General features: G+C 35.8%; 222 protein-coding genes, 1 tRNA gene, 1 pseudogene and 2 other annotated features (1 of these 226 cut by a window edge). Of the genes and pseudogenes, 42 read left to right on the top strand and 182 right to left on the bottom strand.

What is annotated here, in order from left to right:
- Together comGB and ACTYBU_RS13340 are read right to left on the bottom strand one after the other, a co-directional pair.
- Window positions 1-820, bottom strand: the 5' portion of a protein-coding gene (gene comGB, locus ACTYBU_RS13345; protein ID WP_445490471.1) for a competence type IV pilus assembly protein ComGB. 233 nt of this gene lie to the left of the window's left edge; 820 of the gene's 1,053 nt are visible here — the first part of the coding sequence; it begins with the start codon at window positions 818-820; its stop codon lies off the left edge, out of view.
- Window positions 786-1,433 (bottom strand): annotated as a pseudogene (locus tag ACTYBU_RS13340) (ATPase, T2SS/T4P/T4SS family); the annotation flags it as partial. The pseudogene ACTYBU_RS13340 and the gene comGB, both read right to left, overlap by 35 nt.
- Before the next feature lie 207 nt (window positions 1,434-1,640).
- On the opposite strand from ACTYBU_RS13340, the gene ACTYBU_RS13335 reads away from it, so the two are divergent.
- The 5 genes from ACTYBU_RS13335 to ACTYBU_RS13315 all read left to right on the top strand — a co-directional run bounded on the left by ACTYBU_RS13335 (window position 1,641) and on the right by ACTYBU_RS13315 (window position 6,163).
- Window positions 1,641-2,438 (top strand): hypothetical protein, encoded by a 798-nt coding sequence (locus ACTYBU_RS13335; protein ID WP_445490469.1) that lies wholly within the window; start codon window positions 1,641-1,643, stop codon window positions 2,436-2,438.
- A gap of 230 nt (window positions 2,439-2,668) precedes the next feature.
- Complete coding sequence (locus tag ACTYBU_RS13330; RefSeq protein WP_445490467.1) at window positions 2,669-3,607, top strand: COG2958 family protein; 939 nt, start codon at window positions 2,669-2,671, stop codon at window positions 3,605-3,607.
- A gap of 23 nt (window positions 3,608-3,630) precedes the next feature.
- A complete protein-coding gene (locus tag ACTYBU_RS13325) occupies window positions 3,631-5,148 on the top strand; it encodes a DUF3427 domain-containing protein (protein ID WP_445490465.1) in 1,518 nt (505 codons plus the stop codon).
- Window positions 5,149-5,172: 24 nt separating this feature from the next.
- Window positions 5,173-5,463 (top strand): hypothetical protein, encoded by a 291-nt coding sequence (locus tag ACTYBU_RS13320; protein ID WP_445490463.1) that lies wholly within the window; start codon window positions 5,173-5,175, stop codon window positions 5,461-5,463.
- Between the two features lie 16 nt (window positions 5,464-5,479).
- A complete protein-coding gene (locus ACTYBU_RS13315) occupies window positions 5,480-6,163 on the top strand; it encodes a hypothetical protein (protein WP_445490462.1) in 684 nt (227 codons plus the stop codon).
- A gap of 34 nt (window positions 6,164-6,197) precedes the next feature.
- Here ACTYBU_RS13315 and ACTYBU_RS13310 read toward each other — a convergent pair whose 3' ends face one another.
- The 4 genes from ACTYBU_RS13310 to ACTYBU_RS13295 form a co-directional block, all read right to left on the bottom strand.
- Entirely contained in the window at window positions 6,198-7,208 is a 1,011-nt protein-coding gene (locus ACTYBU_RS13310; RefSeq protein WP_445490461.1) for a hypothetical protein, read from the bottom strand.
- Between the two features lie 45 nt (window positions 7,209-7,253).
- Window positions 7,254-8,219: a hypothetical protein gene (locus ACTYBU_RS13305; RefSeq protein ID WP_445490460.1), complete on the bottom strand. Its 966-nt coding sequence runs from the start codon at window positions 8,217-8,219 to the stop codon at window positions 7,254-7,256.
- Window positions 8,220-8,225: 6 nt separating this feature from the next.
- Entirely contained in the window at window positions 8,226-8,879 is a 654-nt protein-coding gene (locus tag ACTYBU_RS13300; RefSeq protein WP_445490458.1) for an HNH endonuclease, read from the bottom strand.
- 133 nt (window positions 8,880-9,012) lie between these two features.
- Window positions 9,013-9,138 carry a hypothetical protein gene (locus ACTYBU_RS13295; RefSeq protein WP_445490457.1) on the bottom strand — a complete coding sequence of 42 codons (126 nt, stop codon included), beginning with the start codon at window positions 9,136-9,138 and terminating at the stop codon, window positions 9,013-9,015.
- A gap of 298 nt (window positions 9,139-9,436) precedes the next feature.
- Between ACTYBU_RS13295 and ACTYBU_RS13290 the strand changes: the two genes are divergently transcribed.
- From ACTYBU_RS13290 to ACTYBU_RS13270, 5 genes are all read left to right on the top strand, one after another.
- Complete coding sequence (locus ACTYBU_RS13290; protein ID WP_445490455.1) at window positions 9,437-9,688, top strand: hypothetical protein; 252 nt, start codon at window positions 9,437-9,439, stop codon at window positions 9,686-9,688.
- A 16-nt stretch (window positions 9,689-9,704) separates the two neighbouring features.
- Window positions 9,705-10,058: a hypothetical protein gene (locus ACTYBU_RS13285; RefSeq protein ID WP_445490454.1), complete on the top strand. Its 354-nt coding sequence runs from the start codon at window positions 9,705-9,707 to the stop codon at window positions 10,056-10,058.
- A 21-nt stretch (window positions 10,059-10,079) separates the two neighbouring features.
- Window positions 10,080-10,406: a hypothetical protein gene (locus ACTYBU_RS13280; RefSeq protein ID WP_445490453.1), complete on the top strand. Its 327-nt coding sequence runs from the start codon at window positions 10,080-10,082 to the stop codon at window positions 10,404-10,406.
- A 79-nt stretch (window positions 10,407-10,485) separates the two neighbouring features.
- Window positions 10,486-10,704, top strand: coding sequence for a hypothetical protein (locus ACTYBU_RS13275; RefSeq protein ID WP_445490452.1), 219 nt, complete (start codon window positions 10,486-10,488; stop codon window positions 10,702-10,704).
- 14 nt (window positions 10,705-10,718) lie between these two features.
- Window positions 10,719-11,198, top strand: coding sequence for a helix-turn-helix domain-containing protein (locus tag ACTYBU_RS13270; RefSeq protein ID WP_445490450.1), 480 nt, complete (start codon window positions 10,719-10,721; stop codon window positions 11,196-11,198).
- Window positions 11,199-11,231: 33 nt separating this feature from the next.
- Here ACTYBU_RS13270 and ACTYBU_RS13265 read toward each other — a convergent pair whose 3' ends face one another.
- A complete protein-coding gene (locus ACTYBU_RS13265) occupies window positions 11,232-11,819 on the bottom strand; it encodes a hypothetical protein (protein WP_445490449.1) in 588 nt (195 codons plus the stop codon).
- An 860-nt stretch (window positions 11,820-12,679) separates the two neighbouring features.
- Here ACTYBU_RS13265 and ACTYBU_RS13260 point away from each other — a divergent pair.
- A complete protein-coding gene (locus tag ACTYBU_RS13260; protein WP_445490448.1) occupies window positions 12,680-13,249 on the top strand; it encodes a recombinase family protein in 570 nt (189 codons plus the stop codon).
- Window positions 13,249-13,425 carry a hypothetical protein gene (locus ACTYBU_RS13255; protein WP_445490446.1) on the top strand — a complete coding sequence of 59 codons (177 nt, stop codon included), beginning with the start codon at window positions 13,249-13,251 and terminating at the stop codon, window positions 13,423-13,425. Before ACTYBU_RS13260 ends, ACTYBU_RS13255 begins: the two co-directional genes overlap by 1 nt.
- A 207-nt stretch (window positions 13,426-13,632) precedes the next feature.
- Here ACTYBU_RS13255 and ACTYBU_RS13250 read toward each other — a convergent pair whose 3' ends face one another.
- The 3 genes from ACTYBU_RS13250 to ACTYBU_RS13240 all read right to left on the bottom strand — a co-directional run bounded on the left by ACTYBU_RS13250 (window position 13,633) and on the right by ACTYBU_RS13240 (window position 16,797).
- The gene (locus ACTYBU_RS13250; protein ID WP_445490444.1) at window positions 13,633-14,118 is read right to left on the bottom strand and encodes a BRO-N domain-containing protein; all 486 of its coding nucleotides are present in this window, start codon (window positions 14,116-14,118) and stop codon (window positions 13,633-13,635) included.
- A 707-nt stretch (window positions 14,119-14,825) separates the two neighbouring features.
- A complete protein-coding gene (locus ACTYBU_RS13245; protein ID WP_445490443.1) occupies window positions 14,826-16,307 on the bottom strand; it encodes a recombinase family protein in 1,482 nt (493 codons plus the stop codon).
- A 46-nt stretch (window positions 16,308-16,353) separates the two neighbouring features.
- Entirely contained in the window at window positions 16,354-16,797 is a 444-nt protein-coding gene (locus ACTYBU_RS13240) for an ATPase, T2SS/T4P/T4SS family (RefSeq protein ID WP_445490442.1), read from the bottom strand.
- A 185-nt stretch (window positions 16,798-16,982) separates the two neighbouring features.
- Between ACTYBU_RS13240 and ACTYBU_RS13235 the strand changes: the two genes are divergently transcribed.
- Window positions 16,983-17,054: transfer RNA gene (locus tag ACTYBU_RS13235), tRNA-Gln, on the top strand.
- Window positions 17,055-17,257: 203 nt separating this feature from the next.
- Window positions 17,258-17,953 (top strand): helix-turn-helix transcriptional regulator, encoded by a 696-nt coding sequence (locus ACTYBU_RS13230; RefSeq protein ID WP_445490441.1) that lies wholly within the window; start codon window positions 17,258-17,260, stop codon window positions 17,951-17,953.
- 206 nt (window positions 17,954-18,159) lie between these two features.
- Here ACTYBU_RS13230 and ACTYBU_RS13225 read toward each other — a convergent pair whose 3' ends face one another.
- The 6 genes from ACTYBU_RS13225 to ACTYBU_RS13200 all read right to left on the bottom strand — a co-directional run bounded on the left by ACTYBU_RS13225 (window position 18,160) and on the right by ACTYBU_RS13200 (window position 23,408).
- On the bottom strand, window positions 18,160-18,795 hold the full coding sequence (locus ACTYBU_RS13225) for an MBL fold metallo-hydrolase (RefSeq protein WP_445490439.1): 636 nt from the start codon (window positions 18,793-18,795) through the stop codon (window positions 18,160-18,162).
- 177 nt (window positions 18,796-18,972) lie between these two features.
- Window positions 18,973-19,290 (bottom strand): MTH1187 family thiamine-binding protein, encoded by a 318-nt coding sequence (locus tag ACTYBU_RS13220; RefSeq protein ID WP_445490437.1) that lies wholly within the window; start codon window positions 19,288-19,290, stop codon window positions 18,973-18,975.
- Window positions 19,291-19,404: 114 nt separating this feature from the next.
- Entirely contained in the window at window positions 19,405-20,532 is a 1,128-nt protein-coding gene (locus tag ACTYBU_RS13215; protein WP_445490435.1) for a YqgU-like beta propeller domain-containing protein, read from the bottom strand.
- 134 nt (window positions 20,533-20,666) lie between these two features.
- The gene (locus ACTYBU_RS13210) at window positions 20,667-21,854 is read right to left on the bottom strand and encodes a M14 family metallopeptidase (RefSeq protein ID WP_445490540.1); all 1,188 of its coding nucleotides are present in this window, start codon (window positions 21,852-21,854) and stop codon (window positions 20,667-20,669) included.
- 343 nt (window positions 21,855-22,197) lie between these two features.
- The gene (locus ACTYBU_RS13205; RefSeq protein WP_445490433.1) at window positions 22,198-23,187 is read right to left on the bottom strand and encodes an ROK family glucokinase; all 990 of its coding nucleotides are present in this window, start codon (window positions 23,185-23,187) and stop codon (window positions 22,198-22,200) included.
- 14 nt (window positions 23,188-23,201) lie between these two features.
- Entirely contained in the window at window positions 23,202-23,408 is a 207-nt protein-coding gene (locus ACTYBU_RS13200) for a YqgQ family protein (RefSeq protein WP_445490432.1), read from the bottom strand.
- A 195-nt stretch (window positions 23,409-23,603) separates the two neighbouring features.
- Here ACTYBU_RS13200 and ACTYBU_RS13195 point away from each other — a divergent pair, with 195 nt between their 5' ends.
- A complete protein-coding gene (locus tag ACTYBU_RS13195) occupies window positions 23,604-24,518 on the top strand; it encodes a hypothetical protein (protein ID WP_445490430.1) in 915 nt (304 codons plus the stop codon).
- A gap of 302 nt (window positions 24,519-24,820) precedes the next feature.
- Here the strand turns inward: ACTYBU_RS13195 and ACTYBU_RS13190 are convergent, their stop codons facing one another.
- The 6 genes from ACTYBU_RS13190 to ACTYBU_RS13165 all read right to left on the bottom strand — a co-directional run bounded on the left by ACTYBU_RS13190 (window position 24,821) and on the right by ACTYBU_RS13165 (window position 30,300).
- On the bottom strand, window positions 24,821-25,012 hold the full coding sequence (locus ACTYBU_RS13190) for a hypothetical protein (protein WP_445490428.1): 192 nt from the start codon (window positions 25,010-25,012) through the stop codon (window positions 24,821-24,823).
- Window positions 25,013-25,099: 87 nt separating this feature from the next.
- Window positions 25,100-25,669, bottom strand: a complete 570-nt coding sequence (locus ACTYBU_RS13185; RefSeq protein ID WP_445490426.1) for a 5-formyltetrahydrofolate cyclo-ligase — start codon at window positions 25,667-25,669, stop codon at window positions 25,100-25,102.
- A gap of 533 nt (window positions 25,670-26,202) precedes the next feature.
- Entirely contained in the window at window positions 26,203-26,352 is a 150-nt protein-coding gene (gene rpmG / locus ACTYBU_RS13180) for a 50S ribosomal protein L33 (RefSeq protein ID WP_101175018.1), read from the bottom strand.
- A gap of 67 nt (window positions 26,353-26,419) precedes the next feature.
- A complete protein-coding gene (locus tag ACTYBU_RS13175) occupies window positions 26,420-27,046 on the bottom strand; it encodes a hypothetical protein (protein WP_445490424.1) in 627 nt (208 codons plus the stop codon).
- 78 nt (window positions 27,047-27,124) lie between these two features.
- Window positions 27,125-29,575: a glycosyltransferase gene (locus tag ACTYBU_RS13170; RefSeq protein WP_445490422.1), complete on the bottom strand. Its 2,451-nt coding sequence runs from the start codon at window positions 29,573-29,575 to the stop codon at window positions 27,125-27,127.
- Entirely contained in the window at window positions 29,572-30,300 is a 729-nt protein-coding gene (locus ACTYBU_RS13165) for a DUF4912 domain-containing protein (protein WP_445490420.1), read from the bottom strand. Before ACTYBU_RS13165 ends, ACTYBU_RS13170 begins: the two co-directional genes overlap by 4 nt.
- A gap of 859 nt (window positions 30,301-31,159) precedes the next feature.
- Here ACTYBU_RS13165 and ACTYBU_RS13160 point away from each other — a divergent pair.
- Both ACTYBU_RS13160 and ACTYBU_RS13155 read left to right on the top strand, forming a co-directional pair.
- On the top strand, window positions 31,160-31,555 hold the full coding sequence (locus ACTYBU_RS13160; protein WP_445490418.1) for a hypothetical protein: 396 nt from the start codon (window positions 31,160-31,162) through the stop codon (window positions 31,553-31,555).
- Complete coding sequence (locus ACTYBU_RS13155; RefSeq protein WP_445490416.1) at window positions 31,548-32,030, top strand: hypothetical protein; 483 nt, start codon at window positions 31,548-31,550, stop codon at window positions 32,028-32,030. The genes ACTYBU_RS13160 and ACTYBU_RS13155 overlap by 8 nt, the downstream gene beginning before the upstream one ends.
- Window positions 32,031-32,410: 380 nt before the next feature.
- On the opposite strand, the gene phoU is transcribed toward ACTYBU_RS13155, so the two are convergent.
- From phoU to ACTYBU_RS13110, 9 genes are all read right to left on the bottom strand, one after another.
- On the bottom strand, window positions 32,411-33,064 hold the full coding sequence (phoU, locus tag ACTYBU_RS13150; protein WP_445490415.1) for a phosphate signaling complex protein PhoU: 654 nt from the start codon (window positions 33,062-33,064) through the stop codon (window positions 32,411-32,413).
- Between the two features lie 219 nt (window positions 33,065-33,283).
- Complete coding sequence (gene pstB, locus ACTYBU_RS13145; protein ID WP_445490539.1) at window positions 33,284-34,057, bottom strand: phosphate ABC transporter ATP-binding protein PstB; 774 nt, start codon at window positions 34,055-34,057, stop codon at window positions 33,284-33,286.
- A gap of 72 nt (window positions 34,058-34,129) precedes the next feature.
- On the bottom strand, window positions 34,130-35,008 hold the full coding sequence (gene pstA / locus ACTYBU_RS13140) for a phosphate ABC transporter permease PstA (protein WP_445490413.1): 879 nt from the start codon (window positions 35,006-35,008) through the stop codon (window positions 34,130-34,132).
- Complete coding sequence (gene pstC / locus ACTYBU_RS13135; protein ID WP_445490412.1) at window positions 35,008-35,958, bottom strand: phosphate ABC transporter permease subunit PstC; 951 nt, start codon at window positions 35,956-35,958, stop codon at window positions 35,008-35,010. Before pstC ends, pstA begins: the two co-directional genes overlap by 1 nt.
- 72 nt (window positions 35,959-36,030) lie before the next feature.
- On the bottom strand, window positions 36,031-36,987 hold the full coding sequence (locus tag ACTYBU_RS13130; protein ID WP_445490410.1) for a phosphate ABC transporter substrate-binding protein PstS family protein: 957 nt from the start codon (window positions 36,985-36,987) through the stop codon (window positions 36,031-36,033).
- 292 nt (window positions 36,988-37,279) lie between these two features.
- Complete coding sequence (locus ACTYBU_RS13125) at window positions 37,280-39,361, bottom strand: peptidoglycan D,D-transpeptidase FtsI family protein (RefSeq protein ID WP_445490408.1); 2,082 nt, start codon at window positions 39,359-39,361, stop codon at window positions 37,280-37,282.
- Between the two features lie 278 nt (window positions 39,362-39,639).
- A complete protein-coding gene (locus tag ACTYBU_RS13120) occupies window positions 39,640-41,739 on the bottom strand; it encodes a peptidoglycan D,D-transpeptidase FtsI family protein (protein ID WP_445490406.1) in 2,100 nt (699 codons plus the stop codon).
- Window positions 41,740-42,272: 533 nt separating this feature from the next.
- Window positions 42,273-43,490 carry an MFS transporter gene (locus tag ACTYBU_RS13115; protein ID WP_445490404.1) on the bottom strand — a complete coding sequence of 406 codons (1,218 nt, stop codon included), beginning with the start codon at window positions 43,488-43,490 and terminating at the stop codon, window positions 42,273-42,275.
- Between the two features lie 191 nt (window positions 43,491-43,681).
- Window positions 43,682-44,290, bottom strand: a complete 609-nt coding sequence (locus tag ACTYBU_RS13110; protein ID WP_445490403.1) for a superoxide dismutase — start codon at window positions 44,288-44,290, stop codon at window positions 43,682-43,684.
- Window positions 44,291-44,782: 492 nt separating this feature from the next.
- Here ACTYBU_RS13110 and ACTYBU_RS13105 point away from each other — a divergent pair, with 492 nt between their 5' ends.
- Complete coding sequence (locus ACTYBU_RS13105; protein WP_445490401.1) at window positions 44,783-45,481, top strand: Crp/Fnr family transcriptional regulator; 699 nt, start codon at window positions 44,783-44,785, stop codon at window positions 45,479-45,481.
- A gap of 120 nt (window positions 45,482-45,601) precedes the next feature.
- Here ACTYBU_RS13105 and ACTYBU_RS13100 read toward each other — a convergent pair whose 3' ends face one another.
- Window positions 45,602-46,084 carry a DUF456 domain-containing protein gene (locus tag ACTYBU_RS13100; protein WP_445490399.1) on the bottom strand — a complete coding sequence of 161 codons (483 nt, stop codon included), beginning with the start codon at window positions 46,082-46,084 and terminating at the stop codon, window positions 45,602-45,604.
- A 199-nt stretch (window positions 46,085-46,283) separates the two neighbouring features.
- Between ACTYBU_RS13100 and ACTYBU_RS13095 the strand changes: the two genes are divergently transcribed.
- Window positions 46,284-47,063, top strand: a complete 780-nt coding sequence (locus ACTYBU_RS13095; protein WP_445490397.1) for a DUF1189 domain-containing protein — start codon at window positions 46,284-46,286, stop codon at window positions 47,061-47,063.
- Between the two features lie 171 nt (window positions 47,064-47,234).
- On the opposite strand, the gene ACTYBU_RS13090 is transcribed toward ACTYBU_RS13095, so the two are convergent.
- Complete coding sequence (locus ACTYBU_RS13090) at window positions 47,235-48,911, bottom strand: methyl-accepting chemotaxis protein (RefSeq protein WP_445490396.1); 1,677 nt, start codon at window positions 48,909-48,911, stop codon at window positions 47,235-47,237.
- Between the two features lie 219 nt (window positions 48,912-49,130).
- Here ACTYBU_RS13090 and ACTYBU_RS13085 point away from each other — a divergent pair, with 219 nt between their 5' ends.
- Together ACTYBU_RS13085 and ispG are read left to right on the top strand one after the other, a co-directional pair.
- A complete protein-coding gene (locus ACTYBU_RS13085; RefSeq protein WP_445490395.1) occupies window positions 49,131-49,454 on the top strand; it encodes a hypothetical protein in 324 nt (107 codons plus the stop codon).
- A gap of 412 nt (window positions 49,455-49,866) precedes the next feature.
- Window positions 49,867-50,982 (top strand): flavodoxin-dependent (E)-4-hydroxy-3-methylbut-2-enyl-diphosphate synthase, encoded by a 1,116-nt coding sequence (gene ispG, locus ACTYBU_RS13080; RefSeq protein ID WP_445490394.1) that lies wholly within the window; start codon window positions 49,867-49,869, stop codon window positions 50,980-50,982.
- 194 nt (window positions 50,983-51,176) lie between these two features.
- Here ispG and ACTYBU_RS13075 read toward each other — a convergent pair whose 3' ends face one another.
- Window positions 51,177-51,551, bottom strand: a complete 375-nt coding sequence (locus ACTYBU_RS13075) for a DUF4190 domain-containing protein (protein ID WP_445490393.1) — start codon at window positions 51,549-51,551, stop codon at window positions 51,177-51,179.
- 342 nt (window positions 51,552-51,893) lie between these two features.
- On the opposite strand from ACTYBU_RS13075, the gene ACTYBU_RS13070 reads away from it, so the two are divergent.
- On the top strand, window positions 51,894-52,472 hold the full coding sequence (locus ACTYBU_RS13070) for a 5' nucleotidase, NT5C type (protein WP_445490391.1): 579 nt from the start codon (window positions 51,894-51,896) through the stop codon (window positions 52,470-52,472).
- Between the two features lie 296 nt (window positions 52,473-52,768).
- Here the strand turns inward: ACTYBU_RS13070 and ACTYBU_RS13065 are convergent, their stop codons facing one another.
- Window positions 52,769-53,179: a Fur family transcriptional regulator gene (locus ACTYBU_RS13065; RefSeq protein ID WP_445490389.1), complete on the bottom strand. Its 411-nt coding sequence runs from the start codon at window positions 53,177-53,179 to the stop codon at window positions 52,769-52,771.
- Between the two features lie 254 nt (window positions 53,180-53,433).
- On the opposite strand from ACTYBU_RS13065, the gene ACTYBU_RS13060 reads away from it, so the two are divergent.
- Entirely contained in the window at window positions 53,434-53,688 is a 255-nt protein-coding gene (locus tag ACTYBU_RS13060) for a DUF2624 domain-containing protein (RefSeq protein WP_445490388.1), read from the top strand.
- A gap of 421 nt (window positions 53,689-54,109) precedes the next feature.
- On the opposite strand, the gene ACTYBU_RS13055 is transcribed toward ACTYBU_RS13060, so the two are convergent.
- On the bottom strand, window positions 54,110-55,003 hold the full coding sequence (locus ACTYBU_RS13055; protein ID WP_445490386.1) for a deoxyribonuclease IV: 894 nt from the start codon (window positions 55,001-55,003) through the stop codon (window positions 54,110-54,112).
- Between the two features lie 222 nt (window positions 55,004-55,225).
- Window positions 55,226-56,536, bottom strand: coding sequence for a DEAD/DEAH box helicase (locus tag ACTYBU_RS13050; protein WP_445490384.1), 1,311 nt, complete (start codon window positions 56,534-56,536; stop codon window positions 55,226-55,228).
- A 485-nt stretch (window positions 56,537-57,021) separates the two neighbouring features.
- On the opposite strand from ACTYBU_RS13050, the gene vrrA reads away from it, so the two are divergent.
- Complete coding sequence (vrrA, locus tag ACTYBU_RS13045; protein ID WP_445490382.1) at window positions 57,022-57,606, top strand: VrrA/YqfQ family protein; 585 nt, start codon at window positions 57,022-57,024, stop codon at window positions 57,604-57,606.
- A gap of 379 nt (window positions 57,607-57,985) precedes the next feature.
- Window positions 57,986-58,924 carry a 4-hydroxy-3-methylbut-2-enyl diphosphate reductase gene (locus ACTYBU_RS13040; protein WP_445490380.1) on the top strand — a complete coding sequence of 313 codons (939 nt, stop codon included), beginning with the start codon at window positions 57,986-57,988 and terminating at the stop codon, window positions 58,922-58,924.
- 672 nt (window positions 58,925-59,596) lie between these two features.
- Here the strand turns inward: ACTYBU_RS13040 and ACTYBU_RS13035 are convergent.
- The 25 genes from ACTYBU_RS13035 to rpsU all read right to left on the bottom strand — a co-directional run bounded on the left by ACTYBU_RS13035 (window position 59,597) and on the right by rpsU (window position 84,864).
- Entirely contained in the window at window positions 59,597-60,712 is a 1,116-nt protein-coding gene (locus ACTYBU_RS13035; RefSeq protein ID WP_445490378.1) for a Nif3-like dinuclear metal center hexameric protein, read from the bottom strand.
- Window positions 60,690-61,418, bottom strand: a complete 729-nt coding sequence (locus ACTYBU_RS13030; RefSeq protein WP_445490376.1) for a tRNA (adenine(22)-N(1))-methyltransferase — start codon at window positions 61,416-61,418, stop codon at window positions 60,690-60,692. The genes ACTYBU_RS13035 and ACTYBU_RS13030 overlap by 23 nt, the downstream gene beginning before the upstream one ends.
- A gap of 93 nt (window positions 61,419-61,511) precedes the next feature.
- On the bottom strand, window positions 61,512-62,042 hold the full coding sequence (locus tag ACTYBU_RS13025; RefSeq protein WP_445490374.1) for a hypothetical protein: 531 nt from the start codon (window positions 62,040-62,042) through the stop codon (window positions 61,512-61,514).
- A gap of 236 nt (window positions 62,043-62,278) precedes the next feature.
- Complete coding sequence (gene rpoD, locus ACTYBU_RS13020) at window positions 62,279-63,403, bottom strand: RNA polymerase sigma factor RpoD (RefSeq protein WP_445490372.1); 1,125 nt, start codon at window positions 63,401-63,403, stop codon at window positions 62,279-62,281.
- Between the two features lie 43 nt (window positions 63,404-63,446).
- Window positions 63,447-65,261, bottom strand: coding sequence for a DNA primase (gene dnaG, locus ACTYBU_RS13015; protein ID WP_445490370.1), 1,815 nt, complete (start codon window positions 65,259-65,261; stop codon window positions 63,447-63,449).
- Between the two features lie 51 nt (window positions 65,262-65,312).
- Window positions 65,313-65,753 carry a YaiI/YqxD family protein gene (locus tag ACTYBU_RS13010; RefSeq protein ID WP_445490537.1) on the bottom strand — a complete coding sequence of 147 codons (441 nt, stop codon included), beginning with the start codon at window positions 65,751-65,753 and terminating at the stop codon, window positions 65,313-65,315.
- Window positions 65,754-66,274: 521 nt separating this feature from the next.
- Window positions 66,275-67,099, bottom strand: a complete 825-nt coding sequence (locus ACTYBU_RS13005; RefSeq protein ID WP_445490368.1) for a pyruvate, water dikinase regulatory protein — start codon at window positions 67,097-67,099, stop codon at window positions 66,275-66,277.
- A 23-nt stretch (window positions 67,100-67,122) separates the two neighbouring features.
- Entirely contained in the window at window positions 67,123-67,746 is a 624-nt protein-coding gene (locus ACTYBU_RS13000) for a helix-turn-helix transcriptional regulator (protein WP_445490366.1), read from the bottom strand.
- A gap of 496 nt (window positions 67,747-68,242) precedes the next feature.
- The gene (gene glyS, locus ACTYBU_RS12995; RefSeq protein ID WP_445490364.1) at window positions 68,243-70,309 is read right to left on the bottom strand and encodes a glycine--tRNA ligase subunit beta; all 2,067 of its coding nucleotides are present in this window, start codon (window positions 70,307-70,309) and stop codon (window positions 68,243-68,245) included.
- A gap of 1 nt (window position 70,310) precedes the next feature.
- On the bottom strand, window positions 70,311-71,192 hold the full coding sequence (glyQ, locus tag ACTYBU_RS12990) for a glycine--tRNA ligase subunit alpha (RefSeq protein WP_445490362.1): 882 nt from the start codon (window positions 71,190-71,192) through the stop codon (window positions 70,311-70,313).
- 332 nt (window positions 71,193-71,524) lie between these two features.
- A complete protein-coding gene (recO, locus tag ACTYBU_RS12985; RefSeq protein WP_445490360.1) occupies window positions 71,525-72,280 on the bottom strand; it encodes a DNA repair protein RecO in 756 nt (251 codons plus the stop codon).
- 33 nt (window positions 72,281-72,313) lie between these two features.
- Window positions 72,314-72,457, bottom strand: coding sequence for a YqzL family protein (locus ACTYBU_RS12980; RefSeq protein WP_445490358.1), 144 nt, complete (start codon window positions 72,455-72,457; stop codon window positions 72,314-72,316).
- 394 nt (window positions 72,458-72,851) lie between these two features.
- Window positions 72,852-73,766: a GTPase Era gene (era, locus tag ACTYBU_RS12975; protein WP_445490356.1), complete on the bottom strand. Its 915-nt coding sequence runs from the start codon at window positions 73,764-73,766 to the stop codon at window positions 72,852-72,854.
- Window positions 73,753-74,157, bottom strand: a complete 405-nt coding sequence (locus tag ACTYBU_RS12970) for a cytidine deaminase (RefSeq protein ID WP_445490354.1) — start codon at window positions 74,155-74,157, stop codon at window positions 73,753-73,755. Before ACTYBU_RS12970 ends, era begins: the two co-directional genes overlap by 14 nt.
- 981 nt (window positions 74,158-75,138) lie before the next feature.
- Window positions 75,139-75,534, bottom strand: a complete 396-nt coding sequence (locus ACTYBU_RS12965; protein WP_445490352.1) for a diacylglycerol kinase family protein — start codon at window positions 75,532-75,534, stop codon at window positions 75,139-75,141.
- The gene (gene ybeY / locus ACTYBU_RS12960) at window positions 75,512-75,982 is read right to left on the bottom strand and encodes an rRNA maturation RNase YbeY (RefSeq protein ID WP_445490350.1); all 471 of its coding nucleotides are present in this window, start codon (window positions 75,980-75,982) and stop codon (window positions 75,512-75,514) included. The genes ACTYBU_RS12965 and ybeY overlap by 23 nt, the downstream gene beginning before the upstream one ends.
- A 13-nt stretch (window positions 75,983-75,995) precedes the next feature.
- Window positions 75,996-78,164, bottom strand: coding sequence for an HD family phosphohydrolase (locus tag ACTYBU_RS12955; RefSeq protein WP_445490348.1), 2,169 nt, complete (start codon window positions 78,162-78,164; stop codon window positions 75,996-75,998).
- Window positions 78,165-78,660: 496 nt separating this feature from the next.
- Complete coding sequence (locus ACTYBU_RS12950; protein WP_445490346.1) at window positions 78,661-79,626, bottom strand: PhoH family protein; 966 nt, start codon at window positions 79,624-79,626, stop codon at window positions 78,661-78,663.
- Window positions 79,623-80,816: a sporulation protein YqfD gene (gene yqfD, locus ACTYBU_RS12945; RefSeq protein WP_445490344.1), complete on the bottom strand. Its 1,194-nt coding sequence runs from the start codon at window positions 80,814-80,816 to the stop codon at window positions 79,623-79,625. Before yqfD ends, ACTYBU_RS12950 begins: the two co-directional genes overlap by 4 nt.
- A gap of 16 nt (window positions 80,817-80,832) precedes the next feature.
- Entirely contained in the window at window positions 80,833-81,117 is a 285-nt protein-coding gene (gene yqfC, locus ACTYBU_RS12940) for a sporulation protein YqfC (protein ID WP_445490342.1), read from the bottom strand.
- A 115-nt stretch (window positions 81,118-81,232) separates the two neighbouring features.
- The gene (locus ACTYBU_RS12935; RefSeq protein ID WP_445490340.1) at window positions 81,233-81,664 is read right to left on the bottom strand and encodes a hypothetical protein; all 432 of its coding nucleotides are present in this window, start codon (window positions 81,662-81,664) and stop codon (window positions 81,233-81,235) included.
- 105 nt (window positions 81,665-81,769) lie between these two features.
- The gene (gene floA / locus ACTYBU_RS12930) at window positions 81,770-82,762 is read right to left on the bottom strand and encodes a flotillin-like protein FloA (RefSeq protein WP_445490338.1); all 993 of its coding nucleotides are present in this window, start codon (window positions 82,760-82,762) and stop codon (window positions 81,770-81,772) included.
- Window positions 82,762-84,102 (bottom strand): NfeD family protein, encoded by a 1,341-nt coding sequence (locus ACTYBU_RS12925; RefSeq protein WP_445490336.1) that lies wholly within the window; start codon window positions 84,100-84,102, stop codon window positions 82,762-82,764. Before ACTYBU_RS12925 ends, floA begins: the two co-directional genes overlap by 1 nt.
- Before the next feature lie 128 nt (window positions 84,103-84,230).
- Window positions 84,231-84,674: a GatB/YqeY domain-containing protein gene (locus ACTYBU_RS12920; RefSeq protein ID WP_445490334.1), complete on the bottom strand. Its 444-nt coding sequence runs from the start codon at window positions 84,672-84,674 to the stop codon at window positions 84,231-84,233.
- A gap of 16 nt (window positions 84,675-84,690) precedes the next feature.
- On the bottom strand, window positions 84,691-84,864 hold the full coding sequence (gene rpsU / locus ACTYBU_RS12915; protein ID WP_003152957.1) for a 30S ribosomal protein S21: 174 nt from the start codon (window positions 84,862-84,864) through the stop codon (window positions 84,691-84,693).
- 299 nt (window positions 84,865-85,163) lie between these two features.
- Between rpsU and ACTYBU_RS12910 the strand changes: the two genes are divergently transcribed.
- Window positions 85,164-86,081 carry a Na/Pi symporter gene (locus ACTYBU_RS12910; protein ID WP_445490331.1) on the top strand — a complete coding sequence of 306 codons (918 nt, stop codon included), beginning with the start codon at window positions 85,164-85,166 and terminating at the stop codon, window positions 86,079-86,081.
- A gap of 313 nt (window positions 86,082-86,394) precedes the next feature.
- Here the strand turns inward: ACTYBU_RS12910 and deoC are convergent, their stop codons facing one another.
- The 12 genes from deoC to gpr all read right to left on the bottom strand — a co-directional run bounded on the left by deoC (window position 86,395) and on the right by gpr (window position 100,805).
- Window positions 86,395-87,066, bottom strand: a complete 672-nt coding sequence (gene deoC, locus ACTYBU_RS12905) for a deoxyribose-phosphate aldolase (RefSeq protein WP_445490329.1) — start codon at window positions 87,064-87,066, stop codon at window positions 86,395-86,397.
- Between the two features lie 217 nt (window positions 87,067-87,283).
- Window positions 87,284-88,633: a tRNA (N(6)-L-threonylcarbamoyladenosine(37)-C(2))-methylthiotransferase MtaB gene (gene mtaB, locus ACTYBU_RS12900; protein ID WP_445490327.1), complete on the bottom strand. Its 1,350-nt coding sequence runs from the start codon at window positions 88,631-88,633 to the stop codon at window positions 87,284-87,286.
- A 12-nt stretch (window positions 88,634-88,645) separates the two neighbouring features.
- Window positions 88,646-89,386 (bottom strand): 16S rRNA (uracil(1498)-N(3))-methyltransferase, encoded by a 741-nt coding sequence (locus ACTYBU_RS12895; protein ID WP_445490326.1) that lies wholly within the window; start codon window positions 89,384-89,386, stop codon window positions 88,646-88,648.
- A 90-nt stretch (window positions 89,387-89,476) separates the two neighbouring features.
- Entirely contained in the window at window positions 89,477-90,415 is a 939-nt protein-coding gene (gene prmA, locus ACTYBU_RS12890) for a 50S ribosomal protein L11 methyltransferase (RefSeq protein ID WP_445490324.1), read from the bottom strand.
- 19 nt (window positions 90,416-90,434) lie between these two features.
- Window positions 90,435-91,562, bottom strand: a complete 1,128-nt coding sequence (gene dnaJ / locus ACTYBU_RS12885; protein ID WP_445490323.1) for a molecular chaperone DnaJ — start codon at window positions 91,560-91,562, stop codon at window positions 90,435-90,437.
- A 200-nt stretch (window positions 91,563-91,762) separates the two neighbouring features.
- The gene (dnaK, locus tag ACTYBU_RS12880; protein ID WP_445490321.1) at window positions 91,763-93,592 is read right to left on the bottom strand and encodes a molecular chaperone DnaK; all 1,830 of its coding nucleotides are present in this window, start codon (window positions 93,590-93,592) and stop codon (window positions 91,763-91,765) included.
- A gap of 37 nt (window positions 93,593-93,629) precedes the next feature.
- Window positions 93,630-94,220, bottom strand: coding sequence for a nucleotide exchange factor GrpE (gene grpE, locus ACTYBU_RS12875; protein WP_445490320.1), 591 nt, complete (start codon window positions 94,218-94,220; stop codon window positions 93,630-93,632).
- Between the two features lie 106 nt (window positions 94,221-94,326).
- Window positions 94,327-95,355 (bottom strand): heat-inducible transcriptional repressor HrcA, encoded by a 1,029-nt coding sequence (gene hrcA / locus ACTYBU_RS12870; RefSeq protein ID WP_445490536.1) that lies wholly within the window; start codon window positions 95,353-95,355, stop codon window positions 94,327-94,329.
- A gap of 139 nt (window positions 95,356-95,494) precedes the next feature.
- The gene (gene hemW / locus ACTYBU_RS12865; protein ID WP_445490318.1) at window positions 95,495-96,637 is read right to left on the bottom strand and encodes a radical SAM family heme chaperone HemW; all 1,143 of its coding nucleotides are present in this window, start codon (window positions 96,635-96,637) and stop codon (window positions 95,495-95,497) included.
- 446 nt (window positions 96,638-97,083) lie between these two features.
- The gene (gene lepA / locus ACTYBU_RS12860) at window positions 97,084-98,919 is read right to left on the bottom strand and encodes a translation elongation factor 4 (protein ID WP_445490316.1); all 1,836 of its coding nucleotides are present in this window, start codon (window positions 98,917-98,919) and stop codon (window positions 97,084-97,086) included.
- 286 nt (window positions 98,920-99,205) lie between these two features.
- Entirely contained in the window at window positions 99,206-99,556 is a 351-nt protein-coding gene (locus ACTYBU_RS12855) for a DUF3679 domain-containing protein (RefSeq protein ID WP_445490315.1), read from the bottom strand.
- 127 nt (window positions 99,557-99,683) lie between these two features.
- Window positions 99,684-100,805, bottom strand: coding sequence for a GPR endopeptidase (gene gpr / locus ACTYBU_RS12850; protein ID WP_445490314.1), 1,122 nt, complete (start codon window positions 100,803-100,805; stop codon window positions 99,684-99,686).
- Between the two features lie 435 nt (window positions 100,806-101,240).
- Between gpr and rpsT the strand changes: the two genes are divergently transcribed.
- Complete coding sequence (rpsT, locus tag ACTYBU_RS12845; RefSeq protein ID WP_445490312.1) at window positions 101,241-101,507, top strand: 30S ribosomal protein S20; 267 nt, start codon at window positions 101,241-101,243, stop codon at window positions 101,505-101,507.
- Window positions 101,508-102,049: 542 nt separating this feature from the next.
- Here the strand turns inward: rpsT and holA are convergent.
- From holA to ACTYBU_RS12820, 5 genes are all read right to left on the bottom strand, one after another.
- Window positions 102,050-103,078, bottom strand: coding sequence for a DNA polymerase III subunit delta (holA, locus tag ACTYBU_RS12840; RefSeq protein WP_445490535.1), 1,029 nt, complete (start codon window positions 103,076-103,078; stop codon window positions 102,050-102,052).
- A gap of 62 nt (window positions 103,079-103,140) precedes the next feature.
- Window positions 103,141-103,263 (bottom strand): hypothetical protein, encoded by a 123-nt coding sequence (locus ACTYBU_RS12835; protein WP_445490311.1) that lies wholly within the window; start codon window positions 103,261-103,263, stop codon window positions 103,141-103,143.
- 342 nt (window positions 103,264-103,605) lie between these two features.
- Window positions 103,606-105,954: a DNA internalization-related competence protein ComEC/Rec2 gene (locus ACTYBU_RS12830; RefSeq protein ID WP_445490309.1), complete on the bottom strand. Its 2,349-nt coding sequence runs from the start codon at window positions 105,952-105,954 to the stop codon at window positions 103,606-103,608.
- A gap of 322 nt (window positions 105,955-106,276) precedes the next feature.
- Entirely contained in the window at window positions 106,277-106,861 is a 585-nt protein-coding gene (locus tag ACTYBU_RS12825) for a ComE operon protein 2 (protein WP_445490307.1), read from the bottom strand.
- 213 nt (window positions 106,862-107,074) lie between these two features.
- The gene (locus ACTYBU_RS12820; protein WP_445490305.1) at window positions 107,075-107,728 is read right to left on the bottom strand and encodes a helix-hairpin-helix domain-containing protein; all 654 of its coding nucleotides are present in this window, start codon (window positions 107,726-107,728) and stop codon (window positions 107,075-107,077) included.
- An 86-nt stretch (window positions 107,729-107,814) separates the two neighbouring features.
- On the opposite strand from ACTYBU_RS12820, the gene comER reads away from it, so the two are divergent.
- The gene (gene comER, locus ACTYBU_RS12815) at window positions 107,815-108,648 is read left to right on the top strand and encodes a late competence protein ComER (RefSeq protein WP_445490303.1); all 834 of its coding nucleotides are present in this window, start codon (window positions 107,815-107,817) and stop codon (window positions 108,646-108,648) included.
- Between the two features lie 141 nt (window positions 108,649-108,789).
- On the opposite strand, the gene ACTYBU_RS12810 is transcribed toward comER, so the two are convergent.
- From ACTYBU_RS12810 to ACTYBU_RS12775, 8 genes are read right to left on the bottom strand one after another with little or no spacing between them, the layout of a single operon-like run.
- A complete protein-coding gene (locus ACTYBU_RS12810) occupies window positions 108,790-109,539 on the bottom strand; it encodes a class I SAM-dependent DNA methyltransferase (RefSeq protein ID WP_445490301.1) in 750 nt (249 codons plus the stop codon).
- Window positions 109,536-109,892 carry a ribosome silencing factor gene (gene rsfS / locus ACTYBU_RS12805; RefSeq protein ID WP_445490299.1) on the bottom strand — a complete coding sequence of 119 codons (357 nt, stop codon included), beginning with the start codon at window positions 109,890-109,892 and terminating at the stop codon, window positions 109,536-109,538. The genes ACTYBU_RS12810 and rsfS overlap by 4 nt, the downstream gene beginning before the upstream one ends.
- 4 nt (window positions 109,893-109,896) lie before the next feature.
- The gene (gene yqeK / locus ACTYBU_RS12800) at window positions 109,897-110,463 is read right to left on the bottom strand and encodes a bis(5'-nucleosyl)-tetraphosphatase (symmetrical) YqeK (RefSeq protein ID WP_445490297.1); all 567 of its coding nucleotides are present in this window, start codon (window positions 110,461-110,463) and stop codon (window positions 109,897-109,899) included.
- Window positions 110,453-111,025, bottom strand: coding sequence for a nicotinate-nucleotide adenylyltransferase (locus ACTYBU_RS12795; RefSeq protein ID WP_445490295.1), 573 nt, complete (start codon window positions 111,023-111,025; stop codon window positions 110,453-110,455). The genes yqeK and ACTYBU_RS12795 overlap by 11 nt, the downstream gene beginning before the upstream one ends.
- A gap of 21 nt (window positions 111,026-111,046) precedes the next feature.
- Entirely contained in the window at window positions 111,047-111,340 is a 294-nt protein-coding gene (yhbY, locus tag ACTYBU_RS12790; RefSeq protein WP_445490294.1) for a ribosome assembly RNA-binding protein YhbY, read from the bottom strand.
- Window positions 111,341-112,171 carry a shikimate dehydrogenase gene (gene aroE / locus ACTYBU_RS12785; RefSeq protein WP_445490292.1) on the bottom strand — a complete coding sequence of 277 codons (831 nt, stop codon included), beginning with the start codon at window positions 112,169-112,171 and terminating at the stop codon, window positions 111,341-111,343.
- A 31-nt stretch (window positions 112,172-112,202) separates the two neighbouring features.
- Complete coding sequence (yqeH, locus tag ACTYBU_RS12780; protein ID WP_445490290.1) at window positions 112,203-113,306, bottom strand: ribosome biogenesis GTPase YqeH; 1,104 nt, start codon at window positions 113,304-113,306, stop codon at window positions 112,203-112,205.
- Window positions 113,307-113,825, bottom strand: a complete 519-nt coding sequence (locus ACTYBU_RS12775) for a YqeG family HAD IIIA-type phosphatase (RefSeq protein ID WP_445490533.1) — start codon at window positions 113,823-113,825, stop codon at window positions 113,307-113,309.
- 549 nt (window positions 113,826-114,374) lie between these two features.
- Here ACTYBU_RS12775 and ACTYBU_RS12770 point away from each other — a divergent pair.
- Window positions 114,375-114,515: a sporulation histidine kinase inhibitor Sda gene (locus ACTYBU_RS12770; protein ID WP_445490288.1), complete on the top strand. Its 141-nt coding sequence runs from the start codon at window positions 114,375-114,377 to the stop codon at window positions 114,513-114,515.
- A 320-nt stretch (window positions 114,516-114,835) separates the two neighbouring features.
- Here the strand turns inward: ACTYBU_RS12770 and ACTYBU_RS12765 are convergent, their stop codons facing one another.
- The gene (locus tag ACTYBU_RS12765; protein WP_445490286.1) at window positions 114,836-115,660 is read right to left on the bottom strand and encodes a phosphatidylserine decarboxylase; all 825 of its coding nucleotides are present in this window, start codon (window positions 115,658-115,660) and stop codon (window positions 114,836-114,838) included.
- A gap of 123 nt (window positions 115,661-115,783) precedes the next feature.
- On the opposite strand from ACTYBU_RS12765, the gene pssA reads away from it, so the two are divergent.
- A complete protein-coding gene (pssA, locus tag ACTYBU_RS12760) occupies window positions 115,784-116,323 on the top strand; it encodes a CDP-diacylglycerol--serine O-phosphatidyltransferase (RefSeq protein WP_445490285.1) in 540 nt (179 codons plus the stop codon).
- Between the two features lie 236 nt (window positions 116,324-116,559).
- On the opposite strand, the gene ACTYBU_RS12755 is transcribed toward pssA, so the two are convergent.
- Complete coding sequence (locus tag ACTYBU_RS12755) at window positions 116,560-118,353, bottom strand: M3 family oligoendopeptidase (protein ID WP_445490283.1); 1,794 nt, start codon at window positions 118,351-118,353, stop codon at window positions 116,560-116,562.
- Window positions 118,354-118,635: 282 nt separating this feature from the next.
- Entirely contained in the window at window positions 118,636-118,842 is a 207-nt protein-coding gene (locus ACTYBU_RS12750) for a hypothetical protein (protein ID WP_445490281.1), read from the bottom strand.
- A gap of 243 nt (window positions 118,843-119,085) precedes the next feature.
- Between ACTYBU_RS12750 and ACTYBU_RS12745 the strand changes: the two genes are divergently transcribed.
- A complete protein-coding gene (locus ACTYBU_RS12745) occupies window positions 119,086-119,403 on the top strand; it encodes a hypothetical protein (protein ID WP_445490279.1) in 318 nt (105 codons plus the stop codon).
- A 121-nt stretch (window positions 119,404-119,524) separates the two neighbouring features.
- Here ACTYBU_RS12745 and sigK read toward each other — a convergent pair whose 3' ends face one another.
- Window positions 119,525-120,241 carry an RNA polymerase sporulation sigma factor SigK gene (gene sigK, locus ACTYBU_RS12740; protein WP_445490277.1) on the bottom strand — a complete coding sequence of 239 codons (717 nt, stop codon included), beginning with the start codon at window positions 120,239-120,241 and terminating at the stop codon, window positions 119,525-119,527.
- Window positions 120,242-120,617: 376 nt separating this feature from the next.
- Here sigK and ACTYBU_RS12735 point away from each other — a divergent pair, with 376 nt between their 5' ends.
- The gene (locus tag ACTYBU_RS12735; protein WP_445490275.1) at window positions 120,618-122,555 is read left to right on the top strand and encodes a fructose-1,6-bisphosphatase; all 1,938 of its coding nucleotides are present in this window, start codon (window positions 120,618-120,620) and stop codon (window positions 122,553-122,555) included.
- A 547-nt stretch (window positions 122,556-123,102) separates the two neighbouring features.
- On the opposite strand, the gene ACTYBU_RS12730 is transcribed toward ACTYBU_RS12735, so the two are convergent.
- The 7 genes from ACTYBU_RS12730 to ACTYBU_RS12700 all read right to left on the bottom strand — a co-directional run bounded on the left by ACTYBU_RS12730 (window position 123,103) and on the right by ACTYBU_RS12700 (window position 127,913).
- A complete protein-coding gene (locus ACTYBU_RS12730; RefSeq protein WP_445490274.1) occupies window positions 123,103-123,243 on the bottom strand; it encodes a YrzI family small protein in 141 nt (46 codons plus the stop codon).
- A 32-nt stretch (window positions 123,244-123,275) separates the two neighbouring features.
- The gene (locus ACTYBU_RS12725) at window positions 123,276-123,425 is read right to left on the bottom strand and encodes a YrzI family small protein (protein ID WP_445490273.1); all 150 of its coding nucleotides are present in this window, start codon (window positions 123,423-123,425) and stop codon (window positions 123,276-123,278) included.
- A gap of 507 nt (window positions 123,426-123,932) precedes the next feature.
- Window positions 123,933-124,178 (bottom strand): YrhC family protein, encoded by a 246-nt coding sequence (locus ACTYBU_RS12720; RefSeq protein WP_445490271.1) that lies wholly within the window; start codon window positions 124,176-124,178, stop codon window positions 123,933-123,935.
- Between the two features lie 168 nt (window positions 124,179-124,346).
- The gene (locus tag ACTYBU_RS12715; protein ID WP_445490270.1) at window positions 124,347-125,480 is read right to left on the bottom strand and encodes a bifunctional cystathionine gamma-lyase/homocysteine desulfhydrase; all 1,134 of its coding nucleotides are present in this window, start codon (window positions 125,478-125,480) and stop codon (window positions 124,347-124,349) included.
- Window positions 125,481-126,404: a PLP-dependent cysteine synthase family protein gene (locus tag ACTYBU_RS12710; RefSeq protein ID WP_445490269.1), complete on the bottom strand. Its 924-nt coding sequence runs from the start codon at window positions 126,402-126,404 to the stop codon at window positions 125,481-125,483.
- A gap of 157 nt (window positions 126,405-126,561) precedes the next feature.
- Window positions 126,562-127,263, bottom strand: a complete 702-nt coding sequence (mtnN, locus tag ACTYBU_RS12705; RefSeq protein ID WP_445490267.1) for a 5'-methylthioadenosine/S-adenosylhomocysteine nucleosidase — start codon at window positions 127,261-127,263, stop codon at window positions 126,562-126,564.
- 14 nt (window positions 127,264-127,277) lie between these two features.
- Entirely contained in the window at window positions 127,278-127,913 is a 636-nt protein-coding gene (locus ACTYBU_RS12700; protein ID WP_445490532.1) for a class I SAM-dependent DNA methyltransferase, read from the bottom strand.
- 153 nt (window positions 127,914-128,066) lie between these two features.
- Between ACTYBU_RS12700 and ACTYBU_RS12695 the strand changes: the two genes are divergently transcribed.
- Window positions 128,067-128,273 carry a YrzA family protein gene (locus ACTYBU_RS12695; protein WP_445490265.1) on the top strand — a complete coding sequence of 69 codons (207 nt, stop codon included), beginning with the start codon at window positions 128,067-128,069 and terminating at the stop codon, window positions 128,271-128,273.
- A gap of 235 nt (window positions 128,274-128,508) precedes the next feature.
- Here ACTYBU_RS12695 and ACTYBU_RS12690 read toward each other — a convergent pair whose 3' ends face one another.
- The 34 genes from ACTYBU_RS12690 to ACTYBU_RS12525 form a co-directional block, all read right to left on the bottom strand.
- On the bottom strand, window positions 128,509-129,159 hold the full coding sequence (locus ACTYBU_RS12690; RefSeq protein ID WP_445490263.1) for a YrrS family protein: 651 nt from the start codon (window positions 129,157-129,159) through the stop codon (window positions 128,509-128,511).
- A gap of 89 nt (window positions 129,160-129,248) precedes the next feature.
- Window positions 129,249-131,036, bottom strand: a complete 1,788-nt coding sequence (locus ACTYBU_RS12685) for a peptidoglycan D,D-transpeptidase FtsI family protein (RefSeq protein ID WP_445490261.1) — start codon at window positions 131,034-131,036, stop codon at window positions 129,249-129,251.
- 64 nt (window positions 131,037-131,100) lie between these two features.
- Window positions 131,101-131,577, bottom strand: coding sequence for a transcription elongation factor GreA (gene greA / locus ACTYBU_RS12680; RefSeq protein ID WP_445490530.1), 477 nt, complete (start codon window positions 131,575-131,577; stop codon window positions 131,101-131,103).
- A gap of 408 nt (window positions 131,578-131,985) precedes the next feature.
- Complete coding sequence (gene udk / locus ACTYBU_RS12675; protein WP_445490259.1) at window positions 131,986-132,621, bottom strand: uridine kinase; 636 nt, start codon at window positions 132,619-132,621, stop codon at window positions 131,986-131,988.
- 4 nt (window positions 132,622-132,625) lie between these two features.
- The gene (locus ACTYBU_RS12670) at window positions 132,626-133,894 is read right to left on the bottom strand and encodes a peptidase U32 family protein (RefSeq protein WP_445490257.1); all 1,269 of its coding nucleotides are present in this window, start codon (window positions 133,892-133,894) and stop codon (window positions 132,626-132,628) included.
- Between the two features lie 22 nt (window positions 133,895-133,916).
- Window positions 133,917-134,846, bottom strand: a complete 930-nt coding sequence (locus ACTYBU_RS12665) for a peptidase U32 family protein (protein ID WP_445490255.1) — start codon at window positions 134,844-134,846, stop codon at window positions 133,917-133,919.
- The gene (locus ACTYBU_RS12660; RefSeq protein ID WP_445490253.1) at window positions 134,843-135,490 is read right to left on the bottom strand and encodes an O-methyltransferase; all 648 of its coding nucleotides are present in this window, start codon (window positions 135,488-135,490) and stop codon (window positions 134,843-134,845) included. Before ACTYBU_RS12660 ends, ACTYBU_RS12665 begins: the two co-directional genes overlap by 4 nt.
- A gap of 568 nt (window positions 135,491-136,058) precedes the next feature.
- Window positions 136,059-137,207: an endolytic transglycosylase MltG gene (gene mltG / locus ACTYBU_RS12655; RefSeq protein WP_445490251.1), complete on the bottom strand. Its 1,149-nt coding sequence runs from the start codon at window positions 137,205-137,207 to the stop codon at window positions 136,059-136,061.
- Window positions 137,208-137,453: 246 nt separating this feature from the next.
- A complete protein-coding gene (locus tag ACTYBU_RS12650) occupies window positions 137,454-137,744 on the bottom strand; it encodes a DUF1292 domain-containing protein (RefSeq protein ID WP_445490249.1) in 291 nt (96 codons plus the stop codon).
- Window positions 137,745-137,756: 12 nt separating this feature from the next.
- Window positions 137,757-138,173: a Holliday junction resolvase RuvX gene (ruvX, locus tag ACTYBU_RS12645; protein WP_445490247.1), complete on the bottom strand. Its 417-nt coding sequence runs from the start codon at window positions 138,171-138,173 to the stop codon at window positions 137,757-137,759.
- A gap of 4 nt (window positions 138,174-138,177) precedes the next feature.
- Window positions 138,178-138,444, bottom strand: coding sequence for an IreB family regulatory phosphoprotein (locus tag ACTYBU_RS12640; RefSeq protein WP_445490245.1), 267 nt, complete (start codon window positions 138,442-138,444; stop codon window positions 138,178-138,180).
- Between the two features lie 76 nt (window positions 138,445-138,520).
- Complete coding sequence (gene alaS, locus ACTYBU_RS12635) at window positions 138,521-141,154, bottom strand: alanine--tRNA ligase (RefSeq protein WP_445490243.1); 2,634 nt, start codon at window positions 141,152-141,154, stop codon at window positions 138,521-138,523.
- 551 nt (window positions 141,155-141,705) lie between these two features.
- A complete protein-coding gene (locus tag ACTYBU_RS12630; RefSeq protein ID WP_445490241.1) occupies window positions 141,706-142,779 on the bottom strand; it encodes an AI-2E family transporter in 1,074 nt (357 codons plus the stop codon).
- Between the two features lie 128 nt (window positions 142,780-142,907).
- Window positions 142,908-143,039 (bottom strand): YrzQ family protein, encoded by a 132-nt coding sequence (locus ACTYBU_RS12625; protein WP_445490239.1) that lies wholly within the window; start codon window positions 143,037-143,039, stop codon window positions 142,908-142,910.
- A 78-nt stretch (window positions 143,040-143,117) separates the two neighbouring features.
- Window positions 143,118-143,309, bottom strand: coding sequence for a hypothetical protein (locus ACTYBU_RS12620; protein WP_445490237.1), 192 nt, complete (start codon window positions 143,307-143,309; stop codon window positions 143,118-143,120).
- 151 nt (window positions 143,310-143,460) lie between these two features.
- Window positions 143,461-143,586 carry a hypothetical protein gene (locus tag ACTYBU_RS12615; protein ID WP_445490235.1) on the bottom strand — a complete coding sequence of 42 codons (126 nt, stop codon included), beginning with the start codon at window positions 143,584-143,586 and terminating at the stop codon, window positions 143,461-143,463.
- 101 nt (window positions 143,587-143,687) lie between these two features.
- Window positions 143,688-146,120: an SF1B family DNA helicase RecD2 gene (recD2, locus tag ACTYBU_RS12610; RefSeq protein ID WP_445490233.1), complete on the bottom strand. Its 2,433-nt coding sequence runs from the start codon at window positions 146,118-146,120 to the stop codon at window positions 143,688-143,690.
- Window positions 146,121-146,168: 48 nt separating this feature from the next.
- A complete protein-coding gene (locus tag ACTYBU_RS12605; RefSeq protein WP_445490231.1) occupies window positions 146,169-146,816 on the bottom strand; it encodes a tetratricopeptide repeat protein in 648 nt (215 codons plus the stop codon).
- Between the two features lie 230 nt (window positions 146,817-147,046).
- Window positions 147,047-148,162, bottom strand: a complete 1,116-nt coding sequence (gene mnmA / locus ACTYBU_RS12600) for a tRNA 2-thiouridine(34) synthase MnmA (protein WP_445490229.1) — start codon at window positions 148,160-148,162, stop codon at window positions 147,047-147,049.
- Between the two features lie 79 nt (window positions 148,163-148,241).
- On the bottom strand, window positions 148,242-149,387 hold the full coding sequence (locus tag ACTYBU_RS12595) for a cysteine desulfurase family protein (RefSeq protein ID WP_445490529.1): 1,146 nt from the start codon (window positions 149,385-149,387) through the stop codon (window positions 148,242-148,244).
- A gap of 232 nt (window positions 149,388-149,619) precedes the next feature.
- On the bottom strand, window positions 149,620-150,039 hold the full coding sequence (gene cymR, locus ACTYBU_RS12590; protein WP_445490227.1) for a cysteine metabolism transcriptional regulator CymR: 420 nt from the start codon (window positions 150,037-150,039) through the stop codon (window positions 149,620-149,622).
- Window positions 150,040-150,979: 940 nt separating this feature from the next.
- A complete protein-coding gene (locus ACTYBU_RS12585) occupies window positions 150,980-152,119 on the bottom strand; it encodes a M20 peptidase aminoacylase family protein (protein WP_445490225.1) in 1,140 nt (379 codons plus the stop codon).
- Window positions 152,120-152,122: 3 nt separating this feature from the next.
- On the bottom strand, window positions 152,123-152,911 hold the full coding sequence (locus tag ACTYBU_RS12580; protein WP_445490222.1) for a GNAT family N-acetyltransferase: 789 nt from the start codon (window positions 152,909-152,911) through the stop codon (window positions 152,123-152,125).
- Window positions 152,912-152,936: 25 nt separating this feature from the next.
- A complete protein-coding gene (menC, locus tag ACTYBU_RS12575) occupies window positions 152,937-154,052 on the bottom strand; it encodes an o-succinylbenzoate synthase (protein ID WP_445490220.1) in 1,116 nt (371 codons plus the stop codon).
- Window positions 154,053-154,358: 306 nt separating this feature from the next.
- Window positions 154,359-155,648 (bottom strand): replication-associated recombination protein A, encoded by a 1,290-nt coding sequence (locus tag ACTYBU_RS12570; protein ID WP_445490218.1) that lies wholly within the window; start codon window positions 155,646-155,648, stop codon window positions 154,359-154,361.
- Between the two features lie 1,056 nt (window positions 155,649-156,704).
- The gene (locus tag ACTYBU_RS12565; RefSeq protein ID WP_445490216.1) at window positions 156,705-157,265 is read right to left on the bottom strand and encodes a hypothetical protein; all 561 of its coding nucleotides are present in this window, start codon (window positions 157,263-157,265) and stop codon (window positions 156,705-156,707) included.
- Window positions 157,266-157,278: 13 nt separating this feature from the next.
- On the bottom strand, window positions 157,279-160,437 hold the full coding sequence (locus tag ACTYBU_RS12560; RefSeq protein ID WP_445490214.1) for an RHS repeat-associated core domain-containing protein: 3,159 nt from the start codon (window positions 160,435-160,437) through the stop codon (window positions 157,279-157,281).
- 36 nt (window positions 160,438-160,473) lie between these two features.
- A complete protein-coding gene (locus tag ACTYBU_RS12555) occupies window positions 160,474-161,031 on the bottom strand; it encodes a DUF6531 domain-containing protein (RefSeq protein ID WP_445490212.1) in 558 nt (185 codons plus the stop codon).
- 916 nt (window positions 161,032-161,947) lie between these two features.
- Window positions 161,948-162,901 carry an ABC transporter permease gene (locus ACTYBU_RS12550; RefSeq protein WP_445490210.1) on the bottom strand — a complete coding sequence of 318 codons (954 nt, stop codon included), beginning with the start codon at window positions 162,899-162,901 and terminating at the stop codon, window positions 161,948-161,950.
- A complete protein-coding gene (locus ACTYBU_RS12545) occupies window positions 162,902-163,819 on the bottom strand; it encodes an ABC transporter ATP-binding protein (RefSeq protein ID WP_445490208.1) in 918 nt (305 codons plus the stop codon). It abuts the gene before it with no gap.
- A gap of 21 nt (window positions 163,820-163,840) precedes the next feature.
- Window positions 163,841-164,539, bottom strand: coding sequence for an ABC transporter ATP-binding protein (locus ACTYBU_RS12540; RefSeq protein ID WP_445490206.1), 699 nt, complete (start codon window positions 164,537-164,539; stop codon window positions 163,841-163,843).
- A 3-nt stretch (window positions 164,540-164,542) separates the two neighbouring features.
- Window positions 164,543-164,917 carry a GntR family transcriptional regulator gene (locus tag ACTYBU_RS12535; RefSeq protein WP_445490204.1) on the bottom strand — a complete coding sequence of 125 codons (375 nt, stop codon included), beginning with the start codon at window positions 164,915-164,917 and terminating at the stop codon, window positions 164,543-164,545.
- A 5-nt stretch (window positions 164,918-164,922) separates the two neighbouring features.
- Window positions 164,923-165,687 (bottom strand): hypothetical protein, encoded by a 765-nt coding sequence (locus ACTYBU_RS12530; protein WP_445490202.1) that lies wholly within the window; start codon window positions 165,685-165,687, stop codon window positions 164,923-164,925.
- Window positions 165,688-165,944: 257 nt separating this feature from the next.
- Window positions 165,945-166,712, bottom strand: coding sequence for a tRNA threonylcarbamoyladenosine dehydratase (locus ACTYBU_RS12525; protein WP_445490200.1), 768 nt, complete (start codon window positions 166,710-166,712; stop codon window positions 165,945-165,947).
- A gap of 318 nt (window positions 166,713-167,030) precedes the next feature.
- Between ACTYBU_RS12525 and ACTYBU_RS12520 the strand changes: the two genes are divergently transcribed.
- Window positions 167,031-168,284: an ATP-binding protein gene (locus ACTYBU_RS12520; RefSeq protein ID WP_445490198.1), complete on the top strand. Its 1,254-nt coding sequence runs from the start codon at window positions 167,031-167,033 to the stop codon at window positions 168,282-168,284.
- 49 nt (window positions 168,285-168,333) lie between these two features.
- Here ACTYBU_RS12520 and aspS read toward each other — a convergent pair whose 3' ends face one another.
- From aspS to ACTYBU_RS12505, 3 genes are all read right to left on the bottom strand, one after another.
- Window positions 168,334-170,109 carry an aspartate--tRNA ligase gene (gene aspS, locus ACTYBU_RS12515; protein ID WP_445490196.1) on the bottom strand — a complete coding sequence of 592 codons (1,776 nt, stop codon included), beginning with the start codon at window positions 170,107-170,109 and terminating at the stop codon, window positions 168,334-168,336.
- A gap of 61 nt (window positions 170,110-170,170) precedes the next feature.
- On the bottom strand, window positions 170,171-171,445 hold the full coding sequence (hisS, locus tag ACTYBU_RS12510; protein ID WP_445490194.1) for a histidine--tRNA ligase: 1,275 nt from the start codon (window positions 171,443-171,445) through the stop codon (window positions 170,171-170,173).
- A 97-nt stretch (window positions 171,446-171,542) separates the two neighbouring features.
- Window positions 171,543-171,780: a binding site (T-box leader), on the bottom strand.
- Window positions 171,781-171,843: 63 nt separating this feature from the next.
- A complete protein-coding gene (locus ACTYBU_RS12505) occupies window positions 171,844-172,029 on the bottom strand; it encodes a hypothetical protein (RefSeq protein WP_445490192.1) in 186 nt (61 codons plus the stop codon).
- Window positions 172,030-172,241: 212 nt separating this feature from the next.
- Between ACTYBU_RS12505 and ACTYBU_RS12500 the strand changes: the two genes are divergently transcribed.
- Together ACTYBU_RS12500 and ACTYBU_RS12495 are read left to right on the top strand one after the other, a co-directional pair.
- Window positions 172,242-173,762 (top strand): N-acetylmuramoyl-L-alanine amidase, encoded by a 1,521-nt coding sequence (locus ACTYBU_RS12500; RefSeq protein ID WP_445490190.1) that lies wholly within the window; start codon window positions 172,242-172,244, stop codon window positions 173,760-173,762.
- 132 nt (window positions 173,763-173,894) lie between these two features.
- Entirely contained in the window at window positions 173,895-174,779 is an 885-nt protein-coding gene (locus ACTYBU_RS12495) for an aldo/keto reductase (RefSeq protein ID WP_445490188.1), read from the top strand.
- A 62-nt stretch (window positions 174,780-174,841) separates the two neighbouring features.
- Here ACTYBU_RS12495 and dtd read toward each other — a convergent pair whose 3' ends face one another.
- The 7 genes from dtd to ACTYBU_RS12460 all read right to left on the bottom strand — a co-directional run bounded on the left by dtd (window position 174,842) and on the right by ACTYBU_RS12460 (window position 184,890).
- A complete protein-coding gene (gene dtd, locus ACTYBU_RS12490) occupies window positions 174,842-175,282 on the bottom strand; it encodes a D-aminoacyl-tRNA deacylase (RefSeq protein ID WP_445490186.1) in 441 nt (146 codons plus the stop codon).
- A gap of 11 nt (window positions 175,283-175,293) precedes the next feature.
- Window positions 175,294-177,489 (bottom strand): RelA/SpoT family protein, encoded by a 2,196-nt coding sequence (locus tag ACTYBU_RS12485; protein WP_445490527.1) that lies wholly within the window; start codon window positions 177,487-177,489, stop codon window positions 175,294-175,296.
- Between the two features lie 539 nt (window positions 177,490-178,028).
- Entirely contained in the window at window positions 178,029-178,541 is a 513-nt protein-coding gene (locus tag ACTYBU_RS12480; protein WP_445490184.1) for an adenine phosphoribosyltransferase, read from the bottom strand.
- Window positions 178,532-180,901: a single-stranded-DNA-specific exonuclease RecJ gene (gene recJ / locus ACTYBU_RS12475; protein WP_445490182.1), complete on the bottom strand. Its 2,370-nt coding sequence runs from the start codon at window positions 180,899-180,901 to the stop codon at window positions 178,532-178,534. Before recJ ends, ACTYBU_RS12480 begins: the two co-directional genes overlap by 10 nt.
- A 334-nt stretch (window positions 180,902-181,235) precedes the next feature.
- Window positions 181,236-181,535, bottom strand: a complete 300-nt coding sequence (locus ACTYBU_RS12470; protein ID WP_445490180.1) for a LapA family protein — start codon at window positions 181,533-181,535, stop codon at window positions 181,236-181,238.
- Window positions 181,536-181,975: 440 nt separating this feature from the next.
- Window positions 181,976-184,228 (bottom strand): protein translocase subunit SecDF, encoded by a 2,253-nt coding sequence (gene secDF, locus ACTYBU_RS12465; RefSeq protein WP_445490178.1) that lies wholly within the window; start codon window positions 184,226-184,228, stop codon window positions 181,976-181,978.
- Between the two features lie 362 nt (window positions 184,229-184,590).
- Window positions 184,591-184,890, bottom strand: a complete 300-nt coding sequence (locus ACTYBU_RS12460) for a post-transcriptional regulator (RefSeq protein WP_445490176.1) — start codon at window positions 184,888-184,890, stop codon at window positions 184,591-184,593.
- A 296-nt stretch (window positions 184,891-185,186) separates the two neighbouring features.
- On the opposite strand from ACTYBU_RS12460, the gene spoVB reads away from it, so the two are divergent.
- Both spoVB and ACTYBU_RS12450 read left to right on the top strand, forming a co-directional pair.
- A complete protein-coding gene (gene spoVB, locus ACTYBU_RS12455; protein ID WP_445490174.1) occupies window positions 185,187-186,731 on the top strand; it encodes a stage V sporulation protein B in 1,545 nt (514 codons plus the stop codon).
- Window positions 186,691-187,290: a TIGR04086 family membrane protein gene (locus ACTYBU_RS12450; protein ID WP_445490526.1), complete on the top strand. Its 600-nt coding sequence runs from the start codon at window positions 186,691-186,693 to the stop codon at window positions 187,288-187,290. The genes spoVB and ACTYBU_RS12450 overlap by 41 nt, the downstream gene beginning before the upstream one ends.
- A 216-nt stretch (window positions 187,291-187,506) precedes the next feature.
- Here the strand turns inward: ACTYBU_RS12450 and yajC are convergent, their stop codons facing one another.
- From yajC to safA, 10 genes are all read right to left on the bottom strand, one after another.
- Window positions 187,507-187,791, bottom strand: coding sequence for a preprotein translocase subunit YajC (gene yajC / locus ACTYBU_RS12445; RefSeq protein ID WP_445490172.1), 285 nt, complete (start codon window positions 187,789-187,791; stop codon window positions 187,507-187,509).
- 31 nt (window positions 187,792-187,822) lie between these two features.
- Window positions 187,823-188,962, bottom strand: a complete 1,140-nt coding sequence (gene tgt, locus ACTYBU_RS12440) for a tRNA guanosine(34) transglycosylase Tgt (protein ID WP_445490170.1) — start codon at window positions 188,960-188,962, stop codon at window positions 187,823-187,825.
- 254 nt (window positions 188,963-189,216) lie between these two features.
- Complete coding sequence (gene queA / locus ACTYBU_RS12435; protein ID WP_445490525.1) at window positions 189,217-190,245, bottom strand: tRNA preQ1(34) S-adenosylmethionine ribosyltransferase-isomerase QueA; 1,029 nt, start codon at window positions 190,243-190,245, stop codon at window positions 189,217-189,219.
- A 26-nt stretch (window positions 190,246-190,271) separates the two neighbouring features.
- Window positions 190,272-191,273 carry a Holliday junction branch migration DNA helicase RuvB gene (ruvB, locus tag ACTYBU_RS12430; protein ID WP_445490168.1) on the bottom strand — a complete coding sequence of 334 codons (1,002 nt, stop codon included), beginning with the start codon at window positions 191,271-191,273 and terminating at the stop codon, window positions 190,272-190,274.
- Between the two features lie 79 nt (window positions 191,274-191,352).
- A complete protein-coding gene (gene ruvA / locus ACTYBU_RS12425; protein WP_445490166.1) occupies window positions 191,353-191,961 on the bottom strand; it encodes a Holliday junction branch migration protein RuvA in 609 nt (202 codons plus the stop codon).
- 258 nt (window positions 191,962-192,219) lie between these two features.
- A complete protein-coding gene (locus tag ACTYBU_RS12420) occupies window positions 192,220-192,741 on the bottom strand; it encodes a BofC C-terminal domain-containing protein (RefSeq protein ID WP_445490164.1) in 522 nt (173 codons plus the stop codon).
- A 286-nt stretch (window positions 192,742-193,027) separates the two neighbouring features.
- Window positions 193,028-193,951, bottom strand: a complete 924-nt coding sequence (locus tag ACTYBU_RS12415; RefSeq protein ID WP_445490162.1) for an NAD-dependent epimerase/dehydratase family protein — start codon at window positions 193,949-193,951, stop codon at window positions 193,028-193,030.
- 212 nt (window positions 193,952-194,163) lie between these two features.
- Complete coding sequence (locus ACTYBU_RS12410) at window positions 194,164-194,832, bottom strand: YhcN/YlaJ family sporulation lipoprotein (protein WP_445490160.1); 669 nt, start codon at window positions 194,830-194,832, stop codon at window positions 194,164-194,166.
- Window positions 194,833-194,934: 102 nt separating this feature from the next.
- Window positions 194,935-195,930 (bottom strand): phosphotransferase, encoded by a 996-nt coding sequence (locus ACTYBU_RS12405; protein WP_445490158.1) that lies wholly within the window; start codon window positions 195,928-195,930, stop codon window positions 194,935-194,937.
- Window positions 195,905-197,701, bottom strand: a complete 1,797-nt coding sequence (gene safA / locus ACTYBU_RS12400; protein ID WP_445490156.1) for a SafA/ExsA family spore coat assembly protein — start codon at window positions 197,699-197,701, stop codon at window positions 195,905-195,907. Before safA ends, ACTYBU_RS12405 begins: the two co-directional genes overlap by 26 nt.
- A gap of 360 nt (window positions 197,702-198,061) precedes the next feature.
- Between safA and ACTYBU_RS12395 the strand changes: the two genes are divergently transcribed.
- A complete protein-coding gene (locus ACTYBU_RS12395) occupies window positions 198,062-198,604 on the top strand; it encodes a transcription repressor NadR (protein ID WP_445490154.1) in 543 nt (180 codons plus the stop codon).
- Window positions 198,605-199,055: 451 nt separating this feature from the next.
- Here ACTYBU_RS12395 and pheA read toward each other — a convergent pair whose 3' ends face one another.
- The 30 genes from pheA to ACTYBU_RS12245 form a co-directional block, all read right to left on the bottom strand.
- The gene (gene pheA / locus ACTYBU_RS12390) at window positions 199,056-199,907 is read right to left on the bottom strand and encodes a prephenate dehydratase (RefSeq protein WP_445490152.1); all 852 of its coding nucleotides are present in this window, start codon (window positions 199,905-199,907) and stop codon (window positions 199,056-199,058) included.
- Window positions 199,908-200,336: 429 nt separating this feature from the next.
- Window positions 200,337-200,792, bottom strand: coding sequence for an ACT domain-containing protein (locus ACTYBU_RS12385; protein ID WP_445490151.1), 456 nt, complete (start codon window positions 200,790-200,792; stop codon window positions 200,337-200,339).
- Window positions 200,793-200,820: 28 nt separating this feature from the next.
- A complete protein-coding gene (gene obgE, locus ACTYBU_RS12380; protein WP_445490149.1) occupies window positions 200,821-202,110 on the bottom strand; it encodes a GTPase ObgE in 1,290 nt (429 codons plus the stop codon).
- A 255-nt stretch (window positions 202,111-202,365) separates the two neighbouring features.
- Window positions 202,366-202,902 carry a Spo0B C-terminal domain-containing protein gene (locus tag ACTYBU_RS12375; protein WP_445490147.1) on the bottom strand — a complete coding sequence of 179 codons (537 nt, stop codon included), beginning with the start codon at window positions 202,900-202,902 and terminating at the stop codon, window positions 202,366-202,368.
- Between the two features lie 499 nt (window positions 202,903-203,401).
- Window positions 203,402-203,692: a 50S ribosomal protein L27 gene (gene rpmA, locus ACTYBU_RS12370; RefSeq protein ID WP_445490145.1), complete on the bottom strand. Its 291-nt coding sequence runs from the start codon at window positions 203,690-203,692 to the stop codon at window positions 203,402-203,404.
- 16 nt (window positions 203,693-203,708) lie between these two features.
- Complete coding sequence (locus ACTYBU_RS12365) at window positions 203,709-204,041, bottom strand: ribosomal-processing cysteine protease Prp (RefSeq protein ID WP_445490143.1); 333 nt, start codon at window positions 204,039-204,041, stop codon at window positions 203,709-203,711.
- Window positions 204,042-204,053: 12 nt separating this feature from the next.
- Complete coding sequence (gene rplU, locus ACTYBU_RS12360; RefSeq protein WP_445490141.1) at window positions 204,054-204,362, bottom strand: 50S ribosomal protein L21; 309 nt, start codon at window positions 204,360-204,362, stop codon at window positions 204,054-204,056.
- 14 nt (window positions 204,363-204,376) lie between these two features.
- Window positions 204,377-204,458, bottom strand: a sequence feature (ribosomal protein L21 leader region).
- 92 nt (window positions 204,459-204,550) lie between these two features.
- The gene (locus ACTYBU_RS12355) at window positions 204,551-205,990 is read right to left on the bottom strand and encodes an Rne/Rng family ribonuclease (RefSeq protein ID WP_445490524.1); all 1,440 of its coding nucleotides are present in this window, start codon (window positions 205,988-205,990) and stop codon (window positions 204,551-204,553) included.
- Window positions 205,991-206,156: 166 nt separating this feature from the next.
- Window positions 206,157-207,023 (bottom strand): M50 family metallopeptidase, encoded by an 867-nt coding sequence (locus ACTYBU_RS12350; RefSeq protein WP_445490140.1) that lies wholly within the window; start codon window positions 207,021-207,023, stop codon window positions 206,157-206,159.
- A complete protein-coding gene (locus ACTYBU_RS12345; RefSeq protein ID WP_445490138.1) occupies window positions 207,016-207,795 on the bottom strand; it encodes a peptidoglycan DD-metalloendopeptidase family protein in 780 nt (259 codons plus the stop codon). Before ACTYBU_RS12345 ends, ACTYBU_RS12350 begins: the two co-directional genes overlap by 8 nt.
- A gap of 235 nt (window positions 207,796-208,030) precedes the next feature.
- Window positions 208,031-208,834 carry a septum site-determining protein MinD gene (gene minD / locus ACTYBU_RS12340; RefSeq protein ID WP_445490136.1) on the bottom strand — a complete coding sequence of 268 codons (804 nt, stop codon included), beginning with the start codon at window positions 208,832-208,834 and terminating at the stop codon, window positions 208,031-208,033.
- Between the two features lies 1 nt (window position 208,835).
- A complete protein-coding gene (gene minC / locus ACTYBU_RS12335; RefSeq protein ID WP_445490134.1) occupies window positions 208,836-209,513 on the bottom strand; it encodes a septum site-determining protein MinC in 678 nt (225 codons plus the stop codon).
- A gap of 683 nt (window positions 209,514-210,196) precedes the next feature.
- Entirely contained in the window at window positions 210,197-210,712 is a 516-nt protein-coding gene (mreD, locus tag ACTYBU_RS12330; RefSeq protein ID WP_445490132.1) for a rod shape-determining protein MreD, read from the bottom strand.
- Complete coding sequence (mreC, locus tag ACTYBU_RS12325; protein WP_445490131.1) at window positions 210,709-211,581, bottom strand: rod shape-determining protein MreC; 873 nt, start codon at window positions 211,579-211,581, stop codon at window positions 210,709-210,711. The genes mreD and mreC overlap by 4 nt, the downstream gene beginning before the upstream one ends.
- 46 nt (window positions 211,582-211,627) lie before the next feature.
- On the bottom strand, window positions 211,628-212,650 hold the full coding sequence (locus tag ACTYBU_RS12320) for a rod shape-determining protein (protein WP_445490129.1): 1,023 nt from the start codon (window positions 212,648-212,650) through the stop codon (window positions 211,628-211,630).
- 159 nt (window positions 212,651-212,809) lie between these two features.
- On the bottom strand, window positions 212,810-213,493 hold the full coding sequence (gene radC, locus ACTYBU_RS12315) for a RadC family protein (protein WP_445490127.1): 684 nt from the start codon (window positions 213,491-213,493) through the stop codon (window positions 212,810-212,812).
- 66 nt (window positions 213,494-213,559) lie between these two features.
- Complete coding sequence (locus ACTYBU_RS12310) at window positions 213,560-214,141, bottom strand: Maf family protein (RefSeq protein WP_445490125.1); 582 nt, start codon at window positions 214,139-214,141, stop codon at window positions 213,560-213,562.
- 258 nt (window positions 214,142-214,399) lie between these two features.
- On the bottom strand, window positions 214,400-215,485 hold the full coding sequence (locus ACTYBU_RS12305; protein WP_445490123.1) for a hypothetical protein: 1,086 nt from the start codon (window positions 215,483-215,485) through the stop codon (window positions 214,400-214,402).
- 101 nt (window positions 215,486-215,586) lie between these two features.
- Window positions 215,587-216,048 (bottom strand): type II secretion system protein, encoded by a 462-nt coding sequence (locus ACTYBU_RS12300; protein ID WP_445490122.1) that lies wholly within the window; start codon window positions 216,046-216,048, stop codon window positions 215,587-215,589.
- Window positions 216,049-216,068: 20 nt separating this feature from the next.
- Window positions 216,069-216,842, bottom strand: coding sequence for a pilus assembly protein PilO (locus ACTYBU_RS12295; protein ID WP_445490120.1), 774 nt, complete (start codon window positions 216,840-216,842; stop codon window positions 216,069-216,071).
- Window positions 216,839-217,504 carry a fimbrial assembly protein gene (locus ACTYBU_RS12290; protein ID WP_445490119.1) on the bottom strand — a complete coding sequence of 222 codons (666 nt, stop codon included), beginning with the start codon at window positions 217,502-217,504 and terminating at the stop codon, window positions 216,839-216,841. Before ACTYBU_RS12290 ends, ACTYBU_RS12295 begins: the two co-directional genes overlap by 4 nt.
- Window positions 217,505-217,506: 2 nt before the next feature.
- The gene (gene pilM, locus ACTYBU_RS12285) at window positions 217,507-218,493 is read right to left on the bottom strand and encodes a type IV pilus biogenesis protein PilM (protein WP_445490117.1); all 987 of its coding nucleotides are present in this window, start codon (window positions 218,491-218,493) and stop codon (window positions 217,507-217,509) included.
- A gap of 22 nt (window positions 218,494-218,515) precedes the next feature.
- Window positions 218,516-219,262 carry a prepilin peptidase gene (locus ACTYBU_RS12280; protein WP_445490115.1) on the bottom strand — a complete coding sequence of 249 codons (747 nt, stop codon included), beginning with the start codon at window positions 219,260-219,262 and terminating at the stop codon, window positions 218,516-218,518.
- A gap of 23 nt (window positions 219,263-219,285) precedes the next feature.
- Window positions 219,286-219,714 (bottom strand): prepilin-type N-terminal cleavage/methylation domain-containing protein, encoded by a 429-nt coding sequence (locus ACTYBU_RS12275; RefSeq protein WP_445490113.1) that lies wholly within the window; start codon window positions 219,712-219,714, stop codon window positions 219,286-219,288.
- 104 nt (window positions 219,715-219,818) lie between these two features.
- Window positions 219,819-221,024 carry a type II secretion system F family protein gene (locus tag ACTYBU_RS12270; protein WP_445490111.1) on the bottom strand — a complete coding sequence of 402 codons (1,206 nt, stop codon included), beginning with the start codon at window positions 221,022-221,024 and terminating at the stop codon, window positions 219,819-219,821.
- Between the two features lie 5 nt (window positions 221,025-221,029).
- Window positions 221,030-222,076, bottom strand: coding sequence for a type IV pilus twitching motility protein PilT (locus tag ACTYBU_RS12265; RefSeq protein WP_445490109.1), 1,047 nt, complete (start codon window positions 222,074-222,076; stop codon window positions 221,030-221,032).
- 5 nt (window positions 222,077-222,081) lie between these two features.
- On the bottom strand, window positions 222,082-223,743 hold the full coding sequence (locus tag ACTYBU_RS12260; protein WP_445490107.1) for a GspE/PulE family protein: 1,662 nt from the start codon (window positions 223,741-223,743) through the stop codon (window positions 222,082-222,084).
- Between the two features lie 23 nt (window positions 223,744-223,766).
- Window positions 223,767-225,143, bottom strand: a complete 1,377-nt coding sequence (locus ACTYBU_RS12255; RefSeq protein ID WP_445490105.1) for a G5 domain-containing protein — start codon at window positions 225,141-225,143, stop codon at window positions 223,767-223,769.
- Window positions 225,144-225,161: 18 nt separating this feature from the next.
- On the bottom strand, window positions 225,162-225,932 hold the full coding sequence (locus tag ACTYBU_RS12250) for a PRC-barrel domain-containing protein (protein WP_445490104.1): 771 nt from the start codon (window positions 225,930-225,932) through the stop codon (window positions 225,162-225,164).
- A 27-nt stretch (window positions 225,933-225,959) separates the two neighbouring features.
- Window positions 225,960-227,333 (bottom strand): hypothetical protein, encoded by a 1,374-nt coding sequence (locus ACTYBU_RS12245; protein ID WP_445490102.1) that lies wholly within the window; start codon window positions 227,331-227,333, stop codon window positions 225,960-225,962.
- Between the two features lie 155 nt (window positions 227,334-227,488).
- Here ACTYBU_RS12245 and ACTYBU_RS12240 point away from each other — a divergent pair, with 155 nt between their 5' ends.
- The 3 genes from ACTYBU_RS12240 to ACTYBU_RS12230 are packed head-to-tail and all read left to right on the top strand — an operon-like array spanning window position 227,489 to window position 230,601.
- Window positions 227,489-227,974: a type IV pilus modification PilV family protein gene (locus ACTYBU_RS12240; protein WP_445490100.1), complete on the top strand. Its 486-nt coding sequence runs from the start codon at window positions 227,489-227,491 to the stop codon at window positions 227,972-227,974.
- Window positions 227,958-228,542, top strand: a complete 585-nt coding sequence (locus ACTYBU_RS12235; protein WP_445490099.1) for a hypothetical protein — start codon at window positions 227,958-227,960, stop codon at window positions 228,540-228,542. The genes ACTYBU_RS12240 and ACTYBU_RS12235 overlap by 17 nt, the downstream gene beginning before the upstream one ends.
- 10 nt (window positions 228,543-228,552) lie before the next feature.
- A complete protein-coding gene (locus ACTYBU_RS12230) occupies window positions 228,553-230,601 on the top strand; it encodes a hypothetical protein (RefSeq protein ID WP_445490097.1) in 2,049 nt (682 codons plus the stop codon).
- The last annotated feature ends 85 nt before the right edge of the window (window positions 230,602-230,686 follow it).

The following is a 230,686-nucleotide window of genomic DNA, read 5'->3' as shown; positions in this document are numbered from 1 at the left end:
TAGAGTCAAATGCCTGTTCTAAACGTACACCCATGCGCAGGTTTTCCATTATGACGGTTCCTACCTCAGCAAATATTCGCTGCTGTTTATTTTGCTGAAAAAATTGAAGGCATTCATAAATGGAGAAACCGCTTGATAATAAATAACTTAATTGCAGGGAAATGATATGCGTATTATACAAGGAGAAATAACGGCCTATTAAGGGGATTTGAATAAGCAGATTAAGCTGCGTCATCCTAGTTAAATTCTTAAAAAAGAGAGAATGATAAAGAAGCAGCAGGAAAAGAGCTACAATGATGATAATGCTAGTAGCAGGAATGACTTTTCCAGCCCCAACAACAAGGATCATAAAAATATTTTTCTTTAAATCCATTGATAAAAAAAGACTAGTGAATTGAGGGAGCAGCATATGCTGTACAAATAAGAAGAGAATACAAGTAAATGCAATCAAAAAGATGGGATAAAAGAGGGTATTTTTTATCTTTTTAACTGTCTCTTGTCTGCTTAAAATCATCCCGCTCGCATCTTGAAAGGCTGCTGCAAAACCGCCATGCCGTTCTGCGAAAAATACATAACTGATTATTTGATCGTTAAAATACAGTTTTTTCAAATTTTCATAAAATGATTCACCTCCTTTTAATGAACTTATACATGCCCGAATTTCCTCTTGCTTATAATAGGGCAGGTAATAAAGAGTAGAATGCGCCGCTTCTGAAAGAGAATATCCTCTCTCTAATAGCTCTCCAATACTTTTCAATAATAATGCCTGTTCTGTAAGCGACCATTTATTTTTTCTCATCATCATATACCCATCGTTCATATTCTTGTTCTTTTATAAAACCTAAAGCAATGCCTTTGCAAATATTTTCTGCTAACGTTTTGTGCATTTTATTCGTTTTTATTCCATTATTGTTATGGAGTATTTGTTGAATCTTTTTTCCTGTAATAATTTCAAAAACACTTGCTCTTTTCAGCCTGCCATTTAAGCTGAAGCAATAAGAGGAACACTGATCGCTGCAGAATGGACACACTAGTTCCACTAATCTTTGAGCTGTTACTGCAATCATCGTTTGTTCAATTTCCATTTTATTAATCCCAAATTCTAATAAACGGTGAATAGCACCTTCTGCATCACGTGTATGCATGGTGGTTATAACTAAATGACCTGTTAAAGCTGCCCGAATAGCGATATGAGCCGTTTCCGCATCCCTAATTTCCCCAACCATTATGATATCGGGATCATGGCGCAGAATAGCTTTTAAACCTGTCGAATAGGTAATGCCGGCTTTTTCATTCACTTGTATTTGCAGCACATTTTCTTGTGTTTTTTCAATAGGATCTTCTAAACTGATGACATTTCGATGATAGAGATGAGCATTTTCGTTTAGGAGGGAGTATAAAGTCGTGGTTTTTCCAGATCCTGTTAGTCCGGTATTTAGGGATAATTTTTTTAAAAAGTACTTATTCAGTTTTTTTCCTAGCTAATTTAACTAAAGTTTAAATCTAATATAACTGACTAGTAAATTCATTTACTTTTTTTTACTATAAAGGAAAAAATTTAGTAGAATGTACTATAAGGAGAATAAATTTTATTGATACAAATTAAAAAATGTTAATTAAATAGTTAAGGAGTTATTGATATGAAAATCGATGAAAATAATCCCTCTCTTCAAAGCTTCCCTAAAATATTATTAGATAATGTAGTAAATGGCTATGAGGTCAGTCCTGGAGGGGGAAAGTATGACTATATAGAACTAGATGAAACTATGTTTATTTATGAGGGAGAGTATAAGAGAGTAAATGATTGGCAGAAAGAGAACTCAGATGAGGAATCACCTCATTATGTTCTTAGAGAAACAATAGAAGAAATAGTTTGTGAAAACATTGGAACTCATATCATGAATAAAGGGTTTGTTACTCGTTCTCCTGAAGATTTTATAATTAAAAAACATAATATAGTTTTTAATACCAGAGTTTCATACATATTCTCAGAGGAAACAGACATTTGGAGTTGGGTACCAACATTTTTAGACCTATTTGAAGTATTGGAAGAAGATGATTTTTATTACGACCATTATGAAATAATGAGAGATGTATGTATAGAAGTTTTAAAAGGAAACTACGGGGTTGATGTAAAGATTATCTTAAACAATCATATAATAAATAATGATCCTAATTGTTATTTAGTACTTAAGCATGACGGTAGAAAACGCGAGTTACATCCTATTGTCTTTCATTTACTCCTGAAACAAATAATGATTTCCGAAAAAATTTGCTATCCTAGTTCATTGGGTGCTAAACTCCCATTAAAAGCATTTTATTACATAAAGAAACTAAATATTTTAGACTTTTTAAATGGGCTAAACAATAGTTACAATTGGGATTCTATAGCTAGGAAGCAAAATATTAAAGTTTGGGACCCAACAACACTAAGATAAATAAGGATAGAAAATTTAAGGAAGAGACCATCACATTGGTGGTCTCTTTTCGTGCGTAATAATAAACACATTTAATAAAAATTGACTGTTCTGATGTTTTATTGATAACAGTAACATTTATAATCACTGATTTTTGTTCCTAGTTGTGATTTGCCTTTTATTAAAGAAATATATTAGGAAATTTATGGTACTATAGTTCTAGATGGACTTGAAAAATTGAGGTGTTAGCAATGAATAAATTAACCTTTGGAGAATTAGCTGTAAAAATACTTAAAGAATCAAACCAACCATTAACTGTTGAAGAAATGTGGGAGTATGCTGTAGCAAATCGATATGAAGTATTAGTGGGAACAAAAGGTAAAACTCCATGGAGAACTATGGGGGCTAAAATATATGTAGATTTAAAAGATAACCCTGAAACACCATTCATTAAAATTGATACTAAGCCGAAAAAATTCTTTCTAAAAGAACTACACCAAAACAACTTTGAAAGCAGTGAAAAAAAGCTAGTAGTTGAGGAAGTTAAGCAGATAGTAAATAGAAAGTCTTTATACTCAGAACGTGACTTACACCCTTTCCTATCTTACTTTGTTTATACATATTTAAATGTTTACACAAAAACCATTTATCACGAAAAGTCCTTTAAGCGTTCTTTTAATCAATGGCTACACCCTGACATTGTAGGAATTAACTTTCCTATAGAAGAATGGGAACCAGAGGTATTAGACTTTGGTTTAATTCAGGGTGGCCATTTGTCAAAACTGTACTCTTTTGAACTAAAGAAAGAGTTAGATTTCACCAACATAAGGCAAGCATTTTTTCAAACAGTTTCTAATTCTACGTGGGCTAATGAAGGCTATCTAGTTACTGCTAAGATTTTAAATGATGATGAATTTATGACTGAGTTAAAAAGATTAACAACTTCATTTGGAATTGGAATTATTAAATTAAATGTAGAAGAACCTGATGCCTCAGAAATCTTATTCCCTGCGAAACCAAAAAAAGATATTGATTGGGAAACTGTAAATAAATTATGCAAGGAAAACCCTGATTTTAGTAAGTTCATTAAAAGAATTAGAAATGACCTTAATACTAAAGAAATTATCAGAGAACACTACGATAAGATTTATTCAAGTGAACAGTTATCAGAAAAAATAAAGACTTGTTAGGGAAAAAAAAAGGGGGATCAACAATGGCACTAAGACAACCTGTTGCAGTGAATAAGATAGAAAAACCAGTAATTATTTTTAAGAATGGGATAGAATTAAAAGAATTTCCTTCTATTCAATCAGCTTCAAAATGGTTAAAAGAGTATTGGGGTACTGAACACATTCCTTATAAGCAGATAGAAGGTGGAATATTTTTTAATGAAACATGGTTACACCAAGGGGCTATGTATGCTTTCACAACTGATGAAAATGTTAGATTAGCTAAATTAAAAGAGTTGGGTATTGAGACAGAAAACAAAGATGAAAGTAAAGTTGAACCTACAGGTTTTTGGACATTCTTCTGTAACCCTAAGAAATGGGCTATTGATGATTTCTTAGCTTCAAACAAAGTTGAAGATACATTTTCAATAACTAATTGGCAAAAAGATTGGTTTAGAGAAGGACAATTAGGTGTTATTAGAGTTGGTCACGACTATAGAAATAAAGAACAACTAAATGGTAAACCAAAACTAAAACGTGGAATTTATGCAGTAGTTGAAGTCACTGGTGAACCAATTTATTCTTCAGAAAGAGACGAACACTACTACGAGGAAAGCGATCAAGAAAATTTCAGAGTACCTGTTAGATACATAAGAAACTTATTGAAAAACCCTATATTACTTGAAGAATTAAATTTCGAGGATCATGAATATGATAAGTACTTAGTTGAAGGTTTTCAAGCGTCCTCAATGCCACTAAACCCACAAACGTTAAGAAAAATTTCCATACTTGTAGATAGTCCTAAAAATACCAACACTTTCCCTCTTAAAGTAGGAAATGAATATGCTAGAAAAGACGTTTATAGGGTTTTTAATGTGTCAGAAGAAAAACAAGGCGGTAATTGGAACACTGGTTACACTACCTTTAATAATGACATTTTTATATTCGCCAACATTAACTCTGCTGGACGTACTGGACATGATTATGACAATAAGTTTATTGGTGATGAATTTCAGTGGTTCGGTAAAAATCATCATTCACTATCTACACCAACAATCCAGGCTATGTTAAATCCGAGTGGAAACATTTATATTTTCACACGTGAGGACAGTAGTAATCCGAACTTTGTGTATCAGGGAAACGGTAGAGTTAAAAATTATGAAGATACTAAACCAGTAAAAATCATTTGGGAATTTAAAGATGAAAAAGAAGAATATCCTAATAAAACTACTGAGGAAGTAGATAACCCAGAAAAATATACAGAAGGGGCTACTAAACAAGTATCTGTTAACGTTTATGAACGTAACCCAGTTGCTAGAAGGAAATGTATAGAACATTATGGGTGCAGTTGTGTTGTTTGTAATTTTAACTTTGAAAGAACATATGGCGAATTAGGTAAAGACTTTATTCATGTTCACCACCTTAAAGAATTACACACTATCGGTGAGAAATATGAAGTTGATCCTATTGCTGATTTAAGACCTGTATGTCCAAATTGTCATGCTATGCTTCACAAAAGAAAGCCAGCTTACTCTATTGAAGAATTAAAAAGTTTACTATGAATCTATTTAAAGGAGAGGTTATAAGTGAATTTTAAAAATGACTTTAAAGTGCATAATGAGTGGGATAGAAAAATTTTGAAATCTAGTGAAGGTAAGAACAGATATTATAGGGTTTTCGTTGGTGACGTTACATGGAACGACGGTATTGAAAGGCTAGCTTGTATTGTATTTATTCAACATGGTAATTCTGAAGATTGGAAAACGGCTTGCAAAAATAGAGAGATTGTTTTTGATAATCCAGCACATATCTTATTTCAAGACTATGAAATGGTTGATAAAGCCTGTAAAGACTTGATAGCACGTTATTCTAAATAAGAAGGAAAAGCGTAACATGATAAATTCGATTATCAATAACTTTATATATGATTTAAATACCACATTATTAAAAGATCATAACAAGTTAACATGCAAAGATATACGTAATGCCTACATTTACTTAACGGATAACTTTAAAGAGTATTTTGGTAGTAAAAGTAACTTCTCTGGCTTTACCGAATTACTACTTCTTAAAATTCTTGAGGGATGGCTTTTATCAAACGAAACTTGCCTTAAAGTTACTGCTGGAGGAACTCTAAACGGAAAAAGAACATATATTGATAAGTATGGAAATGAGAGGATTAAAACACAGCAATCGGATATTAAACTAATAAATGGTAACAACATTGAATATTACTTTTCAGTAAAAGCAACTAAGATACCTCAAAAGGTAAAAGTAGACGTTGGAGATTTACATAGTAATATTGTGACAAATTACTTTCAAGGCATTTTAGATAAAGATACTGAAATACCTTTAGCATTACAGGACTTTAACCGCATAGAGAATGTTAGACATTCTGAACATGATAACTTTAAGGCTGTAACTATCTTTTTTACTAGACCCAACAATACTAATATAGATTTACTTAATAAAATAAAAAAAGATTACAGCTGGTACAATTATATTTGCTTAAATGACACTGACTATAAGGACAGAGTTTTTATAGACGTATTAAACGAGAAACTAAATATAATATGATAAAGTAAAGGGGTATCCAATTAGGATATCCCCTTTAAAGTTCGTCATCAATATGTAACCTTAACTTATGTTTTTTCATAAATTCAGCTATAAAAATTTCACCGAAATTTTCTATAAAATAATAATATTTATCCATTTTGGGTTTATCCAGATCATATTCTAGTTTTGCCTCATGAATAATTTCATGTCTCATATTTATCATTTCACTTAATACACTAGCAATAGTTTCTTCATTTTCGTGATATTGAATCCTCTTACTTAATACCTCATATAAGTCAAAATTCAAATATTTTGTATATCCTCTATTTGCAGATTTAAAGTTTTGAAAAGAATACTCCTCTAATTCAATGTCTATTATGGACTTTTCACCCGAAAGTATTTCTTTCACTGTAGAGTACGGTAATTTATCTTTCTTACTAAAAATTTTATCTACTGCTTCATCATTTGTTTCTAAGTATCTCATAAAAAATAATTTCAAAAAGGTTTCAAGAACAGAAACAAAAAATGGTAACAATGTGTTGTTACGTAATAACTGCTTATTAGTTATGGGAAAACCACTTGCTACTTCTCCCTTAATTTCTTTTAGATCTACTTCTTCAATCAGTAACTTCGCTTTATGTAGATTTTCTTTAAAGTGTAAGTAGGCTAGACCACAAGCAATTTCGGTTCTAGATAAGTTTGGCCAATCATTTTCAAAAAATCCATATTCACGTTCATCAGGATCAAATATTTCACCACCGTATTTTTCTTGTATTTTCCGAAGAACTTCCATTTGCATTTCAATATCTCCGTAACTTCTACCTGCATAAGTTTTTGAGTTAAGTACTGTTTTAAATACCTTATTTACCTCCGGTTCATCATCTAAAAAAACCTCATCATCATATCTGAAATCAAACCAGCACCCTCTTGTTGAAACATAATCAGCGTTAAACCAATAATAATCACCATAGACTTCATGTTTCTTGAACCCTAAGTTAAAAATAATTTGTTCTATATCGTCTTTATCAATACTTTCATCTACTAATAAACATAATTCAATACTCATATACCCACCACATTCACCTTTATGATTGTTCAGACATTAGTCATATTATTTTAAAATTAACTCTTTAAACCAATCGTTTAATTTTTCGTTTTTATCCTCTCTGTAAAGTTCATTTACTTTTTTCTCACTTAGTACATAAACAAAAAGAGACCTTATATAATCATCAAATTTGCTTGATATTTCTTTTAATTTTTCTATATCTCTAAACTTTTTGGATATTTTATCTCCATGTACTGTCGATGATCTAACATTATAAGCATCTTTAACAAAGCTGTATATTACTAACCGTTCCTCGTAAGTTTTTCCTAATATCCTAGACAATCTTTCAGCAATTGTGTGAGAAATTCCTTCCTTATCTGTGGATAAAAGTGTTTCAAGTAATGTACAATACATTCCTATTTTACTCGGAAGATGTGTTTGTGTTCTAGTTGATTGTAGAAAATAATAAAACCGTTCAATTCTTGATGAAGTATTTACTACCATTGACATTTCATCGGTTTCTTTCACTATATGTTCATGATTTAAAACTTTTATTGATTCCGCTAAACCCTTTAATTCATCATAGGTATATATGATTTCTTCACTCTTACCTTTCGAATTAAAGAAAACAGGGGTTCTCATATTAGATGTCATTGAATGAGGTGTCCCATCGGAGTTTTTTATATATAAAAATCCTTGTTGAACTGTCACACTATTATCTTTTGCTAACCAGAGAAAATTTGAAAATGTTTGTGCCATTCTAAGATAATAATCTAAAAAGTTTAACCTTGCTTCCCCATTGTCAATATCTATTTCAAGTTGTTCAATATTCCCCTGATAATATAAAAATGGTTTATCATATAATTCATCAACTTCGAGTTTACCAGCTAATGTCATAAAAAAATCATCGATAAAGCTATCTAACCTCTCTTTGCTGTTAGAAAGTCTAATTCCTTCAATAACTTCAAGACCTTTATTTAGTACTCTTTGAACTTTTAGATTATAAATACTTGCTACAAAATAAAACTTCATTTAGTATCACTCTCCACTATTTTGCTTCATTAAAGTTTTCAATTGAACCTTACTTAACCAAGGTCTTTTTCTATGTAACATTCTATGACAGTTAGAACAGACAATAGCTATATCCTCTACCTTTGTAGCTTGTCCCTCTTCTAATTCTGATACTGGTATAGTGTGATGCCCTTCTATAAAATCCTCACCTATTTCACCATAGGTTTTATAAAAGTCAAAACCGCAAATTTCACAAAAAATACGTCCATTATTTTCTTGCTTAAATTTTTCCTTTGCTATTCTTATCACTTTGGGATTCCGTTCCCTATAGATATGTTGTCTTAACTTTTTCTTACCTTCAATGAAACCTAGATCATCCTCAGTTAAATCAACATTATTACCTTTAGGTACAAATGAACGTAATCCCCATATTCCCTTACCTTTACCTTCAATAGAATAAAACAGATCAGTATCGTCACCAACTCTACCCTTAAAAATATCGGTGTCACTGGAATTCAAATAAATATGCTTTCTAATCTGTGCTTTCCAATCAATATAACTACTTAAGTCAATTTTATTTCTATCTTCTACTTTGGTATAAATATCAACTAATGTACCTTGTCCACCTAATTCCTCCAAAGCATAAATTATCTCTTGAAGCCATTGTATTCTTTCAGACATATTACACCTCACTCTCCTTTTATTTCCATAGCTACATTATAAGGTAAATAGACATTACAAAAATAGGGAAAGAGACTTTAAAGTGAAAAGAATAAATAATTTTAATAACTACTGTTTGGCTAAAAAAAAGACTTTAAGCATGAGTGCCTAAAGTCTTTAATATCTTTGCTGTATTTATGATTGCTTCATTAGAAGGTTCATTAAAAACTCTTACTGTAATTGTGATAGGCTTCTTTTTCTTAGTTGTCGCTTTCCCCATTTTTGTTAGTACCCCCCTGAATATTTGCTTTCAGTTAGGAACTTGCAACTCGGATACATTTTAGGACATTCATTTTAAAAAAGAATAATTTATGCCTGTATTTTCATATGGTTTCAAGAACTATAAAGGGAAGACGGTAATAGGACTAGGACGGTTGAATAGTTCCTTTTATCGTCTGCGTAACTTACGTTGTGTTAACTAATTCATAATTTCTCTTGGTGGTGGCTACTAAGCTGCTGCCTCTTTCTTTTAACTTCAAAAGAATAATATATACCGATTTAATGAGGTGGTGAAAGTATTGGAAGAACTAAGAATAACACCTGAATTTATTCAGCTATTACGTTCCTGTCATAGTCTCAGTCAAGCTGAGTTTTCATTTTATATGATTACCACACAATCAAAATTATCAGAGTTAGAGACAGGGAAAAGACCTATAACAGAATACTATGAAAACAAAATATCTCTTGCTATCAATAGGCTACAAATTAGTAGCAAGGAATTACAACATATTTCCGAATTAGCACAGATTGCAAAACAAAAACAAAATTAAAAGGTGGTTTTAAACAATGTCAGAATTTAACCCTGAGTTAGTTCGTGCTTTAGCACATGGGGACACACAAGCCCAAGAACAGATTAAGAATTTACCTACAACAATGAGAATGTCGTTATTTATTGCGGTTGATGACCTAAGACGAAAAGAAAATATTGTCCCAATGAATAGTGAAGGAATGAATATTTTCGTTCAAAAAGAAAGCCCTGTTGACAATGACAGTTTAGGTCAGGCTTTAGCAGAACGTAACAAGCGACTACGTGAAGCTGAGGAACTAAAAGAAAAGATTAGACAGGAACATATAGAAAAGATTGCAAAACAAGAGGCTGCACGTGCTAGGGCTGGTCTTGCTAGGTTTCACCGAAATTAAATTAGAAAAGGATGATGAAAAATGTTAAACGATTTATTTTACGGTATGAGGGATATACGAAACGAGTATAAGGAATTGAATGTTACAGCTAATAAAACAGGAGAGGCTATTCAGCTACCTAATTCTAGCTGCAATGTGCGGATTGATACAGAAGAGTTAACGGGTGACGCTACTCTTTCAATTAAGTTTGAAGAATCTGCGGACGGTGTTACTTTCAATGAGATAGGTACTTTTCCTATTCCTGATTCTCACCACGGTATTTTGTTTGCCAAATTTAAAGACTATGTTCGTTATAGTTTAATAGTTAGCGGCAGCAATCCTAACTTAAATGTACAAATTTGCTTTTAATGAATTAAATATTTTCCCCATATATCCCACTTACTTTGTAGGTGGGCTTTTTATTTTACTTTAAAGGAGAATATGACAAATGGCTTACTATGCAACAGAAGAACAAGAGACGGTTATTGTTTATGAATCAGCTACAAAGCTGTGGGACATATACACAACCGTCCCAAAACATATTAAGAGGTTAAAAAACGACCCTATAGCGTCAATTTCTAATATGGAAAAAGATAATGAAGGTAAAACCATTGGCTTACGGTTAAAGGTTGCAAAACTGCCTTCTAGCTACATTTTTAACAGATAGAAGGAGGAACTAGTATGGCAAATCGAAATAAAAAGAAACTTAAAAAGCGTAAGAAACGACAACTTAAAAAACAGTTTAAACAAACATCCAAAATAGAGGTACAGCAAGTTGAAACACCTGTTAATAAATATGAGGAAGAGAACAAGCTATATCAAGAGGCATTAGAAAAGAAATACAATGGAACTGTGACAGTTACGGAACAGTACATTAACCCACGTGCAGTTTTACTTCACCATTGTAGCGGTTGCAGTAAGGACTTTTTCGCCAAACCTCTATGGTTGGTTAATAGTGTACAACCTCATGAGTGTTATTCCCACCCAATGGAAATTATCAATAAACCTAAGATTAGTGGCAAGAAAAGACTTTCCCAAGCTGATAAAGATAAAATTGTTGCCTTATTTAAGCAGGGAATGAGTATGTCACAGATAGCTAATTTACTTAATACTACTCGTCAAACAGTTAGCAATCACGTTAAAAAAGCAGGACTATGGTAATCACCTTAATTCCTGCTTTCTTTTTTTGCCCTTTTAGTCCTCGTCATCACCCCAAAATGCTTTATAGTCGAGTCTAATCCGTTCTTCCCTAGATAGCTTAGAGTCATAATATTTATGAAGTAGTGCAGTTAATAATTCAATCCGTTGCCCATTAGATATTTGTTTTTCCATAGTTTTTAAAATATGTTCAGGTGTCATTTTTAGAAGGAAAGGTATTTCATCTGTACCATAATAAGGGTCTAGTATATTTTTCGGCATTTGTCCACCAAAATACTTGAATGTAAGTTCATCAAACAATTTTATTTTATCTTCTTCATTTAGCCCATCCATTGCCTGCAACAGTTCTCCTGCTGGTGCATCTTTATCAACTTTTTTCACTAGTGGTTCGTCAGTGCTTGTATCACCTAAAATCCTTTTTAATTTACAAATTTCCTTACTTTGTTTTGTATTAGCTAGAATGTTATCAAGTAGTAAGTTAATGTTGTTAAATTCTGTTTCTGTTCTATTCATAAAATTACTTGTTTCACTTCTGAAATCACTTAAGTCGTTCCTAATGTTGTTCATGGTTGTATGTATTGATTGTAATCTATTTAATATTTCATCTAAAACCTTTTCACTCATATAGACACCCCCAAAATGTTTTCAAAATTTCTCACATAATTATTTTTTTGAAAAAGCTTATTCCATTATAGCAAAGAATGCCAAGGACACCCCAACATATATGGTCTGTATATTGCAATTAGTAAGGTGATTGTACGTAAAGCTAAAGTTAATTGTAACACAGGACGTCCTAGAAACACGCCTATTTGACAAATTGTTTTGTTTATGGTATGAAGACCTTTATACTCACATTATTTTCCACCTAAAAGGTTTTGAAAAATTGGTGTGTATTTTGCAACCATCAGACGTGGGGTATTGCAACCCCCTGCCCCCGTGGTATGCCCTTGCCTGCCTGCCAATGTATTCCATTTACTATCTATCATTGTGGTCTTTCATTACTGTTTTCGTTCATTCCATTCATTCACTTCTGATTGACACTTATGATAGTTCCTCATGCCTTGATGCTGCGGTGCTGACTCACCGACTCCGAATGTGTTGACATTTGATAGTGAGTGTGTGCTGGTATGGTAGGTGCTGGTGCCTGTGGGTATACTACTATGCTGTATCTATCAGTGTGCTGTGACTATTCCCTTTGCCTCTTTCTTTTCCTCGTTCTGTGGTTGTCTCTATGTCCTTGCACAGCGTCCTATGTCTATTGCAATCCCTTCCTTATATCTACTCTTATACTCTTATATGGGCTTATACAGCGGTTGTATGAGGTATTCTAGTGGCTTATATCCCTTATATCCCTTATATCCATTATCTTTATCAGGGTCATAACTTTTAAGTATTGACACCGTTTCTAAGGTGCTGTATTATCAGGATATCGCAAGGTGTCATAACTTAGTGTCATAAATGAACTTAGAAAGAGGTTATTACATATGAAGTACGGCTACGCTAGAGTCAGCACCTATGGACAAGCGACAAAAGGAAATTCATTAGAAGACCAAACAACTAAATTAGAAGAAGAATGCTGTCAAGAAATATTTGCAGATACCTTTACAGGAACAAAGGCAGACCGTCCCAAGTTCAAAGAATTACTATCATTGCTTAAAGAAGGTGATACGCTGGTAGTTACTAAGATAGACCGTTTCGCACGTTCCACTATTGAAGGTAGTGAGATAGTCAAGGAACTACTTGAAAGAGGTGTTATAGTCAATATTCTTAATTTAGGTAGGCTGGACAACACGCCACAGAATAAACTCATTAGAACTATGTTCTTTGCTTTTGCAGAGTTTGAAAGGGATATGATTGTAGAACGCACTCAGGAAGGCAAGGCTATTGCTAAACAGCGTGAGGACTTTAGAGAAGGCAGACCAGCGGTATATAGTAAAAAACAAATAGCACACGCTTTGAAGCTGTTAGAAAGCAATTCCTATAAGCAAGTAGAAGAAAAGACAGGAATATCAAAAAGTACACTTATTCGTGCTAAAAGAAAGGTGACTAAATAATGAAATTTAACATCTATGAAGGCGATAAGGTCATAGTAGACACTGGCGTTATCTATAAAGGGGAAATAGTAGAGGTTGAAGAAGAAGGCTTTTGGATTACTGAGGACTACAAGACACAGGAATATATAGCATTTGTTGAAGTAATAAAGATTAAACAAGCAAAGGTTGCGTCATAATGATGTAACCTTTTCTGTTGTGCAGAAAAAAAGTTTCGGGCATGGTTGTGTAAAAAGGGTATGGAAGCGATAAAATGTATAATTTCGTATACCTCCTAAAACTCCAAAACCCTTACTTGATAGGAGTCACAGCAAAAAACTAATTGTACAATTAAAAACTACTCCCCGCACAACTGAGACCAATAAGTAAAGCCCACAAACCTAGATTTACCAATAGGTTGACAAATTAGTCTGATTGTGCATGTAACTTTTAAACAGTACCTCAGCTTTTTCCTCAGCCTCAATTCGTTTCCGCTTTTCTTCTTTCAAGTTCGTCAACAGCCCAATCATGAAGTCTGGGTTATTGATTGCTTGTTCTAATGTATTTTCTGTCATATACGCACCGTGCTTGCGAATGGAAGGAATAACTTCATGAGTAATCCAACGCTTGAACGCTTTCGCTTCGGGTTTACGGCTTCGTATAATAAGCGTATATAATCCTGCCTCGTTAATAATCATTGGTTTTCTTCCTGAACCCGAATACTGTTCGTGTTTGCATTTCTCATCTTCATCTAGAACCAATAGTGCTTTATTTGTATCACTTAATTCCAAAACGTCACAAACGTCCTTCGCTACAAACCAAGGTTCCCCATCTTTGATTACCGTTCTTACCTCATTCATCCCATAGTTAAATACTTGTTGTAATTCTTGCATTTTAATATCCCCCTAAGTGTATTTAATTTGTTTCTCACTTAGGTACTTGCAGCAAGCACAAGTTTTAGGATACCCCAGCCCAATTATTTTAATAATCCTTCCATATAGGGGTTGTGATTAACAAACTTTAAAAAGCCAGTGTTTATGCGGGTTCACAGAATTTAATAATCACAAGCAAAGTCACAAGACGGAAGGACTTTAAAATTGTGATTAACAAAGTGCTGTAATTTACTCAGGTTCTTCCTATAATTCACATACCCCTCAAAAACATTGTCATATCAAGCTTTCATAGGTGTTTTCAAAACTGTAACAAAACTGTAACATTAAAAAACCTGTAATCAGTGCCGTTTGGTAGACAGTTATATATAAGTACTTAAATAACAGTAACTAACTGCTATAACAGTAATAAAGATCAAAAGATGTGGCTTTCAGCCAGTTAGGAACTAAAGTCCCTAACCTATTATAAATGAACTAACTATTATCCTAGCAAATAAATACTAGTAATAATAGTTAAAGATTGCATGGAATGACGTAAGGAATGACATGGCGTAAGCAATGGTACTTAATAAACTATAATACTGTTTCTAGCTGAATAGATACTTAATAATGATATAATTCCCTTTCCCTCTTAATAGCTTTCACTAGCTGTTGAGAGGGTTTCTTTTTGTCTGTTAGAATAAAAAAAGAATAATCAATAATGATTATCCTTACTTGTAAATTATATCTATAGTCGGAGATTCAGCACCCTTTTTATAAGACCACAATACACCACTAATTAAGCCATGTAATAAACGGTTTACCTGTTCATTTGAATAGCCTTCACCGTCTAAAAAATTCCAGTTGCCTACAAGGCTGTCAATTGCTTTGATTTGTTCCTTTAGGGTATCTATTTTAGCTGACTTATCTTCCCTTTCTAATGCCAATATTTCTTCCTCTATTAGCTTAATTTCTTCTTGCCTTACAGCTTTTCTCTCTCTATATTCAACAATATCATATTCACCTTCTTCAAAAAGGAAATTGATATTGTCTAATGCCTTCTTAGACTTGTTTAATCTGTTAAAAAGCTTGTCCTTTTTGTAATCGGTGTTATCTACCTGCTTACCTTCTTCAAGTGTTGCTGTTGCCTTTAAAATGTTTTCCTTATGTTGCAATACTTCTTCCTTAATCAAGGCTAACACAGGATTATAGTAAAAACTTCTGTTTCCACACTTACAATGTTTAATGTAATACTTATCAATATGCGGGTGGTAATTACAGCCCTGCACCTTTCCACAATTCGCACAATATATTAGATTACTTGTAGGGTAAATTCTGTTCTTACTTCTAGGTGCTTTAAAGGAATACTCATTAACAATCTTATTAGCCGATTCCCATGTTTTTTCGTCAATAATTGCTGGGTGTGCGTTATGGACAATAATCCATTCCTCTTTAGGTCTTAAACCTCCACTTGAATGTTTACCTATACATCTGTTACTAATTATCGTTCCTTTATAAGCCTCATTATTTATTAGTCGCAAAATAGCGTTGTAATGAAAATCGTACCCTTGTCTAGTCTTGATACCCATATTTTTAAGTTGATTTATAAGGTCAGGTATAGTTGTACCTTTAACTATTTCGGAAAAGATAAACTGAATATCTTTTGCACGTTCATTTGGAACAAGTTTTTTGGTTTTAGTATCTTTTGTATATCCTAAGGGGGCTATACCGTTTGTCCATTGTCCTTGTTTTTGGGCGTATTCTTTTCCCCTTTTCATTCGTTTTAATATTTGCTTGTATTCTCCACTAGCAATAAGGTTAGTTATCCCTAATAATAAACTATCGTCATCTTTTGAAAGATCAAACAGCCTATGCGGTGTTACAATGTATGTTTCTGTTTGATATAGTATCCGTTTAATATCACTAGCATCATATTCATTTCTTGAAAGCCTATCTATGTCCATTACAACTACAGCGTCAAAATGTTCCTGTTGTATTCGGTCTAATAGCTTAACCATTTGTTCTCGATTTATTATGGTGCTACTTGAGGCTACTTCTTCAAATATTTCATATGACCATTTATTTTCATTACATAAGCTAATCAACGTTTGACGGTGATTATCTAATATTTGTTCTATTCCTAAGTTTTCTTCATCACGACTTAATCTTAAATAAATGGCAACGTGTTTAATGTTTTCGTTGTTAAATAGCATATAATCACCTTCCTAACGGTAATTATATAACGTTGTCCCCAACAACTCAACCAGTTGGTCCTGTAAAAATTACGAGTCCATGGGCATGCTTTAATAAAGCAATTAATTTCCGAGAAGCATCTGGAAATAAACTAATATGATGGATGGGAATTTCATTTTTATCTTGCAGAATGCGGATGACTAAACTTTCATGTGGAATGGAAGGCAAAGTGGAAAGCCGAAGTCCAATGTGCTGCCCCTTAATGGAAGTAGAATAGGAACCATTTTGCGGTCTCCTTCGTTCTCCAATATCCATGGAGGCTGTAAATTTAAAATGAGAGATTAATTTGTCGCATTCTTTTGAGGGTAGCATCCATTTGAATTGAAGTTTATTGGAGATGCGAAATTGAAGAAGCGATTCTTTCTTTTTGGGGATAATATGAATATCTGTCGCCTCCTCTTCCACCGCTTCGCGAATAATACGGTTTGCTAAAGCTTCAATAGAGACCACGATGCATAAAGCACCACCTTTCTTGTGTTTACTAAATACTTCGACAAATCCTCCACATTTCCTTCTATTGCTATTAAATTTTTTAAAGGAATTTAATTATATTTTTGATTCTAATTATATAAGAAAAAACAAGAATAAAATTTATCCTTTCTCTCCATACTATTTGTGTAACACCTTTTGTATTTTGGGCTATAGCCAAGCGGTAAGGCAACGGACTTTGACTCCGTCACTCGTTGGTTCGAATCCAGCTAGCCCAGTTTTAAGAAGCATGTCTCCTTGAGGCATGCTTCTTATATTTACTTTTATTAACTTGTTTACGCTAATCATATTGAATATGTATATTTTATGAACTTAATTCTACCTAAGTTGTGAACATTTTATAAACTTATAGTTTTTACCGTGTTTATGGTAGATTGCTATATTATAATGAAGAAAATAAAATACAGAGGGGAAATAAACAATGGAAAGTACATTAAAAATTACAAATGTATTGTCAGATCCAACTCGTTTTTATATTTATCAATATATAACAAACCGCCATCAAGAAGTCACTGTCCAGGAAATTGCCGATGAATTTTCCATCCATCCAAATGTAGCAAGACTGCATTTATCAAAATTGGAAGATGTACGAATGCTTTATTCAGAAACAAAAAAAACAGGCAAAGGCGGACGTCCAAGCAGATTATATCGATTATCCAATGAAGTAATCCAATTAAGCTTTCCTTTTAGGGACTATCAGCTGCTAAGCTCGATTTTATTAAAAACAATGAATAGTCTCGGTTCAGAAGGAAGCAAAGCACTTTACGAATCTGGCAAACAATTTGGAAGAGAAATGATGGAACAAGAAATTGTTCGTTTTACTAATAATTCCGAAACACTTACAAATGATGATAAGCTTCGTTTATTGCAAAATGCAAGTTTAATGACCGGACAGATGCCTGCATTAGAATGGAATGAAGATCAAACCTCTCTTTATTTCGAAATTTTCAATTGTCCATATAAAGAAGTTGCAATAGAGCATAAGGAAAAAGTATGCAGCATGCATCAGCATTTTTTTGTAGGAATGTTTGAAGCATTATTCCAAGATGTACAATTAGTCGAAAAACAAAACATAATTTCAGGCTGCCGTCAATGTGCCTATAAAGTGTCCGTTTAATTGATTGCTAAAAAACGAGTTATTTTTGTGAAAATAATCACATAAAGTGAAAAGGTTAGATGCTCTTTTTTTCCTTTTTAAATGATTAACATTTTATCCCACTCTTGCTGCCCGTTAAGAGTGGGATAAAAAAACTGTAAACAACCTTCCTTTTTAAGGAGCTTTGTCTACAGTCTGAACTCGCCAAAATAGGCGATTTTTTTGATTTAAAAACCATTTATATACGGATTATGATCCATTTCATGACCAATGGTCGTACTTCTTCCATGTCCTGATAACACGATTGTTTCTTCTGGAAGTGTAAGCAATTGATCATGAATACTGGCTAAAAGTGTTCGTGTATTTCCACCAGTTAAATCCGTTCGGCCAACACTTTCGTAAAATAAAGCATCCCCTACAAACGCCAAGCCTTCGTTTTTAAAATAAAATGTCACGCTTCCAGGTGAGTGCCCCGGTGTTTCAAATACTGCAAAAGTAAATTCTCCAACCGTCATAGCAGGATTTTCATCAAGGAAATAATCTGCTGGTTTAGCGACAACCGGATTCGGCAATTTAAAGGATACACTGCCATTCAGCTTCGGATTCATCAGCCACTCTTCTTCTTTATTATGTAGATAAACAGGTACACTGTACTCCGTTCTAACAGATTCAACAGCCCCAATATGATCAAAATGGGCATGTGTTAAAAGAATGGCAACTGGTGTCAGCTCCAGTTTTGAAATAATCGATAGTAATTTTTTCCCATTATCGCCTGGATCGATAACTAAACAATTTTTATTTTCATTCCAAACCAAATAACAGTTTGTTTGAAGTGGTCCAAGGGGGATTTGTTTATATTCCATGTACTTACACCTCTTGTTAAAACTTTTATTATTTTGATAAAGTGAAATTTCCATCAGTGGGAGTTTTCTTCATCCCCCACTGATGGTTAGTTGAACTTATCGGACCTGTACGGGCAGTTAACCTCCACCTAGCTTCCTCGATTTCTCACCATCTTGAGGTGGGGGTCTAACTGCCCATTAAGTGTGGGATAAATGACTCATAACACGATCTACTTTATCTTCCATTTTTCTTTCAATATCTCTGCGGTCATCAATGCGGATATTTGTTGCTACTCGAACTAGTCCTTTTGAAAATGGAACTTCATGCATAGCCTGGATGACTTCAAACAATTTAGACAACTCTCCCTCTATAAGCGTATTCATTGGTGTGAGCTGATAACGAATTTCTCCTTTTTCTTCATAACTTTGCAACACTTTATGAATATCTGCCACATATTTACTAACACTTGGAGTTTCAGTTCCAATTGGAATAATTGTCACGTCTACTATTGCCATAGCTGCTCTCTCCTTTATTATTGGTTTTCTCTATCTTGTCATATTTAACTTAGATTCTCAACTAATCTGTAACAGAATCATCAAAGCTTCTGCAATTCCTTTCATTTCAAAACATCACGTGTTCGACAAGGAAATAATTTCTCCGGTTTTTATATTAATCACTTTTTCCAAATAGTACCCATACAAGCACCAGTCATTTTTTGGAGACAGTTGTATTGGTTGATTTTCGATTTGCTCTTCTACTATATTTTTTTGTTCACCACTTCGCGTATTAATTGATATAAAATGAAATCCATCCTTATATGAATCTGCATTTCCACTTTGCTGCGGTACAAATGTATAAAAAACATCTTGCTTCAGATCACAGTATGGAACCAGCCAGTTTGGGTTTTTTGATAAAATCGGCAAACGAACGCTGCTAGTTTTGTGAAAGTCAGGTTGATAAAAGGAATAAACGGCTGTATCTATGTTATTGGGATCAATAGACATGGTGAAAATGGTATTTTCAAAAACATGCATGGAAAAAACATTGGTCAGTTTATGTAAAGTCTCATTATTTGTTTGTATATTTTTTGTTTTAATCGGAGCATATAAAGAAACATCATTTTTTTTCCAGGCCAGATAAGCCAACTCCTCATTATTCATCCATTGTGAAAATGGATCTGTATTCTTTAATGGGATTAGCTTCTTTTGTTGTACTGTTAATAAAAAGACCTCACTTTTCCAATCATTTGTAAAAGTCGAGACTAATAAATCATTTTCATTAAAAGGATTCCATACAAAATCCGCATCATAGCTTGTAAGAGAGGCAGAAAAAAGTTTCTTCCCTCCATTATCAATGATTACTATCTTTCCCTCTCCATCAGATAAAGCTGTATAAATTAATATTCTTTTCAAATTCGGACTTATTTTTATATTCACAATTTCTGAGTTTGTTTCAAATAGCTTTGTATATTTACCAGTAAAAAGATGGTAGGCGTATACTTGATAGACCGAATCTGTTTTTGATACATAAGCAATTTTATTATCGCTGAGCCATCCTGCAACTTCTACAAACGTTCCATCCATTATCTTTATCGGCGGAAGAAGCGATTTATCTTTCTGTTCTTTCTTTGGCATATCTTTTTCATCTTCTTCACTCGCTGTTTCTTTCTGTTTGGGAGAACATCCAGATAATACAAGTGTGAAAATGAGAAAAAAAAGAAATAAGACATCCCATTTTCTCTTTATAAGGCAGTACATTTTTTCACACCCTTTTTCTATTCATAACATAATCACTATAATGAATAGTAACACAAAAAAGCCGAAAATTTCCGGCTTTCCTAAAATTCTTTTCGCTTTTTTTCCTGCTCCAATCCCAGTTATCACTTCTTTTTTCACATATACAACCCTGCTAAAAAAATACCCAGCACATCTCGGTAGATTTCATCAGATTGTGATAATGGAATTGGATTGATTCCCTTCCCCAACTCTATTGTGAATCCAGGCTTCTTGAATTCATTAATAAACCAATCTTTATAGCCTGCATAGCTGTCCACATATTGTATCGCTTCATAGCCGCTGACTCGTGCCAATTCATTTGCAATTGCTTGCGATTCCGGAGGCTCCATTCCTTCATATCCCCAATAAAATTCTTTTCCTTGTGTGTGAAAGGCAAACATTCTGTGAAAGTTTTCTTTTTCAGCAAGCTGAGCCATTATTTTAGCTTCTGGCTCCGTTAACGGGGCTTCTCCAGGATAATCTCTTGGTGCAGGAGATTTTGGTATTTTCCGCTCTTTTTCCACTTCCCATTTTGCAGGAAATTGATTATTTAAATCTACTCCTCGAATATTTGCTTTCCATGCAGTAAAATCAGTGCTTCCTTCATTTATCTTTAGAACATTTTCTTTTTCCCTTTCAGGAGGTCCTTTTAAAACAAGGTCTACCCCATCAGGATTTACCATTGGTACAATGGAAAGATCAACAGTTTGATAAAGAGGAAGTGTTTTTACTCCTTTTATAGCTGCTGCATTCGTTAAAGACAACAAATAATCATTGAGATAGGACATCAGAATAGGCGTTGTAATCCACTCATTCGCATGAAAGGAAGCATTAAAATGTACTTTTTTACTTCCCCTGCCTAAGCGTATTTCTTGAATTTCTTTTCCATCCACACTTTTCCCTATCCTATTTATTTTAATAAAAGGATACATCGCTTGTAATGTTTTTATATCTTCCTGCAACTGATAATAATCATATCGTTTTTTTCCATCAACCAATTTTGTAATAATTCTTTCAGGTACATCGATAGAATCTCCAATTTGTATTTGATTGGGATTTATGTACTGATTCAATAATAATATACTATCAACCGATATATTTCTTGCTCCAGCAATTTTCCATAGTGTATCTCCCTTTTTTATTTCTATATTTTTTATCATAAAACCTGGAATATCAACCGATTGTCCTTTTGCTATATTATTAGGGTTCACCGAAGGATTGCTGTCTATAATTAACTGCAATGGAATCATAAAAAGCTGGCTATAGTACCAAAAGGTATCTCCTAGTCTCGTTTTTATTTCCAACATAATCACTCCTTCCATCCCTTTATATCTATGTTTTTCAATAAAAAAAAATTCATTTTAAAAAGGAAACTTTTTTCCTTACTATCCATTAGAAAGTATAAGTACACTTACCATTTTATATGGAAGGAGATGCTGCAGAAACAGATTCTATTATAAAATATAAAGGCAGAACAAGCGGGAGCGATCCATACTTATAGAGACGTAAGCGAAACTACGATCGCTTTCCTTTTCCATCAAAAGAGAGGATGCTTCTCGCAGCCCTATCTGCAGCTTTTAAAAAAATTTGCAGGATTGGATTGCATAGAAGCACCCTCTCTTTCTTTATTCTTCATTAACTAAGCTTTTAGACAATAGACTCATTTAGCTTTTGATCTTTTGCAAGCCAGGCCGCACCAATAACACCTGCAGTATTTCCCAATGTCGCTACATCAATAACAGTAGATTCAGCAACGCTTTTAAAGCAATACTTATTAAAGTATTCTTTTACTGGAGTTAATAAAACATCTCCAGCTTTTGATACACCGCCGCCTAATACAATTTTTTGCGGATTTAGGGTATTGGCAATGTTAGCTAGTACTAAACCTAAATGGGAAGCAACAAATTCTACTACTTCCTCTGCCACTATATCACCATTTTTTGCCGAATCAAATACATCTTTTGCTGTTATCATCATTCCACTATTTGTTACAACTGTTCTTAGTTCACTTTCCACATTTTGATCCACAAGCATTTCGTTTGCCAACCTTACAATACCAGTAGCAGATGCGATTGTTTCTAAACAGCCAGTTTTGCCGCAATTACAAAGAGCGCCGTTTTCTACAACAGAAGTTAAATGCCCTATTTCTCCTGCTGCCCCTTTAGCACCTTGAACTATTTGGCCATTTACAATGACACCGCCGCCAACTCCTGTTCCCAATGTAACGCAGACTAGATCTGTACAGCCTGATCCTGCACCTTTCCACATTTCTCCCAATGCAGCACAATTAGCATCATTATCAATCACAACCGGCAACCCGAGATCTGTTTCTAATTTTTCTTTTAACGGAAAATTGTCTGGCCATCCTAAATTAACGGTGTTAAAAATAATTCCTGTTTCATAATCAAAAGGACCAGGAGCACCCATTCCAACTCCCAATACATCTGATTTAGCATGGTTCCATTTTGCTAAGTGCTCTTCAATCGATTTCGCAATATCTTTTGTAATATTTTTACCTTCGTCGGAATTATCTGTTGGGATTTCCCAATTCTCAACAATATCGCCGTTTATAGTTAAAAAAGCAATTTTTACTGTTGTACCACCTAAATCTACACCTACTGCCCAGTTTTCTGTCATAATTTATTCTCCCCTTACTTCTCTCTTTCTTCTGTTAGTTGTTGGATTTTTTGATTTAATAGAAATATTGCAGCCTCTATGTCCTTTTTTTCTATTAATTGTGATTGATATATTTCTTCAAGCTCTGTTTTCATTAATTGTAAATCACCGATTTGATCACCTGTGTATATAATCGTGCCATACCTTTTTAAATACTGTTGAACATCATAAATACTTTTCATTTTAACCCTCTATTTTATCTATTTATCCTAATAATAAAATCGTTTTCATTACAAGTATAAATTAATTTTTTATTTTCCTCAAGGATGTTCTCCTTTTTGATTAAACTAATTTTTCAATTATTACAATAATTTTATTTGCAGCTTCAGACATGAAAAAAGTGTTTCTACATATAATGAAATGAATCCTTGTCCTAAATGCCAGTTAGATTATTTACTAAAAAAACAGTGGTGGATAACATGAAACGAGACTTTATTTTTCTTAGCCTCATTCTTGCAAGCATTATTTCAATCTTTTATATTTTCCAACAAAATCAAATTGCCAAAGAAAGCATTACGTACTTTCCAATTGATCCAACTGTTTCCTTTCCTAAAGCGGAGACCTTCATTGCATTAGAAAAACAGAAAGATGATCATTACAACATTCAATGGGAAACCAATTCGAGTTTGAATAAAAGAGCTTATTTAAGACAAAATATTGGTTTTTTATATGCAAATGGGAGGCTCATAAGTACAATGGGAGATTGGAAACAAAATACACTGGAATTGACGGAACGAAAAAAGGTAGTGGAAAAAGAAAGCCGATTATTTCAAGCTATCTCCTTTCATTATGCTGAAATACATGATGCAAATGATCGAATTTTCAGCTCCCAAAAAATCACAGATAATTTTTTATATGTCATTAATTCCCGTTTTGACCATAAAGCAACGGCATTTAAAACTCCACAATCGACGAAAGAATATGAGTGGAAAAAAGTACTGGATTCTGAAACAAAAAATTATACAACTTATTATGTAAATGAAAACATTAAAAAAAATAATCTATCGCTAAAACACTATCCAATTCAAATTCCACTCACAGAACTAAGCAATTATCAAGATGTCCCCTTTAGAGGGTTTACAAAAGAAAAAACAGCGCAAATAATCGGACAATTAACAGAAGGATTGTATAAAAATTATTTCCTGGGAATTAGAAAAGAAGACGGAGCCATCGTGGATCCAATTGGAAGCAGCATGCCTTTTATTTTAATCAATAAAGATCATCTTTTAGTCTTATTTACAACACAAGATGGAGAATCCATCCTTTTGCGCCAACAGATTCCAAGTCAATAAATAACAGAATCAGACAATGATACTCTCAGGCTGTCGACAAACGCACGCCTTCTTCGTTGTTCGCCTTACTCGGATGCTCATACCCAACCATGGTAACTCCGCTCCTCGTCATGAGCTTTACGCTGTGATGCGACAACCGTTTTCGATCAGTCTAAGGTTTCTGCAAAAATGACTTTTTCTACACTCTGAGAATTATACAATGATACATACTCCTTATGGTCTTTCCAATTATTTTATGCCGAGTAATCGAAAAACACTTATCTTTCAAATGATGAAAGTAGTGTTTTTCGACAGCATGTTCTTTAATAACGAGCGGATCCAGAAAAAACAGTACCCATCATTTTATTACGAATTCCTGGAAAACTCATTACAAGCTTAATTAAATATTGTCTAACAAATCTGTTTCTAAGTACTACATTCATAACGCGGTATCGCTTTGTCAAAAGAAAATATCCACCTATGCCAATTAATAAAACGGAAATAATCCTCATCATTTTTCATCCCTCCTATTAGGTAGTTTGAGAATATGATCTAGATATTATCCGTTATTTTTCTTACTTTCTCTCCATGGGGGATCTTCATTATCTAATTTTCAATATATCTTTTTCCGTGATAATTTTGCAAACAGGCTGATCATGTGATTCCATTGGAAGGTTTCTCATCAACTGTTTTTGAAAAGCTAATGAAATCGTCATGCCTTGATATTTTGTTAAATAGCGATCATAATAGCCTCCGCCAAAGCCAATTCTATAGCCATTTGTCATAAACCCAAGCCCAGGTACAACCAGTAAATCGATTTCATTATGCTCTGTTGCTTCCGTTTTTTGTTCAATTGGTTCAAATAAATTACTGTATACTTTTTCCAACTGGTCAAAAGACTCTAACTTTCGAAATACCATTTCTTTTGTTTTGGGCAAACATTTTGGAACACTCACACTTTTTCCAAGCTGCCAGCATGTATGAATAATAGCGTTTGTATCAACTTCCGGGTAGTTTGATATTGTAATGCCAATACTCTTCGCCTGCTTAAAACTGCTGTCATGATATAAATTTTCTGCAATTTGTTGTGACAGCCTTTTATGCTCTTCTTTTTTAATGGATAGTAGTTCTTTTTTTATTTGTTCTCTTACATTATTTTTTTCTTGTTTCACCAAAATCCTCCTGACGTCAATGGTTATTTCCCATTTAACATTTTACATCCTTGTTCTGATTGTAGCCAAAGAGTTTTTGTCCAAACTTCAGGCTGATAAAAGTCACCTAACCATCAGTGGGGGTTTTCTTCATCCCCTACTTATGGTTAGCTTGCGGTCCACAGGAAGTGGCGACCTTCGTTTGTGTACTTCCCTCGGACCTCTACGAGCAGTTATCTCTCAGCATCTTGATGTGGGGGTCTTACTCCCCGTTAAGAGTGGGATTAAAATAGTGTCTTATTCAGAGACATGAAGTTCATGAAAGAAAGAAAAAATTTTCAGCACTTAGAAGAGTGTCTAGCTTCTATGTATAAGATGTACTAGTTCCTGTGCTGCCAAAGGCTCCAAGGGTTCGGTAGTGCGTACATAATTGTTCATTCTCTTATATCAGAAATGATTATCCGAGGTGGGCGAACAATTAGAAAAGTTAGCATTTGTTTACAGTCTGCATATTTTCAAGCATGAAAAAAAGCAGAAGGGATTCCCCCCTCTGCTTATTTTGTTTCGCGATGAGTTGTAGTACGTTTTTCTCTTGAACAATATTTTTTTAGCTCAAGACGATCTGGATTATTTCGTTTATTTTTTTTAGAAATGTAGTTACGATCTCCACATTCAGTGCAAGCTAACGTAATGTTTACACGCATGTTATTTCCCTCCAAACTATTGCTATACTAGTTCGTGCATACGACTTTTATATGATAACACTTTTCTTTAGGAAATGCTAGTATGATTTTTCATTAACAGCTGATTCAAATCCATCAGCTCTTTTTTTACTTTTCCATGAATAGTCCATGTTTTACAATAGGACGTAGCCTGAGGCTTCACTTCCATGTTTAACGAAACAATGCTTACAGAAGCTCCTTTTCCCATTGGCTGATATTTTAATGTGCCATTTCTATTGTTATTCCAAATCAACTCTGTATGAACATTCCATAGTGGCTGTACCGTTCTTTGTTCTATTCTGCTTCCATTACATTCCCCATTCACTAAAAATAAATCATTGTTTATGGAATGGAAAATAATGTTGTCTGTTGGTGAAACAAAAGTCAACTGTTCTTTGAATGGCTTTGAATAATAATTAAGCATCAAAACTTTCATTTTTTTTGTAATTAATGAATGATTTCTTATATATACTTCACTGTATTGAATTTTGGAATGTTTTTGCACGTGTTTTATATGAACAGAAATAGATTGTTCAGGAATTAATTTTTCATATCCATTTTGAATCCAATAGGTTTTTCCTTCTATCCAAATGCCGAGTGTACAAATCAATTTTCCACCGATAGGTTCTTTTTGAATATTTTGGTAATCTGATTGTAAATATGCCTCCGTTTTCATCTTCTTTTCACCTCTTTTAGTTTATTTTTTTCATTTATCAAGTGGCATGTTTCACTCAAGCTAAGGATCACCATACTTTTAAACAATTTCTTTCATTTTATTTTGCATCATTACTTCCTCAAATACTCTTTTCGTTTCATCTCCTATACGGTTCCAGCAAAATAATTGTTCGACAAGCTTTCTTCCATTTTTTCCAATCTCTTTTGCTTCCATTTCATTATCGAGTAAAAATTGAATTTCTTGTACAAGATTTTCTACATTTCCAGGTTCGGTAAGAACACCTGTTTTTTTATGTTCAACAATTCCTTTTAAACCACCTGTATTGGATACAATTGTTGGTTTAGCAAAAACAAGTGATTCTAACGCAACAATGCCAAATGGTTCATAATAGCTTGGAATAACTGCAATCTCTGCTAATTGATAAAGCGCTCTTTTTTTCTCTTCTTGCAAATAACCAGTTAAAAATACGGTGGAAGCAAGGTTGTTTTTTTCTATATACTCTTTATATTCATCATACATCGGACCAACTCCAGCTAGTACAAAAAACACATTGGGATTTTGTTTATATTGCTTTGCTGCTTCCAGCAAAGTGCCAAAGCCTTTTTCTTTTACCAGTCTTCCCATGGCAAAAATAATTCTTTTCTGTTTATTGAATGGTAGATCTTGAATATAAGTATACGAGATTTCTTGTTTATCTTGTATATCTATTCCATTGGGAATAATATTTATTTTTTTTCTCTCTGTTTGAAAAACACTAGTAACTTCTTCTTTCATAAATTCACTGCAGACTATTATAGAATGGGATGCTTCAATAAGCTGCTTTTCTTTATCATGAATAAACTGCTGCATTTCTGTAAAGATTCCACCGTTTCTTCCATGCTCTGTTGCATGGATCGTAGAAATTAACGGAATATCCAACTCTTCCTTCAATGAAATAGCTGCTGGTCCAACCAGCCAATCATGCGCCTGAATCATATCAAATGAATACAGTGCTGCCAACTTCATCACTTTATCCCAAATGCTAATATTTAGTCCGCCAATCCAATGAATAAAATTTGTTTCAAAATAATACAGTGGTTTTACTCGATAAACAAATAATCCTTCTTTTTCTTTTCTGTCTTCTGCCTCTTTTTTTATATCTTGAGCTGTTATTAAATGGACTTCATAATCTTTTTTTATTAAGCTTTCACATAATCCTGCCACATGTGTTCCAAGCCCTCCAACTACATTCGGAGGATACTCCCATGATAATAGAAGAATCTTTTTTTTGCCATTTTTCTCTGTAGTTTCCACCTTTTGAATGCTATTTTCTGAAAGAGTATGGAGAACCGGAAATTTTTCTTCCTTTGAAATCAGTTCATTTACATCATAGTTTGTATGAAAAAGCGCAAATAACTGTAGTGCTGATTCAATGCATCTTTCAATATTGCTTCTATTTTTTTCTTTGACCGAGGACAGAAGCCCTGTAAGAAAAAGCCATTCTTTTTCAATTTCTTTTATAATTCGGTTCGCTTCTGATGAAAGGTGGAGGCTTTTCCATTTTTGCAGTTCTTTTTCTATAAAAGAACTTGCAGCATAAAATTGTCCATATTTCTCTATGTTTTTTTCATTTAAAGGTTCTAAATAGCTTGCACTTAAATGAACTTTATCAATATCTCTACTAAATTGCTTTTTATACATGCTAGGGGATATATTAACAACAAATCCTTCATCCATTAAATAGGTTAAGTGCTTATCCAGTTTCTTTTTATTCAGATTGAATCGAGATAATTCCATCGTTATGGAAATGATGGATTGTTGTCGATAATGATTGTATTTATCTAGCAACGATACTATTTCTTTTTCTAAATGGATTAATTGATTATTTGAATCATTCAACATCCCATATAGATTTTTTTGAATGGGAAAAAACAAGATGTCGTGAGGGGATACTACTGCTGTTCCTTCTTCTACTGGCGCTGGATCACTATAATTAATTGTTTCACTGCCAATAAAACTAAACTCTAATCCTGCTTTTTTTAAATATAAGTCCAATCCTGGCTCATAACGGCCTTCTGGAAACCAAAATCCTTTTGCCTGATACCCAAGTATACTTTTCAAAATAGACAGACCTGTTTCTATTTGCAGCTTAATTCCTGTTCGCGTAGAGATATTCGGCAAAGTACTGAAGGTTACCGAACTGGAAAGCAGTTCTAATTTATTGTTTTGGATTAAATTTTTTATTGTCTCATTTAACTGTTTATTCTTATCTAGCCAATATTGATATTCCTCTGGATAGTCTTCTTTCTTGGCATCTAAAAAGGCTGTCATTTCCTCTTTAAAAAGAGGCAGCTCTAGTATTTCATAATAGATAGGCGCAATCGCAAGCTGTACTATATAATGTTCGGTTTGTTGTTCTAATAATTGCAAAAAACGAATAAATTGAATAGAAGCGATATAGGTTTCATTTCTTTCTTCTTTATTAGGCGAAAATAGTGGCAGGAAAGGAATATCAGCATATACTACCGCTTGAAAATACGAATAATTCATTTCTTTTTAACATCCTCTCGTTTTTTCATTTCATAATAACTATATGTGCTGACATGTTCGATCCAATTTGGTATGGTTACTTTTCCGTCTACCCAATTTTCCATTTCTTTAGCAAGCGTTTCACCGTGATCTATTGAATTTCTTGGCATTTGGATCGGATTCGATTGTAGAATTGGCAAAAAGGATCGATAATGATCAAATACGCCTATTTCAAAACAATAACTTCGACTAGGAGCCAAATCTTTTAGGATGCAGTGTTTTGTTCCATTTCTTAACTCGATTAATTTAGATGTATGTGCGTTGCTGCCATTATAAATTATACTTGTAATATCGTTTATTTTTAGAACAACTGCACATTCTTCACTATTCATTCCGTAATAAGAAGAAACAATATTCCATTTTCCTTTTGGTATTCTCCAAAAAACAAATGCACTTGTTTCTGAAATTGACCACGCTTCCATTCCATTGTTTCGCTCCATATTTTGAATGCTTGTCCAGACCGAAGAATTTACTAGGAATGGCTGAGCATCCTGTTTGATAGAAGCAGGTGCTGTTTCTTTTTGTTCTTCTCTTATGCTTTTCATATATTTATTCCATTGATATTGAACCTTTCCGACCGTAGTATCTAGTTCTTTAGCAATTTTTCGAAAGGAAAGTCCTTTTCTTCTCAAGCCTATAATTTGATCCAACAATTGAAGTACACCTCTTCCCTCTAAAAGTTTCATTACTTATAAGAAATTGGCTTATGGCTGCTTAAACAATAAAGTGAACCTTTCCATCAGGGGGGGTTCTTCATCCCCCACTGATGGTTAGTAGAACTTATCGGACCTTTACGGGCAGTTATCCCCCACCTAGCTTCTTCGATTCCTCTGCATCTTGAGGGGGGGCTTACTGCCCGTTAAGAGTGGGATAAAATAGCAGGGTATGTCCCAGTCAGTCTTTGTTGACCATTTATTTATATATTCATGTTATCACCGAATGAGAGATGCTACAATAAACAGATTTTGTCGTAAAATGCTATCATTAATGTCTAGTAGACTTTAACGCAGTAAAAAATTTTTTTCTTCCTATATTTACATAATTAATAGGCTTTATTTCGACAGAAGAGAACGAAAATATAAATGGTAAACGACATTTTTTTGTTTATGCGGCACTTTTCGTACGGTACTTGGAGACGATCGGAAACATTTCGATCTATAAAGTGAACCTTCCATCAGTGGGATTTGTACATCCCACACTAATGGAAAGCTTGAGTTCCACAGGATGTGGATCACACAAACGTTGCCACAGGATGTGGCGATCTTCGTTTGTGTACCTCCCTCGGATCATTACGGGCAGTTGTCCCCCACCTAGCTTCCTCGATTTCTCAGCATCTTGAGGTGGGGGTTTTACTGCCCGTTAAGAGTGGGATAAAAAAGACAAGGATGCAGCTTTTTTTTATGACAACGAAAATGCACGAGCCTAGACCCAATCTTTTTTTGTCTATTTTAGCACCCTGTGCATGAATGAACGTTAAGTGGTAGAATAAAAGCATATGCCAATTTATACAACAGCGTAATTAAGTATTTCTATAGAGGTGACGATATGTTTATTTTAATGATTTGTTTATTATGTTTTTCCATTTTCCTTTTTTTGTTTTCTTTTTTTGCAAAAGATCCTTACAAAATACTACAGGATGATCTAGATCAACTGTCTATCCAAAACTACCAAGAACTATATAAAGTCAAAAAGAAATTAAAACTATTAGAAGAAGAATTATTATTAGATGAAATAGATATGCATACACCCTCTATGCAGAGCACTACATTCGATTCTTTTCAAAACAGCAAAGATATTCACGCCATTATAAAAAATCAAGTTTGGTCACTAGCATCTCAAGGTGTACCCATAAACAATATTGCAAAGCAATCGTCTTTATCAATATTAGAGGTGCAGGAGATATTAAAGGAAATGCCAAAAAAGGGGAACAATGATGAATAAATACAGCATACGCTCGTTTGCCTTTGGCGTTTTCTTTACTGTAAGTCTAATTGGCTCTTATTACTTTTACAGCGAAAAGGATCAGGACTCTACAGCAGTGCCGGACACAAAAGAAGCAAAAAGAGTATTAAAAGAACAGGGCTATACCCTTATAACGAAAACAGAATTTGAACAGCTGGAAATACAGCTAAAACAAAGCAAAGAACAATTAGCGTCGGCAAAGTCTGACGAAAACAAAACACCGGCTATAAATGATGATAAAGAAAATTCTCTTTCCTATGACTTATATATTGTAAATGGAATGTCCATTTCGCAAATTGCCGAACAGCTGGCAAACAAAAAAATCGTTGATAATAAAGAAGAATTCGAACAATATTTAATTAAAAATAATTATCATACAAAAGTACAAATAGGTAAATTTACCGTTGCAAATAAAATGAGCTACAAGGATATTGCAAACCTTATCACCAAATAATCTTTTTCTTCCATTATAAAAGGCTGTTTTCTCAAAGTTTGTTGTTTTTCACATAAAAAAATGGGAGAAGAGTACTTAGCAGCCTGCATACACGCAGACTCCTGTGGGAATGCTAGAAAGACTCGGGTGCAGCAAGAACGAATACGACGAGGAGACTTGACGCTCGCCCTTGGAAGCAAAGGGTATGCAGGCTTCGAGTTTAAAAGCAACAATCTATACGAAAAACAGCCTTATAAAAAAATCTCTCTTTTCACTATTTGGTTCCAGCCAAATTTGTGAAAGAGAGATTTTTTTAACAACATGCCAGATTAGGTGTTTTTAACATGGGCAATGAGAACCAATGCATCAGCCCTTAGGCTATTGTCCTTAGAAATGGTTTCTTACCAATCATAGTGCCTTCCTTTTACTAAATAAAACACACTTTCAGCAATATTGGTTGTATGGTCTGCTGCCCGTTCTAAATAACGGCAAACGAAAGCAAGATGAGAGATCTGTTGTACATACTCCGGATTTTGCCTGCTGATTTCCATAAGCTCGCTTATCGCATGTCCGTTAAGATGATCTACTTCGTCGTCCATGTCTGCTATTTTTTTTGCAATCTTTGTATCTTCTTCATTAAAAGCTTTAATTGCAAGCTGAAGCATGTTGCTTGTAATTTCCAGCATCTTTTTCACATGGACAATCGGCTTCACTAATTCCTGATTGCCTATTCGAATCGTCGCTTTTGCAATATTTACAGCAAAATCTGCAATCCGTTCTATATCTGTAGCGATCTTTATGCCCACTATGATCCTTCTTAAATCAATAGCAACAGGCTGCTGTTTCGCAATAAGCAAAATAGCAAAATCATTAATTTCTTCATACATCATATCAGCCTTTGCATCATTATCAATTATCTCAAGCGCCAGCTCAATATCTTTTGTTTCCAACGCTTTCAATGATTGATGCAGCGCATCTATGGAAAACTCACCAAGTTCCGTTAATTTTAATTGCAGCTCTTTTAAACCTAATTCAAATTTTTCTCTAACTGGCATCCGATTCCGCTCCTTTATATTATATTACATTTGATAACGCAAACTTATGCGTAGATAGCTTGCATTTATCCCACACTTAACGGTCAGTAAGACCCCCACCTCGGGAATGCTGAGAAATCGAGGATGCTAGGTGGGGGATAACTGCCCGTAAAGGTCCGATAAGTTCAACTAACCATCAGTGGGAGATGAAGCAACCCCCCACTGATGGAAAGGTTCACTTTATCCGAAACGCCCAGTAATATAGTCCTCCGTTCGTTGATCCGTCGGATTAGAGAAAATTTTATCTGTTTGATCAAACTCAACTACTTCCCCACTTAAGAAAAATGCTGTTTTATCTGAAATGCGGGCAGCCTGCTGCATATTATGTGTCACAATAATGATACTATAGTTTTCTTTTAATTCTTGAACCAGCTCTTCTACTTTTAATGTAGAAATAGGATCCAATGCAGATGTTGGCTCATCCATTAAAATAACATCTGGTTCAATCGCTAAGCATCTCGCAATACATAAACGCTGCTGTTGCCCACCTGATAATCCAAATGCATTTTGGTGCAGTCGGTCTTTTACTTCATCCCAAATTGCAGCACCTCTTAAACTTTTCTCCACAATTTCATTTAATATTTTTTTATCACGAATTCCATGAATTTTCGGACCATATGCTACATTTTCAAAAATCGACTTTGGAAATGGGTTAGGTTTTTGGAATACCATGCCTACTTTTGTACGTAATTCTTCTACTCCATAGTCTTTGTCAAAAATATTACGTCCACGATAGTTTATTTCACCTGAAGTTTTTACACCTGGAACCAGCTCAATCATTCGATTTAATGTTTTAATATAAGTTGATTTTCCGCATCCTGATGGCCCAATAATAGATGTTACTTCATTTTCCTGTATATCTAAATCAATGTTTTTTAGCGCGTGATTTTCACCATACCATAAATTCAATTGATTTGTTTTATACACAATGTTATTATTCGGCATGCTTGTCATCTTTCCTTCTCTCGTTGGTTTTGCGATTACTGTACTGTTCATTTTGAATCCCCCTTTATCCATATCAAAAGACTAATACCGTTTCTGAAACTTATTTCGAATAATCACTGCCACTGAGTTCATCACAATTAATAATCCTAATAATACAATGATTCCTGCTGCTGCCAGATCTTGAAATGCTTCCTGTGGTCTTCCAGTCCAATTGTATATTTGCATTGGCAAAACAGTAAACATATCAAAAACTGTTCTTGGCAAAAATGCTAAAAACAATGGCAAACCTAAAACAACCAGCGGTGCTGTCTCTCCAATCGCACGAGATAAGGCTAAGATTCCTCCCGTTAAAATCCCTGGAATCGCTGCAGGCATTACGACGCGGACAATAGTCTGCCATTTTGTCGCCCCCATCCCTAAAGATGCTTCTCTTAGTTCATTCGGAACCGATCTTATTGCTTCCTGTGCAGAAACAATAATAACAGGAAGTACTAATAAACTCATCGTCAACCCCGCTGCTATTACACTTGTACCTAAAGACAATGCTCGAACAAATATCGTTAAACCTAATAAACCAAATACAATGGATGGGACTCCAGCTAGATTCGAAATATTTAATTTTATAAAAGCTGTTAATTTGTTTTTATTAGCATATTCTTCTAAATAGATAGCTGTTCCTACCCCGATTAATAAAGAAACAGGAGCAACAACTGCCATTAGCCAAACCGTTCCAATGAGAGCCGTATATACTCCCGCCTGCTCTGGTTTACGAGATGGCAAACTTTGCAGAAATTGTAAATCTAAATAGCCAATTCCTTGAGTCAATACCCGATAAAAAAGGATTCCCAATACTACTAGTCCAAACATCGTTGCACAAAAGAACAGTGCACGCAAGAGGATATTTTTTATCCTTCTTGGTTTCATTCTTTGTAAAACTTTTGTATGATCAATTAATTTCATTAGTATTCCTCCCTAAAACGACGAGAGATAAATTGAGCAAGTAAATTCATGCATAAAGTAAATAAAAACAACGTAAACCCTACAGCATAAATACTATAATAAATCGTTGTGCCATATCCTGCATCACCTTGACTTACTTGAACAATATACGCTGTCATCGTCTGAATTGACTCTGTCACATTTAAGCTTAAGTTTGGTGTACTTCCGCCAGCTACTGCCACAATCATCGTTTCTCCAATTGCTCTTGATAATGCTAAGACAATGGAGGCTACAATTCCTGAAATAGCTGCAGGCAGCACTACCTTTAATGCCACTTCCAATTTGGTCGAACCTAATGCTAATGCTCCTTCACGCATAGAGCGGGGTACAGAACTCATCGCATCTTCTGAAAGGGAAGCAATCATCGGCGTAATCATAATTCCGATGACAATACCTGGACTTAAAGCATTAAACATTTCAAGGGAAGGCATAATTCCTCTTAAAACAGGTGTTACAAATGTTAAGGCAAAAAAGCCATAAACAATTGTGGGAATACCTGCAAGAACCTCTAGTATCGGTTTAATAATACGTCTTGTATTATCGGATGCATATTCACTTAAGAAAATGGCAGATGCCAACCCAATTGGGACTGCTACAATAGCTGCAATTCCCGTTACTTTTAATGTTCCGGAAATCAATGGCATAATCCCAAAAGAACCTGGCTCTGAAAATGGATACCATTTTTTAGCTGTTACAAACTCCCAAAAAGAAACACGTTCAAAAAAAGTAAATGTTTCTAAAAGCAGTGTAAATAATATTCCTAGTGTCGTTAATATTGACAGCCCTGCCGTTACCATTAATACTTTTGGCATCAGCTTTTCCAGAACTTGATTTACACTTCCTTTTTTCTTTTTTTCCTCAATCATCTGTTGTACAGAAAGTGATTGCTGAGTTGAGTTTCGCACACTCATATTGAAGATCCCCCTTTATCCACATGCCAAGATGGAAAGCTAAATACAAAGCTTTCCATCAAACAAACTTTTCTACTTGACTGCTTTAATTAACTCTAAGTCTTTTTTATATTCTTCATCTGGAAGTCTAACATAACCAACATCTTCAGATAGATCACCAGCATTATTGATAACAAAATCCACAAAATTTTTCACTTCTTCTTTTTTCAAAGAATCATTTTTCACATAAGTGAATAATGGTCTTGATAATGGTGCATATTCTCCACTTTTAACTGTTTCGTTTGTTGGCTCAACTGGACCATTTCCACCATCTATTGGAACTACTTTCAATTTGTCTTTATTTTCCGCATAATAAGCATAACCAAAGTAGCCAATAGAATTTTTATCACCAGTAACCCCTTGTACTAATACATTATCGTCTTCAGATAAAGTTGCTTTTTGAGCAATCGGCTTTTCTTCTAAAATAACTTCATCAAAGTAATCAAATGTTCCGGAATCTGTACCAGGTGAATATAATTTAATTTCTTCTTCTGGCCATCCTTTACGAATGTCCGACCATTTTTTCGGTTTTCCATCTTCCAGCCAAATTTTCTTTAACTCATCTAATGTTAAATGATCAACCCATGTATTGTCTTTATTTACAACAACGGATAATCCGTCATAAGCTAATCGTAGTTCTGTATAGTCAATTCCTTTTTCTTCTAATTGCTTTTTTTCTTCATCTTTAATTGGACGTGAAGCATTGCTTAAATCAGTATCTCCTGCAATAAATGCTTTAAAGCCACCGCCTGTACCAGAAGAAGCTACAGATACTTTTACATTCGGCTGCTCCATTTGATATTCTTCTACAATTGCTTCCATAATAGGATAAACAGTGGATGAACCATCTAATTTTATTTGACCTTGGAGTTGCTTTGTGTCTTCTTTTCCAGCATTATCAGTGTTGTTGGATGCCCCACCGCCACAAGCAGTTAGTGTAAGCACAGCTCCTAATAATGCGGTAAAACCTAAACGTTTAAAGCTCTTCATTTTCTCTATTCCCCCTAAGGATGGTTGTTTTGTTTACAAACTAACTATAAGTTCTTTGTGTTAATCATGTTTTAACCTAATGTAAAGGTTATGTAAATTTGCTGGATTATTTGGTATTTTGTCGATTTCAATACTCACTTTTTCTTTATAAACATGGAAAAATTCATATTAAATACAGCCTCCCTTGTATATATTTTTGGTTAATGCTTTAAAATAAAAAAGGACAAAACTATTTCTACTAGTTTTGTCCTTTTTTATTTTATTATTCCTTCTCTTTTGTTTAACTGTTTATTTATCTTTCTTTTTTTAATTCAAAATATGCATCAAATACTCTTTCGCCTATTTTTTTATTTATGCCGTTATCAACGCTGCCTTGGTAAGCCCATGGAACCATCACAGCCATCGCTACTTCTGGATTATCCGAAGGTGCATAACTGATTAAACTTAAATTATATACTTCAGGTGGTTCCTTATATTCACTTCTGGAAGGTCCATCATAAAATGCTTGTGCTGTACCTGTTTTAGCTGCAGGCGAATAGGTTTTTCCTCCAAAAGCAGTATAAGCCGTTCCTTTTGGCGTTTGCGCCACCATCTTGAATCCCTGCTGCACTCTTTTTATCCATTCTGGCTTTGCATCAATTGTATTTAAAACTTTCGGTTTAATTGTTTCAATAACTGGTCCTAGTCCCTTATCGTCAGATACCGGATCCCGAATCTCTTTGACAATATGCGGTTCCATCCTGCTGCCGCCATTGGCAATTGTGGAAACATATTGAGCAAGCTGCATCGTTGAATACGTATCATACTGACCGATTGATAAATCAAGGAGAAAACCCGGCATTTGTGTATTGGAGCCTTTAAAGCCAGTTTGTTCATTTGGCAGATCAATTCCTGTACGAACTCCTAAACCAAATTGAGCATAATAATTCCTCAACGTTGTAAATGCAGTTGGGCTAATGCTTAACGGCTGATTAAATTCATATTGGCCTCCGCCAATTTTAATCGCAGTTCTAAACATATAAACATTTGAGGATCTTTGCAATGCCGTTAAATCATTAATGTTTCCCATATAAGTCCATGATTTTTTTAATGGCGTTCCCGCTATTTTAATTCCTTCATCACTTTGAACGGTTCCAGGAGAAATGGCACCTGTTTTATATCCAGCTAAAACAGTAGCACCCTTTACAACCGATCCGACATTATACGTTGTTGTAATATTGCCGAGAGCATCATCTTGTATTTCTGTTTTGCTTGTTTTTTCATCCTTTACTAGCCGTTTCCCAGCCATAGACAAGACTTCTCCCGTATGAGGATCCATTAAAACGACATATGCACGATCCAAAAGCTTGGTTCCTGGTGATTGTTTCGCTTTTTTTAATTCTTCTTCTATTATTTTTTCAACTTTCAGCTGCAATTCCATATCAATAGAAAGAACAAGATCATTCCCTCTTTTTCCTTCCGTAATTACTTCCGTGCTTGTGATATTGCCGCTTTTATCTGTTTTATTGCGAACCTTTTCCTTTTGCCCTTTTAAGACATCTTCATATTCCATTTCTATATAGCTCGTACCTACTCGATCGTTTCTGCTATATCCTCTTGCCTCATAATAGTCCAGTTTTTCTTCAGGCAAGCCTCTATCAGAAGAGCTTACATTGCCCAACACTGATTTTAATGTATCTTTAAACGCATACATTCTATCCCAATCTGTGGTTGTATCAACCCCAGGCAGCTTCTCTAAGTTTTCGCTAACCGTTGCAAGTTCTTTAGCTGAAACATCCTTATTTTTTACAATTTGCGGCGTCAGTTTATAGCCACTTGTAAATTCGCGATAAATAGCGATTACTTCTAAATCTTTTTTTGTTACTGTTTGAAGTTCTTTCTCTGTAATTCTTTCTAGCTGTAATTGATACACTTGTTGATTATATTCATCTTGATCCGTAAATTTTTCCAGCAGCTTCTTTTTCTCAGTGGATGAAACTAGTTTAGCCGCTTCATCCGGATGCTGCATGACCCAAAAATCCTTTTTATCCCGATCTGTTACCTTTTTTGTATCTTTTTTAATATATTGTGACAATAATCTAGCCGTTTTTATCATTTCTTCTTGCTTGGCACCGGAATTGGTATACGTAATGGCATTTTTCGGTTTATTATCAACAATTGTTTTTCCTGTTGAATCATAAATTTTCCCACGAGGCACAGATGTATTCACCGTTATGTCTTCTGTTTTTTCTAATTCTCTTTTATAATCTTCTCCATATACAATTTGTACAAACCCTAAACGGAGTATTAAAGCAGAAAATAATAAAAATACTCCAAAGAAAATTATATTAAGACGAATTGGCAATGTCTTTTTCTTCTTCTTTCCCAACTTCAAACCACTCTTTCTTTTTCATTCTTTAACTATTGTAATTGAAATGATAGCATAATTCTATTAATAACCTGTTTGAAGAATATCCCATTTCAATTAGTAATTAATTATTTTTAATATTCCTAATGCCTATAGTATTTGCTGCCGCAGCAGGATGATTCCTATCTTCCACTTCTGAAGAGAAATTTCTCTCATAAAAAAATACTGTTGCTTTCCCCTTTTTTATCCATAAAAAAACAGGCTCCTTAATCATTCTGTACGAATGAGGAAGCCCGCTTTAGATGTTAATTATTTTCTTCTTTTTTTAATTCAAAATATTTATCCATCACTCGTTTCCCGATCGTCATATTAGGTGAAGGACCTCGATCTGTTGTATACACCCATGGCACAAGGACAGCCATTGCCACTTCCGGATTTTCGTAAGGAGCATAAGTCACAAGACTTACGTTCATTACTTGAGGAGCATTTTTCCCGTAATTGCTACGCAATGGTCCATCATAAAAGGCCTGTGCTGTTCCAGTCTTTCCAGCCGGCTGATAGGAAGCTCCGGCAAATAGTGAACCAGTTCCACCTGGCTGCATAACCATTCGGAATCCTCTTTGAACCTGCGGCAGCCAGCTAGGCTGTAGATCTAATTTATTTAAAACTTTCGGCTGGATTTCCTGAACCATGGCGCCAAGACCATCTTCTCCTTTGGAAGACTCTCTTACTTCCTTTACCATATGCGGCTGAATGCGATATCCCCCATTGGCAATAGTTGATACATATTGTGCTAATTGCATATTTGTATATGTATCATATTGTCCAATAGATAAAGCCATTAATTGATAAGGCGTTAATTCTGGTCCTCTATAACCTGCCATTTCATTTGGCAAATCAATTCCTGTTCTAACTCCTAAACCAAATTCATTAAAAGAGTTTCGGATTTTTGAAAATGCTGCAGGATCAATATCCAATGGTCTATTGGGCACATAATGGCCTTTTCCAATCCTAATGGCCGTTTTAGCCATATAAACATTGGAAGATTGCTGTAAAGCAGTTAAATCATTAATAGTCCCCATTATTTTGTAAGATTTAAAAGGTCGAGAATCTGGTATATGCATAACCTCATCATTAATCGGCGTATAAGGATGAATAACTCCCTCTTTATATCCAGTTAACACCATAGCACCTTTTACAGCAGAACCGACATTATAAGATGTCGTAATATTTCCCAGCGCAAAATCCTGCATCTCTGTATTCCCATTTTCGTCTTTGCCAAGCATTTTGCCGGACATGGTTAATACTTCTCCTGTTTTTGGCTTCATTAATACTACAAAGGCTCGATCTAACAAATAGGTGCCAGCATAACTTCGTTTTGTTGCTCTTAATTCTTCTTCAATAATCTTGTCTACTTCCTGCTGCAGCTTCATATCGATGGTTAATACAAGGTCTTTTCCCGGTTCTCCATTAGAAATGGTCGTGGAATCTACAATATTTCCAGTTTTATCTTTTATATATTTAACTTTCTTTTTCTGTCCTTTTAATATATCTTCATATTCATTTTCTAAATAGCTGAGACCGACTCGGTCATTCATATTGTAGCCCTTAGCGAGGTATTGGTCCTTTTGTTCAGCAGGAACTCCTCTTTGCGAAGAACTGACTTTTCCAAGGACGGTTTTCAGTGTATTATCATAAGCAAACGTCCGATCCCAGTCTTTTATCGTATCCACTCCTTTGAGTTCAGCTAAATGTTCACTTACTTTTGCAAACTCCTCTTCTGAAACACCCTCATTTTTAACCATCACAGGTGTATAATAATAGCCGCTGTTAAACGTACGGTAAATTGCCAATGTTTCGAGCTGAAACTTAGAAAAGCTGTTTATTTCTTTTTTCGTAATTCTTGAGCGAAGCAACTCATTATATGCTTTTTGATATCTTTTCGAATCATTGGAATATTGCTCTTGTAATCCAGCATTTTCTTTTTTCGAAATTTTCTTTTTTGCTTCATCATTATGCAGCAAGATCCAAAAATCCTTTTTATCTATTTCCGTTATTTTTTTCAGATCCTTATCTGTATCCAAAGTGATCAAATTAGCCAGCTTTTCTGCGGTTTTTCTCATTTCATCTGGCTTTACGCCCCAGTTTGTATACGTTATCGCATTTTTGGCGGCATTGCCGACGATAACGTTCCCATTTCTGTCATACATTTGTCCACGTGGGACTTGTGTACTGATAATAACGTCTTCTTTTTTTTCTAATTCCCGCTTATATTCATCTCCGTACACAATCTGTACAAAGCCTAATCGCATAATTAAGGCTGAAAACAGCAAAAATACAGCAAAAAACAATAAATTTAACCGAAGTGGAAATTGATTTTTTTTCTTTTTTTTCTTATTCCCCATTTAAAACACCACTCTTTCCCCACACTCCCTATTTTATAGGATATTTTTGGTTATATCTAGGTTAAATCATTAATTTATTCCAGTTTCTACTTATAAAAAGGCTATGTATAGCTCATTGTTGATTTTGGCACTTATGTTTGAAAAACCCTTTAGAATTACTGAGCAGCCTGAATAAACGTAGACTCCTGCTTAGATAGGCGAGAAGAAAACAGTAGTGAAACGACGAAGCGGCTCAGGCGTAGCCCCGCGGAAAGCGAAGTGTATTCAGTCTGTGGGTTATGTGGGGGAACAAACAACAATCTATACGAAAAGAGTCAAACTAAAAAAAGCAGTACAGCATGATTTTTTGTGAATCACCGCTGCACTGCTATAAAGTCGTTTTATCCCACTCTTAACGGGCAGTAATACCCCCGCCTCAAGATTCCGAGAAATCGAGGAAGATAGGCGTTGAAACTCGCCCGTAAAGGTCCGATAAGTGCAACTAACCATCAGTGGGGGATGAGGAAAACCCCCACTGATGGAAGTTTACTTTATCAAAGTGGTTCAAAATGGATTTTCCTTGTAAAAAAGTAAATAAAGGAGTGTCCAGTTCCTAAAGCAAATAAAATATAGGGCAATATCTGCTCTGTTTCAAAGAACACTACAGCTGCAAGAAAGATAAGTACAGAAAACAAACGGCCTAAATTTAGGAACATTTCCCGAACAACTATATATTCTATTCTCATTTCTCCAGCATTCCAGCCTCTCCCAATTACATCAAATGTTAAACTCGTATAAGGAACAAGAATTAATGGATAGGCAATTGCGATCACTCCTGCATAAATCAATAATTTCGTATAAGAAAAATCAAAGATGATAATAAACATGGATAAAAACAATAATGTTCCTCCGGTTAAAATGGCTTTATTACGATTGCCATTTTTGATTGTTCTCGAAACAATATAATATGCTAAAAACGAGATTCCTGAATTGATTAAGCCAAATTTCCCCAAGGCCATTTCACTTCCCGTTGCAATAAATACAAAAACGGTAATCACAAAAGCAAATGTTCCTTCCCTTAAGCCTTGGAAAAAATGCGCAGTCGTTATGTAGCGCCAATTGGAATTATTTTGCCTTTCTTTAATAATTCGTTTAAATAAAAATTGTCCGCTTGCAGGCCTCCTTTTTAAAAAAAAGCTTAAAACAACAGCAAGAGAAAATAACCCTAAGGAAATACCGAATACAACCATGTATCCAGAGGACTTCGAAAAGGCAGAAATAATGTATCCTGCTGCTATCGGACCGATCATGCCGCCAACAGATGATAATATGCCTAAAAATCCATTAAAAAAATCCCTTGTTTCCGGTTCTGTTACCTCAAATGTCAATACATTAAATGCCAGCCAGTAAAAACCGTAGCCAATGCCAAGCAAACACCCTAATAATAATAAGAAGGAGGATGCATTATCACCAATAAGCAATACAGACAAATAAAACAGCGCTAAAAAAATAACGCCAATTCGAAAAACGATGACTCTGTCAATTTTTTTTGCCCATCTGCCAGCTAATATAAACGTTACTAATTGAAAGATAATGATTGCCATATTATACAAGGCTAAATCTTTAAAATCTCCAGACTGCTTCCATAAAAATATATTTACGAATGTATTGGAAAGAGCAATACTTAAAGCATATAATCCTCCGATAAGCAACAATAAATTTAAATCTTTTGTTAATTCTACATTTCCAAGCATTTTATTTGTTTTCATCATAAAAAACTCCCCTTTGTTCTAGGGTAGTTTCTAACAAAAACAAGCTCGTTATTCATGAAAGCGGGAAATACAAAATTGGTAAATGGATAAACATTAAACAATATAAAAATGCCCAAAAGATTTCATTTATGAAATCTTTTGGGCAATATAAGTACTATATTGTGTTTCCGTCGAAATTAAACCGTTATTTATTATTTTGCTGCTTGGTAACGTTTTGAAACTTCTTCCCAGTTAATAACGTTGAAGAATGCATTAATGTATTCAGGACGACGATTTTGATAATTTAAGTAATAAGCATGCTCCCAAACATCTAACCCAAGGATTGGTGTTTTACCTTCCATTAATGGCGAATCTTGGTTAGGTGTGCTTGTTACTTCTAATTCTCCATTGTTGACAGCTAGCCAAGCCCAACCTGAACCAAAACGAGTTGTAGCTGCTTTAGAGAATTCTTCTTTGAAATTTTCAAAGCTGCCAAATTTGCTGTCGATTGCACTAGCTAAATCGCCAGTTGGTTCTCCGCCGCCTTCAGGAGAGATAACTTCCCAAAATAAAGAATGGTTTGCATGTCCTCCGCCATTATTGCGAACTGCTGTACGAGCAGCTTCAGGCACTGCATCTAAATTAGAAACAACTTCTTCTACTGTTTTAGAAAGAAGCTCTGTATTTCCTGCTAATGCATTATTTAAATTGGTTACATACGTGTTATGGTGCTTCGTATGATGAATATTCATTGTTTCTTTATCAATATGTGGTTCTAGTGCATCATAAGCATAAGGTAATTGTGGTAATGTAAAAGACATTTTTGTTCCTCCTATGTACTGGTTATATTTTTTAAATTACTTCTTTTAATAATAGTAATAAACCTATTTCTACACTATTAATATAAGAAGTCCTTTGAGTAAACAATAGCAAATAAATTTTATTCTTTCAAACAATTTGCTCTTCTTTTGACAACCTTAAAGTACCCTAATTTCCCCCTTAATAAACCTTGTTATGTTAAAAAAATATATGAAGGCTTCGTTTAATAAAAAAGCACACATTTGTGATTTATGTCACAAAAAGGATAACAAAAAAAGAGAAGCAGAAAAGATAATGGAAAAGGGTTAGTCTTATACAAGGATAGAAGTTCGCAAAATTGTCATTATTAGCCTCTTCCTTACCGCACCAATGCTTACACAAAACAATTAGCAGCAGCGTTCATTAAAACCACCTATTTTTTCCCAATTAAAGATTGACAATTTTTTCACAATATCCTTTAATCAAGATGTAAGTATGTTTGGAGGAGTGCTAATATGATGTCAGAAATACAATTATCTTTATACAGTTTATTAATCCAAAATTTTTTTGATATAAATAAAATAATAAATGTAAAAAAAGGAACCTTGCTTTTTCAAGAAAGAGATCCTGTTAATAAGATTTATATTTTGCTAAACGGTACGTTATCCTTAGGGAGAATTCATGAAAAAGGGAAAGAATTTATTTTAAAGATACTTCATGATGAAGAAGCTCTCCTTGAATACCAATTATTTAAACGTTCTCCCAGATATCACTTTTTCTCTAGAACCATTACAGATTGTGAAATATTAACTATTGATCGAGAGGAATTTGAAGAAACCGTATTAAAAGATCCCATTCTGTTAACATCTTTAACCAGCTGGTTAAGTACAGGCTACTTAAAAGCACATATGAAATGCCAGGACTTAATTATGAATGGCAAAAAAGGTGGATTATACAGTATCTTGATTCGATTATGCCATTCTTTCGGAAAAAAAACAGATGAAGGAATATTGATTGATTTCCCACTTACCCATCAAGAGCTTGCTAATATGACCTTTGGAACTAGAGAAGTCATGCAAAGAATATTAAAGGAATTGCGCGAAGCTGACATTATCTCTTATTCTAATCAAAAATTTACGATTAAAAATATTGCTTTTTTAAAGCAATCTGTTGATTGTCAAAACTGCCCAGCAGATGTTTGCGGGTTGAATTAAACACGAAGTGCTTGAAGAAGAATAGTTCACCCTTTATTGCCTTCGAAAAAGTGCTGGCTTCTTCTTTCTTTGTTTTTTTGATAGGAGAAGCCAGCACTAATACCTAGTGCATTCCATCGGTTATAGAACTTGAAATAAAAAGTAAATAATCATAATTGTTTGAATGAGTCCTTTTGTAATAACACTGCTGAGAAAGCCAATTAATGATCCTGCTCCGACCTTTAAAGCTGTTTTCCAATTCGTTCTATTTACTACAAGTTCCGCAATAACAGCTCCTAAAAATGGGCCAATTAATATCCCCAGTACGGGAATGATAAATGGACCAGCCAGCAATCCAATCGTACTCCCCCAAACACCAGCTTTCGATCCCCCATATTTTTTTACACCTATTAAATTTGCTAAATAATCGGCCAAAAATAATAAAAGGATAAACATGCCTTGTATTACCCAGAAAAGAACCGAAAACGGCTCAAATGAAAATACAAATCCATACACGAAAAATCCAGCAAGCAAAAATAGCACACTCGGTATAATAGGATATACTAATCCAATATAAGCAATAATAAAAAGCACCGTTATAATTGTCCAGTAAATATAGCTCACATTCTAACTCCTTTTTCATCAAAATTTATTTCAATATCCAACTAAGTTTTAGTCTTATTACATTTACCCTCTTTTTTAATGGAGAATCATTTTTGAATGAAGCATTTCTGTATCTTTTCCTAGTCCATTATACATGAAACTTGTAACTCACCACAGACGAGGATAAAATAGTAGTGAATATTTAAAAGGGTGTGTCAAAATGAATATTTTTAAGCAATTTTTTAAAAGCATCTATTCTCCAAGAGATATAGCTGCCTTTCGCTTGCAGGGAAATGGAAAAACCATTCTTTATCTGGTCCTTCTCTCCCTGTTGGCATCCATTCCGACTTTATACTATTTAAGCAAAGGAATGAACGATGGAGTGCATTCTTTAGCGAATACGATAGAGGAAGAATCTCTTTCTTTTTCGATAAATAATCAGGAGCTTCACTCAGATGACAAGGAGCCTACCTTCATCAATAAAGATGATATAACGATTATTATTGATTCTACTGGTACATATAATGCCGATAACATTAGCACTTCTGGCAATACTGTAGCACTTCTCAAAAAGGAGCTAGTCATTTCAACAGCAGGACAAACACAAGCATTCGAGTATGCAAACTTTGGTGATGTCAACATTACAAACGATGATGTCCACTCCTTCCTGCAAACATTGGATTCTATGTTTCCGGTTATAATTACTGTGCTGGCAGTTGTTTATTTTGTCATCATGCTTGTTTCCAAAACAATTGAAACTTTAATTCTCGCTATTTTTGGAAGGCTGTTCTCTAGAATATTAGGCCGCTCGTTGTCTTATTCTCAGGTTTGGAGAATTACAGCCTACAGCATTACATTGCCTACCGTATTTTTTATTGTAATGGATGCCCTCCATACAACTGTTCCAAATGGCTCAGTGTTAAACTGGCTAGTAGGATTATTCATCATCTTCTTAGCGTTAAAAGAAATTCCAGTAGATAAAAAACCAACTTCTGTCTAAGTCTTAAGAAAAGCGCAAGCGCCTTGCTCATTGCCGTAAGACCTGAAGTTCGATAGGCAATAGGCGCTGTAGCTAGACAGCTATCTGACTTCAGAAAACTTATGCTTTCTTACTCTTTAAAAAAAGGGTTGTCCATTCCATTTTGTAAATGGAGGACAACCCTCTTCTATTTCAGTGGAATTGATTCGCACAACTTTCCAATGATTCGACTAGTTGAGCTAATTTTGTGCTGACTTCTGCATTGTTTTTTACTTTTTCCTGCTGTAGCGCTGCTATTGTTTGCATTTCATCAGAGCTTGCTAACGTTTGTTGACTAATGGAAGTTAAATGCACGGAAGAATTCTCCATTTTTGGCAATAGTGTCTGCAGCTCCATAAGCTTCTCTTGATTCTCTGCAATTCCATTATTTACTGCTTTAATGCCTGTTAATAATAAATCAAAGGAGTTGCTGCTTTTTTTAGAAATAGTTTCACAATTCGTAAATTCATTTGTTATTTTTACGATATCATTCGATGCCTTTTCCGCAATTATATCCATTTCTACTGTGAATGATCTTATTTCCTCTGTAGCTTCTGAAGAGAGCATCGCCAATTTTCGTACTTCGTTCGCAACCACTGCAAATCCACGTCCATCTTCACCTGCTCTTGCAGCTTCAATAGATGCATTTAATGCTATTAATTTTGTTTGTTCTGCTAATCCTCGAATAGAATGGACTGTTTTTTCTATGGATTGGGAATGTTTTTTTACTTTTAACATGGTATTGGTTATATGTATAAATTCTTTCTGCACAGAATCAAACGAATAGACTAAATCCTTCATGTTGCTTTCTCCAATTTGTGCAGCACCATTCATAGCGTCTGTTTTATTATTCATATCTTTCATTCTAAGATCCATTTGCGAAACTATTTGCTTCATTTCTTGAAATATTTGGATCGAAGTTTCTGAGCTAACTGCCGTTTCATTTGCTCCATTTTTTACTGCCTCTATTATTTCTGTAAGGATAGAATTTTTATCCATCACAAAAATAGACTGTTCCTGCAGTTCATTTCCGGTGTAAGATAATTGATTGCTTGTCGACTTCATTTCCGATACAACCATTTTCATCCTCTCCATCATGGTTGTATAGCTTGTGATTAAGGATTTTATTTCTGGTACTGATGTTTTTATATTCGGATGCATAAACAGGTTGCCTTCCCGCACTTCTCTCATCCAATTTCTCAGCAAATTTAAAGGTTTTACAATACTTCTAACAAAATAAATGATAATAATCAACGTTGTAAAAACGCTGATGGCAGACACTAAAATAATAAGACTTTGTATTTCATTGACCTTCTGCAAATATTCTTCCTGTGGAACAACAATTACATAGATGCCTTTTAATTCTTGTATCTTTCCAAATGCAATGGAATAATATTCCTTTCCTATTTTCTCTTGGATCACTCCAGATTCTTTTTGCTTTATTTCTTGTAAAATAGCCTCCGTTATTTTTAATGAAGTCGTTTTATTGACTTTAAACGGGGCAGCACCTTTATTGGCAACTAAATAATAGTGAGCATTTATATTATCTTTTAAAAAATTTGCATCTTGATCTCGAACTACTTGTTCCATTTTTTTGTGAAATTTCTCTTCATTTCCTATATAAGTGAGCATCATATTTTGTGCCATTATATAGGTTGCTTTTACTTCCTGTTCAAGTCGTTGATGCATCAGCTCAATAGCCATTTCCTTTGATTTATCAACGGCCACGTAAGCAACCGATGCCACTGTAGCTATTAACAATGACATCATAAGCAAAAGCAGCCTTTTTTGAATGGAAAATTCATTAGGAATATTTTCTTTTCTTTTCATTAAAATCCTCCGTTCTCTACCTATCTATTCTGACAAAATTATATGAAGGATTTGTAAAGTTAAGGTAAATTTTTCTTAAATTCACTTCTTTTCTCCTATTTCTTTCCTCCTATTCGTATTAAATGAAAAGCATGATCGAATAATGAAGAATAAAAACTTTTGGGCAAGCATATGAATCACTATCATCCAAATACTATTTCTATACTTAGGAGGGATCATATGAAAAGGCTCGTCATCACACTACTTGTCTTTATAACCATTTATGTTATTTATTTTGATTTAAACCATGGCACCCTTTCCTCCACCCAAGAGCCTGCAATAGAAGTACATGCTACACCAACTAACTCTATTCCTTCTTTCCAACAAAAAGTAAAAACAGGTGATACTGTTCTACTGATTGTGGAAGACGAACTGCATAAAAATCTGCCTGTCAGCATCGATCAACTAATTAAAGATTTTAAAAAATTAAACAATAAATTATCGCCTGAAGATATTCAAGTAGGAAAAACTTATTATTTTCCTGATTATGAAAATATTCAATAACAAAAGCGTAAGCGCCCTTGCTCATCGACAGAATAAGCTGAGGTCCACAGGATGTGGATTACACAATCGAAGACATAAGGACGTGGCGGTTTTAGTTTTGTGTTCCTTGAAGAGATAAAGGAAACACGAAGAACGCAAGCGTCGATGTTGACTACGCAAGCGAGGTGAGGGAAGCGTTGAAGTCGATAGGGCGCTAGCGCTAGACACTTCTCTGACTTCAGAAAACTTATACTCCCTTATCTTTTATGAAAAGCGTGTGTTTAAGAAAAATAAAAGAGATTGTAAAAATCATCAAGTTCCTTGTCAACCTTTATAGTTCATTGTTACAATAGGAAAGTGGTTTAATAATTAAAATAAATAAAAGCATTACTATATATTTGGCGTGTCCAATGTTTAAAGGAGCGAATCACCATTGAGTGAAATAATACATCGTACAAAAACCCGTCCAATTAAAGTTGGCAATTTAACAATTGGAGGAAATAATGAACTTGTCATTCAAAGCATGACAACAACGAAAACACATGATGTCGAGGCTACTGTTGCAGAAATAAAGAGGCTTGAAGAAGCTGGATGTCAGATTGTTCGTGTTGCTTGTCCTGATGAACGTGCAGCCAACGCAATTGCAGACATTAAAAAACAAATAAACATTCCACTTGTTGTAGATATTCACTTTGATTATCGTCTTGCCCTTAAAGCAATTGAAGGCGGTGCTGATAAAATCAGAATCAATCCTGGAAATATCGGGAAGAGAGAAAAAGTAGAAGCAGTTGTAAAAGCAGCGAAAGAAAAAGGGATTCCCATTCGAATTGGTGTAAACGCCGGTTCACTCGAAAAAAGAATTCTTGAAAAATATGGTTATCCAACGGCAGATGGAATGGTGGAAAGCGCCCTTCACCATATAAAAATCTTGGAGGATTTGGACTTCCATAATATTATCGTATCTATGAAAGCTTCTGATGTGAACTTGGCAATCGAAGCTTATGAAAAAGCAGCACAAGCTTTTGATTATCCATTGCATCTTGGAATCACAGAATCAGGTACATTATTTGCCGGAACAGTTAAAAGTGCAGCTGGACTAGGTGCGATACTTAGCAGAGGAATTGGAAATACTCTTCGAATTTCATTAAGTGCGGATCCTGTTGAAGAAGTAAAAGTTGCCCGTGAATTGTTGAAATCATTTGGATTATCTTCCAATGCAGCAACACTTATTTCATGCCCAACTTGCGGCCGAATTGAAATAGATTTGATTTCAATTGCAAACGAAGTGGAAGAATATATCTCCACCATTAAAGCCCCTATTAAAGTAGCTGTACTCGGTTGTGCAGTTAACGGACCTGGGGAAGCAAGAGAAGCGGATATAGGAATCGCTGGTGCCCGTGGGGAAGGGTTATTATTCCGCAAAGGAAAAATTATTCGTAAGGTACCAGAAGAGACAATGGTAGAAGAACTAAAGAAAGAAATAGACATCATTGCCGAAGAATATTTTGCAAAAAAAGCAATCGAAGAAGCTGAAAAAATAAATTCATAAAGTGAACCTTTCCATCAGTGGGGGTTTTCTTCATCCCCCACTGATGGTTAGTAGAACTTATCGGACTTTTACGGTCAGTAATCCCCCACCTAGCTTCCTCGATTCCCCAGAGGTGGGGAGATTACTGCCCGTTAAGAGTGGGATAAAAAGGAAAACCGCTCAAAAGTTATTGCTTTTGAGCGGTTTTTCATTATCTAAAAGAATGGAGCAATAAAAATTCCAATGATAATGGAAATAGCTCCTAAAGAAATAGCCCATGTACCAAGACTTAGTGCTCCCCTTCTTCTTGCCATAAATCCTAAAACTATGCTCACTGCTCCCAAAAGAATCGGCCAGACAAATAAGGATATAATGGATAAGATTAATGCAGTTATTCCTATCCCTTTCCCCCCATCTTCTCTTTCCACATCACGGTCCCGATCACGATCAATATCACGATCTCTTTCATATGCTATCGGAGCTGGTGCTGCAATTTCCGCTGAAGTTTCTTCTAAAAAATCTTCGTTTGTAATACCATGTTGCTCTCTATCTCGAAGATCGTATCCTTCATTGCTTTTATTTTCTGCCATGATGAATCCCTCGCTTTCATTAAATAGGAGCATTTATTATCATGACCCATTTGGTGCTTTTTATAGCTGTAAATGTTTTACTCGATTAACAACTATTCATTAGAAAGTTGATTTTTACGATAAAGTAAACTTCCATTAGTATGGGTTTTTCCTAATCCCCACCTTGCTTCCTCATTTTCTCGGCATCTTGAGGTGGGGGGATTACCGTCCGTTAAGAGTGGGATATACGAAAACCTTTCTAGTTTTGTTTTATTTTGTTAAACTAATAAAGTGAAATTTGCATCTATTTTAAAAAAAGACATTGCTTTTTACAAAATAGCTTACATAAAAAAGGAGTACATAATGAAAAAATTACGTTTTGGGATTGATATTGATGGTACGGTAACATGCCCTTCCACATTTGTACCGTATTTAAATGAAAGTTTTCAGTTAAATATTACATTAGAAAATATAAAGGAATATGATTTATATCCTCTTGTAAATGTGTCAAAAGAAGAATTTAATCAATGGTTTATTGATAATGAAGCACGCATTTATGCTGCCTCCCCACTTGCAGAAGGAGCTAGCTACGTTTTGAATAAATGGGAACAGGAATTTGAATTATACTTTATTAGTGCAAGAAGTTCTCATCTTCTAGACATTACAAAAGAATGGTTTTCTACTAATGGCCTTTCGTTTGACCATATTGAGCTTATTGGCACCCATCATAAGATAGCCGCAGTGAAAAAATACGAAGTGGATATATTTTTTGAAGATAAACATGATAATGCAGTAATGATTCATGAAGAATGCGGCATTCCGGTAATTTTATTTGACACTCCATACAATAGAGATCCGATTCCAGAAGGAGTTATTAGAGTAGCGAGTTGGAATGAAGCGTATCAATGGGTTACCAACTGGGCCAACACTTCTGTTAAATGACACTGCAGAGGTTTTTATAAGTATTAAAAAAAAGAGAGCTTCTTCTTTAAATTCCTAAAAAGGGGTATCCATCACAATTGATGGGTACCCCTTTTATCTAGAGATAAGAAAGTATAAGTTTTTTGAAGTAAGATAGCTGTCTAGCTCCAGCGCCTATTGCCTATCGAACTTCAGGTCTTCTCCCTACGATAAGTCAACATCGATTCGCTAACGCTCATCGTGTTTCCTTTATCTCAGTCGAAGCCCTTCCAGTTCGTACGGCAATGAGCAAGGCGCTTGCGCTTTTCTTATAAACATTATTTACAATCAGGACATCTTCCGTAAATCTCAAATTTATGGCCAGAGACATCGTAGCCTTTTAAATTATCGGTTAATTCCTCCATCGGACATGTAATAATTTCTTTTGTTTTTCCGCATTCTAAACAAATAAAGTGATGATGATGCTGTTGATGCGAGCATGTGAATCGGAAGTGTTTTTCTCCATTCAACTCTGTCATTTCAAAAATATTCAACTGAACGAATAAAGATAAGTTTCGGTAGATGGTATCAAAACTTAATCCTGGATAATCATTTTTTAGTGCATCAAGCACGTCTTTTGCGGTAATGTACTTATTGCGATGTGCAAATAATTCAAGCATGTCTTCTCTTTTCTCCGTATGTTTGTATCCTTTGTCTTTTAGTATCTCTAAAGCATGTTGTACATTCAAATCTCCCATCTCCAATTATAACTATGTTTATTTACAAAAAATTTTTAAGTCAAAGGAGTTCATAATCAACTTATCGTTTTCATCAAAAGAGTAGTATCATTTATATAAAGTGTATAGTAATGGTTACGATTTATCTAAAATAGTATACAAGAAGAACTTCTAGAAAGCAAGCTGCATTTTAGGCACCTGTTTTTGAAAAAAAGTAGGCACAATTCACCCATTTTGCTCATATGTTAAATATGAGGAGTGATGACATGAAGATTTTTGAAAATATTATCAACCATAAAATAGGCAATATAACTTCAACAGAGCTATTAAAATATAGCAAGCAATTTAAAGTAGCTATTTCTGATGAGGAAGCGGTAAAGTTGGCAAATCATTTAAACGGGAAAAAAGTAAATATATTCAACCCAGCAGATAGATCACAGCTAATAAGGGAGATCTCCAAAATTACAAGCCCAGCTACTGCTAAAGAAGTAAATGAACTATTTAATCTTTTTGCAAAATAAGCGACTTTTTTCACATATAAACCACAAAAATACATTGATAAGGAATACTGGCTTTTCTCTTTTCATTTTTTTGTTTACTTTGCTTTTAATTTAAGGCTGTTTTTAAAAATTTGTTGCTTTTTAATAAGTTGAAAAACCTTATAGATGTACTGAGCAGCCTAATACACGTAGACTCCTGTGGGCTTAGCAAGTCAGGCGAGAAGATAGCAGGAGTGAAACGACGACGAAGCGGCTCAGGCGTAGCCCACAGAAAGCGATGATATTAAGGCTGTGGGTTATTTTATTATATAACAACAATCTATACGAAAAGAGCCTAATATAAAAAACCTTCCAAATCAGAAGGTTCCAATAAGGTAGGCTATAAAACAGTGAACAATCCATCCTGTCATCTAAAATGCTGCAAAGATGGATTGTTTTGTTTTTATCCCATTAATATATCGTCCAATAAATTAGAATTGAATTCTTGGCTTTTTAACATTTCAATTTCATGTTTATATGGCGCTTTTTTATTTTTTTTATCTTCCCCAACATAAGGTGTTTCCAAGATTTTCACTATATCAATCAGCTGTGGATGATGAACAATTTTCTTTAGGGCATCAAAGCCAATATGACCATGTCCAATATTTTCATGACGGTCTTTTCTCATGCCTTGAGCATTTTTGCTGTCGTTAATATGCAGAACCTTCAGCTTTTCTATTCCGATAACGCGATCAAATTCATCTAATACACCATCAAAATCTTCCACAATATTATATCCTGCATCATGCGTATGACATGTATCAAAACAAACAGATAGTTTATCGTTATAGATGACGCCATCCATAATCATTGCCAGCTCTTCAAAAGTTTTTCCACATTCAGATCCTTTACCAGCCATCGTTTCCAATGCGATTTGCAGATTTTCTTTGCCTGTCAAAACTTCATTTAATCCTTCTACTATTCTTTTTATGCCAATTTCTGTTCCAGCACCAACATGAGCGCCTGGATGCAGAACAATTTGTTTTGCTCCTAAACTTTCTGTTCGTTCAATTTCAGAACGCAGAAAATTCACACCAAGTTCATAAGTTGCCGGATTCGTTGTATTGGCAATATTAATAATATATGGAGCATGAACGATAATATCTGTAATCCCATGTTCCTCCATATGGCGATGACCTGCTTCAATATTTAATTCTTCAATTTTTTTTCTTCTTGTATTTTGTGGTGCACCTGTATAAATCATAAACGTATTTGCACCGTAAGAAATCGCTTCTTCACTCGCAGCTAAAAGCATTTTTTTGCCGCTCATCGAAACATGTGAACCAATTTTCAACAAAATAACCTCTCCTCCCAGGATGTAGACAAAGTAGTATTTTCACAAACTGCAGGCTGATCGAGACTTCAAGGATTCGAGTCAATCGACGAAGACATAAGGCCGTGGCGTAGTTAGTCGATTTTCCTTGATTGTACTTAGTCGTTCATCCTCTTTTACCCTTAATGAGCATCCGAGCAAGGCGGACAACGCAGAAATCGAGCGTTTGTCGACAGCCTGTCCTCTTTATTTTCTTTTGCTTTTGATTCGTCTTTCTCTTTTCTTAATGCTTTCCATTTCACGCTGCATTTTCTTTTTATAGCCTGGTTTTACTTTATTCGGTTTTTTTACTAAAGATTTGGCTTTAGCATCCACTTCATCTGCTTGTTTTTGACGTTTTTTTCGACGATTTCTATCTTCAATGGAAATCCATTCGCCATTTTTCAAATCCATATTTTTAAATTCGATGCCACGCTTTTCAAGCTGATTTAACGCATCCTCATCAGATGGTTCATAAATGGTTAAAGCAATGCCTGAATAGCCTGCACGAGCCGTTCTGCCGACACGATGAACATAGAAATCCAAATCAGAAGGAAGCTCATAATTAATAACATGACTTATTCCTTTTATATCGATTCCCCTAGCAGCCAAATCTGTTGCAATGATATATTGAAATTCCAGGTCCAATATTTGCTTCATTACTTTTTTTCTTTCTCTCGGACTTAATCCACCATGCAGCCTTGCTACTTTTAGTCCTTTATTTGCAAGCCCCATCGCTACTTCATCGCACATTTGTTTCGTATTAGTAAAAACGATCGCTAAATAAGGATTAAAGTTAGATAGTGCTTCATATACAGTCGTTACTTTATCCCTGTGTCTTGACGGGATAAGCACATGTTCGATTTTTGCAGCTGTCAGCTGTTTTGGTTCGATATGAATAAAGGTAGGATTTTCTAAATATTTTTTTAAAAATGGTTTTAATTTTTCTGGAATGGTTGCAGAGAAAACAAACATATTTAGATCTTTAGGCATTCTCGCCGCAACCTCATCCACATCTTCAATAAAGCCCATATCTAACATTAAATCTGCTTCATCGACAATTAAAGTTGATGCTGTATATACCAACAATGCTTGCTCTTTTACTAAATCGTTTATTCTTCCAGGAGTTCCAACCACAATATGCGGTTGAGCTTTTAATTTTTCAATGGTTCTCTGCTTGTCTGTACCCCCAATAAATACGCGGGATGTAATCACGGAATCTGCATGTTTTGTTATTTTTAATATTTCCTGATGAATTTGCGTTGCTAATTCTCTTGTGGGTGCAGTTATAACTGCTTGTACTTCTTGTTTCTCCGGCACTATTTTTTGCATGATCGGCAATAAATAGGAATGGGTTTTTCCAGTCCCAGTCTGGGATTGTCCAATAGCACTTTCTCCTTTTAACATTAACGGCATAACTTTAGCCTGAATTTCTGTCGGCTCATAAAAACCTAACTCTTCTACCGCTTTTATAATAAATGGCTTTAGATTATATTGATTAAATTTTGTTTCACTCATTTTTAAACTCCTTCATGGTGATGCAAAACAGCCGAAAGCAAAATATGATGTCAAACAACTTTTTACTTTAACGTGATTTTATATAAAAAGAAGTCTGAATTTAATGATTGCTTTTCTTTTATTTGCTCACTTGTTCATCATGTTATTATAATAAAGATTTGCCTAAAAGACCACTTATATATGATATTTATTAGTTTTAACGCAATGGTACTATTTTAGTATGATTATTTTGTTGCCCGCTTTTTCGATTTTACGTTTACTCCGCATAAATCCTAAACAAAAATGGTGTATTTGCATACCTTATAAAGTAAACTTCCATCAGTGGGGTTTTTCCTCATCCCCACTGATGGTTAGTTGCACTTATCGGACCTTTACGGGCAGTTATCCCCCACCTAGCTTCCTCGATTTCTCGGCATCCCCGAGGTGGGGGTTTTACTGCCCGTTAAGAGTGGGATAAAGTAGCTAATGTGAAAGGAGGCAAAAAAATGCCACCAAGACTGCGTAATCCTTATCAAAGAGGCATGATGGGAGGTAGAATGATACAGCAAGGTCCGCCGAATTTCCCAAACCCAATGATGGGAAGAGGAGGAGCTCCAGCTAGAAGTGGAGGAGGCATTCTAGCTAAACTGCTAGGCAGAGGAAACAGCGGTGCTTCCAATGCAACTAGAAATGTCGCAAATGCTGGTGCTAGAAGTGCTGCCGGCTCTGGCGGTGGAATTCTCAAAGCCATTTCAAATCCTGCATCCATTAATGGATTTCTTGCTAACTCGCAAAAATTTCTTAATACAGCCAGCCAGCTAGGTCCAATGATTAATCAATACGGCCCAATGGTTCGCAATATTCCTGCCATGTGGAAATTATATAGAGGATTAAAAAATTTCAGTTCTTCCGAGGAAGAAACTTCTGTTGCTGAAGATGCACCAACTAAAAAAAATAAAAATACTATCACAAAAAATACATCTTCTACATCAAAAAAAATCTCTGGTGAATCCACTGAAGTGGATGAATGGGAAACAGAAGATGACTCTGAAATTTCAAAAGGTCCTTCTGTTCCAAAGCTGTATATTTAATATCCTACCTCAGGCTGTCGAAGCACAACAATAATTTTCTTGTGGTTCTCCCAACACGAATGTCCATGTCCAATTCCGGTTCTATTACTTCCCCCTAGCTTCACACCCCGAAGTAAAAATAGTTTCGTACAGCATGAAATTGTACAATTGAATCATCTGTCTATTCTTTAAGGCTACAAGTATATTGGCTTTTTAGCATCCATGCGTCATGCTTTATCAAAAGCATGACGCATTTGCTATTTTAATACTTTGTCATCTGTACATAAGTTATATATAATAGAAATATTGCATGATTTACATGCATTTTTTCTTCCAATTATTGTTGTGTTGATAAATGGATGGTAAATAGAAGAAAGTGCCTAGCGGGAGGAGTTAAGACATGAAAGTAATTAAGATTGCCCCAAGGGGTTATTGCTACGGGGTAGTTGATGCGATGGTTATTGCCCGAAACGCGGCTTTAGATAAAACATTACCGAGACCTATCTATATTCTCGGAATGATTGTCCATAATAAACATGTAACAGATGCATTCGAAGAAGATGGCATCATTACATTGGATGGACATAACCGAAAAGAAATATTAGAGAAAGTAGATAAAGGAACCGTCATATTCACTGCACACGGTGTTTCTCCTGAAATAAGAGAAATGGCCAAACAAAAAGGCTTGGTAACCTTGGATGCAACATGTCCTGATGTTACAAAAACCCACGATTTAATAAGGGAAAAAGAAAAAGAAGGCTACTTTATCATTTATATTGGAAAAAAAGGACATCCAGAACCTGAAGGAGCAGTTGGCGTAGCCCCACACGTTGTCTCTCTCGTTGAAACCATAGCGGATGTAGAGAAATTGGAAATTAAGCAGGAAAAGATACTTGTAACAAACCAAACAACCATGAGCCAATGGGATGTAGCTGATTTAATGGAAGCCATTCAATCTAAATTTCCACATGCTGAATTCCATAAAGAAATTTGTTTGGCAACGCAGGTTCGACAAGAGGCAGTGGCACAACAGGCTGGTGAAGCAGATGTTCTGATTGTTGTAGGAGATCCAAAAAGCAATAATTCGAACCGTCTGGCACAAGTATCAGAAGAAATTGCGCATACAACCGCATACAGAATTGCAGATATTTCCGAACTGCAGCTGGATTGGATTAAAGACGCGAATGTTGTAGCAGTTACAGCCGGCGCTTCTACTCCAACTCCAATTACGAAAGAAGTAATCAACTTTCTAGATCAATATGATCCTGCAGATGAAAGTACCTGGGACCGCGAGAAAAAAGTACCCTTGCACAAAATACTCCCAAAAGTAAAACGGTAAAAAGAAAAGCCCAAGCGCCTTGATCATCGCCGTACAAACTGGAAGGGCTTCGACTGAGATTAAGGAAACACGATGAGCGATAGCGAATTGCTGTTGACTTATCGTAGGGAGATGACCTGAAGTTTGATAGGCAATAGGCGCTGGAGCTAGACAAAAAGAAAAGCGGAAGGCGCCTCATTATCGGCTTATGCTAATTTATCCCACTTTTAACGGGCAGTAAGACCCCCACCTCAAGATGCCGAGAAAACGAGGAATCTAGGTGGGGGTCTTACTGCCCGTAAAGGTCCGATAAGTGCAACTAACCATCAGTGTGGGATGAGGAAAAACCCCCACTGATGGAAGTTTACTTTATTAGATATTCTCCTCTACTTTCATGGACATGTAAACATTTTTCCCTCAGGCTACCTTGAAAAATAAAGACCGCAGTCAGAATACACTTCGCTTTCCACGGGGCGAGCGGTTAGCCTCCTCGTCGCTTTGCTCCTGCGGGATCTCACCTGTCTCGCTAATCCCGTAGGAGTCTTCGTGTATTCTGACTGCTCCGCGCTTCAAATATTAGAATCTGACTCTTTTCATGCGCCATGGTGCAAATTTTTGCTGCATGAGTGTCTACCCTGTAAAGTATGGTGTTCTTGCAGGTAGTAGTTTGCAGCCGACAAGTACTAGGAATAATTACACAAACTGAAATGGATCCGTTTCTATTTCAGAAGGAAAAATCTCTATATCTGCACCTTTTTTTGCACACATTGTTGTTAATATATGTGCAACTCCTTTTTTCATGATCTTTTCTACATTATGTCCTGGGTCGATTATGTTTAACCCTAATGCCTTGGCGTCATGTGCAACATGATAATACAAATCTCCAGTTACATATACATCTGCACCTTTAAAAAGAGCTTGGGAATAATATTTGTTTCCATCTCCTCCTAAAACAGCCACTTTATTGACTTTGGTCTGCAAATCTCCCACTACTCGAACTGCATCTACATCTAATGCTTTTTTTACATGTTCGACAAAAGCAGACAGTGTCATTTCTTCTACCTTTCCGATTCTTCCTAATCCTAATTGTTCTCCCTTTATTTGAAGATCAAAAATATCATAGGCTACCTCTTCATATGGATGGGATTTTATCATTGCTTTTATTACTTTTTTTTCTATAGAATCAGGAAAAACAGTCTCTATTTTTGTTTCTTCTACTAATTCCAGCTTATTTTGTTCTCCAATATAAGGATTTGTACCTTTACCTGGTTTAAATTGACCTTTGCCTTCTGTTTCAAAAAGACAATGGGAATACTCCCCTATCGCACCAGCTCCCGCATTGCCTAATGCGTTTTTTACTTCTTCTGCATGTTCGTTTGGAACAAATACAACTAATTTTTTCAATTTATCTTCATATGTCGGCACAAGTACTTCTGCATTTTTCAAACCCAATGCCTCGCTTAATAAGTCATTGACTCCACCTTTAGCAACATCTAAATTAGTATGAGCCGCATAAACAGAGATATCATATTTAATTAATTTCTGCATTAATCGACCAGATGGATTATCGCTTGTAATTTTAGACAATGGACGGAATATCGGCGGATGATGGGCAATAATTAAATCCACATTTTTAGCTATCGCTTCTTCTACAACCTCATCTAACACATCTAATGCAATCATGACATTTTTTACAGGTCTGCTTAGATCTCCCACTTGAAGACCAATTTTATCGCCTTCCATTGCATAAGCTTTTGGAGAATATTGTTCAAATAAAGAAATGACCTCAAATCCGTTCATTTGTTTCATCTGCTAATACCTCCCTCACCATGTTTATTTTCCATTCTAGTTCTTGTTTTTTTGTTTGATTTTCTTCTGAATCTGGTGCCAAAGAAAGCTGCTTCAAGATTCTCTCCCAATTGTTCCGTTCTGCTGACCATTTTTTTTGAAATGCTTTGTTTTTATCCCTCATAAGGAATGGACCGAATAATAAGCCTTTATCCATATTGCCAGTATAAGGATTTTTGGCCAGCCCTTTTTCCGCAGCCAATATTTCATATATCTTGCCATCTTCTTCAATAATTTCTTCTTTTATTAACTCCCAGCCATTTTCAACTAGCCACAGCCTTATCGAATAGGCGTGAATATTGGGTTGTAAAACTAAACGTTTTACTGTGGAAAGTTTTTGTTTGCCTTGTTCAAGAATGGTAGCGATTAATGATCCTCCCATCCCTGCAATAGTAATACAATCTACTTCTCCCTGTTCAATTACTTCTAATCCATTCCCTTTTCTGACTGAAATGAAAGAAGTCAGTCCTTCCTCTCTAACTTGTTTGCAGGCTGATTGGTATGGTCCATCTACTACTTCGCCAGCTATCGCAAAAGAAGCTTTATTTTTTTTCAGCATATAACAAGGTAAATACGCATGGTCTGATCCAATATCTGCAAATGAGGCTCCCATTGGAATATATTTTGCCACCGTTTCTAATCGATGTGATAATTTATCTGTATTCATTTTACCCCCACATTTCATCTTCTCTCTCATTTTTTCTTTCTGCGCATCTAATAGTATAATTTTAGTTGCAGAAGGATGCAAAAAAACCTTTACTTATATCATTTTAATGAAGAATAAACTACATACTAACACAAAACCTATGCAGGAAGAAATCGTAAAATATAATAACTTAAATTTCCTTCCTGCGATAAACCAAATAATACAATTAAATAGTAAAACAATAGATAAAAAAATAAAATCATGTGAAAAAATACGTAAAACAACATAGACACTTGTCAATAAAACAATCAAGGCTGCAGCAACAACAGGTATGTCTATCGATTTAGTCTTTTTTTTGTAAAAATAAAGACCAATCAAACAAAAAGTTAGAAAAATTTGAGAAATAGCTATTTGCAAAATGAAAGACAATTCAGTAAAATATAATAAAACTGTAGTAAGAGGAATCAGCAACAAAAAAAGAATATGGAACAAACCCCCTATTTTCTTATTTGTTTCTTTTTCCATTGATTGGTTTCCTGCTGTATAAAGTGATAACAAATAATCACAGTAGTGCGCTGGAAGCATACGATTTTCTTTCCAATAGACAATTTCTTTGACAATTATTTTTTTTCTATCTAGATCCATTTTTTCACATCCTTATGTAATAGCAGGCTCAGATAAAATATTTCTGTATACCTATAAAACACAATAAAAGGTGTCGCGAACAGAGCCAACGTCCGTTTTGACTATAAATAAGCACAAATTTCAACGAAAGCCGAGTAGTTCATTCACTTTTTCATAAAAAAAGAAATAGCTACTTCCATTGTAAGAAGTAAACTATTTCTATTCAATCCATCCTTTGAATTTTTTGATAAAATCTTTTACTCTAAGAAATCTTTTAATCGTTTGCTTCTGCTTGGATGTCTTAACTTTCTTAATGCTTTTGCTTCAATTTGGCGAATTCGTTCACGGGTTACACCGAAAACTTTTCCGACTTCTTCCAATGTTCGTGTACGGCCATCATCTAGGCCAAAACGAAGTCTTAATACATTTTCTTCACGATCCGTTAATGTATCCAAAACATCCTCTAATTGTTCTTTTAACAATTCATAAGCAGCATGCTCAGATGGAGAGGTCGCATCTTGGTCTTCAATAAAATCACCTAAATGAGAATCATCTTCTTCCCCAATTGGTGTTTCTAACGATACTGGCTCTTGAGCAATTTTAAGGATTTCTCTTACTTTGTCTGGAGTTAAGTCCATATCTTCTCCAATTTCTTCAGGCGTTGGTTCACGTCCTAAATCTTGAAGAAGTTGACGCTGCACACGAATTAATTTATTTATCGTTTCAACCATATGAACGGGTATACGAATTGTTCTAGCCTGATCCGCAATAGCTCTTGTAATCGCTTGGCGAATCCACCAAGTAGCATAAGTACTAAATTTATATCCCTTGATATAATCAAATTTTTCAACTGCTTTAATTAATCCCATATTACCTTCTTGGATAAGATCAAGAAACATCATTCCACGGCCTACATATCTTTTGGCAATGCTGACAACTAAACGCAGGTTTGCTTCTGCAAGTCGTCGCTTCGCTTCCTCATCCCCTTTTTCAATACGTTTGGCCAAATTGATTTCTTCTTCTGCAGATAATAAATCTACTCTGCCAATTTCTTTTAAATACATTCTAACTGGATCGTTTATTTTCACTCCAGGAGGAACACTTAAATCATTTAAATCAAATTCTTCCTCCCCTTTAGTAAGCTCTTGAACATTAGGAGCCTCATCTTCTGTATCACCGATAAGTTCGATGCCTTGATCTCCTAAAAATTCATAAAACTCATCCATTTGATGGGAATCTAATTCAAAACTCGATAACTTTTCTGCAATATCATCATATGCTAACACACCAGTTTTTTTACCTACTTGTGTTATTTGTTCCTTTACCTGATCAAGGGTCAATTCCGTTTCAACCTCTTTTGAACGGGCTGACTTTTCAGCCATATGTCCCCCTCCTTCCAAAAAATCAAGACAAAATCCGTTTTCATTATTTTAGCGCTTTTTCTAACAACAGCACTTCCATGCCTATTTTAGCAGCCTGAACATAATCCTGTTGTCGTTCAGCTTCTTTTTGCAATGTTTTTTTTTCTTTTATTACCAACAACTTCTCATAATTTAACATTTGCTTCATGTAATCCAATAATTCTTGATCACTAATTTCGTCGTTGATATCCATCATTTCAATATCTACTACCATCCGCTTTAATTCACTATCATCAAGGAAATTAATAAATGAGCTTGTATCAGAGATTTGTCCTTTTTCATAATAAGCTAGCAGATACGTAAATATTGCCTGGTGTTCATCAATATTAAAACTTTTTCCTTGCAAAAACTCCTGCACTTTAAAAGCAGTGTCTTCGCTTTTCAGCATATGTGCAAGCAGTCTTCTTTCAGCCGTATGAAAAGCAGGCAATAAATTTTTCATTTGTTTTCTTACACTATATTGCTTAACTGGCGTACTAATGCTTTTATTTGAATTATTTCTTTGCAGAGAATCGGCAAGCTGACTCTCTTGCTGCTGCAATGCTTCTAAAGAGATTGAAAACTCTGAAGCAAGCTGTCTTATATAATGGTCTTTTTCAACTGCCTTCTCAAGCTTAGCAATTTCTCCTAGTACTTCTTCTATATAGGCTAGCTTATCTCCTTCATTTTGAAGATTTTTACCTCTTCGAAAATAAAGTAATTTAAAGCTCATATAAGGAAGACTGTTGTGAAGAATTTCATGCTGCAATTTTTCTTTCCCAAATTGGTTAAAAAAATCATCTGGATCCATTCCATCCGGCAATAATGCCGCTTTAACAGTAATGTTTGCTTTTGTTAAAAGCTGTCCCGCACGATAGGCTGCTTCGATTCCAGCAGAATCGGAGTCATAGCAAATAGTAACTGTTTGAGCATTTCTTTTTAGAGTAGCAACATGATCATCTGTTAGAGCTGTACCCATCGTTGCAATTCCATTTTCTATGCCAGACTTTGAACCCGCGATACAATCAGCAAATCCTTCAAATAGTACCGCATGCTGCATCTTCCGAATGGTTGGCCTTGCCATATGAAAATTATAAAGCGTACTGCTTTTATTAAAAATTGGTGTTTCAGGACTGTTTAGGTATTTGGGATGAGAATCCCCTAGCGCACGTCCCGAAAATGCAATTGTGTGGCCATTATGATCCGTGATGGGAAATATGATTCGATCTCTAAAGCGATCGAAATACTTATCATCCTTTTCACTTTTAATAATTAATCCTGCTTTTTCCATCAATGAAACATTATATTTTCTTTTCCCTAAAAACTTTACTGCTAAATCCCATGTTTGCAAAGAACATCCTATTTGAAACTTTTCAATAACAGGAAGAGTAAACCCTCTATTCAGTAAATATTCAAGTGCGTGTTGACCATCTTTTGTATTTACCAGCAAATGATGATAAAATTTAGTTAACAAATCATGAGCATCCAGCATTTGTTGGATATCATTTGGTATATCTTTTTTCTTCTCTGCTTCTGTCAATTCAATACCAATATCAAGATTTGCTCTTTGTGCTAATTTTGCAGCAACTTCTTGAAAAGAATACCCTTCTAGGTCCATTAAAAAAGAAAATACATTTCCGCCTGCATTGCAGCCAAAACAGTGGAAAATTTGTTTTTCTGGAGAAACAGAAAATGATGGGGTTTTTTCTCCGTGAAATGGACATAATCCTAAATAATTACGACCTTGTTTTGTTAATTGGATATGTTCTCCAATAACATCCACAATATCAATCGCTTGTTTTATTTCATTTATTTTCTCTTCAGGAATAAGCCCGGCCATTTAAGACATCTCCCCTACTACTTGCCTACTTGAAGTATTCGACACAAAATGTTAAACTCCTTCAATTTTCGACAAAATTCTCTTTAAATTTTTCTTAAATCTTTGGCGGTCGTCCTCACTAAACGATTTTGGCCCTTTTCCATATATGCCTCTTCTTCTTGCTTTGGCAGATAAATAGCGCATATCCAAAGCAGTTTGAATATCCTTCTCTTCCATTACAATTCCCCTTGGAGAAAGAACATACACTCCTTTTAATAAAAGAGTAGAGGCTAAACCAATATCTTGTGTGATGACAATATCCTGTTTTTTCACTTTATTCATAATAAATAAATCAACTGCTTCTTTGCTGCTGTCAACATATTTCCACTTCATCTCTTCCTGCTCTTTTGTCATATGAGCATAAGAAGCAATAAATAACAGCTCGAAATAATAGTTTTTAGCAATTTCGACAATTTCCTGCTTTACTGGACAGGAATCAGCGTCAACATAGATGGTATGTTTCCCTAATGTACTACTTATTCTACATCACTCCACATATTCCTTCTTCCAAATTTTTTTTTCGAAGAAAGAAGTATTGTCGAAAGTTTTTTATACTTTTTTCTTGACTTCTAACAATAAATAGTTTATTCGTTATCCATCAACTCTAAACCTAAATATAATACTTTTTTATCACAATTTTTTATTATAGTACATAAACAAAGGAATTTCCATTGTTTTTTTCAAAAATGCAGGACAAATTTGTTCTCTATTTTTAGTATATTTGCATGAAGAGGAAGAGCAAGAGTTTTAATAAACGAAAATAGAAAGACCTTACCGCTAATCAAGACAAAGTCAAATTATAGGATAAATAGATAAAGTAAACTTCCATCAGTGGAGGTTTTTTCCTCATCCCCCGCTGATGGTTAGTTGCACTTATCGGACCTTTATGGGCAGTTATCCCCCACCTAGCTTCCTCGATTTCTCAGCATCCCCGAGGTGGGGGTTTTACTGCCCGTTAAGAGTGGGATAAAAAATCAAGAATTATGTTTTGTACGGTAATAGAGATTAAAAATAATATTCGCTGTTTCCTCTACTGCTTTGTTCGTAACATCAATAACAGGACATCCTATTTGGTTCACAATTTGATCAAAATAGGTTATTTCCTCTTTAATTCGCTCAATACGTGCATAACTTGCACTATCACTTAATCCTAATGAAATTAAACGTTCTTTTCGGATATTATTCAATTTTTGCGGACTAATCTTTAACCCAAAGCATTTACTTGCAGGTTGTTCAAAAAGCTCTTTAGGAGGATCTACTTCTGGCACGATCGGGACATTTGCAACCTTTACTCTTTTATGTGCTAAAAATTGCGAAAGTGGTGTTTTAGAGGTTCTTGACACCCCAAGCAAAATAATATCTGCTTTATCCAGCCCCCTTGGATCTCTTCCATCATCATATTTAACCGCAAATTCAATTGCTTCCACTTTTTTAAAATAATCATCATCCAATTTTCGGACAAGTCCAGGTTCAAACAATGGAGTTTTTCCCCATAGCATTTGAAATTGATCAATGATTGGACCAATAATATCACAAGCATATACTCCCACTTCTCTTGCAAGTTCGCTCATATAATTTCGCATTTCTGGCTTTACCAAGGTATAGGCAATCATGCCATGTTCTAACTTAGCCTGTAGCACTACTTCATGTATATTCGATCGATCCTCCACGAAGGGAAATCTTTTTATCAAAACATTTACATTATGTCCTGAAAATTGACTGATTGCTGCTTTCGTAACAAGTTCTGCTGTTTCACCAACCGAATCGGAAACAACATAAATTATTTGTTTTTCTTCCATTTTGTATTTCCCCCTTATTTTTACTAGCTTTTTTCTGCAAGGGTGACTAATGCTTTCGTAATATTTGTTTTTGTTACTCTCCCTATTACAATTAGTCCTTCTTGGGTTTCCTTTACAACTGGAAGTGCATCTATTTCTCTCTCTATTAATTTTTTGCCAACATCCACTAGTAAATCATTTATATAACAATAAGTAACATTTGGCATTCGTGTCATCATCATAGTCACAGGCAAAGAAGTTAAATCTTGTTTCCCAATGCTCGCTCGCAAAAAATCTTTGCGTGAAACAACTCCCACTAAAACAGAGTGGTCGTCTACAACAAAAACAGTCCCAACATCTTCTGTAAACATGGTCACAATCGCATCATATACAGACATATTATCCCTTACAACTGCCGGCATAGAATGATAATCTTCGACTAATAAATTTCGAATATTTTCAGTCAGCAATCGCCCTGAAGTTTTACCAGTATAAAAATAACCAACTCGGGGTCTTGCATCTAAAAAGCCAGCCATTGTTAATATAGCAAGATCTGGCCTTAATGTTGCACGAGTTAAATGTAATTCATCTGCAATCTGCTCTCCCGTAATCGTTCCGTTGTTTTTTACAATCTCAACTATTTGTTCTTGCCTTTTATTTAGTTTCACTTTTTATTCACCACCTTTAAATGAAATACTTTCACAAGTGCTGCTAAAGCCATCTCAAAAAAGAAAAACGATAATAAAGTGAACCTTTCCATCAGTAGGGGTTTTCTTCATCCCCCCTGATGGTTAGTTGAACTTATCGGACCTTTACGGGCGAGTTTCAACACCTAGCTTCTTCGATTCCTCAGTATCTTGAGGCGGGGGTCTTACTGCCCGTTAAGAGTGGGATAAAACACTAGCACATTTTGTTTTTTGTGCATGAAAACTAAAAGGCAAATTTCCATTTCATCATTCGTTCTACCTGTTGCATCAATTAAACTGGAGATTTCATACTAAATATCCCCTATCTAGAAAATCCCATTCCTACATCTTTCAAAGTCTCGTGTTAAAAGACTTGTATTGAATTATATTGTCTACATGCTGAAAGCTTTCACTAAAATTAAACTTTAGTGAAAGCTTTGATAAGAGAGTACTATCTTAATTTAATACTATTCATATATTACTTTACAAGAATTTCATTCACATTTGCCAACTTCTTAATTAAATCTGCCAATTTCACCATTTGTGTTAAACGATTTTCTTTTACTTTGTTGTCCTCTGCCATAACCATTGTATGATCAAAATAATTTGTAATGCTTTCTTTTAAAGAGAAAAGCAACTGAAAGTATTCTTCTTCATTATTTGTATTTTCTAATTTATCTTTTACAGATAAATAACTTTCATATAAAGAAGATTCTTGCTCATTCTCAAATAGTCTTTGATCAATATCACCAGTAGAAACTGCCTTGCTTGAGATATTTATCACACGGCTTAACGCTTCCATACCTTCTTTGAAGCCTTCGTCTTCTTTATGTGCTTCCAAAACATGTGCTTTTCTAATTAAACTGGCAATAATACCGATTTTATTTCCAAGAACAGCGTCAATCAAATCATAGCGGATGCCTTCTTCTTGAAGAATATGCTTCACACGAAGTTTAAAGAAAGAAATAATATTTTGGTATAATTTATCTTCGGAAACTTTAAACGTATTTGTACAATTGCTGATTGTAAGCTTAACAAGCTCTTCTAATGACAATTCCCAGCTTTTATTTTTTAATGTCTGTACAATGCCAGCTGCCTGTCTTCTAAGTGCATAAGGGTCTTGTGAGCCTGTTGGAATAAAACCAATGCTGAAGAAAGAAACAATCGTATCCATTTTTTCCGTAATGGAAAGCAGTGCACCTTCATTGCTGGCTGCTGTATCATCATCTGCATGCCTAGGCATATAATGCTCATTAATTGCTTTTGCAACCTCAGCTTTTTCCCCTTTTTGAAGGGCATACTTCTCTCCCATGAGGCCTTGCAGTTCAGGGAATTCATATACCATGTTTGTTACTAGATCAAACTTGGCAATTTGCGCAGCCCTTATTGCATTTTGTTTTTCCTGATCATTCAGCTGAAGCATATCTGCCAATTTTTTAGTTAATGCAGAAACTCTGTCTACTTTTTCCCACAATGTCCCAATTTCTTCATGGTAGACAATAGACTTCAATTTTTCCAGCAAAACATCAATTTGCAGCTTTTGGTCTTCTTTATAGAAAAATGCAGCATCAGCCAAACGTGCCCGCAGCACTTTTTCATTTCCTTTTGCCACTTTTTCCAAATGATTGTGATCACCATTTCTTATAGTTACAAAAAACGGCAATAACTTTCCTTCTTTTGATTTCACTGGAAAATAACGTTGATGTTCTTTCATACTTGTTATAAGCACTTCATTCGGCAGCTCCAAAAATTCTTCTTCGAATTTACCAAATAATGCGGTAGGATATTCAAGCAGATTGGTTACTTCCTCTAATAACTCTTCTTCTATCGGAATAATCCAGTTATTTTCTTCTTCCAGCTTTTTAATTTGTGATACAATCGCTTTTTTTCGTTCTATCGGATTTGCCATTACAAATTGACTCAATAGTACTTTTTCATAATCACTAGGCTGTTCAAATGTAATATTGCCGCCGAGGAAACGATGACCCAATGAAGTATTATTTGTAGATACATTTGTAATCGTAAACGGAATTATTTCTTCTCCAAATAAAGCAACTATCCATTTAATAGGACGAATATAGCGAAGATCATTATTTGCCCAACGCATATTTTTTGGAAAGGTTAAACTTAAAATAATATCTTTCAATTCGGCCAATAATTCTATTGTCGCTTGGCCTTTTATAAATTTTTTGACATGAGCATATTCCACGCCTTTAATTTCTTTGAAAAAGATATCTTCCACCGTCATTTGTTGGCCTTTCGTAAATCCAACAGCTGCTTTTGACCACTCACCTTGTTCATTTAATGCGATTTTTCTTGCAGGGCCTTTTGCTTCCTCTTCCACATCTTTTTGTGCTTCATCCAAATCACTGACAAGCACTGCTAATCTTCTTGGCGTTGAGAAGGCTTGAACCGATCCATACGCTAGTTGTTTTTCTTTTAACCAAGCTTCTAGTTTTTCTTTTAAGGAATTCATACTGCTTGTCACAAACCGCGCCGGCATTTCTTCTAGACCAATTTCTAATAACAAGTCTTTATTGCTCATATTATTCAGCCTCCTTGCTTTTTAAAATTGGGAATCCCAGCTTTTCTCGTTCTTCATAAAATGTCTTCGCCACTTTGCGGGCTAAATTACGACATCGTGCAATATATCCTGTTCTTTCTGTTACAGAGATTGCCCCTCTTGCATCAAGAAGGTTAAATGCGTGTGAGCATTTTAAAACATAGTCATATGCAGGATGAACTAAGCCTTCATCCATTTGTCTATGCGCCTCTTTTTCATAAATAGAAAACAAGTTAAACAGCATATCCGGATCGGATGTTTCAAATGTATATTTACTATGTTCAAATTCCGGCTGATAAAAAATATCTTTAATCGTAAAGCCATCTGTCCATTCTAGTTCAAAAACATTTTCTTTATCTTGAATATAAGAAGCAAGTCTTTCAATTCCATATGTGATTTCGACGGATACTGGTTTGCATTCTAATCCGCCAACTTGTTGGAAATACGTGAATTGGGTAATTTCCATTCCATCCAGCCATACTTCCCAGCCAAGGCCAGCACATCCTAACGAAGGATTCTCCCAGTTATCCTCTACAAATCGAATATCGTGTTCCAATGGATCGATTCCCAACGCTTTTAAGGAGTCAAGGTATAATTCCTGAATATTATCAGGAGAAGGCTTCATAATAACTTGAAATTGATGATGTTGATACAAACGGTTGGGATTTTCTCCGTATCTTCCATCTGCCGGTCTTCTAGATGGCTCTACATAAGCCACATTCCATGGCTCAGGTCCAATAGCTCTTAAAAAAGTATAAGGGCTCATCGTTCCAGCACCTTTTTCTACATCGTATGCCTGCATTAAAATACAGCCATAATCTGACCAATGTTTTTGCAATGTTAAAATCATGTTTTGAATATTCATTGCTCTTATTGCACCTCCAAAAATTTCATCCGTTTGCATAGGGGAGGATGAATCGGTACCTTTTTGTACCTAAGTTGAAAACACAAAAAAACTCCCGCCCCTATGCTTTTTAGCATAGGGACGAGAGTTAACCCGCGGTTCCACCCTATTTGCTGCATCTTCTGCAGCCACTTTCCGTTAATGTTGCTCCATGAACGCCTTCCTTAATGCTTCTGCACCCGGCTTCCACTATCCCAGGCTCGCTTATCAAAAGGTAATTAAGTACTACTTTCTTTTCAACGCAACTATTTTATTACCTGAATATTAACGAAAAAAATTTCTATTGTCAACCTTTATTCAAATTGCTTTCCAAAGTCTTTTATTGAGTTGAGAAATTTTTTCGATTTTAAAAATAATCCCGAATACTCCTCATAATAAGCAGAAATGATCGTATTCAGCTCTTTTTTTGTTTCTTCTTTAATGGAAATATTTCCAAGTCTCGCTAAATCAAAATAATAAAAAACTCTTAACAGTTTTACGGCTGCCTGTGAAATTTTATAATGATAGGGATCTTTTTCAATACAGCGATGACAAATTAATCCACCTTCTCGAATAGAAAAAGAAAAATGACCGTCAACAGCTCCACAAACACTGCACTTATCCAATACAGGATATAAACCAAGAACATTCAGCATTTTCATCTCATAAATGAATACGAGCACTTCCGCATCATATCCCTCATTCATATATTGCAGTGTTTGGTAAAGCAATTCAAACTGATAGGGGTTTGGTTTTTTTTCATCTACACATTTATCCGTCAATTCAACAATAAAGCTTGTGTAAGCCGTTAAAAAAATATCTTCTTTCAACGAACGCATGCTTGTGATTATTTCTCCCTGCTGCATCAATCCAAGCCCGCTGCTTCTTTGTACAAGATAATAACCATATGTAAAAGGCTGGGTAACAGCGGAGAGCCTGCTGTTCGTTTTTTTAGCTCCTCTTGCCATTACGCCAACCTTTCCCCACTCACGGGTATATAATGTTACGACTTTATTTGTTTCGCCATAATCAATTGTTTTGATTACAATACCTTCGCATTTTTCTAGCATCGCAGCTCACCATCCCTTTTTAAGAGACAGATTCTATGAGATGGGGAAATCAATATTTGCTAGCTCTTCATCTTGTTCGCCCGGTATTTCATGATTATCCTTTTCTAATTCTTTAAAGAGTAGATAAGTATCAATATTACCTGTTTGAGAAAAAACTTTCCAGGTAAAGTCTAACATAATAAACCCACCTTTCAATTTTAAAAACTAGCTTTATTTGCTTTAACCTTATCATAGCCTGTCTTTTTAAAATCATGAGACGAAAATATTGCTAATTAAAAACATGTATAAATTAGAAAAACAGAAGCGCCTTGATTATTGCCGTACGGACTGGAAGGGCTTCGACTAAGATAAAGTGAACCTTTCCATCAGTGGGGGTTTTCTTCATCCCCCACTTATGGTTAGTAGAACTTATCGGACCTTTACGGGCGAGTTTCAACACCTAGCTTCCTCGATTTCTCAGCATCCCCGAGGTGGGGGTCTTACTGCCCGTTAAGAGTGGGATAAAACGAGACATCAGGCGCTTCCGCTTTGATTATTGCCTAGATTAAACACAGACGAATCGGCATAAACATTAATATTCGTCTTCTCTAAACCCAAAATCTCTTAATTGAGTCATTTTATTTCGCCAATCTTTTTGAACTTTCACCCATAGTTCTAAGAAAACCTTTGTTCCAAGAAGATTTTCAATATCGATTCTTGCTCTTTTGCCAACTTCTTTTAACATGCTGCCTTGCTTACCTATTACGATGCCTTTTTGCGAATCTCTTTCCACTACAATAGTCGCCATAACATGCACAATGTCATTTTGCTTTTTTTCCATTTTATCAATTACAACGGCTAATGAATGAGGAATTTCCTCCCTTGTTAGGTGCAGCGCTTTTTCTCTAATCAATTCCGAAACAATAAATCGTTCTGGATGGTCTGTTACTTGATCTGCCGGATAAAACTGAGGTCCTTCTGGCATATAGGATTTTATCTGCTCCAATAATTTCTCTACATTATTTCCTTCTAATGCAGAAATCGGCACAATTTCTTTAAACGGATATTTTTCTTTATACGAATCAATTACCGTTAATAGTTTATCTGGATGAATGGCATCGATTTTATTTACGACTAGGAAAATAGGCGTTTTAATATTTTGGAATTTCTCAAGAATAAATTCTTCTCCTCTTCCAAATCCTTCTTCTGCATTTACCATAAATAAAATTAGATCCACTTCTTTTAGCGTATTTTGAGCAACTTTCATCATAAAATCGCCAAGACGATGCTTCGGTTTATGAATGCCTGGTGTATCAATAAAAATAAGCTGGGAATCATCAGTTGTTAGAACCCCTTGAACTTTATTTCTTGTGGTTTGCGGCTTATCACTCATAATGGCTATTTTTTGGCCTATAACACGGTTTAAAAAGGTTGATTTTCCGACATTTGGTCTCCCGATAATGCTGATAAATCCTGATTTATGTTCATTGCTATTATTTATATTCATTTAAATCCTCCGGTGAAAATGCTCCTGGCAATAATTTTTCTACAGTCGTTGTTGAAATTTCTCCTTGCAAATTGGTTAATACAACCAGCATGTCTCTTGGACAAAACTCTGAGATTACCTGTCTGCAGGCTCCGCATGGAGATACTGGTCCATTCGTATCTGCTACCACTGCTAACATGGTAAAAGTAGTGTCTCCTTCTGAAACAGCTTTAAAAACAGCCGTTCTTTCTGCACAATTTGTTACACTATATGATGCATTTTCAATATTGCATCCATGGTATACTTTTCCATCTTCAGTTAGGAGGGCAGCGCCGACTTTAAACTTTGAATAAGGTACATACGCTTTTTCTCTTGCTTTTTTCGCTTCTTCTATCAATTGCTGTTCTTTCAAATATAATCCCTCACTTTATTTTGCTTTATTAAAAAGGCTCTTTAAATTTCGTTGTTGATTTTAAAATGGTCAGGCAATCCACTCGCTTTCCGCGGACGAACTAGCAAGCCTCTTTTCTCGTACCTCGCTGCTGAGTCTTGCTAGCCCGTTTTTCCGCAGGAGTCTCGCAGATTTCCTTCCCAAATCAACAGTATCGTTTATCAGAGCCATTAAAAAAGTTATTTTTAGTGGTTTTGTTAAACTTTCAGAATGTACTGCACCATGAAATGTTTGTTGAAAATTATTTTATAGCAAATATATAACGTTTTCAATAAGTCTAATTCCGTAGACAATATATAGAAAATAATATGCTTCTGCTTGAAATATCATCACTTCTATTCTGGAAACTGTACCTTTACTAAAAATACTATATAAAAATTATATACTATATCCAGCTATCTATAAAGTGAACCTTTCCATCAGTGGGGGTTTTCTTCATCCCCACTGATGGAAAGCTTGCGGTCCACAGGATGCGGATCACACAAACGTCGCCACAGGAAGTAGCGACCTTAGTTTGTGTACCTCTATCGGACCTTTACGGGCGAGTTTCAACACCTAGCTTCTTCGATTCCTCAGCATCTTTAGGTGGGCGTCATACTGCCTGTTAAGAGTGGGATAAAGAGAAACTCCAATAGTAGTAGGGGTCTTTCATTTCCACTGTTGGTTTGGTTTGGTTTGGTTTGGTTCGCTGCGCTTTACAGGATTTAAAAAACACAAATATACACATAAGATTTAATTTGTAATCCCTTTATCGGGTTTTCACGAGAAAAAACTAAAGTGAAAGAGGCTTTTATCCTATTGCACCAGCTGTAGCCAAGTACGATAAAAGGAAATTCGTTTAGGCAGCACCTTACTAACCAAAACAAATTTCCTTTATAACACCTACTATTTGAGAAGCTTCATATGGGTTTAATATCCGTTTAGAACGGAATCAAGTATTGTTTAAAATAACCAATTCGGAAATATCTTCGGAAAAAAAATAATAAAACCAATCACAAGAGATAATATTGCAGCAATAAAAACAGCACCAGCAGCGATATCCTTTGCCTGCTTGGCGAGTGGGTGGTATTCCTTTGTAACTAAATCCACAACACGTTCAAGAGCAGTATTCATTAGTTCCATTGCAATAACAAATCCTACAGCAATAGAAAGAAAGAGCCACTCTACAGCAGATACTTGGTAATAGCAGCCAAGAGCCAAAACAATCATCGAAATAATCAAATGGATTTTTAAATTTCTTTCTTTTTTTATTGCCGACAAAATGCCTGACAGAGCTAAACGAAAGGAGGATAATTGACTGTTTTTTTTGATACTTTTATCTTTCGAGCCCAAATTCATCTAAAATTTCCTTTTGAAGTGAGAACATTACGTCTTCCTCCTCTTTTGTAAGGTGGTCATATCCTAATAAATGAAGCAAACCATGTACGGATAGAAAACCTAGCTCCCTCATATAAGAATGGCCATATTCTAATGCTTGCTCTTCCGCTTTGTCAATCGAAATAATGATATCCCCTAACACTCTAGGCATATCTACACCTATAAGTTGTATTTCTCCTTCTCCCAACTCTTCCATTGCAAACGAAATAACATCAGTAGGCTGATCCTTTTCTCGATATTCTTTATTTATTTCTTGAATTCTAGTGTTGTCGACAAACGTAACAGACAGTTCAATAGCGCCTTCCAACCCTTGTTTTTCAGCAGCAAATTGGATCAGTTCCTGTATGGTGCTTATTTCCTTTTCTTCTACTTTCTCTGTTTCATCAATAAAATCAATTTCGATATTCATGCTCGTTCTTCCTTTACTTTTTCATATCTGGATATTCTATTCTTGAATGGAATATTCCTTTTAATGTTTCACTTAATGTATTTCGAATCACATGTAGTTCCTTTAATGTTAAATCACAATCATCTAATTGACCATCCTGCAATCGATCGGAAATAATATTTTTTATTAACCCTTCAATTTGTTCCGTAGTAGGGGATGTTAGGCTTCTAACAGCAGCTTCCACACTATCAGCAATCCCGATTATTGCCACTTCTTTTGTTTGAGCTTTTGGGCCAGGGTATCGAAAATCTGCTTCTTTTATGTCCAATCCTTTTTCTTTTGCTTTATAATAAAAATATTTTAAAAGCGATGTGCCATGATGCTGTTCGGCAATATCCACAATTTCTTTTGGCATTTTAAATTTCCTTAATAATTCCGCTCCGTCGGTTGCATGTGCTACAATAATATTTTTACTAGCTTGTGGCGGTATCCGATCATGGGGATTACCCATATTCATTTGATTTTCGATAAAGAAATGGGGTCTTTTAGTTTTGCCTATATCATGGTAATAGCAGCCAACTCTGGCCAGCAGACCATTTGCACCAATTGCTTCACAGGCTGAATCAGCCAAATTAGCAACCATGACACTATGATGATAAGTTCCAGGTGTTTCGGTTAATATTTTCTTTAATAACGGATGATTAGGATTAGAAAGTTCAATTAGCTTAATGGTCGAAATAATGCCAAATCCAGCTTCAAAAAATGGCAATAATCCAATCGTCAATACAGCCGATGCAATTCCTGAAATAAATGCTGTTAGAATAAAAAAACCATATTCTTTTATATCGTATTGTCCATTTTGCATAAATATCATGGACAGTATGGCAATTAAATTGATACAAGAAACTAATAGTCCTGCCTGCAGAATATTAGAACGCTGATTATGTTTTTTCAAAAATAATATCGCCGCCATTCCACCAGCAATAATATACACTCCTATTGAAACATTAAAGGTGCCGGAAACCTCTTCATTAAACATAATCATTCCACAAACCCCAAGCGCTACTGTGACAATAATTGCAAATTTTTCTTCAATCAGAATTTTTATTAACATCACGGCCATTGCTGCAGGGAAAATATAGCTGATCTCCGTATATTTAAACTGCTGAAATATGCTGATTGTTTTCATTACAAGAATACTGAAGAGAAAAATGAGTGCAAACATAATCCTATAGTTCTGTTTGGCCTCCTTTTTAACATTCATGATTAATAAATAATAGTAAAGAAGGGAAAGAATGGCTACAATGATTATGCCAAGTCCAATAAATGGCTGAACCGAATTCTCACTTGCCAGCAATCCTACTAATTCTAATTGTCTATACACTTCCCTGCTTATTAGTTGACCTTCTTCCACTATAATTTGACCTTGCAGAATTTTTACCGGATCCACATTATCAACCGCTTGCTGTCTTAATTCTTCTGTAGCAGAAGGATCATAAAACTCATTTTGAATAATTGCCAATCTGCCTAAATCAATAGAAGCGCTTTTTAAATCCGAATTCAAACTGTAGTTGCTTTTTAACTCTTCTTCTAATCGTTTCTTTGCATTTTCTACATCAGCAGCAGGAATTTTATTACTCATTACCGTATTAATCGCCGTTACAGTTACATCCTTCGCTATGTCCAAATCTTCATCTGAAGAAGCTAGAAGTGCTTTTAAAGATGTATCCATTACTTCATTTGAGACATTGTCCGTTAAATTTTCCTTTAATTGAACAAGCTTTTCATTTATGGATGGTTCTGAAACTTTTGCTTTTCCACTGTCTTTTTTTGCATTTTTTTTCCTTTGTTCTTCTAAATTCTTTTCCACCTCATTATTCACTTCAGTAACGGAATCAAAAATGGAAGAAATTAAATCCACTCTATTTTGTGCAATCTCTTTATTGACAATATATACATCCTGCACCTGATTTCTGCTGTCTTCTTTTTTCTTTTCTGTGCTTACTTTATCTTCGATCGTAATCGGAGATCTTATTGTTTGATCGGTGACAGTAAATAGGCTTACGTTTAATTTTTCTGGTTTCACATTACCGAACATCAGAAAAAACAATATAATGCCGATAAATAAAAATAATATTATTTTCATGATGCTGGCATTCATTAATTTTTTTAAAGCATCAATAAAATTACGAAAGAAATACATCATAACCTCCTATCTTTCGTATTGTCTGAAGAGATGCAACGAAGTAATATGTAAAATCATAACAGTTTTTCCGTACGTTTTCATCTTTTTTTCCCATTTTCATGCATATTTATCGATTAACAAATTAAAATCTTAAAAAGCCGAATCTTCCTCTCGTTATGAAAGAGATAGAAGATTCGGCTTATTCATCTCGTTGTTCCCTTAGTAGGCAGCCTCATTACTTAAGGCTGTGTTCGTATAGATTGTTACTTTTAATCTCGCATCCTGCACACCCTTCGCATTCCCACAGGAGTCTACGTAAGCAGGATGCTAAGTACTGTTCGCCCATTTTTTTATGCGAAAAACAACAAACTTTGAGAAAACAGCCTTACGTTGACACGAACGGTTCCATCCTATCTAAGCTTCACAAGCCTCGAAATACCATCGTTTATGATTATCGTTGATTTATACAAATATTATGATTCTAAAAGTTAGCAAAACTTGTATTATTCTTTTTTTAATTTTCTTGTTCTTTATAAGCCAATACAATTTTTCCTACAAGCGGATGGCGAACTACATCGCTTTCTTCCAGATGCACAAAAGCAATACCCGATACTTTATGCAATATTCTTTCCGATGCAACAAGCCCTGATTTAACTCCTTTTGGCAGATCAATCTGTGTTCGATCCCCGGTAATAACCATTTTGGATCCAAAACCAAGTCTTGTTAAAAACATTTTCATTTGAGCTTGTGTAGTATTTTGCGCTTCATCCAGAATGATAAATGCGTCCTCTAGTGTTCTTCCTCTCATATATGCGAGAGGTGCTACTTCAATCGTGTTGCGTTCAATTAGACGAGCAGTATGCTCTGTTCCCAAAACATCATGAAGGGCGTCATACAGCGGTCTAAGATAAGGATCAACCTTCTCTTTTAAATCACCTGGCAAAAAGCCTAAACTTTCACCAGCTTCAACAGCAGGTCTTGTTAATATAATTTTGTTTACTTTGCCGTTTTTTAACGCATTAACTGCCATAACCACAGCCAAATAGGTTTTGCCTGTACCAGCAGGACCAATGCCAAACACTAAGTCGTTTCTTTTAATCGAACGAATATATTCACTTTGACCAATTGTTTTTACTCGGATAGACTTGCCTTTAATTGTTTTCGCTATCTCTTCCTCATACAAGGAACCAAAATATTCCAATGTCCCTTTTTTCGCCAAAGAAATCGCATAAATAACATCCCGTTGACTAATAGAAATGCCTTTCCGGATGATCTGCAGCAGCTTCTCCACTATATCCCCAACAAGCTCGATTGTGTCAGGATTTGTGGAAGAAACATGCAAAGTCTCTCCTCTTGTTACGATATTACAATCCAATTCCTTTTCCAGAATTTCTAGATTGCTGTCACCATTTCCTAATAATGCTACGGCTTCATTAGGGCCATTTAATTTTACATTCATCGTTTTTAAATCTTCTGTCATTCCAAGTCTCCTTGAGTTATAGGTTGTTCTTTCGCAATGTTTTCTATTGTTGTATAGTCTATAGTTAATAATACTTTACCATTCTTTATAGTTTGGCGCAAAATTTTCTCTTCCTTTATTTTCCCTTCTTCCCCAATTTTATTTAAAATTTCTTTTCTTCCCATTTCTTTGCCTTTTTCTATCGCTTCTTTCTCCGAATATATTCTAGTCACTTCTTCTTTTTCCCTATATGTTTTATTTACCATATAAATGGGCAGTTCCCATTTTAAGAACTTGAGTGTTTTATCGTTTTCCTCCACTTCATAATTTTTATATTTTGTTTTCCCAAATCCCCATACAGAAATGTTAATTTTACCTACTTTTATTATATGTTTTTGTTTTTCATTGCCATTAAATACTTGGAACGTACTTTCTATTGGAATAGAAACCTCCGACTTGTACCAAGTTTCCCCCCATATCTTCCCTTCCGCCGCAACTATTCGGGTGTTCTTGTCTTTCCCTATTATTCCCGAAACAAGAAGCTGTCCTTTTTTCACTACATCATGTACTTCAAAGTTTTTTTCTCCCTCTTCTATAAAATAATTCTCAATCGTGGCTTTTTTTGCTGCTATTAAATTTTGCGGACCAGATTTTTTTATTTTTTTCGGCTCGTTTTTTTCCACTACTTGAAAATGATAAGTTGTCCCTTTTAACTCTACGCCAACCCAAGTAATGTCGTTAATACTATTGGTGAGCTCTGCTTGGATGGCATCCAACTCCATCGTTAAAAATTGGAACTTTCCTATTTTAATATCCATCTTATCCAGCTGCTTGCGAATTTTATAATCAGTTGCAGGGTTCGCCCCTTTAATTTCAATTCCCCAAACCATATTGGATAATGTGAAAACAAGTCCCAAAAAAAGCAAGATTCCAATAACAAATCCACCGTTTTTAATCAGTCTTTTATAAAGGAAGGGAGCTCCATACCTGCGCTGGAACTCTAGTTTACAGCCACTTCCCCGAACAATAGTACGCAATGCATTTACTTTTTTTAGCCCCATTTGAAATGTCATGGACTGCGTACCATGTTTTTTAACATTCCAAATGGATACATGGTTCCTAATTAATTGATTTAAAAATCTCTCCAAGCCTTTACCAGTTGCTTTAACTGTCACAACGCCTGTAAAAAATTCTATCCAGTGATTTTTCATAGCAGCCTCCCAAAGATTAATCATTTATGTACATTACCAGATCTATTTTTCCTTCTAATAATATTTCTTCGGTCATAATTGTTTTAATGACAAAGCCTTTTCCTTTTATTAAAAGCTGCCCTTGTTTTAACAGCAGCCTTAATTCCTTATCTGAAAATGCAATCAACCCACGGTGGTTCTCAATATAAATATGAATTTGGCCGATCATTGTGATCCTAGGTAAGTCCATCATGACATCTTGAGGAAGTTCTAAGTTTTTTGCCAGCCAGTTCCGCAAGCTGTGCCCCCATTTTTTAGCCATAAAAAAAGAACCCCCTTTCAACTCATATGTATGAGAAAAAAATGGGTTCTAGCACCTAATTTCATGTAAAAGTTCATTCTTTTTCTACAGATTTTCTGTCAGGAATCAAGCGGCATCAAGGAGTCCAATGGGAAACTCCTTTCCTTGTATTCATTCTGTAGCCGCTTTTTGCTCGAGGAGAAGACAGCACCTCTGAAAGAATAACCGCATCGACCAGCTTATTCTTTGAAAATAATCCATTATCTTCATTTTTTGTTTCAAAAGTGTTTTTCTGTTTGTGTATAGTATGGATTTCTATGCTTTTTAGTTTTTTCTCTAACCATGCTTTTTCTTTTTTCAATCTTTCTAGCTCTTGCTGTACAGCATCTTTTATAGGTTCCTCATTCGCCTTTGCTACATTTCTATTTTTAGGTGCATCTGCTTCTTCCGCTGGAATAGAATATTGCCTATGCTCGGTAGGAATTCTTTTTGATCTTGTTTTTTTATCTTTTTGAAGCATGGAAAAAATAAAACCAACGATCAAAACAAGTATGGAGATATATTCCAAGTAGTCTACTCCTCTCTAGATTTTTTAAGCGTTATTCAAAAAATCACCAAATGATAAGGCAGCGTGGCTTGCTTCTGTTTATATCCTTTTCAAAGCCACATGGAATCATTTATCATTCGTATTTTTATTTTCATTCGTCATTTTTCCGATAGATCCTCTCATTTCCGTGTCTGCCGTAATATTCTGCAGATTCATATAATCCATTACCCCCATATTGCCGGAGCGGAGGGCATCTGCCATCGCCATAGGCACGGTTGCTTCCGCTTCTACCACTTTTGCACGCATCTCTTCTACTTTTGCTTTCATTTCTTGTTCTTGGGCAACTGCCATGGCTCTGCGTTCTTCTGCTTTTGCTTGTGCAATCTTTTTATCGGCTTCTGCTTGTTCTGTTTGTAATTCCGCTCCGATATTTTTACCGATATCCACATCAGCAATATCGATTGATAGAATTTCAAATGCCGTTCCAGCATCCAGTCCTTTAGATAAAACGGTTTGGGAAATTAAATCAGGATTTTCCAACACTTTTTTATGGTTATCAGACGAACCGATCGTAGATACAACCCCTTCGCCGACACGGGCAACAATGGTTTCTTCTCCAGCTCCCCCAACCAGTCGTTCAATATTGGCACGCACCGTAATTCTTGCTTTTGCTTTCATTTCAATTCCATCCATTGCTACACCTGCAATAAATGGTGTTTCAATTACCTTTGGATTTACACTCATTTGTACTGCTTCTAAAACATCACGGCCTGCTAAGTCAATGGCTGCACATCTTTCAAAGGTTAATTCAATATTTGCACGATGAGCAGCAATTAATGCATTTACTACTCTATCTACATTTCCGCCTGCTAAATAGTGGCTTTCCAACTGATTGATGGTAACTTGAAGCCCTGCTTTATGTGCTTTTATGAGGGGATTCACAACACGGCTGGGGATTACCCTTCTTAAACGCATGCCAATAAGTGTAAAGATGCTTAATCGAACACCTGCAGCTAATGCGGAAATCCATAGCATGACGGGAACAAATGTTAAGAGTACTCCTAAAAAAATAACTGCCAATACTATAATAACTACCCAAAAAAGCTCAAAACCGTACATTATTTATCCTCCTTTTGAATCTCACTATTTTCTTGACGAACGACAATTCGTGATCCTTCTGCTTTTACTACTTTTACTTTTACATTTTTTTCAATAAACATTCCTTCACTCACAACATCAATTCGCTCCTCTCCAATTATTACCGTTCCAGCAGGGCGTAGGGCCGTTAAAGTTGTTCCTGCTTTTCCAATTAAATCTGTTCGATTTGGATTTGTCACATATCCACTCTCTGTATTAGTGGAATCTGATAAAATTATCTTCTTGAAAAATTTCATTTTTTTCCCCAACACCTTTACCATAATAATAGATGCAAGGATGGAAACTCCTATTGCAATCAATATGCTTATTCCCATTTGGACAATATTCCCACTGGCAAGAAATAAACTAGCTACAATGGCAATTCCACCTAATATGCCGGCAATGCCTCCTAGTATAAAAAACTCCAAAATTAATAATACGATTCCAATAACAAATAAAAAAATCGTTTCATATCCAGCTAGCCCAGATACAAGATGCCCATAAAAAAATAAAAGGAAAGAAGAGATGCCTATTAAGCCAGACAAACCAAATCCAGGAGAAAATAGTTCAATAAGCACTCCTAAACAGCCAGCCGTTATCAATAGGGGAACAATGTATGGACTTGTTACAAACCGTGCTATTTTATCAGCAAAGCTTTCTTTTACTTTTATTATTTCTGCATGATCCAATTGTAATTTCTGCATTAAATCTTCCAAGTTATTGACAGTGCCTTCAGAATAACCTACTTCCAAGCTTTGAGAAGAGGTAAGGGTTAAATACTTCCCATTAGGAGAGCCATACTTTGGCAAGGAAGTTGTTTTATCAGCCATTGCCAGAGCATAAATTGGATCTCTTCCATTCTTCTCTGCCGCTCCGCGCATCGCAGACAGCCAATAAGATTGCGCCTTTTCACCTGCAGCATTGCCTGCTCCATCAATAATACCAGCTGCCCCGATCCGGCTTCCATCTGCCATATATATTTCATCTGTATTCAACGCAATAAAAGAACCTGCCGAAATGGCATCTTGGTTAATATAACTGATTGTTTTTATCTTTGTTTCCGAAATGCGTTTACCAATCTCTATTGCCGCATCAACTGCTCCACCTGGAGTATCAATTTCAAATATAATCGCTGCTGCATGGTTTTCTTCTGCAGTTGAGATAGCACGACTGACAAAAGCGCTTGATCCTTTTTCAACCGTTTTCTTTATCGGAACTATATAGACAATTTGCCCGTTGCTTCTTGCAAATGCATTACTCGAAACAATGGATAATAAAAAACTGAAAACAAATAGGACAAAAAATAGCTTCTTTCTTTTCATGTTAGCCTCCTTTCCCTATTTAAATTTCTTATGTAAGTTTACGATAAAAAATGAAAAAGGTTTCATTTTTTGTTTTAAAATTGTAAAAAGGCTGCAGTAGTAACTGCAGCCTTTAAAACAAAATCAATTTATGAAAGGTGTTGTTGTACAAGTTTATTTACTAGTGAACCATCTGCTTTACCTTTAACCTTTGGCATTAAAGCAGCCATCACTTTTCCCATTTCCTTTTTGGAAGAAGCACCTGTTTCTGAGATTACAGAAACAATAATTTCTGACAATTCCTCTTCAGAAAATTGTTCAGGCATATATACTTCAACATGCTCTAACTCCGCACGTACTTTGTCAACAAGATCTTGGCGACCTGCTTTTTCAAACTCATGGAGGGAGTCCTTGCGTTGTTTTACTTCGCGAGAAAGGACAGATAACTCGTCTTCTTCTGAAAGTTCACTACCAGTCTTAATGCTCTCATTTTGAATGGCAGCTTTAATCATTCGAATAACAGTGAGTTTATCTTTTTCTTTGTTTTTCATCGCTTGCTTCATATCGGTATTTAAACGTTCGAGAAGACTCAATTAATACACCCTCTCTTTAGAACTTACGTTTTCTTGCTGCTTCTGATTTTTTCTTACGTTTAACACTAGGTTTTTCGTAGAATTCGCGCTTTCTAGCTTCCTGCAAAGTACCAGTTTTTGATACTGAACGTTTGAAGCGACGAAGAGCATCTTCAAGCGATTCGTTTTTACGAACGACGGTTTTAGACATTCTCTTTCCCTCCCTCCGAACACAACACACTAACATTCAACATGTTTTCCATGTACCTTGACATTATAATATATGTACGAATTAAGGTCAACTGTATTTAGCACAGTAGTTGTAAATGTTCATAGAAAAAAAGTGAAAAATTTGATTATCCTCTTATTTTTTCTAGCCTCCGTCTAAAAATTATCGTTATTTCCCTCTCGTATATTCTTTCCCATAAACCAAAATATGCAAGATAAAACCTGCTTTTATGGCATGTCCTTGCTTTTATAGACATATAGATTCTTGAAGGAGTGAAAAAAATGATATATATCGGACTTTTTATCTTATTGATCCTTTTATTTATTTTTGGAATGACATTATTGCGCACCGGGCTTTTTAATTTATCTTCACAATCCTTAAAAATATGGCTCGAGCGACTTACCGATAAACCATGGAAAGGCATGATTATTTCTATTATCATTACAGCTATTCTGCAAAGCAGTTCTGCAGTAATGGTGCTTACAATCGGTCTTATTTCTGCAGGCGTCCTTACATTTCCCCAATCGATTGGCATTATTCTCGGCACTAATATTGGCACTACTTTTACAACAGAATTTATTACATTTAATATAGATAATTTCCTTTTGCCTTTAGCCTTGTTAGGAGTAGTCTTTATATTGGTGAATAAAAGGAAAATGAGAAGCATTGGATTTGTTTTTTTGGGGATTGCCATTGTTTTTACAACAATGAGGGGATTTAAGTATTTTGCAAGTATTTTACAACATAATGCCTTTATGGAGCATTTCCTTTTTTACCTGTCTGACCGAACATTGTTGGCAGTATTTGTTGGCATCATCATTACAGCTCTTATTCAGTCAAGCACAGCCACGATCGGTATCATTATGGGCTTTTTAACGGCTGGTATGCTTCCCATTGAAACAGGGATAGCTGTTATGCTTGGATCAAATGTAGGTACATGCATTACGTCTTATTTGGCTTCTGTAGGGGCACAAAAAGAAGCCAGACTTTCTGCTTATGCTCATATTTGGCTAAACATTGGTGGAGTGGCTCTGTTTTATCCATTCATTGCTCCTTTAAAACAAATTGTTGAAGCACTAACTCCTGTCAAAGATGTGCAGCTTGCCCATGCAAGCTTATTATTTAATGTTATAACCTCTGTCTTAGTTCTTCCATTTGCTCAATCATTTGGAAAGTGGATAATGCGAATGCATAAATAAACGAAAATACACAGAAGCGGAAAACTTAACCAGGAAATATTTGAGAGAAAAATTGAAAAATAACAGGGCTATCACTTGTTCGCTTCCAAAATCCCCCCTTTAAATTATCAGGAAATTCAAAAAGAAATTTCGGATGAGGGAAATTTCACTGAATTCCAGTATTAATATTTCTTTTATAAAACTTTATAACAACTACTTGGACAACCGTCTTATGTTTTTTTCGGTTGACTCACATTCTTCTTTCCCAAATAAAAAAGCTGTCAAAAAAGTCGTTTCAACGACCCTTTTTTGACAGCTCCTTCAACATTAAATATTAATAATCACTATTGCTAGTTAAACCATTCACGATCGCTACACCTGAACTTGCACCAATTCTTGTAGCACCTGCTTGAATCATGATTTCTGTGTCTTCGCTGCTTCTTACCCCGCCTGACGCTTTTACGCCTATATCAGGTCCTACGGTTTTTCTCATTAACTGAATATCTTCCACCGTTGCTCCACCTGTTGAAAAACCAGTAGATGTTTTGACAAAATCAGTACCTGCCTCAACTGCCAAACTGCATGCAGCCTCTTTTTCTTCATCTGTCAACAGACTCGTTTCAATAATGACTTTTGTTAATGCTTTGCCTTTAGCTGCATCCACAACTGCTTTAATATCTTCTTTTACTTCAGCATATCTTTTATCCTTTAATGCACCGATATTAATAACCATATCTACTTCTTGAGCACCATTATCAATAGCATTTTTTGTTTCAAATGCTTTAACAGAAGATGTCGTGGCACCTAGAGGAAATCCAATTACTGTACAAACTTTTACATTTGTTCCTGCCAACAACTCACTAGCAGTCTTAACCCATGTAGGATTGACACATACAGAAGCAAAATCGTATTGCTTTGCCTCATCACATAGTGTTTTGATTTGCTCTTGATTTGCATCAGCTTTTAATAGTGTATGATCAATCATCTTTGCTATATTTGTGCTCATTGTTTTATCTCCCTTATTACAACAGTTTTTAAAGATTTTTTATCCCACGCTAAACGGGCTGTAAGACCCCCACCTCGGGGATGCCGAGAAATCGAGGAAGATAGGTGGGGGATGAGGAAAAACCCCCACTGATGGAAGTTTACTTTATAAAAAGCACGGTCAAAACCTTAATAAGATGCTTGTTTTGCTTCCTTTTACCGTTCGATTTTTCCAGTCTTTAAACAATCGCTTGATGTTGATTAGTATCATCCATTACACGAACAAACTGTCCTTCATTTACCGGGTAGCCAGCTTTCATAATTTTCACTTTTACAATTTGACCGACCATTTCTTCATTTGCAGGAAATACTACTTTTAAATAATTATCTGTATAGCCCACATACAAATCGCCGTTCTCAGATTCTTTATAAATTTCTTCTGGAATAACCTCAACTACTTCTCCTTCATATTGAGAGGCATATTCTTTTGCCAATTGATCAGATAATTCAATTAAACGATGTACTCGTTCATTTTTAATCTCTTCGTCTATTTGGTCTCCCATTCTTGCAGCTGGTGTGCCTGTACGTTTTGAATAAGGGAAAACATGCAGTTCAGAGAATTTATGTTCTTTAATAAAACGATACGTCTCCATAAATTCCTCTTCTGTTTCGCCAGGGAAGCCAACAATAACATCAGATGTAACAGCTAATCCAGGGAGCGCTTTTTTTAAACGGGTAATTCGTTCTGCAAAAAACTCCATCGTATATTTTCTTCTCATTCTTTTTAATACCGTATCAGAGCCGGATTGAAGCGGAATATGAAGATGATTTACTACAATATTTGATTGATCCAATACTTCAATTATTTCATCTGTAATTTGACTGGCTTCGATGGAAGAGATACGTAGTCGCTTCAAGTCTTTTACTTGAGCTTCTAGATCACGAAGAAGACTTGCTAAATTATAGTCTTTCATATCTTCGCCATAGCCCCCTGTATGAATTCCAGTTAAGACTATTTCTTTATATCCAGCATCAACCAATTGCTGTGCTTGTTTGATAACTTCTTTTGGATCCCTTGAACGCATTAATCCTCTTGCCCACGGAATAATACAGAATGTACAGAAGTTATTGCAGCCTTCTTGTATTTTTAAAGATGCTCTCGTTCTGTCCGTAAAAGCAGGAACATCCAATTCTTCATAAACACGGTTTTTCATGATGTTTCCAACCGCATTTATTGGCTGTCTTTCCTGTTTAAATTGTTCAATATACTCCAGCATTTTTACTCTATCCTGAGTCCCCACTACAATATCCACACCTGGAATCGCCATAATTTCTGCAGGAGATGTTTGAGCGTAGCAGCCAGTTACACAAATAACTGCATTTGGATTTTTTCGAACAGCACGTCGAATAACCTGTCTGCTTTTTTTATCGCCGGTATTGGTAACCGTACATGTATTGATAACGTATACGTCTGAAATCGTTTCATACTCTACACGCTCATAACCTTGTTGTTTAAATAATTGCCAGATAGCTTCCGTTTCATAATGATTCACTTTACATCCTAATGTATGAAAAGCAACAGTTGGCATGATCATTCACCTCTATAATAATTCAAAATGATAAGAAACAGCAGATAATAAGTATAACGGCGCTGTTTCTGTTCTTAAAATTCTTGGCCCCAGCCCACAAGGCTGAAACCCACTTTCCTTAAGCAAAGATACTTCTGTTTCTGTTAATCCACCTTCAGGACCAAAAACAACTAATATAGATTTTCCTTCTTCCAAGGAAGCTAAATTCCGGGCTAGAATGGATGATTCTCCCATCTTCGCTTCTTCTTCATAGGCAATTAATTTTAAATCATAGTTCTCCCCTAATTCTACCAATGTTTTCAGTTTTATTGGAGAAGAAACTTCTGGGACTTTCTTCCGATGGGATTGTTCTGCTGCCTCTTTTGCAATCTTATTCCAGCGAACAAGTTTTTTATCTGCCTTTTTTTCATCCCATTTAACAACAGAGCGAGCTGCAATAAAAGGGATAAACTGATCTGCACCTAGTTCTGTTCCTTTTTGAATAATCCATTCAAGCTTATCCCCTTTTGGCAGTCCGCTCACTATCGTAACAGAAACAGGAAGTTCTATTTCCTCATCAATCCATTGTACCACTTTCGCAATAATTTGGTTTTCGGTAATTTTTTCTATACAGCAGCGAGCAGACTGCTGCATTTTATTAACACAGTAGATTTCATCACCTAGCTTCATGCGCATCACTCTTGCTATATGATGGTAATCTTCTTGTTCAATGATAAAATAATGGTCCATATGTTCTGCAAAATACCGCTGCAATAGAAAAACCTACCTTTTCCTCTTAACTTAGTAGAGGAAGTTTTCGCAAGACCACCTTTAATAGATGTACGAAACTCCCTCTCATTTTTTTTACATTTTTTTTGCTGTAATACTAATCCAGTCTTCCATTTGAACGGTTTCAACGATTTCTAAGCCTGAAGCAATAATGGCATCCTTTACTTCTTCTTTTTTCTGCAAGATGATGCCAGAAGCAATAAAATAGCCATCGTTTTTAAGCAGTCTGTATACATCATCCGTAAAACGGACGATAATTTCTGCTAAAATATTAGCGACAATTACATCTGCCTGCGTATTTATTCCATTTAGCAAATTATTTTGCTGTACAGTAGCTATTTCATGCACTTTATTTAATTTCAGATTAAGCTTTGCAGAATTTACTGCTACTTCATCTAAGTCAAGCGCAAGTACAGATTTGGCCCCAAGCATGGCACTAGCTATACTCAAAACACCAGACCCTGTACCAACATCAATGACTATATCTTCTTTTTTTACTATTCTTTCCAACGCTTGGATACATAATACGGTAGTTGGATGCGTTCCTGTTCCGAATGCCATTCCTGGATCCAATTCAATGATTAATTCATCACTGTTAACAGGAGTATAATTTTCCCATGTCGGAACAATTGTAAATTTCTCTGATATTTTAACAGGATGATAATATTTCTTCCATGCTGTTGCCCACTCTTCTTCGTTTACTTCCATGATGGAAACTTTATTTAAACCAATATCAATATTAAAAAGAATTAGATTATTAATCGCCTCTTTAATTTCTTCCACTGTTTCTCCAAGAAAACTGTTAATTGGCAAATACGCTTTTACAATAACACCTTCATCAGGATAATCATCGGGATTTAATTGGTAGATTTCGCCGAAGCGGTCTTCTCTTTCCTTACTTAATTCAAAAGGATCCTCAATAACAACCCCGCTAGCTCCAGCTTCGTGCAAAATATTAGAAATAGGTTCAATCGCTTCATTTGTTGTATGAATACTGATTTCAGACCACTTCATGTTCTACCAACTCCAATCATTATTCACCTTTAAAGGCTCTTTTTACTTTTGAGAAAAAGCTCTCTTCTTCTTCTCCTTGTGGAGAAACACCTGTAACTTCTGCAAACTCTTGAAGTACTTGCTTTTGTTTATCAGTAAGCTTTGTCGGCGTGATTAATCGAACGATTACATGCTGATCTCCTACTCCATAGCCGCGGACATTCGGTATCCCTTTTCCTCTTAAACGGAACTTTGTACCTGTCTGCGTCCCTGCAGGAACTTTCAACTTCACTTTTCCATGCAGTGTAGGAATCTCTACCTCATCGCCCAGTGCTGCTTGAACAAAGGTAATAGGCATCTCGCAATATACATCTTCTCCATCACGTTCAAAGAACTCATGTGCTCGAATTTGGAAAACAACATATAAATCACCTGCTGGTCCCCCATTCACACCTGACTCCCCTTGACCGGTTACACGCAATTGTTGACCATCATCTATTCCAGCAGGAATTTTAACAGAAATTTTACTGCGTTTTTGCACTTTTCCGGTACCGCTGCATGTTGAACATTTATGCTTAATTTCTTTTCCTGTTCCGTTACAATAGCTGCATGTTCTTCTATTTACAATTTTTCCAAAAGGAGTATTCTGTTCCACGTTTAATTGTCCAGTACCACTGCAATGCTTACATGTAACTGGTTTTGTTCCTGGCTTAGCACCAGATCCTTTACATGTTTCACATGTTTCTTCCCTTGGAATTTCAATTTCTGTATCTTTGCCAAATGCAGCCTCTTCGAATGACAATGTCATTGTATACTGAAGGTCTGCTCCTTGCCTTGGGGCATTCGGATCGCGTCTTCTTCCACCGCCTCCGCCGAAGAAACTGTTAAATATATCCTCAAAACCGCCGAAGCCGCCATAATCAGCACCGCCTCCGCCAAATCCTTGATTTGGATCTGTATGGCCAAATTGATCGTAATGTGCACGTTTTTGATCATCGCTTAATGCTTCATATGCTTCTTTTACTTCCTTAAACTTCTCATCCGCGTCTGCTTCTTTATTAATATCCGGATGATATTTTTTTGAAAGCTTTCTATATGCTTTTTTTATTTCATCCTTAGAGGCTCCTTTTTCGACCCCAAGGACTTCATAGTAATCTCTTTTATTCATGATTGATTACCACTCCCCGATTCTTTTCACATAAATTCTATTGTATCAGTTCACTAATCTAAAATACAATAGTTTTCACTTTTTTAATAAAACTTCTCTTTATATACAATATAGTCAATATTTCCTTTTAATCATTCCTGCATAAAGAAAAAGCCAAAGCCAAGAATAACCTGACTTTGACTTTTCAGACTGTTAGATGATTATTTGTCGTCTTTTACTTCTTCAAATTCAGCATCTACTACATTATCGTCTTTTCCTGCACCTTGGCCTTCTGCACCTTGTGCAGCCTGCGCTTGTTTAGCCGCTTCTTCGTACAGCTTCATAGAAAGGTTTTGCACGATTTCTTGAAGAGCATCCTTTTTCGTTTTGATTTCTTCTAAATCGCCTTTTTCGATAGCTGATTTTAATTCATCCTTCGCTTCGTTAGCTTTTGCTACTTCGCCTTCTTCTACCTTGCCTTCAAGATCTTTCAGCGTTTTTTCAGTAGTGAAAACAAGTTGATCTGCTTCGTTGCGAAGCTCTACTTCTTCTTTGCGCTGTTTATCAGCTTCAGCATTTTCTTCTGCTTCTCTTACCATTTTATCGATTTCTTCATCTGATAAACCAGTAGAAGATTTAATCGTAATAGTTTGTTCTTTGTTTGTGCCAAGATCTTTTGCACGAACATTTACAATACCGTTTTTATCAATATCAAAAGAAACCTCGATTTGCGGAACTCCGCGCGGAGCAGGAGGAATATCCGTTAATTGGAATCTTCCTAATGTTTTGTTGTCTGCCGCCATCGGGCGTTCTCCTTGAAGCACATGTATATCAACAGCAGTTTGACTATCTGCAGCTGTAGAGAAAACTTGTGACTTAGAAGTCGGAATAGTTGTATTACGCTCAATTAGTTTTGTAAATACACTGCCCATTGTTTCAATACCTAATGAAAGTGGTGTAACATCAAGCAATACTACGTCTTTTACATCGCCAGTGATAACTCCACCTTGAATCGCAGCACCCATTGCTACTACTTCATCTGGGTTAACGCCTTTATGTGGCTCTTTGCCAGTTTCTTTTTTGATCGCTTCTTGCACAGCTGGAATTCTAGTAGAACCACCAACCAAAATAACTTTATCAAGTTCAGAAGCGCTTAAGCCAGCATCCTTTAACGCTTGACGAGTTGGCCCCATCGTACGCTCTACTAAATCAGATGAAATCTCTTCAAATTTTGCTCTTGAAAGAGAAATTTCTAAGTGAAGCGGACCAGCTTCACCAGCTGTGATAAATGGCAATGAAATTTGCGTTGATGCAACGCCAGATAAGTCTTTTTTCGCTTTTTCAGCTGCATCTTTTAAACGTTGTAATGCCATTTTATCTTTGCTTAAGTCAATGCCGTTTTCTTTTTTGAATTGCTCTACTAAATAGTCGATGATTACTTGGTCAAAGTCATCTCCACCAAGACGGTTGTCACCAGCAGTAGATTTCACTTCGAATACGCCGTCTCCTAATTCTAAAATAGAAACGTCAAACGTACCTCCACCCAAGTCATAAACCAAAATAGTTTGATCTTCTTCTGTTTTATCAAGACCATAAGCAAGTGCTGCTGCTGTTGGTTCGTTAATAATACGTTCCACTTCTAAACCAGCAATTTTTCCAGCATCTTTTGTTGCTTGACGTTCTGCATCGTTAAAGTATGCAGGAACAGTAATAACTGCTTTTGTCACTTTTTCGCCTAAATATTCTTCTGCATATCCTTTTAAGTATTGAAGGATAATAGCCGAAACTTCTTGTGGTGAATAGCTTTTTCCTTCTACTTCCACCTTGTAGTCTGTACCCATATGGCGTTTAATAGACATAATCGTATTAGGGTTTGTAATAGATTGGCGTTTTGCTACTTCCCCAACTTGTCTTTCTCCATTTTTAAATGCTACAACAGATGGAGCTGTACGGTTTCCTTCTGGATTCGGAATAACTTTTGGTTCGCCGCCTTCCAGCACAGCAACACATGAGTTTGTTGTACCTAAATCAATTCCAATAATTTTACTCATGGAAATATCCCTCCAATTTTAATATATGTAATGCTTTTTACTGACTTACTTTTACCATAGCAGGACGAATGACTCTATCTTTTAATTTATACCCTTTTTGGAACTCTTCAACCACTTTATTCGGTTCTGTTCCCTCTACTTCTTCCTGCATGACTGCTTGATGAAGGTGTGGATCAAATTCTTCGCCAACTGACTCAACTGGTTCAACGCCTTCTTTCTTCAGAGCATCTAGCAAGCTTCTATAAACCATTTCCACTCCCTTATATAAACTTAGGGACTGTTCATCAGTTGCTTCCATTTTTAATGCTCTTTCGAAATTATCAATTGCTGGCAATAAATCCAATACTAAACTTTGCGCTCTATATGTTTGCGCCGCTTCTAAATCAAGCTTTGCTCTGCGACGGGAATTATCGAAATCTGCTTGAAGACGAAGGTAACGATTCCCTTCATTATCAAGTTTTGTTTCTAATTCAGCAATTTTAGCTTCTGCTGCTTTTAAGTTTTCTTCAAGATTGTTTTCTTCATTAGAAGGAGCTGATTCTATTTCTTCTAATACATCTTCCACAATTTCCTCTTGCGTACTAGCTTGTTCTAGTTCTTCATTGTTTGTTGTTTTTTCTTCTGCCAAAATGTTCACCTCCCTTAAATAATACTAGTTCTTACAAAAAATGAAAACTCCTAAATAACTGTGAATAAACATTAGCTGCTCCATTTAATCACTATTTCCACCAGCCCTATTTTTGATACAGACTTGTTAATACTTTTGTTAAATCATGTGTCAAAAACCGCAATAGACTGACTACCCGGGAGTATTCCATTCTTGTTGGCCCTAAAATAGCAATAGAACCTATTTGCTCATCTCCAACTCTATATGATGCAGATATCAAACTGCAATTCTCCATTGCGCTATTATTATTTTCCCGCCCTATTTTAATATTGATGTCTGTTGATGTATTTCGGATTAGATCATGAATTCCTTCTTCTTTATCAATCATATTCAATAAATTTCTGATAATATTGATATCATGAAATTCTGGTTGACTAAGAATATTGGTTTTCCCGCCAAAAAATAGTTTTTCATGGGAATCCACTTTAATTGTTTCAGACAAAGAACGTAGAAAATAATCATAATGACTAATATGATGCTGTAATATAGTTGCAACTTCTTTGTAAATTTTATTATGCAATTTATCCAATGATACACCAAGGAGCCTTTCATTCAAGATATTGACTATCTTTTCGATTTCACTCGAATCTACCGACTCCGGCAGATGGAACATTCTGTTTTCCACATGCCCTGTATCTGTAACGATAATAGCAGTTGCCGTATGGTCGTTTAAAGGTATTATCTGAATTCTTTTCAATTTAATTTCTTTTACTGCCGGCCCTAGAACTATAGTAGTATAATTGGTTAAATCAGACAATATTTTTGCTGATCTTTGCACAATTTTTTCTAGTTCATATATTTTTTCTGCGAATACAGAGTTAATCGATAAAATGTCTGTTTTATGAAGCTTTTGTGGTGAAAGAAGGTGATCCACATAAAAACGATATCCCTTCTCCGATGGAACTCTGCCTGAAGAAGAATGTGTTTTTTCAATGTAGCCTGACTCTTCCAAGTCGGCCATTTCATTTCTAATGGTCGCCGAACTAAAGGTAATCTCATCTTTTTTCGACAAACTTCTAGATCCCACAGGTTGTGCAGATAAAATAAAATCATCAACGATTGTTTGTAAAATTAATAATTGACGATTCGTTAACACATTCATCACCTCTGTTAGCACTCTCGATCAATGAGTGCTAATTCTATTTATAAATTATCAAATAAACGGGGACCATGTCAATAATTTGGTTCTTTTTCTCCAATAAAAATCGTTTTTCATCATTTTTTGGACACTAATTTTAGGTCAAGGTGCCAATAAAAAACTGAAATACTTCATTTCCTAAAAAACGGCCTCGCTCCGTCAATTGAAGTGAATTATTTTTCAAAACAATTAATTCTCTGTTTAGGAGTTCATCCACTTCTTTTTGAAAAAGGAATAATGGATTTTCTTGATATTTTTTTTCAAATAGTTTTATATTTACCCCATCATTTTTCCTAAGACCTAGAAACATCTCTTCTTCCATTTTTTCAATTTTTGTTACTTGATGATTTTCAAACAATGGAAGCTCATTTTGCGTTAGTGGCTCCATATATTTTTTCAATGGTCCATAATTAGAACGTCTGCATCCAGAAACATAACCATGGGAGCCTGCTCCAAAACCAAAATATTCTTCATTGTTCCAGTAAGTCAAATTATGAATGCTTTTATAGCCTGGTTTTGCAAAGTTGCTGATTTCGTACTGCTCGAATCCATGTTTATGCATTTCCTCCAACAATACTCCGTACATAGAAGCTTCCACATCTTCTCCAGGCATCGGAAGTTTTCCTTTCCTTCTTAGATTATAAAACACAGTTTTTGGTTCGATAATCAAAGAATATCCGGAAAAATGCTGAATATCTAATGTAAATGCTGTTTCTAATGTTTGTTTAAAGTCTGTTAAGGTTTGACCAGGCAAGCTGTAAATTAAATCTACACTAATATTTGTAAATCCTATTTTTTTCGCAGCTTCTATAGTTGTGAAAACATCTTCTGCTTTATGGGTTCTGCCAATGCGCTTTAATAGATCATTATTAAATGACTGGACACCAAAACTCAGTCTGTTTACTCCACCATTGAACAGTGCTTTTAATTTGTCTTCTGAAAGATCGCCAGGATTCGCTTCAAAAGTATACTCCAGTTTTCCATTCATTTCTAACCGATTATTTATTATGCCGCAAAGCCGTTCTAATTGTGCTGCACTCAATGCGGTTGGAGTTCCTCCTCCAACAAATATAGTGGAGAGAGGACTTCTTCCAAATTGTGCAAGGGTTAACTCTATTTCTTGTTCTAATGCATTTAAATATTCATCTACAGGCTGCCCTTTTAAAAACACTTTATTAAAATCACAATAATGACAAATATGTTCACAAAAAGGGATATGGAGATATGCAGCTTTTATCAATTTTTCACAACCTTTACTAGAAAAGCGCAAGCGCTTTGTTTATCGCCGTACGGACTGGCCGATTAAGTACGCCACGTCCTGTGGCAAAATCGGCACTTATACATCCTGTACCTCGGAAGGGCTTCGACTGAGATATAGGAAACACGATGAGCGATAGCGAATCGATGTTGACTTATCGTAGGGAGGAGCCCTGAAGTACGGTAGGCGATAGGCGCTGGAGCTAGACACTATTCTCTGTTTATATTCTATCTATACTTTCTTATTTATTAGAAAAGCGCAAGCGCCTTGCTCATACACTTGTCTAATTTCATTTTTTACTTCTTTAACTTTTAAGAAATTATATTCACAAATAGAAATTCTATCCTAAAAATAGCATTTTTAATAGCAAGAACAAAAATAAGAAAAGAGGTTAGCCGCGAATAAGCAACCTAACCCCATTATTTATGTTATTTTTTCGTATTGTTATCATCCATTTTTAATACAGCCATAAAAGCTTCTTGCGGAACTTCGACAGAACCTACTTGTTTCATCCGCTTTTTACCTTCTTTTTGTTTTTCCAACAGCTTACGTTTACGGGAGATATCTCCACCATAACATTTGGCCAATACGTTTTTACGCATTGCTTTTATCGTCGAGCGGGCAACAATTTTTTGGCCTACTGCTGCTTGTATCGGAACCTCAAATTGCTGGCGTGGAATTAATTCTTTTAATTTTTCCACGATTATTTTTCCACGCTCATAAGCAAAATCCTTATGAACAATAAAACTCAATGCATCCACTTGCTCACTATTTAAAAGAATATCCATTTTAACAAGTGTAGACGGCTGATAGCCAATTAATTCGTAATCAAAAGATGCATACCCTCTAGTATTCGATTTCAACTGATCGAAGAAGTCGTAAACAATTTCAGATAATGGAATTTCATATACAATTTTCACACGAGTTTCATCCATATATTGCATATCGATAAATACACCGCGTTTCAACTGGCATAATTCCATTATTGCACCAACATATTCGTTTGGAGCCATCATAGTCGCTTTTACATATGGTTCTTCAATACGATCGATTTTTTGGGGATCTGGCATCGCAGATGGGTTATCCACTTTTAATTCAGTACCATCTGTCATAATAACATCATAAATAACACTCGGTGCTGTTGTAATTAAATCAATTTTAAACTCACGCTCAATCCGCTCTTGTATAATTTCCATATGCAGCAGTCCTAAGAATCCGCAACGGAAGCCAAAACCTAAAGCCTGGGATGTTTCTGGCTCAAACTGAAGTGCAGAGTCATTTAATTCTAATTTTTCCAAAGCTTCACGCAGATCATTAAACTTTGCACTTTCAATTGGATATAGGCCGCAATAAACCATTGGATTTAATTTTCTGTATCCAGGCAGCGCTTCTGTTGCGCCATTTTTGGCATTTGTAATCGTATCCCCGACACGAGTATCTCCTACATTTTTAATAGCAGCTGTTAGAAAGCCTACGTCACCTACGGATAATTGATCGGTATTTACTGCTTTTGGTGTAAATACTCCTACTTCAATTACTTCGAATTCTTTTCCTGTTGCCATCATTTTGATTTTATCGCCTGGCTTTACTGTACCTTCCACTACACGAATATAGGTAATAACACCCCTATACGCATCATATAAACTGTCAAAAATCAACGCTTTTAACGGTGCTTCAGGATCGCCGTCAGGTGCAGGTACCTTTTCAACAATCTGTTCTAAGATTTCTTCAATCCCGATGCCTGCTTTTGCAGATGCCAGCACTGCATCCTGAGCATCTAACCCGATTACATCTTCGATTTCATTTCGAACTCTTTCAGGATCGGCACTTGGCAAATCAATTTTATTAATAACCGGAACAATTTCCAAATCATTATCAATCGCTAAATACACGTTTGCCAACGTTTGTGCCTCAATTCCTTGTGCAGCATCCACTACTAATACTGCTCCTTCACAAGCGGCTAAGCTTCGAGAAACTTCATAAGTAAAATCGACATGTCCTGGAGTATCAATTAAATGCAACGTATAAATTTCTCCGTCATTTGCCTGATATTTTAATTGGACAGAATTCAGTTTGATGGTAATTCCGCGTTCTCTTTCTAAATCCATTGAATCAAGCAGCTGATTTTTCATTTCTCGCGAAGTAAGTGCATTTGTTTTTTCTAGAATTCTATCAGCAAGTGTTGATTTCCCATGATCTATATGAGCAATAATTGAAAAATTACGTATTTTTGATTGTCTGTTTAACATTTCTTCTCTGTTCATCTTGTTCACTCCTACAATAATCGCACATGTACACTATTTTTGATTATATCAGTGTGGTGAACAAGATTCAATGAAAACTCAATAGGAAAACAAATCTCGCTTTTTCTACTGATAAAGTAAACTTCTATCAGTGGGGTTTTTTCCTCATCCAACACTGATGGTTAGTTGCACTTATCGGATCTTTACGGGCAGTTAGCCCCCACCTAGCTTCCTCGATTTCTCTGCATCTTGAGGTGGAGGTCTTACTGCCCGTTAAAAGAGGGATAAACTATCCCGAATAATTCCTTTAATTTTCTTTTTTCTCGTCTATTAAACCTCCAACAAGGTCTACCCCTTTTTTGGCAAGTGAAGACATACTGTCCGCAATCCCTTTTCCGATGCCAGAAAATAAATTAAATCCGTTTATTTCTTCTAATTTTTCTTTCTTTTTTTGCAGATCATGACTAGTAACGTCTTGTCCAAGTAAGGACGCTTCTAAATTGCCATCCTTTTTTTCAATTGAGAGAGCATTTCCAAAATTTTTATCCTCGTATCCTTTCATATTCTGAATGCCGCTGTACGCTTGCTGCATTCCAAACAAAACACATATAAACATAAATAGTGCAATCGCAATTGCCCGTATAGTAAAAACTTTCATTGCTTCCACCTCATTTTTTTAAACTCTTACTTTAAATAGTTCCCTATTCACCTCTCCTAGCAATTCTACTAAATAGTATGAAGCTGCTAGGAAAGATAGAACTAATTTCCACAAGTAAAATCGATTCTTAATGGGTATTAAAACCAACATTATCTTGATTGATTGCAGTATGCAGAGCAGCATTTAGACCATTTGCCAAAAGATTAGACATATCTTCAATAAACACATCGACTTCTTTTGGAGTAACCATTAAATTATGGCCGATCGGTGATAATACTTCATAAATTAATTTTCTTTTTTCTTCTTCCGGCAGAGTGCCAACAATGCCAAGGAAGGTTTTTCGATGCTGCTCTTCCGGAAGATCTTCTTCTTTCAGCACTTTCTTTTCTCCAAAGCTTAAACCTGCAGGCGCCAATGCTCTTGAAGGTTTATTTCCTTCTTTTAGCTCTTTTCCAAAATGCTTTAAAATATAGTCGATTGTATCACTTGTAATGGAAACTGCATCTACAACTGTTGGAACTCCAATCGCAATAACTGGTCTTCCTAATGTTTGTTCACTTAATTCTTTCCGCTTATTCCCTACCCCTGAACCTGGGTGGATGCCTGTATCGGAGACTTGAATCGTTGAATTTACTCTCTCAATGGAACGGGAAGCTAGAGCATCGATGACCACAATAAAATCCGGATTCGTTTTTTCAACAACTCCTTTTATAATATCGCTCGTTTCAATGCCCGTCAGACCCATTACTCCTGGCGCAAGTGCGCTAACTGGCCGATACCCTTCCTCCACATTTTCCGGCTGCAGTTCATAGAGATGTCTGGTTACTAAAACATTTTCACAAACTTGTGGTCCTAAAGCATCTGGAGTTACATTCCAATTCCCTAATCCTACCAATAAACAGGAAGCATTCTCTCCAATATTCTTTTGTTTAAGAAAATGAGAAAATTCTGCTGCAAATACTTTTTCTACCTTACTTTGCAGCTCGCTGTCCTGTTGTCTAATTCCAACTACTTCTAAGGTTAAATACGTCCCTCTTTTTTTTCCTATCAATTTTTCTCCTTTTTCCGTTACTTCCAAATAGGAGATTTTAATTCCGTCTTCATTTTTTTCTTTTAAAATGACTCCATCTAATTGAGACTGATTTGGCTCGTCTTTCACTTGACTTTCTGATTCTAGAACAATATCCTTTGCCTCAATTGCTAAATCGGTTCTTATAGAAAACTTGCTTAAATCCAAATTCTCTTTCATTTTAGTCTCCTCCCAAGCTTTAGTAGATTTATCCCTATCTTTTCCTACAAAAACAAAAAACATTCCTTTTTATCTAGCGATTCGAAATGATAAATCACATCTATCTGATAACGGATTACCTTAGCGCGAAAGATTTGATGTTGACTTATCGCAAGGAGAAGGGCATAGTATATAAAGTGATCCTTCCATCAGTGGGGGTTTTACTGCCCGTTAAGAGTGGGATAAAGTAATAGGCGCTGGCAGGCTATAGGTGCCGCGCTGTAAAAAAGGAAAATATTTCACTCTCTTTTTATGTTGTTTTATCAAATTAACTTGATAGTATTGCATTATTACTCCTCGTTTGATAAAATATCTTTTGTTCTTTAAGTTTTTTTGGGAATGTAAAAATCGGGTTTACATAAAAATCCGATGCTTCTTTTTAGGAGGTGAACGTAAATGCCAAATATTAAATCTGCTATTAAACGTGTGAAAACTAGTACTGCTCGTAACGCTCAAAACACTACAGTTAAATCTGCAATGCGTACTTCTGTTAAAAAGGCTGAAGCTGCTATTGCTCTTAACGACGCAACTGCTGCAAATGAAAGTTTTGTAGACGCTGCTAGTCAATTAGACAAAGCTGCTGCAAAAGGTCTTATTCATAAAAATGCTGCTGCTCGTAAAAAATCTCGTTTAGCTAAAAGAAAAAACGCTTTGAACGCTTAATGAGTTAAACACAGGCTATCATGATATGTGGTAGCCTTTTGTTATGGAACAAAAGCGCAAGCGCCTTGATCATCGCCGTACAAACTGGCCGATTAACTACGCAAAAGAGGAAAATCGACTAAATACGCAACGTCCTGTTGCAACGTCGATTGACCCGCATCCTGCGAGCCTGTTGCAACATCGGCACTAGTGCATCCTGTACGTCGGAGCTGAACGCGGACCAAACCGCTAAGTTATCCACCACTCTATTTCGTTTATAATTACCTGGTAGACAACAAAAAAAGCCCCCAAATAAATGCGTGCTTTTTTTATTGCTTTTTACTTTCGACTCTTTTCATATAGATTGTTGTTTATTTAACTCGCAGCCTGAACACACTTCGCTTTCCGCGGGTGACATGTGAGCCTCCTCGCTCGTACCTCGCTGTGGGGTGGGGGGCTCACATTGCTCACTTTTCCCACAGGAGTCTACGTGTATTCAGGCTGCTCTTTACTTCTAAAATGTTTCTCTTATTTCAAAAACAACAAACTTTTAGAAAACAGCCTTACTTTCTTAAATCATGATTTAATTGAAATAAAATCATTTCAATAATCATGTTTTTAGGCAGCCCACCGGTTTTCATCTGATAATCTGCCTCTGCAAATAAACTAATGCATTTCATCAACTGTTCTTCTGTAAATTTCTGCGCCTGACCAGCTGCAAGCTTTACCCGAAATGGATGCACCTTTAATACCGAAGCAATTTGCTGCTGTCCATATCCTGTTTTCGCCAACCCCTTTACTTGGTAAATAAGGCGAAACTGATTTGTGATAATTGCCAGTATTTTTAATGGTTCTTCATTCTGTTTGAGAAGATCATAATAAATTCGTAGTGCTTCATCTATTTTTCTAGTTATTATTTTGTCCACTAGCGAAAAGATATTTTGTTCTAAAGATTTCGCAACAAGCTCTTCCACAATTTCTTTTGTAATCAATTTAGAATCTTGAACATACAATGCCATTTTATCTACTTCACTTGTTAGTAAAAATAAATTAGTGCCGGCAAGCTGAAGCATTGTCTCAAGTGCAGCCTCATCCATCTCGACACGATTGTAAGACGCCCTCTGCCTCATCCAATTTTTTAATTCTGTTTCCGTTAATTTTTTTGCCTCCAAAATAGAAGCATTCTTCTTTAACTCTTTGGTTATTTTTTTTCGCTCATCTAACTTTTCATAATTTCCAACAAACACCAAAATAGTATAAGGGGACGGCTCCTTTATATAAGCTTCTAATTTCTTTACATTGTGTTCCACTTTCGATTTTGTTTTTTCCGATGTTAAAAAGAATGGATTATGTAAAAGAACAACCTTTCTCTCCCCCAAAAAAGGAATCGTTTCCGCATCTTCTAGCGCAACCTCAATCGCTGTCTCCTCTAAATCATATGAAGATAAGTTAAAATCTTCTTCATCTAAATCAACCGCTTCTTGTATAACTAATTGTTTTGTTTCATTTATTAAAAAAGCTTCTGATCCATACAGCAGATAGATGGATGAAAATTCTTTTTTCTTAATATTTTTCCATAAATTTTCTATCAATTTATTCTCTCCGTTCATTTGATTGGAACACTATTGCCTTCTCTTTAAATTATTTCTTTCTTCTATAATCCTAAATAAGCTGATTCATTTTGACAAGCATCAAAAACAAAAAGAAGAAACCAAAGGAATTTTCCCCGCTGTATAATGATTGTAGATAAATCATTATAGGTGGCAGCATGGTCCATCCATATTTCGGTTTCTTCTTTTGATCTATAATGAACATTACTTCATAAGGCCTAGGATTCTTATCAAGTAATGGTACACTTTCTTCTTTGTAGTTTTTCCTTGTACATTCAAACTATTTGTGTCAAGTCTTGTAAGCTTAGGTAAAAACAGCTGAATAAAAACGGCAGTGAAAAAGCAGAAAAACAGAAAGAAAATAGTGGAAGTAGATTCTTTCTGTTTTTTACATGCTGTTATCACAATTAGACGTCGCAAGACCATAAAATCATTTTCTCACACATCCATACAGCTTATTTTTTGTTTGGAGGAAATAAGCATTTTTTCACCTTTGCTTCTGCTATAGTTTATGGTAACTGCGAATAAAACGTGCCAGTTTTTTTATAATATTTATACGTAATAGCTCCATTTTTATCTGTTCTCCAAATTCTTATGTTCTTTTTCTGCAGCCTTTCTACAACATCTTTATGGGGATGGCCGTATCGATTATTTTTACCAGCAGAAATAATGGCAGCTTTAGGGTGTAAAGAATTCAAAAAAAGAGATGATGTGGACGTTTTGCTTCCATGATGCCCTACTTTTAATATATCTGTTGTAAGCATTGGATATTTTTCCAATAGTTTCTTTTCTCCTTCCTCCTCTAAGTCTCCTGTAAATAACCAATCAAGTCCGCCAATCCTTCCCTTAATCACAATTGACTGATTGTTTTTATTTTCAGCATTTGGATCAATAGGAAATAGAATATAAAATGGATCGTTGCCTGCTTGCCACATCTGTTCAAATTCCACGTATGCAATTGGTATCCCTCTGTTTTTGGCATAAGCAATGATTTCTTTCTCTTCCTTACTCCGTTCGATGCTGCTTAACGGAAGAACAAGTTCTTTTACCTTTATTGATTTTAAAACAGCCATGCTTCCTCCAATATGATCTAAATCACCGTGTGTAAGTATTAACTTGTCCAGAAAGCCAACTCCTTTACTTTTTAAAAAAGGCACAACCACATCCTTTCCTACCTCGTAAGGGTCATTTTTTATTTGCCATGCTTCTTTGCCCCATTCAACCGTTCCCCCGGTATCGATTAAATAAATTCCCTTTTGAAAAGGCTCCTTTATAAAAATACTATCCCCCTGCCCTACATCTATAAAGGTTACTTCTCCATATGGAGAATAAAGGTTGAAAAAATATTGAATCAACAAAATTATCATTGGGATCACATATAAACACTTTTTTTGATTTTTAGGTTTTTTTTCATATAGAAAGAAAAAAACAGGAAGTGCAATGATGAATGAAAGGAGAGTCATAAGAGATGGTTTTCCAAAAATAATTGTACTGAAAGGGAGAGAAGATACAATCATAACCGCTTTCTCGGAAGCATTCATTAAAAGATCAATCGGTCCTAACAAAAAAGTAGCAAGGTCAGGAATGAAAAAAGATACAACAAAAACAGCCAGAAAATACGGCAAAAGAATAATGGAATATAGCGGAATAAAAATAATATTTGCAGGAAGAGATAATGTTGGCAATTCATAAAAATAATATAAAATGATCGGCAAAACGGAAAATTCAGAAATAAAGGTAGTGAATAACAGCTGTTTCATCGGGTGGGAAGATGCTTGCAACAGCAAATAAGAGGATAAAAGCAAAAAAATACATACGGTAAAAGATAGGATAAATCCAATATCAAACATCACTTTTGGTTCATAGAAAAGGTACAAAAGAAATGCAATACATAACATATCAATCGAGGAAAAAGAGGCAAACACATTCGATTTTCTCTTAAAAAGCAAAAGCATAGACATACAAACTGCCCGATTAACACTTGGACTTAACCCTGTTAATATGGCGTAGAAAGGCAAAATAAACAGTAATAAAGTAATTGCATTTTCTTTTGTTAGTCCAAAACGAATCAGAATAAAATAGAATAGACCAACAAGTACAACGATATGCGAGCCAGAAATGGCAAGGAGATGTATGATTCCTAATTTTTGATAAGCAGACTGGATTTCAGTGTCGATCCATTGTCTGTCACCGAATATAAGAGCTATTGCAATTGCTTTCGTTTCATGAGAAAAATGCTTTTCAATCCATTTGCTTCCTGTTAAACGCACTGTTTTTAGTTTTGTAAATAAATCGTTTGGCTGCTTGGAACAACTTTTAGTGGATAATTGATCTATTTCTAACTGCCAATAAATTGATTTATTCCAAAGATATTTTTGGTAATCAAATCCACTTTCGTTTGTAGCAACAGCAGGTTTTTCCAATATCCCAGTAAAATTGCATGTTTCTCCAACCATTTTTTGCTCTTCGTAGTATGTTTTTTCAGCTTCTGTTTTTAGTTTATAAGTCAACATCACTTTTTCTTTTATCGTAATTTCTTCTCCAACTACACTCCATCTATCTCCATTTATTACAGGTGAATCAATCAGCACAATACCAAAACTATTCCTTGAAGGGGAAATGTTTGTTTTAGAATCCCGTTTCTCCAATTCCGCTCTTAGAAAAAAGATACTAAATAAAAGAATAATGGCAAATAAAGATTGCAAAGGAAGCCCTCGCAATTTCTTAAGCCATAAAAGATAAAAACAAAAAAAGAGTAGGAATATAGCTGCATGCATATAAACAGAAAGAACTGCAATTAAGGCAGCTAATCCATAATATAAAAGACGATTCTTAAAGAAATAAATTATTTGCTTCATTTTTATTTTTAAAGCACCTCCATTATAGAGAATGATTTTTTTAATCGTTTAAGCTTCCGAACAATCGAAGTTTCCAATGATAAAATAAAAGCCTGAGATCCCTATAAAGTGAACCTTTCCATCAGTGGGGGTCTTACTGCCAGTTAAGAGTGGGATAAAATGAAAGAGGTCTTAGAGTGTAGACAAAGTGTTATTAGCACATAATTCAGGATGATCGAACGTCTGTATTTATAGAGATGAACTTTGAGAGGAGTTAACAGATAGTGGCTTGATAATGTGAATCCGAGTAAAGCGAGCGTTTATCAACAGCATGTGACCTCTCCTAAAAGGAAGAGGTCTTAGATGTCTCCATTAAAAATAATTCCTCTGCTTTTTCTTCGATAATTTTCATCTCTTTCTTATCAGTTGTTTTTTTCAGCATACTCACCAGGGATTGTACAAATAATTGTTTCTCTTCTTGCTTTGCATCTAAAATGACTTCTTTACTTATGACTTGAATCATCGATATTCCTGCTTGTTTAAATAATTCAACTGCATAAGGATGATTTTTGTAGTCATTTGCGTAATAAACCGTTTTGATGCCTGCCTGAATAACGGCTTTACAGCACTGTAAACATGGAAAATGCGTAACGTAAATATCTGCTCCTTCTGTTGCTACACCAAATTTTGCGCATTGTAATAGAGCATTCATTTCAGCATGAATCGTTCGAACACAGTGATTATCAATTACATAACACCCTTCGTCTATACAGTGGACTCCACCGGCAATGCTTCCATTATACCCACCTGCAATAATTCGCTTATCTCTTACAATAGTGGCACCCACAGCTAATCTCGTACATGTGCTTCGCAATGCAAGCAGTTCACTTTGTGCCATAAAATACTTGTCCCAAGAAATTCTGTTCATTCTAAATCACCTCTTTACATCTTATTTAAGTAATAGTCCCAACTTATTATGAAATATTTAAAACAGCACTCCGCAATATTAACGTATGGACTATTTATTAGCAAAGTTCTATAGCCCATTATAACGTGCTACCTTCTTTAAAGGTAGCATCAATTCCAGAACCTTTATAACTGAACCCCTTAAAGTTTTTTTGCTCTCTGTTTATCCTTCTATTTACTTCACGGTTACGTACTCTGATAATTTTTCAAATGTTTTTTCCCCGATCCCGCTGATCTTTTTTAAGTCTTCTTTCGTTGAAAACCCACCATTGCTGTCTCTAAATTCAATAATCATTTCTGCTTTTGCCGGACCGATTCCCGGCAAAGTTTCCAAATCCTCTGGAGTAGCACTATTTAAGTCCACCAAATTAGAGGGGCTGCCGTCGACAGCAGCCGATCCTTTATCTGGATCAGTTGAAATCGCCTGAGGATTTTCCTCTCCTTTATACGGAACATAAATAACCATTTCATCTGTTACTTTTAATGCTAAATTTATGGCGCTTTCTTCTCCTTTGTCCTTTATACCTCCTGCTCTTTTAATAACATCAATGATTCTTTCTCTTTCATTTGCTTCATAAACACCAGGATGATTGACAGCTCCTTTTACATCAACCATTATTGCTTCATTCTCTTGGACAGTCTCCTCTTCCTGAGCAACTTTAGGAGCGTTAGCTGGCAGCAGCTCATTTTCCGCCTCGCCTCGTGCTGTTATTTCCCCCTTTTCATTCTGAGAACCTAAACGAATAAAAGGATAGAGAAAATAGGAGATAATGGCCATTATTATTAACCCACTTGCTAAAAAAGATTTATTTTGTTTTATCCAATTCATGTCAATAATTCTTCCTTTCTAGGTATATTCTTTTCAAACATTTCATATCGTTATATGAGAAACCGCTCATTATAGGGGGGAAGAGGATGAAAATAGGAATGATAGGAACAGGAAATATGGGAAGGATACTCGTTGAAGCAATGCTTGACAGCCAGGCCATATCCCCCAAGTCACTCCTGATCCACAATCGGACAAAAAACAAAGCAGAAAAATTAAAAGAAGCCTATACGGACATTGCTGTATATGATGATTGTATAGAGTTAGCCAAGGAAGCTAATCTTGTTTTTCTTTGCATAAAACCACATGATACGTTCACAGTGGCGAAAGAAATTGCTCCATATATTACGAAAGATATGTGTGTAGTTACCATTACCAGCCCCATTAATCCAGAGCAGCTTGAACTTTTTTTTGACTGCTCTGTCGCCAGAATAATTCCCAGCATTACAAACAGAGCACTCTCAGGAGTCTCTTTATTTTCTTTTGGGAATCGTTGCAGCGAGGAGTGGAAAAAGACATTATCGATTCTATTTGAAAAGTTTTCGACGCCATTAATAATTGAAAATAATATTACGAGAGTCTCATCGGATATAGTGAGCTGCGGACCAGCATTTTTCAGCTACTTAACACAACGATTTATTGATGGAGCAGTGGAGGAAACAGACATTGACAGCATTACTGCTACAAAATTAGCTAGTGAGATGTTGATCGGTTTAGGAGAGTTATTAAAAAAAGGATATTATACGCTGCCGACATTACAAGAGAAAGTGTGTGTAAAAGGTGGAATAACAGGAGAAGGAATCAATATACTTGATCAAAAGCTTGGCAATACATTTAATCGATTATTTCAGGCAACGCATCATAAATTTGAAGAGGATTTAGATAAAGTGAAAAAATCAATATTTATAGAAAAAGGCAGATGAGCGTCTGTCTTTTTCTATTTGAATTAATTTCGAGAAAAACAAGTGATATTCCTTCTTTATTTTGCATTTTTTTATGTGACAACTTTTAATTCAAAAAAAAGATGACCCCAATCTTAAATTTCAGATTGGGGTCATCTTTTTTTATATGGCTTTTTTGCAGAAGAAGAAAATCCTTTCTGCATCGTCTTCCAATTTTCCCTCTTGAAAATCAGCTGATACTTTTAATATCTCAAACCCTGCCATTTCCAACCAAGTTTTATACTGTTTCACCGAATAGGTTCGTTGGAAATGCAGCTCATCATAACGGTTGTACTTCCCTCTGTCATTATCCAATTCGAAAAAAGTTAATTCATGTTCAACACTATTTGCATATTCCCCTTCGAAGCATTGCCAAATTAAACTTAACTCTTCATCATTTATGGCATATGTTTGATTGATAAAAAGGGTATTCATTTTATACAAAGAATGCACATCGAATATAAATAATCCATCTTCTTCCAAATGACGATGAACACCAGAAAATGTTGCCATTACATCATCTTCCGTATTCAAATAATTTAAGGAATCACAAAAGATCCCAATAAAATTAAAACACGGCAGACCTTCCAATAAAGACATATCTTGTTCTAAATAAAAGATAGTCTGCCCTGCATCCATGGTTTTTCGATGAGCCACACTAAGCATATCCTCCGAAAGGTCAATACCAGTAACTTGAAAGTCTGCTTCTGCAAGCCTAATGGATAATTCTCCTGTGCCACATGCAAGATCCAAAAGTTTATTTCCTGGTATTTGAAAGTCCTTCTTTGCCTGTACAATTAAGTCAACCCATTTATCATATGGTACATCAGTCATCAACTTATCATATAGATAAGCAAACTTTCCATATGTCATTGACTAATCTCACTTTGTATATTTTCTACCGGCGCATCTCCCCATAATCTTTCCAGATTATAATAAGTTCTTTCATCCCGATGGAAAATGTGAACAACAATGTCCCCTAAGTCTACAAGAACCCATTTTGCTTCCTGATAACCCTCTAAACGCTTAACGTCTACACCCATTTCCGTACATTTATCTTTAATTTCACTTGCAATGGCCTGCACTTGTTTGTCAGAATTCCCATGACAAATAATAAAATAATCAGATACAAGTGAAATACCTTTCATATTAAGAGCAATAATGTTTTCCGCTCTTTTGTCATCAGCTGCTTTTACAGCAGTTAAAAGTAATTTGCGATTTTCCATTCCATCAATCCTCCATTTTCATTACGATGCTGTTATACATTTGAAAAGTTAATGGAAAAACCGGACGATTATTTGATAGTAAAAAATTCATCGTGTTTTTCACAGACTTAATAAATCCTTCGTCAAAACTCTCAGCTGTCAGTATCCTTACTTCTTCTACACCAGGAAACGTTCGTCCTGGTTCTATATAATCAGCTAAATAAACAATTTTTTCCAACATACTCATCCCTGGTCTTCCAGAAGTATGAAATTTAATTGCATCAAGCACGTCCATATCCTGAATGCCTGCTTCTTGTTTAACAAGATAAGCTCCAACAGGTGCATGCCACAACTCAGAATGAAAATCCAATAATTGTGGATCCATCTGCTGCTCAATTATAATTCTTTTCATTTCCTCTTTCGGCCGAAATTTTGCATAATCATGAAATATTGCAGCAAGTTCTGCTTTGCCTACATTTTCTCCATGCTTTTCGGCAAGCTCAACAGCTGTATTCATTACGCCAATCGTATGCAAATAACGCTGTTCGGTTAGGTGCTCCTTTACAATAGCAAGTGCTTGTTCACGTTTCATAAAGGCCATTCTCCTCAATGTAACTCTTTACTTCATCTTTAACTAAATATTGAATGCTCTCTCCTTTTTTCAACCGCGATCGGATTAAATTAGAAGATATGTTAATTGCCGGAACCTCTACATACCGGATTGGATATTCGGTGTCATTCTTATAAGTGGGTCTATTCACACTAATAAATTGAACCATTTTTATTAGTTCTTCTATTTTATACCATTTCGGCAAATATTCAACCATATCGGCACCGATAATAAAATGAAACAGCAAATCTGGGTATGATTCGCTCAATATTTTCATTGTTTCATACGTATAGGACTTGCCTTTTCTGCTAAGCTCAATTGGCTGTACATGAAACTGTTTATGATCTTGGACGGCTAATTGAAGCATTTGCAATCGGTTCTCATTCGAAACAGTTCCTGTTTTTATTTTATGTGGAGGTTCTTGATTTGGCATAAACCAAATCTCATCTAACTTTTCATGATGCAATACTTCATTTGCAATGATGAGATGACCAATATGAGGAGGGTCAAAAGTCCCTCCTAATATTCCTATCTTTTTTTTCAAAGAAATCCCCTCTTTTAGTAATTAAGATGGCAAGTTAATTGTTTTATTTTCTTTTGATTCTTTATATAAAACAATTGTAGATCCAATAAGCTGCACTAATTCGCTTTTTGTTCCTGCCGCAAGTTCAGCTGCCACTGTTTGTTTTTCTTCATCACAATTCTGCAGAATACTTACCTTTAATAACTCTCTCACTTCTAAAGCTTCGCCAATTTGTTTTACCATATTTTCATTTACTCCACCCTTTCCAACTTGGAAGATTGGATTTAAATGATGTGCCTTTGCACGTAAAAATCGTTTTTGTTTCCCTTTAAGCATTTAATTGCCTCCTAATTGTTTTAACACATTTCTTTTCATACGATCTGCATCCGGAAAAATACCTGTCCACTTTTCAAAAGCTAATGCTCCTTGAAAAACAAACATACCTACTCCATTTTGCGTTCTAGCACCCTTGCTTTTCGCATCTTGTAAAATTTTGGTATTCAAAGGATTATATATGATATCACTCACTAATGCCTTTTCGCTTATATTGGAAATATCCAATGGGGATTCTTCCACATTTGGGGACATTCCGATAGAGGTAGTTTGAATAATTAAATCATACTCTCCACAGTTTGCCTCTGCTGTCCATTTATCTACTATTGTAGTATTAACCGAATAAGGACAAGATTCTTTCAGATTCAACGCTTTGTCTAGTGAACGATTGACGATATCTATTCTTTCTACTCCATGATGGGCTAAAGTAAAATAAATGCCTCTTGCCGCACCACCGGAACCAATCATTAATATCTTTTTATCGCGAAGAGTAGTCAACTCAGATAATAGCCCTCTTAAATAACCTGTACCATCTGTATTGTATCCTATCCATTTGCCATTTTCTTTTACAACTGTATTTACTGCACCAATTGCTTCACTTAATGGATCAAGACTATCCAAAAATGGAATAATATCTGTTTTATGCGGCACCGTAACATTAAATCCAGCCACATTCATTTCCCTTAACTGCTGTAACCCTTCTTTCAACATCCCCTTTTTAATATGAACTGCCTTATAAACAGCATCCATACGATAAAATTGAAATAGGTCATTATGCATAACAGGTGACATAGAATGTTGGATTGGATCTCCAATAACCACATATTTCTTCATTTTTAACTCTCCCCATTTTATCTATTTATCATTATATTAATGATTTTCTAACTAATGCGTGAACGCCTTTTGGAACATACACTGATACTTGTACATTCGCTTCATTTACGGTAATCCAGCCTAATCCAGATAAAACAATATCCGTTTTCCCCTCTTTTATCGTAAAGTCATGTCTTATCAACTTCGGAAATTCGTTCCTTTGATCTTTCCGAGGCGGTGTCAGCATTTCACCAACATGTTTTTCATATAATTCATCCGCGTTTTCGGATTTTGTACGGTGAATATTCATTTCATTTGAAAAATAACAAACAAACGCCTGCCGTTCTCCTTTTACAAAATCAAATCGAGCTAATCCTCCAAAAAATAATGTTTGTCCATCATGAAGCTGAAATATTTTTGCTTTTATTTCTTTTTTCGGCGTAATATATTTTAAGTCTTTTTTATCTACATAATGCGCCATTTGGTGATGATTGATAATACCAGGCGTGTCTACTAATGCTTTTCCATCAGCTAAAGGTATTTCAATGATATCCAACGTCGTTCCCGGAAAATGGGAAGTTGTAATGATGTTTTCCTCGCCAGATACTTCTTTTAAAATTCGATTAATGAAGGTTGATTTCCCCACATTTGTACAGCCTACTACATAAACATCTTTTCCTTCACGATAATTCTCAATCGCCTCTAGAACCTCTTGGATCATCTGCCCTTTTTCTGCACTTACTAAATAAACATCCTCTGGTCTCAATCCAAGATCTTTTGCTTCTTTTTTCATCCAATTGATGACTTTTTGTTTTTTAACTGATTTTGGAAGCAAATCCACTTTGTTTCCAACTAGCAGTAGTTTATTTTTGCCAATGAAGCGATGCAGACCTGGAAGCCAACTGCCATTAAAATCAAAAATATCCACAATTTTTACAATTAAACTGTCTCTTTTGCCGATTTCATTTAATATTTTTAAGAAATCACTGTCTGTTAATGACACATCTTGCACTTCATTATAATGTTTTAAACGAAAACATCTTTGACAAATAATTACTTCTTTTTCCAAAGCCGAAGGCGGAGTATACCCTATTTCATCCCGATTGCCTGTTTGTATCTCTACACCACAGCCAATACAATGTATTCTTTCTGACACTTATTGATCCTCCCAAGTTAATTTTCCTTTTTTACGAAACCAATTTAAAATTCTTCTTTCAATTCTGCGGTTTATTCTAGTCATGAATCCATCCGTTTGAGCTACAGGAACGACCAGAATGGTATGGAAGCCACTACTATTTCCTCCGAGAACATCTGTTAATAATTGATCTCCTATTACCACTGTTTCTTCTTTTCGCAGGTTCATTTGCAATAAAGCTTTTTTAAATGCACGCCCCATCGGTTTTCTCGCTGCAAATATAAAAGGTATATTTAATGGATCGGAAAATGCTTTTACTCTTACTTCTTTATTATTTGAAACAATCGTTACTTTTATCTTGTTCCTCTTCATTTCTTCAAACCATTCAATAATTTTCGGTGTAGCAAGTGGACGATCCCATTCTACTAACGTATTATCAAGATCAGTTATAATCCCTTTTACGCCCTTTTCTTTTAAAAGATCGGGAGTAATATCAAAAATGCTTTTAACATGCTGATCTGGTAAAAAATGATTTAACAATTTATATAACACCTCTTTGTCGTAATTGCTTTTTCCGATTGCTATTATGCATTTTTTATATAATTGCGATTCCATTTTCATTATGAACAAAATTATATTATACCTTTTCCTCTGCCTAAAAAGTAGATATGATTATTTTTTTTCAACAAATCAAAATATCTTTCGACAAAATCCGCATTTTTCAACATTTGTGGATAACATTATACACATTTCACACACTGCTTTTTAAACAACTAATTCACTTTTTAACATGTTAATCACAGGTTATCCACTTTTTATTGTGGATAACAGAACAGTTGTTCTAACTATTTATTTTTGTTAAAGTAATGTTATAAGAAAAGCGTACATAATTAACAATCAAGCTTCAGCATAAAATGAATGTAAATAGCTATTCCTACATATCCCGCCCGTTGCCGCTTATATTCCTAAACATGCGGCAATTAGAGCTAAACTACACTTGACTTTAAAAATGAATCGATAATTTATTGGTAAAAAAGGACATGCTTTGCTTTTCAATTATTACTTTAATGAATGGAGGTGTTCTGACATATGCGTAAACTGTCAGATGAATTGTTAATTGAGTCCTATCATAAAGCTAGAGAACTAAATCTTAGTCCGGAATTTATACGTCTCATTGAAACAGAGATTCACCGACGTTCATTAAGTAATAAGATAAGAGTCTCTTCTTAAAAGCCCAATTAATGGGCTTTTATTATCGGGAAATTTTAAATTGCTTAAGAACAAAAGCGCAAGCGCCTTGATCATCGCCGTACAAACCGGAAGGGCTTGACTGAGATAAAGGAAACACGATGAGCGATAGCGAATCGATGTTGACTTATCGTAGGGTGATGACCTGAAGTTTGATAGGCGATAGGCACTGGCCGATTAAGTACGCAACGTCCTGTTGCAACATCGGCACTAGTACATCCTGTACGTCGGAGCTGGATGCGGACCATACTGCTTAGTTATCCACCACTCTATTGTTTATAATTTCCTAAGCAACAAATAAGTCAGTTGCTGATTACAGATTTGCTTTTAACCGTATTATAATCTGCTGTCAAATCGCCAATTACTTCACCTATTTTAACTGCATGCGGGGTAGAAAGGAAGTCTTTGCTTATAAATGCATCTTTTTCAAATAATAAGATTACTGTTGAACCGAAAGAAAAATATGCCATTTCTTCGCCCTTTTGCAGTTGTTCTTCTTTAGAAGACAAGACTATAGAATTTATAAACATTGCTCCTACTTTTACAACTCCAATAATCTGATTATGCTTTGTTTTCACTTCCGTAATCGTTCGATAGTTTTTAGCAAGAGCATTTTTTCCGTATCTTAGTCCCCATTTATTAACAGGATATGATTTCTTTCCGAGTGTCCACTGATTGACTATTTCCCCCTCTACTGGGCTGTGAATGCGATGATAATGACTTGGACTTAAATAAAAGATGATATACATTCCTTCTTTATATTTCTGCACTGCTTGTTCACTTCCGAGCATTTCTGCTATAGAATACACCTTGCCTTTTACATGGATTGTATTATCCGCATAAATAGTTCCGATATCTTCAATGATGGCATCTACAGGGCTGATCACTTCCTTCTCGGCTGACTGGCTGCTCCTCGCCCCTTCTTTTAACTTTCGAATAAAAAATTCATGCAAATTATGATATTCCTCTATATTTTTTTCCATCTCATTTAAATTTATTTGGAATAGCTTTGCGAAAGATGGAATAATAATAGAACTAACCTTGGAATGGGCAAACTTCTCAATCATAGCAGAGCTCCATTGTCCATTTGTTAATTCTATTAATAAACGGTAAATAAATGATCTCAACGAATTAATCCTCCAATAATTTGTAAATTTTTCTTTACGAACAATCATATAGTACATTAAAATTATATATTATTATATAATAAAATAGTTGTATGAAGGTACTTCATACTAGGAGTGAATGGAATGTTTTTACCGGATGTATTAGACCAAACCGTAAAAAAATTAAAAACACAAATAGCTAATTGCCTTACATTAACAAATATATTCTTAGGTGGCTTTTCTATTATTTTCAGCTTAAAAGGGCATATCCAATTAAGTTTGCTATTAATCTTCATCGCTGCCCTTGCTGACAGATTAGACGGCATGGCTGCAAGGAAATTTAATATTGAATCTGAATTAGGCAAACAATTAGATTCCATGAGTGATATTATTTCATTTGGTGCTGCACCTGCACTTTTAATATATCAAGGGATATTATTTGAACTAGGAGCACCTGGTTCCTTTTTTACCGTATTATATATTTGCTGCGGAGCTTTTCGTTTAGCACGATTTAATATCTCCGAAAACAATGGCTACTTTACAGGACTGCCAATTACTGCAGCAGGGTGCATTATTACTTTTTTCAGCTTAGGAATTAATTTTATACCGCCGCATATTTATTTATTTTTAATGTTAATTATGTCCGTCTTAATGATTGGGAACTTTAGATGGCGAAAAATCTAAATTAGAGAAGGAATGATGTCCATTCCTTCTCTTTTTATGCAGAAAATAAGTTTGCTTCCAAGACAAATTGTAATCGATCTCAATAAACGGAAAATGGATAAAATACCCTAAAAAGATTTGCGGTTATCTATTTGAAATAACAAAAAGCATAAAAGATTTTCATTAAAATTCAATAAATTTAACGCTTCAGGCTGTCGAGAGAATTCCCAGCCTGAACCTTACATTTTCTATTGAGTTTACTTCGTTAATTCTAAAAATTCTTCTACATCATTTATGCATATTTGAACAGCCTCTTCCCAAAATGCCTCTTCTGTTAAATCAGCATCAAGATGTTTTTTCGCAAGCTCTTCCACTGTCATGCTTGCTGTATCTTTTAATAAAGCAATATAGTTGTCTTCATAGCCTGTTCCCTCTAATAATGCTTTCGCATAAATGCCAAGAGAAAATAAATAGCCAAATGTATAGGGAAAATTATAAAACGGTACACCTGTAATATAAAAATGCAGCTTCGATGCCCAAAAAGTTGGATGATAATCATTTAGCGCTTCTCCATAAGCCTCTTTTTGCGCTAGCAGCATTAATTCATCTAACCTATCTTTGCTTACTATCCCCTTTTTTCGTTCTTCATAAAAAGCCGTTTCAAAGAGAAATCGAGCATGTATGTTCATCAACAACACGATGGAGCGCTGTATTTTATCTTCTAATAGACTTAGTTTTTCTTCATGATCGGAAGCATTTTTCACTGCAGCGTCTGACACAATCATCTCAGCAAATGTAGAAGCTGTCTCTGCGACATTCATCGCGTAATTTCGATTTAATGTATGCATATTTTTCATTGCGTATGTATGAAAGCCATGTCCGAGCTCATGTGCCAGTGTGGAAACATTAGATGGCGTCCCTGAATAGGTCATAAAGATACGGGATTGACCGCTTTCTGGAAAATACGTATGAAAGCCGCCTGGTCTTTTCCCTTGTCTATCTTCTGCTTCAATCCAATTATCTTCAAATGCCCTTTTTGAAAAAGAAGTCAACTCTTTCCCAAATTGAGAAAATTGCTGTAAAATAAATGCAGCGCCTTCTTGATATGTCATCTTAGATTCCACGCTGCTAAGCGGGGCATCTAGATCATACCAACTTAATTTTTCTACACCAAGCAGTTTTGCTTTACGCTCTAAAAATTGTACAAATGGCTTTTTATGTTTGGAAATAACACTCCACATCGAATGCAGCGTTTTTTCCTGCATTCGATTCATATCCAATGGCTCTTTTAAAACATTATTCCATCCTCTTTTTTCATAAATATTTAAACGAAACCCTGCCAAATGATTTAATGTTTTAGCCAATAATACTCCTTTATCATTCCATGCTTTTTCCCATTCAACAAAAACCTCCCTGCGAACCTTTTGATCAGAATTCGAAAATTTATTTGCTGCCTGTCCTACTGATAATAACTTTGTTGTATTTTCTTCTTGAAAAGGAATTTGCACACTGCTGACAATAGTATCGTACATTTGTCCCCAGCCATGGTAGCCGTCTATGCTCAATTTATTTATAAGAGTTTCCTCTTTTTCTGAAAGCTTTTCTATTGCATCATTTCTTCTTTCTGTTAGAACAAATGACAACTCTTTTAACCCTTCCCCTTCTAAAAGAATACTCCATTGCTCATCTTCATAGGAAGAAAATTTGCCATCCAGCGCTGTTAATGCATTTTGAAAAGCAGCACTTAATTCCGCAACCTCTCCTCTTTGTACATCCGCCTCTTCGTCTTTTATATTCTGTGCCTGTAAACAACTGACAAATGCTCCAGCTTGGCGTATTTTTTTTACCACCGACTCAAATAAATTCATTATTTCTTTGACTGTTTTCTGATCTAACTTTCCATTCTTCGGATGGTATTTTAGCACTATATGAGAAAATATGTCGATGTTTTCCTTGGTTGTTTTTAGATGTTCTTTAAATGCCGACGAACAGCTTCCTCCTTGAAAAAACACATCCAAATCCCAAACTGAAGAATATACCTCTGCTGCCACTTTATCTCCCCCTATTCTTTGAACTATTATATTATAATTTTATTATTTTAATATTTCTAATAACTACTCTCCATGCCTGCAATTTTGCATCACCCAAAACATTTTCTTTTTTTGGCTGTTTTCGTATAGATTGTTGCTTTTAAACTTGCAGCCTGCATACACTTAACTTTCTACTTGGAGAAAGCCTTTATTTATATTATAAAAATAAAAAAAATCCCCCATAAAATGAGAAACGATTCTTTTAACTTTTTTTATTTCTTTCATATAGGCTGCTCACTTTTATTAATAAAAACGGCTTCCAATATACCAGAAGCTTCCAAATACTAGTATGACAATAAATAAAATGATAAGCAATGCATACCAAGCACCGCCTGCAGCAGCATAAGGAGCTCCATATATACCAGGAGCTGGATAAGGATATCCTCCTACAGATCCAGGTCCAATGGGCCCACAGGGAATTGCTGAATAAGGACTGCCAAAATCCACCATTTAAACTCCTCCTCTCTATTCTAAACTATTCAACTATTTGCTGCTTGCTTAGGCATTTGTGCTATTAGAAAAATTTTTTTAAATAAAAACCTGCTCTTCTAAAGTGAACAGTGTTCTAAAATTTCCATTTCAAGCTAGAATATGTTTGTATTCAACCTGCTTTCTTCTTTTACTCACCAATAAATAAATATAGAATGAAACGGCATAAGACATGCATAAAATGTAGAAAAGGAGGTAGGAAGGATGAAAAAAAAGCTTGCAGCAGTTATTGTAGTACTCTTATTAGCTTTTGCAGCATATGTGGAAACGCCAACAGCAAGTATTAATAAAAACTATATGTATTTTTATGGAGATACAAATGATACAGAAGAGGCAAGCTCTAATTTAGATGCATTAGGATCTCCTGAGTTAGAATATCAATTAGATTCAACGGTGGAAGAAGATGGATTTTTGATAGAAACATATAGAGAATATGAACTATACAAAGACAGTAATGGTGAAGTAGCAAAAACAGTGGCAACCTCTAATACACAGTCTATAAAATATGCAGAGAATGAGTAGCTGTTTTTGGGGGATAAGGCTTTAAATAAGGGTGCATTTTCGTGCACCCCTTGAATGAATAGAAGCACCTCTTTTTTCCATGTGTTATTAGTATTATTTTTGCATCCTTTTTCATTAATCATTAATTCGTTCTTCTTTTCTCTTTTTCAGCCCGATAAAATTCATGGAACATTTTCATCAGTGCCCGTTTTTCAATCCTAGAAACATAGCTTCTGGAAATGCCAAGCTCTTTTGCAATTTCTCGTTGTGTTTTTTCTTTCTGCAAATCCAACCCGAATCGTCCGACAATCACTTCTTTCTCTCTATCATCTAATACATCAATATATTCCTTCACTTTTTCTAATTCCATATTTAATTGAATCGTATTTACCACATCTTCTGATTCTGACTTTAACACATCAATCAAGCTGATTTCATTCCCTTCTTTATCCTGTCCGATTGGATCATGAAGGGACACATCTTTTTTTGTTTTCTTTAATGCTCTTAAATGCATGAGTATTTCATTTTCGATACAGCGAGCCGCATAAGTAGCAAGTTTTGTACCTTTTCCTTCCGAAAAGCTTTCTATCCCCTTTATTAGTCCAATTGTACCAATTGAAATCAGATCTTCTGAATCTTCCCCAGTATTTTCAAACTTTTTGACAATATGTGCTACTAGGCGTAAATTATGCTCAATTAACATATTGCGAGCATGTGAATCACCTTCAGCCATCAACCGTAAATATTTTTTTTCATCTGCCGCTGATAATGGCTGAGGAAACGCATTGTTTTTCACATAGGAGACAAGGAATACTAATTCTTTTAGAAAAACTCCGAGCGAATATAAAATTCCAGACATTGTTCCACCTCCACATTCAAGGACATTTGCCTATACTCTATTACTATGTGAATAGGGATAAGGTTTTGCATGTCCTGCAGATAATAATCTTTTTAAATATTTATTATTTGGGTTTCATTTCATATCATAACGGGTAACCATAATCTTTCTAATTAGAAAAGAGGAACACAATTTAAAGATATTACTATTTACAAGCAAACCGAAAATTTTTTCGGAAAATAAAAAAGGGTTTGTTATTGTCTAGATCCCTAAGAGAAGTATTTCTACTATCTTCGAGTAAAAAAACAAGGTTTTCTTTTCTTTTGCTTGTATAATATGATTAGAAAGTCTTCTTTATTAATTAGAAAATCAGTTTAATCAATGCGAGGAGATGCAGATGGATACAAAATATTTGGATTTATTAACAGAAAAATATAATAGTGAAGAAAAAGTTGTAACCGAAATCATCAATTTAGAAGCTATTTTAAATTTGCCAAAAGGAACCGAGCATTTTGTAAGCGACCTGCATGGGGAGTATAATGCATTTCAACATGTATTAAGAAATGGTTCTGGAAATGTAAAAGAAAAAATAAAAGACTTATTTAATGGAGACCTCTCCAAAAAAGAAGTCGATGAATTTGCTACATTGGTTTACTATCCAGAAGAAAAACTCCGTATTATCCAAAACTGCTTACAACAAAAGGATTTATTAGATAAATGGTATGAAGAAACCATTGAACGATTGATTAAACTGGTTTCTTTCGCTTCATCAAAATATACACGATCAAAAGTAAGGAAGGCACTGCCTGATCAATATGTTTATATTATTGAAGAACTTTTATACAAAAAAGATGAGCTAGACAATAAAAAAGAGTATTATTCCGAAATCATCAAAAGAATTATCTCCTTAGGCCAAGCAAACAAAGTTATTAGTGTACTAGCCTATACAATCCAAGAGCTTGTCGTTGATCATCTCCACGTTGTAGGCGACATTTATGACCGGGGACCAAGTCCGGATAAAATCGTGGAGCATTTAATGAAATACCACTCAGTTGATATCCAATGGGGAAACCATGATGCCTTATGGATAGGAGCTTTCGCAGGATCAAAAGTTTGCCTGGCGAATATCATTCGAATTTGTGCAAGATATGACAATTTAGATATTATTGAAGATGCCTATGGAATCAATTTACGGCCCCTTCTCAATTTAGCAGAAAAATATTATGAGGATAATCCTGCCTTCCGACCAAAGCTCACTACAAAAGACGAGGAATTTTCAGAAGAAGGAATCTTGCAAATTACTAAAATACATCAAGCAATATCCATCATTCAATTCAAATTAGAAATAGAAATTATTAAAAGACGCCCTCATTTCCAAATGGAAAACAGAAGTCTTCTAGAAAAAATTGATTATAAAAAGAATACGATTGAATTAAATGGCCGTACATATTCATTAGTGAATACATGCTTTTCAACCATTGACCCCAAATCTCCAGAAACACTTTTAAAAGAAGAAGAGCTAGTGATGGAAAAACTGTTATTCTCCATTCAGCATTCAGAAAAACTAGCTAGACATATGAATTTTCTAGTTAAGAAAGGAAGTCTTTATCTTAAATACAATGGCAATCTGTTGATTCATGGCTGTATTCCTTTAAATAAAGATGGAAGCATGAAAACAATGATGATAAATGAGAAAGAATACAGTGGAAGAGGACTGCTGGATATTTTTGAATATTATTTAAGATATAGTTTTTCGCATCCGAAAATTACAGATGACTTAGCAACAGATATGATTTGGTATTTATGGTCTGGGGAGAATTCCTCTTTATTTGGCAAAAAAAATATGACGACATTTGAACGATATTTTATTAAAGAAAAAGAAACACATATTGAACAAAAAAACCCTTATTATAACTTGCGGGAAGAAGAAGATACTTGCAGAAAAATATTAGAAGAATTTGATTTGAACGTGGAGCAAGGACATATCATTAATGGACATACACCAGTTGAAGAAATCAATGGCGAAAATCCCATCAAGGCGAACGGCAAAATGATTGTTATTGATGGAGGTTTTTCAAAAGCCTATCAATCAAAAACTGGAATCGCTGGCTATACCTTATTATATAATTCATATGGGATGCAGCTTGTTGCCCATAAACAATTTACCTCTAAAGAAGATGTACTTCATCATGGTACAGACGTATTATCAGTAAAAAGGGTGGTAGATCGTGAACTGCGACGAAAAAAAGTATTAGAAACAAATGTTGGCGACAAAATATTAGAACAAATAACCGATCTAAAACATCTGTTAGAATACAAATTCAGAGAAAATTAATATTTGCCCCTTCCAGTTCAGTTGAGGTCACTGAAAAAGCGAATGCTATAATATAAGTAGTGTCAATCCAAGCAGCGTAGAGGTTTTCGTTTGGTTTTCCGGCGGCTTGCCACACGCTTTCCGCGGAGCGAGAGTTGAGACTGTCACGCTAATCTAAACCGGAGTCGTGCGGACACCTCTCCTAACCAACATGATGGTCGTTTTCAAACTCTCTATACCATTTTTACCCTGCTAAATTTAAGCGTTTCACCTATAATTTATCTAATAAAACACTTTTCCAGTGTCTTCGTTCTGTTAGTGCTGGTCCATAAAAGCCATCAGCGGAAAAGTGTTTCTGCTGATGGCTTTTTACATCCTTTATAGTAAAAGAACTCCTATTACTTTCTATTTTTCTTTTTCCATTCCACAGTAAGCAGCAAAACATACAGATTCATCGTGACTCTCCTTTTTCATGTTCGTTAGGTGGAATCTTTCTCCACCCAGAGGATTGCTTGACGTCTTTGTAATTTAATAATCATAATACTTCACACCTTTCCGTTTTCATTATTTAAAATCCACGATACATCGATATTGCTTTCGCTTTATTTTCTTGCATGATTTTATTAATTCGCTGATCATGAAGAACTTCTTCTGCCGTTTGATTTGCCTTTTTAATGGTAATTGTAAAAAACAACATGTTCAGTGTCATACTATCACCTCCCGCTAGATTTTTTTATTTTCTTATAGATGCCTAGAAAAACCGCCAAATAAAATTTGTTGTTCTTTATTTTTCTCCATTATTTCATTTATGCGTTGTTCATGAAGAATTTCTTCTGCAGTTTTTTCTTGTTTTTTAATTATTATCGTAAAAAAAAGTAAATTCAGCCTCATGCTATCACCTCCTATCCTTCTACCCAATCACCATATTTTAACTAAAATGGAATAAATAATTAAAAAAAAGCGCAAAAAAACCGCATAGAGACATTCGCTCCTGCGGCTGGCAAAAAAATCATATAAAAAACCGCAGGACACAATTCACCTGCGGTTGGATAGACAATTAGTGTTGTAAACCTAATACTTCCATTCCTCAACGGTTGAATTCGTGCTTATTGCATATAAAGTTATAGTGTTTTTCCCTAATAAATATCCATGTACTAATCCTAAAACTTTTTGCATTTCATTCAACCTCCTTTTAAGAAATATTGTTTACACTGGTAAGTATATCCTCCATTACCAATTTTGTAAACCTTTTTTGGAAAATTGGGTGAAAGATTTTCTGCATTTTATATGTTTTCAAGTCCAATATAACGTAATTGTTTTATAGGATTTTTAAAAAATGAACCAAGTTCAAAGAACAAAAAAAAGAAAAGAGGCCTTTGTCCTTCTTTTCTTTTTTCTTTAATCTTCATCATTATTTAGTTCATTTATTTTTTTTTGATATTGTTTTGCTTTTGAAAAAAAGAAAATAGAAGCACCTAAACAAGCCGCTGTCATCATCATCATAACTGCTGTGTTCCATTCCGTTTTATCAAGAGTAGGAATAACGACGCCTAAATAAAAAAAGACACCTACAGCTAATAAAACAGTCGCAAAGCGTTTAAAATCGACCATTTTTTCTATTAAACTTTTTACCGTCTTCTCCATGCTGTCACCCCTCCCGCAGTCTATAAAACTATAACTCTAGTTTATCATAGTACCTTCGCTGAAATCCTTATGAAATTACTAGTAATACTGGAAATCATGCTGTCTTTAGGGCTTGCTGCAAAACAAAAACAGCAGGGCTTATCCTGCTGTTTTTGTTTTGCCGTGCCATTATTGCAATGCTTGATTTAAATCTTCTATTAAATCTTCCACATCTTCTAATCCTACTGAAATCCGGACAAGCCCGTCTGTAATGCCCAGCTCCGCTCTTCTTTCTTTCGGAATGGAGGCATGAGTCATCTTTGCGGGAACGGATATCAAGCTTTCTACTGCACCAAGACTTTCTGCTAATGTAAAATATTTCACCTTATTTAATAATTTATCAGCATTTTCTTCGCTTCCTACATCAAAGCTGACCATTCCCCCAAATCCCATAGCCTGCTTTTTGCTTATTTCATGATTAGGGTGTGTTGCCAACCCAGGATAATAAACTTTTGCAACGGCTGGATGCTCTTCTAAAAATGCAACAATTTCCTTTGTGCTCTTTTCATGTTCCTCCATACGAATTCCAAGTGTTTTTATACCCCGGATAAGCAGCCATGAATCATTGGGACCAAGAACCCCTCCAGTGGAATTTTGAATAAAATGCAAATCTTCCCCTAATTTTTCATCCTTGACAACTACTAAACCAGAAACAACATCACTGTGTCCCCCTAAGTATTTTGTGGCACTATGCAGCACAATATCTGCTCCCAATGTAATCGGCGTCTGCCAATATGGGGTAGAAAAAGTATTATCTACAATAGTCAATAATCCCAGCTTTTTTGCAGCCTCCGATGCAGCCTTTATATCTGTAATTTTTAATAATGGATTGGTTGGTGTTTCTATAAATAAAGCAACGGTATTTTTTTGAACAGCTTCTTTGATATTTCCTATGTTGCTTGTATCAATAAAGGTTGCTTCGATGCCGAATTTATTCAAAACCTTTGTCATTACCCGAAAGGTGCCGCCATATACATCGTCAGTGAGAAGAATATGGTCACCCTTCTTAAACAGCATCATTACCGCTGTAATAGCTGCCATTCCCGAACTAAAGGCAAACCCTCTTTTACCTTCTTCCAAATCTTTAATAAGCGCTTCTAATGCATGACGTGTTGGATTGCCCGTTCTGGAATATTCGAAGCCTTTATGATTTCCCACCCCATCCTGCTTATACGTACTAACCTGATAGATTGGCACATTTACTGCACCAGTATGAGGGTCGCCGCTAATTCCGCCATGTATCAGCTTTGTTTTCCGTTTCATTTAAATTCCTCCTTCAAAAATTTTTTTACTCATATACCGATCGCTTCCATCTGGAAAAACAACCACAATATTTGTTCCTTTTTTTGCTTCTTTCGCTTCTAGTAAAGCAGCCTGTAATGCGGCGCCAGATGAACTTCCTACAAGCAAGCCTTCTTTTTTTGCTAGTTCCTTTACCTTGTCAAATGCAGATTGATCGGAAATAGTATGAATCTGATCAAAATAGACAGGATCCATATATGCCGGCAAAAATTCCATGCCAATCCCTTCCGTTTTGTGGGAGCCAGCTTTTCCGCCATTTAATATCGATCCTTTTGGTTCGACAATCACTGTTTTAATGTGCTTATTCTGCTCTTTTAAGTAGCGGGCAGTTCCCATAAAAGTACCACCGGTACCTGCACCAGCTATAAAAATATCTACATGATGGTTTAATTGTTCCCAAATTTCTGGTCCTAGCGTTTTATAGTAGGTATTTGGATTTGCTTTATTTTCAAATTGTCCTGGTATATAGGAGAGAGGAATTTTCTTGTGAAGATCTCTTGCTTTTTCGATGGCTCCCTGCATCCCTAGGGAAGTAGGTGTTTGCACAATTTCAGCGCCTAATGCTTTCATAATTTGCTGTTTTTCCACACTGAATTTTTCAGGTACACATACAATCACACGAATATTTTTATTTAAAGCGGCAATTGCTAAACCGATGCCAGTATTTCCAGCAGTTGGTTCAATGATAGTTCCGCCTTCTTGCAACTCCCCATTCTGTAAAGCATGATTAACCATTTCATATCCGAGTCTGTCTTTAATGCTGCCACCGGGATTATAGTATTCTAGCTTTGCAAACAAACGTACATCTTCCGGCAAGGAAAAGTGGGTAATTTCCAACATGGGGGTTTTCCCGATTAATTGATGAATGGATTGATACACATTCATTGCTCTTCCTCCTTTTCCTAATTTTATTTAAAATAAAGGGAATGATATGGACAGTAATTATCTTTATTTCCCACAGTGGAATAGTAGGTTTTAAAAAAGAAAAGAGAAAGAAGTTTTCCATGCTTCTTTTGCTTGAAAACTTCCCACTTTTCATCCATTAAAGATCTGTTATTTTAGAAACGATGCCCATTACTAAATTTGCAGAATGAACTGCTGCTTTTTCCAGATACTGATCAAAAGAAAGATGTGATTCTTTCCCTGCAATATCCGATAAAGAACGGATAATGACAAATGGCAGTTGATACTGAAAGGCAACTTGTGCAATGGCAGCTGCTTCCATTTCTACTGCTTGCAAACCGGTAAATTTGCTCTTAATAAATTCCGCTCTATCTGGATCATTTATAAACGAGTCTCCTGTCGTAATTAAGCCTGTCACAACTGCATGGTCGCCTATCTCTTTTGCAATTTGTTCTGCAATATCGATAAGGTCGGCATTTGCTTGGAAGCTTGCCGGCATCTGCGGAACTTGACCATACTCATATCCGAAAATTGTTGCATCTACGTCATGATGGCGAACTTCTGTTGAAATTACCACATCGCCAACATTCAGCTCAGGATTTAACCCGCCAGCAGATCCTGTATTAATCAAACAGTCTGGTTTAAATGTCTGCAGCAGAATCGTTGTGCTCATTGCAGCATTTACTTTCCCAATTCCTGAACGTAATAATACAACTTCTTTTCCAAATAAAGAACCTTCTATAAATTGAAATCCTGCGATTATATGCTCTTGTTTGTCTGTTATTTTTTCTCTTAGTAGTGTTACTTCCTCTTCCATTGCTCCGATAATTGCTATTTTCATTTGTTTCCCTCTTTCTACTTTTTTACCCCTTCCATAATCCATACAAAATCATTAAATTGTTTAAAATGTACACTGAATCCCTGTTCTTTTAATATGTTTGTTAAAACCGGAATCGTTGTATAATATTCACGTTTTAAGTCTTCTGCTAAATTAGGAAGGCCATTTTTTATGGCATGGTCTATTGCTTGATTATAATCCTCTTTCGATTCATACATAGTATCTGCAAAAACTATTTTACCACCAACGGGCAGGTAATTACTATATAGAGCAACAGCCTCTTTCTTTTCTGTGTCAGTTAAATGATGAAAAGCATACGTACTGACAAAAGTATTTGGTTGATGCTCTAAATCAAATTCAAGAAAATCTCCCTCTTTTAGTATGGCATTTTCCCCTATTTTATCTTTTGCTAAAGTCCGCATTGCAGAAGAAGGTTCGATTGCCGTAACAGACAAACCTTTATTAATTAATTTTAGTGTTAAATTCCCTGTCCCCGGACCAAATTCGACTACATGACCGAATGATCGGTTCGCAACTTCCTGCAATATATCATCATAGTTTCGAAAAACCTCTTTATATTCTAAATCATTGTTCAGACTCTCATCATAGGTGGCTGCCCACTGTTCAAAAAGCTCAATAAACTCTTTTCCCACAAATAACCACATCCCAAGCTCATAATATATAATTCTTATCAACATACTATGATATAACTTTTCACATGTTCTTCATTTAGCTTGGGTTTCTTTTTCTACCAATAACGATCTTATGGTAAAATAAAATTATTTTGATGAAAGGACGAATGACATATGAATTTTCAGCTTGATATTATAGAAGACAAAATCGAATTTTTTGAAGGGGAGAATTTACAAACCCTTGAAAAGCAAATTAATAACCAAATTGAGATCAATAAAAGCATCCTTTTATCTGTCCATTCAGTTAGCCATCAAACGGTTATCCAGGAAAATGGCAGACCATATTATACAGCAGTTGTTCATTTTAAAGTAAAGAAATAATGAACAAAAGCGCAAGCGCCTTGATCATCGCCGTACAAACTGGCCGATTAACTACGCCACGGCCTTATGTCTTCATCGGCACTTGTACATCCTGTACGTCGGACCTCGACGCGGGCCAAACTGCTAAGTTATCCACCACTCTATTTCGTTTATAATTTCCTAGACATACAGAAAGACCAAATCCATTTTAGGATTCGGTCTTTTCTTTTCCACTATTTTATTAAAAACGAGTCGACTATCTTATATTAAGATCTTTGATTTCTTCCACTTTCGCAGGCTTCCATCCTTTTCCATCCACCCATTCAATATAGACACGAAATTTTTTAGATTTGTCTTTTGAAGAAACTGTTCCAATTGATTTTTGAGGATCTTTGTTATTATTCCCCAAAAACCAAACGACCATATCTGATTCATCCAAACCTGTTCCATACGCTAATGCCTTTTCTTGTTCATTCCAATCCGTTCCAGAAGAATAGGATGCGGCATGTTCGCCAGTTTGTGCAGTGCCCACAGGCTCCCATGCAGGATTTTCAATTGTTTTTACGACATTTGAATCACTGCCGCCTTCTGTCACAATCGCTTCATCATCTTTTGCACCTTCGTCGTCTTTTGCTGCATCATTTTCAGCTGCTTCACCCTTTTTATCAGGATTGCCGCTGACTGTTTCAGATTGATTCTCTTCTTTATCTGACTGCTCTGTTTTTTCTTTATTTTTATTTATTTTATCTGCATTTTTATGGTCGTTATTACTGAAGATTGAATAGGAAACAAACACAATTAGTAAAATCACAATGACGATTAAACTATTTAAAATAAAATTTGTTTTTTTCCTTTTGGAGCGCTGTTCAGAACGGCTTTGATTATGGTTATTAGCTTCACTGCTCAAAGTGTTTCTCCTCCCTATATTTACCTGTTCCATTTCAAGTTTAGCAAGGCTGTACATATTCTAACATGAGAAAGCGATAGTGAAAAGCATTAAGGTATTCTGACAGGACTTTCCTTGGCACTAATATCCTGATCATGCTTGTTAACAGCTTTCACCATTTCAGAAAACAACGGATTTACACCGCCTTTATCTGAAAAAACTCCTAAATTTACTGTTACTAATGCATATCTCGGATTATTATATGGAAAATATCCAGCAAACCATTTATTATGCAATTGCTTTCCATCTTTCATCACCCCGGTTTCTGCCGTTCCTGATTTCCCAGCTACTTCATACGGCAAATCTTGAAACCACCTGCCAGTTCCTTTTTCATTTACCACTACCTCTCTTAATAAATGCTGTAATTTTTCTGCCGTTTTTAAAGATATCGTTTCGCCTGGTATTTTTTGCTGCTTAAATTTTAAAAGCGTGCTCCCATTTTTATAATCTATTTCAGACGCAACTCTTACACTTTCCTTTTGACCGCCTCTTGCAATCGTAGCCATCATATTGGCAACTGCCAGCGGAGTCACTCGTACTTCGTTTTGTCCTATTCCAGTCAGAGCCACATAATTTTTATCTCTTTTTGCATCTTCTGATAAAAATACTCTTCCTTTTTCTTCTTCAGGCAACTGTTTAAAATCGATTGTATGATATACATCCCCCTGCCAGCCATCAATCGTTGTTAAAGATAATTTTTCCGCATATTCCTCCAGCAAGTTTTCATCTATATCCTTCAACTCTTTTGCTATGGTAGCAAATGTATTATTGCAGCTTACAGCAAAACTATTTGTAAAATTTAACATGCCGTGCTGATAAACAGGATCTGGATCCCCATTTATTTTTCTGCTGCAGTCATATGTAAGTTTATTACCGTCGAGCTTATGGTCGATCGCAGCTGCAGCCACCACCGTTTTAAAGACGGAGCCAACTATTTGCTGCTTTAACATATAATTATTTATTCCATCTGTTTTAAAAGGATTATTTGTATCCATATGTGGCCTTGAAACCATTGCAGCAATAGAATTCGTCTTTAAATCCAACAGAACAAGCCCACCCTTTTGAATGCCTTGCTCATCTACCAATTTTTCAGCTTTTTCCTGCAAGTTTTTATCGATGGTTGTTTTAATATTAACAGGGTAAAAAGGATTGCCTGGTTCTACATATTTTACATTTATGCCAAACAACGGGCCGCCAGCTGCATCAACATGATAAACCAATTTTGCTTCGCCATCCGGCAGCAAAAACTCATCAAAGCTTTTTTCTAATCCAGTGATTCCAACTAATGTGTCGTAGGATAACTTTTTATCTGGGTATCTTTTAGCAAGAAGCTCTTCATTTTGTCCAGTAATGCCTAATAATTGTTCAGCAAAACTATTTTTCAGATTATATTTTTTATCCACTGCAAATACACCGGGAATAGCTAATTTATTAATTTTTTCACTTTGCTTTGCTGTAAGGGTAATGGGCTTATCTCCGCCAAAAACTACGGGCTCCTTTGCATTTTTAACGGCACTAATTAAATTGTATTCAGAAACTTCCATAATATCCGCTATTTCCCCACTATCCCACTCCATATTTTGTAAAAAAGGAAAAAGAATTAAGACCGTTTTTGTACTTTGTGTAAGAGAATATCCGTCTTTGTCTAAAAATCCACCTCTTCCATTATCTAAAACCATTTCTTGCGACCTCTGCTTTACACTTGCTTCTACTAAATTAATATGATGTTTTGTAAAATGCTCTGTTTCCACAAGCTGAACTTGAACTAAACGCGCGAGCAATCCTCCTAGTATCAATAAAAAAAATGCTGTTATCGCAATTGCTCTTTTTCTCCACATAAAAAACACCTCATCAAGAGTGTTGACGAGGTGTCTTTATATTAAACCATAATTTTTAGAATTATTATTTAATTGTTACAATTTGTACGTTCATTTCTCCACCTGGAGTTTGTACGATTACTTTATCGCCAACTTTTCTGCCGAAAAGGCTTTTAGCTATAGGAGAGTCATTGGAAATTTTCCCTTCAAATGGGTCAGCCTCTGCACTACCTACAATCGTATACGTTTCTTCTTCTCCATCTGGAAGTTCTATAAACGTAACGGAGCTTCCTAAAGATACAGAATCTGTATTCAGTTCATCTTCAGCAATAATTTTTGCATTGCGAATCATATTTTCAATTGTTGTAATTCGACCTTCAACGAATGCTTGTTCTTCCTTAGCAGAATCATACTCAGAATTCTCTGATAAGTCTCCGAAGCTTCTTGCTATCTTTATACGTTCTACAACTTCTTTTCTTTTTACTGTTTTTAATTGCTCTAATTCTTGTTCTAATTTTTCTTTACCAGCCAATGTCATTGGAAATTCTTTTTCCATCGTGATCTTCCACTCCTTCAAGTTTCCATAACAATCAATGTTTATAGAAAATCGTTTATTTTATGTATAAGTGGTTGTTTAAAAAGTTAAGGAACCAGCACTCGAATCGCTTTCCATGCATATCTTGCCTAAAAAACTTCTTATTAACATCGAAATCTCTGCTGTTTGACTCCTTCTTTTTAACATTCACCATAAGAAATTTAGCGCGTCTTAGAAAGAGACGCGCTTTTTATTCTAATAGGAAGAGTTTAATACGTATTACGAAAAAAAGAAAGCATTTTTTCCTTTTTGTAATAGTAATGATATACATTTTTTCCCTACATTATACGAATAGTTGGTAGATATCCTATTAATTATGTTGTCAAAATTAGAAAATGAATCACAAATATAGAAATAATCTTATTTGCTATTGTTTCATAAAAGTGATTTTTGTTCAAGGATTGTTTGTATTTTTGTTACCATTAAATCAATGGCAACATGATTATGGCCACCCTCTGGAATAATAATGTCTGCATATCTTTTTGTTGGCTCAATAAATTGATTATGCATTGGGCGGACTACATTTACATATTGTGCTATAACGGAATCCATTGTTCTCCCACGATCCTGAATATCTCTAAGCAGCCTTCTGATAATGCGAAGATCAGCATCTGTATCTACATATAGCTTCATATCCATCAAATTTCGCAGTCTTTCATCTTCTAGAATAAGAATTCCTTCAATAATAATAACATCCTTTGGTTCTACAGGAATAACTTGATCCGATCTTGTATGAATAGAATAATCATATACTGGTTTATTGATTGTTTCATACTGCAATAATTTTTCGATATGTTCGATAAGCAGCTCTGTGTCAAAAGCTAGTGGATGGTCATAGTTTGTTTTTAATCGTTCTTCAAAAGGCAAATGAGTTTGATCTTTATAATAAAAATCCTGTTCTATCATTAAAATAGAATGGTCATTAAAACTTTCAAAGATTGCTTTGGATACACTTGTTTTTCCCGATCCAGATCCACCAGCGACACCAATTACAACCGGTTTTCGTTGCATGTTTTTAGAGCTCCTTCCGCATCATGTTGTTTGGATAAACAGGATGATCGACTTTAAATCGAACAATTTGAAGCGGATGACGAGCTGCATCCAATTCGTTTCCATCCTCATCCCATATAGTTCCTACAACCATCGTAAAATTATCTAGTTCTGGTCCAAAAAACTCCACTTCTTGACCTGGTTTAAAATGGTTTCGCTGCTGTAATGTAACCATCTGTGATTCTTTATCATAATCAAGCACTAGTCCAGCAAAGTCAAAAGTAGTCTTTTTGCTATGGTTTCCAAACATTTGCTCTTTATACCCTGGCTGTCCTTCAAAAAACGCTGGTGCAGTGTCACGGTTTGCACATTTATCCAACTCTTTCAGCCATTCTTCATTAATGACAAAATGATCTGGATCTGCACAATAAGAATCAATTACTTTCCGATATACGCTTACTACTGTGGCAATATAATGGATGGATTTCATTCTTCCTTCGATTTTCAAGCTGTCTATTCCTAATTCAATCATCCGTGGAATGGATTCCACAAGTTTTAAATCTTTCGGACTCATGGCAAAAGGAGCATCCTCTTCAGAAAATAAAGGTTTTTCCTTTTCGTCATCTAATTTAAATAAATCGTAGTCCCAACGGCAAGATTGGCAGCATCCACCACGGTTGGAATCACGTGCTGTCATATGGTTGCTTAATGTACATCTGCCAGAATAGGCAATACACATAGCACCGTGTATAAATGTCTCAATTTCAATATCTACTTTTTCTTTCATTTCACGTATTTCATCAGCGCTTGTTTCACGAGCTAATACAACACGTTCTAAGCCTTCTTCTTTCCAATATTGAACTGCCTTCCAGTTGGAAAGAGATTGTTGTGTACTTAAATGCACCTCAATTTCCGGAGCAACTCTTCGGCATGTCTCAATAATTAAAGGATCTGCAACAATAATTCCGTGGATCCCAGCATCTTTTAAACCTAATAAATACTCTTCCAACCCGTCTATATTTTCATTGTGAGCAAAAATATTCGTTGTTACATAAATTTTCGCATTATAGTTTTTGGCAAATTCCACACCCTCTTTCATTTCTTCAAAAGTGAAATTGCCAGCATTTGACCGGAGACCATATTCTTGACCGCCAATAAATACTGCATCCGCCCCATATGCTACGGCGATTTTTAATTTTTCTAAGTTTCCAGCAGGCGCTAGCAGCTCCGGTTTTTTTACAATAACTCTTTTCCCATTTCTTACTTCCGAAATGGGCGTTTTTACGATTGTCATGAGTGCCTTCCTCCTTTTCTTTTTAATAAACAGTTTCTTTAAAGAAAAATCCTGTATCAAGTGACCTATTTGCCGGCTGAATCTTTTCAATTTCTGCTAAAAATGCTTCTTTTTCCTCTTCATACTGATCTGCATCCTGACAATACAAATCAATTGCTTTGCGGTATATGCCTGTCACCGTTTGGATGTACTTTGCATCTTTTAACAGCCCATCAATTTTAAAAGAGTCGATGCCTGCATCAATTAAATCTTGTAATTCATCCACAATGCATATATCGTTTGGACTCATAATATGCGTTCCATTTTCATCTTCAAAAATAGGATATTTATTATCTCTTTCTTTATCATGAAGGAATAAATCTTTTTCCAATCTTTGTTCTTCCATTTCGTTTTCTTTACCTTGATACTGAAAATAATGTCCTAGCAGTGAACGCTTCGATTGAAACATCGTTGTCATACCATGTACTTGAATTTCAATTTCTACATCTGCATGTTCTTTTATCTCAATAATGCTGTCCATGCTAATTTCTCTTGCTAATACAGAGCGTTTTGCACCTTTGCTTCCCCAGTAATTGCATGTATACCAGTTAGTTCCTGTCGTTTCAGTACTCCAATGCAATTTCATCTTTGGCGCAACTTCGCGTGCAACCATTAATACTGCAGGATCTCCAAAGATAATCGCATCTGCCTGTACTTCCTTTAAAAAAGAGACATAATCATACAGCTCATCTATTTTATCATTATGAAAAATAGCGTTTATTGCAACATACACTTTTTTCCCTTTTTCATGTGCTAGTTCAATTGCTTTTTTTACATCATCTTGATTAAATTCACCAGCTAAACGCAATCCAAATTTCTGTTCACCAATAACAAAAGCATCTGCTCCAGAAACGATCAATGGCTGGATATCTTCTACACTAATTGGTGTAACTAATAATTCAGGTTTTTTCATGTTTCTCTCCTTTTTTTGCTAATAGCTATTCCATCCCCTACAGGCAAAATAACCGTATCGTATTCAGGATGATTCATTAGCCATAGATTATAGTTTTTTATTTTTCTTACCAACTGTCTGAGATTTCTGCTCTCAATATTTTCACTTGCCACTAAGCCATGAAATAATACATTATCTGTAAAAACAACACTATCTTTAGTTAACATTTTTGTATATATATCAAAGAACTTTCGATATTGGCTTTTAGCCGCATCAATAAAAAGAACATCAAAAGGGCCGTTTTGCTCGACTTCTGCTTCTAATTCCAAGGCATCTCCTTGAATTAATATAACCTGTTCTTCCTTTTGCATTTTCGCTACATTTTGTTTCGCCAATTTATACCGTTCTTCATCTCTTTCCAATGAGATTATTTGACACTCAGGCAAAGCATCCGCCATTCTTAATGCAGAATAACCAATAGCAGTACCTATTTCGAGAATCTTTTTAGGCTGCTGCATGCGTAGAAGCTGCAATAAGGATTCTATTCCAACAAGTTCCATAATCGGCACATCATTTGCATAAGCATACTGTTCTATTTCTGTGAACTGCTCACTTCGTTTCGGAATTAACTCCTCTAAATATGCGGTTATTTTATTTTCCTGCATGTCAACACACCCCTAATTAAGAAAAGCGCAAGCACCTTGCACATTGCCGTACGAACTGGAAGGGCTTCGACTGAGATAAGACGAACCTTCTATCAGGGCGATTTCCCCCTGATGGTTAGTTGAGTCGATCAGGTTTTTACGGGCAGTTTTTTCACCTACTTCACAATTCTTAGGCGATACCTTACTGCCCGTTATAACGTGATAAAGGAAACACGATGAGCGTTAGCGAATCGATGTTGACTTATCGTAGGGAGAAGACCTGAAGTTCGATAGGCAATAGGCGCTGGAGCTAGACACTAGTCTAACTACAAAAATTATATATTTTCTTATCTTTTAAGAAAAGCGCAAGCGCCTTGGTTATTACCGTATGAATAATTCCTTTTCTAAAAAATGCCTCCACCTGAAAATAGTTAGCTTCTTCAAAAAAAGAACCTAACCATTACATTTCGAAGCATGATAAGCTTCTGTTTCTTATATAAAAACACATACACTTAAAAACACTTGTACTATTTTAACACAAAATTAGAGGGAAAGCTAACATATCTGCTTTCCCCTTCCTGATTTTTTCTTACTTATTCGTTATATATTTTTCTTTTAATTTATTATGTTCAGCCAATGTCTTCGCAAAATATACTTTACCCTCTTTTGATGCTAAGAAGTATAGATAATCTGTTTCTTCTGGATATAATGCAGCTTCCATGGACATTATCCCAGAATTAGCGATAGGCCCTGGCGGCATCCCTTTATTTTTATACGTATTATAAGGTGAATTGACTTCTAGATCTTTATACGTTACTTTCTCTTTATGTTTTCCTTGAGCATATAATACAGTTGGATCCGTTTGAAGCGGCATTCCTTCTTTTATACGGTTGAAAAATACGCTTGCGATTCTTCCACGATCTGCTTTTTGAGTAGCTTCTTTTTCAATCAAAGAAGACATCGTCAAAAATTGATGCACGGTTAATTCGTCTCTTTCCAAATCACTTTGATACTCCATTACAACATTTTCTGTTTTATCCAGCATAACGGCTACTATATCCTCAAGAGAAGGGTCTTTTTTATAAAAAGAATAGGTTGCAGGGAATAAATATCCTTCTAAAGGATGTTTGACATTTTTCGCCAAAATCTCCGTTGTTAATAAATTTGGATATTTTTTCATAAGCAATTGAATAAAACTTTCATCATTCAGCTGTTTTATAATATCCTTGTCTTTTTGATTAGTTTTCTTAGCAATTAATGCTGCAATTTCGTCTAATTGTTTTCCTTCAGGAATGGTTAATGAGAATACCGGTTTTTGCATTATTTTTCCTGTTTTTAAACTATCAATTATTTGATTAAACGTCATGGAAGGATTCATATGGTATTTTCCTGCCATAAAATCAGATTCATTTTTAAATTTCACATAATATTTAAACACTCTTGCATTTTTTACTAGCCCTTTATCTTCTAGTGATTGAGCGATACTTGATACACTCGAACCAATCGGAATATCAACAATTATTTCTTTTTTACTCCCAGGATCAACAGGCTTTAAGGCAGATTTAATATAAAAATATCCGGAAGTACCAATAATTACAATCAGTATTATTATTGCTATTGCAGTAATTCCGACAATCTTCCTTACTATCTTCGCTTCCTTTTGTCTTTCTGCCATTTTCTCTAAAAACAACTCTTTCTTATTTTTTTCTTCTGTCTTCCCCTCATTATCAATAGACATGCATTTCCCTCCTAGCTAACAGGGCCAAAAATCCGCCCACAAAAAAACTCATACCACGACTCATTATACTATATTATTTAAACGAAGTCGCAATAATTAGCGAAAAGAGGGAAATATAGTAAAAAACCATGGTTTTTTGTTAGATGGGAACCAAATAGTTCGATTATTTTTCATAAAAAACGAGTTTTTCCGACTCCAATTTTCCCTACACAAAAAAGACGACCTTCTTCAGGCCGTCTTCATTTTTTATTCTTCTTCTTGTTTTTCAAGGAATGTATTTAGCATTTCTTCTACTAAATCCCACTCTTCATCTGTTTCAATTGGAGAAAGTTCACCATCACGAGTTTCTTCATTTGGAATAAAAGAAGAAGCATGGATGTCAATTTCTTCATCTTCATCATCATTTTCCCCTATTGGGTAGTATAAAACATAAGATTTGCCGAATTCTTCTGATTCAAATGTAAAAAGGATTTCGCATAACTGCTCGTTGCCTTCTTCATCTACTACTGTAATTGTATTTGTTTCACCGTGTTCCATTTTTCCACCTCATTATTTCTGGCTATCCAAATAGCCTTGTAAAATCATCGATGCTGCCATTTTGTCTATGACTTTTTTTCTCTTTTTTCTGCTTACATCTGCTTCCAAAAGAATTCTTTCCGCAGCCATCGTAGTTAAGCGTTCATCCCATAAAACGACCGGCAGTCCAAAAGTTTCTTCCAATTGCTTGGCATAATGGATGCTGGCTTCCCCACGAAAGCCAATGCTGCCATTCATGTTTTTCGGAAGTCCAACAACTATTTTACTCACATCATGCTCAACAATCAATGTTCCTATTCGACTAAAACCAAATTCGTTTCTTTCTTCATCAATTTTTATTGTTTCAATTCCTTGTGCTGTCCAACCTAGTGCATCGCTTACGGATACACCTACTGTTTTTGAGCCCACATCCAAGCCCATCATTCGCATTTTGTTATTCCTCTCGCTGCTGTTTTAAATAAGATTTAACCAGTTCTTCGATAATCTCATCCCGTTCAAGCTTGCGAATAATATTACGAGCATCCATATGTCTTGGAATATAAGCAGGATCTCCGGAAAGTAGATAACCAACTATTTGATTAATAGGGTTATAACCTTTTTCTTGAAGCGCATCATATACTTGATATAATACCTCTTTTATATCGTGTTCATATGGTTCTTCAGGAAAATTGAATCTCATTGTTTTATCGAATGAGCTCATTATACAACACCTCATTTTTCTATTAGAACGATTTCTGTTAATAGTTATCTACATTTTACACTACTTATTCATAATATCAAACGGATTTTACCCATTCTTCTACAAATTGCAGCGCATCTTGTAATTTGGAAGGGTCTTTTCCTCCCGCCTGAGCCATATCTGGACGGCCTCCGCCGCCTCCGCCGCAGCGAGTTGCCACTTCTTTAATAATTTTTCCAGCATGGAAACCTTTTTCAATTAAATCTTTTGTTACTGCTGCAATTAAATTCACTTTTCCTTCATTTACACTTCCAAGCACGACTACGACAGATCCTACTTTTTGTTTTAAATCATCTGCCATTGTGCGGAGATTATTCATCTCTATCCCTTGGATATTTGCAACAAGTACTTTTACACCATTGATTTCTTTTACATTATCTACAAGGTTTCCTGCTTCAATATTGCTGATTTTTGCAGCCAATGATTCATTCTCACGCTGCAGCTGCTTTACTTCTGCTAATAAACCTTCAATTCGTCCCGCGATATCTTTTGGATTTGTCTTTAATTTTGCTGATGCTTCTTTTAATAAACCAATTTGATCTGTTAATTGTTGATAAGCTGCTTGTCCAGTTACCGCTTCTATTCTTCGTGTACCAGCTCCAATACCTGCTTCGGAAACAATTTTAAATAATCCAATTGCAGAAGTATTGTCAACATGGCATCCGCCGCATAGCTCTAAACTAAAGTCTCCTACTTGTACGACACGAACGATCTTTCCGTACTTTTCGCCAAATAAAGCCATTGCTCCCATTGCTTTTGCTTCATCAATGTTTTTGTAATCCGTCTGCACTGCAATGCTGGCCCAGATTTTCTCGTTGACGATTCTTTCGATTTGATCTAACTCCTCAGCCGTTATTTGTCCAAAATGAGAGAAGTCAAAACGAAGTCGCTCACTTTGTACGAGAGATCCTGCTTGATTAACATGTGTACCTAAAACATCTTTTAATGCTTGATGCAATAAATGTGTAGCGGTATGGTTTTTAATAATTTTTGAACGGTTCGCTTCATCCACATTCGCACTCAATGTGCTATTTAATGTTAGAACTCCCTCTTTTATTACCCCACTATGAAGATTTTGTCCATTTGGCGCTTTTTGAACATCTTTTACTTCTATGAAAGTTGCATCTGCTTTTAAAGTACCTTTGTCTGCAATTTGTCCGCCGCTTTCAGCGTAAAATGGTGTTTTATCCAAAATAAATTGAATTTCATCGCCAGCCTGTGCTTCTTCGACAAGTTCTCCATCTTTTAATAGAACAATGACTTTTGAGTTTGTTGTCCAAGCATCGTATCCCACGAATTCACTTTCTGCCTTGATATTTCCTAGTTCACCACTTTGAACTTGCATGCTGTCCACTTCTTGTCTTGCTTTACGGGCACGGTCACGCTGACTGTCCATTTCTTTTTCAAAGCCGCTATGGTCTAGTTTCAAGCCTTTTTCTTCTGCATATTCTTCTGTTAATTCAACTGGGAAACCATAAGTGTCATATAAACGGAAAACATCTTTTCCAGAAATTACATCGCTTGATTCTGCTTTAGCTTTTTCAATTACTGCTTCAAGGATCGCCAATCCTTCATGTAGTGTTTCATGAAAGCGTTCTTCTTCACTTTTCATTACTTTTTGAATGAATGCTTCTTTTTCTTTTACTTCAGGATAATAGTCCACCATGATTTCGCCGACAGTTGGTACTAATTCGAACATAAACGGTCTATTTATATGGATCGTTTTAGCATACCGCACAGCTCTGCGCAATAATCTTCGGATGACATAGCCTCTTCCTTCATTCGATGGAAGTGCTCCATCCCCAATTGCAAATGCAACCGTACGGATATGGTCTGCGATTACTTTAAATGCTTCATCAGATTGTTTTCCTTGTCCATACTTTACATCCGCTATTTGCTCGGTTGCTTGAATAATCGGCATAAATAAATCAGTATCAAAGTTGGTTGGTACATTTTGCACAACGGAAGCCATACGCTCCAAGCCCATGCCAGTATCTATATTTTTCTTTGGAAGCGGAGTATATGTACCATCTGGATTATGATTAAACTCAGAAAACACAAGATTCCAAACTTCTAAATAACGATCGTTTTCTCCACCAGGATATAACTCTGGATCATTTTCATCATTTCCGTATTCAGGACCACGGTCATAGAATATTTCCGTATTTGGACCACTAGGACCTTCTCCGATATCCCAGAAGTTTCCTTCTAAACGAATAATACGATTTTCCGGAATACCAATTTTGTCTTTCCAAATCTGATAAGCTTCTTCATCTTCCGGATGAATGGTTACAGATAATTTTTCTTTATCAAAAGCAATCCATTTTTCATCTGTTAAGAATTCCCATGCCCATTCAATCGCTTCTACTTTAAAATAATCCCCGATGGAGAAATTTCCAAGCATTTCAAAAAAAGTTTGATGCCTTGCTGTTTTCCCCACATTTTCAATATCATTTGTACGAATTGATTTTTGTGCATTTGTAATTCTTGGGTTTTCTGGGATTACTCGTCCATCAAAATATTTTTTTAATGTTGCTACACCACTATTTATCCATAAAAGAGTTGGATCCTCATGTGGAACGAGTGACGCACTAGGTTCTATTGAATGCCCTTTTTCTTGGAAAAATTCTAGAAATTTGCTTCTAATTTGAGCCCCTGTTAACATTTTCATAACTAAACCTCCTAATATGTAAAAAAATCCATTTATCCCACGCTTAACGGGCTGTAAGACCCCCACCTCGGCGATGCCATGCCGAGAAATCGAGGAAGATAGGTGGGGGATAACAGCCCGTAAAGGTCCGATAAGTGCAACTAACCATCAGTGGGGGGATGAAGAACCCCCCACTGATGGAAGTTTACTTTATCAGATTCTTTTTGATGGTAGATAAGCTACATGCTGTTTTTCAGCATAAAAAAAACTTCCATCCCTGGACAGGGACGAAAGTATTACTCGCGGTACCACCCTGATTATGGCATCCATACAAACTGCCATCTCTCATAGATTCCTTAACGCGGAAAACGGCAGGAATTAGCTGCATTCAAGAAATAGCTTTCGATTGTCCTTCACTTAGAATTCCTTCCAGCCAATGGAAATTCCTCTCTAATTTGCTTGCGCATATAAGTGGACTACAATCTACTTCAATCTATCAACATGTTATCTTAATAGTATTATACATTTCGCATTATACTGATTACCATGCAGTATTGTCAATATTGTTTTCTTTATACATGATGTATATCTGTTTTTCCAAAATGTTTTCTCATATGAATAATTGCCACTTTTAATATGGATAATATCGGAACGGAAACAATCATTCCTACAATCCCACCTATTTCCCCTCCCAGCAATAAGGCAAACATAATAATTAGAGGATGCAAGTGCAAACTTTTTCCGACAATAAATGGAGAGATGATATTGCCTTCTAAGAATTGCAAAATAATAATGATAACTACAACAATAATCAGCATGTTAATAGACATCGTACTAGCAATGATAATAGCTGGTACAGCTCCAATTACCGGTCCAAAATAAGGAATCACATTCGTAATCCCGATAATAATTCCTAATACTAAGGAATACTTCATATGAAAAAACCAAAATAAAATGGTTGATAATGCACCTATAATAAAACAGACCAACAGCTGCCCTCTTATATAACTTCCTAAAGACACGTTAACATCTTTTAAAAAAACCGATCCGTTTTTCCTCCATTTTTTTGGTGTAATAAACCACGCTGCTTTTTTAACTGCGTTTATATCTTTTAACATATAAAAAGATATAAACGGAATGAGCATGATTATAACAAAAGAATTTACAATATCCATTGCTCCTTGCAATACTTTTGTTAATAACCCATCCATCTTCAGTTCAAATGATTCAATCCCATTATCCACTTTTGCCTGCATATTTTCAGGCAATGCTTTTGTTTTTTCTTGAATGGATTGGATCCATTCACGGTAATGATTGGCAAGCACTGGTGCATTTTCCGTCAACTCTTCCAATTGATCAATAAAAACAGGAATTCCTTTATACAGTCCATAGCCAATGCCGCCAAAAAATATTATATAAATAAGTGCAACTGCCAATCCTCGATGCAAGCCTTTTTTATGCAAAATTTCAATTACTGGATGCAGTAGATAAGTAATAAAAGCACCAATAATAAACGGAGTGATCACTTTCATCAAAATTTTAAACAGAGGCAGCCATAGCGGAGATAATTTTACAAATACAAATAACACAATAAATAATAACAAGGTAAATCCTAAACGATAATACCATTTGATTCTTATTTCCATAAAATCCCCTCCGCTGTTATTTTGAGTGTTCGACAGGAATTTTATGCAAGAATTGCGTAAGCGACCGAGACATAGACTGGATCTTTTCATATTTAAAACAAAAAAGAGGCACTGGGCCTCTTTTTTGATCAAAAAGCTTTCATTACACGTCGTTGGATTTTTTTCATTTGTTTATTGCTGATCATATTATTTTTTTGCATATAATTGAAGGCAGCCATACCAGCTCCAAATACAATCAGTGTATTTAATGTTTTGCCCATATTTCGCACCTCACAATAAATAAATAGGTAGAAGACGAACAAATTTTAACCACTTATATGATAGGTTGAAAAAGGTGCTTATAAGATAAAGCGGCGGTCATTTTCTTCAAATAAATCATCAAGTGAACTTAAACTGCCGTCTTCTTCTACTTGATGTGTATGAATTACCCCGTTTACTAACGATAGTTCGATAAAACAGCTCCAGCAATAATATTGATTTATGCCTATTTTACCAATATCTTTACTTTGGCAGTTTGGACATATTAACATGGGAAGCACCTCATTTTGTCAATTTCATAAACGACAGTTATTTTTCCCGTCATAAAATTAAAATTGCTTTTAGGAAAACGTCCATCGTTAAGTATTCCCATTTTGTCCATAAATCCGCCTAATTATACCAAAAATTTCTTTTTTCATTAAATTAGGAGTCAGCATTTATTTTTAAAAATCCTGGTATAAGATATTGGTAATCAATAAAGTTATTCGTTTGAATAACAATACTATTTTTCGCTAATAAACTTAAAACATGCAGTGCAATCATTGCCATTCCTTGAAGCGTCCGTTAGGAAAAGAGAAGAGTCACTTAACGTGGGTGGCTATCACTAATTTTTAAACTAGAAAAAAGCAGCTATTCCACATAAAAATCCTTTATGTTTTAGCAGCTGCCTCTTCATCCAAAAAATCATAAGGAGATATATTTTCCATCCCTATTAAAGGATCTATCTCATTTATTCGATCACTGTAAAGCATGTGAACATCTTCTTCAGACAAATCTTCTTTTTTATTTGAATCACTTAAATTTGAAAAAGTTTCTTTTAATTTTTCCTGGAGGGATGTTTGCCTGGAGAGCTCATCAGTTCTGCTGACGCCTATTTCCATTGCCTCCACTTCCCCACAAAGAATTAGAAATTGTTTGCTTCTTGTAATTCCTGTATATAGCAAATTGCGTTTTAACATGCGATAATAGCTCTTTACAACAGGCATAATAACAATCGGAAATTCACTACCTTGCGATTTATGGACAGAGCAGCAGAATGCATGAGTAATCTGATTTAAATCCTGACGTGTGTAGGTTGCTTCTATACCATCAAAAGCAACGACTACCATATCCTGCTTTTCGGTATTTTCTTTCGCATAAAAAATAGACACTATTTCTCCCATGTCCCCATTATAAACATGGTTTTCCGGCTGATTAACCAGCTGAAGCACTTTGTCTCCAATACGGTATTTAACATCTCCAAACTGCAGCTCTTTCCTTGTCCCATCCGGGTTGGGATTTAAAATCTCCTGAAGAATAACATTGAGTCGGTCAATTCCAGCAGGACCTCTATACATCGGTGCCAGCACTTGAATATCCATTGGTGCATACCCTTTATTTTTTGCATTTAACACAACTTTTTTAATCGCTTCCCCAATCTGGCTTGGCATGCACTTAATAAAGGACCGATCTTTTTGCTGCATCATGATATTGGCAGGCAATGCACCCTTTTTTATTTCGTGGGCAAGCTCTATAATCGAAGAACCTTCTGCTTGACGATAAATATCCACTAAACGGACGGTCGGAATGCATTGGGACGCAAGCATATCTTTTAACACTTGTCCAGGTCCAACTGATGGCAATTGATCTTCATCCCCTACAAGGATAACTTGAATATGGTCTGGCAATGCTTTAAATAATTGATGGGCCAGCCATATATCTACCATAGATGTTTCATCGACAATTAAAATTTTCCCAGCTAACGGATTGTCTTCATCCCGATCAAATTCTCCAGAGCCATTCCATCCTAATAATCGATGTATGGTAACAGCTGGAAGACCTGTTGATTCCGTCATTCGTTTAGCCGCTCTTCCGGTAGGAGCAGCTAAAATAAAAGGGAAAACTTCCTCTTTTTTATATTCTTTTGGATCCAATGAACATCCATGCAGTACTCCATAAAGTTCTACAATCCCTTTAATAACCGTCGTTTTTCCAGTCCCCGGTCCACCTGTTAACATAAGCATCGGCGACATTAAAGCAGTTTGAATCGCTTCTTTTTGGGAAGGTGCATATTGCACTCCCAATCTGTCCTCTAAATTCCCTAATGCTAATAAAAACTCCGATTCTGGAAATTGCTCTGCATATTCTGTTTGTTCTAAGATCCTTTGAATATTTTGCACGAATCCTTTTTCCGAATAATAAAGGGATGGCAAATAGATTTTTTTATCTTCTGCAATTATTTTCTTTTCTTTCTCCAACTGTATAAGCTGTTCAGCAATGCTCGAAAATTCAATTGTTTCCTGGTTATTTTCTTCGAGAAGATCTTTTACTTTTTCTAATAATTGCTCTGCTTGAATATAAACATGGCCTTCCTGCAGGCTTGCTGATTCCAAAATATAAAAGCATCCTGCCTTTAAACGATCAGGATGATTGCCTGTGAGACCTAACTGCGACCCTAAATCATCTGCCCTTCCGAAACCGATCCCTTCGATATCTTCCACTAATTTATACGGGTTCGACTGTATAATATCCAATGTCATCTCTTTATAAGCTTGATATATCTTCATCGATAGCTGAGGACCAAAGCCATATTGATTCAAAGCAATCATGGCCTGCTCAAGTCCTTGGTGATTCATTAGCGTATCATACACAAGCTTTGCTTTATCTGGCGGAAGCTTTGGTACGGAATCAAGCAAGGATGGTTTATTTAAAATTTGCGAAATCGCATTTTCACCTAACGTTTCCACAATATTTTCCGCTGTTTTCCGACCGATCCCTTTAAATAAATCACTGGATAAATAGGTTATAATGCCTTGTTTTGTCTGCGGCATCTCCTTGCGAAATGAATCAACATGGAATTGCGTGCCGAATTTAGGATGCTCTTTAAAATCACCAAAAAAACAATAAGTTTCTTCTTCATGAATTTTTGGCAGATAGCCAGTAATAACGGCTTCTTTTTCATCGTAGCTGTCATTTGTTTCATCAACGCGAATTCTCATGACAGTATATAAATTTTGCTCATTATGAAAGATCGTCACAAGATGACGTCCTTTTATATACTTCTTTTGTTCAGCAAAAAGATCCATTGAGTTTTGTTCTTCCAACCATTATCCTCCTTTCTTCCATACTTTATCCAAAAAATTAGCGTAGTTTTACGATTCTAATATTTTTTTTCCGTATCCCGCAAGCATGTGATCCGGCTGAATTGCTAATGCTTTATTAAACATTTCCATTGCTTTTTTTGAATCCTCTTTAAAGCCATATGCAACCCCTAAATTATAATAAGCATCTGCATGATCAGGATCCAATTGAACACACTGATTAAACTGATTGATCGCTTCCTCTATATATTCTGCTTGTGCAAGGCATAATCCTAATTGAAAATACGCTTCTGCATCTTGGTCATTCAGCTCAACCGCTCTTTGCAAATAAGGAATAGCCATTGTCGATTTTTCTAAACTAATAAGAGTAAGACCTAACATAAAAAAAGTATCGCTATTTTCAAGTCCTTTATTTATTGCCGTTTCAAACATTGTTTTTGCTTCTTCCAGCTTTTCATTTTCAAAATAAACATTTCCCGCACTATAATAAGCAGCGGCTGCATTTTCATCCAGTTCGATTGCTTTTTTATAAAACGTTAATGCCCTTTCCTGATCCCCCAGCGCCGATAGTACATTTCCAAAATTTATATAAGAAACAGGATTTTGAGGATTCTTTTCAATTTCCTCCATAAAAACTTTAGCTGCTTCTTCCCATTTTCCTTCTTGCATATAGTTTATTCCAAGTTGATTATTTTCCATTTAATACACTCCAGTACTTACTTTATGTACAAAGTATAGCATAATTATTTCTTACTCGTCTTTATCCCAATTTGGCTTTATTCTATTAAAACCATTTCGCAAAAAAATTTTACTCCGTTAATGGAACAAAAAAAAGAAACATAAAATGAAATTCCCATCCACTTCGATTCCATCATTTGTTTCATCGAAAAAGACGAGAAATAACTTTTTACTGTTTCTCTTCCTAATTGTTATCCTACATATGTTAATTTTTCCTTATTTCTAAATACAGTATCGATTGTTCCTCCGCCAAGGCACTCTTCTCCTTGATAAAATACGACTGCCTGTCCAGGAGTAATCGCTCGGATTGGCTCATGGAAAATAACTTTTACTTTATTATCATCCAAACGCTCTACCGTTACTTTATTATCCGGCTGGCGATACCTAAATTTTGCCGTGCACTCAAAAGACTCAGAAGCTGTTTCAGAAGAAACCCAGCTTACATCTGTTGCAATAATGCTGTCAGAATATAATAATTCATGGTGGAATCCTTGACCAACAAATAAAACATTTCTTTGCAAATCTTTCCCAAAGACAAACCATGGATCTCCGCTTCCGCCAATTCCCAATCCATGTCTTTGTCCAATCGTATAATACATCAACCCATCATGTCGACCGACTACTTTGCCGTCAAACGTTTCCATATTGCCCTTTTGTGCAGGTAAATAACCGCTTAAAAACTCTTTAAAATTACGTTCTCCGATAAAGCATATACCTGTACTGTCTTTTTTTGCAGCTGTTGCCAGGTTTGCTTTTGTAGCTATTTCTCGAACTTTTGCTTTTTCTATATTGCCGATCGGAAACATTACTTTACTTAGTTGCTCTTCTGTTAATTGATTTAAAAAATACGTTTGGTCTTTATTATCATCTTTACCGCGGAGCATCCGAACTTTTCCATTTTCTCTGACAACTTGAGCGTAATGTCCTGTCGCTAAATAATCGGCTCCTAAATTCATTGCATGTTCAAGGAATGCTTTAAATTTAATTTCCTTGTTGCACATGACATCTGGATTCGGTGTTCTTCCCGCTTTATATTCGTCCAGAAAATAAGTAAATACTTTATCCCAATACTGCTTTTCAAAATTCACCGCATAATATGGAATGCCTATTTGGTTGCACACACGGATAACATCTTCATAATCTTCTGTCGCTGTACATACACCAAATTCATCTGTATCATCCCAGTTTTTCATAAATATGCCGATAACATCATATCCTTGCTCTTTTAAGAGCAGTGCGGCAACAGAGGAATCGACTCCCCCTGACATGCCTACTACTACTCTTGTATCTTTTGGCGCTTTTTCCATTTGTCTATCCCCCTTATTCCTTTCTCCTTCTATTTATGGAAATTCGTCCGTTTTTAGAAAAATTACACGTTAAGACAAGTTATTTTTTTGTTAATCTTTGAACGATTTTCACTAACTCCTGACCAACTTTTTCTATTTGTTCTTCTGTATTGTGTAGTCCGAAGCTAAAACGAATAGAATTTTTTGTTCGTTTTGAATGTTCTCCAAACATGCTGACTAATACATGTGATGGATCGATCGAACCTGCTGTACAGGCAGAACCGCTGGATGCTGCAATTCCTGCCAAATCTAAATTAACCAGCATTGCTTCCACATTGGTGCCCGGAAAGCTTAAGTTTAAAACATGGGGCAGTGATTTATCAACTATTCCGTTTTGTTCATAAGAAATATGATGGTCTGATAATTGTTGTAAAAGAATTTCTTTAAACTTTTTCAACTGCTCCCTTTTTTGCGTTCTTTCGATTTTTGCAATTTCAACAGCCAGCTGAAATCCTGCAACGGAAGGAACGTTTTCTGTCCCTGCTCTTCTTTTTCGCTCCTGCTCCCCTCCATATAAACGGGGCGATAAGCTTATAGAGCTTTCTATATATAAGAAACCGATTCCTTTGGGACCATTTATTTTATGAGAGGAAACAGATAATAAATTAATATGCTGTTCTTTTACGTTGATCTCTTCTAAACCATATGCTTGTACGGCATCTGTATGAAAAACTGTCTGATGATCTTTTAATAATTCCCCAATTTCCTTTATAGGCTGAATTGATCCTACCTCATTATTGCCATACATAATCGTTACTAGAATCGTATCGTCTCTTAATGCTTCTTTTAAATCATCTAAGGATATAACGCCATCTTCATTAACTGGAAGATAAGTAACATCAAACCCTTTTAATTCTAGCTGCTGGCATGCATGCAAAACAGCATGATGTTCGATTTGTGTTGTAATAATATGCTTTCCTTTTTTGCTATAGCTTTCCGCTACGCCAAAAATCGCATGATTATCCGCTTCTGTTCCGCCGCTGGTAAAAACAATTTCTGAACTTTCAGCACCTATACTTGCTGCTAAAACAGCTCTTGCATTGTCCACGATATTTCTTGCTTCTCTTCCAAAAGAATGAATACTGGATGGATTTCCATAATAGTCATTCATCACATGACAAATTTTATCTATTACTTTTGGATGCATCGGGGCTGTTGCCGCATGATCCACATAAATTCGTTCCACTTTTTTCACCTACTGCTAAATTTTAGTTGGTTTTTTCCCTGCTTGCCGCTTTCAAAACACCGATCCAAAATAAACATTCATCACATAGACATATATAAGGCAGATTTCCGACAAAATAACCTATACAGAAACTGCAGGCAAATCATGAAGCCTTGGGAGGAGCTAAGTTTTTACTGTAAGAAGCATCCAAACAAGGCGAACAACGTAGAAATCAAGGCTTATTGTTCTGTTCTTAAATATAAAACATATAAGCTCCTGTTTCTCCTTCCTCTTGATAATTTGCTAAATCTTCGATTGTCGTGCTGTCTAAAACATCCTTTACAGCATCTCTAATTTTCATCCACAACGCTTTTTTGGCAGGCTCCTCATTCTCAATTCCTTCGACTGGACTTATAGGACCTTCCAACGTTCGAATAATATCACCTGCAGTAATATTATTTGGGTCATCTCCTAAAACATAACCACCATAAGCTCCTCGTATACTTCTTACATATCCAGCATTTCTTAATGGTGCAACCAATTGCTCCAAATAGTGTTCTGATAAATCATTTGTCTGTGCAATTGACTTAAGCGAAATTGGTCCATCTCCATGTTTTTTTGCAAGTTCCATCATTATTGTCAGTCCGTATCGACCTTTTGTCGAAATCTTCATCTTATTGCCCCCTATTATTCTGAAAAAATTTTAATTATTTTGTGTACGTTTCATTTAATTACTGAAAAGGACAAAAAAACCGATTATCCTCTTTAAAATAACAAACTTTTTAAATCCTACTTCTTATTAAATCGTTAATTTAGCTTCATTGTCTAAATAAAAATAGCATTTTCTTTATATAGTAATCTGATGGACAGAAAAGATTATAGCATAATTCCTCAACATTTGTGGCATCCTTCTCTTTTTTAACTAAATACTTTCGTTTTCATTATAAATACATCATTTCCTATCTATTCAATAGGATATCATATTTTTTATTTTTTTTTCCTATTTCGAATCTTTTCTAGGAATTAATCCTTTTACATATAAGGATAGTTCACTAAGAATTTATAAGAAAAGCGCAAGCTCCCTTGCTCATCGACAGAATAAGGTGAGTTCCACAGGATGTGGATCACACAAATGAAGACATAAGGACGTGGCGTTCTTAATTTGTGTACTTTAAGTGAGATAAGGCGAACCTTCCATCAGGGGATGATCTTTCCCTGATGGTTAGTTGAGTCGATCAGGTTTTTACGGGCAGTTTTTTGTGCGCTATCCATTTTTATTGTACTTTCTTACTGCCCGTTAAAACGTGATAAAGGAAACAAAAAGAACGCAAGTGTCGATGTTGACTTATCGTAAACGAGGTGAGGGAAGTGTTGAAGTCGATAGGGTGCTGGAGCTAGACACTTGTCAGACTTCAGAAAACTTATACTTTCTTATCTTTTGAAAAATACCGTCCATTAGACAGCATTTCCCGCTTTATCCCACTCTTAACGGGCAGTAAGCCCCCCACTTAATCGAAGAAGCTAGGTGGGGGATAACTGCCCGTAAAGGTCCGATAAGTTCAACTAACCATCAGTGGGGGATGAAGAAAACCCCACTGATGGAAAGGTTCACTTTATTTTTGATTCATCTTCCATGCTGCCAGTGCCATAATTTTTATGCCATTCAACAAACTGTCCAAATGAAAGCTCATATTAGGATGGTGTAGTCCGGGCTTCAAGTCTGTACCTAAACCAACCATGGTTGCTTGCAATTTCTCGTTATTCCTTGGATAAAAATGAAAATCTTCTCCTCCAGGTGTTACAGGCGGAGGTACAAGGTTATCTGTTCCTAACATCTCTTTAATGCTGTCTCCGACGATTTTTTCCATCCACTTATTTTGTTGTGCGGCAACCATTTCTGATAAAAGTTCCAACTCTATTTTCGCTCCATTTGCTTTTCCAGCACTTTGGATACTTTGCTTTACTCTTTCTAACAAATCTTCCATTGCTTGATTTGTTTGTGCCCGTATGTCTATTCCAAATTCAGCATAATCGGGAATTATATTAAAGTTTTTTCCGCCTGCCTGTGCATATGTCATTTTAACAGTTGCGGGTATAACAGGATTAACAGGTATAGAGCGAATAGCTGTGTTAATGGCAGTTAAACTGTCAATTACATTTATGCCTAAGTGATGGCGGGCTGCATGTGCTTGAACACCGTATATTTTCCCTTTCAAAATTGCTGCTGCACCATGATAAATAGCGGCAGAAGCTTTACCAAAGGGCATTTCTTGAATCGGTCTGACATGCAGGCCGACTAAATAATCAATATCCTCCATTAAGCCTTTATGGATGAAAGATAATGCACCAGCACCTGTTTCCTCGGCAGGCTGAAAAATACATTTTATTTTTCCTGTTGGCTCCATCCCCAGTTCCTTTAAACACTGCAGCGTAAAAAGCAGGATTGTCATATGTGCATCATGGCCGCAAGAATGATTCGCTTTCCATTCACCATTGACATTTTGCCATAATGCATCCATATCGGTCCTTAATCCAATCACTGGACCTTTACTATTCATTCCCCACATTCCAATAACACCTGTTTGATCAGCAAACCTCTGATAAGGGATCTTCATCTGTTCTAGTTGTTTACAAATAAAATCAGTTGTCTTTTTTTCTTCCCAGCTAATTTCCCCATTTTGATGCAAATAATGATATAACGCTTTTATTTCTTGCTCTCGTTTTTCTACCCACTCTTTAATTTTCTCCTCCATCCGCTACCTCCGTTTTTTCACAATATAATAATTAACAGAATCGTCTGTTTTTTGAAAATCAACTATTTCATAACCCAGCTTAAATAATTCCTGAAAGCAACAGCCAATTAATGTCCGCCACTTTTTGGCAATCGTAAAGTCTTGTTGCTTTATCTTATGTATATCTTTTGGAACAGGAACCTTATAATACACAGCATCCCATTTTTCCTTATTTTCTATTTTCAAAGGAATTAATTGGTGAAATTGAATTATACTCTCCATAGGATAAGAAGAAGTATTTATTGGAATGCGGTGCAAATCCCATTCCAATAAAAAACGATCGGATGGCATCCCTCTATTTAAGTCATCATCCATTTCACCGTAGTAATTCGGTAAATATGTTTTTATATACCCGCCAAGTTTATGAATATTTAAATAGGCATTTCTTGATTCCAATGGATCAAAGGTCCATATGATTTTTGAAATTCCTTGTTCGAGGGCCCATTTTTTTTGTTCTTTTTTTAATCGGAATCCTATTCCACTGCTGCGGATTGTTTCGTTTACTGCCATCATGTGTGAAACGATATAATTTTCTCCTTTTTTATATCCTGGAAATCCATAGCAAAAGCCAACTAAATAAGTATCATGAAAAGCTCCAATTAAAAAACCTCCATTATGAATGGATGCCATTAGATGAGCTAATGGAGTGACATTTTCTTCTCCCCATATTTCTTTTTGAAAGTCCACGACCTGTTGTATCTCTAACTTGTCTTTTATTAATTTTACGTTGTAGCTAGTGGAAGAATCAGTCACTGCTGCCTCTCCTTTCTAAAAAACGTTATTTCGGTTCATACACTTTTCGATCTAATAAGTAGCGGCGAATAACATCCTCATTTAATTCATAGCCTAATCCAGGTGTTTCTGGAACGGAAATTGATCCTGGAGCTGACAGTTCCACTTCAGGAGTAATAATATCTTCCTTCCAATAACGACTCGACGCAGATGTATCACCAGCAATCGTAAAATTCCCCAATGAGGTAATAGCAATATTATGTGCACGTCCAATACCTGCTTCCAGCATTCCTCCACACCAAACCGGGATATGATGCTTTATACAAATATCATGTATCTTTTTTGCTTCTGTCAGCCCGCCAACTCTGCCAATTTTTATATTTATTATTTGACAGCTTCCACATTCAATCGCTTTGCGAACATCTTCTGCTGAATGAATGCTTTCGTCTAAACAGATAGGCGTATTTATTTGTTTTTGCAGCTTTGCATGATCCAAAATATCGTCAAAGCTAAGGGGCTGTTCAATCATTATCAGTTTTAGCGGATCCAATTCCTTTAATCGATCCATATCATCCAATGTGTACGAAGAATTGGCGTCTGCCATTAAAGGAATATCGTAGCCAAAGCGTTCTCTAATTTTTTGAAGTGGTTCAATATCATACCCTGGTTTTATTTTCACTTTTATTTTTTTGTATCCTTCTGTTAAAAACTTCTCCACCTTTGCCAGCAAAGCTTCCGTGGATTTTTCAATGCCAATGCTGACTCCTACGTCAATGTTTTTTTTCATTCCACCAAGTGCTTTTGCAAGCGGTATTCCTTGCTGCTTGCTGTACAGATCCCAAACGGCTCCTTCTAGTGCCGCTTTCGCCATATTATTTCTTCTTATCGGAGCAAAAACTGCCGAAACATCGTCGGGATGTTCTATTTTATTGCTGAATAGCAACGGGATTAGAAATTCATCCAGCATATACTGAATTGTTCCAGTCGTTTCTTCACTATAAGTTGGATTTGGCAGTGCAACTGACTCTCCGTAGCCAATATGTTCTCCACTATGTATTCGTATAAGTAAAAAATCTTTTTCAAGCAGTTTTCCAAAACTTGTTTCAAATGGATGGAGCAATGGCATTTTTATATGCTCCAAGATAATTTTATCTATTTTCACCTTGGTCACTTCCCAACGATATTATTAGTTGATTTTATCAATTTTTCGAATAGTTTGTAAATTATTTATTTCGCATTTCGAAAACTATTGTATCAAAGAACAAAAGCGCAAGCGCCTTGATCATCGCCGTACAAACTGGCCGATTAACTACGCCACGTCCTGTGGCAACATCGGCACTAGTACATCCTGTACGTCGGAGCTGGATGCGGACCATACTGCTTAGTTATCCACCACTCTATTTCGTTTATAATTTCCTAAGCAATAAAAAGGGCCTGATGTTTATGATCAGGCCGAACTAACCCATTTCTACTCTTTTTCTTTTCGGAATCCCGCTAATTTTTCATAGATGGCTCCCAGCTTTTTCTCTTCTCCTGCTTCTGTTGGGTGATAGTACTGCGTTCCTTTTAATTTTTCCGGAAGATAATCTTGTTTCACCCAGCCCCCAAATGTTCCAATTGGAAAATCATGTGGATAGACATATCCAATATGTCCTAAAGTTTTAGAACCGGCGTAATGACCGTCTCTTAAATGCATAGGAATATCGCCCACTTCGCCTTCACGTACTGCAGCAATTGCTTGATCTAATGCCTTATAGGCCGAATTGGATTTAGAAGATAAACACATCTCCACAACTGCAACAGATAAAGGAATCCTCGCTTCTGGCAAACCAAGGCGTTCACTTGCAGTAACAGCTGCTAAAACATTATTTCCAACAGAGGTTTTTGCAAGACCAATATCCTCATAGGCAATGACTAAAAGCCTCCGATTCAATGCAACTAAATCACCTGTTTCGATTAGATGAGCTAAATAATACAAAGCAGCATCTACGTCACTGCCTCTGATGCTTTTTTGCAGGCTTGATAAAAGATTGTAAAAATGGGAACCCTTTTTATCCCCATATACACCGACTTTGTCCAACATTTGCTTAATCGTCTCATCTTCTATTATATAGACATTCTCTTTTTTATCAGAAGAATAGATGATCGATTCCAATAAGGTTAATGATTTTCTTGCATCCCCATTTGTTCCCAAAGCGATTTTCTTTATTTGTTCTTCGGAAATTTGAATTTCGAGACTCCCTAACCCTTTTTCCTTATCTTTAATCGCTCGATGCAATAATTCTTCTATATCATCAGCAGTTAACCGTTTTAATTGCTTGATTTGTCCACATCTGCTTCGGATGGCAGGATTTACATCGTGATATGGATTTTCCGTTGTTGCTCCTATTAAGGCGATATCTCCCCGCTCTACATGTGGAAGCAGGTAGTCCTGCTGAGCCTTGTTGAAGCGATGGATTTCATCTAAAAAAAGTATGACCTTTCCCGTAATCCTTGCTTCGTCTACAACTGCCTCCACATCTTTTTTTCCAGCGGTTGTTGCATTTAACGCAATAAAAGGAATCTTTGTGGTTCCCGCTATAGCAAATGCAATCGAAGTCTTTCCAATCCCTGGCTCCCCATATAAAAGCATGGATGGCACATAGTCATTTTTAATCATTTTATATAAACTTGTCTGTTTCCCAATTATGTCCTTTTGCCCGACTAATTCGTCAATGGTAGTTGGTCTCATTCGATAGGCAAGTGGTTCACCGTTCATTTTTAACACCTTCTTAATACAACTTCTTCCCACTATTATATCGTAAAGCCACATGGAAAAGAAAAAGACAGCTTAGATTGAAATAGAATTATTGCTGCGGAAAGGTGGTTCATTTATGTTTTTGAGGAAAGGATGGCGTGAAGGATCCTATTATAAAAAGTTTCTTATTCGCTGTTGTCGGATCTTTGTGGTTGTTAGTAAAGGAGTTTCGGATTTTTTGCCAATGTTGCTTTTTCTATTGGTATTTTTTCAAACTTTAATGCTTTAAATAGGGTGGTTGCTGTCGCTGGACCCGGTAAAAACACCCACCTTTTAGAAAACAGACTTAGGTTTCACCTGTTGGTAGATTAACGTTGAAAGATGATAGTTAAAAAAATCAACTCTACTATTTTTTTGTAGTAATACCTTGTTTTAACAAGCTGCCTCTTCATCATTCTCTTTGCGAAGTTTGAGTTACTAACAAATACATATTTATCATATTCAGATGTTTTAAATTTTTCCTGTCTAACTCTTCCATAGTCATTGTAAGACGTACTTGTCGTATTCCCATTGGCTTCAAGGCCACATAAACTCCTTCTTATCCTAGTTGCCCATTCTCAGATCCAGGATGATAAGAAGAAGTTAAGTTATACCTTGATAACACTGACATTAACAGATAAATCCGAATTTATTTTGTCTACTTAATGGATCGCAACCCACTGTGAGTTTTGTTTACTATAAAGCCTTTCGTAGTTTTCTCAAGGAAAAAAATAAGAGCAGCCCCTATCGGAATCTACTCTTATTTCCTCTTATTTCAATATTCTCATTGATTAAAAGTTAATTAATTATTCAAGATTATTGACTTCTTAAACATGAATTTCCTTAAAAACGGAAAATAAGTTAGTTCGAATTTCACCCCACTCTTAACGGGCAGTAAGACCTCCACCTCAAGATGCCGAGAAATCGAGGAAGCCAGGTGGGGGATAACTGCCCGTAAAGGTCCGATAAGTGCAACTAACCATCAGTGGGGGATGAGGAAAAATCCCCACTGATGGAAGTTTACTTTATAAAATAAATTTAACTATCGGTATTTAAATAATCTATCTTCACATCTAGTGGTATTATTTCAATAACATCCTTTGTATTTACTAGAGATTTACCTTTTGTAATTAAGGATAATCCTTGTTCATGGACAACTAACAATGTAGTTGAAAGACTAATAATATCATCTAGGTTCTTTATATCTACTTTTTGTTCTAAAAGACACTTCTCTAACTCAGGATTTCCCCCTAAAATTATATAAGCAGATAAACCAATCATAACCGAATCTAAAAGGTCCTTTATTATATAACTTAATTTTCCAAGGTTATTTGGTTCAATAATGAATGTATTGTCTTTTTCTAAAATTAATAATTTATTCAATCCTAACGATTTTAAATTTCCCTTTACTATTTGTAAATTGGATTCCATTTCACTAAAAATTATATAGATAGTAGGAGGATTCAAGTTTTTAATCATATCTACTAAAAATTTATTGTATAAATCTACGCCACCCTTATCAATTCCAATCTCATAAAAACATAGATTACTCCCTGATTTTTCCAAATTTTTCTGAATAAAAACGTTTAGTGAACCCATATTTTTCTCCTTTTTATTTTTGGATTCTATAGCCTCTAGGTGCTACCCCAGGTATAGTATAATGGCCATCACCAATGTGGAAATGCCAAGCATCTTTAACTATTTTTTTCTTTTTTGGATTAGCTTTATTTATAAATGTTGCTCTACCATACTCAACAGAAAATACTCGGCCTCCCTTTCCTTTATGTCCTTTCTTTGTTACCAGCACTAGATTACTTCCTTGATTAAATTTAATATTATAATTTTTCTTCAATGACTTTACTGCTTTAGGTATCTGTTTTGTTAGATATTTAATTGCCTGTTTTTTCCCTTGATATATAGCTATATTTAAAGCCACTATTCCTATTGCAACTAAAATTGGATTATTACCATCTGGATCAACAAACATAACTGGATTATTACTAGCATAAGTATATCCATTCTGTGATAATGTATCATTATCATCTCCTGGATATGGATCCAATGCTAAGAAATTACCATTCTGCGGATCATAATATCTCGCCTGTAAATAATAATGCTTGGTTTCCTGATCGTAATAATAACTAGCATAACGAATCGAATTCTCTTTCGCAATCGTTCCACTTTCACTTAACACATTCCCAAATGCATCATAAGTATAGGAACCTACTTCTGTACCTTTGTTATCAACAATACTTGTTACATCCCCACGCTGGTTTGTCCAGAAATAGTAGGTGTTCGTTTGCCATGCACCGGATGCATTTTTATCTTTTACAACCATACCCACTACTTTTCCAGCATCATTCCATTGATAGTAGCGATACTTTTGGATTTGGTTATTCTCTTTTGTTACCTCTAACCCAAGATTGTCATCTTCTCCGTCATAATAATATTCATACGTTTTAGTGCCAATGATTTTTTTCGTTCGTAAGCCTTCTTCATCGTACTCATATTTTGCTACTTCAGAATTGGCTAACGTTGTTACTTTTGTTTGGGCACCTAAATCATTGTATTCATATTGATACTTGTCATCCTTTTTTAGGTTTCCATCCGCATCATACGTGAATGAAGGAACACCATTTTTCGTTGCGATCTGATTCCCATCATTATACGTATAATTCGTTTCTGTGCCATTTTGAATAAGCTTTGTTCGATTGCCTACTTTATCGTATTGAAACTCATTCGTAGAACCGTTTGGCAATGTTTCTTTGATTAATTGATTATTCGCATCATACACGTATTGGGCTGTACCATTTCGACTTGTTTCTGTTTTAATATTGCCTGATTTGTCGTATGTGTAACCAAAAGATAGGGCTGGCGGTGTTTCGCTTCCTTTTGTATAGTCGATGGATGTTAAGTTATTGCTGCTGTCATAAGCAAAAGCATTTTTAAACAGTCCACCTTGGAAACTAACCGCTGCTTTATTTTGTTGGAGATCATACGAATAATCCATTGAAATAAGAGAATCTCCACCAGCGTCCGCTATGACAGTATCGACTTTCCCTTCAGCAGTATAAGTAATAGCTTGATTAATCTTTAACGCCTGTTCAGTATCACTGTAATTAGTCGTTTCATTTTTTAAACGAGCCATCTCGTCGTATCCATAATTGGTAGAATAGTTTCCTTGTTTATACGTAGCGGTTAAATTATTAGCTGTATACGTATATACCTTATCTACTAACGGCTTGTTTAGTGCCAAATCCTTAAAGTTTCTAGTTAATAGCTGTCCTGCATCATCAAAAGTATTCGTCCACTGTAACGAATCTTGACCACTACTTTTCTTCACCGTCACCGTTTTTAATTGATCCACATCATCATACGCATAATCTTCCGTTATACCAGAAGCTTGTTTTACTGTCTTCAGATTTCCATTTTCGTCATACGTATTGGTGACTTTTATCGTTTGTGTATTATTCACAGGGAAAACAGATTCTAACAATTCATCATTTCCATCATACTTGTACGTTTTTGTTTTCCCATTGGCATTGGTTAATGCAGTCATATTGCCATTATCATCGTAATGATAGCTTGTTGTATTTCCTTTTCCATCTGTCACAGATGTTTTGATTGCTGGATCCAATAAATCTAGTGTATAGCTGGTCGTACGGTTTTCTCCATCTGTTTCACTAATTACCTCACCATAATCGTTATATACTGTACTTGTTGTATTTCCTTTGGCATCCGTAATCGTTGTTTTTTTATTCACTTCATCATAAGTGGTTGTGGTAAACGTATTATTTGGGTACGTAACTTTTGTTTCTCTTCCGTATCCATCATACTCATGTTTCGTTACTTCTTCTCCCACTGTACTGCTTTCTAGATTGTATCCAATATACGTATTAACCGTTTTAATCCCATCCGGATCCGTTTGTTCCAACACCTGGTTCTTCCCATCATATACATAAGAGGTTGTTTTTTCCTCTTTATCTATAGATTTCACTACATTTCCATTGACATCATATTGATTGGTTTCTGTTTTTCCATTTTCATCCGTTTCAGACAGCACATTATAGTTGGAATCATACACCGTTTTACTCGTTGTATTATCTGCATTTTGAACATCTGAAACTGCAAACGTATTATTCGTTGTATCTCGTTTATAAGTGGTCTCTTTCCCTGTAGTATCACTGACTACATAACTATTAACCTTTTTATTGTAAGCATAATCCGTTTTAACCGACCCTAATCCATTTTCTTGTGGAGTCAAAACGGAAATACTATTGGTTTTATAATCCAGAGAGTTTGGATGATTTTTCCCATCAATATACGTATTTAATAAGCCAATATCATTATAAGAATACGTATTCGTAATTGTCTTATCTGTACCAGTTGAATGAACTATAGTATTAACTAATTCATTGTAATTGTTATACTTGTATTCAATCGAACGATCTTTAAAGCTTGTTTTCTCCAATTTACCTGCAGTGTCGTAAGAAAGTTTAATACTATTTCGAATCGTTGTATTCGAAGCATCTACTTCCGCAATTTCGGTTAATTGGGTACCCGTATAACTAAATAAAATTTTATTATTGTTCGAATCTTGATATGCGTATAATCGATACTTATCCCCATTACTTGGGTCTAGTTCAAAATACTTTGTAAATCCATCTTTATCTTTTAATGAAAAACCTGCTTTTCCGTTCACCGTTTCATTTTTTAATGTTAAATATTTCCCTTTAGGAGAAGTGTAGCTGCTTGTACTGGAATTAAACACAAATTCATGTCTCGTTCCATCTTCATCCCAATAGTATTAATTAGAAGAAGAGAACTTTTTAACTAGGGATTCATTTCCTTCAAACGTCCATCCTTTTCCTAAAACAGAGGATTGATTTGATTTTGAATTATAGTAACGGGTAAAATCAAATCCTAACTCTCCTCTTGTAAACAAGGAATGATCGGTTATGCTAAAATCCAGATTCCCTGTTGTAACATTAACTGCCGCTTCTGCGTTCCCCATCTGATGGGTGCCAGTCGTAAAATAATCTTCCAACCCAATTAAATTATCTTCAGGAACAATGCTTCCGTAAATGTTTGTAGAAGGAGCACTCGTACCCCTCGGACCATTTATTTTACTTGTTTCACTTGGTGGTTCGAAAGAATCATTCATCGTATATGCTCGTACTCGAATATCATATGCTTTTTTGTCCAAGAGAGACTGTGGCGCATCAGCATTAGTTGCTTTGTAATACGCTGTCGGGTCTAAAGGTAAGTCTTTTGAATCTCCAAATAAAGTGATTCCCGTTGTATTCCAAGACGCCACATTTCCGACATCATAACTGACGTATTTTTCACCGTTGTTTATTTCCACCAGATAACCACCTGCATCCGACACTTTATCCCAATTGATATTGAGTGCCCCGCGATTCGTTACGTCATCAACTATTTCGCTGGATTTATGAAATTAAAAGATATCCATCCAAATATCAAGCTTAGGCGAGGGCTAATCTCAAATGGCAGATGTACTTTTTTGGAAATCTATTTCACCCGAAAAATAGGGACTGCTGAAACGGGGATTATTCATATTAATTGTAATTAGTGAAGTCATGGGTGAATTTATCGTAGGTCATGTTTCAGACAAAATAAACCGAAGAAAAATATGATCTATTCTGAATTTCGTGTTTTGATTTCGTTATTGTGTCTAGCTATTTGTAACTCCTCTTGGTTTGATCTGCCTTCTTTTTTATAAATATGTTTTGCGTAGGGAGATATCATAACAATAACTGAACCCACCACGCCTCTTAAAAATGCGGACCATGGTAGGCCATTTTATTTATGGAGCAATATTGTTAAATCCTAAAAAAGTTAACCGATAACCTACTTTCTCTTCATCTATTGTTTAGGTTTCTACTCTCTGCTTTAATTTAAAGTGAAGCAGCTTTCTATATGATAAATACCACTACTACAGGAAAATGCGTCTATTTTATAAAGTGAACCTTCCATCAGTGGGGGTTTTGTTCATCCCCCACTGATGGTTTGTTGAACTTATCGGATCTTTACGGGCAGTTATCCCCCACCTTGCTTCCTCGATTTCTCAGCATCTTGAGGTAGGGGTTTTACTGCCCGTTAAGTGTGGGATAAACAACTTGGTTAATTGTTACTTGTAAAAAAAAGAAATTGAGGTAAGTGTGTTTGAGTTACCTAAAAAACTTGAAAAAGTATTTGACATTGTACGCTAGACAATAAAAAAGACAAAGTGCTAAGCCACTCTGCCTTTTTCTTGCATCTTAAGCTGCTACATCTCTCTTCTTAAACACATAAAATGCAAGAACATGAAAGAGCAAAAAGTAGATGATCAGCATAAGAACGGAAAAAGTTAAAGTCATTCCGCTAACCATTGGAGCTCCATCAAAATATTGGGTAAGATCTGTGTTTGCAAATAAAATGTATTTTGCCCATTCAAATTTGCCGGCTAACATAACTGTAATCGTTGTCCCCATAAACATTAAAAAGATAGAAACACCGATGGCAAGCGAACTGTTTCGAAAAACAGTGGAAATCATAAATGCCATAGTTGTCAGCATAAGAACACTAATCGAATTTAATCCATAGTAAATAATTAAATGGACAATCATGCTCTGCTCTTTAACCGTCCCGTTGTAGTAGGTTAAATACGGATAAGCATGTTCCGGAAATCCAAATAGCACTGTCCCCAGAATAAAAGAAAACACAAACAATACGATCAGCATAAAAAAGCCGAATAATACAACCGTAATATACTTGGATAGCAGTAGCTTCGTTCTGCTAATAGGGCGAATTAATAATAATTTTACCGTTCCCCAATTAAATTCATTCGCTACAATACCTGCTGCAATAATGATCGTAAACAGTCCTGCCAGTATAATAAGCTGAGATCCATCTTGCACAAAATCCCATACAGAGTAATCAACATTTGTTGATATATCATGTGCTATACGATATTCATTAACAGCAATTTGCTTTTTATAAAAATTTTCTGATTCTGGCGGGAGTCCCCCATTTTCCAATTGGTCTTTATATCCTTTATTCTCCATTTGCAAGCCGTGTTTCCAATTCTCATTATCCGGAACCGTTAATCCACTTTGCTGATGCTTCATAAATGCACCGACAACTGCAACAATAAGCAGCAAAATAATCACCATTACAATGGTTGCTGGCCGTTTCCAAATTTTCATCCATTCATTCTGAATTAGCTGTATCATCTATTCTCCCCCCTGTGCGCTTGTTACTTCTAAGAAACGATCTTCTAAAGTTTGAGAAATTTCTTTGACTCCATAAATTTGTACATCACTAACTGCCATCTGTTTAATAATGGCCGGCAATTCTTCCCGAGCTAGAGCAGCTTCTATTCCTTTTTCGGTAATTGCCACTTTCACTTCTGGCACGCTTTTGCTCATTATTTCTGCAGCTAGATCTGCATTATCTACTTCTATTTCGTACATCTTCTCTTTTGTATGAACAAAATCTTTTACTAATTGAACATCCACTAACTGCCCATTTTGAATAATGCCAATTCGGTCGCACATCATTTCCATTTCTGATAACAAATGACTGGACACAATGACGGCCATATTTCGTTCTCTTGCAAGCATACGCAAATGATCTCTAATTTCACGAATTCCAGCAGGATCTAAACCATTTGTCGGCTCATCTAGAATGAGAACCTTTGGGTCATGCAGCAAGCTTTGAGCAAGCCCGAGCCGTTGTCTCATCCCAAGGGAATACGTTCTGACCTTATCATGAATGCGGTCTTTTAATCCTACTAATTCGACTACTTCCATGATTTTTTCTTTCGTAATTCCTTTTGTCATGCGTGCATAATGAATAAGATTTTGATAGCCGCTTAAAAACTTATACATTTCTGGATTTTCTACGATTGCCCCAACATGCTGCACAGCTTTTTCAAAGTTTTTTCGGACACTTTCCTTGCAGATAAAAATATCGCCTTCGCTCATGCTGATTAAACCAACAATCATCCGTATCGTTGTTGTTTTCCCTGCACCATTCGGACCTAAAAAACCAAATACTTCTCCCGCTTCTACATTAAAACTTAACGAGTCAATAATCTTTTTTCCTTTAATTACTTTCGAAACATTTTTAATTTCTACTAAACTAGTCAACGGATTCACCTTCCTGTCATCCTAATAAGAATGTTTTATATTTTCTTTTATCCAATCGAGTACAGATTGCCCTTTTTCCTCTCTTAATTGATCAATCGGATACTGGCCAATTATTTTGCCATTATTTATCGCAATCATTTCATCAAGCAGCGGCTCCATTTCTGTTATTTCATGCGTGGCAATAATGACGGTCTGCTCCTCCAAATCAATAAAGGTTAATATCCCTTTCACTATCGATTCTCTTACCATAGGATCTAGACCAGAAAATGGTTCATCTAATAAAAGGACTGGCACTTTTCGACTTAAACAAATAACAAGTTTTAATCTACCTCTATTTCCTTTTGATAGATTTTTAATTTTATTCAAAGGATTTAAATTCATAAATTTTACTAATTCCTCTGCTTTTTCCGGTTGGAAATCCGAAAACTGAGAAGCAGCAAATACAATCATATCTTTCACAGTAAATCCCTCATAAAACATATCCAACTCTGTCAAATAAGCAACATCGCTTGCTATTTTTCGAGTGGCTGCTTTTTGGTTGACTATAACGTGGCCTGAAGTCGTCTGAACCAATCCTGCAATTAGTTTTAAGGTGGTAGATTTCCCGCTGCCATTTGCTCCGACAAGTCCATATATCTTTCCTTTTTCCAATCGCAAATTAACGTTGTCTAAAGCTTTTTCTTTTCCGTATTTTTTCGTAACCTGCTGGAATTCAATCACGGATTATTCCCCTTCCCTTTCTTTCATATAATAATGGAGCTGATCGATCATTTCTGCTTCTGTCATGCCTAATTCTTTCATTTTGGAAATAAATTGATCTACCACTTCAAACTGAAGCTTTTTTCTCATCTCTTCTACTATCTCCTTATTCTTAGTAATAAACGTTCCTTGACCTCTTTTTGTTTCTACTATTTGCATTCTTTCCAATTCCCCATATGTTCGTTGTACGGTATTTGGATTCACCCCTGATTCAATAGCCATCTCTCTAACGGAAGGCAACTTCTGTCCAGGCTTTAATTCATTTCGCGCAACTTGCAGCATGATTTTGTCGACAATTTGCATGTAGATTGGTCTAGGTGACTGGTAGTCATCTGCCATACACGTTACACCTCCACTTTTCTATCCAATAACCAGGAAGAGACAAGAAATAAAACAACCATGATACCAAAATAACCAACAACGACAACAAGAGATACTTCCGTCGATTCAATTCCTGCACTAAAAGAGTTTTCCCCGGCTTGAAATTGAAACGCCTTGCCTAACTTTATAATACTCATTTGTTTTAACGCCATTATAAATGGAAGTTTATCAATAAAATAAGTGAATGCACTCCAAGCATTCCAAATAATGATGAGAACAAGCCATCTAATTTTTTTGATCCATGTGATTCTTGCTAAAGAATGATATACAACCCAATAAAAAATAATCCATATACTAATATAACTTGAAATAATTAGCGCAAAAATCCCCATATACAGCAAGTCAGCACTTGTGAAGAATACATCCATTTTTTCGGACATATTTAAACATATATTCGCAAGGAAAATACTGATAACGAGAGAAATGCTGGAAAATATTAGACTCGATAGGATTTTGGAAAAAAGCAGCTTTATGCTGCTGTTTGGATTATGAAGCCACAATTGTGTCTTTCCTTCCAACTTTAAAGAACTGAAAATAGAAATTGGAAGATAAATAAAATGCGCAGCAACTAAACCAAAAGAGATGGCTGCCACTAGGTCATAAGATTTATAATATCCAGAAAATCCAAGGCCTGTAGCAATGGCAATTGCCATCATGATTAAAAACGTATAAAAAAATGTCTTCGAAAGCTTTATATCTTTTTGTAACAACCCTTTAAAAGCATTCATTGTTTTCCCCCTGACACATAATGTATTAGTGTACTAAACAAATAGTACACTAATACATTATGTGTCGTCAATAGATATTTGCAATAATATCCATTTTATTTCTCGATTATTCAGGGGAACTATAGGATAAATGCAAACGGATTGTGCATCCTGTACTTTCGGAGCTGTAAGGAACAATTGTTTAAGTTATCCACAACGCTATTTCTTTTTTTGTTTACTTAGCAAAAAACCCTCCATATCCATGGAGGGTTCTCTGCTTACTTTTCATCTTTTACTCTTATAATTTTAATATCACCTAAAAGTTCTTTCACTACATGGCTTGCCATAATTAATCCAGCCACAGATGGCACGAAGGCATTGGAAGATGGTGGCATTTTTGCTTTCCTTATAGCTGCATCTTCTTTTCCTACTACTTTTCGTATATCTTCCCGAATAACAATTGGGCTTTCATCGGAGAATACGACAGGGATCCCTTTGCGAATTCCTTCTTTTCTCAAACGCGTGCGGATAACCTTTGCAATAGGGTCTGTATGGGTTTTGCTTATGTCAGCTATTTGGAACCGAGTCGGATCCATTTTATTAGCAGCACCCATACTGGATATAATCGGAATATTTCGGTTTAAACACTCTTTCATTAAATGAATCTTATAGCTTATCGTATCTGAAGCATCTACTACATAATCTAAGCCATAATCAAAAATTTCTTCATATGTTTCTTCTGTATAAAACATTTTCAAAGCGATTACATCGCATTTCGGGTTTATATCAGCGATTCTTTCTTGCATAATTTCTACTTTTGGCCGACCCACAGTAGAAAGCAAAGCAATTATTTGACGATTTACATTCGTGATATCCACATCATCTTTATCAATTAAGATAATCTTCCCAACTCCAGATCTTGCAAGTGCTTCTGCAGCAAACGACCCTACACCGCCAATTCCTAAAACCGCTACTGTACTGTTTTTTAACTGGTCCAAGCCTTCTTTCCCAATCGCTAATTCATTCCTTGAAAACTGATGCAGCATATATTTTTCAACTCCATGTATTTTTTCGTAATTACTTAAGAATAGATTAGATAGTTACTATCTTTTTTTATCCCACTCTTAACGGGCAGAAAAACCCCCACAGATGGAAGATTCACTTTATCATCCATATCTTCAACATCTTTTGTAATATATCATAATTTTCAAGGTGCTACTACCTTCAAAGAAGTATGCTGAACGATAAAATTTATTACTCATAATGATTTATTGCTATTTTCTTCAGTTTCACCTATATTAATTTTATTACTCTTTCAATTACAATTGTTAGAATGGCGACCACTGGGGAGGGTTATCAGCTGTATGTTCGGCTTGCGTGAGTTATTACTAAATGTGCTTTTTATCATTGTTTTCACATTATTTATCCCATTAATCATTGAATTAAAATCAAATCATTTTTCGAAATCAACCAAAAATTTTTTTCTTTTTTTAACTTTTTCTCTAGCAATTATCAGTTGTATTACGTTTCCAATTACAATATTAAAACATTATTTTTTTGATTTGCGCTTAATTCCATTAGTAATGGGTGGTTTATATAGAGGAAGAGTTTACAGCATCTGTTTAGCTGTTGTTACAATTGGCTATAGATGTATATTTGGCGGTTCCGGAGCAATTGCAACAATGGTTATGATTACTTTCACCTTATTATTATTATTGCTATTTACCGAGAAATTTTATCATTACTCGAAAAAGAAACGAATCTTAACCGTCACGTTGATCGCATTTTCGAGTTCTATCCTTTTTGTAACGCTGTCCATTGTGTTTTTTCATGTTTATTTAGAAGGACTTTTTATCGTGTTTTATCTTGTGATTACCCTGATTTCTGGATTATTAATCGTATATCTTTTTGAAGAATTTCATGAAAGCATTTATTTTAAACAAAAGGTAATTCGTTCTGAAAAGATGGAAATGGTCAGCCATCTTGCCTCATCGATTTCTCATGAAGTGCGCAATCCTTTAGCAGTGGTAAAAGGATTTTTACAACTGCTGGGGCAGATGGATGTAGATGAAGCCAAAAGGAAAGAATACTTGACGATTTCTATTAATGAAATAGACCGTGCAGATAAAATTATCCGCAATTATTTAACTTTTGCCAAACCCTCTCCAGAAAATATAGAAGTATTGAATATAAAAAAAGAATTGTTGAAAATAGTGGATATTATCACACCGCTTGCTAATATGAACAGCATTGTTATCCAAACATCCATTCATCCATTTTTTATAAAAGGAGAATCACAATTAATTCAACAATGTTTGTTAAATATATGCAAAAACTGTATTGAGGCGATGCCTCAGAGCGGGATCCTTACGATTGAAACAATAGAGAATAATAAAAAACTGACCATTACTATTTCTGATACTGGATTGGGCATGACGAAAGAGCAAATGGCCAGAATAGGAGAGCCTTATTTTACAACGAAAGGAAGAGCCGGAACCGGTTTAGGCATGATGGCAGCCATGCAGATAATCAACAGTCTTCAAGGAAAGCTGCATATTGAAAGCAAACTGGAGGAAGGATCTATATTTACTATTCAATTTCCTATAATTACTCCATAACATAAAAGCGGCTGTATTGTAAAAAATCAATACAGCCGCTTTTTATCGTTTATTTTTTATTGCTTAAATTTAACGCAAGGTGCAATTCATTTAATTGGTTTTCACTTACTTTACTTGGTGCATTTGTCATTAAACAGCTTGCACTAGCTGTTTTTGGAAAGGCAATCGTATCGCGAAGATTTGTTTTGCCTGACAATAGCATAATTAAACGGTCTAGACCAATTGCAATTCCCCCGTGTGGTGGTGTTCCGTATTCGAATGCATCTAATAAGAAACCAAATTGCTCATACGCTTCTTCTTTTGAAAAACCTAAATGACTAAACATTTTTTCTTGTATTTCCTTTTCAAAAATACGCAATGATCCCCCGCCAAGCTCATATCCATTTAAGACAATATCATATGCTTGCGCTTTTACTTGCTTCGGATTTGTATCTAGTAATTCGATGTCTTCTCTTTGCGGCATCGTAAACGGATGATGTGCTGCGTAGAAACGATTTTCTTCTTCGTCGAATTCAAATAATGGCCAGTCTGTCACCCATAAGAAATTGAACTTGCTTTCGTCAATTAATTGTAATTCTTTTGCAAGTTTTAAACGAAGGGCACCTAAAGTATCTGCTACAATATTTGTTTTGTCTGCAACAAATAATAATAAATCTCCATTTTCAATTGAAAGTGCTGATTTCATCGCCTTTTGTTCTTCTTCGGAAATAAATTTAGCGATAGGGCCGTTTAAACCTTCTTCATCTGCTTTTAACCACGCCAGCCCTTTTGCACCATATACTTTGGCAAACTCGGTTAAAGCATCAATATCTTTACGAGAATATTTATCGCTTGCATTTTTCACATTGATTGCTTTTACTTGACCGCCTGATTCAACAGCTGCCGCAAATACTTTAAAGCTTGAATCTTTGACGATTTCGGAAAGATTTACGAGTTCCATGTCAAAACGAGTATCTGGTTTGTCCGATCCATATCTGCTCATCGCTTCATCATAAGGCATTCTTGGGAATGGCAGCGAAACATCTATTCCCTTCACTTCTTTCATAATTCGAACCATCATTTTTTCCATCATTTTCATAATGTCTTCTTGACTCATAAAGCTTGTTTCAATATCAAGCTGTGTAAATTCAGGTTGACGGTCTGCACGCAAATCTTCGTCGCGGAAGCAGCGGGCAATTTGATAATAACGTTCAATACCACCGACCATTAATAATTGTTTAAAAAGCTGAGGTGATTGAGGAAGGGCATAAAATTCACCCTCATGCACACGGCTTGGCACAAGATAGTCTCTTGCTCCTTCTGGCGTACTTTTCTGTAAGATTGGCGTTTCAATGTCTAAAAAGCCTTCCGCATCCAAAAAGTCTCTCATCACTTTCGTTACTTGATGACGCATTTTAAACGTTTCAAACATAGCAGGTCTTCTTAAATCTAAATAACGGTATTTCAGTCTTACTTCTTCTGCTACTTCTGTTTTATCGTCAATAGCAAAAGGCGGTGTTTTTGATTCATTTAAAATCGTGATTTCATCAACACTGATTTCAATTTTTCCTGTTTCCAGGTTATCATTATATGTGCCCTCTTGTCTTGCAATCACTTTTCCTTTTATATCAAGTACAAATTCATTGCGGACTTTATCCGCAATTTCAATTGCTTCTTTATTTATTTCTGGATTAAAAACAATTTGCACGATTCCTGTACGGTCTCTTAAATCAATAAAAATCAATCCGCCAAGATCACGTCTTTTTTGTACCCAGCCTTTTAAAACAACACTTTCCCCTATAGCAGCTTCCGTCACTTCGCCGCAGTAATATGATCTACCAAACATTCTTGTATCCTCCTAAAGCTTTTTTCATCTTATTCCGCCATTATCCGAACGTTTTGCTGCATTAAAATGCCGCAAAATCTTTTAATGCATCCACTAGTTTTGCTATTTCAATTTCTTTTTGCTCGCCAGTTTCTAAAGACTTTACATTAATTTTATTATTCTGTAATTCGTCTTCACCCAATACTGCAACATATTTTGCATGAATGCGGTCTGCTGCTTTAAACTGTGCTTTTATTTTCCGATTTAAATAATCTCTTTCCGCAGATAATCCGGCTTTTCTCAGCGTATTTAAAAGGCCAACCGTATAATCCTTTGCTTCCTCCCCTAATGAAACAAGATACACATCTACTTGTTTATCTAGAGGCAATTCGATATTTTCTGCTTTTAATGAGGCCAGCAAGCGTTCAATACTCATGGCAAACCCAATTCCCGGTGCTGCTGGTCCGCCTATATCTTCCGTCAAGCCATCGTATCTTCCACCGCCGCAAAGTGTAGTAATAGCACCAAACCCTTCTGCTTCACTCATAATTTCAAAAGCGGTATGCTTGTAATAATCCAATCCACGAACTAAATTGGAATCTACTACAAACGGAATATTTAAAGCAGTTAAATACTTTTGCACTTTTTCAAAATATTGACGAGAATCTTCATTTAAATATTCCAAAATAGATGGTGCAGTTTTCATTAACGGGTGTTCACGGTCTTTTTTGCAATCTAATATTCTCATTGGATTTTTTTCTAAACGGTTTTGGCAATCACGACAAAATTCCCCGATGCTTGGTTTAAAGTGTCCGATTAAAGCATCTCTGTGAGCAGTTCTGCTCTCTTTATCTCCAAGACTGTTAACCACTAGTTTTAGTTTAGAAAGGCCCATGCTTTCATACACCGTATATGCGAGTGCCATCACTTCTGCATCAATAGCAGGATCATTGCTGCCGATTGCTTCCACACCAAACTGAACAAATTGGCGGAAACGACCTGCCTGAGGGCGTTCATAACGGAACATTGGTCCTAGATAATAAAGTTTTATCGGCTGACTGGCATAACCATGCATTTTATTTTCTACAAAAGAACGAACAACTGAAGCGGTTCCCTCCGGACGTAAAGTTAGACTTCTTTCACCTCTGTCTTCAAATGTATACATTTCTTTTTGTACTATATCCGTTGTATCCCCGACACTTCTTAAAAATAACTCTGTATGTTCAAAGATCGGCGTGCGTATTTCGTTGTATTGAAATCGATCACAAATTTCTTTTAGTTTTTTTTCAATATATTGCCATTTTTCTACCTCACCAGGTAAAATATCCTGTGTTCCTCTAGGTATATTTATTTGCATCTATGTATCCTCCTTCATAAACAATTGACTCGCTTATAGGGAATTAGCTTCACTTTTTTTATAAAGCAAAAAACTCTCGTCCCTTGTATTCATACATACAAGGGACGAGAGTTTATATCCCGTGGTACCACCCTAATTGAAGCATCTTTCCGCTTCCACTTTGCAGTTAACGCCTGCTAACGTTTCATTCCTACTGATGCTTAAAACAGCATGTTCAGAAGAAAACCTACAGAGTGTTCTTTCAATAAGTCATCATGCAGAAATGCTTTCAGCCAAAGGGCACTTCCTCTCTTTTCATGTGTCTCTTACTTACTTTTCTCTATCATTGGTTATTTCAACATATCCTAGCTATTATTTTATTAATAATAAAGAGGAACGAATTCTTTGTCAATAGCCTATTAGTTTCTTCCTAATTGTTTTTTCAGCTTTTTAACGTCTCCAAGTGATAAACCGAATTCAGACGCTAATTCCACTGCATTTGTATTGGATTCCTTTTCCATAAAATCATGAAAGTTTATGCCTAATAATTTTGCATCTATCTGATTTGCAGATAAACTTTTCTCACCAAATCTCAAGAAAATCACCCTTTATTTTTAAAGTTTCTTCTTATTTTCCCCTATTTCTATAAAAAAATTGCACCTTTTCTTTTTTTCCTGTCTAAATTTGCAAATGAATTATAGTGTATATTTAAAGGGAAAATTGAATTTTTGCTCGAAAGGTATGTAGGAGTAGGACAAAATTAGTATTGTTTTTTCTTTCATTTATTCCTACTATTAAAGAAAGGAGGTTATATTGATTGAATAAACGCAAACGAACTGCCTATTTACTTCTGCCTTTTTTGTTGTTTTTCATTTTTCCAACTATTAAAGGATCGGCTGAAAACAGCCAAACGGTTCATTCAGCAAACCCTATTAATATAAGAGAAGGCCCTAGCACAAATACACCTATTGTCGATCAAATGGAGGCAAATACAGATTATCCAATAGTCCAGGAACAATCTGACTGGATTGAAATAACACTACATACAGGCAAAACAGGCTGGGTAGCCAGTTATCTTGTTACAAAAAACCAAAACAGCACAGAAGCGGCTGCCGTCCATTCAAACAAAGGAATAGTGACAGAAAATGGACTTCGCCTGCGAAATGGACCTGGTACAAATTACAATGTAATAAACACACTCAGCAAGGATTCTTCTGTTACTATCCTTACTGAAAATGGCGATTGGCTAGAAATCGAAACATCGGTTGGGACAGGCTGGGTACATAAAGAGTTTATAGAATCCAATGAAAAAACGGTTATAAAAGAGACAAATACCAGCATTCGCAGCAAAATTGCAACTGTCTCAGAAGATGAAGTCAATGTTCGCAGCATCCCATCTACCTCTGGAGATATTATAGGAAAACTGGCAAAAGGCACGATTATTCATATTGTTTCAAAAGAAGGAAATTGGTCTAAAATCCAATATTCTGGAAATTATGCATGGATATATAGTGATTACCTTGATGAAAACACAGAAAATACCCAACTAAAAGAAAAAGAAAAAAAAATCAATACAAAAATAATGGTTTTATATAATCGAACAAATATAAGAAGCAACGCGACAGTAAATTCAAATGTAAAATTGATTGCTAATAAAGGAGACACTTTCCAAACAATTGCTGAAATTGGCGATTGGTATAAAATAGAGTTATCTAACGGCGATATAGGCTATGTTGCCAACTGGATCGTAAAGGAAGCTTCTAATACTTTACATACAACAAATGTAGAATCAAAAAAAGGGGATCTAAAAGACAAAATTATTGTGATCGATCCTGGACATGGCGGCAAAGACAGCGGGACTATTGGCATATTCGGTATATTGGAAAAGGATTTGACCATTCGTACAGCTAATCTATTGGCAGATAAATTAAAAGCTGCCGGCAGCACCGTAATACAAACAAGATCTGATGATCATTTTCTAACATTACAAGACAGAGTAAATATGAGCAGCAGTTCAAATGCAGACGCCTTCATCAGCATCCATTATGATAGTGTCAAAGATCCAACCATTATGGGAATGACTAGCTACTACTATACTTCTTCCCAAAAAGAACTTGCGAATGAACTCCACGCAAGCATTATTGAAGCGACAAACATGGCCGATCGCGGTGTGAGACAAAACAGCTATTTTGTTCTTAGAGAAAACAGCCAGCCTGCCACATTATTAGAGCTCGGTTATTTAAGCAATCCAGCAGAAGAACAATTAGTAGCTACACAAAAATATCAAGAAACCGTTTCAGCTGCCATCTATCAAGGACTGGCAAATTATTTTCAATAAAGTTAAATACAGAGGCAGCTTTTTTTATGAAAGGCTGCCTTTTGTGTTTTATTCAAAACAAGATGGGCTATTGTTTTATGAAAGGATTTTTCAGCTATTAAACTGATTTTTAACAGAAAGGAAGGTTGTTTGATGGCTTTAAATGATGATATGCAAAACAGTTTATCAACCCGCCACGTCACTTTCCATGATGGCACCGCCATTCCTTGCATTGGACAAGGCACGTGGAATATGGGAGAGAATTCTCTTAATCGGCAGGGAGAAATAAAATCACTTCAGCTCGGCATTGATTTAGGCATGACATTAATTGATACAGCTGAAATGTACGGGGAAGGGAAAGCGGAGGAATTAGTTGGAGAGGCAATAAATGGCCGCAGGGATGACACCTTTTTAGTCAGTAAAGTGTATCCGCATAATGCTGGTCAAAACCGTATTATTACAGCATGTGAAAACAGCCTAAAACGATTGAAAACAGATTATCTCGATTTATACCTTCTTCATTGGAGGGGATCCTTTCCACTAGAAGAAACAATAGAAGGGATGGAGAAGCTTTTTCAAGATGGGAAAATCAAAAGATGGGGAGTATCCAACTTTGACACAAGTGATATGAATGAATTGTGGAATAAAGCTAATGGCAGCCATTGCGCAACAAATCAAGTTCTCTATCATTTAGGATCAAGAGGGATAGACTTTGATCTCACAAAATGGCAAAAAGATCATTCTATGCCGATTATGGCTTACAGTCCGATAGCTCAAGGCGGGAGTTTACAAAAAGAATTATTAGAAAATAAAACAATAAAAGCCATTGCTTCTCAACATCAAGTAGAGCCATTGCAAATTGCGCTTGCTTGGACCGTACGTTCCGGAAATGTAATTGCTATTCCAAAAGCTAGTAAAGAAAACCATGTTTTGCAAAATGCAAAAGCTTCTTCTATTCACTTAACAGAAGAAGAATTACAAATGATAGACAAAGCATTTCCTAAACCAACTAGAAAAATGCCTTTAGATATTATTTAAATGCATATAGGAAAAAAGCAGAAGCACCTTGGCAAATCACCAAGGCGCTTCCGCTTTTCTTTTTATTTGCTTTCCAGTATTAATGTGACTGGTCCGTCATTAATAAGAGAAACATCCATCATGCTTCCAAACTTGCCAGTTTCAACTGCAAGTCCTTTATTTTTTAAAGTGCTGTTAAATTGATTATATAAATATTCAGCATATTCTGGTTTTGCAGCATTCATAAAGTTGGGTCTTCTTCCTTTACGTGTATCTCCATATAACGTAAATTGAGATATAGACAAAATAGAACCGTTTACATCTAAAATGCTTGTATTCATTTTACCTGACTCATCTTCAAAAACGCGTAAACGAGCGATTTTTTCCGCTAAGTACTGAACGTCCTCCATTGTATCATCATGTGTGATGCCCACAAGTAAAACATAACCTTTTTGAATGCTTCCAACAATAGCTCCGTCTACTTCTACTTTTGCTTCTTTTGATCTTTGTAAAACAACACGCACTGTATTACTCCTTAATTCATTATTCTTCTTACCGCATATACATCTGGAATCTGTTTAATGCGGTCAACAACCTTCTGCAAGTGTGTTACATTTAGAATTAATATCGACATCGTTATAGTAGCCATTTTATTGCGGTCTGATTTGCCAGAAACAGCCGAAATATTTGTTTTGGATTCATTGACGGCTTGAAGCACTTCATTTAATAAGCCTCTGCGATCGTAACCGCTGATTTCAATTTCCACATTGTACTCTTTCCGATCATTTAGTGCGGTTTCCCATTCAACAGGAATTAATCGGGCTTTTGCATCATCCGTATCAATGTTTGTACAGTCTGATCGGTGTACAGAAACGCCTCTTCCCTTTGTAATGAAACCAACAATATCATCACCTGGTACAGGATTGCAGCAGCGGGATAGACGAATCAATAAATTATCAATTCCGGCAACACGAACACCAGATGCTCGTTTTTTATTTGTTGGAAATGACTTAAGCTCTGCAACTGCATTGGATATAGTTGCAGTTTGTTCCGCATCCCTTTTTTTACGCCATTTTTCCGTTAAGCGATTTGCTACTTGCAATGCCGTTATTCCATTATATCCAACGGCAGCATACATATCTTCTTCGCTTACGAAATTAAACTTTTCAATAACTGCTTTTACGTTTTCAGGCGTGACGATTTCTTTTATATCAAATTCCATATTTCGAATTTCTTTTTCAACCAATTCCTTGCCTTTTTCCACGTTTTCGTCTTTACGCTGCTTTTTAAAGAATTGTCTGATTTTATTTTTTGCTTGGGAAGTTTGTGCAATCTTAATCCAGTCTTGGCTTGGACCATATGAGTGCTTGCTTGTGTGTATTTCGACAATATCCCCAGTTTTTAATTTATAATCAAGGGTAACCATTTTTCCGTTTACTTTTGCGCCAATTGTCTTATTTCCAATTTCAGAATGAATCCTATAGGCAAAATCAATTGGAACAGAGCCGGAAGGAAGTTCAAATACATCTCCTTTAGGAGTAAATACAAAAACCATATCGGAAAACAAATCTATCTTTAAGTTTTCCATAAACTCTTCTGCATTAATGCTGTCTTCCTGGAAGTCTAAAATTTCTCTAAACCAGGAAAGCTTTTCGTCTAAAGAAGATCCTTCATTTACTGCTTTTCCTTCTTTATAAGCCCAGTGTGCAGCTATACCAAACTCGGCAATGCGATGCATCTCAGATGTGCGAATCTGCACTTCTAAAGGATCGCCTTTTGGGCCGATAACCGTTGTATGCAAAGACTGGTACATGTTGGCTTTTGGCATCGCAATATAATCTTTAAAGCGTCCTGGCATTGGCTTCCAACGAGTATGAATAATACCCAGCACTGCATAGCAATCTTTAATGCTATTCACAATTATCCGCACGGCAAGTAGATCATATATTTCGTTAAATTGTTTATTTTGCATGGCCATTTTTCGATAAATGCTGTAAATATGTTTTGGGCGGCCGGATATATCAGAGAAAATCTTTACATCATCCGTCCCTTGACGAATTTCTGAAACAACTTCTTCTAAATATTGCTCCCGCTCTTCCCTCTTTTTCTTCATCAAATTTACGATCCGATAATACTGCTGCGGATTCATATAACGTAAAGCAGTGTCTTCCAACTCCCATTTAATCGTGGATATTCCCATCCGATGTGCCAAAGGAGCAAAAATTTCCAATGTTTCATTTGAAATACGACGCTGTTTTTCTGCAGGTAAATGTTTTAACGTACGCATATTATGAAGTCTGTCAGCAAGTTTTATTAAAATGACTCGAATGTCCTGCGCCATCGCAACAAACATTTTGCGATGATTTTCTGCCTGCTGCTCTTCATGTGATTTATACTTAATTTTTCCGAGCTTTGTAACGCCGTCAACGAGCATGGCCACTTCTTTGTCAAAGTCTTTTGCAATATCAGCCAACGTGATATCTGTATCTTCAACAACATCATGGAGAAAACCTGCAGCAACAGTAGCTGGATCCATTTGCAAATCAGCAAGAATGCCTGCAACTTGAATTGGGTGGATGATATATGGCTCCCCTGATTTTCTATATTGTTCGCGATGAGCTTCCCTTGCATAATCATATGCTTTCTGAATAAATGCAGTGTGCTCTTCGTTTAAATATCCCTTCGTCTTGTCGATGACTTGTTCGGCGGTTAATACTTGATCATTCGCCATGTAATCACCTTTCATATTCCGTTTAGTAAAGGTTGTTCAAAAAGTCCCTAAACCATAGCATAGATGTCGAATCTCTCCGCTCTGATTTTTTTCTTTTTTAACAATACTGTTATTAAAATTTATCATAAAATCTACATTTTTTCTATTCTAGCAGACGATTTCCTGTGATTTACAATCAAAGTACAAAACTTATTCTTCTTTTTAAAATAGAATAGAGATAAAGTGAACCTTCCATCAGTGGGGGTTTTCTTCATCCCCACTGATGGTTAGTTAAACTTATCGGACCTTTACGGGGAAGTTTCAACACCTAGCTTCTCAATTTCTCAGCATCTTGAGGTGGAAGGTTACTGCCCGTTAAGAGTGGGATAAATTTAGAATCATTATTACTATTATTATTAAAATAACGAGGCTTGTAAAGAGAATACTGGTAATTTTCTTGAAAAATTAAAAATAATGTCGAAAAAAGTCGTATTTAATTATATTCTCTTTATTCGTATTCAAAAAAGAGCGCCTATTGCAGCGCTCTTTTACAGAAGAATTTAATATTCCATTAACGTTAACAGATCATAGCCCTCTAAGTTTTTACGGCCTTCTAAGTATGATAATTCAATTAAAAAGGCAATTCCTGCAACTATTCCTCCAAGCTCTTCTACTAGCTTAACCGTCGCTTCGATTGTACCACCTGTTGCAAGCAGATCGTCCGTAATCAATACTCTTTGGCCTGGTTTAATGGCATCTTTATGAATCGTTAGTACATCTTTTCCATACTCCAAACCATATTGAACTTTAATGGTTTCGCGGGGCAGCTTCCCTTCCTTGCGTACAGGTGCAAAACCTACTCCTAAAGAATAAGCTACTGGACATCCAATAATAAATCCACGAGCTTCCGGTCCAACAACAAGGTCAATTTCTTTTTCCTTTGCATAGGAAACGATTTGGTCTGTTGCGTATTTATATGCTTCACCATTATCCATCAATGTTGTAATATCTTTAAACCGAATGCCAGGTTTTGGCCAATCTTCCACAATTGTTATAAACTGTTTCAAATCCATTCTTTTATTTCCTCCTCGTTATTAACGGATTTTTTTAGAATATGATCAAACCAACTTTTTAATTCCCCATATGATGAGTAAATCAATTCTTTTTCGAGAGAAAATTGTGCTTGTTTCTGCTGAAAAGTGGGTGAGTCTGTCAAATCTCTTTTATCTGTATTCTTGTTTAATAAAATAAATCCATTCTCCATTGTAACAAAATTCAATTCAAAAAACACCTTTGTCATAAAGACAATTGTTTCATTGCTCCACCCTTGTCTTTTTGCCAATTCATTTCGATATTTTTCATAATGGAATTTTCCTTGTTTTGCTAAAAAACCATAAAACCATTTAAAATGATCTCTGTTAGGCATTGTACTAAAGTAGTCGCTTTGCTGTTTATAAAAGCTGGCATAAATTCTTTCTGGCTGTAAATTAGACAATAGATGCTGAATAATTTCAGTGCTTTTCGGAAAATCAGCTAACACTAATACTTTTTCTGAACAATAAAAGGAAGCGGCTTGTTCCTTTGTTTCAACGAGCTTAAAATTAGATATTTTTTTTTTCAGCGTTTCATTAATGGACTCTTGTTGAAAAAAGATCCATATTGCATCATCCTGAGGGATTTTATCCACTAATTTTTCCACTTTCAAAACACCGCGGCAATCAAAAAGCTGCCATGTTTTCACCATGATGTCCTGAATAAAAATCTGAGGTTTCTTTATATTGTTCCATTCATTGATGGACAATTGCCCCAATACATCTAATTTAGCAGAAGGAGAAATATGATCGTATAATTCGCCAATTCCAAAACCGATGCCGTCCAATGTATCCTGCCCCTGCTTCAGCATGATCTTCAAATGGTTTTGATTTGCTCCAATTTTGCGGATATTTTCAATTTCTGTATTGCTTAAAATTACTTTTGGTTTGGCATTATCAACACCAAAGGGCGCCAACAACTGCATTTCTTGAATCGCATCAAGTTTTAGCTCATCTAATGTAAAGCTGCCATCCACTGATGTTAATGGAATAAAATCTTCCTCTTGCATACTTTCAAAAGCAAGGTCATTTAATTTTCTCCGTAATAGATCGACATTTTCCAGCTGCAAGGTCATTCCAGCTGCCATCGGATGTCCTCCAAAATGGGGAAGAATTTCCCTGCATGTAGACAGGTTTTTATATAAATCGAATCCTGCAATGCTTCTTGCTGATCCTTTTGCAATGCCTTTTTCCGCATCAAACCCTAAAACAATGGTCGGCCGGTAAAATTTTTCAACTAAACGGGATGCTACAATTCCGACAACCCCGGGATTCCAGCCTTCTTTGCCAACAATTAATATACGGTTTTCCTTTAAAGGATATTGGGATTCAACAAGCTCCACTGCTTCTTCTGTCATTTTATTGACAATCGACTGGCGTTCCTTATTTGTTTCTTCCATTTCTAATGCGAGTGATAGAGCCATTTCTTTGTCGTCTGTTAATAGCAGGTCTACTGCGGGATCTGCACTGTCCAATCGTCCTACTGCATTAATTCTAGGTGCAATCATAAAACCAATTGTTTCTTCATCCACTGCATTTGTTTCTATATTCATCTGCTGCAGCAATGCTTTTAAACCAACATTAGTTGTTTGACGTAGTTTTTTTATGCCTTTTTTGGCAATTAAACGATTTTCGCCTGTTAGCGACACTAAATCGGCAATCGTTCCAATTGCAGCAAACTGCAGTAAATGTTCTGGCACTTCTCCATATAAAGCGTGTGCCACTTTAAAAGAAACTCCTACACCAGCCAACTCATGGAAAGGATACTCGCTTCCAGGAATCCTCGGATGAATAATTGCATAAGCTTCTGGCAATTCAGGTCCAGGTTCATGGTGATCGGTAATAATTAAATCTATTCCTAATTCTTTTGCAATATTGGCTTCATGCACTGCGGCAATACCTGTATCCACCGTTATGATTAAGTCGATTCCGATACTTTTCGCATAACGAAAAGCAGATTCATTTGGACCGTAGCCTTCTGTAAATCGGTTGGGAATATAAAATTGCACATTTGCCCCCATATCCTCTAATGTTTTCATCATAACCGTTGTACTCGTTACACCGTCCGCGTCGTAATCCCCGAATACTAAAATCTGCTCATTATGCTTAATGGCAGCACGAATTCTTTCTACTGCTGTTTCCATATTCAACAGCAAATAAGGATCATGAAAATCCTGATTTTGATCAAATAAAAACTCTTGCGCTTCAGCAACCGTTCGGTAGCCTCGATTAACCAGCAGTGAAGCGACAAGAGGTGTAATGTTTAATTGTTGAACCAATTCAGCAACAATTGCTTCTGATTGATTATTTTGTGTAATCCATCTAGTTTTTGAACGTAACATTTCATCACCCCAATCTATTTATTATACAAGCTGTTTTGCACGCTTTCAACGGAATAACTTCTTAATGAATTTTTAAACTGTTTACACAGTGATCTCGTTTCTGTATTATGAAACATCGAAAAAACTTCAGAGACTTTGTGGAGAGATAGTAGTCTTCTATTCTCATGCATCAAAAAACACCCTCGCTGTATTCATAGAATCCTCCAGTATTCTTCATTGTTAAATTCCGTTTACCTTTGCTTTTATCGGGATTTCCCGCGTCTGCTGGGTACAAAAAAAAAACTGACTTCAAAGGACAATCATTATCGTCCTTCGAAGTCAGCCTCCTTAATGTTTAACTTTCACCTTCAACGACAGGCTGCACTTCCTCGTACTTGCTTAATTTTTCTGCTAATTCTTCTTTTTCTTTTGCAGCTGTTTTTAATTTTTTTTGCAAGGCATAAATTTTTATAATACCTGTAGAGCCAATCATTAAACCGCCAAGAAGAACAGAAATTAAAATAACGAGAACTAATGGCCACTCGCTTTTTCCAAATAAATAATTGACTGTAACCGGTTCTACATTTATTACCGCAAATACTGCTACTATAAGTGCAAACAATATGCCAAATAATAAACTCCACTGTCTTTTCATGTTATTGCCCCCTTATTATTGATGGCATCAAGAGAACTGCCTTCCCTTACATGCTTTTAATCTCCTTTTCCCAATTGCTCGCAACACTAAAACATAGAATAGGCAATCTCAAATTTTTTATCACCTAAAAAGTCCTTCTATAGAACAAAAGCGCAAGCGCCTTGATCATCGCCGTACAAACTGGAAAGGCTTCGACTGAGATAAAGGAAACACGATGAGCGATAGCGAATCGATGTTGACTTATCATAGGGAGATGACCTGAAGTTTGATAGGCGATAGGCGCTGGAGCTGGACGCGGACCAAACTGCTAAGTTATCCACAACTCTATCTCGTTTATAATTTCCTAGACGATTAAAAAACAGAGCCACTCTCTTTATTATAGTCAAAAGACATATTATCTTTTTAAAAATAAGAGAATGGCTCTGCTTTTATGAAGCCCCTTAAACTTGAGGCTGGTCTGTGTTTTTGCGTTTTTCTTTCACTGTAATTAACACACCTTTTTTCTTCAATTCCTTCTTCTTCCACACATACCATAATTGAGAGGCAATAAAGATGGAAGAATAGGCACCGCCAACTAAGCCGATTAATAGCGCAGTAGAGAAGTTCTTAATAGAATCACTGCCGAAAATTAATAATGCAGCAACACAAATAACCACTGTCAAGACAGTATTGACGGAACGTGCAAATGTCTGTCTTAAACTTCGATTAATAATATCTTTAATTTCCTGTGCTGTTTTAATACGTTGTTTCTTGGCTAAGTTTTCTCGAATACGGTCAAATGTAACAATCGTATCGTTGATGGAATACCCGACTATTGTTAATACAGCTGCTATAAAGGTAATATCTACTTCCAGTCTTGTAAAGCTGAAAATAACAACAATAAAAAATGCATCATGCAGCAAGGCAATTACCGCAGCAAGTGCCATATAGATTTCAAAACGAATCGTTACATAAATAATGATGCCGATTGAAGCATACAACAGTGCATAAAAAGCATTTTTAGCAAGTTCTTTTCCGATAGTAGGAGATACAGTGCTTATATTCGGTTCATGCCCGTAAGTATTTTTTAATTCTGTTTTTAATTCAGCAATCTTATCTTTACTAAGATCCCCTTTAATGCGAATTGCACCAATTTGCTGATTGTCTCCTGATATGACGACATCATCTGCTGTAATATCCACTTTTTTCAGCTCTTGCGTTAACTCTTCTGTTGTTAGTGATTTATCTGCCATAATTTCTACACGGGAACCGCTTGAAAAATCAATGCCTAAATTCAATTTAAATACAAATAGAATGATAATTCCGGCAGCAATCAGCACACCAGAAACTGAGAAAAAGATATTTTTGTATTTGACAAAATCAATGCGATCAAACTTCGTCGGCAATGTTAATGTGTCATAATTTTCATTGATGTCTTTTATATCTTTACGATTAACTCCGAACCATGTTGGCTTCTTATTAAAGGCTTTGCTGTTTACTAATAAAGAAAGTAATAATCTCGATCCATATACAGCTGTGATAAAGCTGACTAATATGCTGACGATTAGTAATGTCGCAAACCCTTTAACGGAGCTTGTACCATAAATAAATAGAACGACCGCTGCTAAAATGGTGGTAAGATTCGCATCAAAAATCGTTGATAAAGAGTTTTTATTTCCTGCTTGGAATGCTGCCCGAAGCGATTTGCCGACACGAAGTTCATCCTTGATCCGTTCATATGTGATGATATTGGCATCGACTGCCATCCCAACACCAAGAATAAGTGCCGCTATTCCAGGCAACGTGAGTACACCATTCATTAAATCCAATACAAGAAGATTTAAATAAACATAAACGGTAAGAGTAATAACGGCAACTAGTCCTGGTAGACGATAATACAGAACCATAAATAAAAAGACAATTCCTACTCCAACGATACCAGCAAATACCGTATCTTTTAACGCTTGGTCTCCAAATTGAGCCCCAACACTTGTGGAATATTTTTCAGAAAGTTTCACAGGCAATGCTCCTGCGTTTAATAGATCTGCTAAATTTTTTGCCTCTTGAACTGTAAAGTTTCCTGTAATAGAAACAGTGTCTTGGTTAAATACTTGGCTTACCCCTGGTGCGGATAAGTATTTAGGATTCTGCTTTGCTGCTTCTTTTTGATAAGAATCTCCTTTTTCATAATCCAGCCATATAACCAGAGCACTACCCAAAACTTTTTGCGTCACATCTTTAAACTTGCTTGCGCTTTTAAGCTTAAGAGATACACTAGGTTTTCCATTTTCATCAAAGCCCTGAGAAGCCCCGCCCTCCACAAGATCTGAACCGTCCAATAATTTCTTGTCATTTACGTCACGGAAAGAAAGATTCGCTTCTGTTGATAATATTTCTCTTGCTTTGTTTTGATCCGTAACACCAGCAAGCTGCACACGAATTCGATTATTGCCTTCGACTTGAATGCTTGGCTCGCTTACACCTAAAACGTTAACCCGTTTATCGAGGGCTTTTGCCGTGCTGGATAGTACATCCTTCGTTATTTTTTGTTTTCCACCCTCAATTGGTGTAACTTCATAAAGAACTTCAAATCCCCCTTGAAGATCCAATCCTAGTTTAATATGATTTAAAATATTTTTTGTGGTACCGCCAAGTAAGCCGGCACAAAGTAGGATGATTAACAAGAAAGCAACAATTCTACTTCTTTTTACCATTATGTATTGATCCTCCTCAAAGATAAACAAAAGATGACTTTTCAAACATATAGACAATAACTTCCTATTTAGTATGTTCATGTTGTACTTATATTCTACTATTAAATATAGAGATAAATTTATGTACGTTACAACCATCACAAATATAAGCCATCCTGTTAAAGAGAAAACATGCTCTTTTCGTACAGGATGGCGAAATATATAAGCAGCTATTGTCTGATATAATACAACCATAGTTCTGGCTTTATCGCTTTTCGACAAGATCCCCTATGATCATTCAATTTTTGTTTATAGAATAAACCCATTATGAAACAGATTAAGTTGGCTGTCAATTTGTTCAAAAAAATATCATAATTTTAACATTACTTTAATAATTCCTTTTTCTCTTCTTCTGACAAGACGGAAAAAAAATCATCTGCTCTATATGCTTCTATAGTAGCAAAATTCATATATTCTGCAATTTTTACATTTAATATATCTTGCACCAAAATAAACAATCTTCCGCTGTCAGCAGGCTTTTTCCATTTTTTCTTTGTAAGATAAAACCATAATTCATCTTCTGTTATCGTTTCATATCCAAGTAAATGAAATTCTTCCAATTTACTTTTTAACGCTGGCTGTACCTCTTTTCGATAATGATCATATAAATGTGCTGATAGCATGCTTATAACAGCTCCCTTATTCAATTAATCAGACTGCGTTAAACGTCCGTCCTCTTTCCGCTGTTTGCATCAGCAGGAAGGATTTCACCTCCTAATGCCTCTCGTTAAAAGAAGACCCTTCTGACTCAATCTGAAAAGTTATCAAGATAATTGATTTCATTAATAGAATAAATCGTTCTATTCATTTCTAAAAAAATCAAACGATAAAAAGATGATTCCTTGTCATGCTTTGTCCACATTACTGCATATAGTTAATTGTATAGTATTATTCGCAATTTGAGAAGGCAGGGAATTAAATGTCTAAGTTTTTAAAAGGAACGATGATTTTATTAGTGGCAGGACTTATAACAAGAGTACTAGGATTTATTAATCGCATCGTTATTGCAAGGTTTATCGGGGAAGACGGGGTTGGTTTATATATGATGGTGTATCCAACGCTAATCCTTGTCGTCACAATCATCCAGCTTGGACTGCCTGTTGCAATATCAAAAAACATTGCCGAAGCAGAGGCAGAGGGCAATAATCGAAAAGTCAAATCCATATTGGTTGTATCATTAGCAACCACATTAACGCTTACCCTATTATTTACACCTGCGTTATTTCTATTGGCTCCTTATTTATCGAATACATTATTTACGGATGCAAGAACATTGCAGCCCTTAATGGCGATTACACCCATTATTCCTATCATCGCTGTTTCTTCAGTTTTAAGAGGATATTTCCAAGGACGTCAAAATATGCGGCCAGCAGCTACCTCCCAAGTTATTGAACAAGTTATCCGAATAACACTTATTGCAGCACTTACTAAAGCATTTTTGCCACTCGGCATCGAATATGCCGCTGCAGGTGCGATGTTAGCATCTGTTCTTGGCGAATTAGCTTCCTTGCTTTTTTTATTGGCATCCTTCAAATGGAAAAAATCATTTCCCTTGCGAAAAAGATTCTTCCAATATGTTCGAAACGGAAAAAATACTTTTCAAGAATTAATGCAAGTTGCATTGCCGACAACTGGCAGCAGAATGATAGGAAGTATAGCATGGTTCATAGAGCCTATAGTAGTTGCACATAGTTTATCCATCGCAGGATTGACTGCAGTTAATGCCACTAAGCAATATGGTGTTTTAACAGGTTTTGCCCTTCCATTATTAATGCTTCCTTCTTTTTTCACTCAATCGCTTTCCACTTCCCTTGTTCCTGCAATAAGTGAAGCAAAAGCGAATAATCAATACAAAAAAATTGAATATTTACTGCAGCAGGCGCTTCGGTTCACTTTTATGACAGGTGGACTTGCAGTCGTCGTTTTATATGTTCTCGCAGACCCTCTTATGAATGTTATGTATCATAGTTCAAGGGGAACGACTTTTATTCAGTTGATGGCGCCGTTTTTTATTCTTAATTATTATCAAGGTCCACTTCAAGCCGCGCTTCAGGCACTTAATTTAGCTCGAGCGGCCATGATTAACAGCTTTATCGGCGCTGCTGTGAAGACAGCTGTCATTTTATTTTTAGCCCGCCGCCCTGAATTCGGCATATATGGAGTTGCCATCGCTTTAATCGTTGGATTTATTCTTGTAACCATGCTTCATTTTGCAACAATAATTAAAACGATCAGCTTTACTATTTTTGTTAGAGATTATCTAAAAATGATTTTCATTATATTTTTTACTGCTTACATCGGCATAAAATTAACAAAAATGATGACTTTATTCTCCTTGCCAGTGAAGGTAATGCTGATCACTTGTTTGTTAAGCATGATTTATACCATTCTTTTATTGATTCTAAAGCTAGTGAAAAAAGAAGATTTACAAAAAGTCCCGTGGATCGGTCCGATATTTTCTTAATGACTCCTCCTTTAAAAGGAAGCTCCAATATAGAGAGGAATCGTTCTTCATCTACAGCTTCTTTCTTGGAGAAAGTTATTTATTTATTGATTCTATTTTCCAAAAATGTGAATATGCTTGTACTAGAATATCAAAAAAATTTATACAGATAGAAAGGTTTGGAAGGGAGAGGTTTAAAATCGAGGAAAGCAAGCATGTTGGAAGCGCCGTTTTATATGGGCTTATTTCCATCTTTATTCTTTTAATTACAAGCAGTATTATATTTTCCTTACTATTAAGATTTACATCTCTGCAGGAATCTTCTCTGCAATACATTATTACTGCCGTCTCTTTTGTCACATTATTTTCCGGCGGTTTTATTTCTGGCGGCAAAGGGAAGCAAAAAGGGTGGTTTCTGGGTGGATTAACAGGGCTGATCTATTCTATTATTGTGTTTCTATTCACTTATTTAGGCCTGGATCAACTATTTACATCAGAGCAGTTTATCTACCATATATGCTATACGCTAATCTGCATGATGGGTGGTATTTTAGGAGTAAACCTTTCGAAAGGCACTTAATCCACTTTTTATCCCACTTTTAACGGGCAGTAACCCCCCACCTCAAGATGCCGAGAAATCAAGGAAGCTAGGTGTTGAAACTTGCCCGTAAAGGTCCGATAAGTGCAACTAACCATCAGTGGGGGATAAGGAAAAACCCCCACTGATGGAAGTTTACTTTATAGCATATTAAAAAGCAGCAGGAAATTCCCGCTGCTTTTATGTACTGTTTTATGATTACGCTTTATCTAGTGAAGGACTAGCAGCTGGCGTAACATCGCGAACAGCATTGCGATCGAATGTAAGACGGCTTCCATCTCCGCATTTAATCACAACTGTACCTTCATTAATAGCATCAACTATGCCATGAAGACCACCGATTGTTACAATCTTGTCCCCTTTTTTCAGTTCATTTTGCATTTGTCTCACTGCTTTTTGACGTTTTTGCTGTGGACGAATTAACAAAAAGTAAAACAGGACAAACATTAAAATAAATGGTAATAATCCTACGATTTGTTGCATGTATTTCCCCTCCTTTCAAAGCGTTTTCTATTTAGAAGTTTTTAGCGTTCGGTTTATTAAATCCATAACGTTCAAAAAATTCTTCTTTGAAGTCACCTAAACGATCTTCACGAATCGCCTGACGGACATTCACCATTAAGTTTAACAGAAAATATAGATTATGGTAAGATGTAAGTCGAATTCCGAATGTTTCGTCACATCGTATTAAATGACGAATATATGCACGGCTGTAATTTTTACATGTATAGCAGTCGCAATTTGGATCTAGCGGACTAAAATCTCTTGCATATTTCGCATTTTTTACAACAAGTCGTCCTTCGCTTGTCATACACGTTCCATTTCTTGCAATTCTCGTCGGAAGCACACAATCAAACATATCAATTCCACGAATTGCCCCGTCAATTAATGAATCTGGTGAACCTACTCCCATTAAATAACGAGGTTTATTATCCGGCATTAATGGTGTTGTAAACTCCAACACACGATTCATGACATCTTTTGGCTCTCCTACTGATAATCCGCCAACAGCATACCCCGGGAAATCTAAAGAAACTAAATCTCTGGCACTTTGTTTTCTTAATTCTTCATATTCTCCACCCTGAATAATCCCAAATAAGCCTTGGTCCTGCGGTCTATTATGTGCTTTTAAACAGCGCTCTGCCCATCTGGAAGTTCTTTCAACCGATCTTTTCATATACTCATATTCTGCTGGATATGGTGGACATTCATCAAATGCCATCATTATGTCAGAGCCTAAAGCATTTTGAATTTCCATTGCTTTTTCTGGAGAAAGGAATAGTTTGTCTCCATTTAAATGATTGCGGAAATGCACGCCTTCTTCTTCAATTTTACGGAAATCGCTTAAACTGAATACTTGAAATCCGCCTGAATCGGTTAAAATAGCTTTATCCCAGTTCATAAATTTATGAAGCCCGCCAGCTTCTTTGACAATCTCATGTCCTGGGCGCAGCCATAAATGATACGTATTGCTTAAAATAATATTGGCACCCATCGTTTTTAAGTCCTCTGGAGCCATTGTTTTTACAGTTGCCAATGTCCCAACTGGCATAAAAGCTGGTGTTTCAAAGGAGCCATGGGGAGTATGAACAATTCCCAGCCTTGCTCCTGTTTGTTTACACGTTTTAATGAATTCATAACGTATTGCAGTCAATGTTTTTTTCTCCTTTAGTTATCATCTTTTCATTAGGCTACCCTGAAAATAGCATTGCGCTCTCAATTAGTCCGCAGCCTGCATACACTTCGCTTTCCTGCGGGCGGGCGCCGAGCCGCTTCGTCGCTACGCTCCTGCAGGGTCTCGTCTTTCTCGCTTTCCCGCGGGAGTCTTCGAGTATGCAGGCTGCTCCCTGCTTCAAATACAAGAATAAACTTAAGAAAGCTGCTTCTTTTTCATGCGGCATGGAAACTTTATTGTATGAACATCGCATCCCCAAAACTAAAGAAACGATATTTCTCCTTTACTGCTGTTTCATAGGCATGTAAAATATTTTCTCTTCCTGCAAGTGCGCTTACCAGCATAATAAGAGTGGATTTTGGCAGATGGAAATTCGTAATCATCCCGTCGATGCCTTTAAATTCGTAGCCTGGATAAATAAAAATATTGGTCCAGCCATTTTGTTCCACAAATTTGCCATTATTTGCTGCCGCAATGGTTTCTAACGTTCTGGTGGAAGTCGTCCCAACTGAAATAATTCTGCCGCCTTTTTCTTTCACTTTATTTAATAACGTGGCAGTTCCTGCTGTTAACTGATAAAATTCCGAATGCATTTCATGGGAATCGACATCATCCACACTTACCGGTCGGAAAGTACCTAGCCCAACATGAAGAGTAAGAAAAGCAATATGAACGCCTTTTGTCTTTAACTGGTCCAACAGTTCTTCTGTAAAATGCAATCCTGCTGTTGGTGCAGCAGCAGATCCTCTTTCTTTTGCATACACCGTTTGATATCTGTCTTGATCATCAAGTGTTTCTTTTATATACGGCGGAAGAGGCATTTCTCCAAGCTCATCTAATATTTCATAAAAAATGCCTTCATATTGAAAATCTAAAATTCTTCCGCCATGTTCCAACTCTTTCATACAAACTGCTTTTAGTTTTCCATCTCCAAAGGAAATAACCGTGCCAGCTTTTACCCGTTTTGCCGGTTTTACAAGTGTCTCCCACTGATCGCCTTCCTGCTGTTTTAATAGAAGTACTTCTATATGTGCGCCTGTATCTTCTTTTTCACCATAAAGCCTTGCCGGCAGCACCCTCGTATCATTTAATACAAGACAATCTCCAGGATTTATATAATCAATAATATCTTTAAATGTATGATTGCTTAAATCGCCTGTTGATTTATTAACTACCATCAGTCTGCTGCTTGTTCTATCCTCTAACGGAGTTTGTGCAATCAATTCCTCTGGCAAATGAAAATCAAATAATTCTACTTTCAATTTTGTCACCTATTTCTTTTTACTAGTTATTCTTTTGCATCATTTAATTGAAAATGTTCATAAACGAGATGCGTAACAATTCTCCCTCTGGGAGTCCTTTGCAAAAAGCCAATTTGCAGCAAATACGGTTCATAAACATCTTCAATAGTGTGTGATTCTTCTCCAATTGTTGCTGCTATGGTTTCAAGTCCAACAGGACCGCCTTTAAATTTATGAATCATTCCCATTAATAATTTATGGTCAATATGATCTAAGCCTAAACGGTCTACTTGCAACAGCTCCAGCGATAACTGCGAAATTTCTTTTGTGATGCTTCCATTCCCTTTTACTTGTGCAAAATCCCGCACTCTTCGCAGTAGACGATTGGCAATTCTCGGCGTTCCGCGTGATCGTCTTGCAATTTCCCAGGCCGCCTCTTCATTTATTTCTGTTTGCAAAACTTCTGCTGTCCGTTCTACAATATCCTTTAATTGTCCTTCTTCATAATATTCTAATCTGCTTAATACACCAAATCGATCTCGTAAAGGAGCAGAAATAGCCCCTGCCCTTGTTGTTGCGCCAACAAGGGTAAATGGAGGCAAATCAATGCGGACAGACCGTGCATCTGCTCCTTTTCCAATCACAATATCTAAACAAAAGTCTTCCATTGCTGGATAAAGGACTTCTTCTATCGATCTAGGCAAACGGTGAATTTCATCGATAAAAAGGACGTCTCCTGGTTCTAAAGCTGTTAATATCGCTGCCAAATCTCCAGGACGTTCAATTGCAGGACCTGACGTTGTACGCATATTAACACCCATCTCATTTGCGATAATAGTAGCTAAAGTTGTTTTCCCGAGACCTGGCGGACCGTACAAAAGGACATGATCGAGAGATTCTTCTCTTAACTTTGCAGCCTCTATAAATATTTCTAAATTCTCTTTTACTTTATCCTGCCCAATATATTCTTTTAAACGCAAGGGGCGCAAGCTTTGTTCAAAAGAAACCTCCTGCATATCCGCTTCACTGGAGATAATTCGCTCATCCATATCATCCTCCCCCTTTCTATAAAATTATATGTTAACAAAAAAAGAGCCACCGCCCCTTTGGTACAGGATCTTATCTTATTTATTTTAACAGCAATTGCAATGCCAATTTAATATATTGATCGGTCGTTAATTGCTCTTTCTTTAAACCTGGAGTAATTTTTTTAATTTCTTTTTCCGAATAGCCAAGTGCTGCCAACGCCATGAGTGCTTCTTCCAATGCTTCTGAACGATGTTGTTTTTTCTCCGCTTCTTCTGCATTGAAAAGGTTTGGGAAAAAGTCTGGCATTAAATCTGGAAGCTTTCCTTTTAAGTCAAGGATCATTTGTCGAGCTGTTTTTTTCCCGACTCCTGGAAACTTCACTAAAAATGCTTCATCCTCATTTTCAATTGCCGTTATCACTTGCTCTGGTTCTCCAGATGCCAATATTGCCAATGCACCTTTTGGACCAATTCCTGAAACATTCAGCAGCTTCGTAAATAAGTGCTTCTCTTCTCTTGACCGAAAACCATATAAGCTGATAATATCTTCTCTTACATAATGATAAGTAAATACTGTGATTTCTTGACCCGCTAAAGAAGAAAAAGAAAATGGGTTAGGTGTTTTTATCTGATAGCCGATGCCATTATTCTCAAGAACTATGTATTCTGGTCCAACAAAATCTATTTTCCCTTTAATAAATTCATACAAAATTGTTTCGCTCCCTTTTAAAACCTAATGCTTATTTTATCATATATTAAAGAAAAACTGCCATCCAAGATGATTTTCATAATATTCTAAGAAAAACACAATCGCCCGATTAGCAGCGTATGAACTAACACTTTTAACGAGAAGAAAGAGTTAGCGACTTTTTCCTCACAAAAAAATCCTAACGAACAAAGTTATCATACCTTTTGTCCACTAGGATTTTTTATACATAAATCGCTGCACTGCTATAAGTATTTATACCTAATTTTCCTGATTTTCCAATGTGTACTGTTTAAAGGATTCGAGCACCTTGACATACCTGTCTTTTGTTTTTATTGGAATCCCTTTTTGCAGGTTTTTTTGTTCGTTGGATTCTAATTTCTTCAAGTCTATTTGAAAAAAGGATTGAATGATTTGAGAGTACTCTGGCTTCCCATTATAAATGGTTAAAATTCCTTTATCAGTAATGCCAAAGTAACCATTTGTTTTTAATAATGGGGATATATCATCCACTTCCTGCTTAAATACAAGCTTATTTTTTTCCAAATTTTCCAGCTGCCAGCTGTCATATTTTGACCAGAAATCTTCCATAGACCAAACCGTTTCCTCCAAAGACTCTTCACTTATTTCGCCGTCTAAATAGATTCTTTTTAACACGACATCTACTCTTGCAGGATGCTCTTCATCGCTCCTGCTGTTCGCATAGCTTGCTCTATTCTCCAAAGCAAGAAAGGAAACTAATAGAAGAAAAACAGTTGAGAATAAAAGGAATCTGGTTTTCATTCATAACCACCTCTTTAGTTATTAGAAAACGCGATGCAAAATGACCGCTTTTTCGAAAACTTTCAAACAAAATAAGTTTGTTCTATGCGTTGCAAATAAAACAATGAGTATTTATTTTGTTCGTTTCGCTATTATTCTCACCATATTATTGTTTTTCATTCTTAAAAAATGGCAAATCAATATACCACACTTCTATACAGCTGGGCCAAATAAAGTGCTCCTTCCATCAGTGGGGGTTTTACTGCCCGTTAAGAGTGGGATAAAACAATCAAATTAGACTTCATCCTTAAGAATGTTTTTTGTTGCCTATAAGCATTCGATTAACCTGCATGATCATTTCTTTTATTCCCTCTTCCAATGTCCTTTCAGGCTTCCAGTGCAATAAATAATTTGCTTTTTCAGTCGCAAACTGGCTATTTCCCTTAACTGGTTCCTTTTTAAATGTGTGAACGGTGAGCTCTTCCCCTTCGCAGCCATTATAAATAATTTCTTCTATCACATGGAATGATGAAGTGCTTCCTGACGCTATATTAATGATTTCATTATCTCCTGCAGTTATACTTGCACGAAAAGCTGCTAAAGCATCCTTTATATAAATAAAATCAGCTTGCTGTTCCTCCTCCGGAAAAAAAAATGATTTTTCTTTTATGTATTGATCAATAGCGGAAGAAATTAGCTTTGACTCTTTGTTGTCTAGGCAGCCATAAATAGTCGAAAATCGCAATATTGTATAAGATAATCCATAAAACCGCTGATAATTTTGTATATATTGTTCTTCTATTTTTTTGGATACTCCTAAAAATAAGCTTGGCTGAAGAAAAGCAGTTTCTGCTTTTCGTTCGTTCGATTCTCCATAAACCGCAACAGTGGAAGGGAAAATAATTTTTTTTATATTTGCTGCTGCACATGCCTCTAATACTTCAATAGTCAATGAAATATTCTTTTCAGAAGATTGATAAGAGTCTTTTATACTATTTGATGGGAAAGGAATTGCTTTTAAGTGAATGACATAGTCGACTTGTTCTTCTATTATTATTCTTTTTAGAGCTTGTCTCTCGATCTTTATTTGATAGTAGGATACCGTATCAGATGAAAATGAAACTTCTGGTTTTCTATCATCTACACTGACTACTTTTATATGAGATTCTACTAAATCCTTAACCACTTCCACACCAATACAGCTTGCCCCGCCTGTTACCAATACCTTCACTGATTTTACCTCCACCATTAATATCGCAAATCGTTCATTATAACGAATTTTTATTCCATTATAACCCTTTCATCTAAATAAAAACAACTTATTACTTCTTTATATAGAACAAATCCGTTTAAAAACAGGTTTTAAAAAAATCCCAAGAAGTCTTTGCAGCAAACGTGGACGGACACTAAGGGAGCGAAGTCATCCTTCGCTCCTTGTCATCTTTATTTTCCATGAATAGTATGAAATAGATTATCAAATGAATTTGAAATAGTTTTCTCTGGTTGTCCATCCCTAATTTTTTTATTTATATCTTCGATTCCGGAAAAAATACCTTTATCTGTAACAACGTCTACATTTTTATTATTTATTAGAGGCTTAATTACTTCATTCGTTTTTTGTTTCGCATCATCTTTATTTTTATTGTCTTTTACTTGGATGGCAACAATTACTCTGTCTCCATATACAGCGGTTCGAACATCCTGCACATTATTCACTTTTTCTGCAGCATTCTCAATTTGTCCTGCTAAATCGGTGTCATATACATCGTTTATATTATTGTCATTCCTATCATTCTCTGCTCCTTCATTCCAATTAATCGTATCATTATTATTATTTACATTATTTATATTGCGGGCTTGATAATCCCGTTGATTACCTTCTTCACCATAAGTATGGTCCATTATTTCGGTAATTGGCCCATCATTATCTTCTCCATCCAGCACTCTGGCATTTCCGCCTTTGTTGTCTTCATGGTGTTCATTTGAATAATAGCCAAGCGGTTTCGCCGTATTTAATTTTTTATTATTTGCTTCTTCATCCTGGATTCCGCAGCCAGTTAAACAGATGACAAGGCCAAGAAAAAAAGGTGCAGCCTTTTTTAATTTGTCCACAATTTAGTCCCCCTTTGTATGATTGGAGCATTCTGCTCTCCATTATTTTTTGTACAAAGGGTTCCTTTCATCCTGTTAAGTAAAGGTAGTTCTTTTATTTAATTATTCCATTTTCTCCACCGTTTTCATGATCTTCTGGATAAATTTTCTTCTTTTTGAAAATTGATTTGTAGTCAGTTTGATTAAGTGATGAACCATTCGAGTATTTGTCTGATTATTCTGTCTGATTAACCGATTCCACTCTCGGAATAAATCGCTTGGAAAAGCTAAAGCCGTTAAAAAGCTTTTATTTTTTATTAATGGCTGAAAAACCGCAATTTTTTCTAAATGATAAAACGACCAGTTGATAAGAGGCAAAATTCGATTCGCAAATTGTACATAGTCTACACTTTTTGGACCAATACTAATCAAATCAAAATCAATTAAATATAATAATTCATTTTTACCTCGCAAAAAATTATGATGAGCAACATCGCCATGTAATATTACAGACTCATCATGTTCAAAAAAATGTCTTTCTTTTTGTAAGTATTCTAAAGACCAATCTGCCCAATAGGTTAATGTATTTATTAATTGCTCGTCTAAATAATAACAAACAATCGATGTGTTGCTTTTAAACTGCGCACTTCTTGCCTGCCATTTTTCAATCATTTGATGGTTGGGGAGAATATGTTTATAGCGGTCCACTAATTTTGCAGTTGTTTCATAATACGTATTTAATACGTGTAAAGCTTCCATTCTATTGGCTTTGCTATCATAAGAAAAAACTTGATTATGTGGATCTATATATTCGATACAGCCAAAAATCTGGCGATCCAAAATGATTGGTTCTTCATGAAATAAATAAAAGCGATATGTTCTCGTAAATCCTTCCTTAAGCAAAGAGTTAGTGAACGCTTCCTGTATTTTAAGTTTTTGATAGCTGCTATATTTTTTAATAATAAACCATAAATGATCAGTTTTAATTAAATATACATCTGCTTGTATGCTGATGATATCTTTAATGGTATAAGGAATTTGTTTTTTTAATAAAGAGAGGAGACGATAGAAAAAATAATCGTCCCCCTTTTTGTTAATTTCCATAGTCACTACTTTCATCATCTTGGTAATACGGCATTCCAAACGGTGTTCTTGCATCTACTCCATATGGATTCATTAATGGAGGTTGAGCAAAATTGCCATGGTACGGTGGCATATAAACTGGAGCTGTTCCTCCTGGCCCAAAAACTGGTGGTGTCATTTCTGCTGGCACTGGCGGCTGATTCATCGCAAATGATTCTTGTGAAACATTGCCATTATGCAATTCTTCAGCAGGTGTGTATCCTGGGAACGGAATGTTGCCAACAACCCCGTGAGGATAAGGACTGTGTATCATTGGGTTATATCCATCTGGCCCTACAAAAGGCTGCAGCAATTGCGCCATCTCTGGTCGAAATCCTTGCTGTCCTTGCGGCATTCCACCTCCTGCATCGTAACTTTCTGGGAATGGATAGGCTCCCATTTGCGGAGCAAATCCTTGCTGCCCTTGCGGCATCCCGCCTCCTGCACCGTGACTTTCTGGGAATGGATAGGCTCCCATTTGCGGAGCAAATCCTTGCTGTCCTTGTGGCATCCCGCCTCCTGCACCGTGACTTTCTGGGAATGGATAGGCTCCCATTTGCGGAGCAAATCCTTGCTGTCCTTGCGGCACCCCGCCTCCTGCACCGTGACTTTCTGGGAATGGATAGGCTCCCATTTGCGGAGCAAATCCTTGCTGTCCTTGCGGCACCCCGCCTCCTGCACCGTGACTTTCTGGGAATGGATAGGCCCCCATTTGCGGAGCAAACCCTTGCTGCCCTTGTGGCATTCCGCCTCCTGCACCGTAACTTTCTGGGAATGGATAGGCTCCCATTTGTGGACTGAATCCATGCTCAGGATAATGGCCAGCCTGCGGCATGGAAGGGCCACCACAGCCACAATCATCCATTGCAGGACCAGAATACGGCATTTGCATTGGATCAGATGGCGTCGTATGCATCATTCCCATGTAATCAGAAGATGACTCCTGTTTATAAGGATGTGGAACATCGTGGCCGTGTTCCACAGGCATTTGTCCATAATGCACTAATGGCTGCTGATAATATTCGTGAGGGATATTTCCAGCCTGAGGCATAGCCTGCATACTCCCATAAGGATTATATGCTCCCCCTACTTCTCCATGCTGTGTGTGATGCGGCATATAAGGGTGGGAAGAAGACTCATCCTGCCAATGGTGATATGCTGTTGGTGCAACACCAGGAATTTGTTCCGTTTCAATTGGCACTGGAGGACAAACTCCAGGCGGAAATCCAGATCCTGGCATCATTGGTGATACACAAATTGGCTGATATGGAATAATCGGTGGACAGACTTCTTGTTGAACTGGTACTGTTTCTTTGACAATCGGTTTTGGTTTAGGCAGTGGTTTTTCAATTTCTATATCAACATCCACATTTGTCATGTTCATTGAATAGTAATTATTAATGTCAATTTCAGGAATAATTGGTGTTGGCATTTTAGGGGTATATGGTTTTTCTTTTGGCATCTCTTTTATCGGCATTTCCTTCTTCGGCACCTCTTTTTTCGGAGTGTATTCCATAATAGGCGCTGTTTTTGGCTTTTCTTTTACAAATGGATGCTCTGCTTTTGGCATTTCTTTTTTTGCTCCTACAATTGGAGCTTCTTTTTTTATGTTACCTCCAGTTGTTGGAACTTTAATTTTCATTCCGGGCATAATCATATCTGGATTACTGAGCTGGGAATTTAACATCTTGAGCTCTTCGAAACTTACGCCATATTTTTTTGCGATTTTCCAAAGAGTATCCCCTTTCTGTACGATATGGATCTTCACTATAGCTTCCCTCCTATGCATATGTCCATATAGTCTATGTTGTTAGGATAAAATTGTTATTGTTCTACACAAAAATCTATGCTGTTTTTTTATGAATTATGTGCTGGTCGTGTAAGTCACTTTCTTGCTCTTGTATTCATTCCTAATAAAAATATTTATTCTCTATTCAGAAATTTCTTCTTTTCCTTATAAAGATATAAAATGATTAGTGTGAATATTATTCCTTTTGGTAAAATAGTACAAGTAGTTTTATTTCCTTGTTTTATCACTTATTAAAATTATTTCTTTACGCCCATATACATATATAGCCTTTACTGCTTTAAAATTATCATTTAATACAAAAACAAAAGGGGAGATTCTATGACAGATTCAAAAAAACTTTTAGGCGAGGAAAGAAGAGCATATATACTCTCATTATTGCAGGACCATGCACGGCCTTTTACAGGAAGTGAACTGGCGAAACGTACAAATGTAAGCAGACAAATCATCGTGGGCGATATTACCTTGCTAAAGGCAAAAAACGAACCAATAATAGCTACCAGTCAAGGCTATTTATATTTGCAGCAGTCAAAGCCAGTACTTTATGAAAAAATCGTCGCATGCAACCACGGGCCGGAAAGAACAGAGGAAGAATTGAATTTATTAGTGGACAACGGAGTTACTGTAAAAGATGTAAAAATTGAACATCCTGTATATGGGGATTTAACAGCTTCCATTCTTGTATCGAATCGAAAAGAAGTAAAGAGATTTATGAAAAGAATAAAGAATACAAATGCCGCCTATTTGTCGCAATTAACGGAAGGCATCCATCTGCATACTTTAAGTTCGACTTCAACGGAAGCTTTGGAAGAAGCTGTAGATGCATTGCGAGACGCTGGTTTTTTAATGGAAGATTTAACATAAACGCTGTTATTATTAAAAATGTACAAAACATTTGCACACAGCGCCTGACAACAAATATAAGCCAATCTACAGAGAGATCGTTTTAACCTTCCTGTAGATTGGCTTTTAAAGCGGAGTTTTGAATGAAACTAGACTCTTTCTAACTGAAAGTCAGCAATATTCCTCAGTTTTTCAAGCGCCTCAACTCAATTAAGGGACATACTATTTTTATTTCACCCGCTTCTTCTTATCCCAATCTTAACAGGCAGTAAGATCCCACCTTAAGGTGCTGAGAAATCGAAAAAGCTAGGTAGGGGATAACTGCCCGTTAAGGTACGAGGAGGTCCACAAACGAAGGACGCCACTTCCTGTCGCAACGTTTGTGTGATCCACATCCTTTGGAACGCAAGCTTTCCATCAGTGAGGGATGAAGAAAACATGAAGAAAACGCCTACTGATGGAAAGGTTCACTTTATTTAATTTCATAAAAAGGATAACTTCCAAGTAATTGAACTTTGCAGCCAATTGCTTCTAGTTCTCCGATAGCTCCGGGAATTAAAACATCATCTATTTTCCTATCAAGATCAATGATAAAAAAGTAGTTTCCCAATCCAGTTTTCGTTGGTCTTGATTCAATTTTTATTAAATTAAGCTTTCTCCAGGCAAATGCCGATAACACTTGGTGTAATGCGCCGAACCTGTCTGATGGCAATGTAACCATTAAACTTGTTTTATCTCCTTTATGTACACAATGAGTAGAGGCAAATTCTATCTCTTTTTTTGAAAGAATAAGAAAGCGAGTATGGTTATTATCAAAATCATGGATATCTTTTTTTACGATCGTTAATCCATATTCTTTTGCCGTCATTTCATTTCCAATCGCTGCACCTTTTATTTCAGGATGTTCTTTAATATATTGTGCTGCCGCTGCAGTAGAAGTAGTATTTTCAACTCGGATTCCATTCCATTGTGAATGAAGAAATTTGTGGCATTGTGCAATTGCATGAGAATGACTGTAAATAACCTCTATTTCCTCCCAATTTTCTTGATGCAAGGGATGGATCATTAATTGTTGTTTAATTGGAACAGTTATTTCTCCTATTATTGGTATATTCACCTCATGTATTAAATAATCCATTGTAATATTAACCGAACCTTCAAGTGTGTTTTCAATAGGGACGAAAGCAACATCCACTTTATTTAACATCACAGCATCAAAACAATTAGGAATTGTTAAATATGGAATTGCTTCTTCTTCTGGAAACATATTTTTTACTGCTATATTTGTAAATGTTGCTTTTGGTCCTAAATAACCTACTTTCACTTTTATTCTCCTCCACATATTTCCACTCTTTTATTTATTCTGACATTTCATTTTTCCATTTTTATCCCACTCTTAACGGGCAGTAAGACCCCCACCTCGGAGATGCTGAGAAATCGAGGAAGCTAGGTGGGGGATAACTGCCCGTAAAGGTCCGATAAGTTCAACTATTCATCAGTGGGGGATGAAGAACCCCCCACTGATGGAAAGGTTCACTTTATTATATTTCATCTGGCAAGCCCCCTTCACTTCTAAGCTTGAGGGTACAAAGAAGAGAAGGTGGAGACACTAAACTTGCCCGAAAATATACTAACCGAATCATTGGCTATAGGTGCAAAAAAAAGAGTGACAAAATAATGTAGCCGGCAAACGAAGAGAATTCGTTTCATTTACATCGTCCGTCTCTTCCATCATTTTATCAATCTCTAAAATTTAAGCCCCAGAGCTCAATACTTCTACTTTTTCCACAAACTCCAGTTCCCGCAGTCTTTCCAATAACGCATTAATGGATATTTCCATATCAGCTGTATTTAAGGAAAGGGTCACGTTGGCTCTGCCTTGCAAAGGGATCGTTTGATGAATTGTTAAAACATTGCATCCTCCAGAAGCAACAACACCGAGTAATTTGGATAATGTTCCTGAACGGTCTTCTATAAAGAAAAACAGTGTAATTAATCGTTCTTTTACAACCGTATGAAAAGGAAAAATAGTATCTCTGTATTTATAAAAAGCACTTCTGCTTAAATCGACTTGTTGAACGGCATCAAAAACAGATTCCGCTTTTCCTCTCTCCAATAACTCTTTTGCATCAAGTGTTTTTTTCATTGCTTCTGGGAGCACATCTTCTCGAACTAGAAAAAATTTCTGATCGAATTTATACTGTTTCATTTCCTCACCTCAAAAGGATCTATCCACATTAATCAATAAACTCGAATTCGTAATCCATTAGCTTCACAATATCTCCATCTTTTGCACCACGTTGTCTTAATTCCTCATCGATGCCCATTCCGCGCATTTGTCGTGCAAATCTTTTTACAGATTCATCACGGGAGAAATCTGTCATCTTAAACAGCTTTTCAATTCCATCACCAGATAATATAAAGCTGCCGTCCGAGTCACGGGAAATATAGAACTGGCGTTCATCCGCTTCATGTTTATAAAGCACACGATGCACTCCGGCTTCTACTTCCACTTCTTCTAATGGGAATTCAGCTGTATGTTCTAATTTATCAGCAATAGCAAACAATAGGTCTCTTAACCCTGATCTTGTTACTGCGGAGACAGGGAAAATAGGATAATCTTCTTTCAAGTGCTGTTTAAAGATTTCTAAGTTTTCAGCTGCATCAGGCATGTCCATTTTATTGGCCACAATGATTTGCGGGCGTTCTAATAAACGCATATTATATTCTTGCAGCTCTTTATTAATGGTTACATAATCTTCATAAGGATCTCTTCCTTCTATTGCAGCCATATCAATAACATGAACAATTACTCTCGTCCGCTCAATATGACGAAGGAATTGATGCCCCAACCCAACACCAGCATGGGCGCCTTCAATTAGTCCAGGTAAATCTGCCATTACGAAGCTTCTGCTGTCTTCTGTTTCTACCATACCTAAGTTTGGTGCAATCGTTGTAAAATGGTAGTCAGCAATCTTTGGTTTAGCAGCAGAAACAACAGAGAGCAGCGTGGATTTACCAACACTCGGAAACCCAACTAAACCTACATCAGCCAATACTTTTAATTCAAGCACTACTTCTCTTTCTTGTCCTGGTTCACCGTTTTCAGATAGCTCTGGAGCAGGATTGGATGGACTAGCAAATCTGGAATTACCACGGCCGCCTCTTCCGCCTCTGGCAATCACTGCTTGTTGACCATGTTCTGTCAAGTCTGCAATAACTTCCTTTGATTCAGCATCTGACACGATCGTCCCAGGCGGCACTTTTACAATCATATCCTTCGAGTTTTTCCCATGCTGATTTTTAGACATTCCATGTTCCCCTCGAGGAGCTTTAAAATGGCGCTGATAACGGAAATCCATTAATGTTCGCAATCCTTCTTCCACTTCAAATACTACATTTGCGCCTTTTCCTCCGTCCCCGCCAGCTGGTCCGCCCTTTGGTACATATTTTTCTCTGCGGAAAGCAACCATACCATTGCCTCCATCTCCGCCTTTTACGTAAATCTTGACCTGATCAACAAACATATCTTTTTTCCTCCTGAACGATCGAAAACTTTTGTCTTATAAGGCTGTTGCCAAACGCTCGCTTTTCTAGCTGCTAGACTTTGCTCGGGTGCTCATTACCCTAAGCTTTTAGCTCCTTACAAAAGTCTGTCCTTACCGCCACAAAATACAAACGTTTTCGATCAGCCTGCAGTTTGTGTTAAAACTACTTTGTCTACACTCTGCGAAAATATTTTGTTTTCTTAATATAATAATGAAGTAATTTTTTTTTTGCTATTAGGGAAACATGGACAATTTAAGGATTAATTCATCTTCTGTTAATTCTTGCAGTATTACTTTTAAATTACTGGAAGCTTCTGTTTTTAAAAAATGATGGATAGCCTCTTTATTTTCTATTATTCCGCTAAAATCAAAATAAAAACTAACTTCCGTGAATTGTGGATCAATGGACACAGACAAATGATTTTCTGCATATGCTTTAATACTGCAATGCAGCACCTCAAAAAACTTGGCAGTCCAATCCGTAAGTGCAGTATCTTCTATATGTAGACACTTTCCATCGTTTAATACTTCATATTCTAATTGGAAGGAATAATTTTTCCAATTACTAGTTAAAAGCAATAGTGCAAATTGGGGAATTTCCAAATTGGACAGTCTAGCTTCATTCTGTGATTCCATTATTATTTCTTCAATGATTTCCTTTACACGTTCCTCTTTATTTAATGCTAGATTACCTTTTATCAATTGGATTTTATTTAACCAATCATGACGTACATGTCTTAAAAAATCTATTGTATTCCAGTCTTTATTCATCTCTGTACTCCTACACGGTTATTAAGTGTCAGAAGACTGCTTGAAGTTAGTATAACAAAAAAGTAAACATTGCGTAAAAATAATAGGTTAAAAAATGAAAAAATCTTATTTACATAAAAAGATCATTCAACTCTTAGACAGAGAGCAATACATGCTGCTTTCTGTCTAAGAGCTGAAGGTAGAAATCTTCCCAGAATCCTTTATCCATAAAGCATTCCTAAATTCAAACAAAAGGGACTGCCCCATATAGCCTCGTTCCCTCAAATGCCCCCTTCTTTAAATGCAGATAATAAGCCATTGCATGCTCTACATAAAATTGGGTGGAGGGTGGACTTTAATATAATGGACAGCCCTCATATTATACGGCAAACACGGAATGTATGGTTTAACCAAATGAGTCGTAATAACGCTCGCTTCAAGTCTGTGCTTATCGTGATTTTATTCGTCTTTACAAATTGATAGGCTGACTCAAGGTATGAGTCAGCCTATCATTTGAAGCTTAAGCTTCTTGTGCTGCTGGGTATACGCTAACTTGTTTGCGATCACGACCAAGACGCTCAAATTTAACGATTCCGTCAACTTTTGCGAATAGTGTATCATCACCGCCACGACCAACGTTTACTCCTGGATAGATTTTTGTACCGCGTTGACGGTAAAGAATGCTTCCACCAGTTACTAATTGACCATCTGCACGTTTAGCACCTAAACGTTTTGAAATAGAGTCGCGTCCATTCTTTGTAGAACCTACCCCTTTTTTCGATGCAAAAAACTGAAGATCTAATCTTAACATTCGTTCCACCTCCTATTTAATTATAAGTGATAGCCACGTATTTTCCATAGTCTTTTTCAATCGTCTCGAATGAAACAACCATGCCTTCTAAAAGAAGCTGTATTTTTTGTCTGCTTTCCTCCGCCATTTCTTTTGGAAGTGTACAGCTTAAAAACCCGCCATCTTTTCCTTGCTTTATAATGGGAGTGATGCCTGTAAGGGCAATAACAGCATTAATGGTTCCAATGGAAACAGCTGAAACTCCAGCACATACAATATCATTCCCTTTTTTTGCAAATAAAGCATGTCCGCTGATTGTAAACGATTCAATAAGACCTGAATCTGCTTTGTTAATCGTAATATCGATCATGCAAACTCAACCTTACGCGTTGATTTTTTCGATAACAACTTTAGTATATGGTTGACGATGACCTTGTTTTTTACGGTAATTTTTCTTCGCTTTGTATTTGAAAACGATGATTTTCTTTTGACGGCCTTGTTTTTCAACTTTAGCTGTAACAGTAGCTCCTTCAACAACTGGACTTCCTACTTTTACATTTTCTCCGCCAACGAAAAGAATTTTGTCAAAAGTAACCGTCTCGCCTGCTTCTGCATTTAATTTTTCAATGTAGATAGCTTGACCTTCTTCAACTTTAATTTGCTTACCGCCAGTTTCAATAATTGCGTACATAAACTGCACCTCCTTGTTAGACTAAGACTCGCCAATCACAGGCGTTTTGCTTACCGCAAAAACTTACTTACCTGTTCTGAGCGGTTGTAGAGCACGGGTGCTACAAACAACATTAAAATACTAACATGATTATCAACTGCTGTCAATGAATTTAATAGGAACACTTTTCTGCTGAAAAATAACCCCTGTTATTTTTTCGATTCTCCTGCATAGATAATGGAATAATACGGTTTCGGCATGCCGCTGCTTTGAAATGTCAGTTTGAATCCTAACATTTCTTCCAACCGGTTTTTATGCCTATTTTTTTCACCAGAAAATACACGGATCACATCCTCCGTTGCATCAATGACAATCGATTCGCAATCTGTGTTCCAATACTCCCATAGTTCTCTTTCTAATTGAAATGCGGTGCTTTCCGGACTTAAGACAAAACCAGTTCCATCACAAACCGTACATTTTGTATGCAGTACCTCTTTGATCGCTTTTACTGTTTTCTTTCTCGTTAATTGCAGAATGCCTAGAGCTGTAAATCCTATTACTTTTGTTTGGCGGCGGTCCTGTTTCAACGCTCGAATCATTTGATCTTTAATTTGTTCTTGATTTGCTGTGGGCATATCAATAAAATCCACTAATACAATACCGGAGATATCGCGGATTTTTAGTTGCCTCGCTACTTCGATTGCAGCAAGCTTATTTGTTTGAAAAGCAGTATCCTCCATCCGCTGCTTCCCTTCAAATTTGCCTGTATTTACGTCAATAATCGTTAATGCCTCTGTTTCATCTATAATTAAATAAGCGCCATTATCAAGCCATACAATTCTTTTTAATGCATGATTGATTTCTTTTTCGATATCATAATAAGAGAAAATGCCTTTCTTTTGCTGGTAGAACTCAACTTGAAGATGAGCATATTTACTGCTCCATTTTTTTGTTTCTTCTAAATCATCTACTATCACTTCTGCATGATCCAATTGATCCAAAACATTTTTCAGCTCATGATCAAAATCGTCCTTTTCCTTTAATAAGGCTACTTTTTTCAGCGGCGCTGCCATCTTTTCGATTGTTTTATACTGTTCCCGGAGTTCATCCAGTTCTGTAGCCAATTGTTCTTTTGACCTGCCAGCAGCAGACGTTCGAAATATGATTCCTTCTTTTTCAGTTGTTAATTCCTTTCCAATTAGGCGTAAAAAACGGCTTTTTTCCTTATCTTCAATTTTTTTGGATACTGCCGTATATCGTCCAAACGGCATATAAATAAGATTGTCTCCTGCGAATTCCAAAATGCCTGTTAATTTAGGTCCCTTTGTACCGGCAGCATCTTTAACTACTTGTACAAAAACTCGTTCACCTTGCTTAACAAAGGAAGAAATGCTAATTTTCTTCTTTAATTCTATATTTCGTTCATCAGAAACATAAGAAGCCATTTTCTCTTTTGATAAATATCCGCCTTTTCCTTCGCCAATCTCTACAAAAGCCGCATTCATGCCCGGAGCCACTTTTGTCACTTGCCCTAAATAAATATTATCAACCGATGAAACTTGCTGCGGTTGTTGAATATACAGTCGTTCCAGCTTATTATCTTTTAGATAAACAAAACGTTTTTCCATTGTTTTTATATTTACTAACACTTTATTCAATTAATTCACCCTTTATATGTCACGATAATTTCTCTTATGATCATATATTATATTTAGAAAAAGAGAAACTTTCATCCAATAACACAGGGTTTTACAAAAAAATTGTCCGAAATGAAATTCTCTTTCTAAGAAATTCATTTCGGACAAATAATAAAAATTATGCAGGATAAATTAGATCCCCTATCTTAACTGAAACTAATTTATCCGTAAAATAGGCATGGAGCACTTCGTTTTCATCCAGCATCCTCTTTTCTTTTCCTTTTGAAGTAATAATAATAGGATGCTTGCACCCTCTGTGGAAGTGTTCCAACACATGAAAAATCTGTTCCTCTTCATCCACTTTTATTGGTTTTAATTGTCGAAGCTCTTTTGATTTGCCATAATATCTTTCTAATAAAAACCGCATAAAAACATACTTGCTTTGCTTCCATTCATAATAAAGGGAAAAAGCTAAAAAACAAATAATAATCCAAGCATTTATATTTGTCGGCATTATGATTAAAACTGTGAAAAAAAACAAGAGGATGCCGATTATAGATGACAGCAAGGATAACCGGTGGGCAACTGAAAATGATTTTTTTAATGATAAATAAAGAAATACAACCTTTCCGCCATCCAATGGCCAGATCGGCAGCAAATTAAACAAAAGTATCATGCTGTTATATTGCCAAAATGCTTCATAAAAAGAGAGAGAAAGCAGTCCATTGATATAAAGCAAATAGGCAAGACCAAACATCCAGATATGCTGAATTGGACCTGCGATAATCACAATTGCTTCTTCTTTCAACGGACGATTTCCGTGCTCATCCAACTCTGCAACTCCTCCAAATGGCAATAAAGCAATTCGTTTTATTCTCCAGGAAAAAAACGAAGCTGCTACTCCATGTCCTAATTCATGAATGAAAATAATAAAAATCAGCATACATAATTCATAAAAATGGGCAGTCATTACACCGATTGTAATGACAACCCATAATAGTGGATGAATATACAAATGGTTGAATACACGAAGGAATTTATTCAAAATCAATCACCTGAATTGGATTGATAAACTCGTTATCCTTTTTAATGGCAAAGTAAAATAATCCTAACGAATCATTATGTTCATAACTGGATGCAACGCCTACTTTATCGCCCTTTTTTAAAACAGAATATACTTTTACATCCATCTCTTTTAAATTTCCGTACCATGATTCGCTTTTATCGCTATGCTGAATGATCACCGTGTTGCCAAACCCTTCTTTTTCACCTGCAAAAACAACCGTTCCTTCATTCATTGCCTGAACCGTTGTATCACTTCCTGTTTCAATCGCAACTCTTTGTCCATTATCATTAAAGTCTTCCAGGATCTTCCCAGAAGCTGAAAGAGCGTAATGCTGCAGTTGATTATCTTCGTTCGTATTCGTTTGGTCTGTTTTATCTGTCGGTAAAAAAGCAAGCGGTTTGCCAAACTGTTGTTCATACCATTTCGAAACGCCTGCAAAATTAAACTCTTGATTCATTGATTCTCTGATGACCTTTTCCGCGGGTGCAAAAGTCTCCGAATGTTGTTTTGTAATGATAGCAACAGTCAAAAACAGGATGGCAGCACCTAAAATCTTTAATAAGAACAATTCTTTGCGAAACAGCGGATGGATAGGTTGATAATCATCGTCATAAGGCTCATTCATTCGTTGGAAAGTTGGTTCATCCTCATCATCCCAAATTATTCTGCTATCGATATTTTTTTTCATTCTTGATTGTTCTCGTTTTCTTTTTTCAATCCTTTTGCGAATATCATCCGTTCGCGAATTCATTACACACCCCTCCCTTGCACTTTCGCCAGATTTGTACAAGTCTATGAACAAGCATCGGAGAGTATGACTAAAACAGCAAAAAAAAAGGCTTCTCTAGTAAGAGGCCACTGAAAAAATGTTTTATCCCACTCTTAACGGGCAGTAAGACCCCTACTGATGGAAGTTAACTTTATAATATTCACTTTTTCAGTGCCGTCTCTAGTACGAACCGTTTTTTTTCTAAGCATATACTATACTATTTTGCTCCAAAGAACATTTTAATTTTCGCAAATACACCTTTCGATTCCTCTTCCAAATGTTGAAGCGGCACAGATTCCCCAAGAATTCTACGGGCAATATTACGGTAGGCAATAGATGATTTGCTGTTAGGATTTAGAGCGATTGGCTCCCCATTGTTTGAAGCTCGAATCACTTCATCATCATCTGCCACAATTCCTAATAAATCAATGGACAAATGGGTTGTTACTTCATCAATATCTAGCATATCTCCATTCTTCACCATATGATTACGAATGCGATTTATGACAAGCATAGGCGGAGCGATATTTTCTTCCTTTTCCAATAAACCGATGACTCTATCCGCATCCCGAACAGATGATACTTCTGGTGTTGTAACAACAATTGCCTTGTCTGCACCTGCGACTGCATTTTTATAGCCTTGTTCAATACCTGCCGGACAATCAATAATGATATAATCATAGTCCTGCTTTAATCTCAGCACCAATTCTTTCATTTGACTTGGATGAACCGCTGTTTTATCACTTGTTTGCGCTGCAGGCAGTAAGTATAATAAATCATCAAATCGTTTATCTTTTACTAGCGCTTGATGTATTTTGCATCGTTCTTCTACTACATCTACTAAATCATAAATAATTCGATTTTCAAGACCCATAACGACATCCAAATTTCTAAGGCCGATATCTGTATCTATTAAACATACTTTTTTACCTTGCAGGGCAAGAGCAGTACCAATATTTGCACTAGTTGTTGTTTTGCCAACTCCACCTTTACCAGATGTTACAACAATTGCTTCTCCCATCCTAAAGTCCCCCTTCCAATTTTGTTAAATTAGGTCTTAAATGGGTTAAAACTTGCAATCTATCGATTAGGATAACGCTATTATCCACATAAGCACATTCCATATCGCGCTTTTCTTTTTCAGGGTAGTGATCTGGCGCTCTATTTATTAAACTGCTTATTCGCAGCTGAGTAGGTCTCATGACAGAAGCAGCGACAATCGCTTGATCATTTCCATTGCAGCCTGCATGGGCAACACCTTTTAACTGCCCCATAATAAAAATATTTCCTCCGGCAACTACCTTCCCGCCGGGATTAACGTCGCCAATTAATAATAAATCTCCTGGAACCTCTAAAATTTGGCCAGAACGGACAATGCTTGTAACAGAAACTAATTCATTTTCACTTGCCCATTTTTCCGCTTCTTGCTTTGTTACAATCATGCTATTGATAGAATGTACCGATAGATTTTTTTTTGACTGTATTAAGCTTGTTATTTCTTCTTGTTGATCTGCCGTCAGGTATCGATACCCAAGCTCTACATTTACCGTAATGTCTGTTCGGTCTCCATGCATGCCAGAGCTTTCACTCAGTTTTGAAGCGAGTTCCTGTTTCAATTCTTCAAAAGAACAATTATCGTTTAGATGTAGACTTAATCCATTTTTTGTTCCTTTAATTGTTACTAAATGCTTTTTTTTCATTTCAAGATGTTCACCTCTGCTAGGAAAAAGGAATACATTTTTCAAATTTTCTATCTCTTTTTTATCTATCTTTCTTTCTGCTTTTCAAACTTTCAGCTTCATTCCATTTTTTTATAGACAAGCACTTTCATTTTCGTTAAAGTTTGAAAATATATTTTTTTCAAAAGATAAGAAAGTATAAGTTTTCTAAAGTCTGACAAGTGTCTAGCGCAAGCACCCTATCGACTTCAACGCTTCCCTCATCTCGTTTGCGTAGTCAACATCGAATCACTACGTTCTTCGTGTTTCCTTTATCTCACTTAAGGTACACAAATTAAGAACGCCACAACCTTATGTCTTCGTTTGTGTGATCCACATCCTGTGGAACTCAGCTTTTTCCGTCGATGAGCAAGGGCGCTTGCGCTTTTCTTATCTAGTTATAGATTTATTCGAAACGCTTTAAAAGGCAATAGATATATTTAAAAGGATTCCCTTTTACATTCGACAAAACTCTTAAAAATCCTTTCTAGATAATTCTACATTTGCAAAATGATCACATTCTGCCTCTAATTGCATATGCAACAGAAGAATACATAATATTACTAGAAAATCCCTTTCCAAAAAGAAAAAAACACTTTTTGTGAAAGGGTAATAGTAGAGTAGACACAACAAAAGCATCTGAATCTTTTTCCTAGCAGTACGTTCTATTCCCTTCTTTCATCCGCATATTTTTCGAAAAATCGTTTAAAAGGATAAGCGACAATGATCAAAAAGGCCGTATTTAAAATCAACGTTGGGAAAAGACGCAAATTAAGAAAACTATTAAAATCCATACTGGTACGATGAATGATGAAAATCATCTCATAGACAACCATTTCCAAAATGGTTATTCCCAATAATGATACGATGGAAACAATTAAAATGTTACTATGAAAGATTTTCATAATTTTACTGCAAATATAAACAACAAATGGAAAAACAAAAAAATAAATGCCCAATATTTCTGTATAGACTATATCAAACATTATTCCAAATGCAAACGCATAAATAATACCTATATTCCGACTTCCGTAAATAGAAAGAAAAAAAATCGCTAAAATTAAAAAATGAGGAACTAATATTCGATTACTATGAAAAAGTTCAGCTGGCAGCAGCTCTACAAAAATGCTTTCTAGCATAAACATTAATGCTAATAAACCACCTACTAAATACTTTCTCATAGTCCGTCCTCTTCCTCAACCTGCTGTCCAGGTGTTTTTACAATCATAACATGTTCAATGTAATAAAATTGAGCAGCAGGTTCTATATAAGCTTTTTTAGTTAGCCCATCTTCAACCGGTTCTACTTTTACTACTTTTCCTATCAGCAAGCCTTTAGGAAAAACTCCACCCATACCAGAAGTAGTAACGAATTGTCCTTTTTCTACTTTTACTTTTTTCGGCTCCTGCTCTTCTGTCCATTGCATTATAAGCTGTTTAGATTCTTTATCATAATCTACAACCAAGCCGAATACAGTGCTTAACTTTTTCTTTTTGTCACCTTGAATAACAGCAGAAATGCGATTTGTCGGGTCTTCCGAGCTTAACAGCTGAACCGTTGCTGTACCGGAACTGACTGATTTTATTTTGCCAATTAACCCGGAAGATGTCATAACCGCCATATTTTTCTTCACGCCATTTCTTGAGCCTTTATTTATCGTTAATAATTCATTCCAGCGGTCAGAATTCCTTCTAAAAACCGTCGCATTCATTGGTTCATAATCACTTAAACTCTTTTTTTCTTTTAGTACTGCACTTAATTCATCTTTCTCTTTTTGAAGCCCTTGTACTTCAGCTTCTAGCATCGCTAAGTTTTGCACCTTGGATTTCAACTCTTTATTTTCTTCGTATGTATTTTGCAAATCGCGGACATTATCAATAAAGCCTGCTACATAATGAGCAGGTCTTGATACAAGGGTTTGCACCCAGCCGGTAGTATCTTTAATAAATTGCTCCGGCCAGGTAAGCTGATCACGGCTCCTAATGGAAAACCCTATTAATGCCACGAGAATAATAATACTGACAAGCAAAATAATCAATCTTTTATTCATAAAAAACTGTGGCATGCTTCTTTACCCCTCAATCTTTTTAACCATATTATCGTGAATCTTTTGCCTTGTTTTTAAATAGATGGATATGGTCAAGTGCTTTTCCAGTACCTGATGCAACACAATCTAATGGATCTTCTGCAATGACTACAGGCATTTTTGTTTCTTCACTAATAACTTTATCAAGGTTGCGAAGCAATGCCCCTCCGCCAGTTAACACAATTCCTCTATCCATAATATCTGCCGCTAATTCAGGCGGTGTTTTCTCAAGCGTTACTTTTACTGCATCCACAATAGCAGAAACCGTATCTTTTAAAGCTGTTGCTATTTCATCCGCGCTGATTTTGATCGTTTTCGGCAGACCTGTTAATAAGTCTCTTCCACGGATATCCAAATTTTCTATTCCTTCAGGATCTCCAGCAGAACCAATTTCCATCTTAATCATTTCGGATGTACGTTCACCAATCATCAAATTATATGTTTTGCGAATATAATTCACTATCGCATCATCCATTTCATCACCAGCAATGCGAATGGATTGACTTGTTACAATACCTCCTAAAGAAATGATGGCAACTTCTGTTGTACCGCCGCCGATATCAACTACCATACTGCCTGTAGGCTCCCAAACAGGAAGGTTTGCTCCAATTGCAGCAGCAAATGGCTCTTCAATTGTATAAGCATCACGTGCACCTGCTTGACGAGTAGCATCAATTACTGCTCTTTCTTCTACTGCTGTAATTCCAGATGGCACACAAATCATTACATATGGCTTCCCTGAAAAATAGCTTTTATTTCTCATCGCTTGTTTAATATAATATTTCATCATGGTAGCAGTTGTTTCGTAGTCAGCAATTACTCCGTCCTTCATCGGACGTAGAGCAACCACGTTGCCAGGCGTTCTACCAATCATATTTTTAGCATCATTGCCGACTGCCACTATGCTTTTTGTATCTGTTTGCAAAGCAACTACAGAAGGCTCTCTTACGACAATTCCTTTTCCTTTTACATAAACTAATGTATTTGCAGTTCCTAAATCAATTCCAAGATCTCTTGTTCCAATACCAAACATCGTTGTATCTCCCTTTCTGAAACTAATGCTATTATTTACAAGTAGATAGATTTTTCCTCATATATAAATATGTGCGTGTTGTTTTTGTCATAAAAAGACATATTAAGTCAAAAAAATCATAAACATTATTATATCCTATAACCTGAAAAATGAACAGTATCATACATATCCTTTTTCCTTTAAACTGACAAATTTATTTTCCCCAATTATGATATGATCCAGCAAATCTATGCCGATAATTTTTCCGCATTCCACTAACCTTTTTGTTACCTCAATGTCTTCCCTGCTCGGCGCGGGGTCTCCTGATGGATGGTTATGAAGGCATACAATAGAAGCAGCTGAACGTCTAAACGCTTCTTTATAAACCTCGCGCGGATGTACTATTGAAGCGTTTAAGCTTCCGATAAAAACCGTTTGTTTATGCATTACTTGATTTTTTGTATTTAAGTATAAACAAACAAAATGTTCCTGCGTAAGAAAACGCATTTCATTCATCATGTATTTTGCTGCATCTTCTGGTGAACGAATAGAGTAGCGATCGCTGTACGCTAAATTAGATACCCTTCTTCCTAATTCTATTGCTGCTAATAGCTGAATCGCTTTAGCTGTTCCAATTCCCTTTAAAGACATTAATTCATCAAGACTAGCATCTTTCAGCAGTCGCAGTCCATCGAAATGGACTAATAATCGATTTGCCAATGTTAAGACAGATTCGTTTTTTGAGCCTGTCTGAATAAGTATCGCGATCAACTCATGATTAGATAGGCTTTCAGGTCCATACTTAATAAAACGTTCTCTCGGACGTTCATCATCAGGAAAATCACGAATTAATAAGGAATCCATATGCTGTTTGCCCCTCTCTTTTCTTCACTTGCTTCCGAGAATAAAAGATGGGGGAGATGATAAAATTTAATAAGGGATGGAAAACCCAACGGCTTTTAACTCACGCATCAATCGGGAAATTGGAAGACCTACTACGGTAAAATAGTCTCCTGTAATTTTTTTCACAAGAATTCTGCCAACTCCTTGAATTCCATATGCTCCCGCTTTATCAAATGGTTCCCCGGTGTCTAGATAATTGTTTATATCATCATCCGTTAATTCCCAAAATAATACATCTGTTTTTTCATAAAACTGCAGACAACTGCCATTTGCTGCAATCGCCACCCCCGTATATACAGAATGGGTGGATCCTGACAACAGCTTCAGCATCGAAAAAGCCTGTTCGCGAGTTTCAGGTTTTCCTAATATAATTCCTTGGTAAAAAACAATCGTGTCCGCACCAACAATAAATGCATTGCCTTTGTCAGCCGCAATAGATTCTGCTTTTCTTTTTGCTAAATCCATAACAACCTCTTCTGGTGCAAGAGAACGGTCAAAACTTTCATCCACATCACTACTGGAAACTTCAAAAGATATACGAAGATCTTCAAGGAGTTCTTTTCGTCGAGGAGAAGATGAGGCTAATATGAGGGTTTGCTTTTGTGTCATTTTTTCCACCTGCCTAGTTTCAATGAATAATGGGAGATACAACATAATGGTATCAAAGAATGTACCGATAAACAATTTTGAACTTCATTTTTTTATCAAATAGTAAATAAAATGTAATATGAAGTATCTTGCAGAAATTTATCAAATTTTTCCGATAATATATGGATGATTTTCTGCAAAAAAAAAAGAGAACTATTTAAAGTTCTCAGACTGTCGAAATTATAGATATTATTTCCCAGGTAATTGTTGGGGTGATTTTCAGAGTGATGAATATTCTCCTAAAAATGTTAATAAACCTTTTTGAATGGTCTGTATATCTTCATTGCTGCTGCTCTGCGACAGCAAGATACCATTTGCTAAACCGCTAGCTAGTTCTGTTGCCATCGTTTTTATTTTGTCATTCTTAAATTCCTTTATCTTCAATTTATCTAAAGATGTTTTTTGTGCTTCCAGCTCTTTTTTCACATCATTCGGAATGGATTGTTCAGACTGTGCAGCTGTAACTGCATTCGTTAAGCTATTGAAGATATCTGGAGAGCTCTCAATAAAGTTCTTCTCCTCTTTGCTTACACTCTTTACTTCTCCACCGCTAAATGTAATTTCTTTTGCAAAAGCCGCCACTTTTTTTCTGCCCATTTCTTTTTGCATTTGTTTGGCATCTTCTATATTGCTTGCGACTCCTAAATAGATAATCATCTTCCCATCTAGATCAATTCTTTGACTGATATATCCTTTTTTTGACAACTGTGTTTGTTCCTGAATTACTGCATCTTCGTTTGATAAAATAATATGCTGCACAATGTAGGTGGTAATAGCCTCTTTTTCTGCTGCGACGGAACTTGTTGTAGTTACTCCAGTTTTTTCTGCTGTTTTTGAATTGTCAACTGCAGTTGAAGTAGTTTGTTCCACTGTGTTTTGATCCGTATTTACCATTTTCAAAAGAATAAATCCAAAGCCTGTCCCTAAAACAATGGCAAAAAACACCGCAAAAAATATCGATGGAAGCATGCCCTTTGGCAAATTTTTTATTCTTGTATTTGCCTTTTTTCTTTCAAAAAAGCTTCCTTTCTTTTTCAGTGGTGTTTCCGTCATTTGAAATTCAGTTGACTCTTCCAGCGGTTCATCGTTTGGAAGAATCCAATCAAAGCTTTCTTCTCCCAGTATCTCGCTCCCAGCTGCGACTTCTTCTGTAAACTTTTTATCGTGGCTTCTTTTTCTTTTTTCTATTAAAGAGGATGCATCCTCCTCCATGATTCCCTTTTCTTTCTCCTTATCATGGAATGGACGCTCTTTACCGTTGATTTTGATGGTAATTGATTTGCGGTTCACCGGGTTTTCGTTCACTCGTCCTACCCCCATTATCACTAGTTTCATCCATCCTATCATACTGGCAAAAAAAAATAACAAGACTTTTGTCGTCTTGTTATAGAATGATTTCGTCAAATTCAATTAGTATTCTCCACAATTAGACTTGGTTTCAAGTCGCTGTATCGAATAGGAGTTTCTACCCCTTCTTTTGTGCAAAGGTTTCTTTTAACCCCCTTCACACAAACAGCAACAGCTGCATTATGTTGAATTACTACATAGCTATTATCGGAAGGCTCAAGCTCCTTATCTGTATCTGGATCTTGAAATGAACCCATAAATCCATTATCAACAAGCTCCAAATAAGTAATTTTTTCTTTGGCACCCGCACCACTTGTTGTTTCTTGTTTAATATAAAAGTCGGCTGCTTCTTTCATATTCCAGGCATTTGCTATAAACGCACGATCACGCATATCATGAATTACTTTTAAAACAGAAGGAACAGCAATAACGGCAATAATGCCTAAAATGACAATAACAGCAAGCAATTCCACTAATGTCAGCCCTTTTTGATTAATATATAGTCTAGTTTTTTTGAACATTGCTAGACCTCTTTTCCTTTTTACGGTTCCTCTGCATCCGCATCTTCCTCTATGGAAACACCAGCAAACGGGTTGTTCTTATCCGATGTTTTCGGGCTTTCTAAAGGCGGTATATCCTTTATCAGATCGTTTAGCTCTGGATAATAATAAATCGAAACACTCATGTCAAACTCTATTTTTTGGTCCGTATCCTCCACAGATATAATTTCTTCTGTTCCGGTAATATGAAGGGATTCCACATCCATAATTCTTTGAGAAGATTGAATGGATTCTATTAGTTTTTCCAATTCATCATATGTATCTGCTTCTCCCGTAATATTTATTGATGTTTTTTTTATACCGTTAGGTAATGCTGCATCGCTTGATTCCCCATTTATATCAACTGCATTATTTTCGGTTTTATTTGCTTCTTTAATTGCTTTATCAGCAGTTGTCAACTCTTCGTCCTTCAAATCTTCATCTGCTTCCGTGCCATTCATCTTTATTTCGATAAGGTTGGAGCCAGAAATAATTTCTGCTTTTTCGATATCTAATAATGCTTGTTCCAGCAAACGCTTTACTGGAACTTGTTTTTGCAAACCCATCGAACTCGCTGCTGTCTTTTCAGTAGAAGAATTTATTTTTGACTGAAGGATGGCTACTTGCTGTTCAGCTGATTGAAGCTCTGATTGTTTTCTATCTGCTTCCTGATAAAGGGGCATTAAATAGAAAAAGCGGGCTCCAACTGCAAGAAAGAGCAGCACGATTATACTAACGATTAATAGAAGGGCCGATTTATTCTCCACTACTCTCACGGGGAATCCTCCCCTTCTTCTGAGGTGCTGTTTTCATCCTCTTTTTGCTTTTCTGCGACTGCCGTTTTTAATGCAGATACATTTAAGATTACCTCATATTGAGCAAAATACCTCGGTTCGATATTAAATTGTTTCAACACTTTAATATCATTGTCAATCTTTTCACTCACTTTATTTTCCAGGATGTCCGTTGATTTAGAATCGGTTAAAATAGCTTCTTCCATCCAATTTAGCTGCAAAAGCGAATTTAAGTAATACATCGCTTCGCTTTTTGTATCAAATTGAATCGTCAAATTCAATTGCTGCCGCTCTTCCAAATCTAATTCTTGAATAAACCCTCGGTCTGGAAGGATTTTTGACAGTTCTTGAATAACATACACTGTATCAATCTTTTGATTACCGGCCCATGATATTGCATTGTTTAATTTTTTTACAGACTGGGAATTTTCATAGCTGAGCAGCTTTTGTCTTTTCGCTTCAGCCATTTGTTCTGCTGTATCTATTCTTTTTTGTGTCGTTTCAATGGCTTCCTTCTGCGCAATCATTTGCCAATAGAATAAGGCAGCCAGCACTATTGCCAAGATACCGATTATTATTATCCATACAAAAAAGGCAGTGCTTTTTGTTTCTTTTTTAGGAAGGAGGTTAATTTCTACTAACATGTTTACACCTCTTTCAGCCCTAAACCAATATTAACAAGCATAGATGTTGGAATAGGCACTTCATTTAAAACGGATTTGCTGCTTAAACTGATTACAGGATAATCAAAACGATCTTTCATTTGTTCTACTATATTGGAGAGCCATGGATGATCGCCTGCAAAAACCATTTTATTGACTTGCTTTTCCCCTTTATTTAGGGTGTAGCGGTAGAAACTCAATACTTTATCCAATTCTTTATAAATATCTTCTAAACCGTTGAATACTTCACTGTTGTCACCACGATAATAGAACTCATCTATATCCCCTTGTGTACGGGAAATTTCCCATTTTGCCTCATCCACTTCCATTGGCAGATGGCGCATAAACAATGGATAATGCTGTTCAAAGATACTAACATTTACCGTTTTTAAATCGATTTGTACGAGCATCGCTACATCATCAGTTGCGACCTCACTAGTTTTCACATAATAACGATATAAGGCAATGGCAGAAATATCTGCTGCTACCGGCGAAAGCTTTACATCTTCCAGCAATTCTGCATAGGCTGATACATTTTGTTCAGGTGCTGCAAATAAGAGAATCTGCTTTTTTTTATTTTCCTGTTCTTTTAATAAATAATAATCAAAAACAGGATCTTCAAATGGCAAATGAATCGATGTGCCTAATTCCATATACAAATATCCTTTTATTTCATCGGCATGTACATCTTCTGGTATTGGGAGCCTACGTATAACGACAGACGAATCTGGAACAAGAAAACGCACTTGTTTTTTGGCAATTTTCCAGTCTTGGATGCATTCTTCCAATATCATGGACAATGTCTCGATATCTTGAATTACTCCTTCATGTATTAAGCCTGCCGGAAGATAGCGTTCTCCCCAGTTATGCACAATAAGATCTCCTGGCTGCTTTAATTCCACAAAACGAATGACATGATCTTTGATGATTAAGTTGACTATTTTGTTTTTTCCAAAGTTAAATAATGACATGATGATAACTCCTTACCGTATTTCAAAGAAAGAACCCAATATACCAATCGATCAAATCATTTCCATAAAAATAGCTGATTAATGTGCCTAAAACGATAAAAGGGCCGAATGGAATCGGCTTTCTTTTTTTTACTTTTCCAAACAGCATGCCGATCAGTCCGCCGACTGCTCCTAATAAGGTCGATAAGAAAAAAGAAGTTAAAACTAGTTTTAATCCTACCGCAAAACCAATAACGGCAAATAGTTTAATATCGCCGCCGCCCATTCCGCCTTTGCTGACAATCGCGATAACAAGCAATAAAGTGAAAGCTACTGTCGCCCCTATTAATGAATCCCACCATGGCGTCAGCGGAATAAAGATTCTTTCAACTATCAATATTCCGAAAAAAAACAGCAGCACCTTATCAGGGATAATCATATACACAAGATCAGAAACGGTAATAATCATAAATAAAGAAATAAGTGTCCATGCAACATAAAGCTCAAAGCTCCAGCCAAGAATGAGTGGGCTGACTACAAACAGAATACCTGTCAAAAGCTCGAAAATAGGATAGAAGGGGGAAATCGATGCCTTGCAGCACCTGCATTTCCCCCCTGCGAGTATATAGCTTAAAACTGGTATTAGTTCTATTGCAGTCAACGTATGCCCACAGCTGGTACAATGAGATCTAGGCCTTACAATCGATTTCTTTTTCGGCACCCTTAAGCCAACTACGTTGTAGAACGAACCAAGGGTGATTCCGTATAGGAAGATTAGTAGGTAGATCAAGATTAAAACCTCATTTTTAACTATTAATTACTTATAGTTGTTGTGTTTCCGGTGCTATTTTTAGTTGCATTATTTATTCCCTCTGTTGTTGCATTTGTAAATGTAACTGTAATGTTACCTTTCGTAGCACCGCCAGTTAATTTTAATTTCCCATTAACTACATCGATTTCGTAACCACTATTTAGTGTAGTTTCATTCTCAAGGTAGGATGCTAAATCGGTAGAATTAATATTCTCAGTCTTTTGTCCATCAGCAGAAATATAAATTTTAGCTGCATTTAATACTTGAATTCCGTCTGCCTTAATTGCATCAAATCTTGATTTCTCAATAATATTTCCAATACTCGGTATCGCAATAGCCGCAATAATCCCCAAAATAACAATAACAGCTAGCAACTCAATTAACGTTAATCCTTTTTCATTTTTTAATTGTTTTTGTATTAATTGACGCATTCTATAATCCCCTTTTATTTTTGATTACCATTCTTCCAACTTGTACCTATTATACTAGATATATAGTTCCATTTACATCATTATTTTTCTAGAAAAACGACATTTTATTGTACATGATTGAAAATCTCGAACATTGGAACCATGATAGAAGTCACGATTGTTCCAACAATGCTGGCAAGGAAAACGATCATAATTGGTTCAATCAATGATTTTAGTCTGTCTGTTGCACTTTCGACTTCTCGTTCGTAAAAATCGGCTACTTTCGAAAGCATTGTATCGAGGGACCCTGTTTCTTCCCCTATGGCAATCATTTGTGTAACGAGCGGTGGGAACACCCAGTGTGCTTTCATCGGTGCAGTTAAGGATTGCCCTTGCTCCAACGAATTCCGCGACTTTTGCAATACTTTTGCGATTACTTCATTTTCAATAATGCTTTCAACAATGGAAAGTGCCTGCAGGATGGGAACAGAGCTATTAAATAAGGAACTTAATGTTCTTGTCATCCTTGCCAACGCTGCTTTTTGCAGAATTTTTCCGAAGATCGGCATTCTTAACAGCACATAATCTAAATAATATTTAGAAGCTCTATTATTGCGGATCAGCACAATGCTGACAGCAAAAGCAGTCATCAAGAGGATAATAAGCCACCAAAACTTTTGCATAAAATCGCTAGCCACTAATACAAATTGGGTAATTTTCGGCAATTCTCCTCCAAAATCTTTGAACATGTCCACAAATGTCGGTACAATTTTTACAAGCAAAAAGATAACAACAATGACCGCGATAATGGCAATGGCAATCGGATATGTCAATGCAGAGATAATTTTTTGTTTTGTAAAATGCTGCTTTTCAAAATGGACGGCAAGTCTCTCAAGGGTTTCATCCATATTTCCGCTCGCTTCACCGGCTTTAATCATATTGACAAACATGCTTGTAAACACTTTTCGATGCTTTGCGGCTGCAGCGGAAAGAGGATTCCCATCTCTTAAATCCTGTTCTACGACTAGAAGCGCTTTTTTTAAGCTTTTGCTTTCTGTCTGCTCAGCAAGAATGACGGTTGCTTCAACAACAGAAACCCCTGCTTTCAGCAATGTAGCAAACTGCCTTAAATAGATGACAAAATCCTGAAGCTTTACGGGGCTTCCCAGCGTTATTTCTTTTGTCAGCAGCGTTTCAGGAATTTCATGTATCTCGATAACTTTAATTCCCTTTTCCTTTAGCTGCAACATCGCTTCTCTTTTGGATACGGCAGAGACAATGCCTGTTTTTTTTCCTTTTCTGTCCCTGCCTTCATATTTGTAGCGAGCCATCTATCTTACTGCTCCTTCTCTTGTAAATAAGGAAGTGCTGCTTCCTTTAAAATGGAACCATTTTTCACTAGTTCCTTTACATTAGTCTCTAGTGTGTGCATTCCTACCGCTCGTGATGTTTGCATAATATTAACGATTTGATGAATTTTTTCATTGCGAATTAAATTGGCAACTGCTGCGTTATTTAATAATATTTCTGTCGCAGAAACCCTCCCTGATTTATCTGAAGTTGGAAACAGCCTTTGGGAAACTATGCTGACAAGCACGGATGCTAGCTGGATGCGAATTTGGTCCTGCTGGGAAGATGGGAACACATCGATAATCCGGTTAATCGTTGCCGGAGCGCTCGATGTATGTAGGGTACCGAGCACTAAATGTCCTGTTTCAGCAGCTGTTATCGCCGTTTGAATGGTTTCTAAATCCCGCATTTCTCCGACCAATATAACATCCGGATCCTGTCTAAGCGACGCTCTTAACCCATTGGCAAAATTGTTCGTATCAAAGCCGACCTCTCGCTGATCAATAATGCATTTCCCATGTTTATGCAAGTATTCAATCGGATCTTCGAGCGTAATAATATGCTTTCTCATTGTTTCATTCATGTAAGCAATCATGGCAGCTAATGTTGTTGATTTACCGCTGCCTGTTGGACCGGTAATCAATATTAGGCCCTGTGGTTTTGCACTTATTTTTTTTAAGATTTGCGGCAAGTTTAATTCATCTAAGCTTGGAATGGATGTTGGCACGACGCGAATTGCTAAGGCGATGCATGCACGCTGCTTATATGTATTCACACGGAATCTAGAAATCCCTTTTAGGCTGTAGGAAAAGTCCAATTCTCCTTTTTCCATAAAACTGTTCCACATATGTTCCGGTATCATTGCTTTAGCCATTACTTCCGTATCGGCAGGCGTTAAGCTTTCCTTCCCATACCTTTTAAGCTCGCCGTTTATTCTCATAATTGGAGGAACGCCCACCGTTAAATGAATATCAGATGCCTTTAATTCAAAACCAACTCTTAATAAATAATCAATATTGCTGTTCAAAAACATCCCTCCTAATCAGAGATTGCTACCCGGAGTACTTCTTCAGTTGTTGTAATTCCTTGTTTTACTTTTAACAATCCATCATCTATTATAAAAATAGTTTTTGCTTTTATTGCCAGCTCCCGTAATTTTGAAAAAGATTCTCCATTCATAATGACGCGTTTCATTTCGTCATTCATGACTAAAACCTCATGGATGGCAATGCGGCCTTTATAGCCTGTCATATTACATGATGCACAGCCTTTTCCCCGGGCTACTTTTTCAATGTTCAAGCCTCTTTTGGCGAAAATTTCCTTCTCTCGGACACTTGCTGGATAAACTTGTCCGCAATCTCTGCATACTTTTCTCACTAATCGCTGAGCAACAATTCCACTGATGGACGAGGCCACTAAAAATGGCTCTACTCCCATATCGAGCAGACGAGTAACCGATCCTAAGGAATCATTTGTATGAAGGGTGCTCAATACTAAATGTCCTGTAAGGGATGCTCTTACAGCTACTTCCGCTGTTTCTTTATCTCGTATTTCTCCGACCATAATAACGTTTGGATCTTGTCTTAATATGGCGCGAAGTCCTGTTGCAAACGTCATGCCCACATTGGCATTTACTTGGATTTGATTGATTCCTTCCAGCTGATATTCAACCGGATCTTCCACTGTAATAATATTTACTTCTTCACTATTTAAACGGTTCAGTGCTGCATAAAGGCTGGATGACTTCCCAGATCCTGTTGGACCAGTAATTAATACGATTCCTGTAGGCTTCTCAATCATTTCCACAAAACGAGCTAAATTGACTTTGTTAAAGCCGAGTTTATTCAAATCATTTAATGCACTTCCTAGGTCTAAAAGACGCATAACAACTTTTTCTCCATAAACCGTTGGCAAGGTGGATACACGCAAATCAATTGGATGAAAATCCAAATTAAATTTGATTCTCCCATCTTGCGGAATTCGGTGTTCCGTAATATCTAAATTGGCCATTATTTTCAGCCTGGCAATGAGTACACTCTGCATGTGCTTCGGCAATACTCGTTCTGTTCGCAAAACACCGTCCACTCGGTAGCGAATAACTACCTTTGTTTCTTGCGGATCAATATGAATATCACTCGCCTTCACTGTTGCAGCATTTTGCAAAATTTGATTCACCAGCCTTACTATCGGCGAATCTTGTTCTGCCAAAGTATTGTCTGTAGCTTCTGCAATCGAAACGTTATCCAGCAATAATTCCTCAAAACCTTCGTCCATATCATAATATTTATTAATAGCACGCAAAATATCATCTTTTGTTGCAATTGCTGTTTCGATTTGAAAGCCTGTTGCAAGCCTTAGATCATCAATCGTGTAGAAGTCCATGGGATCTGCCATTGCCACAAACAGCTTATCCCCGTCTTTTTTTAACGGGATAATCAACTGCCTTTTTGCCATATCCTTTGACACGATATGAAATAGTTTTGGATCAAAAGGATATCGATATAAACTGACATGGGGAATTCCCAGCTGAAATTCCAATACTTCAATTAGCTGTTGTTCTGTGATAAACCCTTTTTGCAGCAAGCTGTCGCCAAGTCGTTGATCAGGATGTTTTTCTTTTAGTGCGAGCTGAAGTTGTTCTTCTGTTAGCAGACCTGCTTCTACTAATAAGTCTCCTAACCTTTTTCGTGTATATTTCATCTTCATTCTCCTAGGTATCGCAATTATTTTTCTCCATCCGGCAAGCTGCTAGCTTTGTCTTCCTTTTGATTAACATCTTGATCATTTTTCTTTTGTTCCTGATCCGTTTCTATGGAAGAAGAACTATCTGTAGTGGTTCCGCTTATATTGGCATTTTCCTTATTCTCCATTGAATCTGATGCATCCCCACTCGAATCTGCTGTGCTTTTATCTATGTTAGAATCTTCGGTTGTCACTGTTTCTTTTTCAATTAAACTATGGACTATTACCTCTTTTACAGGGGGATAAAAATCCTCGCTGACAAGCTCTTTTTTAACCTTTTGGCCTTTATCATCCAGTATGTTACGGTAAACTTTAACCAATTGACCATCTTTTCCTTCTGCGGCAATCTTATATTGACCAAATGAAAGCTTTGGATCAAATTGAATAACCGTCTTTGGTTTAAAGCTTTCTTTATCTGAAAGCACTACTTTATACTGATAAAGAAAAGGGGCACCTGTTAATGATACGTACAGCTTTTGGTCAACCATTTTAAAATGAAGGGTAAAGGATTCATCATTCGGGTTGCGGAAACGGTAATCCATATTCTTTTCTTTATTTACCCTTGCCTCATATCCCAATGTCGCAAAACTTGGCAGTTCCCTGCTTAAATATCTTTCTACTACGGAGAAATTAGAAGAAAGAATAACATGATGTATCGCGCTTGCGACCATGCTCAACGTTTCATTCGAATAAACCTTCCCTCCAGTGTCCTCCGTTATTTTCAATATTGACAAAGAAGATTGTGGAGCAATTGCAATAGCAGGAAAAGTTTTTACCCATTTTGTGATATTTTTTTTGTTATCTCCAACAGCTAAAACTGTATCTGAAAGAACTTTTTCCTCTTCTTTTTTGCTAATTCGATAGTCATTGACATCTAGTAAACTATCACCTGTTTGCATGCCTGCAGCGATTGCTAGCAAACTATCATTTAATTTATTTAAATAAAAGGCGTCTTCTTCCACAATTTCAGGAGAAATAGAATTTAAAAATGATTTCCACTTCTCTTCATCGATGGAAACTAATACTTGGTTATCTATTCCTTGTTTCATTTTCGATACGGAATCTTGCAATTGGAAATCAAAAAGATCCGTCTCTACCTTTTTTGTTTTTTCTTTATATTTAATCGTAATTGCATTTGTTTTTTCCCAATCCGCCTGTTTAGTGACTAGTGCTTTTAATACTTCCGATTCATTCATCCCTGCTGCATCAATGGCTGCTATTTTTGTATTTCCCCCGTAGCCGCTAGCTCTCTGAAAAAAATGCTGATACGCTTTGGCACCAAATTGAGAAAAAGAAAAAATAAACGAAGTAGTAAGCAGAAGCGCTAAAAATAGCTTTGTGCCTTGATCGTTATTCACAGGTTCTCTCCTTTTTTATTAGGCTTCCACACTCATGGACAACTCAATCACCACATTAAGTCCAATATTTTGTGCTTTCTCAATATCTTCAGCAGTTAAGATGGTGCCTTCTGTAAATAATATTTCCCCATCATTTGTGTAGATGTCCTTGATCACTTTTTTATCGGTTAAAAGCTCCATTTGTTTTTCCTTAAGTGCTTGAAGACGTTCTTCTTCCGTTGTCGTTTCCATTTCTGAAGAATCTTCCACTATTACCGTTTCTTCCATAACAGCAGATTCTAGTGCAGCTGTTTCCTTTTCAAAAATAGATGATTGCAGATTAGTTGCTGCTTCCTCTTTTACGATGATAATATCTTTTCCATACGTCACGACATACTCGGATAAAATAAAGCTTTCCTTATCATTAATGGTTGTGCCCAATCCGATAATATCTCCATTCTCATCATTCACATAATATTCGACTACCTTCCCTAACAATTCCCCTTTTCTTGTAATAACATTTGCATCTGCAACAGTAATCTTTTTATCTACTAATTCTCTAGCAATCGGTATTTCATTTAAATCAATAATAGAATTGGCGCTTTCGATCGTAACAGCGTATTCTCCCACCCCAATTACTTTTTTAAATGGAATCGCCTGAATGCTTTCCTGCCATTCTTCCTGTTCTATTGTTAAAAAATCAACCGATCCTTTTTCTGGATTGATAATAAGAGATTGGACATTTCCTTCTTGTTTTCCATCTAAAATATTGATAATTGGCAACCCTTTAATTTGTGAACTATTTTTCATTGTACGTTCTCACCTAAGCTTTCCGATTTAATTTGGCAAATAAGTTTTTTCCATAAATAAAAGCTGTTCCAGCATAATGGCCTCAGAGCTGAATTTATCTTTAAGCATCTGGAACAAAGCATTTAGTTTTTCTTTTTCTTTATAATGAACATATTGTTCAATTAATAAATGAGCAAAAGCAAAATACTCTTGTAGAGACATCGTTTCATTTAGACAGTTTAAAACAGCTGATTCATATTCTTCTTTTGAAACGATATTTTTCAAAACATTCAACTGCAAAAATGTATTATCGATGACTTTTTTTGATAATACATTAGAATCCGGTTTCTCCTCCATTTGAACAATATCATGGTTTGCATCTTTTTCGAACGCATCCACTGCTTTCTCTTCGGATTCATTTTCCGTTTGAATCTTTATCCATTCTGTCGGAGATGCTTCCGCGTCATTCATCTCAAGTTCTTCTATGTATGCTTCCTCTGTATCTAATTCAAGCACTTCCCAATCTTTTTCAACTGTGATAATATCCATTTCAATTGCTTCGAGTTGATCTGCAGCTAGTTGTTCTTCATTCAATAAATGAATTTCTTCTACTATCTCTTCCATGCTAAGAGAAATTGACTCTTCTTGTTTCATTGTTTGACTATTTTCCATAAAATCTATTAAATCTATTTCTTCTAATAAAGAATTGTCGATTTCAAAAGGTTCTTGTTCCATTTCTCGGTCAGCTGTTTCATCTTTTCCCTCTTGATCTTGACTGACTGCAACAGTTCTCCAAGCGTCTCCCTGCACGATTAGGCTTTCTATTTCTTCCATATAGTTTAATGCAGGTAGCTCTTCGACTTCTGTTTCTTTCTCTTCCAATGCAGCATCTCTTTTTGCTTCACCGATTATCTGCAAGTTCTCTTCTTCTGAAGCTTCATCTGTGATGCTTTTTTCTGCCAGGTCTTCTTCAATGGATTCCAACTTTATTGTTTCATTTACGGCAATTTCTTTTTCCTCTATTTCTTCCAGCACATTTTCTTTCTCTATAAAAGATGAGTCCAACAAAACATTCTCTTCTTTATCCAGTACATTGACTTTTTTTTCGGAATAACTTTTTTCTTTTTCAAACACAAGGTCTTCCATTAAGCTATCTTCCATATCTTCTTCTTGATTAGAAATAAATAATAAGTCCGACGATTTTTTCATTAAGATATATGTAATAAGAATGACGCATAAAAGCATCAATAATATCGATTGCCATCCCACTAAAATATTTTCAGCTGCTATTCCACATATTGAAGTAAATAATGATAGTCCAATAATGAACATTTTCCCTCGAATTGAAAAATTCAGTGGTAATAAATACACAATCGGAATAACTAAAAATAGGGAAAAAAGGGCTAAAATATACAAAATCATTATACACCACCTTTATAAATAGGTTTTCCTATCGATATACCCTAAATATTGTAAATTTAATTAAACTTTTGAATCATATTTTCGACAAATTTAGATATTTGACAACTAATAAGTATTGTATAATAAGATTAGTAATTTTGAAAGCAGGGTATAATATGAAATTTCCAAAGCTTATTTCTAGTTCAAAAGGTTTAACATTAATCGAAGTACTTGTTTCTTTAATGATACTTAGTATTATTTTACTAGGTGTAATGAACTTTTTTAATCAAGCCTATTCTTATACGAATTTAAATCAAAAAAAAACGGCTGCTGTTAATGTCGCTAGAAACGCATTAACCTTTGTTGAACAGTCTTCATTTATGGAAATAAAAGATATGCTGGAAAAAGATTCTTCGGCAAAAGGGAGATTATTAGTATGTGATAACAGCTATATGATTCAATGGACAAACAACACAAATTTAGCAAACTGCCACCCTATTACAATTAATAATATTGATTACGGTGTAGAAATTGATCCAAATTCAGATGAAAATTACACTTCTTTTTTTATCCCTATAAGCGTGAAGGTTACTTGGGAAGTGAACAATCATACATATGATACAACAGTAGAAGGAGCGGTAAAAAGTGAAGATCTTCGATGAAAATGGCATAACTTTATATGAGCTACTAGCAACGATTACGATATTGGCAATAGTTATGCCAGTTATATACGGCGTCTTCCAATCAGGCCTTTCCTTATATAATAAAATTCAGATTGAAGGTCAGCTCCGGGATGATGCCGACTATGCTGTTTCCATGATGATGAATGCATTTAATAGTTTTCCATTTGATTATGTGGAGTCAACGAGTGAAAATCGGATTGATTTATTCGATTCAGAGCAAACGGCGCTCGAGCAAAACGATAAAGAAACTTCTTCTTTTTATACTCCCAACAAGAAAAATTACGCTAATGCAGAGGATATTACGGGTAGAAGCATCGAATTCGTTGATCAAACCGTTGACGATAAAGCAATTAAATCTGTTGCTATTAATGGACAAACTTTAGAAGGAAACGGGAACTTTGATGGTTCTAGTTTAAGCTTAACTTGTACAAAATCGGATAAAAACGATGCAAAAAAATGTCTTCATGGAACAATATATGTCACTTTTAAGCTAGATCAAGAGAGACTAAAAAGACCTCTGACATTAGAAAGCCAATTTGGTTTTTAAGGAGAACTTTATGAAAAGAATAAACGAAAAAGGAAATGCACTAATTACCGTTCTACTAATCTCCCTTGTTTTTACAACAATTGGACTGGCGGTTGTCGCTTCTTCTATTAGTGGAACAAAAAGGGTAGAGACACGTGAAAGTGATATTAACATTACCTTTCAAAGCAAAAAGGTAATAGAAGAAATAACATCTGAAATGGCGAGAACATTAAACTCACTGCCTATTAAAAACTATTTATATGAAAGATCCAATCATGTTTATATTCGTTCTTCCTTTGAGCAAGACTTAAAAACAAAGGTTCTTGCCACAAGCATCAATACAGTCTTGGATAAAAAAGAATATAAAGATTTCATTTCCTGCATGAGCATTGTTGATTTAAGCGGAGGAACAGTAGGATCTGCTGATATCGTGCAATCAGCCAAAAGCTGCAGCCAAGACAATTTAACAACGAGCAGTCCTTATTCACTTAATAAAAATAGCGATTTTACAAAAGTGCTGGAAATTACGCTTGTTACCAATAATCCAAACAAAAACGAAGGAACTGTTACACGCACTTTAAAGAAACGTATCATTCTTTCTCCGCTGCCAAGCTTTTTAAAATATGCTATCGGCTCCGATTCTTCTGACGATAAAGAAGGACTATTTTTAAACGGCTCACCCAATATAAACGGCAATATATATGCCAATCGGCTTCATATAACCGATGAAGCAAACTATCAGCTTAAAGACGGCACTGCCAAACAGGAAAAATCTTTAATGCCATCGATTAATGGAGATGTTTACAGCAATCAGACTGCTGTTATTCCTGTGTTGACTAATAATAATTTTTATAAAAAAGAAGTACCTGCTTTAAAAAATGACAGTCAATTTATTAATATCGATTTTGATTCAACCTTTATTCAAAGAGTAAACAGTACATTGCAGCAGAATGGCCTACAGACCGTATCATCTATTAACACTATTCCTTCCAATTTACAAACCGACATTGGTAATATGGAAATAACCGGTATTACCAATACAAATGGTGTGATTAAAAAAGTAACAAAGCAAGAAACTCCATTAAGCGTTATTGGGAATACACTCGAAAAATTGGATGAAAGCTATAAAATAGAAAGTAAAGACAGACCGATAGAATTTAATGACCCAATTAAACTAAAAGGGGATGTTGTCATTACGAGTAATGCAAATGCATCAATTTCGTTTAATGATAAATTAATCGTAGACGGTGATCTGTATCTTGTCGGAAATGATAACCTCACATTTAACAACAATTTGTTTGTTTCAGGAGACATTCATATAATCAATTTCGATAAAGCTATTACTTTATACGAAGATATTATTGCAGCAGGCAACATTATTATGGAATCGGAAGCAAATCAAGCTCTAAATTCAGAAAATGGGATTAAGATAAATGGAACGATATTGGCTGGAAAAAGCATAAATATCCGTCCTAATAATACGACGATTCATCTTCTAAAAAATGTTTTTAGTGTTGACACATTTACAATAAAAGGAGATGAAAGTGGAGAAGAAGCTGGAGAAAATGATGCGATTTCATTCAATTCAGTTGTGTATTCTTCAGATGAGGCTTTTGTTTCAAATGTTAATATCATCGGTGAACCATATATTGCAGATGACGGTAAAAATAAAGTAGGACAATTAGTTTTATTAGCAAAAAAGAAGCTTACTATAACAAGGATGAATGAATTTAATAATTTCACGCATCTTCAAGAAGTGGGATCCCCTTACCTTCCAAAAGAAGGAGATAAAATCAAACCCCTGCAGGCATTTTTCTATACGGAGGAAGATGCCGAATTATATGGCGTCGGATCCTTATTTTATATAAAAGGCGGGATTTTTGCTAAAAGTTCATTAGAAATTAATGCAATACGGGCAAATAGTGACGTGAAAAATATTCAAAATATACCTAGATCTTCTGAAGATTATTTATCCCGCTTTATTGTAGATTATGATCAAGATGTTTTGTTAAAAGGTATCGATGCCCTTCCTGTAGTCAATAAACTACAAATTATACCAGATGAGTTTATCATTCAATAAAGTAAACTTCCATCAGTGGGGGTTTTTCATCATCCCCCACTGATGGTTAGTTGCACTTATCGGACCTTTACGGGCTGTTATCCCA

This window comes from Niallia sp. 03133 (assembly GCF_052663225.1).
Note: the sequence above shows the minus strand (reverse complement) of the source record. Positions and strands in the feature narration are given on the sequence as shown.

Coding starts and splice junctions, on each gene's coding strand:
- ACTYBU_RS13200 (WP_445490432.1), bottom strand. CDS start 23,408: ATGAAAAGTATTTATGATGTTCAACAGTATTTAAAAAGGTATGGCACG.
- deoC (WP_445490329.1), bottom strand. CDS start 87,066: ATGAGCACAAATATAGCAAAGATGATTGATCATACACTATTAAAAGCT.
- yajC (WP_445490172.1), bottom strand. CDS start 187,791: ATGCAACAAATCGTAGGATTATTACCATTTATTTTAATGTTTGTCCTG.
- vrrA (WP_445490382.1), top strand. CDS start 57,022: ATGCCACCAAGACTGCGTAATCCTTATCAAAGAGGCATGATGGGAGGT.
- ACTYBU_RS13110 (WP_445490403.1), bottom strand. CDS start 44,290: ATGTCTTTTACATTACCACAATTACCTTATGCTTATGATGCACTAGAA.
- ACTYBU_RS13190 (WP_445490428.1), bottom strand. CDS start 25,012: ATGATGAGGATTATTTCCGTTTTATTAATTGGCATAGGTGGATATTTT.
- yhbY (WP_445490294.1), bottom strand. CDS start 111,340: ATGCTTAAAGGGAAACAAAAACGATTTTTACGTGCAAAGGCACATCAT.
- ACTYBU_RS12710 (WP_445490269.1), bottom strand. CDS start 126,404: ATGAATGTGTATCAATCCATTCATCAATTAATCGGGAAAACCCCCATG.
- ACTYBU_RS13090 (WP_445490396.1), bottom strand. CDS start 48,911: ATGAAAAGAAAAGAAAATATTCCTAATGAATTTTCCATTCAAAAAAGG.
- ACTYBU_RS12650 (WP_445490249.1), bottom strand. CDS start 137,744: ATGGAACACGGTGAAACAAATACAATTACAGTAGTAGATGAAGAAGGC.
- ACTYBU_RS13005 (WP_445490368.1), bottom strand. CDS start 67,099: ATGGAAGAAAAACAAATAATTTATGTTGTTTCCGATTCGGTTGGTGAA.
- ACTYBU_RS12730 (WP_445490274.1), bottom strand. CDS start 123,243: ATGACACTGAACATGTTGTTTTTTACAATTACCATTAAAAAGGCAAAT.
- rsfS (WP_445490299.1), bottom strand. CDS start 109,892: ATGGAAAATCGCAAATTACTTTTAACTGCTGTAAAAGCAGCTGATGAC.
- ACTYBU_RS12550 (WP_445490210.1), bottom strand. CDS start 162,901: ATGATACAGCTAATTCAGAATGAATGGATGAAAATTTGGAAACGGCCA.
- ybeY (WP_445490350.1), bottom strand. CDS start 75,982: ATGAATATCGAAATTGATTTTATTGATGAAACAGAGAAAGTAGAAGAA.
- ACTYBU_RS13225 (WP_445490439.1), bottom strand. CDS start 18,795: ATGGAATATAAACAAATCCCCCTTGGACCACTTCAAACAAACTGTTAT.
- ACTYBU_RS13265 (WP_445490449.1), bottom strand. CDS start 11,819: ATGAGTGAAAAGGTTTTAGATGAAATATTAAATAGATTACAATCAATA.
- ACTYBU_RS13095 (WP_445490397.1), top strand. CDS start 46,284: ATGAATATTTTTAAGCAATTTTTTAAAAGCATCTATTCTCCAAGAGAT.
- ACTYBU_RS13300 (WP_445490458.1), bottom strand. CDS start 8,879: ATGTCTGAAAGAATACAATGGCTTCAAGAGATAATTTATGCTTTGGAG.
- obgE (WP_445490149.1), bottom strand. CDS start 202,110: ATGTTTGTTGATCAGGTCAAGATTTACGTAAAAGGCGGAGATGGAGGC.
- ACTYBU_RS13255 (WP_445490446.1), top strand. CDS start 13,249: ATGAAATTTAACATCTATGAAGGCGATAAGGTCATAGTAGACACTGGC.
- ACTYBU_RS13285 (WP_445490454.1), top strand. CDS start 9,705: ATGTCAGAATTTAACCCTGAGTTAGTTCGTGCTTTAGCACATGGGGAC.
- mtnN (WP_445490267.1), bottom strand. CDS start 127,263: ATGAAAATAGCAATTATCGGAGCAATGGAAGAGGAAGTAACACTACTA.
- era (WP_445490356.1), bottom strand. CDS start 73,766: ATGAATATAAATAATAGCAATGAACATAAATCAGGATTTATCAGCATT.
- ACTYBU_RS12375 (WP_445490147.1), bottom strand. CDS start 202,902: ATGAATAAAGACTGGAATACAATAGATTTTTTAAGACATGTACGTCAT.
- ACTYBU_RS12275 (WP_445490113.1), bottom strand. CDS start 219,714: ATGCGTCAATTAATACAAAAACAATTAAAAAATGAAAAAGGATTAACG.
- ACTYBU_RS12470 (WP_445490180.1), bottom strand. CDS start 181,535: ATGAAAAGACAGTGGAGTTTATTATTTGGCATATTGTTTGCACTTATA.
- yqeK (WP_445490297.1), bottom strand. CDS start 110,463: ATGAAACGTGAACAAGCACTTGCTATTGTAAAGGAGCACCTAACCGAA.
- ACTYBU_RS12615 (WP_445490235.1), bottom strand. CDS start 143,586: ATGGCAATGATTGCACTGCATGTTTTAAGTTTATTAGCGAAAAATAGT.
- recJ (WP_445490182.1), bottom strand. CDS start 180,901: ATGTTACGTTCAAAAACTAGATGGATTACACAAAATAATCAATCAGAA.
- ACTYBU_RS12530 (WP_445490202.1), bottom strand. CDS start 165,687: ATGAATGCTTTTAAAGGGTTGTTACAAAAAGATATAAAGCTTTCGAAG.
- ACTYBU_RS13175 (WP_445490424.1), bottom strand. CDS start 27,046: ATGAAAACGGAGGCATATTTACAATCAGATTACCAAAATATTCAAAAA.
- ACTYBU_RS13310 (WP_445490461.1), bottom strand. CDS start 7,208: ATGAGTATTGAATTATGTTTATTAGTAGATGAAAGTATTGATAAAGAC.
- ACTYBU_RS13170 (WP_445490422.1), bottom strand. CDS start 29,575: ATGAATTATTCGTATTTTCAAGCGGTAGTATATGCTGATATTCCTTTC.
- ACTYBU_RS12345 (WP_445490138.1), bottom strand. CDS start 207,795: ATGAATTCGCGAACGGATGATATTCGCAAAAGGATTGAAAAAAGAAAA.
- ACTYBU_RS13025 (WP_445490374.1), bottom strand. CDS start 62,042: ATGGATCTAGATAGAAAAAAAATAATTGTCAAAGAAATTGTCTATTGG.
- ACTYBU_RS12950 (WP_445490346.1), bottom strand. CDS start 79,626: ATGACAGAAGATTTAAAAACGATGAATGTAAAATTAAATGGCCCTAAT.
- ACTYBU_RS13165 (WP_445490420.1), bottom strand. CDS start 30,300: ATGAAACTTTTAGAGGGAAGAGGTGTACTTCAATTGTTGGATCAAATT.
- rplU (WP_445490141.1), bottom strand. CDS start 204,362: ATGTACGCAATTATTGAAACTGGCGGTAAGCAAATTAAAGTTGAAGAA.
- ACTYBU_RS12570 (WP_445490218.1), bottom strand. CDS start 155,648: ATGAACGGTGAACCACTTGCCTATCGAATGAGACCAACTACCATTGAC.
- mltG (WP_445490251.1), bottom strand. CDS start 137,207: ATGTCTATTGATAATGAGGGGAAGACAGAAGAAAAAAATAAGAAAGAG.
- ACTYBU_RS13085 (WP_445490395.1), top strand. CDS start 49,131: ATGAAAAGGCTCGTCATCACACTACTTGTCTTTATAACCATTTATGTT.
- ACTYBU_RS13275 (WP_445490452.1), top strand. CDS start 10,486: ATGGCTTACTATGCAACAGAAGAACAAGAGACGGTTATTGTTTATGAA.
- ACTYBU_RS12605 (WP_445490231.1), bottom strand. CDS start 146,816: ATGGAAAATAATCAACTTGGAATAAACTATATGCAAGAAGGAAAATGG.
- ACTYBU_RS12770 (WP_445490288.1), top strand. CDS start 114,375: ATGCGTAAACTGTCAGATGAATTGTTAATTGAGTCCTATCATAAAGCT.
- ACTYBU_RS13280 (WP_445490453.1), top strand. CDS start 10,080: ATGTTAAACGATTTATTTTACGGTATGAGGGATATACGAAACGAGTAT.
- ACTYBU_RS13230 (WP_445490441.1), top strand. CDS start 17,258: ATGGAAAGTACATTAAAAATTACAAATGTATTGTCAGATCCAACTCGT.
- ACTYBU_RS13195 (WP_445490430.1), top strand. CDS start 23,604: ATGCCAGTTAGATTATTTACTAAAAAAACAGTGGTGGATAACATGAAA.
- ACTYBU_RS12830 (WP_445490309.1), bottom strand. CDS start 105,954: ATGAAGCAAATAATTTATTTCTTTAAGAATCGTCTTTTATATTATGGA.
- ACTYBU_RS12685 (WP_445490261.1), bottom strand. CDS start 131,036: ATGTGGAGAAAAAGAGCAATTGCGATAACAGCATTTTTTTTATTGATA.
- secDF (WP_445490178.1), bottom strand. CDS start 184,228: ATGGTAAAAAGAAGTAGAATTGTTGCTTTCTTGTTAATCATCCTACTT.
- ACTYBU_RS12665 (WP_445490255.1), bottom strand. CDS start 134,846: ATGAAAAAACCTGAATTATTAGTTACACCAATTAGTGTAGAAGATATC.
- hisS (WP_445490194.1), bottom strand. CDS start 171,445: ATGCAAATAAATATACCTAGAGGAACACAGGATATTTTACCTGGTGAG.
- ACTYBU_RS13050 (WP_445490384.1), bottom strand. CDS start 56,536: ATGAGTGAAACAAAATTTAATCAATATAATCTAAAGCCATTTATTATA.
- mreD (WP_445490132.1), bottom strand. CDS start 210,712: ATGAGAAAGTATTTAGTAGGTGGTTTATTAGCATTAATGTTTATGCTA.
- ACTYBU_RS12270 (WP_445490111.1), bottom strand. CDS start 221,024: ATGGCTCGCTACAAATATGAAGGCAGGGACAGAAAAGGAAAAAAAACA.
- minC (WP_445490134.1), bottom strand. CDS start 209,513: ATGAAAAAAAAGCATTTAGTAACAATTAAAGGAACAAAAAATGGATTA.
- ACTYBU_RS12405 (WP_445490158.1), bottom strand. CDS start 195,930: ATGAAAGTAGTGACTATGGAAATTAACAAAAAGGGGGACGATTATTTT.
- dnaK (WP_445490321.1), bottom strand. CDS start 93,592: ATGAGTAAAATTATTGGAATTGATTTAGGTACAACAAACTCATGTGTT.
- radC (WP_445490127.1), bottom strand. CDS start 213,493: ATGGATTCCTTATTAATTCGTGATTTTCCTGATGATGAACGTCCGAGA.
- ACTYBU_RS12725 (WP_445490273.1), bottom strand. CDS start 123,425: ATGAGGCTGAATTTACTTTTTTTTACGATAATAATTAAAAAACAAGAA.
- cymR (WP_445490227.1), bottom strand. CDS start 150,039: ATGAAGATTTCGACAAAAGGTCGATACGGACTGACAATAATGATGGAA.
- ACTYBU_RS13130 (WP_445490410.1), bottom strand. CDS start 36,987: ATGAAGAGCTTTAAACGTTTAGGTTTTACCGCATTATTAGGAGCTGTG.
- ACTYBU_RS12585 (WP_445490225.1), bottom strand. CDS start 152,119: ATGGAGGAGAAAATTAAAGAGTGGGTAGAAAAACGAGAGCAAGAAATA.
- ACTYBU_RS13260 (WP_445490448.1), top strand. CDS start 12,680: ATGAAGTACGGCTACGCTAGAGTCAGCACCTATGGACAAGCGACAAAA.
- ACTYBU_RS12485 (WP_445490527.1), bottom strand. CDS start 177,489: ATGGCGAATGATCAAGTATTAACCGCCGAACAAGTCATCGACAAGACG.
- ACTYBU_RS12565 (WP_445490216.1), bottom strand. CDS start 157,265: ATGGGTTCACTAAACGTTTTTATTCAGAAAAATTTGGAAAAATCAGGG.
- pilM (WP_445490117.1), bottom strand. CDS start 218,493: ATGTCATTATTTAACTTTGGAAAAAACAAAATAGTCAACTTAATCATC.
- ACTYBU_RS13155 (WP_445490416.1), top strand. CDS start 31,548: ATGAATAAATACAGCATACGCTCGTTTGCCTTTGGCGTTTTCTTTACT.
- ACTYBU_RS12825 (WP_445490307.1), bottom strand. CDS start 106,861: ATGAACAGAATTTCTTGGGACAAGTATTTTATGGCACAAAGTGAACTG.
- ACTYBU_RS12715 (WP_445490270.1), bottom strand. CDS start 125,480: ATGAAACGGAAAACAAAGCTGATACATGGCGGAATTAGCGGCGACCCT.
- ACTYBU_RS12480 (WP_445490184.1), bottom strand. CDS start 178,541: ATGGATTTGAAACAGTTTATAACAATTGTGGAAGATTGGCCAAAACCT.
- ACTYBU_RS12670 (WP_445490257.1), bottom strand. CDS start 133,894: ATGACAATCGTAAAAACGCCCATTTCGGAAGTAAGAAATGGGAAAAGA.
- ACTYBU_RS13325 (WP_445490465.1), top strand. CDS start 3,631: ATGGCACTAAGACAACCTGTTGCAGTGAATAAGATAGAAAAACCAGTA.
- ACTYBU_RS13035 (WP_445490378.1), bottom strand. CDS start 60,712: ATGAAACAAATGAACGGATTTGAGGTCATTTCTTTATTTGAACAATAT.
- ACTYBU_RS13075 (WP_445490393.1), bottom strand. CDS start 51,551: ATGGCAGAAAATAAAAGCAATGAAGGATACGATCTTCGAGATAGAGAG.
- ACTYBU_RS13105 (WP_445490401.1), top strand. CDS start 44,783: ATGATGTCAGAAATACAATTATCTTTATACAGTTTATTAATCCAAAAT.
- prmA (WP_445490324.1), bottom strand. CDS start 90,415: ATGAAGTGGTCTGAAATCAGTATTCATACAACAAATGAAGCGATTGAA.
- rpmG (WP_101175018.1), bottom strand. CDS start 26,352: ATGCGTGTAAACATTACGTTAGCTTGCACTGAATGTGGAGATCGTAAC.
- ACTYBU_RS12265 (WP_445490109.1), bottom strand. CDS start 222,076: ATGTTTTTGAACAGCAATATTGATTATTTATTAAGAGTTGGTTTTGAA.
- glyS (WP_445490364.1), bottom strand. CDS start 70,309: ATGAGCAATAAAGACTTGTTATTAGAAATTGGTCTAGAAGAAATGCCG.
- ACTYBU_RS13330 (WP_445490467.1), top strand. CDS start 2,669: ATGAATAAATTAACCTTTGGAGAATTAGCTGTAAAAATACTTAAAGAA.
- ACTYBU_RS13205 (WP_445490433.1), bottom strand. CDS start 23,187: ATGACAGAAAACTGGGCAGTAGGTGTAGATTTAGGTGGTACAACAGTA.
- ruvB (WP_445490168.1), bottom strand. CDS start 191,273: ATGGATGAGCGAATTATCTCCAGTGAAGCGGATATGCAGGAGGTTTCT.
- ACTYBU_RS12620 (WP_445490237.1), bottom strand. CDS start 143,309: ATGTTAATATGTCCAAACTGCCAAAGTAAAGATATTGGTAAAATAGGC.
- rpsT (WP_445490312.1), top strand. CDS start 101,241: ATGCCAAATATTAAATCTGCTATTAAACGTGTGAAAACTAGTACTGCT.
- spoVB (WP_445490174.1), top strand. CDS start 185,187: ATGTCTAAGTTTTTAAAAGGAACGATGATTTTATTAGTGGCAGGACTT.
- alaS (WP_445490243.1), bottom strand. CDS start 141,154: ATGAAAATGTTAACAGGGGCTCAAATTAGAAGCAAATTTCTAGAATTT.
- ACTYBU_RS12245 (WP_445490102.1), bottom strand. CDS start 227,333: ATGATTTTGTATATTTTAGCCCTTTTTTCCCTATTTTTAGTTATTCCG.
- ACTYBU_RS13335 (WP_445490469.1), top strand. CDS start 1,641: ATGAAAATCGATGAAAATAATCCCTCTCTTCAAAGCTTCCCTAAAATA.
- ACTYBU_RS12955 (WP_445490348.1), bottom strand. CDS start 78,164: ATGTATTTCTTTCGTAATTTTATTGATGCTTTAAAAAAATTAATGAAT.
- ACTYBU_RS13120 (WP_445490406.1), bottom strand. CDS start 41,739: ATGGGGAATAAGAAAAAAAAGAAAAAAAATCAATTTCCACTTCGGTTA.
- ACTYBU_RS12660 (WP_445490253.1), bottom strand. CDS start 135,490: ATGCAGGAAAATAAAATAACCGCATATTTAGAGGAGTTAATTCCGAAA.
- pstB (WP_445490539.1), bottom strand. CDS start 34,057: ATGACAAGCATGCCGAATAATAACATTGTGTATAAAACAAATCAATTG.
- gpr (WP_445490314.1), bottom strand. CDS start 100,805: ATGAAAGAGAATTTGGATTTAAGCAAGTTTTCTATAAGAACCGATTTA.
- ACTYBU_RS12835 (WP_445490311.1), bottom strand. CDS start 103,263: ATGGACCATGCTGCCACCTATAATGATTTATCTACAATCATTATACAG.
- yqfC (WP_445490342.1), bottom strand. CDS start 81,117: ATGGCTAAAAAATGGGGGCACAGCTTGCGGAACTGGCTGGCAAAAAAC.
- ACTYBU_RS12250 (WP_445490104.1), bottom strand. CDS start 225,932: ATGAAAAATAGTTCACAAATTAAAGGGTTGCCAATTATCAATATTTTA.
- ACTYBU_RS13040 (WP_445490380.1), top strand. CDS start 57,986: ATGAAAGTAATTAAGATTGCCCCAAGGGGTTATTGCTACGGGGTAGTT.
- ACTYBU_RS12630 (WP_445490241.1), bottom strand. CDS start 142,779: ATGGAAATAAGAATCAAATGGTATTATCGTTTAGGATTTACCTTGTTA.
- ACTYBU_RS13070 (WP_445490391.1), top strand. CDS start 51,894: ATGAAAAAATTACGTTTTGGGATTGATATTGATGGTACGGTAACATGC.
- ACTYBU_RS12535 (WP_445490204.1), bottom strand. CDS start 164,917: ATGGCAGATGACTACCAGTCACCTAGACCAATCTACATGCAAATTGTC.
- comER (WP_445490303.1), top strand. CDS start 107,815: ATGAAAATAGGAATGATAGGAACAGGAAATATGGGAAGGATACTCGTT.
- glyQ (WP_445490362.1), bottom strand. CDS start 71,192: ATGAATATTCAAAACATGATTTTAACATTGCAAAAACATTGGTCAGAT.
- pstC (WP_445490412.1), bottom strand. CDS start 35,958: ATGAGTGTGCGAAACTCAACTCAGCAATCACTTTCTGTACAACAGATG.
- recO (WP_445490360.1), bottom strand. CDS start 72,280: ATGCTAGAAAAATGCGAAGGTATTGTAATCAAAACAATTGATTATGGC.
- ACTYBU_RS12300 (WP_445490122.1), bottom strand. CDS start 216,048: ATGTTCAAAAAAACTAGACTATATATTAATCAAAAAGGGCTGACATTA.
- mtaB (WP_445490327.1), bottom strand. CDS start 88,633: ATGCCAACTGTTGCTTTTCATACATTAGGATGTAAAGTGAATCATTAT.
- ACTYBU_RS12750 (WP_445490281.1), bottom strand. CDS start 118,842: ATGGTGGATTTTGGCAGTCCTTATTCAGCAATTCCCTGTGGGCCCATT.
- ruvX (WP_445490247.1), bottom strand. CDS start 138,173: ATGCGAATGATGGGCTTGGATGTGGGCTCAAAAACAGTAGGTGTATCC.
- ACTYBU_RS12520 (WP_445490198.1), top strand. CDS start 167,031: ATGTTCGGCTTGCGTGAGTTATTACTAAATGTGCTTTTTATCATTGTT.
- lepA (WP_445490316.1), bottom strand. CDS start 98,919: ATGAACAGAGAAGAAATGTTAAACAGACAATCAAAAATACGTAATTTT.
- ACTYBU_RS12735 (WP_445490275.1), top strand. CDS start 120,618: ATGGATACAAAATATTTGGATTTATTAACAGAAAAATATAATAGTGAA.
- ACTYBU_RS12820 (WP_445490305.1), bottom strand. CDS start 107,728: ATGAATTGGATAAAACAAAATAAATCTTTTTTAGCAAGTGGGTTAATA.
- pssA (WP_445490285.1), top strand. CDS start 115,784: ATGTTTTTACCGGATGTATTAGACCAAACCGTAAAAAAATTAAAAACA.
- ACTYBU_RS12320 (WP_445490129.1), bottom strand. CDS start 212,650: ATGTTTGGTATTGGAACAAGAGATCTTGGAATTGATTTAGGAACTGCA.
- ACTYBU_RS13250 (WP_445490444.1), bottom strand. CDS start 14,118: ATGCAAGAATTACAACAAGTATTTAACTATGGGATGAATGAGGTAAGA.
- mreC (WP_445490131.1), bottom strand. CDS start 211,581: ATGAATAAAAGATTGATTATTTTGCTTGTCAGTATTATTATTCTCGTG.
- ACTYBU_RS12240 (WP_445490100.1), top strand. CDS start 227,489: ATGAAATTTCCAAAGCTTATTTCTAGTTCAAAAGGTTTAACATTAATC.
- ACTYBU_RS13295 (WP_445490457.1), bottom strand. CDS start 9,138: ATGGGGAAAGCGACAACTAAGAAAAAGAAGCCTATCACAATTACAGTA.
- ACTYBU_RS12695 (WP_445490265.1), top strand. CDS start 128,067: ATGAATTTTCAGCTTGATATTATAGAAGACAAAATCGAATTTTTTGAA.
- rpmA (WP_445490145.1), bottom strand. CDS start 203,692: ATGTTAAGATTAGATCTTCAGTTTTTTGCATCGAAAAAAGGGGTAGGT.
- ACTYBU_RS12910 (WP_445490331.1), top strand. CDS start 85,164: ATGATATATATCGGACTTTTTATCTTATTGATCCTTTTATTTATTTTT.
- ACTYBU_RS13115 (WP_445490404.1), bottom strand. CDS start 43,490: ATGATGAAAACAAATAAAATGCTTGGAAATGTAGAATTAACAAAAGAT.
- ACTYBU_RS13315 (WP_445490462.1), top strand. CDS start 5,480: ATGATAAATTCGATTATCAATAACTTTATATATGATTTAAATACCACA.
- ACTYBU_RS12385 (WP_445490151.1), bottom strand. CDS start 200,792: ATGAAACAGTATAAATTCGATCAGAAATTTTTTCTAGTTCGAGAAGAT.
- rpsU (WP_003152957.1), bottom strand. CDS start 84,864: ATGTCTAAAACCGTCGTTCGTAAAAACGAATCGCTTGAAGATGCTCTT.
- ACTYBU_RS13220 (WP_445490437.1), bottom strand. CDS start 19,290: ATGGCAATAGTAGACGTGACAATTATTCCAATTGGAACTGAAACTCCA.
- ACTYBU_RS12460 (WP_445490176.1), bottom strand. CDS start 184,890: ATGCTATCAGCACATTTATATGATCATTATCGAAAAGAGGTACAGCCA.
- floA (WP_445490338.1), bottom strand. CDS start 82,762: ATGTACGGTTTTGAGCTTTTTTGGGTAGTTATTATAGTATTGGCAGTT.
- ACTYBU_RS13270 (WP_445490450.1), top strand. CDS start 10,719: ATGGCAAATCGAAATAAAAAGAAACTTAAAAAGCGTAAGAAACGACAA.
- rpoD (WP_445490372.1), bottom strand. CDS start 63,403: ATGGCTGAAAAGTCAGCCCGTTCAAAAGAGGTTGAAACGGAATTGACC.
- ACTYBU_RS13215 (WP_445490435.1), bottom strand. CDS start 20,532: ATGTACTGCCTTATAAAGAGAAAATGGGATGTCTTATTTCTTTTTTTT.
- ACTYBU_RS12965 (WP_445490352.1), bottom strand. CDS start 75,534: ATGAATTTGGGCTCGAAAGATAAAAGTATCAAAAAAAACAGTCAATTA.
- dnaJ (WP_445490323.1), bottom strand. CDS start 91,562: ATGAATAAAAGAGATTACTATGAAGTCCTTGGGGTCGAAAAAGGAGCC.
- ACTYBU_RS12365 (WP_445490143.1), bottom strand. CDS start 204,041: ATGATCGATATTACGATTAACAAAGCAGATTCAGGTCTTATTGAATCG.
- pstA (WP_445490413.1), bottom strand. CDS start 35,008: ATGAAATTAATTGATCATACAAAAGTTTTACAAAGAATGAAACCAAGA.
- ACTYBU_RS12230 (WP_445490097.1), top strand. CDS start 228,553: ATGAAAAGAATAAACGAAAAAGGAAATGCACTAATTACCGTTCTACTA.
- ACTYBU_RS12395 (WP_445490154.1), top strand. CDS start 198,062: ATGACAGATTCAAAAAAACTTTTAGGCGAGGAAAGAAGAGCATATATA.
- aroE (WP_445490292.1), bottom strand. CDS start 112,171: ATGAAGAAATATGTGGTTATTGGAGATCCAATCCAACATTCTATGTCA.
- yqfD (WP_445490344.1), bottom strand. CDS start 80,816: ATGAAAAATCACTGGATAGAATTTTTTACAGGCGTTGTGACAGTTAAA.
- ACTYBU_RS12625 (WP_445490239.1), bottom strand. CDS start 143,039: ATGGGCAAAACATTAAATACACTGATTGTATTTGGAGCTGGTATGGCT.
- udk (WP_445490259.1), bottom strand. CDS start 132,621: ATGCAACGAAAACCGGTTGTAATTGGTGTCGCTGGTGGATCTGGATCG.
- ACTYBU_RS12310 (WP_445490125.1), bottom strand. CDS start 214,141: ATGACACAAAAGCAAACCCTCATATTAGCCTCATCTTCTCCTCGACGA.
- phoU (WP_445490415.1), bottom strand. CDS start 33,064: ATGCCAGTTAGAGAAAAATTTGAATTAGGTTTAAAAGAGCTGCAATTA.
- ACTYBU_RS13030 (WP_445490376.1), bottom strand. CDS start 61,418: ATGAATACAGATAAATTATCACATCGATTAGAAACGGTGGCAAAATAT.
- ACTYBU_RS12745 (WP_445490279.1), top strand. CDS start 119,086: ATGAAAAAAAAGCTTGCAGCAGTTATTGTAGTACTCTTATTAGCTTTT.
- ACTYBU_RS13245 (WP_445490443.1), bottom strand. CDS start 16,307: ATGCTATTTAACAACGAAAACATTAAACACGTTGCCATTTATTTAAGA.
- ACTYBU_RS12640 (WP_445490245.1), bottom strand. CDS start 138,444: ATGAGCTCATTCGATAAAACAATGAGATTCAATTTTCCTGAAGAACCA.
- ACTYBU_RS12855 (WP_445490315.1), bottom strand. CDS start 99,556: ATGAAAGTTTTTACTATACGGGCAATTGCGATTGCACTATTTATGTTT.
- mnmA (WP_445490229.1), bottom strand. CDS start 148,162: ATGGAAAAAGCGCCAAAAGATACAAGAGTAGTAGTAGGCATGTCAGGG.
- ACTYBU_RS12290 (WP_445490119.1), bottom strand. CDS start 217,504: ATGTTAGTAGAAATTAACCTCCTTCCTAAAAAAGAAACAAAAAGCACT.
- ACTYBU_RS13305 (WP_445490460.1), bottom strand. CDS start 8,219: ATGAAGTTTTATTTTGTAGCAAGTATTTATAATCTAAAAGTTCAAAGA.
- sigK (WP_445490277.1), bottom strand. CDS start 120,241: ATGTCTGGAATTTTATATTCGCTCGGAGTTTTTCTAAAAGAATTAGTA.
- ACTYBU_RS12925 (WP_445490336.1), bottom strand. CDS start 84,102: ATGAAAAGAAAGAAGCTATTTTTTGTCCTATTTGTTTTCAGTTTTTTA.
- ACTYBU_RS12720 (WP_445490271.1), bottom strand. CDS start 124,178: ATGGAGAAGACGGTAAAAAGTTTAATAGAAAAAATGGTCGATTTTAAA.
- ACTYBU_RS12495 (WP_445490188.1), top strand. CDS start 173,895: ATGGCTTTAAATGATGATATGCAAAACAGTTTATCAACCCGCCACGTC.
- ACTYBU_RS12810 (WP_445490301.1), bottom strand. CDS start 109,539: ATGACATATGGAAAGTTTGCTTATCTATATGATAAGTTGATGACTGAT.
- ACTYBU_RS13160 (WP_445490418.1), top strand. CDS start 31,160: ATGTTTATTTTAATGATTTGTTTATTATGTTTTTCCATTTTCCTTTTT.
- ACTYBU_RS12420 (WP_445490164.1), bottom strand. CDS start 192,741: ATGAAAACCAGATTCCTTTTATTCTCAACTGTTTTTCTTCTATTAGTT.
- ACTYBU_RS12260 (WP_445490107.1), bottom strand. CDS start 223,743: ATGAAATATACACGAAAAAGGTTAGGAGACTTATTAGTAGAAGCAGGT.
- ACTYBU_RS13060 (WP_445490388.1), top strand. CDS start 53,434: ATGAAGATTTTTGAAAATATTATCAACCATAAAATAGGCAATATAACT.
- minD (WP_445490136.1), bottom strand. CDS start 208,834: ATGGGAGAAGCAATTGTTGTAACATCTGGTAAAGGTGGAGTTGGCAAA.
- dnaG (WP_445490370.1), bottom strand. CDS start 65,261: ATGGCCGGGCTTATTCCTGAAGAGAAAATAAATGAAATAAAACAAGCG.
- ACTYBU_RS12980 (WP_445490358.1), bottom strand. CDS start 72,457: ATGTTAGACTTTACCTGGAAAGTTTTTTCTCAAACAGGTAATATTGAT.
- ACTYBU_RS12525 (WP_445490200.1), bottom strand. CDS start 166,712: ATGCTGCATCAGTTTTCAAGGAATGAATTAGCGATTGGGAAAGAAGGC.
- aspS (WP_445490196.1), bottom strand. CDS start 170,109: ATGTTTGGTAGATCATATTACTGCGGCGAAGTGACGGAAGCTGCTATA.